Annotated in this window: 194 protein-coding genes, 1 pseudogene and 1 riboswitch (1 of these 196 cut by a window edge); of the genes and pseudogenes, 76 read left to right on the top strand and 119 right to left on the bottom strand. The window is 74.3% G+C overall.

Going from position 1 to position 228400, the window contains the following annotated elements; translation table 11 throughout:
- Positions 1 to 310 carry the 5' portion of an adenosylmethionine--8-amino-7-oxononanoate transaminase gene (locus AB0H53_RS05830; RefSeq protein ID WP_362107768.1) on the bottom strand. The gene continues 983 nt to the left of window position 1, outside the view, so the window shows 310 of its 1293 coding nt (coding positions 1–310); it begins with the start codon at positions 308 to 310; its stop codon lies off the left edge, out of view.
- Positions 303 to 1454 carry a biotin synthase BioB gene (gene bioB / locus AB0H53_RS05825; RefSeq protein WP_362107765.1) on the bottom strand — a complete coding sequence of 384 codons (1152 nt, stop codon included), beginning with the start codon at positions 1452 to 1454 and terminating at the stop codon, positions 303 to 305. Before bioB ends, AB0H53_RS05830 begins: the two co-directional genes overlap by 8 nt.
- Positions 1455 to 1597: 143 nt before the next feature.
- On the opposite strand from bioB, the gene AB0H53_RS05820 reads away from it, so the two are divergent.
- Positions 1598 to 2746, top strand: a complete 1149-nt coding sequence (locus AB0H53_RS05820; RefSeq protein WP_362107762.1) for an 8-amino-7-oxononanoate synthase — start codon at positions 1598 to 1600, stop codon at positions 2744 to 2746.
- Here the strand turns inward: AB0H53_RS05820 and AB0H53_RS05815 are convergent.
- Together AB0H53_RS05815 and AB0H53_RS05810 are read right to left on the bottom strand one after the other, a co-directional pair.
- Positions 2739 to 2954 carry a DUF397 domain-containing protein gene (locus tag AB0H53_RS05815; RefSeq protein WP_362107759.1) on the bottom strand — a complete coding sequence of 72 codons (216 nt, stop codon included), beginning with the start codon at positions 2952 to 2954 and terminating at the stop codon, positions 2739 to 2741. The genes AB0H53_RS05820 and AB0H53_RS05815 overlap by 8 nt on opposite strands.
- A 15-nt stretch (positions 2955 to 2969) precedes the next feature.
- A complete protein-coding gene (locus AB0H53_RS05810) occupies positions 2970 to 3836 on the bottom strand; it encodes a helix-turn-helix transcriptional regulator (protein ID WP_362107756.1) in 867 nt (288 codons plus the stop codon).
- Between the two features lie 247 nt (positions 3837 to 4083).
- Between AB0H53_RS05810 and AB0H53_RS05805 the strand changes: the two genes are divergently transcribed.
- Positions 4084 to 4515, top strand: coding sequence for an ATP-binding protein (locus AB0H53_RS05805; protein ID WP_362107753.1), 432 nt, complete (start codon positions 4084 to 4086; stop codon positions 4513 to 4515).
- Positions 4516 to 4814: 299 nt separating this feature from the next.
- Here AB0H53_RS05805 and AB0H53_RS05800 read toward each other — a convergent pair whose 3' ends face one another.
- From AB0H53_RS05800 to AB0H53_RS05790, 3 genes are all read right to left on the bottom strand, one after another.
- Positions 4815 to 5291: a C40 family peptidase gene (locus AB0H53_RS05800; protein ID WP_362107750.1), complete on the bottom strand. Its 477-nt coding sequence runs from the start codon at positions 5289 to 5291 to the stop codon at positions 4815 to 4817.
- Between the two features lie 3 nt (positions 5292 to 5294).
- Positions 5295 to 5487, bottom strand: a riboswitch (cyclic di-AMP (ydaO/yuaA leader).
- Positions 5488 to 5805: 318 nt separating this feature from the next.
- Positions 5806 to 6123 (bottom strand): hypothetical protein, encoded by a 318-nt coding sequence (locus AB0H53_RS05795; protein ID WP_362107748.1) that lies wholly within the window; start codon positions 6121 to 6123, stop codon positions 5806 to 5808.
- Positions 6120 to 6731, bottom strand: coding sequence for an ATP-dependent Clp protease proteolytic subunit (locus AB0H53_RS05790; protein WP_362107745.1), 612 nt, complete (start codon positions 6729 to 6731; stop codon positions 6120 to 6122). The genes AB0H53_RS05795 and AB0H53_RS05790 overlap by 4 nt, the downstream gene beginning before the upstream one ends.
- Positions 6732 to 6787: 56 nt before the next feature.
- Between AB0H53_RS05790 and AB0H53_RS05785 the strand changes: the two genes are divergently transcribed.
- From AB0H53_RS05785 to AB0H53_RS05755, 7 genes are all read left to right on the top strand, one after another.
- Positions 6788 to 7117, top strand: coding sequence for a type II toxin-antitoxin system Phd/YefM family antitoxin (locus AB0H53_RS05785; protein ID WP_362107742.1), 330 nt, complete (start codon positions 6788 to 6790; stop codon positions 7115 to 7117).
- Positions 7118 to 7475: 358 nt separating this feature from the next.
- A complete protein-coding gene (locus AB0H53_RS05780) occupies positions 7476 to 7778 on the top strand; it encodes an urease subunit gamma (protein ID WP_362107739.1) in 303 nt (100 codons plus the stop codon).
- 13 nt (positions 7779 to 7791) lie between these two features.
- Positions 7792 to 8103 (top strand): urease subunit beta, encoded by a 312-nt coding sequence (locus AB0H53_RS05775; protein WP_362107736.1) that lies wholly within the window; start codon positions 7792 to 7794, stop codon positions 8101 to 8103.
- The gene (locus tag AB0H53_RS05770) at positions 8096 to 9817 is read left to right on the top strand and encodes an urease subunit alpha (RefSeq protein WP_362107733.1); all 1722 of its coding nucleotides are present in this window, start codon (positions 8096 to 8098) and stop codon (positions 9815 to 9817) included. The genes AB0H53_RS05775 and AB0H53_RS05770 overlap by 8 nt, the downstream gene beginning before the upstream one ends.
- Before the next feature lie 12 nt (positions 9818 to 9829).
- Positions 9830 to 10504 (top strand): urease accessory UreF family protein, encoded by a 675-nt coding sequence (locus AB0H53_RS05765; RefSeq protein WP_362107726.1) that lies wholly within the window; start codon positions 9830 to 9832, stop codon positions 10502 to 10504.
- A gap of 19 nt (positions 10505 to 10523) precedes the next feature.
- On the top strand, positions 10524 to 11201 hold the full coding sequence (gene ureG, locus AB0H53_RS05760; RefSeq protein WP_362107723.1) for an urease accessory protein UreG: 678 nt from the start codon (positions 10524 to 10526) through the stop codon (positions 11199 to 11201).
- On the top strand, positions 11198 to 11950 hold the full coding sequence (locus tag AB0H53_RS05755; protein WP_362107720.1) for an urease accessory protein UreD: 753 nt from the start codon (positions 11198 to 11200) through the stop codon (positions 11948 to 11950). The genes ureG and AB0H53_RS05755 overlap by 4 nt, the downstream gene beginning before the upstream one ends.
- Positions 11951 to 11966: 16 nt before the next feature.
- On the opposite strand, the gene AB0H53_RS05750 is transcribed toward AB0H53_RS05755, so the two are convergent.
- The 4 genes from AB0H53_RS05750 to AB0H53_RS05735 all read right to left on the bottom strand — a co-directional run bounded on the left by AB0H53_RS05750 (position 11967) and on the right by AB0H53_RS05735 (position 16926).
- A complete protein-coding gene (locus AB0H53_RS05750) occupies positions 11967 to 12257 on the bottom strand; it encodes a DUF4190 domain-containing protein (RefSeq protein WP_362107718.1) in 291 nt (96 codons plus the stop codon).
- 96 nt (positions 12258 to 12353) lie between these two features.
- Positions 12354 to 13067, bottom strand: coding sequence for a lysophospholipid acyltransferase family protein (locus AB0H53_RS05745; protein ID WP_362107715.1), 714 nt, complete (start codon positions 13065 to 13067; stop codon positions 12354 to 12356).
- 52 nt (positions 13068 to 13119) lie between these two features.
- Complete coding sequence (locus tag AB0H53_RS05740; RefSeq protein WP_362107712.1) at positions 13120 to 15972, bottom strand: LuxR family transcriptional regulator; 2853 nt, start codon at positions 15970 to 15972, stop codon at positions 13120 to 13122.
- A 105-nt stretch (positions 15973 to 16077) separates the two neighbouring features.
- A complete protein-coding gene (locus tag AB0H53_RS05735; RefSeq protein ID WP_362107995.1) occupies positions 16078 to 16926 on the bottom strand; it encodes a dienelactone hydrolase family protein in 849 nt (282 codons plus the stop codon).
- Between the two features lie 440 nt (positions 16927 to 17366).
- On the opposite strand from AB0H53_RS05735, the gene AB0H53_RS05730 reads away from it, so the two are divergent.
- Positions 17367 to 17837 carry a DUF6098 family protein gene (locus AB0H53_RS05730; protein ID WP_362107709.1) on the top strand — a complete coding sequence of 157 codons (471 nt, stop codon included), beginning with the start codon at positions 17367 to 17369 and terminating at the stop codon, positions 17835 to 17837.
- A gap of 65 nt (positions 17838 to 17902) precedes the next feature.
- A complete protein-coding gene (locus tag AB0H53_RS05725; RefSeq protein WP_362107706.1) occupies positions 17903 to 19228 on the top strand; it encodes an APC family permease in 1326 nt (441 codons plus the stop codon).
- Here the strand turns inward: AB0H53_RS05725 and AB0H53_RS05720 are convergent.
- From AB0H53_RS05720 to AB0H53_RS05700, 5 genes are all read right to left on the bottom strand, one after another.
- On the bottom strand, positions 19199 to 19357 hold the full coding sequence (locus AB0H53_RS05720; RefSeq protein WP_362107703.1) for a hypothetical protein: 159 nt from the start codon (positions 19355 to 19357) through the stop codon (positions 19199 to 19201). The two genes, AB0H53_RS05725 and AB0H53_RS05720, sit on opposite strands and share 30 nt — an antisense overlap.
- A gap of 61 nt (positions 19358 to 19418) precedes the next feature.
- The gene (locus AB0H53_RS05715; RefSeq protein ID WP_362107701.1) at positions 19419 to 20372 is read right to left on the bottom strand and encodes a cytochrome c oxidase assembly protein; all 954 of its coding nucleotides are present in this window, start codon (positions 20370 to 20372) and stop codon (positions 19419 to 19421) included.
- 105 nt (positions 20373 to 20477) lie between these two features.
- On the bottom strand, positions 20478 to 21503 hold the full coding sequence (locus AB0H53_RS05710) for a 6-phosphofructokinase (protein WP_362107698.1): 1026 nt from the start codon (positions 21501 to 21503) through the stop codon (positions 20478 to 20480).
- A gap of 151 nt (positions 21504 to 21654) precedes the next feature.
- The gene (locus tag AB0H53_RS05705) at positions 21655 to 22383 is read right to left on the bottom strand and encodes a glutamine amidotransferase (protein WP_362107695.1); all 729 of its coding nucleotides are present in this window, start codon (positions 22381 to 22383) and stop codon (positions 21655 to 21657) included.
- 36 nt (positions 22384 to 22419) lie between these two features.
- Complete coding sequence (locus AB0H53_RS05700) at positions 22420 to 23667, bottom strand: MurT ligase domain-containing protein (RefSeq protein WP_362107692.1); 1248 nt, start codon at positions 23665 to 23667, stop codon at positions 22420 to 22422.
- Positions 23668 to 23781: 114 nt separating this feature from the next.
- On the opposite strand from AB0H53_RS05700, the gene def reads away from it, so the two are divergent.
- On the top strand, positions 23782 to 24339 hold the full coding sequence (gene def, locus AB0H53_RS05695) for a peptide deformylase (protein WP_362107689.1): 558 nt from the start codon (positions 23782 to 23784) through the stop codon (positions 24337 to 24339).
- Positions 24340 to 24352: 13 nt separating this feature from the next.
- Here the strand turns inward: def and AB0H53_RS05690 are convergent, their stop codons facing one another.
- On the bottom strand, positions 24353 to 25009 hold the full coding sequence (locus tag AB0H53_RS05690) for a TetR family transcriptional regulator (protein ID WP_362107686.1): 657 nt from the start codon (positions 25007 to 25009) through the stop codon (positions 24353 to 24355).
- Positions 25010 to 25143: 134 nt separating this feature from the next.
- On the opposite strand from AB0H53_RS05690, the gene AB0H53_RS05685 reads away from it, so the two are divergent.
- Entirely contained in the window at positions 25144 to 26385 is a 1242-nt protein-coding gene (locus AB0H53_RS05685; RefSeq protein ID WP_362107683.1) for an acyl-CoA dehydrogenase family protein, read from the top strand.
- Between the two features lie 297 nt (positions 26386 to 26682).
- Here AB0H53_RS05685 and AB0H53_RS05680 read toward each other — a convergent pair whose 3' ends face one another.
- The 5 genes from AB0H53_RS05680 to AB0H53_RS05660 form a co-directional block, all read right to left on the bottom strand.
- Positions 26683 to 27552, bottom strand: coding sequence for a carbohydrate ABC transporter permease (locus tag AB0H53_RS05680; protein ID WP_362107680.1), 870 nt, complete (start codon positions 27550 to 27552; stop codon positions 26683 to 26685).
- On the bottom strand, positions 27549 to 28925 hold the full coding sequence (locus tag AB0H53_RS05675; RefSeq protein WP_362107677.1) for a sugar ABC transporter permease: 1377 nt from the start codon (positions 28923 to 28925) through the stop codon (positions 27549 to 27551). The genes AB0H53_RS05680 and AB0H53_RS05675 overlap by 4 nt, the downstream gene beginning before the upstream one ends.
- 10 nt (positions 28926 to 28935) lie before the next feature.
- Complete coding sequence (locus AB0H53_RS05670) at positions 28936 to 30264, bottom strand: ABC transporter substrate-binding protein (protein WP_362107674.1); 1329 nt, start codon at positions 30262 to 30264, stop codon at positions 28936 to 28938.
- Positions 30265 to 30287: 23 nt separating this feature from the next.
- Positions 30288 to 31925 (bottom strand): glycoside hydrolase family 13 protein, encoded by a 1638-nt coding sequence (locus AB0H53_RS05665; protein WP_362107671.1) that lies wholly within the window; start codon positions 31923 to 31925, stop codon positions 30288 to 30290.
- Between the two features lie 197 nt (positions 31926 to 32122).
- Complete coding sequence (locus AB0H53_RS05660; protein ID WP_362107668.1) at positions 32123 to 33394, bottom strand: ABC transporter substrate-binding protein; 1272 nt, start codon at positions 33392 to 33394, stop codon at positions 32123 to 32125.
- Between the two features lie 120 nt (positions 33395 to 33514).
- On the opposite strand from AB0H53_RS05660, the gene AB0H53_RS05655 reads away from it, so the two are divergent.
- From AB0H53_RS05655 to AB0H53_RS05645, 3 genes are read left to right on the top strand one after another with little or no spacing between them, the layout of a single operon-like run.
- On the top strand, positions 33515 to 34030 hold the full coding sequence (locus tag AB0H53_RS05655) for a PadR family transcriptional regulator (protein WP_362107665.1): 516 nt from the start codon (positions 33515 to 33517) through the stop codon (positions 34028 to 34030).
- Positions 34027 to 34785, top strand: a complete 759-nt coding sequence (locus tag AB0H53_RS05650; RefSeq protein ID WP_362107663.1) for an ABC transporter ATP-binding protein — start codon at positions 34027 to 34029, stop codon at positions 34783 to 34785. Before AB0H53_RS05655 ends, AB0H53_RS05650 begins: the two co-directional genes overlap by 4 nt.
- Positions 34786 to 34789: 4 nt before the next feature.
- The gene (locus tag AB0H53_RS05645) at positions 34790 to 37108 is read left to right on the top strand and encodes an FtsX-like permease family protein (RefSeq protein ID WP_362107660.1); all 2319 of its coding nucleotides are present in this window, start codon (positions 34790 to 34792) and stop codon (positions 37106 to 37108) included.
- A gap of 103 nt (positions 37109 to 37211) precedes the next feature.
- Here AB0H53_RS05645 and AB0H53_RS05640 read toward each other — a convergent pair whose 3' ends face one another.
- The 3 genes from AB0H53_RS05640 to AB0H53_RS05630 are packed head-to-tail and all read right to left on the bottom strand — an operon-like array spanning position 37212 to position 41132.
- Positions 37212 to 37697: a glutathione peroxidase gene (locus AB0H53_RS05640; RefSeq protein ID WP_362107657.1), complete on the bottom strand. Its 486-nt coding sequence runs from the start codon at positions 37695 to 37697 to the stop codon at positions 37212 to 37214.
- Between the two features lie 38 nt (positions 37698 to 37735).
- Entirely contained in the window at positions 37736 to 38602 is an 867-nt protein-coding gene (locus AB0H53_RS05635) for an acyl-CoA thioesterase II (RefSeq protein ID WP_362107655.1), read from the bottom strand.
- Between the two features lie 16 nt (positions 38603 to 38618).
- Entirely contained in the window at positions 38619 to 41132 is a 2514-nt protein-coding gene (locus AB0H53_RS05630; protein ID WP_362107652.1) for a DUF3516 domain-containing protein, read from the bottom strand.
- Positions 41133 to 41255: 123 nt separating this feature from the next.
- Between AB0H53_RS05630 and AB0H53_RS05625 the strand changes: the two genes are divergently transcribed.
- Entirely contained in the window at positions 41256 to 42047 is a 792-nt protein-coding gene (locus AB0H53_RS05625) for a metal-dependent hydrolase (RefSeq protein ID WP_362107649.1), read from the top strand.
- 78 nt (positions 42048 to 42125) lie between these two features.
- On the opposite strand, the gene AB0H53_RS05620 is transcribed toward AB0H53_RS05625, so the two are convergent.
- Both AB0H53_RS05620 and AB0H53_RS05615 read right to left on the bottom strand, forming a co-directional pair.
- Positions 42126 to 43907, bottom strand: a complete 1782-nt coding sequence (locus AB0H53_RS05620; RefSeq protein ID WP_362107646.1) for an ABC transporter ATP-binding protein — start codon at positions 43905 to 43907, stop codon at positions 42126 to 42128.
- Complete coding sequence (locus AB0H53_RS05615; protein WP_362107644.1) at positions 43904 to 45739, bottom strand: ABC transporter ATP-binding protein; 1836 nt, start codon at positions 45737 to 45739, stop codon at positions 43904 to 43906. Before AB0H53_RS05615 ends, AB0H53_RS05620 begins: the two co-directional genes overlap by 4 nt.
- 425 nt (positions 45740 to 46164) lie before the next feature.
- On the opposite strand from AB0H53_RS05615, the pseudogene AB0H53_RS05610 reads away from it, so the two are divergent.
- Positions 46165 to 46335 (top strand): annotated as a pseudogene (locus tag AB0H53_RS05610) (peptide-N4-asparagine amidase); the annotation flags it as partial.
- Positions 46336 to 46506: 171 nt separating this feature from the next.
- On the opposite strand, the gene AB0H53_RS05605 reads toward AB0H53_RS05610, so the two are convergent.
- The 3 genes from AB0H53_RS05605 to AB0H53_RS05595 all read right to left on the bottom strand — a co-directional run bounded on the left by AB0H53_RS05605 (position 46507) and on the right by AB0H53_RS05595 (position 51645).
- Positions 46507 to 47943, bottom strand: coding sequence for a Gfo/Idh/MocA family oxidoreductase (locus AB0H53_RS05605; RefSeq protein ID WP_362107641.1), 1437 nt, complete (start codon positions 47941 to 47943; stop codon positions 46507 to 46509).
- A gap of 257 nt (positions 47944 to 48200) precedes the next feature.
- A complete protein-coding gene (locus tag AB0H53_RS05600; protein ID WP_362107639.1) occupies positions 48201 to 51131 on the bottom strand; it encodes an FAD-binding and (Fe-S)-binding domain-containing protein in 2931 nt (976 codons plus the stop codon).
- A 64-nt stretch (positions 51132 to 51195) separates the two neighbouring features.
- A complete protein-coding gene (locus AB0H53_RS05595) occupies positions 51196 to 51645 on the bottom strand; it encodes a MarR family transcriptional regulator (RefSeq protein ID WP_362107636.1) in 450 nt (149 codons plus the stop codon).
- A 240-nt stretch (positions 51646 to 51885) separates the two neighbouring features.
- Between AB0H53_RS05595 and AB0H53_RS05590 the strand changes: the two genes are divergently transcribed.
- Together AB0H53_RS05590 and mltG are read left to right on the top strand one after the other, a co-directional pair.
- Complete coding sequence (locus tag AB0H53_RS05590; RefSeq protein ID WP_362107633.1) at positions 51886 to 53721, top strand: ABC transporter ATP-binding protein; 1836 nt, start codon at positions 51886 to 51888, stop codon at positions 53719 to 53721.
- Between the two features lie 191 nt (positions 53722 to 53912).
- Positions 53913 to 54791, top strand: a complete 879-nt coding sequence (gene mltG / locus AB0H53_RS05585) for an endolytic transglycosylase MltG (RefSeq protein WP_362107630.1) — start codon at positions 53913 to 53915, stop codon at positions 54789 to 54791.
- An 8-nt stretch (positions 54792 to 54799) separates the two neighbouring features.
- On the opposite strand, the gene AB0H53_RS05580 is transcribed toward mltG, so the two are convergent.
- The gene (locus AB0H53_RS05580) at positions 54800 to 55939 is read right to left on the bottom strand and encodes an NAD(P)-binding domain-containing protein (protein WP_362107627.1); all 1140 of its coding nucleotides are present in this window, start codon (positions 55937 to 55939) and stop codon (positions 54800 to 54802) included.
- A gap of 403 nt (positions 55940 to 56342) precedes the next feature.
- On the opposite strand from AB0H53_RS05580, the gene AB0H53_RS05575 reads away from it, so the two are divergent.
- Positions 56343 to 56765, top strand: a complete 423-nt coding sequence (locus AB0H53_RS05575) for a YjbQ family protein (RefSeq protein ID WP_362107624.1) — start codon at positions 56343 to 56345, stop codon at positions 56763 to 56765.
- 174 nt (positions 56766 to 56939) lie between these two features.
- On the opposite strand, the gene AB0H53_RS05570 is transcribed toward AB0H53_RS05575, so the two are convergent.
- The 3 genes from AB0H53_RS05570 to AB0H53_RS05560 are packed head-to-tail and all read right to left on the bottom strand — an operon-like array spanning position 56940 to position 60623.
- Positions 56940 to 57980, bottom strand: coding sequence for an ABC transporter ATP-binding protein (locus AB0H53_RS05570; protein WP_362107993.1), 1041 nt, complete (start codon positions 57978 to 57980; stop codon positions 56940 to 56942).
- Between the two features lie 11 nt (positions 57981 to 57991).
- The gene (locus AB0H53_RS05565) at positions 57992 to 59602 is read right to left on the bottom strand and encodes an iron ABC transporter permease (protein WP_362107621.1); all 1611 of its coding nucleotides are present in this window, start codon (positions 59600 to 59602) and stop codon (positions 57992 to 57994) included.
- 1 nt (position 59603) lies between these two features.
- Positions 59604 to 60623, bottom strand: a complete 1020-nt coding sequence (locus AB0H53_RS05560) for an iron ABC transporter substrate-binding protein (RefSeq protein ID WP_362107618.1) — start codon at positions 60621 to 60623, stop codon at positions 59604 to 59606.
- A 220-nt stretch (positions 60624 to 60843) separates the two neighbouring features.
- Between AB0H53_RS05560 and AB0H53_RS05555 the strand changes: the two genes are divergently transcribed.
- Positions 60844 to 63501, top strand: coding sequence for an AMP-binding protein (locus AB0H53_RS05555; protein ID WP_362107615.1), 2658 nt, complete (start codon positions 60844 to 60846; stop codon positions 63499 to 63501).
- A 118-nt stretch (positions 63502 to 63619) separates the two neighbouring features.
- Here AB0H53_RS05555 and AB0H53_RS05550 read toward each other — a convergent pair whose 3' ends face one another.
- Together AB0H53_RS05550 and AB0H53_RS05545 are read right to left on the bottom strand one after the other, a co-directional pair.
- Positions 63620 to 64327, bottom strand: a complete 708-nt coding sequence (locus AB0H53_RS05550; protein WP_362107612.1) for an HAD family phosphatase — start codon at positions 64325 to 64327, stop codon at positions 63620 to 63622.
- A gap of 32 nt (positions 64328 to 64359) precedes the next feature.
- Positions 64360 to 64842, bottom strand: a complete 483-nt coding sequence (locus AB0H53_RS05545) for an Lrp/AsnC family transcriptional regulator (protein WP_362107609.1) — start codon at positions 64840 to 64842, stop codon at positions 64360 to 64362.
- A 276-nt stretch (positions 64843 to 65118) separates the two neighbouring features.
- Here AB0H53_RS05545 and AB0H53_RS05540 point away from each other — a divergent pair, with 276 nt between their 5' ends.
- Together AB0H53_RS05540 and AB0H53_RS05535 are read left to right on the top strand one after the other, a co-directional pair.
- Positions 65119 to 66669, top strand: a complete 1551-nt coding sequence (locus tag AB0H53_RS05540) for an FUSC family protein (RefSeq protein ID WP_362107606.1) — start codon at positions 65119 to 65121, stop codon at positions 66667 to 66669.
- A 90-nt stretch (positions 66670 to 66759) separates the two neighbouring features.
- Positions 66760 to 67836, top strand: coding sequence for a lactonase family protein (locus AB0H53_RS05535; protein ID WP_362107603.1), 1077 nt, complete (start codon positions 66760 to 66762; stop codon positions 67834 to 67836).
- A gap of 71 nt (positions 67837 to 67907) precedes the next feature.
- Here the strand turns inward: AB0H53_RS05535 and AB0H53_RS05530 are convergent, their stop codons facing one another.
- The 5 genes from AB0H53_RS05530 to AB0H53_RS05510 all read right to left on the bottom strand — a co-directional run bounded on the left by AB0H53_RS05530 (position 67908) and on the right by AB0H53_RS05510 (position 73029).
- Positions 67908 to 68834 carry a hypothetical protein gene (locus AB0H53_RS05530; protein ID WP_362107600.1) on the bottom strand — a complete coding sequence of 309 codons (927 nt, stop codon included), beginning with the start codon at positions 68832 to 68834 and terminating at the stop codon, positions 67908 to 67910.
- An 80-nt stretch (positions 68835 to 68914) separates the two neighbouring features.
- On the bottom strand, positions 68915 to 69973 hold the full coding sequence (locus tag AB0H53_RS05525) for a BadF/BadG/BcrA/BcrD ATPase family protein (RefSeq protein WP_362107598.1): 1059 nt from the start codon (positions 69971 to 69973) through the stop codon (positions 68915 to 68917).
- Positions 69974 to 70022: 49 nt separating this feature from the next.
- Positions 70023 to 70700 carry a uracil-DNA glycosylase gene (locus AB0H53_RS05520; RefSeq protein WP_362107595.1) on the bottom strand — a complete coding sequence of 226 codons (678 nt, stop codon included), beginning with the start codon at positions 70698 to 70700 and terminating at the stop codon, positions 70023 to 70025.
- Positions 70701 to 70733: 33 nt separating this feature from the next.
- A complete protein-coding gene (locus AB0H53_RS05515) occupies positions 70734 to 71819 on the bottom strand; it encodes an exo-alpha-sialidase (protein WP_362107592.1) in 1086 nt (361 codons plus the stop codon).
- Positions 71820 to 71946: 127 nt separating this feature from the next.
- The gene (locus AB0H53_RS05510) at positions 71947 to 73029 is read right to left on the bottom strand and encodes an NADH:flavin oxidoreductase/NADH oxidase (protein WP_362107589.1); all 1083 of its coding nucleotides are present in this window, start codon (positions 73027 to 73029) and stop codon (positions 71947 to 71949) included.
- A 121-nt stretch (positions 73030 to 73150) separates the two neighbouring features.
- Between AB0H53_RS05510 and AB0H53_RS05505 the strand changes: the two genes are divergently transcribed.
- Complete coding sequence (locus AB0H53_RS05505) at positions 73151 to 73504, top strand: helix-turn-helix domain-containing protein (RefSeq protein WP_362107586.1); 354 nt, start codon at positions 73151 to 73153, stop codon at positions 73502 to 73504.
- Positions 73505 to 73592: 88 nt separating this feature from the next.
- Here AB0H53_RS05505 and AB0H53_RS05500 read toward each other — a convergent pair whose 3' ends face one another.
- The 5 genes from AB0H53_RS05500 to AB0H53_RS05480 all read right to left on the bottom strand — a co-directional run bounded on the left by AB0H53_RS05500 (position 73593) and on the right by AB0H53_RS05480 (position 78532).
- Positions 73593 to 74948 carry an FAD-dependent oxidoreductase gene (locus AB0H53_RS05500; protein WP_362107583.1) on the bottom strand — a complete coding sequence of 452 codons (1356 nt, stop codon included), beginning with the start codon at positions 74946 to 74948 and terminating at the stop codon, positions 73593 to 73595.
- A 386-nt stretch (positions 74949 to 75334) separates the two neighbouring features.
- Positions 75335 to 76006 (bottom strand): TetR/AcrR family transcriptional regulator, encoded by a 672-nt coding sequence (locus AB0H53_RS05495; RefSeq protein ID WP_362107581.1) that lies wholly within the window; start codon positions 76004 to 76006, stop codon positions 75335 to 75337.
- Between the two features lie 153 nt (positions 76007 to 76159).
- Positions 76160 to 76861, bottom strand: coding sequence for a phosphatase PAP2 family protein (locus AB0H53_RS05490; protein WP_362107578.1), 702 nt, complete (start codon positions 76859 to 76861; stop codon positions 76160 to 76162).
- Positions 76862 to 76958: 97 nt separating this feature from the next.
- Complete coding sequence (locus AB0H53_RS05485) at positions 76959 to 77894, bottom strand: M56 family metallopeptidase (protein WP_362107575.1); 936 nt, start codon at positions 77892 to 77894, stop codon at positions 76959 to 76961.
- 83 nt (positions 77895 to 77977) lie between these two features.
- On the bottom strand, positions 77978 to 78532 hold the full coding sequence (locus tag AB0H53_RS05480; RefSeq protein ID WP_362107572.1) for a DUF5134 domain-containing protein: 555 nt from the start codon (positions 78530 to 78532) through the stop codon (positions 77978 to 77980).
- A gap of 160 nt (positions 78533 to 78692) precedes the next feature.
- Between AB0H53_RS05480 and AB0H53_RS05475 the strand changes: the two genes are divergently transcribed.
- Entirely contained in the window at positions 78693 to 79244 is a 552-nt protein-coding gene (locus AB0H53_RS05475) for a GNAT family N-acetyltransferase (protein ID WP_362107570.1), read from the top strand.
- A gap of 32 nt (positions 79245 to 79276) precedes the next feature.
- Here AB0H53_RS05475 and AB0H53_RS05470 read toward each other — a convergent pair whose 3' ends face one another.
- On the bottom strand, positions 79277 to 81856 hold the full coding sequence (locus tag AB0H53_RS05470) for an ATP-dependent Clp protease ATP-binding subunit (protein ID WP_362107567.1): 2580 nt from the start codon (positions 81854 to 81856) through the stop codon (positions 79277 to 79279).
- 159 nt (positions 81857 to 82015) lie between these two features.
- Positions 82016 to 82699, bottom strand: coding sequence for a glycerophosphodiester phosphodiesterase family protein (locus AB0H53_RS05465; protein WP_362107564.1), 684 nt, complete (start codon positions 82697 to 82699; stop codon positions 82016 to 82018).
- A 238-nt stretch (positions 82700 to 82937) separates the two neighbouring features.
- On the opposite strand from AB0H53_RS05465, the gene AB0H53_RS05460 reads away from it, so the two are divergent.
- From AB0H53_RS05460 to AB0H53_RS05450, 3 genes are read left to right on the top strand one after another with little or no spacing between them, the layout of a single operon-like run.
- Positions 82938 to 84335 carry a DUF6421 family protein gene (locus tag AB0H53_RS05460; protein WP_362107561.1) on the top strand — a complete coding sequence of 466 codons (1398 nt, stop codon included), beginning with the start codon at positions 82938 to 82940 and terminating at the stop codon, positions 84333 to 84335.
- Between the two features lie 29 nt (positions 84336 to 84364).
- Positions 84365 to 85120 (top strand): SDR family NAD(P)-dependent oxidoreductase, encoded by a 756-nt coding sequence (locus AB0H53_RS05455; protein ID WP_362107990.1) that lies wholly within the window; start codon positions 84365 to 84367, stop codon positions 85118 to 85120.
- Positions 85117 to 86196, top strand: a complete 1080-nt coding sequence (locus AB0H53_RS05450) for a low specificity L-threonine aldolase (RefSeq protein WP_362107987.1) — start codon at positions 85117 to 85119, stop codon at positions 86194 to 86196. The genes AB0H53_RS05455 and AB0H53_RS05450 overlap by 4 nt, the downstream gene beginning before the upstream one ends.
- A gap of 141 nt (positions 86197 to 86337) precedes the next feature.
- Here AB0H53_RS05450 and AB0H53_RS05445 read toward each other — a convergent pair whose 3' ends face one another.
- Entirely contained in the window at positions 86338 to 87060 is a 723-nt protein-coding gene (locus AB0H53_RS05445) for a lysophospholipid acyltransferase family protein (protein WP_362107558.1), read from the bottom strand.
- A gap of 303 nt (positions 87061 to 87363) precedes the next feature.
- Here AB0H53_RS05445 and AB0H53_RS05440 point away from each other — a divergent pair, with 303 nt between their 5' ends.
- The 6 genes from AB0H53_RS05440 to AB0H53_RS05415 all read left to right on the top strand — a co-directional run bounded on the left by AB0H53_RS05440 (position 87364) and on the right by AB0H53_RS05415 (position 93708).
- Positions 87364 to 87684: a thioredoxin family protein gene (locus tag AB0H53_RS05440; protein ID WP_362107555.1), complete on the top strand. Its 321-nt coding sequence runs from the start codon at positions 87364 to 87366 to the stop codon at positions 87682 to 87684.
- 206 nt (positions 87685 to 87890) lie between these two features.
- Positions 87891 to 88397: a flavin reductase family protein gene (locus tag AB0H53_RS05435; protein WP_362107552.1), complete on the top strand. Its 507-nt coding sequence runs from the start codon at positions 87891 to 87893 to the stop codon at positions 88395 to 88397.
- Between the two features lie 189 nt (positions 88398 to 88586).
- The gene (locus AB0H53_RS05430) at positions 88587 to 89372 is read left to right on the top strand and encodes an electron transfer flavoprotein subunit beta/FixA family protein (RefSeq protein ID WP_362107549.1); all 786 of its coding nucleotides are present in this window, start codon (positions 88587 to 88589) and stop codon (positions 89370 to 89372) included.
- 60 nt (positions 89373 to 89432) lie between these two features.
- A complete protein-coding gene (locus AB0H53_RS05425) occupies positions 89433 to 90407 on the top strand; it encodes an electron transfer flavoprotein subunit alpha/FixB family protein (RefSeq protein WP_362107546.1) in 975 nt (324 codons plus the stop codon).
- Positions 90408 to 90567: 160 nt separating this feature from the next.
- Positions 90568 to 91866 (top strand): aldolase/citrate lyase family protein, encoded by a 1299-nt coding sequence (locus AB0H53_RS05420; protein ID WP_362107543.1) that lies wholly within the window; start codon positions 90568 to 90570, stop codon positions 91864 to 91866.
- Positions 91867 to 91950: 84 nt separating this feature from the next.
- The gene (locus AB0H53_RS05415; RefSeq protein WP_362107540.1) at positions 91951 to 93708 is read left to right on the top strand and encodes a serine/threonine-protein kinase; all 1758 of its coding nucleotides are present in this window, start codon (positions 91951 to 91953) and stop codon (positions 93706 to 93708) included.
- Between the two features lie 7 nt (positions 93709 to 93715).
- Here the strand turns inward: AB0H53_RS05415 and AB0H53_RS05410 are convergent, their stop codons facing one another.
- Positions 93716 to 94696 (bottom strand): LacI family DNA-binding transcriptional regulator, encoded by a 981-nt coding sequence (locus tag AB0H53_RS05410; protein WP_362107985.1) that lies wholly within the window; start codon positions 94694 to 94696, stop codon positions 93716 to 93718.
- Positions 94697 to 94901: 205 nt separating this feature from the next.
- Between AB0H53_RS05410 and AB0H53_RS05405 the strand changes: the two genes are divergently transcribed.
- Positions 94902 to 95861: an ROK family protein gene (locus AB0H53_RS05405; RefSeq protein WP_362107537.1), complete on the top strand. Its 960-nt coding sequence runs from the start codon at positions 94902 to 94904 to the stop codon at positions 95859 to 95861.
- A gap of 993 nt (positions 95862 to 96854) precedes the next feature.
- Positions 96855 to 98060 (top strand): GHMP kinase, encoded by a 1206-nt coding sequence (locus AB0H53_RS05400; RefSeq protein ID WP_362107534.1) that lies wholly within the window; start codon positions 96855 to 96857, stop codon positions 98058 to 98060.
- Positions 98061 to 98479: 419 nt separating this feature from the next.
- Here the strand turns inward: AB0H53_RS05400 and AB0H53_RS05395 are convergent, their stop codons facing one another.
- Positions 98480 to 98662 carry a hypothetical protein gene (locus AB0H53_RS05395; protein ID WP_362107531.1) on the bottom strand — a complete coding sequence of 61 codons (183 nt, stop codon included), beginning with the start codon at positions 98660 to 98662 and terminating at the stop codon, positions 98480 to 98482.
- Positions 98663 to 98885: 223 nt separating this feature from the next.
- On the opposite strand from AB0H53_RS05395, the gene AB0H53_RS05390 reads away from it, so the two are divergent.
- Positions 98886 to 99926, top strand: a complete 1041-nt coding sequence (locus AB0H53_RS05390; protein WP_362107528.1) for an NUDIX domain-containing protein — start codon at positions 98886 to 98888, stop codon at positions 99924 to 99926.
- A 352-nt stretch (positions 99927 to 100278) separates the two neighbouring features.
- On the opposite strand, the gene AB0H53_RS05385 is transcribed toward AB0H53_RS05390, so the two are convergent.
- Entirely contained in the window at positions 100279 to 101655 is a 1377-nt protein-coding gene (locus tag AB0H53_RS05385; RefSeq protein WP_362107982.1) for a dipeptidase, read from the bottom strand.
- 156 nt (positions 101656 to 101811) lie between these two features.
- Between AB0H53_RS05385 and AB0H53_RS05380 the strand changes: the two genes are divergently transcribed.
- Positions 101812 to 103029, top strand: coding sequence for a geranylgeranyl reductase family protein (locus tag AB0H53_RS05380; protein ID WP_362107525.1), 1218 nt, complete (start codon positions 101812 to 101814; stop codon positions 103027 to 103029).
- Positions 103030 to 103104: 75 nt separating this feature from the next.
- Here the strand turns inward: AB0H53_RS05380 and AB0H53_RS05375 are convergent, their stop codons facing one another.
- The 4 genes from AB0H53_RS05375 to AB0H53_RS05360 all read right to left on the bottom strand — a co-directional run bounded on the left by AB0H53_RS05375 (position 103105) and on the right by AB0H53_RS05360 (position 106288).
- A complete protein-coding gene (locus tag AB0H53_RS05375) occupies positions 103105 to 103449 on the bottom strand; it encodes a DUF6332 family protein (RefSeq protein ID WP_362107522.1) in 345 nt (114 codons plus the stop codon).
- A 106-nt stretch (positions 103450 to 103555) separates the two neighbouring features.
- Positions 103556 to 103816 (bottom strand): hypothetical protein, encoded by a 261-nt coding sequence (locus AB0H53_RS05370; protein ID WP_362107519.1) that lies wholly within the window; start codon positions 103814 to 103816, stop codon positions 103556 to 103558.
- 265 nt (positions 103817 to 104081) lie between these two features.
- Complete coding sequence (locus tag AB0H53_RS05365) at positions 104082 to 105344, bottom strand: MFS transporter (protein WP_362107516.1); 1263 nt, start codon at positions 105342 to 105344, stop codon at positions 104082 to 104084.
- Positions 105345 to 105598: 254 nt separating this feature from the next.
- The gene (locus AB0H53_RS05360; protein WP_362107513.1) at positions 105599 to 106288 is read right to left on the bottom strand and encodes an endonuclease; all 690 of its coding nucleotides are present in this window, start codon (positions 106286 to 106288) and stop codon (positions 105599 to 105601) included.
- 172 nt (positions 106289 to 106460) lie between these two features.
- Between AB0H53_RS05360 and AB0H53_RS05355 the strand changes: the two genes are divergently transcribed.
- Together AB0H53_RS05355 and AB0H53_RS05350 are read left to right on the top strand one after the other, a co-directional pair.
- On the top strand, positions 106461 to 107687 hold the full coding sequence (locus AB0H53_RS05355) for an ROK family protein (protein ID WP_362107510.1): 1227 nt from the start codon (positions 106461 to 106463) through the stop codon (positions 107685 to 107687).
- A 44-nt stretch (positions 107688 to 107731) separates the two neighbouring features.
- Positions 107732 to 108496 (top strand): class I SAM-dependent methyltransferase, encoded by a 765-nt coding sequence (locus tag AB0H53_RS05350; RefSeq protein ID WP_362107508.1) that lies wholly within the window; start codon positions 107732 to 107734, stop codon positions 108494 to 108496.
- 100 nt (positions 108497 to 108596) lie between these two features.
- On the opposite strand, the gene AB0H53_RS05345 is transcribed toward AB0H53_RS05350, so the two are convergent.
- The 5 genes from AB0H53_RS05345 to AB0H53_RS05325 all read right to left on the bottom strand — a co-directional run bounded on the left by AB0H53_RS05345 (position 108597) and on the right by AB0H53_RS05325 (position 112247).
- A complete protein-coding gene (locus AB0H53_RS05345; RefSeq protein WP_362107505.1) occupies positions 108597 to 109508 on the bottom strand; it encodes an amidohydrolase family protein in 912 nt (303 codons plus the stop codon).
- A complete protein-coding gene (locus AB0H53_RS05340; protein ID WP_362107979.1) occupies positions 109505 to 110092 on the bottom strand; it encodes a DUF4865 family protein in 588 nt (195 codons plus the stop codon). Before AB0H53_RS05340 ends, AB0H53_RS05345 begins: the two co-directional genes overlap by 4 nt.
- Before the next feature lie 62 nt (positions 110093 to 110154).
- On the bottom strand, positions 110155 to 110718 hold the full coding sequence (locus AB0H53_RS05335; RefSeq protein WP_362107502.1) for a TetR/AcrR family transcriptional regulator: 564 nt from the start codon (positions 110716 to 110718) through the stop codon (positions 110155 to 110157).
- 260 nt (positions 110719 to 110978) lie between these two features.
- Entirely contained in the window at positions 110979 to 111518 is a 540-nt protein-coding gene (locus AB0H53_RS05330) for an ATP-binding protein (protein WP_362107499.1), read from the bottom strand.
- 399 nt (positions 111519 to 111917) lie between these two features.
- Positions 111918 to 112247 (bottom strand): hypothetical protein, encoded by a 330-nt coding sequence (locus tag AB0H53_RS05325; protein WP_362107496.1) that lies wholly within the window; start codon positions 112245 to 112247, stop codon positions 111918 to 111920.
- Between the two features lie 197 nt (positions 112248 to 112444).
- Here AB0H53_RS05325 and AB0H53_RS05320 point away from each other — a divergent pair, with 197 nt between their 5' ends.
- Positions 112445 to 113578: a PLP-dependent cysteine synthase family protein gene (locus AB0H53_RS05320; RefSeq protein ID WP_362107976.1), complete on the top strand. Its 1134-nt coding sequence runs from the start codon at positions 112445 to 112447 to the stop codon at positions 113576 to 113578.
- A gap of 33 nt (positions 113579 to 113611) precedes the next feature.
- Here the strand turns inward: AB0H53_RS05320 and AB0H53_RS05315 are convergent, their stop codons facing one another.
- The 3 genes from AB0H53_RS05315 to AB0H53_RS05305 form a co-directional block, all read right to left on the bottom strand.
- On the bottom strand, positions 113612 to 114094 hold the full coding sequence (locus tag AB0H53_RS05315) for an SRPBCC family protein (RefSeq protein ID WP_362107493.1): 483 nt from the start codon (positions 114092 to 114094) through the stop codon (positions 113612 to 113614).
- Positions 114095 to 114150: 56 nt separating this feature from the next.
- Entirely contained in the window at positions 114151 to 114624 is a 474-nt protein-coding gene (locus tag AB0H53_RS05310; protein ID WP_362107490.1) for an SRPBCC family protein, read from the bottom strand.
- A 207-nt stretch (positions 114625 to 114831) separates the two neighbouring features.
- Complete coding sequence (locus AB0H53_RS05305) at positions 114832 to 115662, bottom strand: DeoR/GlpR family DNA-binding transcription regulator (protein WP_362107487.1); 831 nt, start codon at positions 115660 to 115662, stop codon at positions 114832 to 114834.
- 239 nt (positions 115663 to 115901) lie between these two features.
- Between AB0H53_RS05305 and AB0H53_RS05300 the strand changes: the two genes are divergently transcribed.
- Positions 115902 to 118307, top strand: coding sequence for a hypothetical protein (locus AB0H53_RS05300; RefSeq protein WP_362107974.1), 2406 nt, complete (start codon positions 115902 to 115904; stop codon positions 118305 to 118307).
- Here the strand turns inward: AB0H53_RS05300 and AB0H53_RS05295 are convergent.
- The 5 genes from AB0H53_RS05295 to AB0H53_RS05275 form a co-directional block, all read right to left on the bottom strand.
- The gene (locus AB0H53_RS05295; protein WP_362107484.1) at positions 118277 to 120691 is read right to left on the bottom strand and encodes a right-handed parallel beta-helix repeat-containing protein; all 2415 of its coding nucleotides are present in this window, start codon (positions 120689 to 120691) and stop codon (positions 118277 to 118279) included. The two genes, AB0H53_RS05300 and AB0H53_RS05295, sit on opposite strands and share 31 nt — an antisense overlap.
- A 169-nt stretch (positions 120692 to 120860) precedes the next feature.
- Complete coding sequence (locus AB0H53_RS05290) at positions 120861 to 121451, bottom strand: hypothetical protein (RefSeq protein ID WP_362107481.1); 591 nt, start codon at positions 121449 to 121451, stop codon at positions 120861 to 120863.
- Between the two features lie 145 nt (positions 121452 to 121596).
- On the bottom strand, positions 121597 to 122421 hold the full coding sequence (locus tag AB0H53_RS05285; protein ID WP_362107478.1) for an MOSC N-terminal beta barrel domain-containing protein: 825 nt from the start codon (positions 122419 to 122421) through the stop codon (positions 121597 to 121599).
- 70 nt (positions 122422 to 122491) lie between these two features.
- A complete protein-coding gene (locus AB0H53_RS05280; protein WP_362107475.1) occupies positions 122492 to 122986 on the bottom strand; it encodes a DUF6643 family protein in 495 nt (164 codons plus the stop codon).
- Positions 122987 to 123473: 487 nt separating this feature from the next.
- Entirely contained in the window at positions 123474 to 124772 is a 1299-nt protein-coding gene (locus AB0H53_RS05275; protein ID WP_362107472.1) for a glycosyltransferase, read from the bottom strand.
- A 58-nt stretch (positions 124773 to 124830) separates the two neighbouring features.
- On the opposite strand from AB0H53_RS05275, the gene AB0H53_RS05270 reads away from it, so the two are divergent.
- From AB0H53_RS05270 to AB0H53_RS05255, 4 genes are all read left to right on the top strand, one after another.
- Positions 124831 to 125628 carry an aspartate/glutamate racemase family protein gene (locus tag AB0H53_RS05270; protein WP_362107469.1) on the top strand — a complete coding sequence of 266 codons (798 nt, stop codon included), beginning with the start codon at positions 124831 to 124833 and terminating at the stop codon, positions 125626 to 125628.
- A gap of 345 nt (positions 125629 to 125973) precedes the next feature.
- Positions 125974 to 127578, top strand: a complete 1605-nt coding sequence (gene lnt, locus AB0H53_RS05265) for an apolipoprotein N-acyltransferase (RefSeq protein ID WP_362107466.1) — start codon at positions 125974 to 125976, stop codon at positions 127576 to 127578.
- 89 nt (positions 127579 to 127667) lie between these two features.
- Positions 127668 to 128480 carry a 3-hydroxybutyrate dehydrogenase gene (locus tag AB0H53_RS05260; protein ID WP_362107463.1) on the top strand — a complete coding sequence of 271 codons (813 nt, stop codon included), beginning with the start codon at positions 127668 to 127670 and terminating at the stop codon, positions 128478 to 128480.
- 74 nt (positions 128481 to 128554) lie between these two features.
- Positions 128555 to 130456 (top strand): GAF domain-containing protein, encoded by a 1902-nt coding sequence (locus tag AB0H53_RS05255; RefSeq protein WP_362107460.1) that lies wholly within the window; start codon positions 128555 to 128557, stop codon positions 130454 to 130456.
- A gap of 24 nt (positions 130457 to 130480) precedes the next feature.
- Here the strand turns inward: AB0H53_RS05255 and AB0H53_RS05250 are convergent, their stop codons facing one another.
- From AB0H53_RS05250 to AB0H53_RS05225, 6 genes are all read right to left on the bottom strand, one after another.
- On the bottom strand, positions 130481 to 131842 hold the full coding sequence (locus AB0H53_RS05250; RefSeq protein ID WP_362107971.1) for an MFS transporter: 1362 nt from the start codon (positions 131840 to 131842) through the stop codon (positions 130481 to 130483).
- A gap of 299 nt (positions 131843 to 132141) precedes the next feature.
- On the bottom strand, positions 132142 to 132576 hold the full coding sequence (locus AB0H53_RS05245) for a VOC family protein (RefSeq protein ID WP_362107457.1): 435 nt from the start codon (positions 132574 to 132576) through the stop codon (positions 132142 to 132144).
- A 344-nt stretch (positions 132577 to 132920) separates the two neighbouring features.
- The gene (locus tag AB0H53_RS05240; protein ID WP_362107454.1) at positions 132921 to 133493 is read right to left on the bottom strand and encodes a GNAT family N-acetyltransferase; all 573 of its coding nucleotides are present in this window, start codon (positions 133491 to 133493) and stop codon (positions 132921 to 132923) included.
- Positions 133494 to 133703: 210 nt separating this feature from the next.
- Positions 133704 to 133931, bottom strand: a complete 228-nt coding sequence (locus tag AB0H53_RS05235; protein ID WP_362107451.1) for a ferredoxin — start codon at positions 133929 to 133931, stop codon at positions 133704 to 133706.
- A 4-nt stretch (positions 133932 to 133935) separates the two neighbouring features.
- The gene (locus tag AB0H53_RS05230; protein ID WP_362107449.1) at positions 133936 to 135174 is read right to left on the bottom strand and encodes a cytochrome P450; all 1239 of its coding nucleotides are present in this window, start codon (positions 135172 to 135174) and stop codon (positions 133936 to 133938) included.
- 137 nt (positions 135175 to 135311) lie between these two features.
- On the bottom strand, positions 135312 to 135836 hold the full coding sequence (locus tag AB0H53_RS05225) for a hypothetical protein (RefSeq protein ID WP_362107446.1): 525 nt from the start codon (positions 135834 to 135836) through the stop codon (positions 135312 to 135314).
- A gap of 113 nt (positions 135837 to 135949) precedes the next feature.
- Here AB0H53_RS05225 and AB0H53_RS05220 point away from each other — a divergent pair, with 113 nt between their 5' ends.
- Both AB0H53_RS05220 and AB0H53_RS05215 read left to right on the top strand, forming a co-directional pair.
- Positions 135950 to 136702 (top strand): alpha/beta hydrolase, encoded by a 753-nt coding sequence (locus tag AB0H53_RS05220; RefSeq protein ID WP_362107443.1) that lies wholly within the window; start codon positions 135950 to 135952, stop codon positions 136700 to 136702.
- A gap of 237 nt (positions 136703 to 136939) precedes the next feature.
- The gene (locus AB0H53_RS05215) at positions 136940 to 137947 is read left to right on the top strand and encodes a 2-hydroxyacid dehydrogenase (protein ID WP_362107440.1); all 1008 of its coding nucleotides are present in this window, start codon (positions 136940 to 136942) and stop codon (positions 137945 to 137947) included.
- A 106-nt stretch (positions 137948 to 138053) separates the two neighbouring features.
- Here the strand turns inward: AB0H53_RS05215 and AB0H53_RS05210 are convergent, their stop codons facing one another.
- Together AB0H53_RS05210 and AB0H53_RS05205 are read right to left on the bottom strand one after the other, a co-directional pair.
- The gene (locus tag AB0H53_RS05210; RefSeq protein ID WP_362107437.1) at positions 138054 to 138689 is read right to left on the bottom strand and encodes a response regulator transcription factor; all 636 of its coding nucleotides are present in this window, start codon (positions 138687 to 138689) and stop codon (positions 138054 to 138056) included.
- Positions 138686 to 139906 carry a sensor histidine kinase gene (locus AB0H53_RS05205; RefSeq protein ID WP_362107434.1) on the bottom strand — a complete coding sequence of 407 codons (1221 nt, stop codon included), beginning with the start codon at positions 139904 to 139906 and terminating at the stop codon, positions 138686 to 138688. The genes AB0H53_RS05210 and AB0H53_RS05205 overlap by 4 nt, the downstream gene beginning before the upstream one ends.
- A 170-nt stretch (positions 139907 to 140076) precedes the next feature.
- Here AB0H53_RS05205 and AB0H53_RS05200 point away from each other — a divergent pair, with 170 nt between their 5' ends.
- From AB0H53_RS05200 to AB0H53_RS05185, 4 genes are all read left to right on the top strand, one after another.
- Positions 140077 to 141165, top strand: a complete 1089-nt coding sequence (locus AB0H53_RS05200) for an ABC transporter permease (RefSeq protein ID WP_362107431.1) — start codon at positions 140077 to 140079, stop codon at positions 141163 to 141165.
- Positions 141162 to 141896 carry an ABC transporter ATP-binding protein gene (locus AB0H53_RS05195; RefSeq protein WP_362107428.1) on the top strand — a complete coding sequence of 245 codons (735 nt, stop codon included), beginning with the start codon at positions 141162 to 141164 and terminating at the stop codon, positions 141894 to 141896. Before AB0H53_RS05200 ends, AB0H53_RS05195 begins: the two co-directional genes overlap by 4 nt.
- Before the next feature lie 656 nt (positions 141897 to 142552).
- Positions 142553 to 143713: an acyl-CoA dehydrogenase family protein gene (locus AB0H53_RS05190; RefSeq protein ID WP_362107426.1), complete on the top strand. Its 1161-nt coding sequence runs from the start codon at positions 142553 to 142555 to the stop codon at positions 143711 to 143713.
- 2 nt (positions 143714 to 143715) lie between these two features.
- On the top strand, positions 143716 to 145740 hold the full coding sequence (locus tag AB0H53_RS05185) for a SpoIIE family protein phosphatase (protein ID WP_362107423.1): 2025 nt from the start codon (positions 143716 to 143718) through the stop codon (positions 145738 to 145740).
- 42 nt (positions 145741 to 145782) lie between these two features.
- Here AB0H53_RS05185 and AB0H53_RS05180 read toward each other — a convergent pair whose 3' ends face one another.
- From AB0H53_RS05180 to AB0H53_RS05130, 11 genes are all read right to left on the bottom strand, one after another.
- Positions 145783 to 146604: an endo alpha-1,4 polygalactosaminidase gene (locus AB0H53_RS05180; protein ID WP_362107420.1), complete on the bottom strand. Its 822-nt coding sequence runs from the start codon at positions 146602 to 146604 to the stop codon at positions 145783 to 145785.
- A complete protein-coding gene (locus AB0H53_RS05175; RefSeq protein ID WP_362107417.1) occupies positions 146601 to 147263 on the bottom strand; it encodes a spherulation-specific family 4 protein in 663 nt (220 codons plus the stop codon). Before AB0H53_RS05175 ends, AB0H53_RS05180 begins: the two co-directional genes overlap by 4 nt.
- A complete protein-coding gene (locus AB0H53_RS05170) occupies positions 147260 to 148186 on the bottom strand; it encodes an NAD(P)-dependent oxidoreductase (RefSeq protein WP_362107414.1) in 927 nt (308 codons plus the stop codon). The genes AB0H53_RS05175 and AB0H53_RS05170 overlap by 4 nt, the downstream gene beginning before the upstream one ends.
- 7 nt (positions 148187 to 148193) lie before the next feature.
- Positions 148194 to 148907: a nucleotidyltransferase family protein gene (locus AB0H53_RS05165; protein ID WP_362107411.1), complete on the bottom strand. Its 714-nt coding sequence runs from the start codon at positions 148905 to 148907 to the stop codon at positions 148194 to 148196.
- Positions 148908 to 148957: 50 nt separating this feature from the next.
- A complete protein-coding gene (locus AB0H53_RS05160) occupies positions 148958 to 149959 on the bottom strand; it encodes a GDP-mannose 4,6-dehydratase (protein ID WP_362107408.1) in 1002 nt (333 codons plus the stop codon).
- 105 nt (positions 149960 to 150064) lie between these two features.
- Entirely contained in the window at positions 150065 to 151474 is a 1410-nt protein-coding gene (locus tag AB0H53_RS05155; protein ID WP_362107405.1) for a hypothetical protein, read from the bottom strand.
- Complete coding sequence (pelF, locus tag AB0H53_RS05150) at positions 151471 to 153054, bottom strand: GT4 family glycosyltransferase PelF (protein ID WP_362107403.1); 1584 nt, start codon at positions 153052 to 153054, stop codon at positions 151471 to 151473. The genes AB0H53_RS05155 and pelF overlap by 4 nt, the downstream gene beginning before the upstream one ends.
- An 87-nt stretch (positions 153055 to 153141) precedes the next feature.
- The gene (locus tag AB0H53_RS05145) at positions 153142 to 155280 is read right to left on the bottom strand and encodes a hypothetical protein (protein ID WP_362107401.1); all 2139 of its coding nucleotides are present in this window, start codon (positions 155278 to 155280) and stop codon (positions 153142 to 153144) included.
- 384 nt (positions 155281 to 155664) lie between these two features.
- Positions 155665 to 156192, bottom strand: coding sequence for a hypothetical protein (locus AB0H53_RS05140; RefSeq protein ID WP_362107400.1), 528 nt, complete (start codon positions 156190 to 156192; stop codon positions 155665 to 155667).
- A gap of 492 nt (positions 156193 to 156684) precedes the next feature.
- Positions 156685 to 159762 carry a glycoside hydrolase family 3 N-terminal domain-containing protein gene (locus AB0H53_RS05135; protein WP_362107398.1) on the bottom strand — a complete coding sequence of 1026 codons (3078 nt, stop codon included), beginning with the start codon at positions 159760 to 159762 and terminating at the stop codon, positions 156685 to 156687.
- 78 nt (positions 159763 to 159840) lie between these two features.
- The gene (locus tag AB0H53_RS05130) at positions 159841 to 160230 is read right to left on the bottom strand and encodes a substrate-binding domain-containing protein (RefSeq protein ID WP_362107395.1); all 390 of its coding nucleotides are present in this window, start codon (positions 160228 to 160230) and stop codon (positions 159841 to 159843) included.
- Positions 160231 to 161229: 999 nt separating this feature from the next.
- On the opposite strand from AB0H53_RS05130, the gene AB0H53_RS05125 reads away from it, so the two are divergent.
- Complete coding sequence (locus AB0H53_RS05125) at positions 161230 to 161997, top strand: NPP1 family protein (RefSeq protein ID WP_362107393.1); 768 nt, start codon at positions 161230 to 161232, stop codon at positions 161995 to 161997.
- A 132-nt stretch (positions 161998 to 162129) separates the two neighbouring features.
- Here the strand turns inward: AB0H53_RS05125 and AB0H53_RS05120 are convergent, their stop codons facing one another.
- On the bottom strand, positions 162130 to 162552 hold the full coding sequence (locus AB0H53_RS05120; RefSeq protein ID WP_362107390.1) for an acyl-CoA thioesterase: 423 nt from the start codon (positions 162550 to 162552) through the stop codon (positions 162130 to 162132).
- 597 nt (positions 162553 to 163149) lie between these two features.
- Between AB0H53_RS05120 and AB0H53_RS05115 the strand changes: the two genes are divergently transcribed.
- The gene (locus AB0H53_RS05115) at positions 163150 to 163569 is read left to right on the top strand and encodes a hypothetical protein (protein ID WP_362107388.1); all 420 of its coding nucleotides are present in this window, start codon (positions 163150 to 163152) and stop codon (positions 163567 to 163569) included.
- 78 nt (positions 163570 to 163647) lie between these two features.
- On the opposite strand, the gene AB0H53_RS05110 is transcribed toward AB0H53_RS05115, so the two are convergent.
- The 14 genes from AB0H53_RS05110 to AB0H53_RS05045 all read right to left on the bottom strand — a co-directional run bounded on the left by AB0H53_RS05110 (position 163648) and on the right by AB0H53_RS05045 (position 181411).
- On the bottom strand, positions 163648 to 164340 hold the full coding sequence (locus AB0H53_RS05110) for an alpha/beta fold hydrolase (protein ID WP_362107385.1): 693 nt from the start codon (positions 164338 to 164340) through the stop codon (positions 163648 to 163650).
- A 24-nt stretch (positions 164341 to 164364) separates the two neighbouring features.
- Positions 164365 to 165636 carry an APC family permease gene (locus AB0H53_RS05105; protein ID WP_362107382.1) on the bottom strand — a complete coding sequence of 424 codons (1272 nt, stop codon included), beginning with the start codon at positions 165634 to 165636 and terminating at the stop codon, positions 164365 to 164367.
- Complete coding sequence (locus AB0H53_RS05100; protein WP_362107379.1) at positions 165633 to 166358, bottom strand: alpha/beta fold hydrolase; 726 nt, start codon at positions 166356 to 166358, stop codon at positions 165633 to 165635. The genes AB0H53_RS05105 and AB0H53_RS05100 overlap by 4 nt, the downstream gene beginning before the upstream one ends.
- A complete protein-coding gene (locus AB0H53_RS05095) occupies positions 166355 to 167587 on the bottom strand; it encodes a cytochrome P450 (protein WP_362107376.1) in 1233 nt (410 codons plus the stop codon). Before AB0H53_RS05095 ends, AB0H53_RS05100 begins: the two co-directional genes overlap by 4 nt.
- On the bottom strand, positions 167574 to 167807 hold the full coding sequence (locus tag AB0H53_RS05090) for an acyl carrier protein (RefSeq protein WP_362107373.1): 234 nt from the start codon (positions 167805 to 167807) through the stop codon (positions 167574 to 167576). Before AB0H53_RS05090 ends, AB0H53_RS05095 begins: the two co-directional genes overlap by 14 nt.
- A complete protein-coding gene (locus AB0H53_RS05085; RefSeq protein ID WP_362107370.1) occupies positions 167804 to 169225 on the bottom strand; it encodes an AMP-binding protein in 1422 nt (473 codons plus the stop codon). Before AB0H53_RS05085 ends, AB0H53_RS05090 begins: the two co-directional genes overlap by 4 nt.
- Positions 169222 to 170997 (bottom strand): asparagine synthase (glutamine-hydrolyzing), encoded by a 1776-nt coding sequence (asnB, locus tag AB0H53_RS05080; RefSeq protein WP_362107368.1) that lies wholly within the window; start codon positions 170995 to 170997, stop codon positions 169222 to 169224. The genes AB0H53_RS05085 and asnB (AB0H53_RS05080) overlap by 4 nt, the downstream gene beginning before the upstream one ends.
- Positions 170998 to 171001: 4 nt before the next feature.
- Positions 171002 to 172741, bottom strand: a complete 1740-nt coding sequence (locus AB0H53_RS05075) for a non-ribosomal peptide synthetase (RefSeq protein WP_362107365.1) — start codon at positions 172739 to 172741, stop codon at positions 171002 to 171004.
- A 34-nt stretch (positions 172742 to 172775) separates the two neighbouring features.
- Positions 172776 to 173621, bottom strand: a complete 846-nt coding sequence (locus tag AB0H53_RS05070) for a fumarylacetoacetate hydrolase family protein (protein WP_362107362.1) — start codon at positions 173619 to 173621, stop codon at positions 172776 to 172778.
- Between the two features lie 68 nt (positions 173622 to 173689).
- Complete coding sequence (locus tag AB0H53_RS05065) at positions 173690 to 174703, bottom strand: hypothetical protein (RefSeq protein WP_362107360.1); 1014 nt, start codon at positions 174701 to 174703, stop codon at positions 173690 to 173692.
- A 1125-nt stretch (positions 174704 to 175828) separates the two neighbouring features.
- On the bottom strand, positions 175829 to 177274 hold the full coding sequence (locus tag AB0H53_RS05060) for a glyceraldehyde-3-phosphate dehydrogenase (protein ID WP_362107357.1): 1446 nt from the start codon (positions 177272 to 177274) through the stop codon (positions 175829 to 175831).
- A 649-nt stretch (positions 177275 to 177923) separates the two neighbouring features.
- Positions 177924 to 178562 (bottom strand): hypothetical protein, encoded by a 639-nt coding sequence (locus AB0H53_RS05055; protein WP_362107354.1) that lies wholly within the window; start codon positions 178560 to 178562, stop codon positions 177924 to 177926.
- Positions 178563 to 178883: 321 nt separating this feature from the next.
- A complete protein-coding gene (locus AB0H53_RS05050) occupies positions 178884 to 179207 on the bottom strand; it encodes a MiAMP1 family antimicrobial peptide (RefSeq protein WP_362107351.1) in 324 nt (107 codons plus the stop codon).
- Between the two features lie 239 nt (positions 179208 to 179446).
- Positions 179447 to 181411: an NAD(P)/FAD-dependent oxidoreductase gene (locus tag AB0H53_RS05045; RefSeq protein WP_362107348.1), complete on the bottom strand. Its 1965-nt coding sequence runs from the start codon at positions 181409 to 181411 to the stop codon at positions 179447 to 179449.
- A gap of 287 nt (positions 181412 to 181698) precedes the next feature.
- On the opposite strand from AB0H53_RS05045, the gene AB0H53_RS05040 reads away from it, so the two are divergent.
- Positions 181699 to 183588: an NAD-binding lipoprotein gene (locus tag AB0H53_RS05040; RefSeq protein ID WP_362107345.1), complete on the top strand. Its 1890-nt coding sequence runs from the start codon at positions 181699 to 181701 to the stop codon at positions 183586 to 183588.
- A gap of 160 nt (positions 183589 to 183748) precedes the next feature.
- Here AB0H53_RS05040 and AB0H53_RS05035 read toward each other — a convergent pair whose 3' ends face one another.
- Entirely contained in the window at positions 183749 to 184357 is a 609-nt protein-coding gene (locus tag AB0H53_RS05035; protein WP_362107342.1) for a DUF6328 family protein, read from the bottom strand.
- A 393-nt stretch (positions 184358 to 184750) separates the two neighbouring features.
- On the opposite strand from AB0H53_RS05035, the gene AB0H53_RS05030 reads away from it, so the two are divergent.
- The 4 genes from AB0H53_RS05030 to AB0H53_RS05015 all read left to right on the top strand — a co-directional run bounded on the left by AB0H53_RS05030 (position 184751) and on the right by AB0H53_RS05015 (position 192032).
- Positions 184751 to 185491 (top strand): class E sortase, encoded by a 741-nt coding sequence (locus AB0H53_RS05030; RefSeq protein ID WP_362107340.1) that lies wholly within the window; start codon positions 184751 to 184753, stop codon positions 185489 to 185491.
- Between the two features lie 202 nt (positions 185492 to 185693).
- Complete coding sequence (locus AB0H53_RS05025) at positions 185694 to 187778, top strand: SpoIIE family protein phosphatase (protein WP_362107337.1); 2085 nt, start codon at positions 185694 to 185696, stop codon at positions 187776 to 187778.
- Positions 187763 to 190237: a SpoIIE family protein phosphatase gene (locus AB0H53_RS05020; protein WP_362107334.1), complete on the top strand. Its 2475-nt coding sequence runs from the start codon at positions 187763 to 187765 to the stop codon at positions 190235 to 190237. The genes AB0H53_RS05025 and AB0H53_RS05020 overlap by 16 nt, the downstream gene beginning before the upstream one ends.
- Positions 190238 to 190355: 118 nt before the next feature.
- Complete coding sequence (locus AB0H53_RS05015) at positions 190356 to 192032, top strand: FAD-binding oxidoreductase (protein WP_362107331.1); 1677 nt, start codon at positions 190356 to 190358, stop codon at positions 192030 to 192032.
- Positions 192033 to 192066: 34 nt separating this feature from the next.
- Here the strand turns inward: AB0H53_RS05015 and AB0H53_RS05010 are convergent, their stop codons facing one another.
- On the bottom strand, positions 192067 to 194793 hold the full coding sequence (locus AB0H53_RS05010; protein WP_362107329.1) for a SpoIIE family protein phosphatase: 2727 nt from the start codon (positions 194791 to 194793) through the stop codon (positions 192067 to 192069).
- 171 nt (positions 194794 to 194964) lie between these two features.
- On the opposite strand from AB0H53_RS05010, the gene AB0H53_RS05005 reads away from it, so the two are divergent.
- The 5 genes from AB0H53_RS05005 (at position 194965) to AB0H53_RS04985 (ending at position 201285) form a co-directional block, all read left to right on the top strand.
- Positions 194965 to 197184: an NADP-dependent isocitrate dehydrogenase gene (locus tag AB0H53_RS05005; RefSeq protein WP_362107326.1), complete on the top strand. Its 2220-nt coding sequence runs from the start codon at positions 194965 to 194967 to the stop codon at positions 197182 to 197184.
- 340 nt (positions 197185 to 197524) lie between these two features.
- Complete coding sequence (locus AB0H53_RS05000; protein WP_362107323.1) at positions 197525 to 199942, top strand: nitrate- and nitrite sensing domain-containing protein; 2418 nt, start codon at positions 197525 to 197527, stop codon at positions 199940 to 199942.
- Positions 199939 to 200343 carry a roadblock/LC7 domain-containing protein gene (locus AB0H53_RS04995; protein ID WP_362107320.1) on the top strand — a complete coding sequence of 135 codons (405 nt, stop codon included), beginning with the start codon at positions 199939 to 199941 and terminating at the stop codon, positions 200341 to 200343. Before AB0H53_RS05000 ends, AB0H53_RS04995 begins: the two co-directional genes overlap by 4 nt.
- Positions 200343 to 200708 (top strand): DUF742 domain-containing protein, encoded by a 366-nt coding sequence (locus AB0H53_RS04990; RefSeq protein WP_362107317.1) that lies wholly within the window; start codon positions 200343 to 200345, stop codon positions 200706 to 200708. Before AB0H53_RS04995 ends, AB0H53_RS04990 begins: the two co-directional genes overlap by 1 nt.
- Positions 200695 to 201285, top strand: a complete 591-nt coding sequence (locus AB0H53_RS04985; RefSeq protein ID WP_362107314.1) for an ATP/GTP-binding protein — start codon at positions 200695 to 200697, stop codon at positions 201283 to 201285. The genes AB0H53_RS04990 and AB0H53_RS04985 overlap by 14 nt, the downstream gene beginning before the upstream one ends.
- 24 nt (positions 201286 to 201309) lie before the next feature.
- On the opposite strand, the gene AB0H53_RS04980 is transcribed toward AB0H53_RS04985, so the two are convergent.
- Complete coding sequence (locus AB0H53_RS04980; RefSeq protein WP_362107311.1) at positions 201310 to 202980, bottom strand: RecQ family ATP-dependent DNA helicase; 1671 nt, start codon at positions 202978 to 202980, stop codon at positions 201310 to 201312.
- Positions 202981 to 203237: 257 nt separating this feature from the next.
- Here AB0H53_RS04980 and asnB (AB0H53_RS04975) point away from each other — a divergent pair, with 257 nt between their 5' ends.
- A complete protein-coding gene (gene asnB, locus AB0H53_RS04975) occupies positions 203238 to 205079 on the top strand; it encodes an asparagine synthase (glutamine-hydrolyzing) (RefSeq protein WP_362107308.1) in 1842 nt (613 codons plus the stop codon).
- An 88-nt stretch (positions 205080 to 205167) separates the two neighbouring features.
- Here asnB (AB0H53_RS04975) and AB0H53_RS04970 read toward each other — a convergent pair whose 3' ends face one another.
- The 5 genes from AB0H53_RS04970 to AB0H53_RS04950 form a co-directional block, all read right to left on the bottom strand.
- A complete protein-coding gene (locus AB0H53_RS04970) occupies positions 205168 to 205422 on the bottom strand; it encodes a WhiB family transcriptional regulator (protein ID WP_362107305.1) in 255 nt (84 codons plus the stop codon).
- A 109-nt stretch (positions 205423 to 205531) separates the two neighbouring features.
- A complete protein-coding gene (locus AB0H53_RS04965; RefSeq protein WP_362107302.1) occupies positions 205532 to 206707 on the bottom strand; it encodes an anhydro-N-acetylmuramic acid kinase in 1176 nt (391 codons plus the stop codon).
- A gap of 15 nt (positions 206708 to 206722) precedes the next feature.
- Positions 206723 to 208063: an MFS transporter gene (locus tag AB0H53_RS04960; protein WP_362107299.1), complete on the bottom strand. Its 1341-nt coding sequence runs from the start codon at positions 208061 to 208063 to the stop codon at positions 206723 to 206725.
- On the bottom strand, positions 208044 to 209129 hold the full coding sequence (locus AB0H53_RS04955) for an enolase C-terminal domain-like protein (protein WP_362107296.1): 1086 nt from the start codon (positions 209127 to 209129) through the stop codon (positions 208044 to 208046). The genes AB0H53_RS04960 and AB0H53_RS04955 overlap by 20 nt, the downstream gene beginning before the upstream one ends.
- Positions 209130 to 209203: 74 nt before the next feature.
- Entirely contained in the window at positions 209204 to 210433 is a 1230-nt protein-coding gene (locus AB0H53_RS04950; RefSeq protein WP_362107293.1) for a hypothetical protein, read from the bottom strand.
- A gap of 203 nt (positions 210434 to 210636) precedes the next feature.
- On the opposite strand from AB0H53_RS04950, the gene AB0H53_RS04945 reads away from it, so the two are divergent.
- From AB0H53_RS04945 to AB0H53_RS04930, 4 genes are all read left to right on the top strand, one after another.
- On the top strand, positions 210637 to 211761 hold the full coding sequence (locus AB0H53_RS04945) for a DegT/DnrJ/EryC1/StrS family aminotransferase (RefSeq protein ID WP_362107290.1): 1125 nt from the start codon (positions 210637 to 210639) through the stop codon (positions 211759 to 211761).
- A complete protein-coding gene (locus AB0H53_RS04940) occupies positions 211758 to 212519 on the top strand; it encodes a hypothetical protein (RefSeq protein WP_362107287.1) in 762 nt (253 codons plus the stop codon). Before AB0H53_RS04945 ends, AB0H53_RS04940 begins: the two co-directional genes overlap by 4 nt.
- Complete coding sequence (locus AB0H53_RS04935) at positions 212519 to 213277, top strand: amidohydrolase family protein (RefSeq protein WP_362107284.1); 759 nt, start codon at positions 212519 to 212521, stop codon at positions 213275 to 213277. The genes AB0H53_RS04940 and AB0H53_RS04935 overlap by 1 nt, the downstream gene beginning before the upstream one ends.
- Positions 213278 to 213374: 97 nt before the next feature.
- On the top strand, positions 213375 to 215447 hold the full coding sequence (locus tag AB0H53_RS04930; protein WP_362107281.1) for a hypothetical protein: 2073 nt from the start codon (positions 213375 to 213377) through the stop codon (positions 215445 to 215447).
- 2 nt (positions 215448 to 215449) lie between these two features.
- Here the strand turns inward: AB0H53_RS04930 and AB0H53_RS04925 are convergent, their stop codons facing one another.
- On the bottom strand, positions 215450 to 216481 hold the full coding sequence (locus tag AB0H53_RS04925) for a dihydrodipicolinate synthase family protein (protein ID WP_362107278.1): 1032 nt from the start codon (positions 216479 to 216481) through the stop codon (positions 215450 to 215452).
- A gap of 80 nt (positions 216482 to 216561) precedes the next feature.
- On the opposite strand from AB0H53_RS04925, the gene AB0H53_RS04920 reads away from it, so the two are divergent.
- A complete protein-coding gene (locus AB0H53_RS04920; RefSeq protein WP_362107275.1) occupies positions 216562 to 217530 on the top strand; it encodes an LLM class flavin-dependent oxidoreductase in 969 nt (322 codons plus the stop codon).
- Here the strand turns inward: AB0H53_RS04920 and AB0H53_RS04915 are convergent.
- From AB0H53_RS04915 to AB0H53_RS04885, 7 genes are all read right to left on the bottom strand, one after another.
- Positions 217520 to 218641, bottom strand: a complete 1122-nt coding sequence (locus AB0H53_RS04915) for a DegT/DnrJ/EryC1/StrS family aminotransferase (RefSeq protein ID WP_362107272.1) — start codon at positions 218639 to 218641, stop codon at positions 217520 to 217522. The two genes, AB0H53_RS04920 and AB0H53_RS04915, sit on opposite strands and share 11 nt — an antisense overlap.
- On the bottom strand, positions 218638 to 219393 hold the full coding sequence (locus AB0H53_RS04910; RefSeq protein ID WP_362107269.1) for an amidohydrolase family protein: 756 nt from the start codon (positions 219391 to 219393) through the stop codon (positions 218638 to 218640). Before AB0H53_RS04910 ends, AB0H53_RS04915 begins: the two co-directional genes overlap by 4 nt.
- A 5-nt stretch (positions 219394 to 219398) precedes the next feature.
- Entirely contained in the window at positions 219399 to 220112 is a 714-nt protein-coding gene (locus AB0H53_RS04905; RefSeq protein WP_362107266.1) for an amidohydrolase family protein, read from the bottom strand.
- A gap of 2 nt (positions 220113 to 220114) precedes the next feature.
- On the bottom strand, positions 220115 to 220918 hold the full coding sequence (locus AB0H53_RS04900; protein WP_362107263.1) for a carbohydrate ABC transporter permease: 804 nt from the start codon (positions 220916 to 220918) through the stop codon (positions 220115 to 220117).
- Positions 220918 to 221880, bottom strand: a complete 963-nt coding sequence (locus AB0H53_RS04895; RefSeq protein ID WP_362107260.1) for a sugar ABC transporter permease — start codon at positions 221878 to 221880, stop codon at positions 220918 to 220920. The genes AB0H53_RS04900 and AB0H53_RS04895 overlap by 1 nt, the downstream gene beginning before the upstream one ends.
- Positions 221877 to 223142 (bottom strand): sugar ABC transporter substrate-binding protein, encoded by a 1266-nt coding sequence (locus AB0H53_RS04890; protein WP_362107257.1) that lies wholly within the window; start codon positions 223140 to 223142, stop codon positions 221877 to 221879. The genes AB0H53_RS04895 and AB0H53_RS04890 overlap by 4 nt, the downstream gene beginning before the upstream one ends.
- A 230-nt stretch (positions 223143 to 223372) precedes the next feature.
- Complete coding sequence (locus AB0H53_RS04885) at positions 223373 to 224392, bottom strand: hypothetical protein (RefSeq protein ID WP_362107254.1); 1020 nt, start codon at positions 224390 to 224392, stop codon at positions 223373 to 223375.
- Positions 224393 to 224745: 353 nt separating this feature from the next.
- Here AB0H53_RS04885 and AB0H53_RS04880 point away from each other — a divergent pair, with 353 nt between their 5' ends.
- Genes AB0H53_RS04880 through AB0H53_RS04860 form a run of 5 tightly spaced genes read left to right on the top strand, consistent with a single transcriptional unit; the run spans position 224746 to position 228396 of the window.
- Entirely contained in the window at positions 224746 to 224934 is a 189-nt protein-coding gene (locus AB0H53_RS04880; RefSeq protein ID WP_362107251.1) for a hypothetical protein, read from the top strand.
- 12 nt (positions 224935 to 224946) lie between these two features.
- Entirely contained in the window at positions 224947 to 225708 is a 762-nt protein-coding gene (locus tag AB0H53_RS04875) for a hypothetical protein (RefSeq protein ID WP_362107248.1), read from the top strand.
- Positions 225705 to 226631 (top strand): hypothetical protein, encoded by a 927-nt coding sequence (locus AB0H53_RS04870; RefSeq protein ID WP_362107245.1) that lies wholly within the window; start codon positions 225705 to 225707, stop codon positions 226629 to 226631. Before AB0H53_RS04875 ends, AB0H53_RS04870 begins: the two co-directional genes overlap by 4 nt.
- The gene (locus AB0H53_RS04865) at positions 226628 to 227548 is read left to right on the top strand and encodes a hypothetical protein (protein WP_362107242.1); all 921 of its coding nucleotides are present in this window, start codon (positions 226628 to 226630) and stop codon (positions 227546 to 227548) included. Before AB0H53_RS04870 ends, AB0H53_RS04865 begins: the two co-directional genes overlap by 4 nt.
- On the top strand, positions 227545 to 228396 hold the full coding sequence (locus tag AB0H53_RS04860) for a serine hydrolase domain-containing protein (RefSeq protein ID WP_362107239.1): 852 nt from the start codon (positions 227545 to 227547) through the stop codon (positions 228394 to 228396). Before AB0H53_RS04865 ends, AB0H53_RS04860 begins: the two co-directional genes overlap by 4 nt.
- Positions 228397 to 228400 lie beyond the last annotated feature (4 nt).

Here is a 228400-nt window from a genome sequence, read left to right as displayed (position 1 = left end):
GCCGGGACGCCAGCCGCACGGCGGGCTCATGGGTGAGCCCGCCGAACATCACGTGGCTCATCCGGTCGAGCTGGCCGCGCACCGCCTCGTTGAGCACCGGGTGGTTGTAGCCGTGCACGGCCGACCACCACGACGACATGCCGTCGACCAGCTCGTGCCGCCCGTGCACCGGTTCGGCCAGCCGCAGCCGTACACCCGAGGCGGACGCCACCACCAGTGGTTCCGCCCGTCCCGGCATGGGACCGTACGGGTGCCAGACGTGCTCCCGGTCGAGCGCCAGCAGTTCGGCGGGGGAGAGCGGCTCAGGCATTGGGCGCCAGGTCCGTGCCGGCGCCCCGGCGGCGCACCGCCACCAGGTCGGTGCGGGCGGCGGCGGGGGTTTCCGCGCCGGCCGGCTCCTCGTCGGAGCACACGGAGCCGCACCCGCCGCCCGGACCGCAGGCGCCCTCGGCCCGGTGCTCGGGCAGCGTCGTCGTGTCGGTGCCCTCGACCTCGAAACCGGCGTCCGCGATCATCTCCAGGTCGGCCCGGCCGGCCTGCCCCTCACTGGTGAGGTAGTCGCCCAGGAAGATGGAGTTGGCCAGGTGCAGGGCGAGCGGCTGGAGCGTCCGCAGGTGCACCTCGCGCCCGCCGGCCAGCCGTACCTCGACGTCCGGGCAGACGAACCGCACCATCGCCAGGATGCGCAGCGCCCGCTGCGGGGTGAGGTGCCACTCCTTGGCCAGCGGTGTGCCCTCGAAGGGGATGAGGAAGTTCACCGGCACCGAGTCCGGGTCCAGCTCCCGCAGGGCGAAGACCACGTCGACCAGGTCCTCGTCGCTCTCGCCCATGCCCGCGATCAGCCCCGAGCAGGCCGACAGCCCCGCGGCGTGCGCCTTCTGCACGGTGTCCACCCGGTCCGCGTAGGTGTGGGTGGTGGTGATGTCCCCGTATGTCCCTTCGGAGGTATTGAGGTTGTGGTTGTACGCGTCCGCCCCCGCCGTCCGCAGCCGCTCCGCCTGGCCGTCCGAGAGCAGCCCCAGGCAGGCGCAGACCTCGACGCCCTCGTTCTCCTCCTTGATCGCCTCGATGGTCTTCGAGACCCGGTCGACGTCGCGGTCCGTCGGCCCCCGGCCGCTGGCGACCAGGCACACCCGCTTGGCCCCGCCCGCGACACCCGCCGCGGCCGCCCGGGAGGCCTCCTCGGGCTTCAGCCAGGTGTACTTGAGGATCTCCGCCTTGGAGCCGAGCCGCTGCGAGCAGTACGAGCAGTCCTCCGGGCAGAGGCCCGACTTCAGGTTGACCAGGTAGTTGAGTTTCACCCGCCGCCCGAACCACTGACGGCGCACCTTGCCCGCCGCCGCCACCACATCGAGCAGCTCGTCGTCGGAGGTCGCCAGCACGGCGAGCGCTTCTTCACGGGTCGGCAGCTCGCGCCGAAGCCCCTTGTCCACCAGCGTGTTCAGCAGGTCCATGGCGCCGATCCTGGCCTACGCCGCCCCTCGTGGCCAAGGAGGAACCCCACAACAGGCCCCGCGGCGAGTGTGTGCATGCCCACACTCTGACCTCGCCCGTTCCCGGCTAGGGTCTGTGCGCTGCCTACAAAAGGGACCGAGACATGCCCCAGGCCCCATTCGACTGGACCGACGCCGAGGCGCGCCGCCGCGCGGACGCCGGCCTGGTCCGTACGCTCCGCCCGCGCCCCGCCGAGCCGGATCTGCTGGACCTGGCGAGCAACGACTACCTGGGCCTGACCCGGCACCCGGAGGTCACCGCCGCCGCCGCCGACGCGGCCCGGCGCTGGGGCGCGGGCGCCACCGGCTCCCGGCTGGTCACCGGCACCACCGAGCTCCACGCCGAGCTGGAGCGGGAACTCGCGGAGTTCTGCGGCTTCGAGGCGGCGCTGGTGTTCTCCTCCGGGTACGCGGCCAACCTCGCCGTCCTCACCGCGCTCGGCGCCGCCGGCTCGCTGATCGTCTCCGACGCGGGCAACCACGCCTCCATCGTGGACGGCTGCCGGCTGTCGCGCGCCGAGACCGCGGTCGTGCCGCACGCCGACCCCGAGGCGGTCACCAAGACGCTGGACGCGCACCCGGGGCGCCGCGCCCTGGTGGTCACCGACTCGGTGTTCTCGGTGGACGGAGACGCCGCGCCGCTGGCCGGGCTGGCCGAGGCCTGCCGCGCGCACGGCGCGGCACTGGTCGTGGACGACGCCCACGGCCTGGGCGTCCTGGGCGACGGCGGTCGCGGCGCGGTGCACGCGGCCGGGCTCGCGGGCGCGGCGGACACGGTCGCCACGCTCACCCTGTCCAAGTCCCTGGGCAGCCAGGGCGGAGCGGTGCTCGGCCCGGCCCGGGTCGTCGACCACCTGGTCAACGCCGCCCGCACCTTCATCTTCGACACCGGCCTGGCCCCGGCGGCGGTGGGCGCGGCGCTGGCCGGCCTGCGGCTGCTGCGCCGGGAACCGGACCTGGCGGGGCGGGCCCGTACCGTCGCCGCCACCCTGCACGGGCGGCTCACGGCGGCGGGCCTGACCGCCGTACGGCCGGACGCGGCGGTGGTGTCGGTGCGCGCCCCGTCGGCGGAGCAGGCGGTGCGCTGGGCCGCCGACTGCCGCGCCGAAGGGCTCGCGGTCGGGTGCTTCCGGCCGCCGTCGGTCCCGGACGGCGTCTCGCGGCTGCGGCTGACGGCCCGCGCCGACCTGACCGGGGCTCAGATCGAGACGGCGGTCGCCACCGTCCTGCGGACCGCGCCGCCGGTCAGCTGACCGGCTCCCGGCCGCCCCGCAGGGAGGAGACGAAGGAGGTCCAGGCCGCCGCGGAGAACCGCAGCGGCGGGCCGGTGAGGTGCTTGGAGTCCCGGACGGCCAGCCGTCCGGGGCCGAGGCGGGCGGCCTCGACGCAGTTGTTCATGCCCACGCTGCGGCTGCTGCGCCGCCATCGCAGGCCGTCGTGGTGTGCGAGGTAAGCAGACATGTGGGGTGCCTCTCCCTACGCGCCGTCACCGATCCCGGCGATGAGTTCGGACGACTCCTCGGGCGTGAGGGCGCGCGCCCGCATGGTGCGGAACGCGGCGCAGTACGCCTCGAGGTCTTCCGTGCGTTCGAGATAGAGGCTACTCGTCAAGTGGTCTAGAGCAACCACATCCAGATCAGAAATGTTCGGAAAGGAGAAAATAACGAAAGATCCGGAGAGGCCGACGTAACCCCCGAGTGTGAACGGCAGCACCTGCAACCGCACGTGCGGCAACCCGGCCAGCTCCCGCAGCCGCCGGAGCTGCTCCCGCATCACCGCGCGGCCGCCCACCTCCCGCCGCAGCACCGCCTCGTCGAGCACCGCCTCCAGCCGCAGCGGCGGATCGGCGCGCAGCACCTCCTGACGGGCGATCCGCACCCGCACCAGGGAGTCGACGGTCGCCGCCGGCCACCCCTCCAGCGCCGCCCGGGTCACCGCCCGCGCGTAGTCGGGCGTCTGCAGCAGGCCGGGCACCACCGACGTCTCCAGCGTGCGCGCCGAGCAGGCCTGCGCCTCCAGGCTGATGAAGTCGCGGTACGGGGGCGACAGCACCCCGCGGTACGCGTGCCACCAGCCCGGCCCCCCGCCGTCCGCCGCGCCGGCCAGCGCCTCCAGCAGCGCCCGCAGCCGTGGCTCGCGCACCCCGTACACATCGAGCAGCCGGGTCACGTCGGCGCCGCTCACCCCGCTCGTACCGGTCTCGATCCGGCTCACCTTCGACTGGTGCCAGCCGACCAGCCGGGCGGCTTCCCGGCTGGTCAGGCCCGCACCCAGGCGCAGTCCGCGCAACTCCTCACCCAGCTTGCGCCGGCGCACCGCCGGTCCGTGCCGCGTGCTGCGCACGACCGCCTCCTCCCGCTCCCCGCGCCCGACCGGTCAGCCGGTCAACCCCTCAGTCTGCCGCCCCAATCCGTTCTCGCGTAGCAGGGTTCACCGCTTCGAGCGACAGATATATGCAGCTCTTGCCGGATCGGCCCCACGGGCGGCGACATAAGTGGCACTCTGGCGCGAAGCGCAATCCGAGGCCGGCCGCGAAAGACATCCGCTCCGTGTCGGAAACCGGCCCCGGTGGGAAAGGGACAGCGTCGCCATGGCAGACCACCAGGAAGCCTCCGTCACTCTGCCGAGCGATCCCGCCTCGGTATCCGCCGCCCGGAGGTACGTGGCGGACGTCCTGGCCGAGTGGGGCCTGCCGGGTGAGGCCGAGACGGCCGACACGGTCCGGCTGATCGTCTCCGAGCTCGCCACCAACGCCGTCCAGCACACCTTCGGCCAGTCGCCCACCTTCACGGTGGACGTACGCCTGGAGCGGGACGAGCAACTGCGCATCGGTGTCACCGACAGTCACCCGCGCTGGCCCCGACGGCTGCCGGCCGCCGTCCAGCAGGACAACGGCAGGGGGATGGTCATCATCCGCTGGCTCGCCGCCGAATGCGGGGGCCGGCTCTCGGTCACCCCGACGGCGGAGGGCGGGAAGACCGTGTGGATCGCCCTGCCCTGGACGGCGCCCGTCCAGAGCTGAGCCGCACCCGGCGGGGTGCCACCCGCGAGGCCCTGGTCCCCGCCCGGCCGGAGATCCGGCCACCGTCCCCCTGGCGCCGGGGGCCGTTCGAGGGCCGTCCCGCGGCGGGCTCGCCGCACCGGGAGGGCGCCGGCCGCCGCTCCGGCGCCGGGGACGCCCCGGGTCGTGCCGCGCCGCCGGGGGCTGCGCGTCCCCGGCGCGCTCCAGCGGCGCGCCGGGGACGCGGCACAGGGGCTCTCACCGGCCTCGCGGGACGCGCGTCCCCTGTACCGCGGCGCTTCGGTCGCGTCAGCGGGCGATCAGCGCACGCGTCCGTACCAGACCGACTTCGACCAGATCTTGTCGAGCTTCACCACCGAGCCCGACTTCGGCGAGTGCCAGATCTTGTTGCTACCGGCGTAGATGCCCACGTGGTACACGTTGCGGCCGGAGTGGAAGAAGACGAGATCACCCTTCTGGCGGCTGGACGCCGAGATGTGACGGGTCTTGTTGTACTGCTGCTGCGCCGTGCGCGGCAGGCTCTTGCCGGCCTTCTTGTACGAGTAGAGAGTCAGGCCGGAGCAGTCGAACCGGGACGGACCCGCCGCTCCGTACTTGTACGGCGCGCCCTTCTTGGACGCGGCGACGTTCAGCGCCTTGCTCGCGTGCGCCGGTGCCGCCTGGGCCTCCGACGTGGCGCCGGGCGCCAGCATCGTGCCGCCGACGGCGGCGAGGGTGAGTGCCGAGACGGCACCGGCCCGGGACAGCAGGGACGGGACATGAATCTGCGCAGTCATCGCGCAACCCTTCGTCAGCCGCCTGTGAAGGATGACCTGTCGGGTTCGGGCAGAACGAAGATGCCCGGCCGCTCACGCGGCTTCACCCCAAGGGACGACCGAACCGGAACGGTTCCGGTCACCCCGAACTGCTTGGGTCCTCCACTCCTGCCGATGCACTTCCATCGACCAGTCATCCGGACGGCGGCAGGACTCGGCGTCCGCCCGGACCGCCCCGCCGCGGTGGCGGGGGCTTGTCGTCGTCACGGATCTTGACCCATCAACGAGCGAAATGCCGAGCCGAAACGGCGTTTTGTGAGGCTCCTCACGACTGATCCGTTCGGGTGGACAGAGGGCTTTTGGCGCCACGCGCAGGCCGGGTGGCGATCCCCGTACCAGCACTGGAACGTGATATTCCGCCAGGTGTGTACACGCGGTGCGCAACTCGTGCGGCACGGAATTCCCTCTTCTGCCTACGCCGAACGTGGCCGGTGGTTCCGCCGTCGGTGCGTCCGGTCGCGCCGGCCGACATCCGTCAGACGACGGGGTCCTGAGGCACCGTCACCCGTTCGGCGCGCCGTTCGCCGTCCAGCATCCGCAGGGCGCGTGTCAGCGTTCCCGAGTGCACCTCGCTCTCACCGCGTTGGTGCATCAGCGCCAGTGCGTCGCGCAGCGCCGTCGCGCGCCCGACCAGGGCCTGCGCGGCGCGCAGGGCGCCATAGGTGTGGGTGGCGCGCGCCGGGTTGGCCCGGCCCAGCAGGTCGACCATGCCGAGGTACGCGTCGATGAACTCGTCCTCGGCCCGGGTCAGCGCGGGCAGCGGCGGCGGCTCGGGGGGGGAGCACCGGGTCACCCCCTGCGGCTGGAGACCACTTGGTCCACCAGCCCGTACGCCAGGGCGCCGGCGGCGTCCAGGACCGTGTCGCGCTCGATGTCGGCCTCGATCCGCTCCGGGGCGTGGCCGGTGTGCTCCGCGAGCAGCCCGGCGAGCCGGCCGCGCAGTCGCAGCAGTTCCGCGGCCCGGAGCGCGAGATCCGACGGCTGCCCGCGCAGCGGCTCCTCGACGGCCGGCTGCCGGACGACCACCCGCGCGCCGGGCAGGGCCAGGCGCTTGCCGGGCGCTCCGGCGGCCAGCAGGACGGCGGCGGTGCCGGCCGCCTGGCCCAGACAGGTCGTCGCGACGTCGCAGGTGATGATCCGCATCGTGTCGTGGATCGCGACCATGGCGTCGACCGGACCGCCCGGGGAGTTGACGCAGAGCGAGATGTCCCGGTCGGGCGCGGCGTGTTCCAGGTGCAGCAGCTGGGCGACGACATCGCCGGCGGCGGCGTCGTCGACGGGGGTGCCGAGGAGGATGATCCGCTCCTCGAACAGCTTTCCGTACGGATCGAGAGTGCGGATCCCCGAGCCGGTGCGCTCGGTGAACTCGGGCAGGACGTGACGGGAGGCGGGGCGGGTCATGGCTGTCTCTCTCTGTAGAAAATGTACAGGATGTACAGGCCGTTATGATGGTGAGCATGGCCTACGAGATTCCGGTGACGCAAGCCCGGGCAGAGCTCGCCGATCTGATCAACCGCGTGGTGTACGGCGGCGAACGCGTGGTGGTGACCCGTCACGGCAAGCCGCTGGTCGCCCTGGTCTCGGCCGCTGACCTGGAACGACTCGAAGCCGGCCGGGAGCCGGACGGCGAGCCGGAGGCGCCGGCGGAGGAACGGGTCGTCAGCTCGGTCTCCCGTATCGGCTCCGCCCCGTCCGCCGAGGGCGAACGGGGCGGGTTCGGCATCGCCGCGGAGCACCGGGACCCGCGCCCGGGCAGCGGCCCGCGCCACCCGCATCCGGGCGACTGACGCCGCGACCGGACGTCCGGCGATCGCCCGGCGCGCCCGGCGGACTCGCGCTCCCGGTGGGCGGCCGGACGCGCCTTCCGGCCGCTCCCGTCCACCGGGGATCCCGGCCGCACACGACCGCCTCCGGCACCCCGGCCGGCCGCCCGCGCCGGAGCCGGCCGGGGTGGCCGGGGAGCGGGCCGCGCTCCCGCGTCGGCCATCGCCCGGCAAAGACGCAGTTAACCTCCCGGAAAAACTTCTGCCCGAGATGGAAATATCTCTCGGCCACACTCGTCCTCGCAGGTCAACAGAGTGTTGAACGCGGATAGGGTCCCGCTGCGCCCGGGACGACGCCGGGCGGGAGACTGTGAGGTGGAACGTGCAACTGACCCCGCACGAGCAGGAGCGCCTGCTCGTCCATGTGGCCGCCGACGTGGCGGAGAAGCGCAGGGCGCGCGGAGTGCGGCTGAACCACCCCGAGGCCGTCGCGCTGATCACCTCGCACATCCTGGAGGGCGCCAGGGATGGCCGGACCGTCGGTGAGCTGATGGAGTCCGGCCGGAAGGTGCTCGGCCGCGACGACGTCATGGACGGCATCCCGGAGATGATCCGCGACGTCCAGGTCGAAGCCACCTTCCCCGACGGCACCAAGCTCGTCACCGTCCACGACCCGATCGTCTGACGGGGCGCCGCCGATGATCCCCGGAGAGATCCTGTACGCGGACGGGCCCGTGCCCCTCAACGTGGGGCGCCCGGTCACCCGCCTGACCGTGCTCAACGCCGCCGACCGGCCCGTCCAGGTCGGCTCCCACTACCACTTCGCCGAGGCCAACCCCGGCCTGGTGTTCGAGCGGTCGGCCGCCCACGGCCTGCGGCTGAACATCGCCGCCGGTACCGCCGTGCGCTTCGAGCCCGGCATCCCCGTCGACGTCGAACTCGTCCCCCTGGCCGGACTGCGCCTCGTCCCGGGCCTGCGGGGAGAGACCGGAGGACCCCTCGATGCCTGAGCTCGACCGCGCCGTGTACGCCGATCTGTTCGGACCCACCGCCGGTGACCGGATACGGCTGGCCGACACCGACCTGCTCGTGGAGATCGAGGAGGACCGATGCGGCGGGCCCGGCCGCGCGGGCGACGAGGCGGTGTTCGGCGGCGGCAAGGTGATCCGCGAGTCCATGGGCCAGTCCCGCACCACCCGCGCGCAAGGCGCGCCCGACACGGTCGTCACCGGGGCCGTCGTCATCGACCACTGGGGCGTCGTCAAAGCCGACATCGGTGTCCGGGACGGCCGGATCACCGCCGTCGGCAAGGCCGGCAACCCCGACACCATGGACGGTGTCCACCCCGCTCTCGTCATCGGGCCGGAGACCGAGATCATCGCCGGCAACGGCAAGCTGGTCACCGCCGGCGCGGTCGACGCGCACATCCACTTCATCTCGCCGACCGTCGTGGAACAGGCCCTCACCTCCGGCATCACCACGCTGGTCGGCGGCGGCACCGGGCCCGCCGAGGGCACCAAGGCGACCACCGTGACACCCGGGCCCTGGCACCTGGACCGCATGTTCCGGGCGCTGGAGGCCTACCCCGTCAACATCGGGCTGCTCGGCAAGGGCAACACGATGTCCCGCGAGGCGATGCGCTCCCAACTGCGCGGTGGCGCCCTCGGGTTCAAGATCCACGAGGACTGGGGTGCCACCCCGGCCGTCATCGACGCCTGCCTGAGCGTCTGCGACGAGACCGGGGCGCAGCTCGCCATCCACACCGACACCCTCAACGAGGCCGGCTTCGTGGGCGACACCCTCGCCGCCGTCGCGGGCCGCACCGTCCACGCGTACCACACCGAGGGGGCCGGCGGCGGGCACGCGCCCGACATCATCACCGTGGTCTCCGAGCCCTACGTCCTGCCCAGCTCCACCAACCCCACCCGGCCCCACACCGTCAACACCCTCGAGGAACACCTCGACATGCTGATGGTGTGCCACCACCTCAACCCCGCCGTCCCCGAGGACCTGGCCTTCGCCGAGTCCCGCATCCGGCCCTCCACCATCGCGGCCGAGGACATCCTGCACGACCTGGGGGCCATCTCGATCATCTCCTCCGACTCCCAGGCCATGGGCCGGGTCGGCGAGGTGATCCTGCGGACCTGGCAGACCGCGCACGTGATGAAGAGGCGCCGGGGCGCGCTGCCCGGCGACGGCCGCGCCGACAACCACCGGGTCCGCCGCTATGTCGCCAAGTACACGATCAACCCGGCCGTCGCCCAGGGCCTCGACCGCGAGATCGGGTCCGTCGAGCCCGGCAAACTGGCCGACCTGGTCATCTGGGAGCCCGCGTTCTTCGGCGTCAAACCGCAGACCGTGATCAAGGGCGGTCAGATCGCGTACGCGCAGATGGGTGACGCCAACGCCTCCATCCCCACCCCCCAGCCGGTCCTGCCCCGGCCGATGTTCGGCGCGCGGGGAGGCGCGCCCGCCGCGAACTCCGTCAACTTCGTCACCGGCACGGCCATCGAGGACGGGTTGCCCGAACGCCTCGGGGTGGGCAAGGAGTTCGTACCGATCAGCAGCACCAGGGGCGTGACCAAGGCCGACATGCGGGAGAACGACGCCCTGCCGCGCGTCGAGGTCGACGCCGACACCTTCACGGTGACCATCGACGGGGTGGCGGTCGAGCCCGAGCCGGCCGTCGAACTGCCCATGGCCCAGCGTTACTTCCTCTTCTGACGGGCCGGCCGGATGAGTCGCGCCGCACTCCTCGTCCTCGCCGACGGCCGGTTCCCGGCCGGCGGTCACGCCCACTCCGGTGGCGCCGAACCGGCCGTCAGGGCGGGCCGGATACGGGACGCCCACGAGTTGGAGGCGTTCTGCCGGGGCCGCCTGCACACCACCGGGCTCACCTCCGCCGCCCTGGCGGCGGCGGCCGCCACCGGACTGGACCCGGTCGCGCTCGACGCCGCCGCCGACGCCCGCACCCCCTCGCCCGCGCTGCGCGCCACCGCCCGCAGACTCGGCCGCCAGATGCTGCGGGCCGCCCGCGCCACTTGGCCCGGCCCCGCGCTCGACGCACTGGCCCGGGCCTTCCCGCGCGGGTCCCACCAGCCGGTCGTCCTTGGGCTCACCGCCCGCGCGGCGGGCCTCGGTCCCGAGGACGCCGCGCACTGCGTGGCGTACGAGACGGTCAGCGGTCCCGCCACCGCGGCGGTGCGCCTGCTGAGCCTGGACCCCTTCCAGGCCACCGCCGTCCTCGCCCGCCTCGCCCCCGACCTGGACCGGGTGGCCGCCGCGGCGGCGGTGGCCGCCGCCCGCGTCCCCGACGAGGGCCTCGACGCCCTGCCCGCGGCCTCCGCGCCGCTGCTCGACATCACCGCCGAGCAGCACGCCACCTGGCCCGTACGCCTCTTCGCATCCTGAGAGAGACTGGAGCACCACCATGCACCTCGGCCACGACCACACCGGCCCCGCCGCCCTGAGCGCCGACGCCCACCGCCCCGACGGCACCCGGCGCGCCCTGCGCGTCGGCCTGGGCGGGCCGGTCGGCTCCGGCAAGACCGCCACCGTCGCGGCCCTCTGCCGCGAACTGCGCGACTCCCTGTCCATCGCGGTCGTCACCAACGACATCTACACCCGCGAGGACGCCGAGTTCCTGCTGCGCAACGCCGTCCTGCCGCCCGAGCGGATCGCGGCCGTGGAGACCGGGGCCTGTCCGCACACCGCGATCCGTGACGACATCTCCGCGAACCTGGAAGCCGTGGAGGACCTGGAGGAAGCCGTCGGACCACTCGACCTCGTCCTGGTCGAGTCCGGCGGCGACAACCTCACCGCCACCTTCTCCAAGGGCCTCGTCGACGCCCAGATCTTCATCATCGACGTGGCGGGCGGCGACGACATCCCCCGCAAGGGCGGCCCCGGCGTCACCACCGCCGACCTGCTCGTCATCAACAAGACCGACCTCGCCCCCCACGTCGGCTCCGACCTGGCGCGGATGGCCCGCGACGCCGGGGAGCAGCGCGGCGACCTGCCCGTCGCCTTCACCTCGCTGACCGGCGAGCGGGGCGTCGCGCCGGTCGCCGACTGGGTGCGCGGGCAGCTCGCCGCCTGGACCGCGTGAACCGCGCGGGCGTCCGGGCCACGGCCCGGATCACCGCCGAGGCGGGCGGGGCCCTGCCGGTCCTGCGGAGCGACGGGCCGCTCGCGCTGCGCCGCACCCGCGCCACCGCGCCCGGCGCCCGGGTGACCGTCGTCGGGGCGATGACCGCCCCGCTCGGCGGCGACCGGCTGGCCGTCGAGGTGGACGTACGGGACGGGGCCGCGCTCACCGTCGACTCGGCGGCGGCGACCGTCGCCCTGCCCGGCCGGGCCGCCGGGCCCGCCCACTACGACGTGACGCTGAGGGTCGGCCGGGGCGCGGTGCTGCGCTGGCTGCCGGAGCAGCTCGTCTCCGCGCACGGCTCCGAGCTGAGGACGCGTACCCGGGTCGAACTGGCCGACAGCGCCCGGCTGGTGCTGCGCGAGGAGCAGATCCTGGGCCGCCACGGCGAGGAGCCCGGCACCCTCGCCGGCCGGCTCACCGTCCACCGCGCCGGGCGCCCCCTGCTGGACCAGGAACTCGCCTGGGGTCCGGGGGCGCCCGGCGGATGGGACGGGGGCGCGGTACTGGCGGGGCACCGGGCGGTGGGCCAACTGCTCGTGGTCGACCCGGCCTTCGCGGACCGGCCCGTCGAGCCGCGCCCGCTGGGGCCGGGCGCGGTCCTCGTCCCGCTCGCCGGGCCCGCGGCCCTGGTGACCGCGGTGGCGCCGGACGCGCTGGCGCTGCGGCGCGTGCTCGACGAGGCGCTGGCCGGCCTCACCGGGGACTGACCCGTGGCGGGCCGGGTCAGCCGCCCACGTACCAGCTGAAGCCGCCCGTCGAGGCGGCGACGGCCATCAGGATGCCGAAGATCACCAGGTCGACGACACCGAGCACGATCGCGGCCTTGGCCATGCCCGCGCCGCCCTTGGTCGCCGCCTGCCGGAGACCGACGGCGCCGAAGACGATGGCGAGCGGCCCGAGGATCACATTGAGGAAGAACACGCCGATGACGCCGCAGACCAGCCCCGCGACGGCCAGGCCGTTCGTACGGGACTGCGCGTGCCCATGCGTACCGCTGGTGCCGTAACCGGTCACGATAACTCTCCCTGTCCTGGGGGAACTTGTGGGAGTCCGTGTTGCCCGAAGCGCCGGCGGCATGCCTGCCGCGCCGGAACTCCGCCCCGGCCCGCCTCAGCGCCCCAGGCGGGGGAACCCGCGCCCCGGCCGGTGCTGGGCCGCCGCCTTCACCGTGGCGGCGTACTCGTCCACGTACTCCTGTCCGGACAGCGCGAGGATCCGGTACATGATCTCGTCGGTGACCGCGCGGACCACCGCCTTGTCGTTCTCCATCCCCGCGTACCGGGAGAAGTCCAGTGGCTCGCCGAAGCGGATCGTGACCCGCCTGATCCGGGGAACGACCTTGCCGGGCGGCTGGATCTCGAAGGTGCCCACCATCGCGCAGGGCACGACCGGTACGCCGGCCCTCAGCGCCATCACCGCGACCCCGACCTTGCCCTTGTAGAGGCGTCCGTCGTGGGACCGGGTGCCCTCCGGGTAGATGCCCAGCAGCTCATCCCTGGCCAGCACGCACAGCCCCTCGCGGATGGCCGCCTGCCCGGCCTCCTTGCCCGACCGGTCCACCGGGATCTGCCCGGCGCTGCGGAAGAAGGCGGCGGTCAGCCGGCCCTTGATCCCGGGGCCGGTGAAGTACTCCTGCTTCGCCAGGAAGGTGATGCGCCGCTTGAGGACCGCCGGCATCAGGAAGTGGTCGGAGAAGGACAGGTGGTTGCCCGCCACGATCGCGGCGCCGGTGCCGGGGACGTGCTCCAGGCCCTCGGTCCTGGGCCGGAACAGCAGCCGCAGCACCGGCCCCAGCAGGACGTATTTGAGCAGGTAGTAGAACACGGGCTGGCTCCCTACTGCACCGAATCGGCTCCGGGGCTTGCGTTCTACCAGGTCATGAACGACTGCGAGGGGGATCAGTGTAGGTGCGCGTGTCGGCACGGTCCACCAGGCGGGACAACTCCACCCGTGAGCGCACCCGCAGCAGGGCGAAGACATTGCGCAGGTGGTGGTCGACGGTCCGGGGACTGATGGACATCCGCAGGGCCACCTCGCGGTTGGTGGCCCCCTCGGCGACGCACCGCGCGATCCGGAGCTGCTGGGGCGTCAGCCGGGCCAGCTCACCGGCCGGTCCGCCGCCCGCCGCCTCACCGGTGGCCCGCAGCTCTCCCCGGGTCTGCTCGGCCCAGGCGCCGGCGCCGGAGCGCTCGAAGGCCACCAGGGCGTCCCTGAGCCGGTCCCTCGCCTCGCTGGGCCGGCGCCGCCGCCGCAGCCACTTGCCGTACAGCAGCAGGGTGCGGCCCCGCTCGAAGTCGCCGCCCGCCTCCTCGTGCCGGGCCAGCGCGTCGGCGTACAGGGCGTCCGCGGGCCCGGCCGGCGCCCGCGGGACGCCGCCGCCCTCCGGCACGGCGAGCAGGGCCCGGCAGCGGGCCAGTTGGGCGGGCGCCTGCGGGTCGACCTCCAGCGCGGCCCAGCGGGCGAACTCCTCGGTGGCGGCGAGCGCCTGCGCCTCCTTGCCGGCCGCCACCGCCGCCTCGACGAAGCACGGCACGGCGAGCATACGGACGGCGAAGTGCCCGCAGCGCGGGCCCGGCCGCACCAGGGGGGCCAGCCGGGCCGCGGCCTCGAAGGCCCGGCCGCGACCCAGGTCGGCGCGGGCCGAGGCCCATTCGGCCAGAGTGGCGGCCTGGGCGAGGCCGTGCGGGCGGGCGATCGCCAGGGCGGCCGCGGCGTGCCCGGCCACCGCCGCCGCGTCACCCTCCACCGACGCCACCAGGGCCAGCACGGCGCGCAGATGGGCCACGACATTGGACTGGCCCAGCCGGTGGGCGGCGCGCAGGCCCTCCTGGGCGTGCGCCCCGGCCCTGGCGTGCCGCCCGGCGCGCAACTCGGCGTACGCCAGGTGTTCCAGGCACCGGGGGAGCAGCCCGGCCGGGCCGTGTGCCTGCACGACCGCGACCGCCCGGGCGTGGGCCCGGCAGGCGGTGGCGCTGTCACCGAGGACCAGGGCGGCGGCCCCGGCCCGCAGCAGCCGCTCCGGGGCACCGCCGACGGCCTCCTCGCCCCCGGCTCCCGCGCCGTCCCGCTCGCCCGACTCCGCGTCGGCGGCGCGCCGCAGCGGTGCCCGGGCCGCTTCGAACCGCCCGTCGAGCACCGCGCGCAGCCCGTCCCAGTAGTCCCCGAGCCGACCGTCCCCCGGCCCGTCGCCCAGTGCGGCCAGACAGGCGGTCACGTCCCCCGCCGCCCAGGCCGCGTCCAGGGCGGCGAGCCGGGCCGCGCGGGCGCGCCGGGGGTCGTACGGCGCCAGCAGCCGGGCCGCGACCAGCAGCATGTGGTGGGCGTTGCCCACCGGTCCGTCGGCCAGCAGCAGGGTGCCGCGCACCAGCTCCGCCCGGCCGCGCACGGCGGCCGGGGCCGCGGGCGCCGTCACGCCGGCGAGCAACCGGCGGGCCGGGCGCGGGCGACCGGCGGCGGCGGCGAGCTCGGCGGCGCCCACGAGCCGGGCCGCCCGGGTCGCCTCGGTGGTGACCAGTTCCGCGGCGCGGGCCAGGGCGGCGGAGCGTTCCACCAGCCCCGCCCCCGTACCCGGACCGGCGCCGGACGCCGCGGCGGCCAGGTCGGCGGCCAGCCGGGGAGCCGGGCCGTCGGCCGCCAGGGCCCGGTGCAGCAGCCGGGACAGCCGGTGACCGTCACCGGTGAGCGCGGCCGCGAGCAGCCGGTGCGCGGTGCGCCGCCGGGACAGCGGGGCGCCGGCCAGCACCGTCCGGCGCAGCGGCTCGCTGGCGAACCGGATGAGGCCGCCGACCACGTGGGCCACCCCCGCCGCCTCGGCCGGATCCAGCGCGCCGGGCCGGATCCCGGCCGCGCGCGCGGCCCGCAGGACGGCGTTCGCGTCCGCCCCGGCGGGCCGGGCGGCCGGCTCGTGCGCGGCGGCCGCCAGCAGCAGCAGGAACAAGGTGTCCCGCGGCAGCCCCGCCAGCCGTCCGCCGAACACCGGCAGCAGGACGTCACCGTCGGCCGGCGGCCTGGGCAGCGGGGCGTGCCCGGCGAGCTGCGCCGGTGACAGGCGCTCCGTCAGGGCCCGGAGCAGGGCCGGGTTGCCCTCGGCCTCGTACAGGATCTCCTCCCGTACCGCGGCCTCGGCCGTGCCGCCGGTGAGGTCGTCGACCAGGGCGGCCGCGGCGTGTTCCGGGAGCGGGCCCAGCCGGACCAGGGGCAGGCCCGCGAAGTCGGGGTCGTCGGCGCGGTGCCCGGCCACCGACAGCAGCAGCCCCAGGGCGTGCCGGCCGGCGGCGGCCGGTCCGGTGGCGGCCGCGCGCCGGGCGGCGAAGCCGAGCGCGGCCCGTGACGCGTCGTCCCACAGGTGCGCGTCGTCGACGCAGACCAGCAGGGGGCCCGGGCGGGCGCGGAGCACCTCGGCCAGGGCGCCCGGCGCCAGGCCCGAGCGCAGGACGTCGGCGGGCGCGGTGCCCGGCGAACCGGCGGCCGCGCACAGCAGGGCGTGCGCCCCGCTGTGGGGCAGGTCGCTCTCGGCCGGTGCCGCCCGGGTGTGCGCCACCGCCCCGGGCGCGAAGTCCCGGGCGGCCCGGCCCAGCAGCGCGGAGCGGCCCAGTCCCGGTTCGGCGGTGAGCAGCAGCGCGCCGTCGCGCCCGGACCGCAGCCGGTCCAACAGGGCGGTGACGGCGGCCAGTTCCGCGCTCCGCCCGTACAGCCGGAGAGAACTCCGCGGGATCGTCTTTCCGGTCACGGCTGTCACGTTACTTCCGCGTAAACAGCGGCGGAAGCCTCGGGTCCGTGCCGTCCGGCCGCCGCCCCGTGCGACGGCGCCGGCCGGGCGGTACGGCCGGGCGGCTCAGGAGTCGTGCGGACAGGTGCCCCGGTACTCCTCGATGGTGGAGCTGGGCCGGGGCAGCGGGCAGAGGAACTGCTCGTAGCGGGTGTCGTTGTCGATGAATCTCTTGAGCCAGGAGACGCTGTACTTCGCGATGGTGGTGTTGGGGGAGTTGGGCGCGAAGTGGTCGGCGTTGTTCAGCTCCAGGTACGCCTTGTCGAGCGTGCCGGGCAGGCTCTGGTAGAAGGGCTCCGAGTGCGAGGCGACCGGTGCGATCGAGTCGCCGTCCGCCCCCACCACCAGGGTCGGCGTCTGGATCTCCGGCCAGCTCTTGTCGGTGTTCCAGCCGGTCAGGGGTATCGCCGCCTGGAGGGACGGCCGTGACTTGGCCGCTTCCAGCGAGCCGCCGCCGCCCATCGAATGGCCCATCACCCCCAGCCGGGTGCTGTCGATCCGGCCGCGCACGGTGCTGCGCTGGGTGAGGTGGTCCAGCGCGGCCAGCAGCTGGCGGCCCCGGCTGGCCGGCTGGTCGACGGTGCTGAGGGTGTCGATGGTGAACACCACGAACCCCTGCGAGGCGAGCCGGGGGCCGAGCCAGGCGATGGAGGACTGGGTGCCGGTGTAGCCCGGTGAGACGGCCACCGCACCGAAGGTGCCGTCACTGGTGGAGGTGGGGTAGTAGATGGTGCCCCCGCCGAAGCCGGTGGCGCTCAGGGCGGAGACGGTCGTCTGGGAGACCGCGTAGGGGCCGCGGGCGGCCTCGATGCTCGCGGTGGTCGGGGCGGGGCCCCGCTCGTAGGGGTTGTCCGCGGCCAGGGCGCCGGGGCTCATGGCGGTGCTCAGGGCACCGGCGGTCAGCAGGGTGGCCAGGCCGGTGGGGAGCGCCCGTGACCGGCGCCCGGTCCGGGGGGCGCGGCTGCCGGGCGTTCCGCTGTTCTCTCGCTGTCGCTGCACGACGGGGTCGTCCTCTCGGTCGTGGGGGGCCGCCGGTGCCACCGGGCGGTCCCGCCGTGTGTGCCGGGGGGCCACTGTCGGTCCGGGCCGGGGACGCGGGCATCGGCCAAATCACCTGTCTCCCGTTTCGCGGGCGGCCACAGGGGGCGAGGATGGTTCAGGAGGTGCGGGTGAGGCGTGACCCGGTACCGAAGGGGTAGTCGTCCCGCCGCACGTCGAGCGACCCGTACAAGCCGGTACGCACCCGTACGGCACGTGATATGTGTGGTGACCATGTACGACCCTGTATGTGCCTGTACGGCCGTTCCGAGCCGCCAGGAGGCCGGACGAGCCGTACGACGAGGAGCGTGAGCCGTATGACCGAGACGGCCGGCCGCAGGACGGCCCCCGACGGTGCGACCGTGCTGCCCACCGTGACCAGCCTGGAGGAACTTGGTGAGCTGCTGGACCGGGAGGGGCCGCTCTATGTGCGCTGGTCCCGGGGCCCGGTCCACGACCTGGCCGAGACCCAGAGCCTGGACTACCTCACCGGGATCCCCATGCCCGGCCTGTCCGCCAACCCGCTCGGGGTCGAGAGCTGGTGGGGCGACCGCTCACTGCGCCTGTGGGTGGCCCGTCGCCTGTACGACTACTGCCACCTGCGCAGGGAGCGGGACGGCGACATCCGCCCCTGGACGCTGCGCGGCCGGGAGGTGGCCCGGGGCCCGGACAACGAGCCGCTGGTGCGCGACATCGAGCCGGTGAGCTGGATCGACCTCGCGGTGATCGAGGAGGCCGAGGAGGAGGTGGCCCGCCAGCCACGGCCGTGGGGGCCGATCCGCCGCTGACCGTGTGACCAACGTCCCGCGTGCCCCCGGGCACCGGGGGAAGACGCGGCGACATGTCCACAGCGATGGAAACGAAGGATCAGCCGCTCAAGCGGGCCCTCACCACCCCCCTGCTCTACTTCTTCATCCTCGGCGACGTGCTCGGCGCCGGCGTGTACGTCCTGATCGGCCAGGTCGCCGCCGACTCGGGCGGCGCCGTGTGGGTGCCGCTGGCCGTGGCGCTCGGACTGGCGCTGCTGACGGCCGCCTCCTACGCCGAGCTCGCCACCAAGTACCCCAGAGCCGGCGGGGCCTCCCACTACGCCACCCGCGCCTACGGGCCGTTCGCCGGCTTCGTCGCCGGGTTCTGCATGCTGGCCGCGGGCGTCGTCTCGGTCGCGGCGCTGGCCAGGGGCTTCGCGGGTGACTACCTGACGGAGTTCGTCACCGTCCCGGTCGCGCTCGTCGCCGTGCTGTTCCTGGTCGCCCTCGCCCTGCTCAACGCGCGGGGCATCCGGGAGTCCACCCGGGCCAACGCCGTCGCCACGGTGGTCGAGGTGGGCGGCCTGGCCGTCATCGTGGTGCTGGGCGCCTGGCTGCTGCTGCGCGGCGACGGCGACCTGGGGCGGCTCACCCGGCTCGGCACGGCGGAGAAGGGCGCGGCCGCCGCCGTCCTGAGCGGCTCGGTCCTCGCCTTCTACTCGTTCGTGGGCTTCGAGACCTCGGTCAACGTCGCCGAGGAGACCCGCGACCCGCGCCGCTCCTACCCGCGTGCCCTGTTCGGCGCGCTGGCCACGGCGGGCGGGGTGTACGTCCTGGTCGGGCTGGCCGCCTCCGCCGCCGTACCGACCGACGTCCTGGCCCGGTCCAGCGGGCCGCTGCTGGAGGTCGTCAGGGCCGCCGGCGGCGTGCCCGTCGAGCTGTTCAGCGCCGTCGCGCTGGTGGCCGTCGCCAACGGCGCCCTGCTCACCGGGATCATGTCCTCCCGCCTCGCCTACGGCATGGCCCGCGACGGACTGCTCCCCGCCGCCCTGACCCGGGTGCTGCCCCGCCGGCGCACCCCCTGGGTCGCCATCGCGGCCACCACGGCGCTGGCGCTGCTGCTCGCCCTCACCGGAAGCGTCGCCACCCTCGCCTCCACCCTGGTGCTGCTGCTCCTGGTGGTGTTCTTCATGGTCAACACCGCCGTGCTGGTGCTGCGGCGCCGGGAGGAGGGGGAGCCCGGCCACTTCCGGGCACCGACCGTGCTCCCGGTGCTGGGAGCGGCCTCCTGCGTACTGCTCGCCACCCAGATCGAGGCACAGGTGTGGCTGCGCGGCCTGCTGGTGCTGGCCGTGGGCGCGGTACTGGGGGCCGTCGCCGCCGCCCGGCGCGGTGGCCGGTCAGCCGTCGCGGGTGGCGACCACTCCTAGCGTGACCAGGCCGAGCACGACCCAGCCGAACCACAGCCACCCGTTGCTGCCGAGCGCCACCGTGTAAGCGGTGGTCAGGACCAGCGCCCCGAGGGTGAGCGCCCCCATCGCCTTCGTGGAACCGGACATGTGCGTCCTCCTCCCGGCCGAGGCCGACCAGCCCATGGTCACCCCTGAGGAGGCCGCCGCGCTACCGGCCGCGCGCCTGGAGGGAGGCCAGGTAGGCGTTGTAGGCGGCCAGCTCCTTGTCGCCGTCCCGGTCGGCGGCCCGGTCCGAACGCCTGGCCACCCGCTGCTCGGACCGGTACCACTGGTACACCAGCGCGATCAGCACCAGTACGGACGGGATCTCGCTGAACGCCCAGGCGATGCCCCCCGCCGCGTTCTGGTCGGACAGGGCGTCGACGCCCAGCGAGGCGGGCGGGTTCGCGTAGGCCTTGACCATCGGCTCCGAGGCCATCATCAGCGCGATGCCGAAGAACGCGTGGAAGGGCATCCCCGCGAACAGCTCCAGCATCCGCATCAGGTACCCGGGCCGGTGCGGGCCCGGGTCCACGCCCATGATCGGCCAGAAGAAGACCAGGCCCACCGCCAGGAAGTGCACCATCATCGCGATGTGCCCGGGCCTGGACCCCATCAGGAAGTCGAACAGCGGGGTGAAGTACAGCGCGTACAGGCTCGCGATGAACAGCGGGATCGTGAACACCGGGTGCGTGACGATCCGCATGTAGCGGCTGTGCAGCAGCGCCAGCAGCAGTTCGCGCGGCCCCTTGCTGCCGCGCCGGGACGCCACGGGCAGCGCCCGCAGCGCCAGGGTCACCGGCGCGCCCAGCAGCAGCAGGATCGGCGAGAGCATGCTGATGACCATGTGCTGGACCATGTGCACGCTGAACATGACCATGCCGTAGTCGTTCAGCCCGGTGCACATCACCAGCGCCACGGTCAGCACACCGGCCGTGAAGAAGACGATCCGGCCGGCCGGCCAGCCGTCACCGCGCCGGCGCAGCCGGACGACCCCCCACCCGTACAGCCCCAGCGCCAGCACACAGCCCACCAGGAAGAAGGTGTCCGGGGAGAACGCGAGCCCCCGCCCCAGCGTGAACGGCGGCAGGTCCATGGTCATGCCGTGCCCGCTGTGATCCATCCGCCGGCTCCTGTTTCGTACGGGGTTGTCCGCTTGCGGGGTCCAGCGTAGAGCCGCCCCCGGCCGCGGCTGCGACCGGGGGCGGCGTTCCGTGCGCGACCTGACTCAGAGGACGGTCTCGGCCTCCTCGTACCGGTCCGACGGGACGGTCTTGAGGGTCTCCACGGCCTCGGCCAGCGGAACCATGACGATGTCCGTACCGCGCAGCGCGGTCATCATGCCGAACTCGCCGCGGTGCGCCGCCTCCACCGCGTGCCAGCCGAACCGGGTGGCCAGGACCCGGTCGTACGCCGTGGGTGTGCCACCGCGCTGGACGTGGCCCAGGATGACCGGCCGGGCCTCCTTGCCCAGCCGCCGCTCCAGCTCGGAGGAGAGCTGGCGGGCGATGCCGGCGAACCGCTCGTGGCCGTAGATGTCCTTGCCGCCCTCGTCGAACTCCATGGTGCCCTCGCGCGGCTTGGCACCCTCGGCGGCGACCACGATCGCGAACCGCTTGCCCGCCTCGAACCGGGCCCCGACGCGGGCGGTCAGCTCGTCGATGTCGAAGGGCCGCTCGGGGACGACGATGGCGTGGGCGCCGGCCGCCATGCCCGAGTGCAGCGCGATCCAGCCGGTGTGGCGGCCCATGACCTCCACGATCAATACCCGCTGGTGCGACTCGGCGGTGGTCTTCAGCCGGTCCAGCGCCTCGGTGGCCACCCCGACGGCCGTGTCGAAGCCGAAGGTGACATCGGTGACGGCGATGTCGTTGTCGATGGTCTTGGGCACGCCGACGATCGGCAGACCCGCGCCGGACAGCAGGCTGGCCGCCTTCAGGGTGCCCTCGCCACCGATCGGGATGATCGCGTCCAGACCCAGGTCGGCGACGTGCCCCCTGGCCCGCTCGACGCCGTCGCGCAGGTGCGCGGGCTGGACGCGGGAGGAACCGAGGATGGTGCCGCCCCGGGCCAGGATGCCGGCCACCGCGTCCAGGTCGAGCTTGCGGTAGTCGGCCTCCAGCAGGCCCTTCCAGCCGTCGTGGAAGCCGATGACCTCGTCGCCGTGGTCGACGACGGCACGGTGCACGACGGAACGGATGACAGCGTTCAGACCGGGGCAGTCGCCGCCGGAGGTGAGCACACCAATGCGCATAGCCCGAAATACCTTTGCAACGTGGGCCGACTCCCGGACCACGTCGTCCGGTTGGATCCCCGCCACCCTACCGGCGGGAGGTGGCGGGGCCGAACCCGGCGTCCGACTGCTGGACGCCGTTCATATGAACGGACGAACCGCTCGGCGGGCCTCAGGCCGGCTGGCTCGCCGCGGCGATCCGCTCGGTCCGCAGCGCCTCGTACCACCGGTCGTCGGTCGGCGGCAGCGCGTTCACATCGAGGGCCAGCTTCAGCAGCAGGTCCGCGATCTGCGGGTTTCGGGCCATGACCGGGCCGTGCATGTACGTGCCGAAGACGGTGTCGTTGTACGCGCCCTCGGTGCCGTCGCCGGTGCCGTTGCCCTTGCCGAACACCGTCCGGGCGAACGGGCGGGCCGTCGGGCCGAGGTGGGTGATGCCCTGGTGGTTCTCGAACCCGGTGAGCTGGGGCAGGCCCAGCCGCGGGTCGATGTCGGCCAGCACGTCCCCCACGCACCGCTCGCCCTCGCCCCGGGTGGAGATCACATCGATCAGGCCGAGGCCCGGCTCGCGCTCCCCGAGGTCGTTGATGAACTCGTGCCCCAGGATCTGGTACCCGGCGCACACCGAGAAGATGATCGCGCCGTTCTCGGCGGCGCGGTTCAGCCCGCCGTCCCGGCGCAGCCGCTCGGCCGCCAGCCGCTGCGGCCGGTCCTCGCCGCCCCCGATCAGGTAGATGTCACCCGAGGTGGGGATCGGCTGGTCGCTGCGCACGTCCACGCGCTGCACGTCCAGGCCCCGCTGGCGGGCGCGCCGCTCCACCACCAGGGCGTTGCCCTGGTCTCCGTACGTGCTGAGCAGGTCGGGGTAGACCCACACCAGACGCAGGCTGTTGTCGCTCATGCTCATGTCCTCAAACCTCTAAGCCGTCACGCGGGGTCAGTTGCCGACGCGCCGGCGCACGTCCTGGAAGGCGGTGTAGTTGGCGATCAGCTCGATCCGGCCGGGCGGGGCGAGCTGCACCGCCTCGTCGACGGTGTCGCACACCCGGAAGTCCAGCCCGGCGACCTCCAGCCGCACCGCCAGGTCCAGCCTGCGGTCGCCGATGACGAAGATCGGGTGGCCGGCCAGCCGGGTGTAGTCGACGTCCCAGAGCCAGGAGGTGTCCGTGCCGTCCGCGCCACGGGCGTTGACGGAGAGGATCACCGGCGTCGGCGGCGGGTCGATCAGGGAGAAGGTCTCGAGCCAGCCCGCCGGGTTCTTGGCGAGCAGCAGCCGTACGTCACGGCCGAGGAACGACACCACGTCGTACCGGCCCGCCACCGCCTGCACCTGGTACATCCGCTCCAGCGCGACCTGCGGCGGCACGCCGAAGACCGCCGCGACGGCAGCCGAGGTGGCGGCGTTGGCCTTGTTGGCGCGGCCGGGGAGCTGGAGGTGGATGGGCCAGGCCGAACCGTGCGGGTCCAGTACGTGGTCACCGCTCAGCGCCCAGCTGGGCGCCGGACGGCGGAAGCCGCACTCACCGCAGAACCAGTCGTCACCGGGGCGCTGCATCACACCGCCGCAGGCGGGGCAGGACCAGGCGTCGTCCTTCCACTCCTGGCCGGCCGCCACCCACACGACGTTGGGGGAGGAGGAAGCGGCCCAGACGATGAGCGGGTCGTCCGCGTTGGCGACGACCACCGCCTTCGTACCGGACAGGCCCTCGCGCCACTTCTCGGCGAGCATCCGGGTCTCGGCGGCCCGGTCGAGCTGGTCGCGGGAGAGGTTGAGCAGCGCGATCGCCTTGGGCGTCACATCGCGGGCCACCCCGGCGAGGTACTTCTCGTCCACCTCGATCACGCCGAACTTGGCGTCCGAGCCGCCCGCCAGCGCCGAGGTGATGCCCGCGGGCATGTTGGCGCCCAGCGCGTTCGAGACGACCGGGCCGCTGGCCCGCAGCGCCTCGGCGATGAGCCGTGTGGTGGTGGTCTTGCCGTTGGTCGCCGACACCAGGACGACGTCCAGATGATGGGCGAGCCGTCCCAGCAGGTCGGGGTCGAGCTTGAGCGCCACCCGGCCGCCGATCACCGATCCGCTGCCGCGTCCCGCCGCGCGGGACACCGCCGCTGCGGCCTTGCCCGCCGTCACGGCCAGCTTGGCGCGCGGCGAGAGTGGCTCTGCGTTGCCAGGGTGTCCTGCCATCGTCCTTGTTCCTCCTAGCGTGGGTCCGGGCTCAGCCTATCGAGATACGGCCGGGCGCCCGAACCGCGCCACCTGTCGGAACGGCCCGCCCGCGGCGGAACGTACGCTGACGGCATGCGAAACCGGCCGATCCCCGGCAGTTCCGGCCGCGTACGAGCCATGCGTCTGCTCGGCGACCCGGTGCTGCACACGCCCTGCGAGACCGTCACCGATTTCGGTCCCGCCCTGTCCCGGCTCGTCGAGGACCTGTTCGCCACGATGTACGCGGCGCGGGGCGTCGGACTCGCGGCCAACCAGGTCGGCGTCGGGCTGCGAGTGTTCGTGTACGACTGCCCGGACGACGAGGACGTCCGCCATGTCGGGCATGTCGTCAACCCGCGTCTCGTCGAGACCGACGGGGTGACGGTGCGCGGCCCGGAGGGCTGCCTTTCCCTGCCGGGCATCGAGGCGGGTACCGAGCGCTTCGACCGGGCCGTGGTGGAGGGCGTCGACCTCCTGGGCGCCCCGGTGCGGGTGGAGGGCACCGGGTTCTTCGCGCGCTGCCTCCAGCACGAGTGCGACCACCTGGCGGGCACGGTCTACCCCGACCGGCTCACCGGGTGGCGGCGGGCGCGGGCGCTCCGGGCGGCGCGCCGGGCGCCGTGGGCCGGCGGGGCGGCGAACGGGGCGTGACGGCCGCGGAACGCTAGAAGCCGGGCGCCCCCGGCCGGTCGTCGGCCAGGGCCAGCCTGCCCCACAGCAGGTCCGCCAGGGCCCGTACCAACTCCTCGCGGGAGCAGGGCCGTTCGCCGAGCCACCAGTCGCCCGCCGCGTGCATCATGCCGACGATGCCGTGGCCCCACATCCGCGCCACCGCGTCGCTGCCCGGCCCGAGGTCTATCCGCTCGGCGATCACCTCCGCGAGGTCCTCGCCCATGCGGCGCAGCAGCGGCGCGGAGTGCCGGCCCACGTCGAAGCCCTGCTCGGCGGGGGCGTCCGACGGCGGCGCCCCGTCCGCCGGGTGCATCAGGAACCGGTACACCTGCGGGCGCGCCTCGATGGCGGCGAGATAGGTGTCGAGGGTCGCCTCGACCCGCCGGCGGCGCTCGGCCGGCGCGTCCAGCGCCGCGCGCAGGGCGGCCAGCAGGGCGTCGGTGTGGCGCTTGGCCAGGGCCCGGTACAGCCCGCCCTTGTCGCCGAAGTGGCGGTAGAGGATCGGTTTGGTGATGCCCGCCTCGGCGGCGATGGCGTTCATGGACGCCTTGGGCCCGTCGCGGAGCACCACGCGGTCGGCGGCCTCGAGCAGTTCGCGTCGGCGCTGGTCGGCCGACCGCTGCTGGTCGGTCCGGTGTGTGGTCTCCATGGTGTGTCTCCCCGCCCGTGCGTTGTCCTGAGGCCCGGGCAACGTAACACCCGGTCCGTGATCGGTGCCGGTTGACAGTCTCCGCGCACCGGCAACAGACTGCGGTTACCGCTAGTAACGCGCCGGGAGGGAACATGGCCGAGTTCACGCTTGACCTCAACGACGACCAGAAGCAGGTCCGTGACTGGCTGCACGGATTCGCCGAGGGCGTGATGCGGCCGGCCGCCGCCGAGTGGGACGAGCGCGAGGAGACCCCCTGGCCGGTGATCCAGGAGGCCGCCAAGGTCGGCGTCTACTCCCTGGACTTCTACGCCCAGCAGTTCTTCGACCCCACCGGCCTCGGCATCCCGATGACGATGGAGGAGCTCTTCTGGGGGGACGCGGGCATCGCCCTGTCCATCGTCGGCACCGGTCTGGCGGCCGTCGGCGTCCTCGCCAACGGCACCGAGGAGCAGATCGGTACCTGGGTACCGCAGATGTACGGCGACCCGAGCGACGTCAAGGTCGCCGCGTTCTGCTCCTCCGAGCCCGACGCCGGCTCCGACGTGGCCGCCATGCGCACCCGGGCCGTGTACGACGGCACCAAGGACGAATGGGTGCTCAACGGCACCAAGACCTGGGCCACCAACGGCGGCATCGCCGACGTCCACGTCGTCGTCGCGGTCGTCGACCCCGCGCTCGGCCCCAAGGGCCACGCCTCCTTCATCGTGCCGCCCGGCACCCCGGGCCTGACCCAGGGCCAGAAGTTCAAGAAGCACGGCATCCGCGCCTCCCACACCGCCGAGGTCGTCCTGGAGGACGTGCGCGTCCCCGGCTCCTGCCTGCTCGGCGGCAAGGAGAAGCTGGACGAGCGCCTCGCCCGTACCCGGGAGAAGGCGCGGAAGGACGGTGCGGGGGGCTCCTCCGAGCGGGTCAGGAACGCCGCGATGGCCACCTTCGAGGCGTCCCGCCCGGCGGTCGGCGCGATGGCCGTCGGCACCGCGAGGGCGGCGTACGAGGTGGCGCTGGACTACGCCAGGACCCGTGAGCAGTTCGGCCGCCCGATCATCGACAACCAGGGCGTCGCCTTCCAGCTCGCCGACATGCGCACGCAGATCGACGCCGCCCGCCTGCTGGTGTGGCGGGCCTCCTGGATGGCGGCCACCGGCAAGCCGTTCACCTCGGCCGAGGGCTCGATGTCCAAGCTGTACGCCAGTGAGGTGGCCAAGAAGGTCACGGCCCAGGCCGTGCAGATCCTCGGCGGCAACGGCTTCACCCGGGACTACCCGGTGGAGCGGATGCACCGGGACGCCGCGATCTACACGATCTTCGAGGGCACCAGCGAGATCCAGCGCCTGGTGATCGCCCGGACGCTGTCGGGAGTGCCGATCCGCTGACGGCCGACGGCCGACGGCCGACGGCTGACGGCCGGCGGCCGGCGGGTGGGGGCCGGTTGGTCCTGGCGGCCGGCCCGGCAGCCCGGGGCCGTACCCGCGGAGGGGCCGGTCGCGCCGGTGGCCGCCGGTGCCGGTGGGGCGCCCGGCCGGGCGCACCGGGCTGGGTGCGCCCGCCCCGGGCCACCCCGTCCCCCCCCGGCGCGGCGGGCCGGGAGCGCCCGGTGGGTCCGGGGCACCGGCCCGCGGCCACGTCCGCATGTGTGGTCATGGCGGGCACGACGCCGCCGGGGCGCGGCCCTACTTGACCGAGCCCGCCATGACCCCCTGGACGAAGTGGCGCTGGAAGGCGAAGAAGACCACCACCGGCACGATCAGCGAGAGGAAGGCCCCCGGTGCCAGCACGTCGATGTTGCTGCCGAACTGGCGTACCTGGGACTGCAGTTCCACGGTCAGCGGCTGCGAGGCGCTGTCGGCGAAGAGCAGGGCCACCAGCATGTCGTTCCACACCCACAGGAACTGGAAGATGGCCAGGCTGGCGATGGCCGGGCGGCCCACCGGCAGCACCAGCCGGGTGAAGATGCGCCACTCGCCGCCGCCGTCCATCCGGGCCGCCTCCAGCATCTCGCGCGGGATCTCGGCGAAGTAGTTGCGCAGCAGGAAGACCGCGAACGGCAGCCCGTAGGCGACGTGGAACAGCACCACCCCGGGGATCGTGCCGAACAGGCCGAGCTGGCCGAACAGCTTGGCCACCGGCAGCAACCCCACCTGCACCGGCACCACCAGCAGCGCCACCACCAGCAGGAAGATCCAGTCCCGGCCGGGGAACTCCAGCCACGCGAAGGCGTATCCGGCGAGTGCCGCCAGGACCACGACCAGGACGGTGGTCGGCACCGAGATGGCGACCGTGTTCCAGAACGCCCGGGTGATGCCCGCGTTGTCCAGCAGCGCGGTGTAGTTGTCCAGGGAGAGCCGGCCGGGGTCGGCGAGCGCCGTCCACCAGCCGCTGGCCGCGTTGTCGCCCGCCGTGCGCAGCGAGGACAGCAGCAGCCCGGCGACCGGGGTGACCCAGACCAGGCCGACGACGGCCAGGAACGCCTGCACCAGGCCGTTGCCCAGCCATCCGCGCAGCCGGCCGGGGGACCGCGGGGCGGTGACAGTGGTGCTCATGACTGACTCCTGCGGAAGCGGCGGACGTTGAAGACCATGGCCGGGATCACCAGCAGCAGGAGCAGCACACCCAGCGCGCTGCCGAGCCCCTGGTTGTTGCCGCCGCCGAAGGACACCAGCCACATCCGGGTGGCCAGCACGGTGGCGTCCTCCTGCACCGGCCCGGGCGCGATGATGTAGATCAGGTCGAAGACCTTCATCACATTGATCACCAGGGTGACGAAGACGACGGTCAGCACCGGTGCCAGCAACGGCACGGTGATCCTGCGGAACACCTGCCATTCGCTCGCCCCGTCGATCCGGGCGGCCTCCAGGGCGTCGCGCGGCAGCGACGACAGGCCGGCGCCGATCAGGACCATCGCGAAACCCGTCCAGATCCACAGGTAGGCGCCGATGATCGCCGGTGTCACCAGCGCCGGGCCGAGCCAGGAGACGCCCTCGTAGGGCGGGGCGAAGTTCTCGGCGGGCAGCCGCACGGTGTACTGGCCCGCCGCGAGGTCGCCGAAGCGGAACGATCCGTCGGCCGCCGTGGTGGCCGTCGCGACGGTGCTCCCGCCGCGTACCGCCTCCACCGTCATGCCCGGCAGCCCGCGCTCGGCCGGGTCGACCACCCCGGGCCGCCCGCCGCCGCCCGGCGTGAAGTCCAGGTACACCGCGCCGCGCAGCTCCCCGGCACCTGCCCGGCCCCGGTGCGCGGGCCTGGCGCCGGCCGGCAGTTCCCCGGGCGGTACGCCGACCAGGCCGAGGGCCACGCTGGTGCCGGGGGAGAGCGGGCCGGCCGTCCGGTACGAGCCGTCCGCCCCCTTCACCAGGCCCTGTCCGTCCCGGGCCCGGGCCCCGGGGTACGAGGAGGACTCCCTGAACGCATCGTGCACGCCGACCACCGCGGCGTTGAGCACCCCCTTGTCGGGGTCCTCCTCGTACGCCAGCCGGAAGATGATGCCGGCCGCGAGGAAGGACACCGCCATCGGCATGAACAGCAGGAGTTTGAAGGCGGTGGCCCAGCGGACCTTCTCCACCAGCACGGCGAGGATCAGCCCGAGCCCGGTCAGCAGGGTCGGCGCGACGACGACCCAGATGGCGCTGTTGCGGATCGCCGTGAGGGTGGCGGGGTCACGGAACATCTCCGTGTAGTTGCCGCCGCCGACGAAGCGGGTGCCGGAGGCGTCGAAGAAGCTGCGGCCGACCGAGAACAGCACCGGGTAGACGACGAGCGCGCCCAGCAGCAGCAGCGCGGGCAGCACGAAGGCCACGGCGACGATCCGGCGGCGGCGTCTGGCGCGCAGCCGCGGGTCCGGCGGGCCGGAACGACCGCCGGACACCGGCGGCTCGGCGGGCGGGGGAGCGGGTGCGGGAGCGGTGACGGTCGTCATGGCGGTCGCCTCAGCCCTTGTTCCGGTACGCCTTGGCCGCGGCGGCCTCCAGCCGCGCCGCGGTCGCGGCCGGGTCGGACGGGTCACGCAGGAAGTCCTGGAGGAGCTTCCACTCGCCCGCGCCCTTGGTGCCCCCGAAGGCGGCCGGCGCCTGGTCGGACATGTCGAAGCGGACCGTGTCCCCGGCGCCGACCAGCGATGTGGCGGTCGCGCGGATGGTGTCGTCGCCGTAGGCGGCGAGGTCCAGCTTCTTGTTGGGCGACAGGAAGCCGCCGGCCTCGGCCCAGACGGCGGCCGCTTCGGGGGTCGCCAGCCACTCCAGGAACGCCATGGCGGCCTTCTGGTTCCTGCCGTCCTTCAGCACGACGGCCGCGTCACCGCCGCTGACCACCGGCGCCTTGCCGCCGGTGACCGCCGGGAAGGGGAAGAAGCGGGCGTCCTGGCCGATCTTCCGGCCGAACTGGTCCTTGGCGACCCCGGCGACGAAGTCACCCTCGTAGACCATGGCGGCCTCCGGCTCGGGGCCGAAGACCTTCGCCACGGAGCCGGGGAAGTCGGTGCTCAGGGCCCCCTTCGGGCCGCCCGCGATCAGCTTCTCGTCGGCGAACAGCCCGCCGAGGGTGGTCAGGGCCTTCACCACGGTCGGGTCGGTCCACTTGATCTCGTGCCTGGCGAGCTGGTCGTACTTCCGGGGCCCGGCCTGGGAGAGGTAGACGTTCTCGAACCAGTCCGTGAGCGTCCAGCCGTCCTCACCGGCGACCGCGAAGGCCGGCAGGCCGGAGTCGGACACGGTCTGGCCGGACTTCAGCATCTCCTCGTAGGAGGCGGGCGGTTCGACGCCCGCCTGCTCGAACGCCTCGGGGCTGTACCAGACGGTCGACTTGTGGGCGGCCTTGAAGTACAGGCCGTACAGGGTGCCGTCGACCGACCCGTAACTCTTCCAGACCGGCGCGTAGTTGCTGTCGACGGACTTCTCGGCCGCCTTGGACAGCGGCTTGAGCCAGTTCCGCCCGGCGAACTGCTGGAGCACGCCCACCTGCGGGACCATCACCACGTCGGGGGCGTTGCCCCCCTCGATCTTGCTGCCGACGACGGTGGAGACGTTGTCGCCGGTCGACACGAACCGGGTCTTGGCGCCGGTCTTCTCGGTGAAGGCGTCCAGCACCTTCTGGAAGTTCTTCTGTTCGGCGCCGGACCACACACCGGCGACGGTGAGGGTCTGGCCGCCGAGCGACTTGTCGCCACCGCCCGCGGCCACCGGGGCGCCGCCGCAGGCGGTCGCGCCGAGGGCCAGGGCGAGCGCGGAGCAGCAGGCCGCGGCGGTACGTCGTCGCATCATCGTTCCTCCAGGTGAGTCGGGAGTCAGGCGGTGAGGTCGCTGATCCACCAGGCGGCGGTGGATCCGGGCAGTTCGCCCGGCGGGCAGGGCCCGCTGGACAGCAGGGGAGCGCCGGGGACCGGGGCGGGCACCGGGGCGGTGGTGAAGTTCACGGCGCAGACGAGTCCGTCGCCGCGTACGAAGGCCAGCACGCCGGGCGGTGACTCCAGCCAGCGCAGGGGGCCCTCGCCCAGTTGCGGCAGGCCCCGGCGGAGCTGGAGCCCGTCGCGGTACAGGTGCCAGAAGGAGCGGGTGTCGGCCAGCGCCCGGTCGGTGGCGTGCTCGGCGAACCAGCCGGGCTGCGGCAGCCACGGCTTGACGCTCTCGGCGCCGGTGGAGAAGCCGAACGGCGAGGCGTGTCCCGACCAGGGCAGCGGGACACGGCAGCCGTCGCGGATCCGGGCCCGGTTGCCGGTGCGGCGGAAGATGGGGTCGGTGAGCACCTCGTCGGGCAGGTCCATGACCTCCGGCAGGCCCAGCTCCTCGCCCTGGTAGATGTACGCGGCGCCGGGCAGGGCCAGCATCAGCAGCGCCGCCGCCCTGGCCCGCGCGGCGCCCAGGCCGCTGCCTCCGGTGCCGGACTCCCCGTACCGGGTGACGGTGCGCACCTGGTCGTGGTTGTTGAGCACCCAGGTGACGGTGGAGCCGGTGCCGGCGATGTCCCGCATCGCCTCGGTGATGACCTTCCGGAAGGCGTCGGCGTCCCACGGCGCGCTCAGCAGGTCGAAGAAGAACGCCTGGTGCAGTTCGTCGGGCCGGACGTACTTGGCGTGCTCGCGGGCACTGGGGACGGACACCTCGCCGACCAGGAGCCGTTCGCGGCCGTCGTGGGCCGTGTACTCCTCGCACACCGACCGCCAGTGCCGCCACACGTCGTGGACCTCGGGCTGGTTCCAGGCGAGCGGGTTGACCGAGTCGCGGGTGCGGGCGTCGGCCTCCGGGTCGGGGGAGTCGGGCAGGGCGGGGTGCTTGAACAGTCCGGCGGCCACGTCGACGCGGAAGCCGTCCACGCCCCGGTCCAGCCAGAACCGCAGCACGTGGTCGAAGTGGGCGGCGACCTCGGGGTTGCGCCAGTTCAGGTCGGGCTGCTCGGGCGTGAACATGTGCAGGTACCACTGGCCCGGCGTGCCGTCCGGCTCGGTGACCCGGCTCCAGGCCGGCCCGCCGAACATCGCGTGCCAGTTGTTGGGCGGCGCGTCGCCGTGCGGCCCCCGGCCGTCGGCGAAGTGGAACCGGGCCCGGGCGTCACCGCCGGGTCCGGTGGCCAGCGCCTCACGGAACCAGGCGTGCTCGCTGGAGCAGTGGTTGGGCACGATGTCCAGCAGCACCTTGACACCCAGCCGGTGCGCGTCCGCGACCAGCCGGCCGAACTCGTCGAGGTCCCCGAAGACGGGGTCCACGTCGCAGTGGTCGGCGACGTCGTAACCGTGGTCGGCCTGCGGGGACGGGTAGAACGGGCTCAGCCAGATGCCGTCGACCCCGAGCTTCTTGAGGTACGGCAGACCGGTGCGGACGCCGGCGAGATCGCCGATCCCGTCCCCGGTGCTGTCCAGGAAGCTGCGGACGTAGACCTGATAGATCACCGCGTCGCGCCACCAGTGGTGGCTGTGGGCTGTGAGCATCACCCGTTGACCTGTTTTCTGCGCGAAGGATGCCCGCCACCGAGAAGCCAGGTAGCGGTTATGCATGCATGTTAGGTATCTGCGCCGAGAGGGTGTCAACGAAGGTGCCGAAAAACGCGAGAAGTTGGGGGCGTATGTCCAGTTATCGCCTGAGAGGGGCAGCGGGACGAGTACCTAACATGTAAGTGGCGCTGAGGTCAGCGTCGCCGTGCGACGGCCGCGAGCTCCTCGGCCAGCCGGCGCACCGCCGCCGCCGGCGACTGGTGCTGCGCCATCGCGTCGTGCGCCACCGCCTGGACGGCCAGGCTCACCTGCTCGTAGTGCGGGCTCTTGGGGCGCGGCGCGGCCGACAGCACACTCGCCCGCAGCGCGGGCAGATACGGGAAGCGCCGCACCAGCGCCGCGTCGCGGTAGAGCGCGGCCCGCACGGGCGGCAGCGCGCCCTCGGTCAGGACGCGGCGCTGTGCCGCCTCACCGGTCAGGAACGCGATCAGGTCGCGTGCCGACTCGGGATGCCGTGCCCGGCCGCTGACCGCGAGATTGGACCCGCCCAGCACGCTGGTGCCCGGCCCGTCGGGGCCCGGCAGCGGCACCGCGCCGAACCTGCCCGCCACCTCGGAGTCCCCGCCGGACGCGCTCACATGGGTGTAGGGCCAGTTGCGCAGGAAGAGCAGCCGGCCGTCCTGGAACGCCTGCCGGGACTCCTCCTCCTTGTACGTCAGGGCCTCCCGGGGAATCCAGCCGTCCCGTACCCCCCGGGCGAGGAAACCGATGCCCGAGCGGGCCGCGGCCGAGTCCACGGTCACCCGCTCGCCCTCGTCGCCGAGGATGGTGCCGCCCGCCGAGTAGACCGCCTCGGCCGCGTTGACGGTGAGCCCCTCGTACGGCAGGAACTGGCCCGCGTACCCTCCGACGCCGTACTTCGGGGCGATCGTCCTGGCCTGCCGCTCCAGTTCCGCCCAGGTGCGCGGCGGGCGTTCGCCCTCGCGGTCCAGAAGGTCCCTGCGGTAGAAGAGCATTCCGGCGTTCGTCACATAGGGGACGGCGTACAGCTTCCCGTCGTACGTCGCCGTGTCCACCACCGGCGGCAGCAGACTCCCCAGCGGGAAACGCTCCCGCTCCAGGGGCGCTATCCACCCGGCGGCGGCGAACTGCGAGGTCCAGGCCACGTCGATGTTGAGGACGTCGAACCTGCCGCCCCCCGAGCGCAGTTCGCTGACCATCTGCGCCCGCGTCTCGTCGGCGGAGTCCGGCAGCTCCACCAGCCTGACCGGCTCGGCGGGGTGCGCCCGGTTCCAGTCGGCCAGGACGTCACCGAGATAACCGGTGAGATCACCGGCCGTCGCCAGCGTCATGGGGCCGCGCCCGCCGCCGCGCTCGCCGGCCGCCGGGGCGCCCGGGGCCGCGTACCCGGTCACGACGACCGCCAAGGCCAGGAGACCCCTACCGGCGGCACGCATCCACCGCATAGGTTCCTCCCGTGCACCGGCGCCGGACCTCTTCGTCCGGCGTCTCGGGCATGTATACCCGTTAGGCATGGGGGATACTAGGGCCCGTACCACATAAGGAGACGCGGAGGGAGAGCACGAGTGCGGCTGCCCCTCCTTGCCCTCCTGGCGCGCGGCCCGGCCCACGGCTACGAGCTCAAGCAGGACCTTGAGCAACTGCTGGGCGCCGCGTACCCTCCCACCAACGTCGGCCAGATCTATGTGACGCTCGGCAGGCTGGAGAAGTCCGGGCTCATCGAGGGCGAGGAGATCGCCCAGCAGAGCCGGCCCAACAAGAAGACCTACCGCCTCACCGACGCCGGGCAGGAGGCACTGCGCGCCTGGTTCGAGGAGACGGCCGACGAGCCGAGGGTCCGGGACGAGTTCTTCATGAAGCTCGCCCTGGCCCCGAAGACCGGCCTGGCCGACCGGACGGCCCTCATCAACAAGCAGCGACGCGAGTACCTCAACACCATGCGCAACCTGTCCAGACTGGCCGCGACCGAGAACCGCGACAACCGCATCGCCCACCTGCTGATCGAGGGTGCCATGCTGCACCTGCAGGCCGACCTCGACTGGCTGGAGCGCTGCCAGGAGGAACTGGAGGAGCCGCAGTGACGGACGCCGCCGCCACAGACGTACCGCTGCTGCGCGCCGAGGGCCTGGTCAAGACGCACCACGGCGAGGGCGCGCCCGCCCACGCCGTGCGAGGTGTCGACCTGACCGTCCGGCCCGGCGAGTTCGTGGCCGTCACCGGCCCGTCCGGCGCCGGCAAGTCCACCCTGCTGCACCTGCTCGGTGGCCTCCAGCGGCCCGACAGCGGCTCCCTCCGGCTCGACGGCGAGCGCACCGACGGCTACAGCGAGGCCCGGTGGGCGGTGGAGCGGCGGCGCCGTATCGGCATCGTCTTCCAGTTCTTCAACCTCGTCTCCAACCTCACCGTCGCCGACAACGTCGAACTGCCCGCCCTGCTGGCCGGTACCCCAGCCCGGCGGGCCCGCGCCGCCCGCGAGGAACTGCTGAGCGAACTCGGCCTGGCGGGCAAGGCGCGCAGCATGCCCGGCGAGCTGTCCGGCGGCGAGCAGCAGCGCGTCGCCCTGGCCCGGGCCCTGGTCAACCAGCCCCGGCTGCTCCTGGCCGACGAACCGGCCGGCAGCCTGGACAGCAAGGGCACCCGCGAGGTCATGCGGCTGCTCACCGGCTTCCACCGGCGCGGCCAGACCATCGTGCTGGTCACCCACGACGCCCGGCTGGCCAGCGCGGCGGACCGGGTGATCAGCTTCTTCGACGGCCGGATCGCCGACGACGCGGAACTGGGCGGCACCCCGTCGCGCGGCACCGGGCTCGCCGGCGTACTGGAACTGAAGGACTGAAACCGTGCGGGCCATGCTGCGCTGGGCACACGCCGATCTGCGGACGCACCGGGGGCAGGCGCTGTTCCTGATCGCCGCCACCGCCGGGATCGTCGCGTCGCTGCTGCTGGCGACGGCCCTGTTCGGGTACGCCACCAACCCCTGGCAGCGGGTCTTCGCCCAGTCCCACGGCGCGCACGTGTGGATCCGCACCGGGCCCATGGCCGACACCGGCCGGCTCGCCGCGCTCGACGGCGTCGAAGCCGTCTCCGGCCCCCACCGCACCCTCTCCACCACCGTCGCCTCACGCGGCGCCCGGGCGGACGCCGAACTGCGCGCCACCGGCGCCGAGCCGCCCGCCACCGGCCGCCCCCTCCTGACGTCGGGCCGCTGGCTGGACGGGGCCGCGCCGGACGGCGTCGTCCTGGAGAGCGCCCTGGCCCGCGCCCTGTGGGCCGAACCCGGCGACCGCCTCACCCTGCCCGGCACCGGCCGCACCCTCACCGTCCTCGGGGTCGCCGACAGCGCCGAACCGCGCTACCGGCCCGGTGAACGGCCCGGCACGGTATGGGCCCTCCCGGCCGCCCTGCCCCCGGACCGCCCCGGGCCCGGCCGGCACCGGGACCAGGAGCACGGCCAGGTCGTCGGCCTGCGGCTCACCGAGGCCGACGACACCGACTACGCGGTCCAGCGCGCCGTCACCGCGCTCGGCGCCGGCGCCGTCACCGACGTCTCCAGCTGGCAGCAGGCCCGCGCCGAGGCGCAGGGCGACACCCGGCTGCTCGGACAGGTCCTCGGCCTGTTCGGCCTCGGCGCGCTGCTCGCCGCCGCGCTCGCGGTGTTCGGCGCCATCAGCACCCGGGTGCGCGGCCACCTGCGCGACATCTCCGTCCTGAAGGCCATCGGCTTCACCCCCGGCCAGGTCGTACGGATCTTCCTCGTCCAGCACCTGGCGTTCGCGGCGCTGGGGGCGGCCCTGGCCACCGTGCTCATCCGGACACTCGGCAACCGTGCCCCCGGCCGGCTCGGCGAAGCCGTCGGGGTGTGGCAGGGCCTGCCCGGACACCCGGCCGCCCTGCTCGCCGTGCCCGGCGCGGCCGTGCTGTTCATCGGGGCGACCACCTGCCTCGCCGCCTGGCGGGCCGGCCGGGTGCCGCCCGTACCGGTCCTGCCCGCCGGAACGGGCGCCGGCAGCGGACTGTCCGGCGCGGCCAGGAGGGCGCTCGGGCTGGGCGTGCCGCCCGCCCTGGTCCTCGGCTGGCACCGGGCCTTCGCACGCGGCCGCCGCGCCCCGGCCACCATCGTCCGCCTCGCCCTGCCGCTGCTGCTGATCACCGTGGCGCTCGGCGCCTGGACCACCATCGAACGCTTCGAGAGCCGGCCCGAGCGGCTGGGTCTGGCCGCCGCCCTGACCGCCCGCCCCGACACGGGCCTGGGCGACCGTGAGGCCCGGGCGCTGCTCGCCCGCGACCCGCGCGTCAGCGCCGTCCACCCCGGCCTGGAGGTCGCCGCGCTGGTACCCGGCCAGACCGGCACCATCGCCCTGCGCGGCCTGGGCACCCGGGAGCGGCCCTACCCGTTCCCGGTCGCCGAGGGCCGTCCCGCCCACGGCCCCGACGAGGCGGTGGCCGGACAGGGGCTGCTCGACCTGCTCGGCGTACGCGTCGGCGACTGGGTACGGGTCACGGTCGGCGGCCACCCCCAGGTGCTCCACCTCGTCGGCCGCAGCATCGAACCGGAGAACGCCGGCCGGGTCATCTCCACCTCGCTGGACACCCTGCGCGAGAACGACCCCGGCCTGCGCGCCACCCTCTACCAGCTCCAACTGCGCCCCGGCGCCGACCCGGGCACCGTACGCGCCGAACTGGCCGACGCGGCCCGCGGCCGGCTCGACGTCCACCAGGTCACCAGCCCCGCCGACCGGCTCTCCCCCCTGCGTGGCGTCGTCGCCGGCCTGATCGCGGTACTCGCCCTCATCGGCCTCACCGAGCTGTCCACCGCCATCGGCGGCACCGTCCGCGACGGCGAACGCGACCTGCTCGCCCTCAAGGCGATCGGTCTCTCCCCGCGCCAGATCACCGCGGTCACCGTCACGGCCACCGGCTGCACCGCCCTGGCCGCCGCTCTCGCCGGCACGGCACTCGGGGTGCCCCTGGCCCACTGGCTGATCGACCACGAGGCCGCCACCAGCGGCATCGGCGCCGGCATCGCCCAGGTCCCGCCGCCGGCCCACCTGCTGGCCCTCATCGCCACCGCCGTCCTGGGCGCCGTCGCGCTCGCCGTCCTGCCCGCCGCCCGCGCGGCCCGCCACCGCCTCGCGGACACCCTCAGCGCGGTGGCCTGACCGGACGGGGCCGGAGGCGACGGCACCGGCCGCGGGACCGGCCGACACGGACGCGGCGCCCCTCCCCGGTGGGGGAGGGGCGCCGCGGGTCCCGGGCGGGGCGTCAGACCGGCAGGTTCGCCTCGATCGCCGCGACCAGCTCCGGCGACTCCGGCTCGGTGCGCGGGCGGAACCGGGTGACCTCGCCACCCGGGGCGATCAGGAACTTCTCGAAGTTCCACTGGACGTCCCCGGCCGCGCCGTCCGCGTCGGCCGTGCGCGTCAGCTCCTCGTACAGCGGGTGCCGGCCGTCACCGTTGACGTCCGTCTTCTCCAGCAGCGGGAACGACACCCCGTACGTCGCCGAGCAGAACGTCGCGATCTCCTCCGCGCTGCCCGGCTCCTGGCCGCCGAACTGGTTGCACGGCACGCCCAGCACCGTGAACCCCCGGCCGGCGTACCGTTCCTGCAACCCCTCCAGGCCCGCGTACTGCGGGGTCAGACCGCACTTCGAGGCGACGTTGACGACCAGGACCGCCTTGTCCTTGTACTCGGCCAGGCTCGTCGGCTCACCGGACAGGGTGCGCAGCGGAATGTCGTACAGGGTCATCGGCGAACTCCTCGTCGGATGTACATCGGCGTCACCGGTCAGCGGCGCCGGAACAGCCCTTCCTGGACCACTGATACCAGCAGCCGGCCCTCGGTGTCGTAGATCCGGCCACGCGCCAGGCCCCGGCCGCCGTTGGCGATCGGGGACTCCTGGTCGTACAGGAACCACTCGTCCGCGCGGAACGGCCGGTGGAACCACATCGCGTGGTCCAGCGACGCCATGTCGAAGCCCCGCTCGCCCCACAGCGGCTCGACGGGGATGCGCACCGCGTCCAGCAGCGTCATGTCGGAGGCGTACGTCAGCGCGCAGGTGTGCACCAGCGGGTCGTCGCCCAACGGGCCCACCGCGCGCATCCACACCGCGCTGCGCGGATCGGCGTCCTCGATCTCCTCCGGGGTCCAGCGCAGCCGGTCCACATAGCGGATGTCGAACGGCTGGCGGCGCGCCATGCGCTCCAGTGCCTCCGGCAGCTCGCCCAGGTGCTCGCGGATCTCCTCCACGAGCGGTGGCAGGGCGTCCGGGTGCGGGAAGTCCAGCCGCGGCGGCAGCTGGTGCTCGAAGCCCGCCTCCTCCGGCTGGTGGAAGGACGCCGTGAGGTTGAAGATCGTGCGCCCCTGCTGGATCGCCGTCACCCGGCGCGTGGTGAAGGACCGCCCGTCGCGGACCCGTTCCACCTGGTACACGATCGGCACCCCGGGCCGGCCCGGGCGCAGGAAGTAGGCGTGCAGCGAGTGCACCGGCCGGCCGTCCCCGGTGGTCCGGCCGGCCGCGACCAGGGCCTGGCCGGCGACCTGGCCGCCGAAGACCCGTTGCAGGGACTCCTGCGGGCTCTGGCCGCGGAAGATGTCGACCTCGATCTGCTCCAGGTCGAGCAGGTCGACGAGTCTCTCGGCGGGGTTCGTCATGCGTCTTTCTCCAGTGTCAGAACGGGCCGACGTCGGTGACCCGGACGACCGCCCGGCCCTCCTCGTCGGAGGCGGCCAGGTCCACCTCGGCGCTGATGCCCCAGTCGTGGTCGCCCTTCGGGTCGGCGAAGGTCTGGCGGACCCGCCACAGCCCGTGCCGCGGGTCCTCCTCGATGGCCAGCAGTTTCGGCCCGCGCGCGTCCGGACCGGTGCCCAGGTCCTCGTACTCGTCCCAGTACTTGTCCATCGCCTCGGCCCAGGCGTCCTCGTCCCACCCGGACTCGGCGTCCAGCTCGCCCAGCTCGCGGACCTGGTCCAGCGCGGCCAGCTCCACCCGGCGGAACATCGCGTTGCGCACCAGCACCCGGAACGCGCGGGAGTTGGCCGTGACCGGCTTGACCTGGTCGGCCTTCTCCTGGGCCTCCTCGGCCGTCTCGACCTCCGGGTTGGCAAGCTGCTCCCACTCGTCCAGCAGGCTGGAGTCCACCTGGCGCACCATCTCGCCGAGCCAGGCGATCAGGTCCTCCAGGTCCTCGGTCTTCAGGTCGTCCGGGATGGTGTGGTCCAGCGCCTTGTACGCGCCCGCCAGGTAGCGCAGCACGATGCCCTCGGTGCGGGCCAGCTCGTAGAAGGAGGTGAACTCGGTGAACGTCAGCGCCCGTTCGTACATGTCACGGATGACGGACTTCGGCGAGACGGGATGGTCGCCGACCCACGGGTGCGACTTCTTGTACACGTTGTAGGCGTGCCACAGCAGCTCTTCCAGCGGCTTGGGGTACGTGATGTCCTGGAGCCGTTCCATCCGCTCCTCGTACTCGACCCCGTCCGCCTTCATCGCGCCGACCGCCTCGCCGCGCGCCTTGTTCTGCTGGGCGGCGAGGATCTGGCGCGGGTCGTCCAGCGTGGACTCCACCACCGACACCATGTCCAGCGCGTACGAGGGGGACTCCGGGTCCAGCAGCTCGAACGCCGCCAGCGCGAACGTGGACAGCGGCTGGTTGAGCGCGAAGTCCTGCTGGAGGTCGACGGTGAGCCGGATCGTGCGCCCCTCGGCGTCGGGCTCGGCCAGCTGCTCGACCACCCCGCCGTCCAGCAGCGAACGGTAGATCGCGATGGCCCGGCGGATGTGCCGCAGCTGGGCCCGGCGCGGCTCGTGGTTGTCCTCGAGCAGCCGGCGCATCGCCTCGAAGGCGTCGCCGGGGCGGGCGATGACCGACAGCAGCATGGTGTGCGTGACCCGGAAACGGGAGGTCAGCGGCTCCGGCTCGGAGGCGATCAGCTTCTCGAAGGTGTTCTCGGTCCAGCCGACGAACCCCTCGGGCGCCTTCTTGCGGACCACCTTGCGGCGCTTCTTCGGGTCGTCGCCCGCCTTGGCGAGCGCCTTCTCGTTCTCGATGACGTGCTCGGGCGCCTGCGCGACGACGAGCCCGGCCGTGTCGAACCCGGCCCGGCCGGCCCGGCCGGCGATCTGGTGGAACTCCCGGGCGCGCAGCGTGCGCACCCGGCTGCCGTCGTACTTGGTCAGCGCGGTGAACAGCACCGTGCGGATGGGGACGTTGACCCCGACGCCGAGGGTGTCCGTACCGCAGATCACTTTCAGCAGGCCCGCCTGGGCCAGCTTCTCCACCAGGCGCCGGTACTTGGGCAGCATGCCCGCGTGGTGCACGCCGATGCCGTGCCGGACGTACCGGGAGAGGTTCTGGCCGAACTTGGTGGTGAAGCGGAAGTTGCCGATCAGCTCGGCGATCCGGTCCTTCTCCTCGCGCGAGCACATGTTGATGCTCATCAGCGACTGCGCGCGCTCGACGGCCTGCGCCTGGGTGAAGTGGACGATGTAGACCGGCGCCTGCTTGGTCTCCAGCAGCTCGGTCAGCGTCTCCGTGATGGGGGTGAGCCGGTACTCGTAGGACAGCGGGACCGGCCGCGTCGCCGAGCGGACCACGGAGGTGGGCCGGCCGGTGCGGCGGGTCAGGTCCTCCTCGAACATCGAGACGTCACCGAGCGTCGCCGACATCAGGACGAACTGTGCCTGCGGCAGCTCCAGCAGCGGGATCTGCCAGGCCCAGCCGCGGTCCGGCTCGGCGTAGAAGTGGAACTCGTCCATCACCACCTGGCCGACGTCGGCGGCGCGGCCGTCGCGGAGGGCGATCGACGCCAGCACCTCCGCCGTGCAGCAGATGACGGGGGCGTCGGCGTTCACCGACGCGTCGCCGGTCAGCATGCCGACGTTCTCGGTGCCGAAGAGCTTGCACAGGTCGAAGAACTTCTCCGACACCAGCGCCTTGATCGGCGCGGTGTAGAAGGTCACCTGGTCGTGGGCCAGGGCCGTGAAGTGGGCACCGGCCGCCACCAGGCTCTTCCCGGATCCGGTCGGGGTGGAGAGGATCACATTGGCCCCGGAGACCACCTCGATCAGCGCCTCCTCCTGAGCCGGGTAGAGCGTGATGCCCTGGCCCTCGGCCCATGACGAGAAGGCCTCGAAGAGGGCATCGGGGTCGGCATCCGGCGGCAGCTGATCGATAAGGGTCACGCCCCCATCTTGCCTGGCTTCCGCCCGGAGGAGGGAACCGGCCGTTCATACGAAGATCACAGAACGCTACGCTGAGCCGTCAACGGGGCAACACCACAAGAGCAAACGGGGCGGGACACGCACATGATGGGACCGGCACACTCACTGTCCGGGGCGGCCGCCTGGCTGGGGGTGGGGGCCGCGACCGCCGCGGCCGGGCGTCCGATGCCCTGGCCCGTGCTCGTCGTCGGGGCGCTGATCTGCGCGGGCGCGGCGCTGGCGCCCGACCTCGACCACCGCTCGGCGACCATCTCGCGGGCCTTCGGACCCTTCTCGCGCCGGCTGTGCGAAGTCGTCGACAAGCTCTCGTACGCGGTCTACAAGGCCACGAAGAAGCAGGGCGACCCGCGCCGGAACGGCGGGCACCGCACGCTGACGCACACCTGGCTGTGGGCCGTCCTCATCGGCGCCGGCTCGTCCCTGGCGGCGGTCACCGGCGGCCGGTGGGCGGTCCTGGCGATCCTCTTCGTCCACCTGGTGCTCGCCGTGGAGGGCCTGCTGTGGCGGGCCGCCCGGGTCTCCAGCGACGTGCTGGTGTGGCTGCTGGGCGCCACCAGCGCGTGGATCCTGGCGGGGGTGCTGGACCAGCCGGGCAACGGCTCGGACTGGCTGTCCACCGGCCCCGGCCAGGAGTACCTGTGGCTGGGCCTGCCCATCGTGCTGGGCGCCCTGGTCCACGACATCGGTGACGCGCTGACCGTCTCGGGCTGCCCGATCCTGTGGCCGATCCCGGTCGGGCGCAAGCGCTGGTACCCGGTGGGGCCGCCGGCCTTCATGCGGTTCCGGGCCGGCAGCTGGGTGGAGCTGAAGGTGCTGATGCCGGCCTTCATGCTGCTGGGCGGGGTGGGCGGGGCCGCAGCCCTGAACCTCATCTGAACGCCGTCCGGGGCAGCTGCCCGCCGGAGGGGACCGGCGGGCCGGTGGCGCCCGCGCGCCGGCCGGCCCCCGGGCGCCTCAGCCGTGCCAGGAGCGCCACAGCGCCGCGTACGCGCCGTCCGCCGCGACCAGGTCGTCGTGGCTGCCCAGCTCGCTGACCCGGCCGTCCTCGACGACCGCGATCAGGTCCGCGTCGTGCGCGGTGTGCAGCCGGTGCGCGATGGCCACCACCGTGCGGCCCTCCAGCACCCGGGCCAGGGACCGTTCCAGGTGCCGGGCGGCCCGCGGGTCCAGCAGCGACGTCGCCTCGTCCAGCACCAGGGTGTGCGGGTCGGCCAGCACCAGCCGGGCCAGCGCGACCTGCTGGGCCTGGGCCGGGGTGAGCGTCCGGGCGCCCGAGCCCACCTCGGTGTCCAGCCCGTCGTCCAGCGCCCGCGCCCAGCCGTCCGCGTCGACCGCCGACAGCGCGGCCCACAGGTCGGTGTCGCCGGCGCCGGACCTGGCCAGCAGCAGGTTGTCCCGGAGAGTGCCGACGAAGACGTGGTGCTCCTGGTTGACCAGGGCCACGTGCGCGCGGATCCGCTCGGCGGGCATCCGGGACAGCTCGGCGCCGCCCAGCGTGATCCGCCCGGTGCGCGGTGCGTAGATCCCCGCCAGCAGCCGGCCCAGTGTCGACTTGCCCGCGCCCGACGGGCCGACCAGCGCGAGCCGCGTGCCCGGCGCGACGTCCACCGACACCCGGTGCAGCACGTCGACGCCCTCCCGGTAGCCGAAGCGGACCTCGTCCGCCCGCACCACGCGCCCCTCGGGCCGTACCGCCGGGTCCCCGGCGTCGGGCTCGATCTCCCGGACGCCCACGAGCCGGGCCAGGGAGACCTGGGCGACCTGGAGCTCGTCGTACCAGCGCAGGATGATCCCCACCGGTTCCACCAGCATCTGCGCCAGCAGCGCACCGGTCGTCAGCTCCCCGACGTCCATCCAGCCCTCCAGGACGCACACCCCGCCGATCATCAGTACCGCGCCCAGGACCGCGGTGTGCGTGAGGTCGGTGACGGGGAAGAGGACCGAGCGCAGCCGGAGTGTGTAGCGTTCCCACTCCGTCCACTCCTTGATCCGCCGGTCGGACAGCGCGACGCGCCGGGCCCCGAGCCGGTGGACCTCGACCGTGCGGCCCGCGTCCACGGTCTCGGCGAGCGCGGCGGCGACCGCGGCGTACCCGGCGGCCTCCGAGCGGTACGCCGAGGGGGCGCGCCTGAAGTACCAGCGGCAGCCCGCGATCAGCGGGGGCGCGGCCACCACGACGGCGAGCGCGAGCGGCGGCGCGGTCACCACGAGCCCGCCGATCAGCAGGGCCACCCACACCACCCCGATGGCGAGCTGCGGCACGGCCTCCCGCATCGCGTTGGCCAGCCGGTCGACATCGGTGGTGATCCGGGAGAGCAGGTCGCCGGTTCCCGCCCGTTCCAGCACACCGGGCGGCAGCCGCACGGCCCGGACGAGGAAGTCCTCGCGCAGATCGGCCAGCATCTCCTCACCCAGCGTCGCCCCGCGCAGCCGCACCAGCCGTACGAAGAGGGCCTGCACCAGCACGGCGACCGCGAACAGCCCGACCGTCCACTCCAGCCGCAGCCCGCCCGCCCCGTGCGCGAGCCGGTCGACCAGCGAGCCGAGCAGGTGGGGACCGGCCATCGAGGCGATCACCGCGACCGCGTTGACCACGACGAGCAGGACGAACGCCGATCGGTGCCGGCGCAGCAGCTCCACCACGTACGCCCGTACGGTGGGGGCGGCGGCCACGGGCAGTGCCGTCGTGGTGTGCGGGGCGGCCGGATCGTGCTCCGGCGGCGCTGTGCCGATCATGCGGACTCCTCGACGTCCATGCTGCCCAGCAGCGCTTCCTCGTCGGTCTCGCGGGTGACCACCGCGCGGTACCGGGGCTCGGTGTCCAGCAGCTCCCGGTGAGTGCCGACCGCCACCACCCGGCCCTCGTGCACCAGCGCCACCCGGTCGGCCAGGTCCAGCAGCAGCGGCGACGAGGAGAACACCACCGTCGTCCGGCCCCGGCGCAGCCGCCGGACACCCGCCGCCACCCGCGCCTCGGTGTGCGAGTCCACCGCCGACGTCGGCTCGTCCAGAACCAGCACCCCGGGATCGGTGACCAGCGAACGGGCCAGTGCCAGGCGCTGTCGCTGGCCCCCGGACAGCGACCGGCCGCGCTCGGTGATCCGGGTGCGCATCGGGTCACCACCGGTGTCGGCCGACGCCCGGGCGAGCGCGTCCAGCACATCGCCGCACCGCGCCGCCGCCAGCGCGTCGGCGGTGGCCACCGCGCCGGACGACGGCACGTCCAGCAGCTCCCGCAGGGTGCCGGAGAGCAGGACCGGGTCCTTGTCCTGGACGAGCACGGCGGCGCGGGCCTCCGCCAGCGGCAGTGCGTCCAGCGGCACCCCGCCGAGCAGGACGGACGCCCGGCCGGTGTCGCCTTCGCCGGCCGGGTGCCCGCCGAGCCGGTCGGCCAGCCGCCCGGCCGCGTCGGGGTCCCCGCACACGACGGCGGTGAACCGGCCGTGCGGTGCGAGCAGCCCGGTGACCGGGTCGTACAGGTCGCCGCCCGGCCGCCGCCCGCCGTGCGGGCCGGCGTCGGCCGCGGCGGGCACCGGTGGGGCCGACGGCGTCGTCGTGGTGGCGGCCGGTGCCGTGCGGCTCAGCGCCAGCACCCGCGCCGCGCGCTTCGCCGCGGGCCGCGAGAAGGAGTACGCCATGGCGATCTCCTGGAACTCCCGCAGCGGGTAGTGGGTCAGCGCCACCGCGCTGTAGACGGCGACCAGTTCCCCGACCGCGATCCGCCCGCCGAGGGCGAGCCGCGCCCCGTACAGCACCACACCGATCAGCAGCAGCCCTGGCAGCATCACCTGGATCGCCGAGATCAGCGCCCACATACGGGCGCTGCGCACCGCCGCGCCGCGCACCTCCTGGGACGCCTCGCGGTAGCGCGCGAGGAACAGCTCCTCACCGCCGATGCCCCGCAGCACCCGCAGCCCGGCGACCGTGTCGGAGGCGAGTTCGGTGGCCCGGCCGGCCTTCTCCCGCTGGACGTCGGCGCGGCGGGTGGCCGGGGGCAGCAGCGGCAGTACGGCCAGGGCCAGCACCGGAACGCCGACGGCGACCACCGTGCCCAGCGCCGGCTGGTACACCACCACGCCGACGCAGACCACCACCAGCGTGGCCGCCGCGGCGGCGAACCGGGACAGCGCCTCCAGGAACCAGCCGATCCTCTCGACGTCACCGGTGGAGACGGCGACGACCTCACCGGCCGCCACCCGCCGGGTCAGCAACGACCCGAGCTCGGTGGCCTTGCGGGCCAGCAACTGCTGGACGCGGGCGGCGGCGGTGATCCAGTTGGTGACGGCGGCGCGGTGCAGCATCGTGTCGCCCAGCGCGATCGCCCCGCCGAGGAGCGCGATCAGGACCCCGGCCAGCGCCAGCCGGCGGCCCGAGCCGTCCACCACGGCCTGCACCGCCAGGCCCACGCCCAGCGGGAGCCCGGCGATGCCCAGTTGGTTCAGCAGGCCCCAGCCCACCGCCTTGAGCTGACCGCCGAGCTGGTTGCGGCCCAGCCAGAACAGGAAACGGGCGCCCGAGCGGGCGTCGGGTTCGCCGGGGTCGGCGTACGGAAGTTGCTGGATCTTCATGACGTCCCAGGGCCTAGGGCGGACGGACGGACGGCGGACGGGCGGACGTGCACGCGTCGCGTCGGACGGGCGCGCGTCGGGAAGGGGAGGCCGTGCAAGGTTCGCCGCCCGGCCCCGGCCGGGGCAATCGAATTTCCCGCTCCCGGCCGCGAACCGGCCGGCGCCGCCCCGAATCGGCCCCCGCCCCCGGCCGCGCGCCGCCCCGACGCCTTCCACCGTGCGGAACCCGCCATGGCCGGACCGCCACCCCGGCGGAGCGCTCCGACCCGCGCTTCACTCCGGGCCCATGGGACAACGCGACATCATGACCGTGCTCAGTGGGCCTGCTCCCGGGCGTCACCGCGCTGTTCGGGACGGCCCCGGCCAGCGCCGTGCCCCCCGCCGCCCGGGCCGCCGCCCGGGCCACGCCCCGGCCGCCCGTGCCCCCGGCGGAGTTCGGCACCGACTGGCACGACCCGGTCACCGCCGCCCCGCCCGTCACCCGGCCCTCCGGAACCCGCTCCTGCCGGGTGACCGTCTCCGAGGCGCGGTTCCGCGACTCCACCCCGTACCGGGGGACCTGCGCGCCCCCCAAGGGCTGCGGCGACCGGCGGAGCACCGCTGCCGGCGGCACGGCCCGGCGGGCTGCTACGACCGGAGCCCGCGGACCGTCCAGGGCACCGTGCCGGAGGACCGCCGCGCTGCTGAGCCGGCGCCCCCGAGCCGGCGCGGGACGGACGGGGCGGGCGCGGGGCCCGGCGGTACGCACAAGCCGGGCCCCGCGCGTCTCACTCCGGCCTGGCCGAGTCCACCCCGGACCGCGCCTGCCGCCACTCGCCCCGGGTGAAGTCGGGTATCGGCACCGGCGCGCCCTTGGCCTTGACCGAGATGTGGCTGAGGGGCACGGGGGCCGTCCAGGTGGCCGCGTCGTACACGTCGAAGTCGGGGACCAGACCGAGCCTCATGCACTGCGTCAGCCGGTACACCATGATGTAGTCCATACCGCCGTGTCCGCCGGGCGGATCGGCGTGCTCCTTCCACAGCCAGTGGTCGAACTCCGCCGCGTACGCCGAGAAGTCGCCCCACTGGTGGTCACGGTGGTCGGGCTCCAGGTATATGCGCGCCGGGTAGTCCTCGAAGACGCCCCTGGTGCCGCCCAGGCTGTTGATCCTGCTGTAGGGGTGCGGCGTCGACACGTCGTGCTCCAGCCGGATCACCCGTCCCTTCGCCGTCCGCACCATGCTGATGGTGCGGTCGCTCCCGATGTACGTCTCCTTCCAACTGGGGTCACCGGTCGGCACATGGGCCTGTCGGTACTCGGCCAACCCGAGCGCGGGCGTGCCGAAGCTGCTGATGCTGACCACCCGGTCGCCCCGGTTGACGTCCAGGTAGTTGGCGACCGGTCCGAAGCCGTGGTTGGGGTAGAGGTCACCGCGCAGCCGGGTGTGCCACAGCCTGCGCCAGGGGCCCTCGTAGTAGGTGGGCGAGAACAGCAGCTCCCGCAGGTCGTGGTTGTACGCTCCGGCGGCGTGCAGCAGCTCGCCGAACTTCCCGGCGTGCGCCATGCGCAGTACCCGCATCTCGTTCCTGCCGTAACAGCAGTTCTCCAGTTGCATGCAGTGGCGCCGGGTGCGCTCGGAGAGGTCGACGAGCTCCCACAGTTCGTCCAGGCGCATCGCGACGGGACACTCCACGCCGACGTGCTTGCCGTTCAGCAGCGCCGTCCTCGCCATCTCGAAATGGACGTCCCAGGGAGTGGCCACGTACACGAAGTCGAGGTCACCGCGCGCGCAGAGGTTCGCGTAGTCGTGCTCACCGTTCGCGTACACGGCCGGCGACGGCTGCCCCGCCCGGGCGACCTCGGCGGCGGCCGCCTCCGCCTTGGCCCTGACGGGGTCGCAGACGGCGACCACCCGTACGCCGGGCACGGCGAGGAACAGGCCGATCATGCCGGCCCCGCGGTTGCCGAGTCCGATGATTCCCATCCGGACGGTGCCGCGCCGCTCGAAGGGGACGCCCGCCATGGTGCGTCCCCGGCGCGGGGGAGCCGCGCTCGCGGCGGCGCTGTCGGCGGCGGCCGCGGTGCCGCTTCCCAGTCCGCCCAGCGCGCCCGCCATGCCCGCGACGCCCGCCATGCCCGCCGTCGTCCGCAGGACCGAGCGCCGGCTGGGTGAACCGGCGGGGTCCCCGGCGGAGTCCGCGTTCCCGGGTACTGCCTCGTTCATCGAACCTCCAGTACGTGGTGTGCACGGCTGGTCCGTGAATTCCGGCTAGGACCCTGGCCGCTGGGGCCGGAGGCACGCAAGGGGGCCGTTTGGACTCCGCGTCCGGACACATGGACTCCCCGGCGACGGCCCCGCACCACACGGCCCCCGGGAGCCCGAGCCCCGGAAGGAAGGGGGCGTGAGCCGAGGGGCGCGCGGGCGCCGGGAGGGGGGCGCCTCCCGCGCGCGTGAAGCGCGCCCCGGCGGCGAACCGGCCCTCAGCGGGACGACCGCGTCGCGCGCTCCAGTTCCAGGAGGACCGAGCGGTAGGGCCGTCCGGTCGCGTGGGTCATGCCGATCTCGCACATCCGGTTCGCCGACAGGTAGGCGTCGAACGACCGGTGCGCCACCTCGGCCGCCTCGCGGGCCGTGGCCGACTCCGTCAGCTCGGGGTGCAGCAGGCCCCGGTCGCCGGCGAAGGCGCAGCAGCCGGCGTCCTCCGGTACGAGGACCTCCTCGGCGCACGCCTCCGCGAGGGCCGTCAGGCGGTCCTCGTCGCGCAGGTGCCGCATGGAGCAGGTGGGGTGCACGACCGCCGAGGCCGCCCGGTGCGTCACCGTCAGGTGCGGAAGCAACTGGTCCGCGGCCCAGACGACGGAGTCCACCACCGTGAGTCCGGCGTGCAGTTCCCGGGTGCGTTCGCCGAGGTGGGGCACGACTTCCCGGGCGATGCCCAGCGCGCACGAGGAGGCGTCCACGACCAGGGGCAGCCGGCCGCCCGCCGTCCAGCCCCAGGCGGCTTCGACGATCCGCTCGGCCATCAGCCGGTTGCCCGCCTCGTACCCCTTGGAGTGCCAGATGGTGGCGCAGCAGGTGCCCGTCACGTCGTCGGGGATCCACACCGGCCTGCCGGCCCGCGCGGCCAGTGCGACCACGGCCTGCGGCAGGGAGGGCCCGCCGGTCCCGGCCGGTTCGCCGAAGATCCGGTTGACGCAGGCCGGGTAGTAGACGGCGCTCGCGCGGGACCGCTCGGTGCGGGGCAGCCCGGCGCGGGCCGCGCCGGGGAGCAGGGGCAGCCACTGGGGCACCAGGTCGGGCCGTACCGCTCCGCGCAGCAGGCCGGTCACCGAGGCCGTCAGCCGGTCCCCGGCCCGGTCGCCGATGGCCACCGCGAGCCGGGCCGCCCGCTCGACGGTCCGGAAGTGCCTGGCCGCCAGGGCCGCCAGCCGTTCCTCGCGCGCCGAGTGCCGGCGGTGGCGCAGGGAGCGCATCAGCGCGCCGGTGTCGATGCCGACGGGGCAGGCCAGGGCGCAGGTGGAGTCGCCCGCGCAGGTGTCCACGGCGTCGTAGCCGTACGCGGCGACGAGCTGGTCCTCGACGGGTGAACCGGCGCTCTGCCGGGTCATCTCGCGGCGCAGCACGATGCGCTGGCGGGGGGTGGTCGTCAGGTCCTGGCTGGGGCAGGTCGGTTCGCAGAAGCCGCACTCGATGCACGGGTCGGCGATCGGCTCGACGGTGGGGACGGTCTTCAGACCGCGCAGGTGGGCGTGCGGGTCGCGGTCCAGGACGACCCGCGGGGCCAGTACGCCGTCGGGGTCGACGGCCCGCTTGACGCGCCACATCAGCTCGGTGGCCCTGGGGCCCCACTCCAGTTCGAGGAACGGCGCGATGTTGCGGCCGGTGGCGTGTTCGGCCTTGAGGGAGCCGTCGAACCGCTCGACGGTCAGCTCGCAGAACTCGCCCATGAAGGCGGCGTAGCGGTCCACCTCGGCGGGGTCGGCCGCGTCGAAGGCCAGCAGGAAGTGGAGGTTGCCGTGGGCGGCGTGGCCGGCGACGGCGGCGTCGAAGCCGTGCCGCGCCTGGAGGGCGAGCAGGGCCTCGCAGGCCTCGGCCAGCCGGGCGGGCGGTACGGCGAAGTCCTCGGTGATCAGTGTGGTACCGGGCGGGCGGCCACCGCCTGCCGCGGCGACGAAGGCCCTGCGGGCCTTCCAGTGACCGCCGATCGTCCGGGCGTCCCGGGAGAAGGTGTTGGTGACCGACGGGACCGGCGCGACCAGGTCCAGCGCGGACACCACCCGTGCGGCGGCCCGTTCGCAGGCCGCCAGGGCGGCCGCGTCCGGCGCCCGGAACTCCACCAGCAGGGCGGTGGTGTCCCGGGGCAGCCGCGCCCAGTCGGCGGGCACCCCTTCGACCCGTACCGAGGCGCGCAGCGTGTTGCCGTCCATCAGCTCGACGGCGACGGCCCCGGCCTCGGTGAACAGGGGCACGGCGGCGGCCGCCGCCGGCAGGGAGGGGAAGAAGAGCAGGGCGGTGGACACCTGGCGGTGCAGCGGGAGGGTGTCGAGGACGACCTCGGAGATGAAGCCGAGGGTGCCCTGGGAGCCGACCATCAGTCCGCGCAGGATCTCCACGGGCGTCCTGCCGTCCAGGAAGGCGTCCAGCCGGTAGCCGTTGGTGTTCTTGATCCGGTACTTGGCGCGGATCCTGTCGGTCAGCGCGGTGTCGGCCGCGATCTCCGCCCTGAGGGCGAGGAGCTCGGCGCACAGCCGGGGCTCGGCGTGCGCCAGCGTCATGCCCGCGTCGGGATCCCCGGTGTCGACGACCGTGCCGGACGGCAGGACGAAGGTCAGCGAGGAGACCGTGCGGTACGCGTTGCGCTCCGTGCCGGCCGTCATGCCGGAGGCGTTGTTGGCGACGACCCCGCCGACGGTGCAGGCGATCGCGCTGGCCGGGTCGGGGCCCAGCACCCGGCCGTAGCGGGCGAGGGCGGCGTTGGCCCGGGCGATGGTCGTGCCGGGGCGGACACGGGCCCGGGCGCCTCCGTCGAGGACCTCCACACCGGCCCAGTGCCGGCGCACGTCCACCAGGATGTCCTCGCCCTGCGCCTGGCCGTTGAGGCTCGTCCCGGCGGCCCGGAAGACCACCTCGCGGCCCTTGCCCCGGGCGTAGGACAGTACGGCGGAGACGTCGTCGATGTCCTCGGCGACCACGACGACCTGGGGCACGAAGCGGTAGGGGCTGGCGTCCGAGGCGTATTTGACCAGGTCGGAGACGTGCCACAGCACTTTGCCGGGGCCCAGCAGGGCGGTCAGCTCGTCGCGCAGGCCGCTGGGTGAGCCGTGCGCCAGCAGGTCGGGCACCCGGTCGTGCGCCGGAGCGCGTTCCGTCCCGGGGCGCAGGGCGTCCGGTTTCGGTTCCAGCAGCGGCATGGCGCGGTCCCCTCGACGGTGCGCGGGGTGCGTGGCGCGCTTCCGGCCGGGAGCCGACGGTGGCTCAGCAGCGGCGCCCGGGGCCTCCGTCGACCAGGGCGGACAGCAGGCCGCCGAGCACCTCGCGCTGTTCGGCGGTCAATGGGGCCAGGATGTCCTCTGCGGCGGCCCGGCGCGCGGTCCGCAGCTGCCGCAGCGTGTCGCGGCCGGTGTCGGTGAGCTCGATGCGGATCACCCGGCGGTTGGCCGGGTCGGGGACGCGGCGGACCCGGCCGCCGGCCTCCAGCCCGTCGACCAGACTGGTCACGGCGCGGGGCACGACCTCCAGGCGGGCGGCGAGGTCGGCCATGCGGGGCGGGGTGTCGTAGTGCAGGAGGGTGCGCAGCAACCGGGACTGGGCGGGGGTGATGGCGATGCCGGCCGACTCCAGCTGCCGTTGCTGGCTGCGGTGGATGCGGCGGGTGAGCCGCAGGAGTTGCTCGGCCAGCAGGCCGTCGGCATCAGGGGTGTTCATGACGGAATGCTAGCAGGACCTCGGTCATTGTGAAGCAAGGTAACAGTGAGCTATGCTCTTCGAGGTGGCGGCCGTCGTGCGCCCCCGCCGGTCCGACGGTCGCGTCCAGCGAACACCGTTCGCCCGGGTGCCGTCCTCCGGCGCCGGGCGAACGGTGCCCGCGCGCCCGGCGGCTGGCGCGCGACGCCCGGAGCCCGGTGCCGTCGCTCCCCGTCCGTGCCCGAGCCCCCGAAGGAGCCCATGCGCATCCACGCCGAGTCCACCTGGACGCCACCACCCCGCGAGCCGGGGCAGCCGCCCGCCCAGATCCGGCGCGTCCTGCGGCTCTTCCGCCCCTACCGGGGCCGGCTCGCCGTGGTGGGGCTGCTCGTCGCCGCCTCCTCGCTGGTCTCCGTCGCCTCGCCGTTCCTGCTGCGCGAGATCCTGGACACCGCCATCCCGCAGGGCCGCACCGGGCTGCTCAGCCTGCTCGCCCTCGGCATGATCCTCACGGCGGTGGTGACGGGCGTCTTCGGCGTGCTCCAGACGCTGATCTCCACGACGGTCGGCCAACGCGTCATGCACGACCTGCGCACCGCCGTCTACGCCCGGCTCCAGCGCATGTCGCTGGCCTTCTTCACTCGGACCCGCACCGGGGAGGTGCAGTCCCGCATCGCCAACGACATCGGCGGCATGCAGGCCACCGTGACCTCGACCGCCACCTCCCTGGTCTCCAACCTCACCGCCGTGGTGGCGACGGTCGTCGCGATGCTCGCGCTGGACTGGCGGCTCACCCTGGTCTCCCTGCTCCTGCTGCCGGTGTTCGTGTGGATCAGCCGCCGCGTCGGGCGGGAGCGCAAGACGATCGCCACCCGGCGGCAGAAGCAGATGGCGGCCATGGCCGCGACCGTCACCGAGTCGCTCTCGGTCAGCGGCATCCTCCTGGGCCGCACCATGGGCCGTGCCGACTCGCTCACCCGGTCGTTCGCGAGCGAGTCGGAGCGCCTGGTCGACCTGGAGGTGCGCTCCTCGATGGCGGGGCGGTGGCGGATGTCCACCATCGGCATCGTCATGGCCGCGATGCCCGCGCTGCTGTACTGGGCCGCCGGACTCGCGCTCCAGGCGGGCGGGCCGGCCATCTCCATCGGTACGCTCGTCGCCTTCGTCTCGCTCCAGCAGGGCCTGTTCCGGCCGGCCGTGAGCCTGCTCTCCACCGGAGTGGAGATCCAGACCTCCCTGGCGCTCTTCCAGCGCATCTTCGAGTACCTCGACCTGCCGGCCGACATCACCGAACCCGACGCGCCGGTGCGGCTGGCGGAGATCCGCGGCGAGGTGCGGTTCGAGGACGTCTCCTTCCGGTACGACGACAAGAGCGCACCGACGCTCCTGGGGATCGACGTGACGGTACCGGCGGGCGGCAGCCTGGCCGTCGTCGGACCCACCGGCTCGGGCAAGTCCACGCTCAGCTACCTGGTGCCCCGGCTGTACGACGTCACCGGCGGCCGGGTCCGCCTCGACGGGGTGGACGTGCGCGACCTGGACTTCGACACACTGGCCCGCGCGGTCGGCGTCGTCTCCCAGGAGACCTACCTCTTCCACGCCTCCGTCGCCGACAACCTGCGCTTCGCCAAGCCGGAGGCCACCGACGAGGAGATCGAGGCGGCGGCCCGCGCCGCGCAGATCCACGACCACATCGCCTCCCTGCCCGACGGGTACGACACCCTGGTCGGGGAACGCGGATACCGCTTCTCGGGCGGTGAGAAGCAGCGCCTGGCCATCGCCCGCACCATCCTGCGCGACCCGCCCGTCCTCATCCTGGACGAGGCGACGAGCGCCCTGGACACCCGTACCGAGCGGGCGGTCCAGAAGGCGATCGACGCGCTCTCCGCGGGGCGCACCACGATCACCATCGCGCACCGGCTCTCCACCGTCCGGGACGCGGACGAGATCATCGTCATGGACCAGGGCCGGGTGGCCGAGCGGGGCCGCCACGAGGAGCTGCTGGAGCGGCGGGGCCGCTATGCCGCTCTGGTGCGCCGCGACGACGGACCGGCGTCCGCGTTCCGCGGCGACGAACCGGCGTCCGTGTCCCCCTGAGCGCGGCCCGCCCGTCCCCGCACGCGCACGGGACACCGCCCCTTCGCGCCCGCGGCACCGCCCTGACCGTGCACTGCCCGCGCCCTGCCCTGCCCGTGCCCGCGACGGCGCCGCCGCTCCCGTGGCACGGGGAGCGACGGCGCGGCCGGGCGGTACCGGCTTCGGCGCGCACCGCGCGTTACGGTGCCCGCATGGTGAACGACTCCCAGGACCAAGCGCCACGGCGCCGGTTCCGGCCCGGCCGCCGCGGGCTGCTCATTCTGCTCGCGGGCCTGGTGGCGGCGGCCGCGGCCGCGGTGCTGGTACCCCTGTTGCTGGTCGAGGAGACGCCGCCGCGCGAACCCAGGAGACTGCTCGTACCGGAGGGCTGGCGGGCCGCCCAGGTGTACGCGGCGGTCGACCGGACGCTCGGTGTGCCGGCCGGCACCACCAGGAAGGCGGCGGCCGGTGTGGGCCGTACCGGGGGCGCGAGCCGGCCGGGCAGCGCCGGTCCGCAGCTGCCGCCCGAGGCCCGCGGCAACCCCGAGGGGTTCCTCTTCCCGGCGACGTATCCGGTGGAGGAGGGGACCACCCCGGCGAGCCTGCTGCGCTACATGGTCAGAACCGCGGACGAACGGTTCCGGGCGCAGAACCTGGCCGCCGGCGCGCGGCGCAACGGCGTCACCCCGTACCAGACGGTGACCATCGCCAGCATCGTGCAGGCCGAGGCGGACACCCCGCAGGACATGGGGAAGGTGGCCCGGGTCATCTACAACCGGTTCGCCCGGTCGATGCCGCTCCAGATGGACTCCACCCTCAACTACGCGCTGGGTCGGTCCACCCTGGACACCAGTCACGCGGACACCAGGCTGGACAGCCCGTACAACACCTACGCCCGCCAGGGGCTGCCACCGACCCCCATCGACAACCCCGGTGAGCAGGCCGTCCGGGCGGCGATCGACCCGCCGCCCGGGGACTGGCTGTACTTCGTCACCGTGCGACCCGGCGACACGCGCTTCACCGCCGACTACGACGAGCACCGGCGCAACGTCCAGGAGTTCAACGAGCGCCGCCGAGGCGACGGCGGCTGACCACCGGCTCAGACCGCCGCGGCCAGGGGGCGCGGTGCCCGGCCGACGGGACGGCGGCCCAGCAGCCCGACGACCTCCCGGACGGCGGCCCGCCCGGCCCGGTTGGCGCCGATCGTCGACGCCGAAGGCCCGTACCCCACCAGGTGGACGCGCTCGTCGCGCACCGCCCGGGTCCCGTCCAGCCGGATACCACCGCCCCGCTCGCGCAGCCCCAGCGGCGCCAGGTGACCGACGGACGGCCGGAAGCCGGTCGCCCACAGGATCACGTCCGCCGCCACCGTCCGTCCCACGCCCAGGTCGCCGCCTTTCCCGGCCGTCGGGGACCCGGGGTCCCACACCACCCCGTCCGGGACGATCCGGTCGAACATCGGCAGCCGGTCGAGGACACCGCGCTCCCGGGCGGCCACGATCGCGTCCGTGAGTGGCAGCCCGGTCACGCCGACCACGCTCCGCGGCGGCAGGCCCCGCCGTACCCGCTCCTCCACCAGCGCCACCGCCGCGCGGCCCTCGGCCTCGCCGAACGGCCCCTGCCGCCACTCCGGTTCGCGGCGGGTCACCCAGGTGGTGCCGGCGGCGACCTCCGCGATCTCCATCAGATGCTGGGTGCCGGAGGCACCGCCGCCCACCACGATCACGCGCTGCCCCGCGAACGCGGCCGGGCCCGGGTAGTCCGCGGTGTGCGGCTGCCGTCCCCGGAAGGTCTCCTGCCCGGGGTAGCGCGGCCGGAACGGCCGGTCCCAGGTGCCCGTCGCGCTGATCAGCGCGCGGGTGGCGTACGTTCCCTCCGACGTCTCCACCAGCAGCCCGCCGGCCTCGCCCTCGCGGACCGCGGAGACGTCCACCGGCCGGTGCACCCGCAGGTCGAAGGTCTCCTCGTAGCGGGCGAAGTACGCGCCGATCACCTCCGAGGAGGGCCGCTCGCCGTCGGCGCCGGCCAGCTCCATGCCGGGCAGCGCGTGCATGCCGTGCACCTTGCCGTAGGTGAGCGTGGGCCAGCGGAACTGCCAGGCGCCGCCGGGGCCCGGGGCGTGGTCCAGGACGACGAAGTCCCGGTCCGGTTCCAGGCCGGCGCGGCGCAGGTGGTACGCGGCGGACAGGCCGGCCTGGCCGGCCCCGATGACGACCACGTCGAGGGCAAAGTAGTTCACGCTTCTACCAACCGGGTGGGGTGCCGGGATCTTCCCAGGACGGGCGGGGCCGGGGCGCGCAGGAACCGGGGCCGCCCCAAGCCTGGGCGACACGCGCCGCCGGGCGGCCCTCCTCAGCCGCCCGCCGGGCCGCCGGGGCGGCCGGTGGCCCCCGACGACGCGCGGCCGAGGCGCACGGTGAGCGTCCCGGACGCGGGCCGCGCACCACCCCGCCCACCGCCGGCGGTGGGGGAGGACGCCGCCCGCGCCGGTCGACCGCGCCGACCCACCACGGCCGCGACGCCGGCAGCGCAGCACCGATGGCCGCGTCCCCGGGCCGTGCCCGCCCGGCGCTCGCGCACCGGCGGGGGAGCGGCGGCCGGTCGCGGTGATTCACCGAGGCAGGACGGGTCACCATGAAGACATGAGCGACGCATTCACCACACGGACGCTGACCCTCACCACCGGCGACCGGGAGGTCGTCCACGACCTGACCGGCGACTGCGCCGCGTTCCTGCGGGAGGTGGCGGCCGGACGGGACGGGCTGCTGAACGTCTTCACCCCGCACGCGACGACCGGGGTGGCCATCATGGAGACCGGCGCCGGCAGCGACGACGACCTGCTGGCCGCGCTGCACTCCCTGCTGCCGGCCGACGACCGCTGGCAGCACCGGCACGGCAGCCCCGGCCACGGACGCGACCACGTGCTGCCCGCGCTGGTGCCCCCGCACGCCACGATCCCGGTCGTCGGCGGCGAGATGGCGCTGGGCACCTGGCAGTCGGTGTGCGTGGTCGACACCAACAAGGACAACCCGGACCGAAAGGTGCGTCTGTCGTTTCTCGGGTAGCCCTGCGGTACCGCGGGCCCGCGTCCGGCCGTACCCGGTGGGGTGCGCGGCCCGGGTGCCCGGACCCTGGGGACCGGCTGGCGGACGGCCGCCGGGACGGCCCGGGAGAACCGGCGGGCCCGCGTGCGGGGCCGGTGGGGGCCGGTGCGGACCTGTCGGGCGTCGGCGCCCCGGCTACCGGGCCTCGTGCAGGGTCGCCTCCCCCGTGACCGTCAGACCCACCCGGTCGCCCGGGCGCGCCGGGACCGGGCCGGGGGTGCGGACCGCGAGCGGGCCGGGCAGTCCGTCGACGGCCACGGTGAGCAGCGTGTCGTGGCCGTGGAAGCGGACCCCGGTGACGGTGCCCTCGGTGGCTCCCTCCGCCGGTGGCGTGAGGCGCAGCTGCTCGGGGCGGAGCAGGACGAGACCTTCCCGGTGCCCGGCGGGGACGGCGAGGGGGACGCGGCCCAGCGGAGTGGTGGCGGTGGTGTGCGATGCCGTGGCGGGGACGAGGACGGCGTCGCCGACGAAGGAGGCCACCCAGGGGTCGGCCGGGCGGTGGTAGAGCTCCTCGGGGGCGGCGCACTGGGCGACCCGGCCCTTGTCGAGGACGGCCACGAGGTCGGCGGTGGAGAGGGCCTCCTGCTGGTCATGGGTGACGAGCAGGGCCGTGGCGCCGCTGTCGCGGAGGACGGTGCGGACCTCCGCCCGTACGGTCTCGCGCAGGCCGGTGTCCAGGGCGCTGAACGGTTCGTCGAGCAGGACGAGATGCGGCTCGGGGGCGAGGGCGCGGGCGAGGGCGATGCGCTGCTGCTGGCCGCCGGAGAGCTCGTGCGGCATGCGGTCGCCGTAACCGGCGAGCCCGACGAGATCCAGCAGCTCCTCGACGCGTCCGCGCCGCGCCGCGCGCTCCGTGCCGCGCAGCCCGAAGGCGATGTTGCGGGCGACGCTCAGGTGCGGGAAGAGCGCGCCTTCCTGGGGGACGATGCCGATCCGGCGCCGCTCCGGCGGCAGGTGCGCCCCCGGGCCGCCGAGGAGGCGGCCGGCGACGGTGACCGTGCCGGAGTCGGCCTTCAGGAAGCCGGCGATCACGCGCAGCAGTGTGGTCTTGCCGCAACCGGACGGGCCGAGTACGGCGGTGAGGGAGCCGCCCGGCACGGCGAGGTCGAGGCCGTCCAGGACCGGGGCGCCGGATCCGTAGGTCTTCACCACGCCACCGACCTGGAGGTCGTTCACCTGACGGTCGTTCACGGGCGGTGCCTTCCGAGGAGGTAGGAGGGGACGGCGGCCAGCAGGATGAGCGCCGCCGCGTAGGGCGCGGCCGCGGCGAACGAGCCGCTGCCGGTCTCCGTCCACAGCCGGGTGGCCAGGGTGTCCATGCCGGTGGGGCGCAGCAGCAGGGTGGCGGGCAGCTCCTTCATGCAGACGACGAAGGTGAGGGCCGCGCCGGCGGCGACGCCGGGGGCGGCGAGCGGGACGGTGACCTCGCGCAGGACGCCGAGCGGCGTGCGGCCGAGCGAGCGGGCGACGTCGTCGAGGACGGGCGGCGCCTGGAGGACGGCGGCGCGGGTGGCGGCCACCGCGACGGGCAGGAACAGCACCGCGTAGGCGCAGATCAGCAGCGGGGTCTCCTGGTACAGGGGGCGCGCGTAGCGGACGGCGAGGAAGACCAGGGCGAGCGCGACGGTGATGCCGGGCACGGCGTGGCCGGCGTAGGCGGCCTGTTCGAGCAGCGTGGCGGCCCGGCCCCGGTGGCGGGCGGCGATGACGCCGACGGGGAGGGCGAGCAGGGTGGTCAGCGCGGCCCCCGAGGCGGCGACGCCCAGCGTGGTGAGCGCGGTGCTGGTGAGGGCCTCGGGGTCCCAGGTGGCCGAGGTGCCGACGGCGAGCCAGTAGCCGAGGGTGGCCAGCGGGAAGGCGACGGCGGCGGCGACGAGGGTGCCGCACCAGCCGAGCGCGAGCGGCGTGAGCCGTCCCAGCGCGGTGGGGGCCGCGCGCCGGGCGGTACCGGTGCCGGTGCGGGCGTACCGCGCACGGCCCCGGGTGCGGTGCTCGGCGGCGACGAGTGCCACGGTCATGAGGACGAGGACCACGCTGAGCGCGGCGGCGGGAGTGCGGTCGAAGCTGGCCCGGTAGGACGTGTGGATGCCGCGGGTGAAGGTGTCGTACCGCATGAGCGAGACGGCGCCGAAGTCGGAGAGCACGTACAGCGCGACGAGGAGCCCGCCGCCGGCCGCGGCGGGCCGGAGCTGCGGGAGGGTGATCCGGAGGAAGGTGCGCACCGGCCCGTGGCCGAGCGAGCGGGCGACCTCCTCGTGCCCGGGGTCGGTGCCGCGCAGGGCGGCGGCGACGGGCAGGTACACGTACGGGAAGCTCGCCAGGGTCAGGGCCAGGGCGGATCCGGTGAAGCCGGCCAGGGAGGGCGCTGCGGACAGCCAGGCGAAGGCGGTGACGTAGCTGGGGACGGCGAGGGGCAGGGTGACGAGGACGGACCAGGCCCGGGCGCCGGGCAGCGAGGTGCGGACGGTCAGCCGGGCGAGCGAGATCCCGATGACCAGGCAGGCGGCGACGACCACGGCGGTGAGGCCGAGGCTGCGGAGCAGCAGTCCGCCCGTGCGGGGGTCGGCGACGACGTCCCAGGCGTAGGCGGGCCCGCGCTCCAGCGCGCGGACACCGAGGTAGACCAGCGGCAGTACGGCCAGCAGGGCGGCGGCGCAGGCGGGGACGACCAGGACCCACGGCGGGCGTCCGGCAGCCGGAGCGGTACGGGCGGACATCCGCGCTCGCCCGGCGGGTGCGGGCGCACCCGCCGGGCGGGAGGTGCCACCGGTCCGAACCGTCGAGTCCGGTGAGGTCATGTCAGACGAGTCCGGTCTCCTGGAGCATGGCCAGGGTCTTCTTGAGGTCGTCGAGCCTGCCGAGGTCGATCTTCGGCGGCTGCAGGGACTCCAGCGCGGGCACGCCCTCGGCGGTCTTCACGCCGGCCGCGAGCGGGTACTCCTTCGTCTCCTGGGCGAAGTAGGTCTGGGACTCGGTGGAGAGCAGGAAGTCGACGGCCTTGCGGGCATGGTCGGCCTGCTTCTTGTCGGCGCCCTTGAGGATGCCCGCACCGGCCACGTTGACGAGGCCGCCGGGGTCGCCCTTGGGCAGGTAGTGGATCTTCGCCTTGACTTCGCCGGCGCCCTTCTCGGCGACCTGCTCGTACCAGTAGTAGTGGTTGAGCAGGCCGAGGGAGACCTCGCCCTTGTCGACGGCCTCCAGGATGGCGGTGTTCTTCTCGTAGGCCTTGGGCTGGTTGGCCCTGAGGCCCTTGAGCCAGGTACGGGCGGCCTCGTCGCCCTCCAGGACGCGCATGCCGGTGACGAACGCCTGGAAGGAGGCGTTGGTCGGCGCGAAGCCGATCCTGCCCTTCCATTCGGGCTTCACGAGGTCGTGGACGCTGTTCGGGGGAGTGGGGACCTGGTCCGGGTGGTAGGCGAGGACGCGGACGCGGCCGCTGACACCGACCCAGTCGCCGGCGGAGCCGCGGTGGGCGGCGGGCACCTTGTCGAGGGTGGCCTTCGTCAGCGGGGAGAGCCGGCCCTCCTTGGAGAGGGCCCCCAGGGCGCCCGCGTCCTGCGACAGGAAGAGCCCGGCCTCGGTGTTCTCCCCCTCCTCCATGAGCTGGGCGGAGAGTTCGGCGCTGTCGCCGTACCGCACGTCGACGTTCGTACCGAGGTGCTTCTCCAGCTTCTCGACGAGCGGCTTCACCAGGTTCTCGTTGCGGCCGGAGTAGATGACGAGCCCGGCGGGCTCGTCACTCCCGCAGGCGGCGAGCGCGGGAAGGAGCAGGGCGGCCGCGGCGAGCGCGGTGAGACGGCGGGCCATGGGGCGGCGCATGGAGGTGGAGCCTTCCTTGCCGTGCCGGCCGCCGGTGCCACGGGGGCACGTGGGCGGGGCAGGCGACGTGAGTTGGCGGGGAAACCGATGAACATGGGTATTGATAAGGTAAAGCTAACCTAAGGGTCAAGTCAGACTCTGGTAACGAACGCGTTGCAAAGGGATGTCAGGAGCAACCCCGCCCCTGTGTGGTCAGGAAAGCCTTACCTACGATCCGCCCGTGACGCTCACCCCCTCCCCGCCCTTCCACGGCAGCCGCCTCCCCCTCGCCCACCGCCTGGCACAGCACGGCGACCGCACCGCCCTCGTGACCGCCGACGGCGAGATCTCCTACCGTGAACTCGCCAGGAGGGTGGGCGGGACGGCCCGGCGCCTCGGCACCGCCCGCCGTCTCGTCCTGCTCCCCGGCGCCAACACCGCCGAGGCCCTCGTCGTCCATCTGGCCGCGCTCTCCTCGGGGCACCCCGTCCTCCTCGTCCCCGGCGACCACCCGGAGGCCGTCGCCGCGCTCACCGCCGCGTACGACCCCGACGTGGTCGTCCACCCGACGGCCGCCGGCGACGGTGAATGGCGCATCGAGGAACGACGGGCGGTCTCGGCCCACACGTTGCACCCGGATCTCGCGCTGCTCCTCAGCACCTCCGGCTCCACCGGCTCGCCGAAGCTCGTCCGGCTCTCGTACGCCAACCTCCAGGCGAACGCCGAGTCCATCGCCACGTACCTCGGCATCCGCGACACCGACCGGGCCGCGACCACGCTGCCGATGCACTACTGCTACGGCCTGTCGGTGGTCCACAGCCACCTGCTGCGCGGCGCCGGGCTCGTCCTGACGGGTCTGTCGGTGGCCGACTCCTGCTTCTGGGACCTCTTCCGCGCCGCCGGCGGCACCGCGCTCGCCGGTGTTCCCTACACCTTCGACCTGCTCGACCGGGTCGGATTCGCCGACATGGACCTCCCGCGTCTGCGGTACGTCACCCAGGCCGGCGGCCGTCTCGACCCCGACCGGGTCGCCCACTACGCGGAGCTGGGGCGGCGACGCGGCTGGGACCTCTTCGTCATGTACGGCCAGACCGAGGCCACTGCCCGGATGGCCTACCTCCCGCCCGAACTGGCCGCCGACCACCCCACGGCGATCGGCGTGCCCGTCCCCGGTGGCGCCTTCTCACTCGAGCCGGTGGACGAACCGGAGGACGAAGCGGAGGACGAAGCGGAGGACGAGGGGGTCGGCGAACTCGTCTACCGCGGCCCCAACGTGATGCTCGGTTACGCGCACACCGCCGGGGACCTGGCGCTCGGCCGGACCGTCGACGCCCTGCGGACCGGAGACCTGGCCCGCCGCACCGGGCACGGGCTGTACGAGATCGTCGGGCGGCGCGGCCGGTTCCTGAAGATCCTCGGCCTGCGCGTCGACCCGCAGCAGGTGGAGCGGACGCTGGCCCGGCACGGGGTGCGCGCGTTCTGCTCGGGTGACGACCACGTGCTCACCGTCGCCGCCGCCCGCCGCCCGGGCTGGGACGCCCGGCGCGTCCGGCGCCGGGTGACGGAGGAGTGCGGGCTGCCGCCGTCCGCCGTCGACGTGCACGTACTCGACGAGTTGCCCCGGCTGCCCACGGGCAAGCCCGACTACGCGAAGGTCCGCGGTCTCACCCGCCGCACCGCACCCACCGCACCAGGGGGTGCGGCCGGTGACGGGGGTCTGTGCGCCCTGTACGCGACGATCCTGGACCGCACCGGCGTCACCCCCGACGACACCTTCGTGGGACTGGGCGGCGACTCCCTGTCGTACGTCGAGATGTCGCTCCGCCTGGAGGAGCTCCTGGGCCACCTCCCGCCGGACTGGCACCTCACCCCGATACGCGAGCTGCGACAGCCGCCGGCGCGGTCCGGCGCACGCGGCCGGACGCTGGAGACCAGTGTCGCCCTGCGCGCGGTGGCGATCCTCTGCGTCGTCGGGTCCCACATCCGGCTCTTCGAGATCCGGGGCGGCGCCCACCTGCTGCTCGCCGTCGCGGGCTTCAACTTCGCCCGCTTCCTGCTCACCTCGGCCGAACGGCGCGCCCGCGTCCGTCGCACGGCCCGGAGCATCGGCCGGATCGCCCTGCCCTGCATGGCCTGGACCGCCTTCGCGCTGCTGGTGAGCGACGACTACGACCTGACCAATCTCCTGCTCCTGCACAACGCGCTCGCCCCGCAGGACATGGGGCCGGGAATCCACCTCTGGTTCGTCGAGGCCCTCGTCTACATCCTGCTCGCCACGCTGGCCCTGCTCGCCCTCCCGGTGATCGACCGGCTGGAACGGCGCCACCCGTACGGACTGCCGGTCGCCCTCGCGGGAATCGGGCTGCTCGCCCGCTACGAACTCGTCGGCCTCCCCGACCGCACCCAGATCACCGACGCCGTCACCGTCTTCTGGCTCTTCGCGCTCGGCTGGGCGGCGGCACGCGCGCGCACCGTGCCCCAACGGCTGGCGGTCACGGTCGCGGCACTCGCCACCGTGCCCGGCTTCTTCCCCGGTGAGCCGCGCCGCGAGCTGTTCGTCATGGCGGGCTTCGTGCTCCTGGTGTGGTTCCCCACGCTGCCGAGCGGTCCCCGGCTCAACCGGGTGGCCGGCCTCCTGGCCGGAAGTTCCCTGGCCATCTACCTGACGCACTGGCAGGTCTACCCGGTCCTCGACGGCGTCTCGAAGCACCTCGCGTTCCTCGTCTCGCTCCTCTTCGGCATCGCCTACGCGTCGGCGGCGACCCGGCTGACCCGGCGGGTGTGCCGGATGCGCCCCGTCCTCCGTCGCCGGGCGGCGCCCGGCGACGGGACCCGCGTACCCGGACAGGGCGCGTCCGGCGGTCCGGACGGCCGTCGGTCGGCTGCCTGCGGGCCCTAGTCAGGGCCGGGGGGTGGACCCGACGGACATCGGCGCGCACCCGCAAGGGTGACCCGGGCGCCGGGGCCACCGGGGCGGCCCCGGGCGGCCCCGGGCGGCGGGCGGCGGACGTCACCGCTCAGGCACCGGTCCGGCCGGGCGCCGGCCCGCGCGTCACGAAGTCGTGGGCCGCCCGCACCGTGAACTCCTCCTGGCCCCCGGGAAACAGCAGCCCCGCCCGCCGGAACGCCGGATCACCGGCCGTCGCCGGCACATACGGCACGGCGACGCACCGCATCCCCGCGGCGTGCGCCGCCGCCGCGCCGGGCGGGGCGTCCTCCACCACCACGCAGCGCGCCGGCTCCACGCCCAGGCGGCGCGCCGCCTCCAGGAAGACGTCCGGAGCCGGCTTGCCGCGCTCCACCTCCTCGGCGGAGACCACTGTCGTGACGTACGCGTCCAGGCCCGTACCGCCGAGCACCGCCTCGATCGCGCCACGGGAGGAGCCGGACGCCACGGCGATCGGCATACCTTCACGGTGCAGCCGCTCCACGAACTCCCGCATCCGCGGGAACACCGCCGTCCCCGCGCGGGCCAGCCGGAGGTAGTGGTGGTTCTTTCCGGCCAGCAGTTCCTCGACGGGCGCGGCCAGGCCGTACTCGGCCTTGAGGATCTCCAGGGTCTCGCGCGTCCCGATCCCGATGAAGTCGGTGTGGCGCCGCCAGGTGAAGCCGGTGACCCCGTGGTCCGCCAGCAGCCGGCGCCCGGCCTCGTAGTAGTTCGGCTCACTGTCCACCAGCGTGCCGTGCAGATCGAAGATCACGGCGGTGGTCCACGGCGTATTCATGGGCCCCAGGATGCCAAGGGCGCCCGCGGCCCTCAGCGCGGTGTGCCGGACGCCCGGCCCACCGCCTCCACCAGCGGCAGCAGCCGGTGCGCCACCCGCTCGCGCAGCGCCATCTCGGTACGGGTCCGCACCACCCCGGGAAGCTGGATCAGCCGCTGGATGACGTCCTCCAGATGGCCGTTGTCCCGCGCGACCACCCGGGTCAGCAGATCGCCTCCGCCGGTGATCGAGAACGCCTCGACGATCTCGGGGATGGCGGCGAGCGCGTCGCCGACGTCGTCCAGGTGGCCCTGGGTGACCTCGATGTGCACGAAGGCCAGCACCGGGTGGCCGAGCGCCGCGGGCGAGAGGACCGGCCCCGTGCCGGTGATCACGCCCTCGCGCTCCAGCCGCTCCAGGCGCGCCTGGAGGGTGCCGCGCGCGATGCCGAGGATCCGCGCGTACTCCCGCACGCTGGTGCGCGGCTGCTCGATCAGCAGCCGCAGGATGCGGGTGTCCAGTTCGTCCACGGCCATGTCGTCCGGCCTCCTTCTGGCCCGCCCGTACGCGAGGGCACTGTACCAATGGCCCAGTCGCCCCGGTCCGACGGGACGAACCGGACGCTACCACTCCGGTCAGGTCCGTTGGCTCGGCCGACGGACGTCCCACCCGGCGATGTCCGGGCCATTGGCCCAGTGCAACCGGGTTCACTTGAGCCACTGGGCCCGAAGATGCTCTTATGTACCCGTCGATGGCGCTGCGGACTCCGCGGCGCCTTTTTCATGCCGAAACCAAAGAAGGGGTGGGAATCCGTGCTGAAGAGGATGTTCGTGGCTCCGGACCCGGGCCGGCTGCGACTGCGCAGCGCCCTGCGGGCCGTCCTCGGCATCGGCCTGGCGGTGGCCGTGTGCGGTCTCACGGGACATCCGCTGCCCGCGGTCATCACCGGTGGGCTCGCCGCGCTGCTCGCCCTCTTCACCGTCACCGACCCGACCGTCCGCCGGCAGGCCGTCACCACCGCCCTGCTGCCCGCCGTCGGGTTCCCGGTGCTCGCCCTGGCCGCCGGGCTGCACGGGTACGCGCCCGCGCGCGACGTGGCGTTCGTCGCCGTCGCGGGAGCCTCGGTGTACGCCCGCCGCTGGGGGCCGCGGGGGCACGCCCTGGGCGTCTTCGCGTTCATGACCTTCTTCGTGGCGCAGTTCCTGCGCACGGTGCCCGGACAGCTGCCCGGGCTGTACTCGGCCATCGCCCTCTCCCTGCTCGCCTCCTCGCTGGTCCGCTTCGGCGCCTGGTGCTACGAGCGGCGGCTGCCGCCGCCCGCCGTGCCCACCCTCCCGGGCGGCCGGGGCCTGGCCCGTACCACCACCCGGCAGGCGGTGCAGGCCACCGCGGCCGGCGCCTTCGCCCTGGTCGCCGGGCAGCTGCTGTCCGGGGACCGCTGGTACTGGGCGGTGGGCGCCACCTGGTGGATCTTCGTCAACACCGCCTCCCGCGGCGAGACCCTGGTCCGTGGCTTCCGCCGGGTCCTGGGCACGCTCACCGGGATCGCCGTGAGCCTGTTCGTCGCCGTCCCGGTGGACGGGGCGACCGCGCCCACCGCCGCCCTGGTGGCGCTCTGCGTCTTCGGGATCTTCTACACCGCCCCGGTGTCGTACACCTGGATGATGCTCGCCGTCACGCTGATGGTCGGGCTGCTGTACGGGCTCCTGGGCGTGCTGGAACCCGCGCTGCTCGTCCTGCGCCTGGCGGAGACCGGCGTCGGCGCGCTCGGCGCGGCCCTGGCGGTGATGTTCGTGCTGCCCGTCACCACCCACGCCACCACGGAGGCGTGGATCGCGCGCGCCCTGCACTGCGTGCACGGGTGCACCACCGCCGCCTCCCGCCGGCTGGCCGGCGACCCCGGCGCCGACCCGGCGCCGCTCGCCGCCGAACTGGAGGCGCTGCTGGGCCGGGCCCGGCTCTCGCTGGCCCCGCTGGTCCATCCGCTGAGCCCGCTGCGCGCCCGCAAGGCCCGCGCCCGCCAGGTGCTCGCCCTGCTGGACAGCTGCGCCCGCGAGGTGCGCGGCCTGGCCGCGGTCGCGGCCGACCCGCGGGCCTCGCACGACGCCCGGCTCACGGCCGCCTGCACGCGCGTGGAGGCCGCCGTGCGGGCCCTGGTGTCACCCGGCGCCACGACGGCGACGGCGACGGCCGGGGAGGCCGCCGCCACGGCGGACGGCCGTACGGCCGCCGCGCACCTCCAGCCGCACCACCACCCCGGTGTGGAGGCGGCGCTGCACCACCTGCACGGCCTGGAGCGGGCGCTCGCCGACCTCGTCGTACCGCTGCGCAGCTCCCCGCGCTCCCCGCTGGTCGGCTCCTGACCGCGCGAAACGGCGATGGCGCCGCGTTGGTCTAGACCGCCTGCTACCGTCGGCCCCGCACCGGAGTCAGCACGGGAGAGGGCCAACGCGGTGGCGGACAAGGCGGTTCGGGCCGGCACACGGGCCTTCATCGGGTCGTTCACCACGGCCGGCGGGCGGGGCGTCACCACGGCCGACGTCGACCCGGGGACGGGCGCGCTGACGGTCACCGGAGCGACGGACGCGGTCGCCGACCCGTCCTTCCTGGTGCCCGCCCCGGACGGGTCCGTCCTGTACGCGGTCAGCGAGAGAGACGAGGGCGCCGTCGCCGCCTTCGACATCACCGGCGGGGGCCCGGCACGCCTCATCGGCGGGCCCGCACCGGTGAGGGGCGCGGCCCCCACCCACCTGACGCTCGCCCACGGGCACGTGGTGACCGCCAACTACGGCTCCGGCAGCGTGAGCGCGCTGCCCGTCGGGCCGGACGGCGCGCCGCGCGCCGCGTCGGGTGTGCTGCGGCACCGGGGTGCCGGCCCGGACCCGGACCGCCAGGACGCCCCGCACGCCCACCAGGTGGTGGCGGATCCCGGCGGACGCTGGCTGCTGAGCGTCGACCTCGGCACCGACTCGGTGCACGTCCACGTGCTCGACCCGGGCACCGGCGGGCTGATCCCGCACGGGGAGACGGCACTGCGGGCGGGGACGGGCCCGCGCCACCTGGCCTTCCATCCGGCGGGCAGTCACGCCTACGTGGTCGGCGAGCTCGAAGCGACGCTCACGGTCTGCCGCTGGGACGCCGCCGCCGGAGCCCTGGAGGCGGTGGCGGAGACCCCGCTGCTGCCGGTGGGGGCCCGGGAGCCGAGCCACCCCTCCGGGATCGCCGTGGCGGGCGACGGGCGGCATCTGTGGGTCGCCGTGCGCGGCGACGACAGCATCGCCGTCCTGGCGCTCGACCCGGCGGGGGAGAGGCCGCGGCTGGTCACGACGGTGCCGTGCGGCGGGCACTGGCCGCGCGACCTGGCGCTGGACCCCCGGGGCCGGCGGCTGTACGTGGCCAACGAGCGTTCCGGCGACGTCACCTGGTTCGACCTCGACCCGCTGACCGGTGTCCCGTCCCGGGCGGGCTCGGTCGACGCCCCGGCGGCCTCCTGCGTGGCCTTCGCCCGGGAGGCGGCGGGCCCGCGGTGACACCGAGGGGCCCGTCACCGGACGTGCCGTCCTGGTGCGGGCCCCTTCGCCGCTGCCCGCGGCCACGGAGGTCAGCGGACCGGAGCGCCCTGCGGCTGGGGAACGATGCCCAGCGCGGTCGTGTACTGGGAGAGCACCAGCTTGCCGACCGCCGGGTACGCGCCCAGCGGCTCCGCCACCGAGCACCCCGCCTCCTCGGCGGCCTCGCGCAGCAGCCCCTCGGCCGCCTCCGGGCCGATCAGATACGGCGCCAGCGCCAGCTGGCCCGAACCGGATTCGCGCAGCTGGGCGGCGACCGCGGCCACCGAACCCGGCTGGTCCAGCGCGGCGGCCATGACCGGGACGGCCAGCCGGGCGGCCAGCAGCATGCCGGTGATACCGGCCGCCTGCACGGCCTCCTCGCCGCCCACCGTGGCCAGGACGATGCCGTCGGCCGCCGTGGCGACCGTGAACAGCCGCGCCCGGTCGGCGCGGGCCAGCCCGGCCTCGGACAGCCGGACGTGCAGCGCCTCGGCCAGCAGCGGGTGCGGCCCCAGCACGCCGGTCAGCTCGGCGGTCGCGCCGCTGTCGCCGACGGCCTGGCGTATCCGGCCCATCAGGGCGCTGTCCGGACCGGCCAGCAGCGGCACCACGACGGCAGCGGGGCCCTCGGGCTCGGCCACCTCGCGGCCCGCCGCCCGCGCCAGCTCGTAGCGCTCCACGCGCAGTTCCGCGACCCGCGCCAGGACCGCCGCCAGGGCCGGGTGCTCGGCGTCGTCACCGGCGCTGTCCAGGTACCCGATCGCCGCCTCCAGGCCGGGCAGCTCCGATCGGGCGATGCTCACGACCTCCTCCGCCAGGCCGCGCACGGCGGCGGAAGGGGCGCCGGGAACGGCGAGGACGAGCGCGGGTGCGCCCTCGGGCGCCGCCACGGGTTCGGGGCGACGGTGCCGCCCTGGCTGGCGGGGTCGTGGCATTCGTACAGGGAGGCCGGCAGCGGGCCCAGTGGGGGAGCTCATGGCGCCGCATGCTACTGGTTTTCCCTGCTCCACCGCTTGCGGAGGGGGCGGTCCGGTGGCCTCTGTCCGCGTATGTCCGATCAGCCGGTCGGAGGGTGTCCGGCGGGGAACGTCTCCAGCATGCCGGGCTCGCACGGCAGTCGCAGGGTGTCCGTGGCGAGCGCCGCCGCCACGGCCACCGCGCCCGACAGCGGGTCCCCGGCGGCCGACACCTCCCGCGCGTACGGCAGTTGCTCCGCCAGCTCCGCCCGCAGCGGTACGAGGAGCGGGTCGCCCATCGCGAACAGCCCGCCGGTCAGGGCGAAATCCCGGCCGGGTCCCGGCGGGCACACGGCGGCCGCGGCCTGCGCGATGTGCCGCGCGGCATCCGCCAGGACGCCGGCGGCCACCGGGTCGCGCGGTGCGCAGCGGGCCACCTCGGGCGCGAACGAGGCGAGCACCGCGGGCCGGTCGGCGCGCGGGTAGAGCAGGCCGGGCAGACCGGCCGGCGGCCCGAACACCGCCTCGACGCGCGCCAGCAGCGCGGGCGAACCGCCGCGCCGGCCGTCATGGGCCCGCAGCGCCGCCTCCAGGCCGGCCCGGCCGATCCAGGCACCGCCGCCGCAGTCGCCCAGCAGGTGGCCCCAGCCGTCCGCCCGGCGCCAGCCGGACGCCAGGTCGGTGCCGAGCGCGATCAGGCCGGTGCCCGCCGCGACCACCGCCCCTGGCCGCTGCCCGAGTGCCCCGGCGTACGCGGTGACGGCGTCGGCGGCCAGCGCCAGGCGGCGCGCCCCCAGCGCACCGCGCAGCGCCCCGGGCAATCGCGCGCGCAGCCCGTCCCCGAGCGTCGCCATCCCGGCGGCACCGACCACGACGGCGTCCGCCCGGTCCGCTCCGGCCCGGGCCAGCAGCTCTCCGGCGGCCGGCAGCAGCCGCTCCAGCAGGTGCCCGGCGTCGACGCCACCCGCCCCGGTCCGCACCGGCTCGTCGAAGACCACGGTCCCGGCCGGCCGCACGTCCACCGGCGCCCCGGCCCCGCCCGAGCCGCCCCCCGGGACCCACGCGTTCCCGGACCGGCCGGCCGGCCGCGCGCAGCCGAGCGCGACCCGCAGGCCCGAGCCGCCGGAGTCGACCCCCAGGACCCACTGCCGGGACGTCACGCGGCGCCCTCGGGCGCGACCGCTGGTCCGGCCGCCGCGCCGCGGGGCGTCACGGCAGGCGCCAGTCGACCGGCTGGGCGCCCTGGCGCGTCAGCAGGTCGTTGGTGCGGCTGAACGGCCGGGAGCCGAAGAAGCCGCGGTCCGCCGACATCGGCGACGGATGCGCCGACTCGATGGCGGGAAGGTCGCCGAGCAGCGGGCGCAGGTTGCGGGCATCACGCCCCCACAGCACGGACACCAGGGGCTTGCCGCGCGCGACGAGCGCCTTGATGGCCTGCTCGGTCACCTCCTCCCACCCCTTGCCCCGGTGCGCGGCCGGCTTGCGGGGCGCGGTGGTCAGCGCCCTGTTGAGCAACAGGACTCCCTGTCCGGTCCAGGGCGTCAGGTCCCCGCTGGACGGCCGGGGGAGCCCCAGGTCGGCGTGCAGCTCCCGGAAGATGTTCTCCAGGCTGCCGGGTAGCGGCCGCACCTCCGGGGCGACCGAGAAGCTCAGCCCCACCGCGTGCCCCGGCGTGGGATAGGGGTCCTGACCGACGATCAGGACCCGCACCTCGTCGAACGGCTGCTGGAACGCCCGCAGCACATTCGGTCCGGCCGGGAGGTAGGTGCGTCCCGCGGCGATCTCCGCGCGCAGGAAGTCGCCCATCGCCGCGACGCGTTCGGCCACCGGCGCGAGGGCCTCGGCCCATCCCGGCTCAACGATTTCTTTCAACGGTCGTGCTGCCACGGCCGTCACTCTACTGGCGCAGCGCTCCGCCCCTCACCCGATCACCGTCGCGCGCACGCACAGCACATCCGGCAGGTGCGAGGCCAGCAGCCGCCAGCTGTCCCCGTCGTCGGCGCTCGCGTACAGCTCGCCGTTGCGGTTGCCGAAGTACACGCCCGCCGGGTCCGCGCCGTCCGTGCACATCGCGTCCCGCAGCACCGTGCCGTAGTGATCGCCCTCCGGCAGTCCGGCGGACAGGGGCTCCCAGCTGCCGCCCGCGTCACTCGTGCGGTAGACACGGCAGCGCCGCTCCGCGGGCACCCGGTCGGCGTCGGCGTTGATGGGGAACACGTACGCCACGTCCGCGCGGTGCGGGTGGGCCACGGCCGCGAAGCCGAAGTCGGAGGGCAGCCCGGCGCCGATGTCGGTCCACCGGGCGCCCGAGTCGTCGCTGCGGTACACCCCCCAGTGGTTCTGCAGATAGAGTCGGTCCGGGTCGCCCGCGTCCTGGGCGATCTTGTGCACGCACTGCCCGAACTCCGGACGCTGATCGGGCAGGAAGACCGCCGACACCCCCTCGTTCGACGGTGACCAGCTGCCGCCGCCGTCCAGTGTGCGGAACACCCCGGCCGCCGACACCGCCACCGTCACCGCGTCGGGGTCCCGTGGGTCGGTGACGACGGTGTGCAGGCCCTCGCCGCCACCGCCCGGGGCCCACCTCGACCGCGTCGGGTGGTCCCACAGCGGCCGCACCAGCTCGAACGTCTCGCCCTCGTCCGTGGAGCGGAACAGCGCGGCGGGTTCCGTGCCCGCGTACACCACCCCCGGCGCCGCCGGGCCGGCCGGATGCAACTGCCACACCCGCTCCAGGGACGCCCCCGTGTCCTTGGGGAACCTGACGGCCGGCTGCGCCGGTTCGGTCCAGGTCGCGCCGAGGTCGTCGGAGTGGAAGACGGAGGGCCCCCAGTGGGCGCTGTCCCCGCCCACCAGCAGCCGGGGCACGGTCCGGCGCGTGTCGATCCCGATCGCGTACACGGCCTGCGCGTTGAAGTGCGGGCCGTCGAACTCCCAACGGCCGCCGCGCCCACGGCCGACGAACAGTCCCTTGCGGGTTCCCACGGTCAGCAGTACGTCGGTCATGGCCGACACCTCCAGGACGTCGTTGTCTCGGATACGGGCCAGTCTGCACCCCACCACTGACAGTGGCTCCTGGAAGCGGCTTTCCGCGGGTCGGCCCGGTGGTGTCGGTCGCCGGCGAGGGGCCGGGTCAGACCGAGCGGTGGTACTGGTCGGGCACGTGGACGTCGCCGCCGAGCTCGCGCGCCGCGTGCCGAGCCCACGAGGGGTCGCGCAGCAGTTCACGGCCCAGCAGCACCGCGTCCGCCTCGCCGTTGGCGACGATCTTCTCGGCCTGCCCGGCCTCGGTGATCAGGCCGACCGCCGCGACCGGGAGCCCGGCCTCGGCCCGTACCCGGGCCGCGAACGGCACCTGGTAGCCCGGCCCCACCGGGATGCGCACGCGCGGGGCGTTGCCGCCGGTCGAGACGTCGAGCAGGTCCACGCCGTGCTCCTTCAGCAGGGCGGCGAAGCGGACCGTGTCGTCCGCGCTCCAGCCGGTCCCGTCCTCCAGCCAGTCGGTGGCCGAGATCCGGAAGAACAGCGGCAGCTCCTCGGGCCACACCTCCCGTACCGCGTCCACGACCTCCAGGGCGAACCGCGTGCGGTTGGCGAAGGAACCGCCGTACTCGTCGGTGCGGCGGTTGCTGTGCGGGGAGAGGAACTCGCCGATCAGGTAGCCGTGCGCGCCGTGGATCTCGACCACCTCGAAGCCCGCGGCCAGGGCGCGCCGTGCCGCCGCCGCGAACTGTCCGGTGATCTCCGCGATCCCCTGCCGGGACAGCTCGTCGGGCACCGGGTACCCCTCGTCGAACGGCAGCGGGCTGGGTCCGACCGGCTGCCAGCCGTGCTCGTCGGCGCCGACCGGGCCGCCGCCCTTCCAGGGCCGGCCGGTCGACGCCTTGCGGCCCGCGTGCGCCAGCTGGACACCCGGGACGGTGCCCTGGCCCTTGAGGAAGCCGGTGATCCGGCGCAGCGCCGCCACCTGGGTGTCGTTCCAGATGCCGAGGTCGTAGGGGCTGATGCGGCCCTCGGGGGACACCGCCGTCGCCTCCAGCAGGATCAGTCCCGTGCCGCCCGCGGCGCGGGCCGCGTAGTGGGCGAAGTGCCAGTCCCCGGCCACACCGGCGTCCGGCCCGGACGGCTCCGCGCTGTACTGGCACATCGGTGCCATCCAGACGCGGTTGGGGATGGTCAGCGACCGCAGGGTACGGGGCTCGAAAAGGGCGCTCACGGCGGACTCCGTTTCAGGTGGGGCCGGACAACTGCTCGTACGATAACCGTCGTAGTACGGCACCTGTCAAACTACGATGAGTCTCGTACAATGGGGTCCCGCCCGACGAAGTGGAGCCGCTGTGACCACCACCGAGACCACCCCGCGCGAGCTCGCCCATCCCGCGCGGGACGAGATCCGCCTCGAAGAGGTGCTCAACGCGCTCTCCGACCCGATGCGGCTGCGCGTCGTGCGCGCACTGGCCGCCGCGCGCTCCGCGGTGCCCTGCTCCCACGTCGAGCTGCCGGTCACCAAGTCGACCACCACCCACCATTTCCGGGTGCTGCGGGAGAGCGGGGTCATCCGGCAGACCTACCGGGGCACGGCCAAGATGAACGGACTGCGCCGCGACGACCTGGACGCGCTCTTCCCCGGCCTGCTGGACGCCGTGCTGCGCGCCGCCGACCGCCAGGACGGCCGCCCGGGCACACCGTAGGCGCCCCGTCCTGCCGGCCGACCGCCAGGACGGCCGCGCGGACACGCCGCGGGCGCGCCGTGCCCCGCCGCCCCGCCGCCTCCCGGGCTCAGTCCCGCCCCGCCGCGTCCAGGAGGCCGGCCCAGTCGGCGATCTTCACCGAGCCGCGGCCCAGCCTCCGGCCGAGCTCCGCCTCCGCCCGCTCGATCGCCAGCCAGCCGGGCCACTCCACCGGCCGGTGGCCCCAGGCGCGCAGCGCGGCGACCGGGTCGGCGGCCACCTCGCGGCGGGCCAGCGCGGCAGCGTCCGCCAGCAGGGAAGCGGCCGTCTCCTTGGCGCACGGCCGGTTGGTGCCGATCACACCGGTCGGCCCGCGCTTGATCCAGCCCGCGACGTACTCGCCCGGCGACGGCGCTCCCTCCCGCAGCACCCGGCCCGCCGCGTGCGGCACCGTCCCACGGGCCGGGTCGAAGGGCAGCCCCGGCAGCGGCACCCCCCGGTAGCCGACCGCCCGCAGCACCAGCCCGGCCTCGATCTCCTCGTGGGTACCGGTACCCCGGACACCACCGGAGCCGTCCGGGACGGTGCGTTCGAAGCGCACCCCCGCCACCCGCCCGGAGTCGCCCAGCACCTCCACCGGGCGCAGGAAGAACCGCAGCCGGATCGTCCGGCTCCGCGGCGGCCCGGCGGCACCGTCCCCGCCCGTGGCCCAGCCGCGTACCACCTCGACATTGCGCCGGTTGACCGCGGGCAGCCCGGCCGGGTCGGCGAACCCCGGGTCGAGCGCGAGGTCGGCCGGGTCCACCGCCACCGCCGCCTCCGGCAGCGAACCCAGCTCGCGCAGTTCCTTGGTGGTGAACTTGGCCTGCGAGGGGCCGCGCCTGCCCACCATGTGCACCTCGCGCACCCGGCTCGCCGCCAGCACCCGCAGCGCCGCCTCGGGGACGTCCGTGGGGTGCAGCTCCCGAGGCCCGCGCGCCAGCACACGCGCCACGTCCACCGCCACGTTCCCCACCCCGATCACCACCGCCGACCGGGCGCCGAGCACGAAACGGTCGCCCACCGCGTCCGGGTGCGCGCTGTACCAGGACACGAACTCGGTGGCCGAGAAGCTGCCCGCGAGGTCCTCGCCCGGCACCCCGAGCCTGCGGTCCCGCGCCGCGCCGACGCAGTAGACGACCGCGTGGTACAGCTCCAGCAGCCGCCCGGGCGTCAGCCCGCCGGTACCGACCTCGACGTTGCCGATGAAGCCGATCCGCTCGTGCTCCAGCACGCCGCGCAGGTTGCCCTGCAGCGACTTGATCTTCTCGTGGTCCGGCGCCACGCCGTAGCGGACCAGGCCGTACGGGCACGGCAGCCGGTCCAGTACGTCCACCCGGACGCCGGGGACGGCGGACTGCTCGACCAGGGACTGGGCGGTGTAGACCCCGCTGGGGCCGGAACCGACGACAGCGACACGAAGCACGGGTGCGCTCCTTCCCGCGGGGACCTCCAGGATCGCACCGCCGGGCGCCGCACGGGAGGTCCACGGCTCCACGGGCGCGGCCCGCCGTGCCGGCTCCCGGGCCGTCACCCGCGGTCCGTACACACGTCCGCTCACCCGGACCGCCGCGCGCCACCACCACCGGCGCGCCGCTCCCCGCGGCTCCCGCGCCCCCTTCCGGCAGGGCGCCGGAAGGGGGCCGCGGGAAGAGGGGCGACCGGAGGCTCCTGGTCGGCGTACTACCACAACGGTCACATCCACTCGAACGACCGGCGCAAGGGCTCCGACGTCCTCAGGCAGGACGACCGCCGTACCGACCCGGCGCAGCGGGTGCGGTAGCACGAACTCAACGTCCAGACCCAGCCGGACTACTTCGGCGACTTCGACGACTGATCCGCGAGCCGCGGCGGCTGTGCGCCGCCGTCGCGCGCTCCGCCGGGCCGCCCGCCGCCCGGCGGAACGCCGAGCTCCCAGTCCAGCCCGTACCGCTGGAACAGCTCCGCCCGCAGCCGCGCCGGCGGCATGGGGGCGCCCGGCAGCAGTACGGCGAAGACCGCGCCCATCAGCAGGGCGCGCAGCAGCGGATAGTCGGCGTCCACGTCCCGCGAGCCGTACCGGGCCACCGTGTCCCGCAGCAGCGAGGCCAGCCGCTGCTGCTCGGGGCACTGCACGAACCCCGCGGCCTGGAGGATCCCGGCCATGTGCGTGCGCATGAGCAGCGGCCGTTCCACCGCCAGGTCCAGGACCGCGTCGATGGCCCGGGCCAGCCGCTCCCGGCCGTCCTCCGACCTGGGCTCGCGCTCCAGCGCCGCCTCCAGCGTCAGGTGCATCAGCCGGTGCACCGCGGACTGGAGCAACTGCCGCTTGCCGGGGAAGTAGTAGGAGACCAGACCACGTGCCGAACCGGCCCGGTCCGCGATGTCGGCGAGGGTCGTGGCCTCGTAACCCCGCTCGCCCACCAGCTCCACCGTCGCCTGGAGAAGCCGCTCGCGGGAACGCCGCCGCAGTTCTTCATTGACCGATGCGCTCCGCGGGGACATGCTTGACTCCTGCGTTGACTGGCTCCGAGCCAATATACTCGGGGTGCCCCTGCTGGTGCGCCCCGAACGGGCTGGTCGGCGTGGTGATGCCAGCCGGACCGGGCGACGCGGGGGATCGCCCGGTCCGGATGGCGACACCGGGCGCACCGGCCCTCACCGCCCGGACCGCCCTGCCTCCTGCGCGGCGGACCCCCGCGGAACGGCCCGCCGCTCGTAGGTGAGGACCGCCACGGCCACCACGCACACCCCCAGCAGCCAGCCGCCCAGTACGTCCGTCGCCCAGTGCACCCCCAGGTACACCCGGGTCAGCCCCACCCCCAGCACCGACACCGCGCCGATCACGGCCACGGCCCACCACCCGCGCCGGTCAGCGCCGTACCGCGCCAGCAGCCACAGCAGCAGCCCGAACGCGACCACCGCCGTCATGGCGTGGCCGGACGGGAAGGCGGCGAAGTGGGCCGAGTCCACCGGGTCCGGCCAGTCCGGGCGCTCCCGCCCGACGGCCGCCTTCAGGGCCTGCTGCACCGCCGCGCCGACCACCCCGGCCCCGGCGACCCACAGCGCCGCCGTCCGCTCCCGGCGCCACCACAGCCACAGCGCGGTGACGGCGAGCAGGGCGCGCATCGTCCACGGGTCCCACACCCAGTCCGTCAGCACCCGGTTGGCCCGCGTCAGGCCCGGGCTGCGCACCGCCGACTCGTGCAGCGTCTCGGCCACCGCCCGGTCGAGGGCGATCAGTGGCGCCCACTCGACCGCGACGAGGACCAGGAGCACGCCGGTCAGTACCCCGGAGCCCAGGGCGGCGGACGCGGCGGACGGGGTACGTGAGGGCGGGGGCGGTGTGGAAGCGCGCATGAGGTGCATCTTCCCGGGGATCGCCGGGGCAGACCCACCCGAACAGCCAGGGCCACGGCCGGTCACCGGCCCTCGCCGCACACGCCTTCGGCGCCGGTCAGCCCAGGGCGCTCAGGCCCGGCACGAACGCCACCAGCAGCGGTACCGCCGGCACCAGCGCGGCGGCGGCGGTCAGCCGCAGCCGCCGGCCGGCCGGGAGCCTCGGCACGGCCGTCAGCAGACGGTCGACCCGGTGGGGGAGCTGGGCGTCGGGTGCGGGGCACGGACCGAACACCCCGCGGTCCTCGTTCAGTTGGACCAGGGCGAGGGCGATCGTCAGCCGCCCGAACCGCTTGGACGCCGCGTCGTCCGCGGCCAGCTCCACCAGCCGGTGCATCTCGTCGCGGAACGCCGCGAAGACCGGGATCTGCGGGAACCCGGTGGCCAGCGCCGTCGAGCAGTGCAGCAGCCAGTCGTGCCTGGCCCTGGCGTGGCCCTGTTCGTGGGCCAGTACCGCGTCGAGCTGACGCCCCTTCAGGCGCCGCAGCGCCGCCGTGGTGACGACCAGCCGGGGCGCCGCCCCCGGCAGCCACCAGGCGTCCGCGTGCTCGCCCTCCAGCAGCACCAGCGGCTCACCGCCGGGCTCCTCACCGGGCAACCTCGGCGCGCGGGCGAGCAGTTCGGCACGCCGCCGCCGGTGGCCGGCCCGGGCCCGGCGCACCTCGCGGGTGAGCATCGCCCCGCTCCACAGGCCGCCGCAGGCCAGCAGCACCGCGAGCGCCCCCGACCAGGGCCCCGACGCCCCCAGCTCGTACGCCTCGACCACGCCGCGCGGGGCGGGCGCGAACACATGGCCCCGCACCGCCTGCCAGGCGGCTGCCGCGCTCAGCGTCATCGACAGGCCGAAGCACAGCAGCACCGAGGCGACCACGCACTGCCACACCCACAGCGCCACCACCGGCTCGCGCTCCGCCCAGTCCGCCCGCGCCAGCAGACGCGGGGCCACCAGGGCGGCCAGGACGCCGAGCGCGAGCAGCGCGAGGGAGACCAACATGACGTCAGCGTATGAGCGCACGCTACCCATCGGTATGGTCTGGTGCGCCAAGTGACGCACGCCACGGCCCCGGGCCGGCGCGGTCAGACCGTGACCAGCATCGCCAGCATGGCCGTGGCCATCGACAGCCGGCAGGCCCGGGCCGCTCCCGGCGGCCCGTCCGGAGCACCGCCGGGCGCCCCGCCCGCGGGCACGGCCACCGGCACCAGGCCCGTCCCCGCGCGCAGCAGGTAGACCGCGTAGTACGCCAGCAGGGCGCCGGTCAGCAGGGGTACCCCGCCGCCCGGGCCGTGCCCCGCGTGCGCCCCCGTGCCGCCCCCGGCCATCGCCACCGCCATGTAGACCATGGCCAGCGACCCGACCAGATGGTGCAGATGGTGCCCGCCGCGCCGGGCCGGCCACAGGGCGCGCGCCGACGCGGCGCCGAACACCGCCGCGTACACCGCCCAGCTCCACCCCGGCGGCGCGACCACCGCCGCGGGCACGGCCATCACGGCCATCCCCAGGCCCATCACGGCCTCATCCCCCGCCTCCTTGCGGTCCGCGCCCGCGCACCGGCGAGCCCGCACCAGGCAGGAGGCTCCCGTCACCCCGCACAGCACCACCATGAGCCAGCCGGACAGCGCAGGTCCGTGCACGGCACACCTCCCCCGGTCGACGTTCCCGACGAGACGGCTCCTGGGACGATGCCCGGGTCCGTCGCGGTGCACGCGAGCGCAAGGGCGTACGGGGGGAGCGCGACCAGGCGCGTTAGGCTCGGCGGGCGACAGCACCAGCCGCAGGAGGAGACCGCCCACCATGGACACCGCACCGTCCCGGGACGCCGGGGAGCCGACCTACCGCGACGCCACCGAGGCCGATGTGCCGGAGCTCGTCGCGCTGATCGAGTCGGCCTACCGGGGGGAGGCCAGCCGGGCCGGCTGGACCACCGAGGCGGACATCCTGGGCGGGCAGCGCACCGACCCCGAGGGCGTCCGCCAGGTCATCACCTCGCCCGGCTCCCGGCTGCTCACCGTGGAGCGGGACGGCGAACCGGTCGCCTGCTGCCAGCTCGAACACCGCGGTGACATCGCCTACTTCGGGATGTTCGCGGTCCGCCCCGGCCTCCAGGGCGGCGGCCTGGGCCGGCGGATCCTCGCGGAGGCGGAGCGCCTGGCGCGCGAGGAGTGGGGGGCGCGCGAGATGCACATGACCGTCATCTCGGTCCGCGAGGAGCTGATCGCCTGGTACGAGCGGCGAGGCTACCGCCGTACCGGCCGGACGACCCCCTTCCCCTACGGCGACGAGCGCTTCGGGCTGCCGCGCCGCGACGACCTCGTGTTCGAGCTGCTGGTCAAGGAACTCCCCTAGCGCCCGGCCCGCACCCGGTGGCGGGCGGCGGGTCACCCGGTCCGGAAGGCGAGCTGCCCGTCGTCCACCGCCACCCGCACCCGGGAACCGGCCGCGAGGCGGCCGTCCAGGAGCAGCCGGGACAGCCGGTTGTCCACCTCGCGCTGGATGGTCCGGCGCAGCGGACGGGCACCGTACTCCGGCTGGTGGCCCCGCCGGGCCAGCCAGTCGACCGCTTCGGGGTCGAACTCCACGGTGATCTCCTGGGCGCGCAGCCGGCGCCGGGTCTCCTCCAGCAGCAGATCGGTGATCCGGCGCAGCTGGTCCTCGTCCAGGCGCCGGAAGAGGACGATCTCGTCGATACGGTTGAGGAACTCGGGACGGAAGTGCTCCCGCAGCGGCCGCAGGGCCCGCTCGCGCATCGCCTCCTCCCGCGAGGCGTCGGCGGCGCTGCCGAAGCCGAGCACGCCCCGGCCGCTGCCGATGGCCTCGGCGCCCAGGTTGCTGGTCATCACGATGACGGTGTTCTTGAAGTCGACCGTACGGCCCTGGGCGTCGGTCAGCCGGCCGTCGTCCAGCACCTGGAGCAGCACGTTGAAGACGTCGGGGTGGGCCTTCTCGACCTCGTCGAGCAGCAGCAGCGAGTACGGGTGCCGGCGCACCGCCTCGGTGAGCTGGCCGGCCTCGTCGTGGCCGACGTATCCGGGCGGCGCGCCCACCAGCCGGCTCACCGTGTGCCGCTCCTGGAACTCGCTCATGTCCAGGCGCACCATGCGCTCCTCGCTGCCGAACAGCGCGTCGGCGAGCGCGCGGGCCAGCTCGGTCTTGCCCACACCGGTCGGGCCGAGGAAGAGGAAGCTGCCGATCGGGCGGCTCGGATCGGCCAGCCCCGCCCGGGAGCGCAGCACCGCCTCGGAGACGGCCGTGACCGCCTCGTCCTGCCCGATGACCCGCTTGCGCAGATGCTCCTCCAGACCGAGCAGGCGTTCCCTCTCCTCCTGGGTCAGGCTGGCGACCGGGATGCCCGTCTGCCGGCTGACCACCTCGGCGACGTCCTCGGCGGTGACCTCGACCACTTGCCCGTCCCCGGGCTGCCGCTGGTCCTCGCGTCCCGCCTCGATCCGCCGCTCGATCTCCTGGAGCCGGTCGCGCAGTTCGGTGGCCCGCTCGTACTGCTCGGCGGCGACGGCCTGGTCCTTGTCCCGCACCAGCCGCTCCGCCTCCCGCTCCAGGGCACGGACGTCGGTGTCCGTGGCGCGCGACCGCAGCCGCACCCGGGCACCGGCCTGGTCGATCAGGTCGATGGCCTTGTCGGGCAGGAACCGCTCGGTGAGGTACCGGTCGGAGAGCTCGACGGCCGCCAGCAGCGCCGCCTCGGTGTAGCGGACCTGGTGGTGGGCCTCGTAGCGGTCGCTCAGGCCGCGCAGGATCTCCACCGCGTCCTCGGGGGTGGGCTCGGGCACCAGGACGGGCTGGAAGCGCCGGGCCAGTGCCGCGTCCTTCTCTATGTAGCGGCGGTACTCCTCCAGGGTGGTGGCGCCGATGACGTGCAGCTCGCCCCGGGCCAGCGCGGGCTTGAGCATGTTGCCCGCGTCCATCGGACCGCCCTCGGAGCCGCCCCCGCCACCCGCGCCGGCGCCGACGACCGTGTGCAGCTCGTCGATGAAGATGATGAGCTCGTCGCTGTGCGCCCGGATCTCCTCGATGATGCCGTTCAGGCGCTCCTCGAAGTCACCCCGGTAGCGGGTGCCCGCGACGACGCCCGACAGGTCCAGGGCGACGACGCGCCGGCCCAGCAGGGTGTCGGGCACATCGCCCTCGGTGATGCGCTGCGCCAGCCCCTCCACGATGGCCGTCTTGCCGACCCCGGCGTCACCGATCAATACCGGGTTGTTCTTGCCGCGCCGGGAGAGCACCTCGACGGTCTGCTCGATCTCCTGCTCACGGCCGATCACCGGGTCGATGCGGCCCTCCCGGGCCAGGTCGGTCAGGTCGCGCCCGTACTTGTCCAGGTTGGGGGTGTTGCGCTGCGGCCCGGGCCGCTGTTCGGGGTGGGTCTCGCCGACCCAGGGGCCGGGCCCGCCGCGCCCGTAGGGACCGCCGTGCGAGGAGGCGGGGAAGGAACCGGGGTCGAACCGGGCCGCGTTGAGGATGCGTCCCGCCGCCGAGTGGGGGTTGGCGGCGAGCGCCCCCAGCACGTGCTCGGGCCCGATGTAGGAGGCGCCCGTGTGCCGGGCCAGGTCATGGGCGTCGAGCAGGGCGCGCTTGACCGCGGGCGTGACGGCGATCCTGGACTGGCGCGGTCCTTCGCCGGCCGTCCGGTCGATCTCGGCGGCCAGCTTGTCCGGGTCGGCGCCCGCCCGGGCCACCAGGTCACGGGTCGGCTCGGTGGCGAGGGCCGCCCGCAGCAGGTGCTCGGTCTCCAGGTCCGTGCTGCCGTGCTCGGCCGCGTACTCGGCGGCGTCGTCGACCATCCGCCGGGCCGGTTCGCTCATGAGGCGCCCGATGTCGATGTAGCGGGAACCGGACCGTGACTGACCGGGAGCCCCTGCCCGTCCGCCGAAGAAACGCGCCAGGAAGTCGTTGAACGGGTCAGAGCCGAAGCCCTCCGGGCCCATGAAGCCGCTGCTCATATGTGTCCGTTCCGGTGTCCAGGGTGGCTGGGACACGCTGTACAGAGAGCCGGTGGATCCAGGTCGCGGGTTCCCGGGCGCATCGCTGTTACACCTGTGACGGACGGGGCTGGACCGGGCCGGGACCGCCCCGTCCCGGCCACCGCCGACCGCGCCCGGTCACGCGGTGAAGCGTCCGGTGTGCCGGATCTCCGGGTGGTCGGTGGTCACCCCGTCCACCTCCAGCGCCCGCGCCAGCCGCAGCTGCTGCTGGGTGTTGACCACCCAGGCGATGACCCCCAGTCCCGCCGCGCGGGCCCGCTCGGTGGTCTCCAGGGTGAGCCGGCGGATGTTCAGCGCGAGGCCGGCGGCGCCCACGGCCAGCGCCCGGTCGGTGATGTCGGGACCCCAGCGGCCGGCGATGAGCACCGTGCGCACCCCCGGCACCAGCCGGCGGATCTCCGCGACCGCCTCGTCGTGGAACGAGGACACCTCCACCCGCCCCACCGCGTCCCGCCGGCGCAGCACCTCGGCCAGCGCGCGGGCGGCGGCCACGTCCTTGATCTCGGCCTGCAACGGCGTGGCGACGGCGTCCATGACCTCCTCCAGGACGGGCACCCGCTCACCGTGCCCGGCGTCCAGCTGCCGCAGCTCGGCCAGGGTCATCTCGGCGATCGCGCCGGTGCCGTCGGTGGTGCGGTCCACCAGCGGGTCGTGCATGACGACCAGGGCGCCCTCCTTGCTCAGGTGCAGGTCCAGCTCGACGGCGTCCATCCCGGCGCGCTCGGCGCTACGGAAGGAGCGCAGGGTGTTCTCGGGCTCGACGCCCATCACCCCGCGGTGGCCGATGGTGAGAAAACTCAAGGTCTGCTCGCTTCCGTCGACGGCGGCTGCGCGCGCGGCGCCGGGCCACGCGGCACGGCCGCAGCTTAGCGACCGGCCCGCCCCGGGTAGCGGATGCGAGCGCCGCCGCCACGCGCGGCAGGAAAAACAGCGGTGACCAAGGGGTGCGGCAGGATAATTTCTTCCGGCTGCACTTGTGGCGAAGAACCGCCCATAGATACGGTGCCTTAACGCGAGGTTCTCCCGTGGAGGAAGTGTGATGACGGAAATTCTTGTGCAGGACGTTGCCGGTGGGGACATAGCCACCGGAGCCAGGGTGATCGACCACCCGGCCTGGCCCGAGCTCAAGAACGCCGTGGAGGAGCTGCGCGGCTGGCAGTCCGCGGACGGCTCGATCGACTTCACGGCCGACCGCGCCCCCTCCCACGCGGCCGTCGAGGCCACTGTCGACCGGATCGTCACCGCGGTCGAGCGGCTCTCCCCGCTGCTCCCGCACGACACCGCGTACCACCGCGCGCTCGTCGCCGACCTGCGCAAGTGGGCCGACAGCGCCTTCGCCGTGCCGGACTTCCTCGACTCGCTGCTGGCCTTCCAGCCCGCCGCCGAGCGGATCGACGGCCTCCAGCACCTGGTGCTGTTCCCCATGTACACGCAGAACGGCAACCCCGACCGCAACTTCGAGGCGGTCGTGCTGCGGATGGTCTGGCCGGAGTGGCTCGCCGAACTGGAGCGCACCCGCTACGACAACCCGCTGTTCTGCGGCATCACCTTCGAGGACTTCACCGCCGGTTACGACACCAACTCGGCCGTCCTCTTCCCCGAGACCATCGCCGTCCGGCAGGCTCCCGAGCGGTTCACCTGGGGCGGCATCTTCTGCGACCGTGAGGCGGCCCGTTTCCGCCGGGTCACCGAGGAGGCCGTGCGCGTCCTCGGGCTGGAGCTGCCCGCGGACATCCAGGACATGATCGGGGACCAGGAGCGCTGCGAGCAGGCGTTCGTCCTCTGGGACATGGTCCACGACCGCACCCACAGCCACGGCGACCTGCCCTTCGACCCCTTCATGATCAAGCAGCGCCAGCCGTTCTGGATGTACGGGCTGGAGGAGCTGCGCTGCGACCTCACCGCCTTCAAGGAGGCCGTGAAGCTCGACGCGGAGGGCAACCGGCACGGCCGTGACGTCCAGTACGCCGTGCTCTTCGACCGGATGTTCCGCTTCCCGGTGACCGGCGACCGGGTCCGCAACTACGACGGCCTGGGCGGTCAGCTGCTCTTCGCGTACCTCCACAAGCACGACGTGGTGCGCTGGACCGACAACACCCTGCAGATCGACTGGGACCGCGCGCCGCAGGTCACCAACCAGCTCTGCGCGGAGATCGAGAAGCTCTACCGCGACGGCATCGACCGCCCCAAGCTGGTCCACTGGTTCGCGGCCTACGACCTGGTCTCCACCTACCTCGCTCCGCACCCCGGCTCCCGCTGGGCCAAGGGCCCCGACGCCCTGGACCTCACGCAGCCGCCGCGCAAACTCGTGGACGACGTGCTCCCGGACGAGTTCCCGCTCAGCATGTTCTACGAGGCGCTCGCCAAGAAGCTGAAGAACGTGATCGCCTCCACCAAGGGCATCACCGCGGAGACGGCCGACCGGACCGCCGCGTGAACGAGCGGAAGCAGCAGGAGGCGATGACCATGAACGGCAATGGCAACGGCACGCTCGAAGGCGCCGTGATCGCGGTGGCCGGAGCCGCCGGACCGGCGGGCCGCGCGGCCCTGCTGCGGCTCGCCGAGGCCGGGGCGACCGTCGTCGGCTCGGACGCGGACCCGGAGCGCCTGGCCGAGGCGGTGGACGCCGCGCGGTACGCGCACGGCGGCGCGACCGTCATCGGCGACACCGTGGACCTCCTGGACCTCGCGGCCACCCGCGAGTGGGCGGACCGGACCGAGAAGGAGTTCGGCCGGATCGACGGAGTGGTCCACCTGGTCGGCGGCTGGCGCGGCAGCGCCACCTTCGCCCAGACCGACCTGGCCGACTGGACGCTGCTGGAAAAGCTCCTGATCCGCACCGTCCAGCACACCTCGCTCGCCTTCCACGACGGACTGCTGCGCAGCGACCGCGGCCGTTTCGTCCTGGTCAGCGCGGCCGGCGCCACTAAGCCCACGGCCGGGAACGCCGCCTACGCCGCCGCCAAGGCGGCCGCCGAGGCGTGGACGCTCGCGCTCGGTGACGCCTTCCGCAAGGCGGGGGGCGAGGACGGGCCGAAGACCGCGGCTGCGATCCTGGTGATCAAGGCACTGGTGCACGACGCGATGCGCGCCGAGCGCCCGAATGCGAAGTTCGCGGGCTTCACGGACGTCAAGGACCTGGCCGATGCCATCGCCGGCGTCTGGGACCGGCCCGCCCCGGAAGTGAATGGACAGCGTCTGTGGCTGACCCCCAAGCCGTGACCCCGTCGCCGGCGTCGAGGACCGACGCGCGGCGCCACCACGACCCGTCGGTGCGCGGGTTCGCCAGTGACAACTACGCCGGCGCCCACCCCGAGATACTCGCGGCCCTCGCCCTCGCCAACGGCGGCCACCAGGTCGCCTACGGCGAGGACGAGTACACCGAGCACCTCCAGCGGGTCATGCACAGCCACTTCGGCCCGACCGCCGAGGCCTTCCCGGTCTTCAACGGCACCGGTGCCAACGTCACCGCGCTCCAGGCGCTCACCGACCGGTGGGGCGCGGTGATCTGCGCCGAGTCGGCGCACATCAACGTGGACGAGTGCGGTGCGCCCGAGCGCATGGGCGGGCTGAAACTGCTGACCGTACCGACCCCGGACGGCAAGCTGACGCCCGAGCTCATCGACCGGCAGGCGTACGGCTGGGACGACGAGCACCGCGCCATGCCGCAGGTCGTCTCCATCACCCAGAACACCGAACTGGGCACCGTCTACACCCCCGAGGAGATCCGCGCGATCGTGGACCACGCCCACGGCCTGGGCATGAAGGTCCACCTCGACGGCGCCCGGCTGGCCAACGCCGCCGCCTCGCTGAACGTGCCGATGCGGACGTTCACCAACGCGGTGGGGGTGGACGTCCTGTCGTACGGCGGCACCAAGAACGGCATGCTCTTCGGCGAGGCCGTGGTGGTCCTCAACCCGGACGCGGTCAGCCACCTCAAGCACCTGCGCAAGATGTCCATGCAGCTGGCCTCCAAGATGCGGTTCGTGTCCGTGCAGCTGGAGGCGCTGCTCACCCGGGACCTGTGGCTGCGCAACGCCCGGCACGCCAACGCGATGGCCCAGCGCCTCGCGGAGGGAGTGCGCGCGGTGGACGGGGTGGAGATCCTCCACCCCGTCCAGGCCAACGCCGTCTTCGCGCGGCTGCCGCACGAGGTGACCCGCCGGCTGCAGGAGCGCTTCCGCTTCTACTTCTGGGACGAGGCGGCCGGAGACGTGCGCTGGATGTGCGCCTTCGACACCACCGAGGAGGACGTCGACACGTTCCTCCAGGCGCTGAAGGAAGAGATGGCCCGCTAGCCGGGTGCGCGTGACCCGCGGTGGCCGGCCGGATCCGATTCCGGCCGGCCACCGGCGCGTGCGGGGGAGCCGTGCCGTACCGGCCCGGCGGCACCGCGTCCGGGAGTGCGGCCCCCGTCGGGCGGGGGCCCGGCCGGTTCCTCAGCCCGCCTCGCGGACCTGGGCCGGGGTCGGCGCGGTACCGCCCAGGTGCGCCGGCACCCACCAGGTGTCGGCCGCGTCCTTCGGCCGTACCGGATAGGCGCGCTGCGCCGCCTCCAGCAGGTCCTGCACCCGCTCGCGCAGCCGGCGCGTGATCGCGCCCGCGTACTGGTCGGCGGGCGCCTCCACCGGCTCGCCGACCCGGATCGTCACGGGGGTGTGGCTGCGCCGGAAGTTGCGCGGGCGGCCCTTGGTCCACAGCCGCTGGGTGCCCCACAGCGCCATCGGGACCAGCGGCACGCCGGCCTCCTGGGCGAGGCGCGCGGCGCCCGACTTGAAGCTCTTGAGCGTGAAGGACTGCGAGATGGTCGCCTCGGGGAAGACACCGATGATCTCGCCGGACCGCAGCGAGTCCAGAGCGTGGTGGTAGGCCGTCTCACCCTGCTCGCGGTCGACCGGGATGTGCTTCATACCGCGCATCAGCGGCCCCGAGATCCGGTGCCGGAACACCGAGTCCTTGGCCATGAAGCGGACCAGGCGCTTCTGGGGCCGCGCGGCCAGCCCGGAGAAGATGAAGTCCAGATAGCTGATGTGGTTGCTGACCAGTACCGCTCCGCCGCTGCGCGGGATGTTCTCCGAACCCTGGATGTCGATCTTGAGGTCGAGCGCCTTGAACATGGTCAGGGCGGCGCCGATGACCGGCCGATAGACGAGTTCTGCCATCTGGGGAAGGCCCTTCTTCTGTGCCTGGGGAGGGTTCTCCCGGCGTGAAGTTACGCAGCCGTAGGTATCCGGCTTTGGGGCGATCGTGCCCCATGTGCGCCGGACAAACCAGTCCCGGCACCTCCGGCCGTCGGAGATTCTCATCACGTCGTGGCCGCTCAGGGCCGTTCCGGGGAATCAACCGGGGCTTTCGCGGCGCTGAGATCCGCGGGTGGCCGGATCCGTACGGGGCACCCGGTCCCTGCCGGAGATCCCGGCGGGCGGCGGTGTCGTCCGCCGACGACGACACGGGAGGCGGCAGCGGTGGCCGAGGAAGTGGCGGTGCTCGGGCCGGACCGGCTCGGCGCGGAGCTGGGGGAGCGGGCCACGCTCGTGCAGTTCTCCAGCGCCTTCTGCCAGCCGTGCCGGGCGACCCGGCGGACCCTGGCCCGTGTCGCGGGGCTCGTCGACGGCGTCGCCCATGTCGAGATCGACGCCGAGGAGCACCTGGCCCTGGTGCGCGAACTCGGCATCGTCCGCACGCCCACCGTGCTGGTGCTGGACCGCGCCGGGCGGGTGGTGCGAAGAGCCGCCGGGCAGCCCCGTACCGCCGACGTCGTCGCCGCGCTGGGCCACGCCCTGTGACGGGGTGACGCACCTCCCACATCCCCGGACGCCCTTGACGGCGCCCGCCGCTGATCGTCAGGCTGACGCCGTGCCCCAGGAACCCCTTCTCCACGGGCGGGCCCGCGTGAACCCGGCCCGCGACGCGAACGCGCGCTGTACGGGTGCCTGAACCCCCACGGCCCCGCCCCGAGCGCGTCCAGCGCCCCTCGAAGAAGGACAGTCCCATGACGGCCGCCCCCGACCTCGGCACTCCCCGGCTCGCCGGCCCCGACCTGCTCCGCTCCGTCTTCCGGCGGCACGCGGCGGGCGTCGCGGTCGTCACGGCCCGGGGGGACGGCCCCGTCGGTTTCACCGCCACCTCCCTCAGCTCGGTGGCCGCCGAGCCCCCGCTGGTCTCGTTCGGCGTCGGCACGGCTTCTTCCAGCTGGCCGGTCATCGCCGAGGCCGAGCACGTCGGCGTCCACGTGCTCGGCGAGCACCAGCGGGAGCTGGCCGACACCTTCGCCCGCAGCGGCGCCGACCGGTTCGGGGCGCCGACCCGGTGGCGCACCGGCCCGCAGGGCGTGCCCGTGCTCGACGGTGTGCTGGCCTGGCTGGTGTGCCGGGTGGTGGCCCGGGTACCGGCCGGGGACCACCGCATCGTCGTCGCGCAGGCGGTGGCCGGCGACCCGGACGGAACGGGGCGGCCGCTGCTCTACCACGAGGGGCGGTTCACCGCTCTGCGCGACTGAGAGATGCTGGTCACTGAGCGTTGGGAAGGTCACAGTTCACAGTGCTTGCCTACCGGGAAGGCACTGGGTGTACTGACGAGTAATATGCGTGCGGGGCGTCCGCCGCCCCGAGCGGAAACCGCCCCTTATGGCGCCTATGCTGCGTGCAACAAGGCAGCCCAGTAATGACGATGCAGTAGGAGAGCCGGCGTGAGCTTGAGGATCGTTGTCTGTGTGAAGTACGTGCCCGACGCCACCGGCGACCGGCACTTCGCCGATGACCTGACCGTCGACCGCGACGACGTCGACGGCCTGCTGTCGGAGCTGGACGAGTACGCGGTGGAGCAGGCGCTCCAGATCGCCGACGGGGCGGACGACGCGGAGATCACCGTGCTCACCGTCGGTCCCGAGGACGCCAAGGACGCGCTGCGCAAGGCGCTGTCCATGGGCGCCGACAAGGCCGTCCACGTCGAGGACGACGACCTGCACGGCACCGACGTCATGGGCACGTCCCTGGTGCTCGCCAAGGCGATCGAGAAGACCGGTTACGACCTGGTCATCTGCGGCATGGCGTCCACCGACGGCACCATGGGCGTCCTGCCGGCGATCCTCGCCGAGCGCCTGGGCGTCCCGCAGGTCACCCTGCTCTCCGAGGTGTCGGTCGAGGGCGGCACGGTCAAGGGCCGCCGTGACGGCGACACCGCGTCCGAGCAGCTGGAGGCGTCCCTGCCGGCCGTCGTGTCCGTGACGGACCAGTCGGGCGAGGCCCGTTACCCGTCCTTCAAGGGCATCATGGCCGCCAAGAAGAAGCCGGTGGAGTCCCTGGACCTGGACGACCTGGACATCGACGCCGACGAGGTCGGTCTCGAGGGCGCCTGGACCAAGGTCGACTCGGCGGCGGAGCGCCCGGCCCGTACGGCCGGCACCATCGTCAAGGACGAGGGCGAGGGCGGCAAGCAGCTGGCCGAGTTCCTCGCGAGCCAGAAGTTCATCTAGGGCTCGCGCAGAGCCACCGACCGCCCCCCAGTTTCTTCGCATTCGCAGGAGAGCAATCCCATGGCTGAAGTTCTCGTCTACGTCGACCACGTGGACGGTTCCGTCCGCAAGCCCACCCTTGAGCTGCTCACCCTGGCCCGCCGCATCGGCGAGCCGGTCGCCGTCGCGCTCGGCCCCGGCGCCGAGGCCACCGCCGCCACGCTCGCCGAGCACGGCGCCGCCCGGGTGCTGACCGCCGACTCCGCCGAGTTCGCCGACTACCTCGTCGTACCGAAGGTGGACGCCCTCCAGGCCGCCCTGGAGGCGGTGTCCGCCGGCGGCTCCCCGGCCGCCGTGCTCTTCCCGTCCTCCGCCGAGAGCAAGGAGATCGCGGCCCGCCTGGCGGTCCGTATCGGCTCCGGCATCATCACCGACGCCATCGACCTGGAGGCCGGTGACGAGGGCCCGGTGGCCACGCAGTCCGTGTTCGCCGCCTCCTACACGACCAAGTCCCGGGTCTCCAAGGGCACCCCGGTCATCACGGTCAAGCCGAACTCGGCCCCCGTGGAGGCCGCCCCGGCCGCGGGCGCCGTCGAGGCCCTGTCGGTCTCCTTCTCCGAGAAGGCCACCGGCACCAAGGTCGTCTCCCGCACCCCGCGCGAGTCCACCGGCCGCCCCGAGCTGACCGAGGCCGCGATCGTGGTCTCCGGTGGCCGTGGTGTCAACGGCGCCGAGAACTTCTCGCTGATCGAGGCGCTCGCCGACTCGCTCGGTGCCGCCGTCGGCGCCTCGCGCGCCGCCGTCGACGCCGGCTGGTACCCGCACACCAACCAGGTCGGCCAGACCGGCAAGTCGGTCTCGCCGACCCTGTACATCGCGGCGGGCATCTCCGGCGCGATCCAGCACCGCGCGGGTATGCAGACCTCGAAGACCATCGTGGCGATCAACAAGGACGCCGAGGCCCCGATCTTCGACCTGGTCGACTACGGCGTGGTCGGCGACCTGTTCCAGGTCGTCCCGCAGCTCACCGAGGAGGTCCAGTCCCGCAAGGGCTGACCTGCGACGTCTGTACGGTCCGGGGCCGCGTGGCATTGTCGCCGCGCGGCCCCCGGCCGTTTCGAACCACCATTGACGCAAGGAGAGCCCGCCGACTAACTTCGCCATACGGATTAGTGATTCCGGAAAGCGGAAACATCGGCGTATGGAGGGTGTGGGCATGGGTCAGCAGGAGAAGGTGGCGACGAGCCTGGCCGGAGCGGTCAGCGAGGGCATCAGCGCCTCCCTCGCCCCGGTGGACGCCGAGCTCGCCCGCCGCTACCCGGGCGACCCCGGCACCCGGCAGCCGGTGCACACCGTCTACGTACCCGGCGACGTCTTCGACGCCGGCACCGTCCGCTCCTGGGGTGACCAGGCCCTGCGGGCCCTCGACGAGCACGCCCCCGACGCCGCCTCCTTCGCCGCCGTCCTGGGACTGCCGGACGAGCTGGCCGAACCGGTCCACGCCCGGGTGCGCGCCAAGCTGGAGCAGGAGCCCGTCGAGGACCTGCGCGTCGACTTCGAGGACGGCTACGGCGGCCGGACGGACGCCGACGAGGACGCGCACGCCGCCCGCGCGGCCCGCCTGGTCCGGGAGGCGTACGGGAACGGCACCGCCACCCCCTACATGGGCATCCGGATGAAGTGCATGGAAGCCGCCGTCCGCGACCGCGGCATCCGCACCCTGGACATCTTCCTCACCGGCCTGATGGAGGCCGGCGGCCTGCCCGACGGCCTGGTCCTCACCCTCCCGAAGGTCACCTACGCCGAGCAGGTCACCGCCATGGCGCGCCTCCTGGAGGAGTTCGAGAAGGCACGCGGCCTGGAGCCGGGCCGGATCGGCTTCGAAATCCAGATCGAGACCAGCCAGGCCATCCTCGGCCCCGACGGCACGGCCACCGTCGCCCGGATGATCGACGCCGCCGGCGGCCGCGCCACCGGCCTGCACTACGGCACCTTCGACTACAGCGCCTGCCTCGGCGTCTCCGCCGCCCACCAGGCCAGCGACCACCCGGCGGCCGACCACGCCAAGGCGGTCATGCAGGTCGCCGCCGCCGGCACCGGCGTACGGGTCTCGGACGGCTCCACCAACGTCCTGCCGGTCGGCGGCACCGAGAAGGTCCACGACGCCTGGCGGCTCCACTACGGCCTCACCCGGCGCGCCCTGGCCCGCGCCTACTACCAGGGTTGGGACATGCACCCGGGCCACCTGCCCACCCGGTACGCCGCCGTCTTCGCCTTCTACCGCGAGGGCTACCGGCAGGCCGCCGCCCGGCTGTCCGCCTACGCCGGCCGCGCGGGCGGCGACGTCATGGACGAGCCCGCCACCGCCAAGGCGCTCAGCTCCTACCTGCTGCGCGGCATCGACTGCGGAGCCCTGGACGCCGACGAGGTGGCCGGCCTGACCGGGCTGACCCGGGAAGGTCTCGACGGCTTCGCCGCACCGCGCCGGGGCGATCTCACGGCCACCGCCGGATAGGGCCCCGGCGACCGCCGACGGGGCCGTCACTCCCGCCCGTACCCTGATGCCACCATCGATCGTGAACAGAGGGACGGGGCAGCGGTGTCTTCGGGGGAGAACGAACTGATCGCCGGGCGCTACCGGGTGGTCCGCCAACTGGGGCGGGGCGGCATGGGCGTGGTGTGGCGCGCCGTGGACGAGGTGCTGGGCCGCGAGGTGGCGGTCAAGGAGCTCCGCACCTACACCGACTCCTCCGGGCACGAACTGGCCGATCTGCGGCTGCGGATGCAGCGCGAGGCGCGGGCCGCCGCCCGGGTGCGCCACAGCGGCGTCGTCTCCGTCCACGACGTCACCGAGCACGAGGGCCGGCCCGTCATCGTGATGGAGCTGATCGACGGGCCCTCCCTGGACGACGTCCTGAGCGACCGCGGCGTGCTGGACCCGCGCGAGGCGGCCGCTGTCGGCGCCAAGGTGCTGGAGGCGCTGGACGCCGCCCACGCGGTCGGCGTGCTGCACCGCGACGTCAAGCCCGGCAACGTCCTGCTGGACCGGGGCGGACGCGTCGTCCTCACCGACTTCGGCATCGCCGCGATGGACGACCCGGGCGACGGCTCCACCACCCACCTCACGCGCAGCGGCGAACTGGTGGGCTCGCTCGACTACCTGGCCCCCGAGCGGGCGCAGGGACACGACCCGGGACCCGCCTCCGACATCTGGGCGCTGGGCGCCACCCTGTACGCGGCGGTGGAGGGCTCGTCGCCCTTCCGCCGTACCTCGACCTGGTCGACGCTGACCGCGATCGTCGGCGAGCCGCTGCCCGAACCCCGCCGCGCGGGGCCGCTCGCCCCGGTGCTCCAGCGGCTGATGCACAAGGACCCGGCCCGGCGCCCGGACGCGGCGACGGCGGCGCGGCTGCTGACGGCGGTGGCGCAGGGGCGGGAGCCCGCTCCCACGGGTCCGGCGCCGTACGTGCCGACCGAGCGGAACGTCCTGCCGCACCAGCCCCAGGGCTTCGGCCCGGCCCCGGTGGTACCGACCCCGGCGGCCCCCGCCCCCGCCGCCGTGCCCGCTCCGGCCGCGGCGGCTCCCGGCCCGTCCGGCACCCGGGGGACGCGGGCCCCCGCCCCGGCGCCCCGCCGGGCCGGTGCCGGGTCCCGGCCCCGGTCACGGGCGCTGGTCGCGGCGGCGACCGCCGCGGTGCTGCTGGCCGGGGGAGGGGTGACGTACGCGCTCATGGACCGTGAGGCGCCCGCGACCGGCCGGGAGTCGGCCGGCGGCCGGCCCGGACCGTCATCGGTGGCCGACGCCTCCGGGCCCGGCGCCGAGCAGGACCCCGGCCGGGTCCTCACCCCCGGGAGCGGGCCGTCCGCCTCCGCCGCGGCGCCGGACGCGACCCCCGCCGAACCGGCCGCGGGAAGGTCCACGGCCGCAGCCGGGAAGCCCTCCCCGTCCGGCACCGGTGCCGGCGGCAGGAAGGCGGCCCCCGGGGGCACCGAGCCCGGCGGCACCGAGCCCGGCGGAACGGCCACGTCCGGCGGCTCGGCGGCGACCGGTGGCGCCGGCGAACCGGCCCCGGCACCCGCGTGCCACTCCACCGGCGGCGGCAAGCACGACTGCCAGGTCTGGCGCACCGCGAAGTCCCACCGGGCCGACGGCGCCGAGGCCGGAGTGCTCAACGCGGGCACCAACTACTTCTACTGCCAGGCGAACCTGGGCCGCCGGGAGACCCATGGCGAGTGGACCAACGTCTGGTGGGCCAGGACCGACGACGACAGCGGCAACACCGGCGTCTACGTCAGCGTGGTCTACATCCGGGGCGGCGACAACGACCGGCCGGTGCCGGGCCTTCCCACCTGCTGAACGCCGGTCAGGCGGACGGCGGGATCTCACCCGAGCCGCGCGGGACGAGCGCCGTCTCCAGCACCACCCGCGTGGGGGCGCCCTCCTGGCCCTCCAGGCGGCCAAAGAGCCGCTGCGCCGCCGTGCGGCCCAGCGCGGCGGCGTCCTGCGCGACGACCGTGATGCCCAGCAGGTCGGCCAGCTCGATGTCGTCGAAACCGACCAGCGCCACCGGCCGTTCATGGGCCGCCAGGGCCCGCACCACCGTCACCGTCACCCGGTTGTTGCCGGTGAAGATCGCGGTCACCGGCAGGTCGCCGGTGAGCATCCCGGTCACCGCCCGCCGCACCCGCGCGGGCTCGGTCGAGCCCAGCGACACCCAGGCGCCCTCCACGGCGAGACCCGCGTCCTCCATCGCCGCGCGGTAGCCGTTCAACCGTTCCACGGCGGTGTGGATGCGCGGCTGGTCGCCGATGAAGCCGATCCTGCGGTGGCCGTGGGCGATCAGGTGGGCGACGCCCGCCCGGGCACCGCCGAAACTGTCGGAGAGCACCGTGTCCGCCTCGATCCGCCCGGCCGGCCGGTCCACGAACACCGTGGCGACGCCCGCCTCGATCTCCGGTTCCAGGTAGCGGTGGTCGGCGCCGGCGGGAATGACGATGAGCCCGTCCACCCGGCGGGCGCACAGGGCGAGGACCAGTTCCTGCTCGCGGTCGGGGTCCTCGGCGCTGGAGCCGTTGATCAGGAGCGCGCCGTGTGCCCTGGCGACCTCCTCGACAGCGCGGCTGAGCGGGCCGTAGAACGGGTCGGCCAGGTCCTCCAGGACCAGGCCGATGGAGGCGGTGCGGCCCTTGCGCAGTACGCGGGCGCTGTCGTTGCGCCGGAAGCCCAGGGCCTCGATGGCCTCCTGGACGCGGCGCTCGGTGTCCGGGGTCACGCCCGGTTCGCCGTTGACCACGCGGGAGACGGTCTTGAGCCCGACCCCCGCCCGCGCGGCCACGTCCTTCATGGTGGGCCGATTGCCGTAGCGGTGATCGGGGCGGCGGGCGGTCTCGGCCACGTGCGTTGTCCTGTCCTCGTCCGGAGCGGGGGATGGCGTGCGGGGGTACCGCGTCGAGCATAGGGCCTGGACAACGTTGTCAGGGGCGTGGAGACTGGACCGGGCCCATCTGGAATCCGCAGGTCCGCAGTCACTCACGGGGGATCCGACACCGATGCATTCCGACCTCGTCGCCGCGCTCGACATCGGCGGCACCAAGATCGCCGGCGCGCTGGTGGACGGCAGCGGGAGGATTTTGCTGCGGGCCCAGGGCCCCACACCGGCCGGGGAGGACGGCGAGACGGTGATGGACGCCGTGGAGGCCGTCCTCGCCCGGCTCACCGCCTCACCGCTGTGGGCCGGGGCCGGGGCCGTCGGCATCGGCAGCGCGGGCCCGGTCGACGCGGCGGCCGGTACGGTCAGCCCGGTCAACATCCCCGGCTGGCGCGGCTACCCCCTGGTGGAACGGGTGCGCCGGGCGAGCGGCGGCCTGCCCGTGGCACTGGTCGGGGACGGTGTGGCCATGACGGCCGCCGAACACTGGCTCGGCGCCGCCCGCGGCCACGACAACGCGCTGTGCCTGGTGGTCTCCACCGGCGTCGGCGGCGGCCTCGTGCTGGGCGGCCGGCCGCACACCGGGCCGACCGGCAACGCCGGCCACATCGGTCACATCAGCGTGGACCTGGACGGCGACCCGTGCCCGTGCGGGTCACGCGGCTGCGTCGAACGGCTCGCCAGCGGGCCCAACATCGCCCGGCGCGCCCTGGAGGGCGGCTGGACGCCGGGGCCAGGGGGCGACACCACGGCCGCCGCGGTGGCCGCCGCGGCGCGCGCCGGCGACCGGGTCGCCACGGCCTCCTTCGAACGCGCCGCCCGGGCGCTGGCGGCCGGGATCGCCGCCACCGCCACCCTGGTCGAGATCGACATCGCCGTGATCGGCGGGGGAGTGGCGGGCGCCGGTGACGTGCTGTTCGTCCCGCTGCGCCGCGCCCTGCGCGACTACGCCACGCTCTCCTTCGTACGCCGCCTGACGGTGGCCCCCGCCCTCACCGGCACGGACGCGGGCCTGCTGGGCGCGGCGGCCGCCGCCCTCGCGGGCAGGCCGGTGGAGGCGCCGGCGGGCATCGGCGGCTGACCGGCCCGGCCGGCCCCGCCTGTCCCGGTGCGCCCGCCTGTGGCCGGTACGGGGACGGGCCGTCCGGGACGGGGTGCCGGGCGGGGCGCGCACCGGGGCGATGCTGTCTTCCGGACCGCTGCACGCTCCCGCTGCGGTGCTGCGGTGCTGCGGTGCTGCGGTGCTGCGGTGCTGCGGTGCTGCGGTGCTGCGGTGCTGTGGTGCTGTGGTGCTGTGGTGCTGCGGTCGGGGCCCGTGCGGGTCGTGCCGACGGTTGTGGTGGTGGCGCAGTTCCGCACCGCGCTGACCCCTGCTGCTGGTGGCCCCTGCGGACGCCGAGATCATCCGCGCGATCACCCAGTGGTTGCTCGGCTCGGTCGTCTCAGCGGGCTGGGACGCGGTGCCGGTCCGCGCGGTGGCGACGGTTGTGGGGCCGGCGGTGGTCCGGCTGCACTCGGTGGCTCCGGACGGCATGGCGTTCGGAGCGGGCAGGGCCGCCGGCGCGGTCGGGGACGCCACCGGCCGGGCCGTCGCGGCGGCCCCGGCCCGGGCCGGGCTCACCGGGCCGGGCTCACCGGGCGGCGGCCCGGCCGTGGAAGGTCCTGCCGGGCGGGGAGCGCCAACGCGCCCGCAACGCGCGGGCGCCGGACCGGCGGCCCAGGTGCGCTGCTGGACGAGCCGGCCAACCACCTCGGCGTCACACACCAGTGGGAGCTCCGGGGGGCTGCCGTCCGGCACCGACCGGACCGTGCCGGTCGCCCCGCACGACCTGTCGCCGGCCGCCCGGGTCCGCGACCGGCTGCTCCTCATGGACCAGGGGCGCCCGGTCGCCGCCGGTACCCCGAGGAGGTCCGGAGCCCCGACCGGCTCGCCGCGGTCTTCCAGGTGGACGCCGAGGTGGGCCGGGACGGTCTCGGCAGCCTGGTGGTCCCCACCGGGGCACAGCACCCGGGGCGACGGCGATCTCATGGCGAGCGCCCCGCCGTCACCGTACGAGAAGAGGAAGGGGTTCTCATGGACACCACCGGCACCGGAACCGCCGTCACCCGGAACCCGACCACCGCGGACACCGGCACCACAACCGCCGGCCCGGTCCCGGCGGACGCGGACACAGCCACGGCCACCGGCAGCGCGGCCACAAGCGGCCCCGCCGGGGCCGCGCTGCTGGTGCGGCTGCCGCCGGCCCTCCCCGCCGCGCGGACCGTCGAACTCGACCGGCCCGGGGCCCGCCCGGCCGTACCCGGTGCCGGCGCCGTCCGCGTCGGCACCGGGTACGCCTCCTGCCACCACGGCGAACTCCTGCAGGGCGTCTTCCTCGACGAACGGGGCCGGCACCGCGCCGGACTGGTCACCCTGCCGATGAGCGGCCCGGGCACGCGCGCCGAGTTCGTCCGCCGCCCGGACGCCCCGCCCGGGGAGCTCTCGGTGACGCCCGCCGACCGCACCAAGGCGCTCCGCGCCGCGGCTCTCGCCGCGCGGGAGTGCGCCGTACAGCGCGGGGAGCCCGCCTGCGGCGGGGAGCTGCGGCTCACCGGCGACATTCCGGTGGGGCTGGGGATGGGCTCCTCCACCAGTGATGTCATCGCGGCCGTACGGGCGGTCGCCGACGCCTGCGGCCTGCGCCTGACGCCGGAGACGGTCGCCCGCCTGGCGGTGCGCGCCGAACTCGCCTCCGACCCGCTGATGCTCGACGGCCGGCCGCTGCTGTTCGCCCAGCGGGAAGGGCGCGTCCTGGAGGTCCTGGGCGACGCGCTGCCCCCGCTCGTCGTCGTGGGCTGCGCACTGGGCGGCGGCGAGCCCGTCGACACCCTCGCCCTGCCCGTCCGCGCCCACAGCGACGACGACGTGCACGCCTACGAACGGCTGCGGTCCCTGCTGCGCAGGGCGGTCGCCGAGGCCGACCCGGTGCTGCTCGGCCAGGTCAGCACCGAGAGCGCCCGGCGCGGCCAGCGCGTGCTGCGCCACGCGGAGTTCGGCGCCCTGCTGGACGTCGCGGGACGCGCGGAAGCGGTGGGCGTGCAGATCGCGCACAGCGGGGCGGTGGCCGGACTGCTCTTCGACGCGGTGCGCCCCGGGCTCGCGCACCGGGTGGGGCGCTGTGTACGGCACCTGGCGGCCGAAGGCATCCCGGTCACCCGGACCTTCACGACCTTCACCACGACCGCGGAGACGCCGGATGGGCCGGCACAGCAACGGAGGGGATCGGCCGCCCGGACCTGATACGTCCCGACGGACGGCTCAAGTGCCTGCGCTGTGAGACCGTGCATCGGCCCGCTGCGGCGGCGCGCGGTCTTCGCGGGGCCGTCCACCGGCGCGGCCCGCGTCAGCGCCGGTGGGAACGCGGCCTCGATCCCCGGTGCCCGGTGGTGTTCGTCGCCGCCGGCACCGGCCACCGGTACGCGCACACCGTCTTCGCCCGGCACGCGGAGGCCGCGCCGGTCGAGGACCTGGCGCCCCGCACCGTGGCGCCCCGGGCGGAACTCGCCCTGCCCGGGCACGATGAGCCGCAACCGCGCGGCGGCGCCCGCTCCCGCCGTCGCCGCGCGGACCGCGTTCCCGGCCTCCGGTCCCGCCGCGTCCCCGCCCGTGGCGGACGGCGCGGGCGGGGTCCGGGCGACGTACCCGGTGGGCGCGCGTTGTCAGTGGACGGCCGCCTCCGCCATCGCCGGCTCCGCCACGACCACCAGGAACGCGTCGGACTCCAGGTCCATCACCACCTGGGCGGGTGTGCCCTCGTCCCGGCACGCCCGCGCGAACTCCTCGGCCGGCCAACTGCCCCACGGGCCACCCGCGGGGAACTTTTCCAGCACCGTGCGCAACATTTTCCGCACCCCCTGTTCATCGCCCGTTCCAACGAGGCGTGTGCCCGCCATGACACGGCTCACGCAGGCATCTCGTACTACCGGAAGCGGCGCGGGGTGCCGTGGCCGGTGTGCAACGCCCCGGCCACAGTTGGATACCCGGTCGGCCACCCGGCTCCGGGGGAGGGTTTCCGTGGCAGGGTGTTGCGGGCAAGCCACTGGGGGCTACGGAGGAGGGGGAACCGTGATCGTCTGGGTCAACGGTGCGTTCGGTGCGGGCAAGACCAGCGCCGCACGCGAACTGATCGAGCTGATCCCGAACAGCACCTTGTACGACCCCGAACTGGTCGGCCACGGACTGCGCCACCTGCTGCCGCAGAAGCGGCTCGCCGAAGTGAGCGACTACCAGGACCTGCCGAGCTGGCGGCGCCTGGTGGTGGACACCGCGGCGGCTCTGCTGGCCGAGGTGGGGGGAGTGCTGGTGGTGCCGATGACACTGCTCAGACAGGAGTACCGCGATGAGATCTTCGGCGGGCTCGCGGCCCGCCGCATCACCGTACGGCACATGGTGCTGACACCCGAGGAAACGATCCTGCGCCAACGGATCGCGGACCGCGTGGAGTACGAGGACGACCGGGAGGCCGACGAGCGGATCCGTCAGTGGGCGTACGACCACATCGAGCCCTACCGCGCGGCGCTCGGCGGCTGGCTGGCCGCCGACGCGTACGCCGTGGACAACGGGCACCTCACCCCGGCCGGGACCGCGCGGGCCATCGCCGACGCGGTGCGTGGCGGTACGGCCGGGGTGTGCCGGATCGTGCAGACACCGGAGCCGACCGGCGAGACACTGGCCGCGGGCGTGCTCCTCTTCGACGAGCAGGACCGGGTACTGCTGGTCGACCCCACCTACAAGCCCGGCTGGGAGTTCCCCGGCGGAGTGGTCGAGCGGGGCGAGCCCCCGGCCCGCGCCGGGATGCGGGAGGTGGCCGAGGAGATAGGCGTCGAACTGGCCGCGATCCCCAGGCTCCTGCTCGTGGACTGGGAACCGCCCCGTCCGCCGGGCTACGGCGGCCTGCGGCTGCTCTTCGACGGCGGCCGGCTCACCGGCGCGCAGGCCGGGCGGGTCCTGCTGCCCGGCCCGGAACTGCGCGGCTGGCGATTCGTCACCGAGGAGGAGGCCTCCGGCATGCTGCCCCCGGTCCGCTACGAACGGCTCCGCTGGGCCCTGCGCGCCCGTGAACGCGGCACCGTCCTCAACCTGGAGGCCGGCGTCCCGGTCGGCTGACGCGCACCGGGCGGTACCGCGGGCACGGCGGCATCGCCGCCACGGCGGATGCCCGGGCCCACCGGAGCACGGCCGCACCACCGGGAGCGCCGCCGGCCCACCCGGCCGCGCTCCCACGCCGCCGGCCCGGAACCACCCGCCACCACCCGATCCGCGCGGCCGGTGCCGGTGGGCCCGCCGGAGCCCCCGGCGGGCGGCGGCCCCGGCCGCCCGGGCCGCCCGCCGCCGGTGGGCGGTCACCGGCGTCCGGAACCCAGCGCCGCCCCGAGCCGAGTCCACGGGAGCGCGAACGTACGCTCCCGCGCCCGCCCGCCGTGGCCCACCGTGCCGAGGGGTGAACTCGGCTGCCGGCTCAACCCCGCTTGGACCGCGCGTAGTTCAGCAGGAAGTGCGCCTCGGCCACCGACATCCGCTCCAGCTCGCGCGGCGACACGCTCTCGTTCACCGCGTGGATCCGCGCCTCCGGCTCGCTCAGCCCGATCAGCAGGATCTCGGTGTCCGGGTAGAGCGCGGAAAGGGTGTTGCAGAGCGGGATCGAGCCCCCCATGCCGGCCGCCTGCATCTCCTGGCCCGGGTAGGCGACCCGCATCGCCTCGGCCATCGAGGTGTACGCCGGGCTCGTGACGTCCGCCAGGAACGGCTGACCCTGTCCCACCTGCTCCACCGACACCCGCGCGCCCCACGGCGTGTGGGCCTCCAGATGCGCCGTCAGCAGCTTGGTCGCCTCGGCCGCGTCCTGCCCCGGGGGCACCCGCAGGCTGATCTGGGCGCGGGCGGTGGCCTGCACGGACGGAGTGGCGCCCACCACCGGCGGGCAGTCGATGCCGATCACGGTGACGGCCGGGCGCGCCCAGAGCCGGTCGGAGACCGTGCCGCCGCCGATCAGCTCCACCCCGTCGAGGACCTCGGCGTCCCGGCGGAAGTCCTCCTCCGGGTACCCCAGCCCCTGCCAGCGGCCCTCCGCCTCCAGCCCGTCCACGGTCGTCGAACCGTCCTCGGCGCGCAGCGAGTCCAGTACGCGGATGAGCGCCGCCAGCGCGTCGGGCGCGGCCCCGCCGAACAGCCCCGAGTGCAGGTTTCCCGCCAGCGTGTCCACCTGGACGCGCAGCATTGTCATCCCGCGCAGCGACGCGGTGACGGTGGGCAGCCCCACCCGGAAGTTCCCCGCGTCACCGATCACGATGGCGTCCGCCGCCAGCAGGCCGGGGTGCGCCTCCGCGTACCGCTCCAGCCCGCCGGTGCCCTGCTCCTCCGAGCCCTCCACGATCACCTTGACGCCCACGGGCACCCCGCCGTTCGCCTTCAGGGCGCGCAGCGCCAGCAGGTGCATGATGAACCCGCCCTTGCAGTCGGCGGCCCCGCGCCCGTACCAGCGCCCGTCCTCCCGCTCGGTCAGCTCGAAGGGAGGGGTGTCCCAGCCGGCCAGGTCCAGCGGCGGCTGGACGTCGTAGTGGGCGTACAGCAGGACGGTCGGCGAGCCCTGCGGGCCGGGCAGGAAGCCGTAGACGGACTGCGAACCGTCCGGCGTGTCCAGCACGGCCACGTCCTGGAAGTCCTCGGCGCGCAGCGCGTCCGCCACCCAGGCCGCCGCGGCCCGGCACTCGCTCGGCGGGAACTGCTCGGGATCCGCCACCGACCGGAACGCCACCAGTTCCGCGAGCTCGTCCTTGGCGCGGGGCAGCAGGGACGCGACGGTGCGGGCGATCGGCTGGTCGGCGGTGGCGGTCATGGCACGCTCCTGGTGGGTGCGGACGTCGGTACGGGCGCCGCGTGCCGTGGCACGGCGAACGCGCGTCCGATCCTCCCACAGCGGGTCGAGGCGGCCCGCGCCGTAGGATGCGGTGAGGAGCATGACCAGGGTCGGGATCAGGAGCAGAAGCACATCGTGAGCAGCGAGAACGCAGACGCCGGGAACGAGTACTCCGCGCCGGTGTGGGATGTCGTGGTGGTCGGCGCGGGGCCGGCCGGAGCGTCCGCGGCCCATGCGGCGGCCGTCGCGGGCCGCCGGGTGCTGCTCCTGGAGAAGGCGGAGCTGCCCCGGTACAAGACCTGCGGCGGCGGCATCATCGGCCCCTCGCGCGACACCCTGCCCCCCGGCTTCGAACTGCCGCTGCGCGACCGGGTGCACGCCGTCACCTTCTCGCTCAACGGCCGGTTCACCCGTACCCGCCGCTCGCGGCGGATGCTCTTCGGCCTGGTCGACCGGTCGGAGTTCGACGCCGGACTGGTCGAGCACGCCCAGAAGGCGGGCGCCGAACTGCGTACCGGCGTGACGGTCTCCCGGGTCGAACAGCACGGCTCGGCCGTGCCCGACCGGCGTACCGTCGCGGTCGTCCTGGCCGACGGCGAGACGGTGCTCGCGCGGGCGGTCGTCGGCGCGGACGGCAGCGCCGGCCGGATAGGGGCCCACGTCGGTGTCGAGCTCGACCAGGTCGACCTGGGGCTGGAGGCCGAGATCCCGGTCCCGGCGACGGTGGCCGAGGACTGGGCCGGGCGGGTGCTCATCGACTGGGGGCCACTGCCCGGCAGCTACGGGTGGGTCTTCCCCAAGGGCGACACGCTGACCGTGGGCGTGATCTCCGCGCGCGGCGACGGCGCCGCGACCAAGCGCTACCTGGAGGACTTCATCGCCCGGCAGGGCCTGGCCGGGTTCGAGCCGGCCATCTCGTCCGGCCACCTCACCCGGTGCCGCAGCGACGACTCGCCGCTCTCCCGGGGCCGGGTACTGGTCTGCGGGGACGCCGCCGGGCTGCTGGAGCCCTGGACCCGTGAGGGCATCTCCTACGCGCTGCGGTCCGGACGGCTGGCGGGGGAGTGGGCGGTGCGGATCGCCGAGGCGCACGACGCCGTGGACGCCCGCCGCCAGGCCCTGAACTACGCCTTCGCCATCAAGGCCGGGCTGGGCGCCGAGATGGCGGTCGGCCGGCGGATGCTGACGCTGTTCCAGAGCCGTCCCGGCCTGCTGCACACGGCGCTGACCGGGTTCGGCCCGGCCTGGCGCGCGTTCGCGGACATCACACGGGGCGCGACCAGCCTGGCCGGCCTCGTCCGTACGCACCCGATGGCCCGCCGCGCCCTGGACGCCCTGGACCGCCGCGGGTGACGGCCCGCACCGGCGCCCCCGCGAGCGCCGCCCACCCGCGCCCCGGGGCCCGGGGTGCCGGGTGATCGCCGAGTGTCACCGGCACGCGGTCCCGCCCGGCTGCGCCTCGGGTCCGGTGGACCCCGCCCGGCCGGTCGCGGCTGCGGGGGGCCCGGACGCGGCGCGGTCCGAGCCGGTCACCGGCCCCGGCGTACCGGAGAAGCCCCACAGCACCTCGACCACACGGGCCACGAAAGCCAGACAGCCGGCCACGCCCGCCGCGACGAGCAGTGCCCGCCCGGCGGCGCCTCCCACGCCGAGCAGCAGCACCGGCGCCCCGATCAGGCAGAACACCCCCGCCGCCAGAAAAGCCGCCGTGACCAGCGCGTAGCCGATCTCGACGGTGATCGCGTCCCGCTGTGCCTGCCCCCGAGTCCCCATGGGGCCAGTGTCACAAGCGCGGGGCCGGGCGGGCAAGGACGCCCGCCCGGCTCCCACCGCGCAACCCGGGGCGCCGCGCCCGGCCGGCCGCGGCCCGCCAGGCCGCTCAGGCGGTTCTCGCCAGGCCCAGCAGGACGCGCCCCCGTTCGTTGATGAGGTCGACGTCGGCGACCGGCTGCAACTCGGCATCGAAGAACCGCAGCATCTTCCGCGTCTCGACGAAGGAGATGCCGAGCTCGACCTGGAAGGCCATCACCAGTCGCAGAGGTGTCGGCCGGTGCGGGCCCCGGTGGAGGAAATGGTCCATCACTTCCATGAATGTCGCACCACGGCGGACCAGTTCACGCACATCGGTTTCCTCGGGCACTGCCACTCCCTTTCCGGTGCCGCCACAACGGCGGCTCTACGCTCTCGGTCGATGCCCCCGTCGCGCAACAGGGCCGTGCCTGACGGCGGTTCCCACCCGACGCGCCCCGGCCGCCCGTCCGGCGGGTTCCGCCGGGCCGTTGCCGCCGCCCGGGGAGGCCGCCGGGCGGTCCGGCAGGGTGGTGGGAACAGACTAGCCAGCGGAAGGGCGCCACCGCCGGGCCGGGCGCGCGGCCCGCCGGGCCGGGCCCCGGGTGGCGTGCCGGTCAACGGCCCCGGTCCCGCCCGGCGGGGAGCGCGCCCGTCCGGCCGGCCGCCGCCGGGGCGTCACGTACGGCGTATCCGATCAGCGCCGCGCCTCCGGCCAGTCCCGCCACCGTCGTCAGCGCCACCGGCAACGAGAACCAGTCGGCCAGGAAGCCGATCGAGGGCGGGCCCAGCAGCATGCCCCCGTAGCCCAGCGTCGACGCGGCCGCCACGCCGGCCGGGCCGGCCAGCGCGCCCGCCCTGGCCACCGCGACGGGGAAGATGTTGGCCAGCCCCAGGCCGGTCACCGCGAAGCCGAGCAGCGCGAGCCACACGGTCGGCGCGAGCGCGCCGAGCAGCATGCCCACGGCGGCGGTCGCGCCGCCCGCCACCAGCGTCCGCGTCTGACCGAGCCGTTCCAGCAGCGCCGTACCGGACAGTCGTCCGACGGTCATGGTCAGCGCGAACAGCGCGTACCCGGCCGCCGCGACGCCGGGGCGGGCGTGCAGGTCGGTTTCGAGATGGAGCGCGCCCCAGTCGGCCAGCGCTCCCTCGCCGTACGCCGTGCACAGCGCGATCGCGCCGAAGACGGTGACGAGCCGGCGGGAGCGGCCGTCCATACGGCCGGCGGGCGGCTTCTCGCGGGGCGCGGACTCCGGCGGCGGGGGTACCGGGTGGCGCAGCAGCACGGGACCGGCGGCAGCCGTCAGCAGCAGTCCCACGGCCGTGAGGCCGAGCAGGTGCCAAGTGGGGGAGAGGTGTCCGGCGACCAGGCCGCCCAGGCCCGCGCCGATCATCCCGCCGAGGCTGAACGCGGCGTGGAAGCCGGGCATCGCGGGGCGGCGCAGGGCCGCGACCAGGTCGACGGCGGCGCTGTTCATCGCCACGTTGATGCCGCCGTACGCGGTGCCGAAGACCAGCAGGACCAGGCCCAGCGCGAGCGCCGAACGGGTCAGCGGCGGCAGCGCGATGCTCAGCGCCAGCAGCACCCCCGCGGCGACCGTCACCGGGCGGCTGCCGAACCGGCGGCACAGGCGGCCGGTGAGCGTCATCGTGACGACGGCACCCGCCGAGACACCCAGCAGGGCGAGGCCCAGGTCGCTCGCGGAGGCTCCGGTCTGCTGCTTGATCGCGGGGATGCGGACCACCCAGCCGGCGAACAGGAAGCCGTCCAGGGCGAAGAACACGGTCAGCGCGGTACGGAGGCGGGACAGGGAGCGGGCGGCGCTCACCGGGCCGGAGCCCACCGGGGAGGCCGTCCCTAGTTTGTTTAGTAGCGGCACAAAGTCAGCATAGGGGCCGCGCGGGCACGCTTCAACCAGGCCGGTCCCGGTGGCCCGGCCCGGCGACGGTCGCCGCGGACGTGGCCCCGCGAGGGGACGGGCCGGTCCGACGACCGCCCACCGGCCAGCCGGTGACCGCCGGGAACCGGGGTGGAGGGCCTGGGCCGGCCTGCCCGGACCGGACGGACCGGCCAGGAGCCGGGGGCCGGCGCGGGCCGGCCGGAGCGGAGGGCCAGGAGCCACGGGCCTGTCCCTCAGCGGCGGCTGTCCCGGCCGCCGGTGTCGGCGGCCACGCCGTCGACCCCCGGCACGGAGTCGGCCACGGACCGGTCGAGCGCGGCCCGCACCAGCGCGGCGGCCAGCGCCGGCAGTTCCGCCCGCCCGACCAGCGCGGCCAGCTCGCCGGGGTCGGCGGGCAGCCCCAGCCGCTCCGCGCCGTCGAGTGCCTTGCCGTCCAGGTACGGCGCGCAGTCCGGCCACACTCCCTGTACCTCGCGCAGGAAGATGGCCGCGCCCGCCGGGCCGATCCCCGGCACCTCCTGGAGCAGCGCGCCCACCGCGTCCGGGTCCCCGCCCGCCTTCTCGCGCAGCCGGCGCAGATCCCCGCCGTACCGGTCCAGTACCAGCTCCGCGGCCTTGCCGAGCTGGGTCGCGGTCCGCTCGTCGTACCGGCGGTAGCCGCCTTCACCCAGCGCGGCCACCCGCTGCCGCCAAGTGGCGTCCCGCATGCGCCGCGCGTCCCGCAACCCGGCGTCGAACAGGGCGCGCGCCGCCGCGACCGCCGTGGCGGCGCGGATCCGCGCGCTCAGCAGATGGGCCAGCACCAGCAACTGGTACAGCGGCTGCGGGGTGTCCCCGAGACGGATCGCGGCCTCCTCGGCGTACGTACGCCCGTGCCGGTCGAGCAGGGCCCGTACCGTCGCCCGGTGGCCGGAGCCTCCCATGGACCAACCTCCCGCGCCTTCGGCCCCACCGGCCCGTCACCCCGTCGGTCACGGCTCACGCGGCGGCCGTGTCCGCGCACGCAGCCCGCGGTACCCGCCCAGGACCGGACGAAACCGGACCAGAGCCCCCGGACCGCCTCCCGGCCCGCTGGATCATGGGAGACTCGCCCCCATGAACGGCAAGGCGACGACGACCCGGACACGGCTGGACAGAGGCCGCGGCGCACTCGGCCCCGCGCTGGAGCTGGTGCACACCGGCCGTGCGCCCACCCGCGCGGTGCTCACCGCCGAGCTCGGCGTCACCCGCGCCACCGCCGGGGCCGTCGCCGCCGAACTGGAAGCGCTCGGCCTCATCCGTGTCGACTCCCGCCCCGCGGCGTCGGCCGGTTCCCAGGGCCGCCCCTCGCACCGGCTCACCGTCGACGAGAACGGCCCCGTGGCCCTGGCCGCGCAGGTCCACGCGGACGGCTTCCGCGCCGCCCTGGTCGGCCTGGGCGGGCGCGTGGTGGCCACCGCGCCCGGCTGTGTGACCGTATCGGCCGACCCGGCCCAGGTCCTGGGCGCCGTGGTGGAGGCGGGCGCCCGGCTGCTGCGCGAGAGCGGACGCCGCTGCGTCGGCGCCGGGCTCGCCGTGCCGTCCGCGGTCGCCGAACCCGAGGGCACCGCGCTCAACCCGCTGCACGTCGCCTGGCCCGCCGGGGCCCCCGTCCGGGACATCTTCGCCGAGCAGGTGCGGGCCGCGGGCATCGACGGCCCCGCCTTCACGGGCAATGACGTGAACCTCGCGGCCCTCGCCGAACACCGCCACGGCGCCGGCCGGGGCGCCCAGCACCTGCTCTGCGTGGCCACCGGGCACCGGGGCGTCGGCGGCGCCCTCGTCCTCGACGGCCGTCTGCACAGCGGCAGCGCGGGGCTGGCCCTAGAGGTCGGCCACCTCACCGTCAACCCCGAGGGCCGCCCCTGCCATTGCGGCAGCCGGGGCTGCCTGGACGTCGAGGCCGACCCGCTGGCCTTCCTCACCGCCGCCGGCCGTGACCCCGGCCCCGAGGTGTCCCTGCTCCAGCAGGCCCGCGACCTGCTCCGCACCAGGGCCGACGACCCCGGCGTACGGGCGGCGACCGACGAACTGGTCGACCGCCTGGGCCTGGGCCTGGCCGGGCTGGTCAACATCCTCAACCCGGACCGGATCATCCTCGGCGGCCTGCACCGCGAGCTCCTCGCCGCCGCCCCGGAACGGCTGCGCGCGGTGGTCGCCGACCGCAGCCTGTGGGGCCGCAGTGGCGGCGTGCCGATCCTCGGCTGCACCCTGGACCACAACAGCCTGGCCGGAGCGGCCGAGTTGGCGTGGCAGCCGGTGCTGGACGACCCGCTCGCGGCACTCGGCCGGCCGGCCGCCTGAAAAGCGTTCGCCACACTGCGCCCGGCCAACTAGCGTCCCGCCCCATGACCCGAACCGATCCACCGGCCCGCCCCACCGGCCTCACCTTCCACGGCCCGCTGTCCGAGGCCCGGGCCACCCGGCTGGTGGCGCGGCTCGCCGCCACCCGTCCCGCCACGGTCCTCGACATCGGCTGCGGCTGGGGCGAGTTCATGCTGCGGCTGCTCGAAGCCGCCCCGGAGGCGACCGGCACCGGCATCGACATCGAGGCCGAGGACCTGGCCCGCGGCCGTGGTCTCGCCGAGGAGCGCGGGCTGACCGGCCGCGCCGCGTTCGTCCGGGAATCCGCGCTGGGCACCCGCCGCGGCCCTGCCGACGTGGTGATCTGCCTGGGCGCCGGGCAGGCCCTGTGCGCCCCCGACCGGCCGTACGACGTCTCCTCCGTCCTGAGGGAACTGCGGCGGCTGGTGGCACCGGGCGGCCGGGTGCTGCTCGGTGAGGGATTCTGGCAGCGCCCGCCCACCACCGGGGAACTGGCCGCGATGTGGCCCGGCGCGCACACCGGCGACCACCTCCCGCTGGGCGGGCTCGTGGACCGGGCCGTCGACGCGGGCTTCCGCCCCTTGAGGGTCGAGACGGCGGACGAGGACGAGTGGGAGGAGTTCGAGTCCGGTTACCGCGAGGCCGCCGAGAGCTGGCTCGCCACCCACCCCGCCCACCCGCTGGCCGCCGAGACCCGCGACCGCCTCGACCGGCAGCGCGCCCGCTGGCTCGACGGCTACCGGGGCGTTCTCGGGATCACCTACCTGACCCTGGCCCCGGTGGCCTGACGTCCCGAGGGGCCTGGCCCGGCGGCCGTTGGACGTTCCGCCCGGCCGCTCGCCGGGTCCGGGGTCCTGCCCGGCCGGTCGCCGGGTCCGGCGGCCGGGCTCAGTCCGGGTCCGTCCACACCGTGGCGAACGCCCGTGCCGGGTTGGCCGTCAGGATCCGCTCCACCAGGCCGGCCCCCAGGGTGAGTTCCAGCCGGGCGCGCAGACCGCCCAGCAGGAACGGCATTCCGGGCGTGCCGGGCACCGTCGTGTCGCCGCCCAGCAGGAGCCGGTCGGCGAAGCCCGCGCCGGCCAGCTCGGCCAGTTCCCCGGGCAGCCGCCAGTCGGTGGCGTGGTGGGCGCGTGACGGCCCGTCGAACGCCAGGTACGCGCCCGCCCGCGCCGCCTCCCGGTGCGTCACGTGGTCGGGGAAGCGGCCCAGGTGCCCGAGGACCACCCGGCCGGGGGCCATGCCCTCCTCACCGCACAGCAGGTCCAGCACCTCCAGGGCCGCGGTACCCTGCTCCAGGTGCACGGCGACCGGGGCGCCCGTGCGGTGGTGGGCCCGGGCCGCCGCGGACAGGGTCCGGCGTGCGTGGGCGTCCAGCCCGTGGAAGTCGCCCGCCACCTTGATCAGCCCGGCCCGGATCCCGGTACCCGCGATGCTCTCGGTCAGCTCGGTCGTGAACAGGCCGGCCAGGTCCTCCGGGAGGCCGTCCAGCGTCCCGGCGGCGTAGTGGCGCGCCTGGTGCAGCCCGGTCGCGGCCACCAGCCGGACGCCGGTCGCGCGGGACAGCGCCACCAGGTCCTCGGCCCGGCGCCCCATGCCGTGCGGGGTCCACTGCACGACGGTGCCGCCGCCCAGGTCCCGGAAGGCCCGCAACCGCCGTGCCGCGTCCTCGGGGTCGTCCAGCTCCTGCCCCGCCAGCAGGGGACTGCGCAGGAAGAGGTGGTCGTGCGCGTCGCAGATGCCCAGCTCGTCGCCCGGTATGTCGCCGAGGACCGTACGGATGGCCGGCTCCGGGCCCGTCACCGGTGCTCCCCGCCGAGCCGCGAACGCTCCGGCGCCGACAGCCGCAGCACCCGGAACACCTCCCCGGCCGCGTCCGGTGCGTCCGCCGCGTCCTGCGCCCAGAGCGCGAACGACAGCGTCTCCCAGTGCCGCGGATCGACCGCCACGGCCGTGGCCACCACCCCGTCGGTCCGGGCCAGCCGCCGGTGCGCGGCGAGAGCCCGCTCCACCGCGTCGGCGGGCTTCTCGCCCGCCCCGGCCCGCATCCGGTGACGGGTGGCGGCGCGCGGCGGGCTCGCGCTCGCCGGCCCCTCCTGGTACGCCACACCGCTCCAGTGCTGCACCTCGGGGCGGCCGAAGTCGTCCACGACCCCCTGGAAGCCGGGCCCCAGGAGGAAGCGGTTCATGGCCTCCGGCGCGGCCCAGAGGTAGAACGGCGCGTACTGGTTGACCACCGAGCCGTCGGCGCGGTCCCGGACCAGGTAGGCCTTGAGGCCCAGGCCGGAGAAGTCGTCGAGCAGATGACCCCGGGCCGCGACCCGGTGGCGGATGATGCCCATGTCGTAGTCGGCGGGCAGGGTGATCTCGTACTGCATGGCGTGCATCGGCGCGCTCCCGGGCCGGGTGTCCGCCGGGGCGGGGGTGCTGGACATACGGGGGAACTCCCTTACGCGGTACGGCAGGAGAGCAGGGCGAGCAGCCCCGCGACGGCGGATTCGAAGGCGGCGGTCGACCCCGAGGCGCGGGCCAGCACATAACCGCCCTGCACGGTGGCGACGATGGCCGCCGCCGTCCCCGGCGGATCGAGCGCCGGGGCGAACTCCCCGGCGTCCACGCCTTCCTGGAGGATCCGGGCGAGCCGACCGCGCAGCCAGTCGAACGTCTCGTCGACCGGGGCGCGCAGCACGTCGTCGGCGATCACGTCCGGATCCATCGTCAGCCGCCCGACCGGGCAACCGCGCAGGACGTCGCGCTCCCGCAGCAGATACGCCTCCACGCGCCGGTACGCCGGTCCCTCGCCGCCCAGTACCGCTTCGGCCGTGGCGCGCAGCTCGGCGGCGGTGCGCTGGATCGCGGCGAGCGCCAGATCGGGCTTCCCGGAGAAGTGGTGGTACATGCTGCCCTGGCCGGCACCGGCCCGCTGCTGGATGGCCCGGGGGCTGGTGCCCACGTAGCCGCGCTCCCACAGCAGGTCGCGCGTGGCCTCGATCAGACGCTCCGAGGTGCTCATGAGGACACTGTACATACCAGTAGGTACAAGAGGCGACGGGCGGCGTGCTGCTCGTGGGCCGGACCGCGCCTCCGCGCCCCCGGTGACCGCGTCCGCCTCCGTCGGCGAGGGCTCCCCGCCCCGCTCCGTCCGCGGGCCGGCAGGGCGGTGCCGGTGGCGGGGGTGCCGATGAGGTGGCGGACCGGGCCCGGCGTGCCGCTGCCCCCGGACGCCGCCCCGGACGCCGCCCCGGGGGACGGCCTGGGGAGGGGCCCGCCCGGTCAGCCCGCGACGGGCGACCGGGCGGCGGTGGCGTGTTCTCGCAAGGCGGTGTCCACGGGGTCCTCGAAGGGCACCGGGTCGGTGAACGGACCGCTGGTGGCCGCCCCGTACACGGGGAGCGAGGGCAGTGGCGTGGGCGTGGCCGCGGGCGCCGGAAGGGTGAACCACACCACCTTCCCGGAATCGCCCTGCGGCCGGGCGCCCCAGCTCTCACTGACGGCCTCTATCAGGGCGAGGCCGCGGCCGGACGTGGCGAGCGGATCGGAGAGGTTGGCCATCGGAAGGCGGGGGTCGTGGTCATGGACCGAGACCGTCAGCCGGTCGAGCAGCAGCTCGAGTTCCACGGTGCACACCTTGTCCGGCTCCGCGTGCCGGTGGACATTGGTCAGCAACTCGGTGACACCGAGCGCGGCTTTCTCGATCAGACAATCGAGATTCCAGTAGCGCAGTTGCGCTGAAACGATTCTGCGGACCTGACCGATCCGCGACGGCAGGGCTTGGAGCTCTACCGTGCACTGCCTGCTTGCCTGGCTGATCACGGCTGCGACTCCCCGAAATGAGGTCCGGAAGAAGACGGAGATCGGATCCAGTAGTTGGCTGGCTCTTGATCCGGCGGGCTGGATCACAGCGTCACCGCCGGTACACCCTGAGTAGTGATGTCAGTCAAGCGTGGCTCACGGGTGACCGCCGCGCAACTCGCGGCGACGGGCCACCACCGGCCCCGCGAGCCGCCCGCCGGGCCCGGCCCACCCGGACCGGGGCGGCCTACCGGCCGGTGGGCGCCCGGCACATCGGCCCGCCGCCTCCTGCGCGCCACCGTCCACCGTCCCCCGTGGCCGGCGGGCCCGCGCTCCGCGTACGGACGTGCGGCGAGCGCGTGTTGACGGGCGCCGGCCGGGTGCCCGTCCCGTACCGCCGGGTCCCGTGGGGCGCCGTCCTCAGGACCGGCCGCCGCCCGCCCTGCGCACGGTGTCCAGGAAACGGCCGGCCAGGGCCGTCGCCGCCGTGCCGTCCGGCCGGCGGCTGCGCTGGCCCATGGTGAGCCGGTACCGCGTGCCGTTGAGTGTGGCCACGGTGGCGCCGTCCCGGCCCGCGAACCATGGCCTGCCCGCCCTGACGGCCCGGACCGGGGCGGCGTCGATCACCCGCCCGTAGCTGGTGAGCAGCGCCAGCCTGCCGTCCTTGATGAGCACCTCGCCCGCTGTGGTCAGCGAGCGCGGCCACCGTTCGATCCGTACGCCCGTGGCGCTGAAATCAGGCTCGGCCATGACTCTTCCCGCCCCTTTCGCACCGGCTTCTGCTGGTCAGTCTGCACAAGTCGCCGCGCATGCACCAGTGCGCGTGGGAGCGGAGTCCTGCAAGGCCGTCCTATGGGCCATCAAAGGCATCGTTTGTGCAGGTGAGGGGGGTATGTTCAAGGTGGGGGCAGCGAGGGACGAGGCAAGGAGCGGAGCGCGTGAGCACCATCGGGCAGGCTGGGAGAACCGGGACGGGCGAGCCCGCGCCGACCCTCGACGTGGACCGGAGCGACCCCGAGTACCGGGCGTGGCTCAAAGACGCGGTGCGCAAGGTGCAGGCGGACGCCAACCGGTCGGCCGACACGCACCTGCTGCGCTTCCCGCTGCCCGAGCGGTGGGGCATCGACCTGTACCTCAAGGACGAGTCCACCCACCCCACCGGCAGCCTGAAGCACCGCCTGGCCCGTTCGCTCTTCCTCTACGGCCTGTGCAACGGCTGGATCCGGCCCGGCAAGCCGGTCATCGAGGCGTCCAGTGGCTCGACGGCGGTTTCCGAGGCCTACTTCGCCGGGCTCATCGGCGTGCCCTTCATCGCGGTGATGCCGCGCACCACCAGCCCCGAGAAGATCCGCCTCATCGAATTCCAGGGCGGCCGCTGCCACTTCGTGGACGACTCGCGCACCATGTACGAGGAGGCCGCCGCCCTCGCCGGGCAGACCGGCGGCCACTACATGGACCAGTTCACCTACGCCGAGCGCGCCACCGACTGGCGCGGCAACAACAACATCGCCGAGTCCGTCTACCAGCAACTGCGGCTGGAGCGGTACCCCGAGCCCGCGTGGATCGTCGCCACCGCGGGCACCGGCGGCACATCGGCCACCATCGCCCGCTACATCCGCTACATGCAGTACGACACCCGTCTGTGCGTCCCCGACCCCGAGAACTCCTGCTTCTTCGAGGGCTGGACCACCGGCGACCCGCACGTGGCCTGCGACTGCGGCTCCCGCATCGAGGGCATCGGCCGGCCCCGGATGGAACCCAGCTTCGTGCCCGGCGCCGTCGACCGGATGATGAAGGTGCCCGACGCGGCGAGCATCGCCGCCGTACGGGCCCTGGAGAACGCCATCGGCCGCAAGGCGGGCGCGTCCACCGGGACCGGGCTGTGGAGCGCGCTGAAGATCGTCGCCGAGATGGTGGCGGCCGGCCGCACCGGAAGCGTCGTCACCCTGATCTGTGACCCCGGGGAGCGTTACCTCGACAAGTACTACTCCGACGCCTGGCTGGCCGCCCAGGAACTGGACATCGCCCCCTACCGCGCGGCCATCGACAGCTTCCTGGCCGGCGGCGCCTGGCCGGAGTGAGCCGCGCGGGGCGGTCCACCGGGTCCGGCCGCCCTAGGGGGTCGGGGACGAGGCCGCCCAGCCGTCGAGGCCGCGCATAGCGTCCCGGAACGCACGGCCGACCCGGCCCCGGGCCAGCCGCATCGTCAGCCGGAACGGCGCCGTGCCGTCCGCCGCCAGGGTCCACCGCACCCGGGTGCCGGAACCGTCCGGACCGAGCCGCCACTCCTCCAGCAGCGCGCGTACACCGGGGGCGTTGGTCTCCTCCACCCGGTACAGGTGACGCTCGTCGACGTCCGCGACCAGGATCCTCCCCTGGAACACCACACCGCCGCGCAGCCGTATCTCGCGTCCCGCCCCGCCTGCGAGGGGCCGGGCGGAGGCCACCGCCCGGCACCACACGGGCGTTTCGGCCACCCGCTCGGCGAGGGCCCGGTACACCGCCGGCGGGGGCGCGGCCAGCCGCGTGGCGAAGACCAGACGCACCGGCGCGGTCCCCACGAAGTCGGGTCGTACCGGGCGGAGCCGATGAGCCATGGGACCGTACCTCCTGAGCGGCGGGGCAGGGGTCCCACACCCTAGCTGGCGTACCGTCAGCCGTCCGCCCCCCGGGACGGCCCGCCCGCCAGCAGCCCGGCCAGCGTGTGGCCGAAGACCGACCGTCCGGCACGGGCCAGCAGTCCGTCACAGAACCGGGGGAGTCCCCGCACCCGCAGCTCCTCGGTCCAGCCCACCCGGGTCCCGGCCGGCGTCTCGCGGACGGTGATCTCGGCCCAGCCGATGATCATCCGGCCGCGTTTCTCCATCCGGCACAACCCGGCCGCCCTGCCGGGCCCCTCCCCTGGGGCCGGCGGCTCCCAGCGGACGACCTCCATGGGATCGTCGAAGCCCAGTCGGCCCAGCCCGGTACGGGCCGTGAAGCGACTGCCGACCCGTGTCGGCCCGGCCGTCACCACCCTGACCCGGGTCAGCGGCACCCCCGCCCCGTGCGCCGGCCAGTCGGTCACCCGGTGCCACGCCTCCTCCACGGTCAGGGGGGCGTCGCGATCGATGCGGAAGAAGGCCACGCCGCGATCGTACGACCGCCTCCGCGCCGACCGGGCCACCCGGCACGCGCGGCGAGGCGGTGGGACGGCGTCCGCTGTGTCGCGGCACCGCCCGCGTGCCGGGGCACGCCCCGGCGAGGCGGCGCGCGGGCGGTGCCGGGAGGACCGGTGGGGCGGGGGCGCCGCCGACCCGGGGCGTGCCCGGCTCCGCTGACCGCCGCGCAGCCGTCAGTCGGTGGACTGCTCGCCCGCGACCAGCAGCCCCGGCAGGTGCTCCGCCATCTCCGCCCGTACCCCGGCGGACAGTCCCGCGTCCGTCACCAGGGTGTCGACCTCGTCCAGGCGGGCGAACGAACTCAGCCCGACCGTGCCCCACTTGGTGTGGTCCGCGACCACCACGACCCGCCGCGCCGAGCACACCAGGCGCCGGTTGGTCTCCGCCTCCGCCAGGTTCGGCGTGGACAGCCCGGCCTCCACGGAGATCCCGTGGACACCCAGGAACAACACGTCGAAGTGGAGCGAGCGGATGGCCTGGTCGGCGACCGGCCCCACCAGCGAGTCCGACGGCGTGCGCACCCCACCGGTCAGCACCACCGTCGCCGCACCCGGCACGGGCGCGCCCCCCGCCCCGGCGCGCTGCCCGGCGTGGAAGACATCGGCCACCCGCACCGAGTTGGTCACCACGGTCAGGTCCGGCACGTCCAGCAGCCGCTGCGCCAGCGCGTACGTCGTCGTGCCGCCGGACAGGGCGATCGCGCTGCCCGGCGCCGCCATCGCGGCCGCGGCCCTGGCGATGGCCTCCTTGGCGCCCGGCTCCAGCGCCGACTTGGCCTCGAAACCCGGCTCGTGCGTGCTCGCCTCGGCCACCGGTACCGCGCCGCCGTGCACCTTCTCGACGACGCCCTGACGCGCCAGCGCGTCCAGGTCCCGGCGGACCGTCATGTCCGAGACGTTGAGCCGTCGGGTGAGCTCGTTGACCCGCACGCCGCCGCGCCGCCTCACCTCGTCCAGGATCAACGCGCGCCGCTGCTCCGCGAGGAGGTTCTGGTTGTCGCTCACCGCAGGGGCCGGTCCTTCCCGTCGTCAACGCCGCTGGCAGGGGTCATCATCCTGCCACGGTGCGTAGGGCGGCGGACCAGGGGGAGATTCCGTGAGAGCCCTGCGGACGCGTGTCCCCGTCACCGATCCTGGTCCTGGTCCTGGTCCTGGTCCTGATTCGGTCCGGTCCGGTCCGGTCCGTACGCACCCGTACCCCCGCACCCCGTACCCCCGCCTCCCGCAGAGAGCGAGCCAACGACGTGCACCCCGCCACCCCGGAACCGGCGCACACGAGCCCCGGCGCCGCACTCGAACTCCTGGTCCACGGCGTCGGCGGAACCACTCCGGCGGAGATGCTGGACGACCCCAGGACGGTACGCATGACCGGCGACGAGACCGCCGCCATGTACCGGCGCACGGCCGACCGCGAGGCCGAGAAGCAGCCCGAGCGGTTCCGGGACGGACCCGTCCCGGAGGCGTACACCTGGTGCAACCTGACTTCCGGCAACGGCTCACGCGCCCTGTGGCTGCTGCTCCTGCCGTTCATGGTGGCCAACCTGGCGCACTGGATGCGCCCGCCCGCCGAGCGGCGGCGCGGCACCGTCCGGCTGTACGGCGTCCTGGTGCGGCTCCTGGCGCTCACCCTCACCGTGCTGCTCACCGCCGCCGCCTGCGAGGTGGCACTGGACCTGGCGGCCTGGCAGTGCGCCGGATCGGCCGCCTGCGCGCGGGACCGCTCCTGGCTGGGGTTCATGTCCGCCACCCGGGACGGCTGGTGGTCACAGCCCGGCCGGCGGCTCGCCCTCGCCGCGCTGGTGCCGGCCGCACTGGTGGGGCTCCTGTGGTACCTCTCCAACCGGACCTGGAGCGCGTACGAGGCACAGCGGCCGCCCCGCGGCGACGGGGACGGCCCGGCCGAGCCCGCGCACCGGCCCCGCCCCGCGCTCGGCCGGCCCGGGTTCTGGTACGGGCGCAGGCTGGTGGCCCGGCTGCGCGCCGCGCACACGGCCGCCGGGTTCCTGACCGTCGCGGCCGCCGTCGCCGGCGCCGCCGCCCGCCACGACCGCGGCGCCGGCGGCACGACCCGCGCGGTCATCGGCTGGGCCCTGGAAGGGACCCTGGTGGTGGGGGGTGTGGTGGTGCTGTGGGTGGTGTGCCGCCGGGGGCGCAGCGAGAGACGGGTCGACGACCGGATCGACCGGGTGGTGGTCACCGCGCTGCCCGGCTCCGCGCTCGCCTTGCTGGCCCTGACCGCGCTGTACGCCGGCTGGTCCCGCCCCGGCTGGCAGTCCGCGGGCGCCCTCCCGGGGGACGTCGCCTTCCGCGTGATCGCCCTCGCCCAGGGCAGCCTCGTCCTGGCCCTGGGCGTCGCGGCCCTGCGGCTGCACCGCGGGGCGCCGTACCCGCGTACCGTCGTGCACGGGCTCGGTGGGCCCGTGGTCGCGATGCTCGCCTGCGCGCTCGGCGGGGTGATGGCCGGCGGCATTGCCCAGCGGGTCGCGGACTGGCTCGACGGCCCCGGCACCCCCGGCATGGGCGGCGGACCCATCGTGGGCCCGCCCGTACTGCTCAGCTGGCAGGCGTCCGTCATCCCCGTCCTGCTGCTCCTGCTGCTGGTCCCGGCGCTCGTCCTCGCCGTGCGCACCGCCCTCGCCGCCCGGCGGCTGGCGCCCGTGGTGGAGGCGGAGTACGAGGGGGAGGAACCCGACCCCGTCCGCACCCGGCGCATCGCCGCCACGCGCGCCAGGGCCGCGCTCACCGACGCCGCCCCCGTGGTCGTCGGCATCGTCTCCGGCGCCACCCTGCTGCTGGGCGCGGGCGCCGTCGCCGGTGCCTGGGTGACCGGGCAGGTACCGGGCCGGGCCTTCGCGGGGAAGCACCCGTTCGTCGAGGGGGTGGCCGGCTCGGCACAGGCGCTCGGCTCCTGGCTGATCGGATTCGGCTTCATACTGTTCGTCACCTGGGGCCGCCGCGCCTACAAGGACGCCTCGGCCCGGCGCACCATCGGCATCCTGTGGGACGTGGGTACGTTCTGGCCGCGCGCCGCGCACCCCTTCGCCCCGCCCTGTTACGCCGAGCGCGCGGTCCCCGACCTCGCCTGGCGGATGTCGTCCTGGACCGGCCGCACCGGTGGCCGCCTGGTCATCTCCGGCCACTCGCAGGGCAGTGTGCTGGCGGCGGCCGCCGTCTGGCAGCTTCCCGAGGGCACCCGCCGGCGGGTCGCGCTGCTGACCTACGGTTCACCGCTGGAGCGGCTGTACGGGCGGTGGTTCCCGGCCTACTTCGGCCCGGGACCGCTCGGCGCCCTCCACCGCGATGTGCACTGCTGGCGCAATCTGTGGCGGCACACCGACCCCATCGGAGGACCGGTGAGGCTCCCGCCCGAGGCCGGCAAACCCGAGGTGGACCACCGGGCGCTGCGCGACCCGGTGGTCTACGGACGCACCCACGACCACCCGCTGCCGGAACCGATCCTGGGGCACGGCGACTACCAGGCGGACCCGGTGTTCGCCAAGGAGCGCACCGTCCTGCTCGACCGGCTGCCGCCCGCCCTGCCGCTGCCCGCGCAGCGCACCACCGCCGACGCGCGGGACGGCTCACGGGACGGGCCGGGGAGCGGTGCCCGGGACGCCGGTCAGGGCAGTTCGGGCAGGTCCTCGGGATAGAGCAGGGTCAGGTCGTCGGTGCTCGCCTCGGCCAGTTCGGCGACCCGGCCCGCGTGCCGCTCCACCATCGACTCGAACGTCTGGCGCGCGGTACGGCCGTTGCCGAAGGCGGCGCCCTTGGGCAGCGCCGTGAAGTACTTCAGCAGCGCCTCGTCCGTACCCGTGCCCAGCCGGTACTCGTGCTCCTCGGCCTGCTGGCGGACGATCCGCAGCAGCTCGCCGGGGCCGTAGTCGGGGAAGGTGATCGTCCGTGAGAACCGGGAGGCCACGCCGGGATTGACCGTCAGGAACCGCGCCATCTCCGCCGTGTACCCGGCGACGATCACCACCACCGCGTCCCGGTGGTCCTCCATGAGCTTGACCAGCGTGTCGATCGCCTCCCTCCCGAAGTCGCGCCCCGAGTCCTCCGGCGACAGCGCGTACGCCTCGTCGATGAACAGCACCCCGCCGCGCGCCCGCTCGAACGCCTCCTGGGTGCGGATCGCGGTGGAGCCGATGTGCTCGCCCACCAGGTCCACCCGGGACACCTCGACCAGATGTCCGCGCTCCAGTACTCCCAGCGACGCCAGGATCTCCCCGTACAGCCGGGCGACGGTCGTCTTGCCGGTGCCGGGGGAGCCGGTGAAGACCAGGTGACGGCGGACCGAGGCCGCCTTGAGGCCGGCCTCCTGGCGCTTGCGGCCCACCTCCATCATGTTGATGAGGGTGCGCACCTCGCGCTTGACGCTGTCCAGGCCCACCAGGGCGTCGAGTTCGGCCAGCACGTCCTGGGAGCCGCGCGCCGGCTCGGTGCCGGCTCCGGGCGGCACCGGCGGAGCGGGGGCCGCCTGGGCGGGGACCGCGCCGAGCAGCCCGCCCGAGGACTGCGGGACGGTCAGCACGGCGCGGGGAACCGGACCGGCGGGGTCCCCGGCGCCGCTCTCGTCGCTGGTGCAGTCCTCCGCCAGCGGCCCCTCCTCGCCGAACTCGTACCCCGCTCTCGCGCACCGCTCGGTACGGCACCGCCGCAGCGTGGTGCGGCAGCCGTCCATCACGTGGAAGCCGTATCCGCCGCTGCCGGTCACCCGGCAGCCGTGGAAGGTGCCGCGGCCCTCCGCCGACACGTAGAAACCCGCCTCGGCGGGGGAGGTGACCGTGCAGCGCTCGATGGCCGGATCGGCGCCCTTGGTGACGATCACCCCGGTCTGCACGGCGTCGATGGAACAACCGTTCAGGGTGCCGCCGCTGCCGTGGTCCCGGAACCAGGCGCCGGTGGAGGCCTCCCGGATGCGGCAGTCGTCGAGCTGGGCGGTGGCGCCGTCGCTGACCGAGACGGCCGTGTTGCGCACCTGGGACAGGTCGCTGTCGACGACGTCGACACGGGAGCCGCGGTCCAGGACGAACAGCGCGTCCGGCACGTCGTGCACCCGGCAGGAGTCCAGGACGGCGGTCGCCCCGTCACTCACCCACACGGCGGGGTAGTCGCCCGTGCTGTCGTGGATCTCGCACTGGTTGGCGTCCACCCGGGTACCCGGGTCCCACACCGACAGGCCGTTGCGCCCGAACCGCCGGACCGTCGAGCGGGTCAGCGTGAGCACCGAACGGGAACGCAGGTCGACCGCGTTCTCCGGGATGTCGTGCAGGTCGCAGTCGGAGAGCGTCAGCACGGCGTCGGTGTCGAGCGTGATCCCGTCGCCGGAGGTGCGGTGCACCGTCGAGTCGGTCAGGTGGGCGGTGGCCCGCGAGGCGATCCGCACCCCGCTGCCCGTGATCTCGTACACCTCGCAGCCGATGGCCTCCAGCCCGCTGCCCTCGCCGGTCACCGACAGGCCCGCCCCGGAGGCGTGGTGGATCCGGCACCGTTCCAGCCGGGGATGGGCGCCGTCGCGCACCGATACGCCCGACCGGCCGGCCGCGACCACCTCGCACTCCTCGAACACCCCGCCCGCGCCGTCCAGTACGTCGATCCCGACGCCCGCCGGATTGTCGACGGCGCAGCGCCGCACGGTGGGCCGGGCCCTGCCGCGCACCTCCACGCCGGCCGCCGAGCGGGTCACGATCCGCAGGTCCAGCAGCTCCGGCGTGCCGTCCTCGATCAGCAGCGCGGGCGCCGCCGTGTCCTGGCCCTCCACCCGCAGGTCCCGCACGGTCGCCGAGGCGCGCACGGTCAGCGGGATCCCGTCGACCGGCGCGATCCGTACCGAACCGGCGGTGCCGCCGTCCGCGCCGCGCAGTGTGACGGCGCGCCGCACCACCAGGTTCTCCCGGTAGGTGCCGGGAGCGATGGTGAGGACGTCACCGTCGCCGGCGGCCTCCAGGGCCGCGGTGAGGGAGGCGTACTCGCCCGTGCGGCGGCGCCACCGCGACGTGCCGGTGTGCGTCACCTGGACCGTGCCCTGTGCCATGGTGCTGCTCTGCCCCCACCTCGTGCGTGACCTGGTGCGACGCGCCGCGATCCGGCGCGCCGCGAGCCCGTGCGCCCGGTCCCGCGCGTCACCGCCGGAACGGTCGCACCACCGTAGCGCGCGCGGGGAGGGGGAGTTGACCGGCCGGGCCCCCCGGGCCGGCGGCCGGTCAGCTGTCCGCGCCCGTCCTGCCCCAGTCAGGGCCCGCCTGCGCCCACGCCCGGTCCAGACGCGCGTACCGGCGCCGTACCAACTGCCGCACCACCAGCCGCCGGGCGCCCTCGGCGACTCCGGCCGCGCCGACGGCCGCGCCGATGCCGGCGAGCACGGCGTGCTCCCGCGCGGAGTCGGCGGTCATCGGAGGATTGACGGGCCGGCCGCGGTCGTCGGTCCAGACCCGGAAGGATGCGCCGGGCCCGGTGGTGTTCCGCACCGGGGTGAGCGTCCCGGTGCGCGGCGTGCCGTCCGGCGCGGCCCACCGCGCCAGGACGGGTTCGCGCATCCGGTGACGGGTGGCGGGCTCGGCGTCGCCGGCCGGTCGCCCCGGAGCGGTCCCGAGGACCGTGGCCGTCGCCGCGTGGCGCTCGGCCTGCTGGAGCCGCGCCGTCCGCTGGAGGGAGGCGTCGGTCAGCGCCCCGCACACCCAGCCGGTGGCCGGTGCGGCGAAGCAGATCAGCAGCAGCGCGACGAGTGCCACCCACGCCTCGGCGAGATCGGTGGGGCGGCACAGCGGATTGTGCCGCCAACGCCGCAGTCCCATGACCGCGTGCACCGGCCGCACCCCCTTCCGGGTCCGTCATGGTCCAGTCCGGCACGGCACGCGCCCGGGGTCACGACGAAGGGGGGAGCCCACGCGTCCACGCCCAACGCGCCTGCCGGACCCCGGGTTCCCTGCGAGGCGCGGGCTAATCGAGGATCCGGACCGGGTCGCCGACCCGCAGGGTCCCGGTGCGCTCGGGCACCAGGTTCTGGCCGAAGAGCAGCTTCTTGCCGAAGCGGCGGTGCCGGGTGAGGGTGAGCAGTGGTTCCTTGCCCCGCCGCGCGGTCCGCTGGTCGGTGGTGGTCACGACGCAGCGGGCGCACGGCTTGGCGACCCGGAAGGTGACCTCACCGATGGCGACCCGGCGCCAGGCGTCCTCGGCCCACGGAGCGGTGCCCGCCACGACCACGGTGGGCCGGAAGCGCTCCATGGGCAGCGGGCCCTCGTCCGGGTGGTCGCCCTGGGCTATCAGGGAGTTCAGGGCGTCCAGCGAGGCGACGGTGGTGACCAGCAGCGGGTAGCCGTCGGCGAAGTTGACCGTCTCGCCGGGCAGCGCGTGGTCGGGGTCGATGGGGCGGCGCCGGGCCGGGTCGTCCAGGTGCACCAGCCGCACCTCGCCCCCGAGGTACCGGCTGAACCAGTCGTCCGCGGCGTGACCGGCGGGCACCGCCTCCAGCTTGGTGCCGAAGAGCTCCACGGTGAGCGTCGCGACCGGCTCCGGCACGGGAACCGTCAGCGCTGCCCGCCCCGGCGCGGAGACCCGGACCCCGCCGTCCGGCAGCGGCTCGGCCCCGGCCAGGGCGAGGGCGGCGTACTGGCGTTGGGTGACCGCCTTGGCACCGGCGTCGACGAGCATCCAGCGGCGGTCCCCGGCGAGCCCCCAGGGCTCCACGGCCGCCTCGGCGGGGGCGAGACCGGCGAGGGACTTCACCGGATGGATGTGCAGGGAGCGCAGTACAGGACTCGGCATGGTCCCATCCTGCCAGGCGCCCCACGGCGCCGGCACGGCACCGGTGGGGCACCGTACGGGAGTTGCCCGCTCAGTACCCGCCGCCCTGGTAGGGGCGGTTGTACGGATCGTCGTACGGCGAGGGGGCGGGTGCCGGTACGGGGCGCGGTGCCGCCGGGCGCATGGCCTCGTAGCCGGTGGCGGCCGGCCGCGGCTGCTGCGGGGCCTGCGGGCCCGGGTACCCGCGCGGTGCCGTGGCCTGCTGCGGGATGTACGAGGTGGGCGCCTGGTGCAGCGGAGCGGGCTGCTGCGCCTGCTGCGGATAGCCGTAGGAGCCGCCGCCGTACGAGCCGCCGTAGGAACCTCCGTACGCGGGCGAGGGCTGGGAAGGGGCCGCCGGGAGGGCGGGAAGTGCCGCGGGGAGCGCCGGCAGGTGCGTGTTGCCGGTGTCGTACGCGGAAGGCACTCGGATCGGGGCGATCTGAGGCGTGCCCCGCTCAGCGACGAGGGAGTCGTAGATCGGGGTGTCCTGGAACGACGGCGTGTTGAAGTATGCGCCGCCGTAGGAGGCGCGAGGGGAGGTCATGCCACCTAAGTTAAGCCCACGATGTGCTGGATGGGGAGCCCGATAAGCGGGTTGTTTCACGGGTTGTGCGCGACTGCGGATCGCCAATGCGAGCGAACATGGGAAAATCGGTCGCCAAACGTTGCTTGGATCTTGTAAAGGCCGAGCTGGGAAGGGGTTACCGGCGGGTCCGTCGGTCGCCGCGCCGGTTCACCCGGCACCTCCGGTGGAGTTGGCCGGTACGGAAATCAACGTGTGGTGCGGGCGTGGCGATGTGAGCATGTTCATGCTTAATCAGCGGGCGAATGGCCCGGCGCCGGCGAACGTCTGCCCGCGCGTGGGAATTCGGCGGCGCGCGACTCCCGGACCCCGGGCCGGAGTCGCACGCGACACGACGGGGCGTCGAATGTGACGGGTGCGGCGTCTGGGCCTGCCGCGGCGGCCGTGCAGACTGACTGCGGCGGCCGTGCCGGGCGTGGCGGGCGCCCGCCCGTCCGCCGCCTCGCGGTCAGCGGTCCGGAGTGGCCGCCGGACGCGGATAGGTACGGCCCTTCCACGCCGCGCCCCGACCCCGGTGGTGCCGTACCGCCGAATCGACCGTCATGAGCAGGTAGAGCAGGGCCGTCAGCGGCAGCAGCGGCGCGAGCCACAGCGACTGCCGGTAGTAGCGCAGCATGGGGACGTACGTGCCCGTCATCACCGCCCAGGCCGCGCCGCCCGCCCAGCCGGCCGGCGCGTCACCCCACCGGAGCCCCGCGGCCAGCGCGACGGGCGGCGCCAGGTACACCACCGCCAGCCCCGCGACCGTGCCCACCAGCAGCAGCGGGCTGTGCCGCAACTGGGCGTAGGCGCTGCGCGACACCATCGCCCACAGATCGGCCGGCCGCGGATACGGGCGGACGCTGTCCACCCGCTCCGCCAGGCCCAGCCAGATCCGCCCGCCGGCCCCTCGTACCGCGCGCGCCAGTGACACGTCGTCGATCACCGCCCGCCGGATCGCGTCGGGGATGCGGGCCCGGTCGGCCATCGAGGTGCGCAGCAGCAGACAGCCGCCCGCCGCGGCGGCCGTCCGCGCCCCCTCCTTGTTGACCCGGCGGAACGGATAGAGCTGGGCGAAGAAGTACACGAAGGCGGGCACCACCAGCCGCTCCCACGCGGTGGCCACTCGCAGCCGCGCCATCTGCGAGACCAGGTCGAGGCCGTTGCTGGTGGCCGCGGCGACCAGCTCGCGCAGGCTGTCGGGCTCATGGGCGATGTCCGCGTCCGTCAGCAGCAAGTACTCGGGAGCGGCCCGGTACTCCCAGGGGTCCGCGCCCGGGGCGGGGCACGCGTGGCCCGGCGCGGGCCCGGCCACCGACCCCCGTGGCGGAACCCCGCCGCCACCCGCACCACCACCGGCGCCCCCGCCACCGCCACGCGCGCGTGCCAGCTCGATCCCGTGCCGCAGCGCCCACAGCTTGCCGGTCCAGCCCGGTTCGGGGACCCCCGGGGACACCACGGTCAGCGGCAGCCCCGCGTACCGCACGGACAGCGCCCGGGCCAGATCGCCCGTGCCGTCCTTGCTGCAGTCGTCCACCAGGAAGATCTCCGCGTCGCCCGGGTAGTCCTGCACCAGCAGCGACGGCAGGCTCACCGGCAGTACCCCCGCCTCGTCCCGGGCCGGCACCACGATGGCCACGGACGGCCAGCGGAGCGGGTCGGTCCGCGGTGGCAGCCGCTGATCCGTACGCCAGAACAGGCCCTGTCCGAGCAGCAGCCACCCCCAGGCGGCCAGCGACCCCAGGGCGATCCACGCAATGGCGCTCATTCGTCGCAGTCTGCCCCACAACGACGGGAGCGCAAGGGCCGTCGGCTAGGGTGACCGGGTGAAGATCGCGCTCATGGACTCCGGAATCGGCCTGCTCGCGGCGGCCGCCGTGGTGCGCCGGCTGCGGCCGGACGCCGATCTGGTGCTCTCGTCCGACCCCGACGGCATGCCCTGGGGTCCCCGCACACCGGACTACGTCACCTCCCACGCCCTCGGTGTGGCGCGGGCCGCGGCCGCCCACCGGCCGGACGCGCTCATCGTGGCCTGCAACACCGCCTCCGTCCACGCCCTGCCCGCTCTCCGGGCCGAGCTGGAACCGGGCATCCCGGTGATCGGCACCGTCCCGGCGATCAAACCGGCGGCGGCCGGCGGCGGGCCCGTCGCCATCTGGGCCACCCCCGCCACCACCGGCAGCCCCTACCAGCGCGGGCTCATCCGGGACTTCGCCGCCGGCGTCCCGGTCACCGAGGTGCCGTGCCCGGGACTGGCCGACGCGGTCCAGTACGCCGACGAGGAGGGCATCGACCGGGCCGTCGCCGCGGCCGCCGCGCTCACCCCGCCGGACATCAGGGCCGTCGTCCTGGGCTGCACCCACTACGAACTGGTCGCCGAACGCATCCGCGCGGCCGTACAGCCCGCCGGACTGCCGCCGGTCGCGCTGTACGGCTCGGCGGGCGCGGTCGCGGCCCAGGCACTGCGCCGCGCCGGGGCCGCTCCGGCGCCCTCGGCGACACCGAGCACGGCACTCACGGTCCTGCTCAGCGGACGCTCGGCCCAGCTCCCGGACGCGGCGCTGGCCTACGCCGAAGGGCGGCTCCTGAGCCCCACGGCCAGCCCGGCCGCCCCCCTGCGCTGAACGGACGGCACCGTCGTACGGCCGGACCCGCGTGCGGCGACCCCGAGGCCGGCACCGTCGTACGGCCGGACCCGCGTGCGGCGACCCCGAGGCCGGCACCGTCGTACGGCCGGACGCGAGTGCGGGCGACCGCACGGCCGCCCGGTACCGGAATGCGGACCGGATCCGCGATGGCCGGTCCCTGGCCGGCCGGGACCCGCGTGCGGCGCCAGCCCGCCGGCCGAACCTGTACCGGAATCCGTACCGGAGCCGGCCGTGGCGGCCCTGCGCGAAAGCGGTCCGGTCTCGGGCCCGGGGAACCGGCCGGCTGCCGCCCGTACGGCCGTGCGCCGTAGACTCCGGCACGTGAGCGCCACCATGACACCCGCCGACGCACCCACCGCTCCGGCCACCGCGCCCGGCCGGGGACGCGGCAGGTGGCTGCGGCGGTTGGCCCGGCCCGGGGCGGCGGCGCTGTCGGGCGTCCTGCTGTTCCTGAGCTTTCCGCCGCGTCCCCTGTGGTGGCTCGCGCTGCCCGGGTTCGCCCTGCTCGGCTGGACCCTGCGCGGACGGCGCCCCAGGGCGGGCTTCGGCCTCGGCTACCTGGCCGGGCTCGGTTTCCTGATGCCGCTGCTGGTGTGGACCGGCGCGGAGGTCGGCCCGGTGCCGTGGCTGGCGCTGGTCGCCGCCGAAGGCCTCTTCGTGGCGGCCACCTGCCTGGGGGTCGCCGCCGTCTCCCGGCTGCCGGCCTGGCCGGTGTTCGCCGCCGCGGTGTGGATCCTCGGTGAGGCGGTCCGCGCCCGTGTCCCGTTCGGCGGCTTTCCCTGGGGGAAGATCGCCTTCGGCCAGGCCGACGGCGTGTTCCTGCCGCTCGCGGCGGTGGGCGGTACGCCCGTCCTCGGCTTCGCCGTGGCTCTGTGCGGCTTCGGCCTGTACGAGGCCGCGCGGGTGGCCGCCGCCCGCCGGGCCACCGGCGCGCTGCCGCGCGGCCCCATCGCCGCGGCCGCGCTGTCCGTCTCCGTCCCCGTCACCGCCGCCCTCGCGGCACTGCCGCTCGTCTCGGACACCGCGCAGGACGGCACCGCGACCGTCGCCGCCATCCAGGGCAACGTGCCCCGCCTCGGTCTGGACTTCAACGCCCAGCGCCGGGCCGTGCTCGACAACCACGCCCGCCGCACCGCGCAGCTCGCCGCCGACGTCCGGGCCGGCAAGGCGGCGAGGCCGGACTTCGTCCTGTGGCCGGAGAACTCCTCCGACCTCGACCCGTACCGCAACGACGACGCCCGGCGCGTCATCGACGAGGCGGTCAGGGCCATCGGCGCGCCCACGGTGGTCGGCGCGGTTCTCACCCCGGAGACCGGCCCCCTGCGCAACACCCTGATCCAGTGGGACCCCGCGCGGGGACCGGTCGCCACCTACGACAAGCGGCACGTGCAGCCGTTCGGCGAGTACATTCCGATGCGGTCCTTCGTACGGATCTTCAACAAGGACGTCGACCGGGTCAGCCGGGACTTCGGCCCCGGCGACGAGGTGGGTGTCTTCGACCTCGCGGGCACCCGAGTCGGGCTCGCCACCTGCTACGAGGCGGCCTTCGACTGGGCGGTACGGGACACCGTCACACACGGCGCCCGGCTGATCTCCGTACCCAGCAACAACGCCACGTTCGGGCGCAGCGAGATGACCTACCAGCAGCTGGCGATGTCGCGGGTGCGGGCCGTCGAACACAGCCGGTCGGTGGTGGTGCCCGTCACCAGCGGAGTCAGCGCGATCATCCGGCCGGACGGGACGATCGTGGACCGGTCCGCGCTGTTCACGCCGGACGCGCTGGTCGCCGAGGTGCCGCTGCGCTCGTCGCTGACCCCGGCGACCCGGCTGGGCACGCTGCCCGAGGCGGCGCTGCTGGCGCTGGCCGCCGCGGGGCTCGGCTGGACCGCCGTCGCCGCCGTACGGAGCAGGCGCGCCAGCCGATGACCCCATAGGGCCTCACCACACCCCGGGTGAGGAAAGTATGGGTTCGGGCCATATCAAGGGGCGGTCCGGCGCTCCCTAGGGTGCGGCATATGATCCCCGCCACGCCCCAACAGCCCGCACATCGTGCCGTCACGGTCGACCTCAGCGGCCGCACCGCCCTCGTCACCGGCGCCGCCAGTGGCATCGGGCGGGCCTGCGCCCTGCGGCTCGCCGCCGCCGGAGCCAGGGTGAGAGCCGTCGACCGGGACGCCGCGGGCCTGGCGGCGCTGGCCGCCCCGGAAGACCGGGCCCCGGGGCCGGCGGGCGCCATCGAGCCGTACCCGCTGGACCTCACCGACCTCGACGCGGCCGAGGAAGCGGCGGCCGGCGCCGACATCCTGGTCAACAACGCCGGGTTGCAGAGTGTCCGCCCCATCGAGCAGTTCCCGCCGGACGTCTTCCACACCATGCTCACCGTGATGCTGGAGGCGCCGTTCCGCCTGATCAGGGGCGCACTCCCGCACATGTACGGGGAGGGCTGGGGCCGGATCGTCAACATCTCCTCCGTACACGGGCTGCGCGCCTCCCCGTACAAGTCCGCCTATGTGGCGGCCAAACACGGCCTGGAAGGACTCTCCAAGACGGCCGCTCTCGAAGGCGCGCCACATGGGGTGACCTCCACCTGCGTCTGTCCCGGCTATGTGCGCACACCACTGGTCGAAGCGCAGATCGCGGACCAGGCGGCGGCGCACGGGATCCCACCCGAGCGGGTACTGGCCGACGTCCTGCTGAAGGACTCGGCGCTGAAGCGACTCGTCGAACCGGCCGAGGTCGCCGAGGCCGTCGCCTACCTCTGCACACCGCACGCCTCGTTCATCACCGGCACCTCCCTCGTGCTCGACGGCGGCTGGACCGCGCACTGACCCGCGTGCGGTCCCCGGCACGGGTTTTCCACAGGGCTGGTGCGAGTACCCGGACGGCAGGTATCCCTGTGACCATGTCCCAAGCACAGCTTTCCCACCTGGAGTTGCTCGCCCGCGGCGCGCCCGGCGAGGCGTACGACCGGCCGGTGCTGCTCGCCCGCGCGAGCGGCGCGGGTCCCGAGGAGCTGGCCGCCCTGGAGCGGGCCAAGCGGCTCGCCCTGCGGGTCCGCGCCGAGCTGGAGGGGCGGCGGCGCCGCGAGACGGAGCTGTCCGCGCTCTTCGAGACGGCGCACGATCTCGCCGGACTGCGCGACCTCGACGCCGTCCTGCGGGCGATCGTGCAGCGGGCCCGTTCGCTGCTGGGTACCGAGGTCGCCTATCTGAGCCTCAACGACCCCGCCGCCGGCGACACCTACATGCGCGTCACCGAAGGGTCGGTGTCCGCCCGCTTCCAGCAGCTGCGGCTCGGCATGGGGGAGGGGCTCGGCGGTCTCGTGGCGCAGACGGCCCGCCCGTATGTGACGGAGAGCTATTTCGACGACGAACGGTTCCGGCACACCCGGACGATCGACGCCGGGGTGCGGGACGAGGGGCTGGTGGCGATCCTGGGCGTACCGCTGACGCTCGGCAGCCAGGTGATCGGCGTCCTGTTCGCCGCCGACCGCCGGGCCAGGGTCTTCGAACGCGAGCAGACCGCGCTGCTCGGCTCGCTGGCCGCGCACGCCGCCGTCGCCATCGACACCGCCAACCTGCTGGCCGAGACCAGGTCGGCCCTGGCCGAACTGGAACGGGCCAACGACATCATCCGCGCCCACAGCGGCGTCATCGAACGGGCCTCCGAGGTCCACGACCGGCTCACCGAGCTGGTGCTGCGCGGGGGTGGTGTCCATGACGTGGTGGCGGCACTGTCCGAAGTGCTCGACGGGACCGTGGAGTTCACCGACCGGCCCCGGCCGGTCACCCGGGCCGACGGCCACGCGGTACGGCACGGCGACGACTGGGTGGCGGCGGTCTCGGCGGGCGGGGAGCTGTTCGGTGCGCTCGTCCTGCGCGGGCAGCCGGACCTCGACCCGGTCGACCGGCGGACCCTGGAGCGGGCCGCCATGGTCACCTCCCTGCTGCTGCTCGCACACCGCTCGGCCGGTGAGGCCGAACAGCGGGTGCGGGGCGAGCTGCTGGACGACCTGCTCGACGCGCCCGGCCGGGACCGGCGGCTGCTGAGGGAACGCGCAGTCCGGCTCGGTGCCGACCTCGACGCCCCCCACGTGGTGCTGGCCGCCCGGACCGACCGGCCCCTCCGGAACACCGCCGATCGGCCCGTCCCGGGCACCGCCGACCGGGAGGGCGCCGACCGGCAGCGCCTGTGGTCCGCCTCCTCGCACCTGGCGGCCACCCGGCAGGGTCTCGCCTCCGCACGGGACGGCGGCACCGTCCTGCTGCTCCCGCTGGGCCCCGGTGACACCGCCGCCGGGCTCGCCCGGCTGGCCGCCGGACAGCTCGGCGCCGCCCTGCGCGACCCGGTGGCCGTCGGCGCTTCGGCACCGGTCGACGCACCGGCCACCCGGCCGGAGGCGATGGCCCCGGCGTACGCCGAAGCCCGCCGCTGCCTCGACGCGATGACCGTACTCGGCCGCCGCGGCGAGGGCGCGGCGGCCGAGGACCTCGGGTTCCTGGGCCTGTTGCTGGCCGACAGCCGCGACATCGCCGGGTTCGTCACTCGTACGATCGGCCAGGTCATCGCGTACGACCGGCGACGCGGCAGCGACCTGGTGCGCACGCTGGAGGAGTACTTCGCGTCCGGGATGAGCCCGGCCCGCACCAAGGACGCGCTGCACGTCCACGTCAACACCGTGGCGCAGCGGCTGGAACGGATCGGCCGCCTGCTGGGTCCCGGCTGGCAGGCCCCGGCACGCGCCCTGGAGGTTCAGCTGGCGCTGCGGCTGCACGCCATGTCGGCGGCTCGGGCCGCCCCTTGAGCCGGGGCGGCCGTGCCACGCGCGTCAGCCCAGCCGAGCCGCGGCGGCCGGTTCGTCATCGGCCGTGTCGGCCAGGTCCCGGCTGCGGGTCTCCCGCGCGCACAGGATCGCGACGACGGTGAGCAGGGCGGCGGCGATGACGTACAGGGCGATCGGCGTCGAAGTGCCGTGCTCGGCGAGCAGCGCGGTCGCGACGAGCGGGGCGGGCGCACCCGCCGCCACCGAGGAGAACTGCGCGCCGATCGAGGCGCCCGAGTACCGCATCCGGGTCGCGAACATCTCGGAGAAGAACGCCGCCTGCGGTGCGTACATGGCGCCGTGCAGGACCAGCCCGACGGTGACGGCGAGCAGCAGACCGCCGAAGCTCCCGCCGTCGATGAGCGCGAAGAACGGGAACATCCAGACGCCGACCCCGACCGCACCGATCAGATAGACGGGCCGGCGGCCCAGCCGGTCCGACAGGGCGCCCCAGGCGGGGATCACGGCGAAGTGCACGGCGGAGGCGACGAGTACCGCGTTGAGGGCGGTCTGCCTGCTCAGCCCGGCCGTCGTCGTGGCATAGACCAGGATGAACGCGGTGATCACGTAGTAGCTGATGTTCTCCGCCATCCTGGCTCCCATCGCCACCAGCACATCGCGCCAGTGGTGCCGCATCACGGCGACCAGCGGCATCCTCTCCACCTGTCCGCCGTCCAGCCGGCGCGCCTCGGCCCGCGCCAGCGCCGCCTTGAAGACGGGGGACTCGTCCACGGACATCCGGATCCACAGGCCGACCACGACCAGCACACCGGAGAGCAGGAACGGTACGCGCCAACCCCAGGCGACGAAGGCGGGCTCCGGCAGCAACGCGGTGAGCGCGGCCAGCACTCCCGTGGCCAGCAGTTGCCCGGCCGGCGCCCCGGTCTGCGGCCACGAGGCCCAGAAACCCCGCCGCCGCGCGTCGCCGTGCTCGGATACCAGCAGCACCGCGCCGCCCCACTCGCCGCCCAGCGCGAACCCCTGCACCAGCCGCAGCACGGTCAGCAGCACCGGCGCGGCGGTCCCGATGGTCGCGTGGGTGGGCAGCAGCCCGATGGCGAACGTGGCGCCGCCCATCAGCAGCAGACTGACCACCAGCAACTTCTTGCGGCCCAGCCGGTCCCCGTAGTGCCCGAAGACCAGCGCCCCGAGCGGCCGCGCGGCGAACCCCACGGCATAGGTGAGGAAGGACAGCAGGGTCCCCACGAGCGGGTCCGAACCGGGAAAGAACAACTGGTTGAAGACGAGCGCGGCAGCCGACCCGTACAGGAAGAAGTCGTACCACTCGATGGTGGTGCCGATGAGACTCGCGGCGACGATGCGCTTGAGACTGGACGGGGCTGGTGGAGCGGTCGCGGGGGAGGACATCGGCACCACTTCCTGGCGTTCGACGGGGACTGCGCGTGTCGCCACACGGTAGGAACCCCCAGGTCAGCGGCGTATGTGGTGGGACACCATAGTTCTGGGCGTGGACGTGCGCGCGCACACCATGGGGCTACCTGCGGGGCGACGGCTGGAGCGCTGCGGCCGAAGCAACTGCGGGCGGACGCACGCGGCGTCCGCCCGTCGTCGGCGTCATTGACTTGCGCACCTTCCGCCCCGTACGGGTCCCCCTTCGAGAGAGGCCCAAGACAGGACGGCCCCCACCTCGCCGGCTCGGAGGATGCTCAGTCGAGACAGAACTCGTTGCCCTCGACGTCCTGCATCACGATGCACGACTCGTTGTCGTCATCGGCAGGCAGCAGCCGCACGCGTACCGCGCCGAGCGCGACCAGTCGTGCGCACTCGGCTTCGAGCGTGGCGAGGCGCTCTTCACCCACGAGCCCAGCGCCGACCCGCACGTCGAGATGCAGCCGATTCTTGACGACCTTGCCTTCGGGAACGCGCTGGAAGAACAGTCGCGGGCCCACACCTGAGGGATCACTGCAGGCGAACGCGGAACCCTGCCTCTCGGGCGGCAGCGAGCGATCGAAGTCGTCCCACGTGGCGAACCCCTCCGGTGGCGGCGGTACGACGTACCCCAACACCTCGCACCAGAAGCGCGCGACGCGCTCGGGCTCCGCGCAGTCGAAGGTGACTTGGAACTGCTTGATCGATGACACAGGCGCACGATAGCAGGGGCTCTTTCGCCCATCTCCCCGCCGGAGTGGTCCCGTTGACGGGCGGACGGTCCCTGACGTGCCGCCGCTGCGCGATGTGATCGCAGGGGCCGACCCCATGTCGACGCAGCCGAGGAGTCGCCCGTCATTCCGGGCCAGGTCGTCGGCCACGGCCCTCGCCGCGCTTCCCGAGGGCAGCCCGCCGGCCCGGGGCCGCACCCGGGGAGAAGACTCCTCGCGAGTGTGGGCCGGAACCCCGTCCGCCCCGAGCCGTGCCCGCCCGCGACCCCGCCAGAACCCGGCCGCCTGGACCTTGAGCCGCTCGGTGTGACGTCAGCCCTGATACGTCAGCGCAGGTCGAGCCGCATCAGTACCCGTGGATGGCCGGCCAGCACCGAGGTGGTGTCGGCGGCGTGCACGAACCCGGCGCGTTCGAAGCTCTTCCGGACTCCGGCGTACGCCATCGTCAGGTCGACCTTGGCATCACCGTTGTCGAGGGGGTACGCCTCGATCGCCGGTGCGCCGTGGGCGCGGGCGAACTCGACCGCGCCGGCGATGAGGGCGTGCGAGATTCCCTTCTTGCGGTGACCGGGGCGTACGCGGACGCACCACAGCGACCAGACCGGCAGGTCGTCGATGTGCGGGATCTTGCGGTTGCGCGCGAAAGAGGTGTCCGCGCGTGGTGCCACGGCCGCCCAGCCGACCGGCTCGTCGCCGTCGTAGGCGAGCACCCCGGGAGGGGGATCGGCACGGCACAGCTCGGCGACGTACGCACCGCGGGCCGGACCGCGGAGCTCACTGTTCAGCTTCGACGGGATTCGGTAACTCAGGCACCAGCAGACGTTTGCTCCCGATGTCTTCGGGCCGAGTACGGTACGGACGTCCTCGAAGACCGAAGCCGGGCGGACCTCGATGGTCATGGCGCCACGATCTCACGAAGGCGGGCAGACGGCACACGGTCTCATCCGCCCGCCGGACCCCCGGGCGGCCCCGCCCCGCCGCCGGGGTCTCGGAGTGCCCGTGGGCCGACCACGGTGCCCGGGTGCCGTGCGGCCTGGCTTCGTGCCCCGGCGCGGCAGTCCGGGGAGCAGCCGTCGACGCACCGGCATACCGACCCCTCCGCGGCGACATCAGTGCGGATCGGGCGATCCGCTCACGGAGGCATGCTCGATGACGGAGATGACGCCGGCGGGGCACGCCCCCGCGGCGACGCGGGCGGACGTGTGGTGCTCCCGTGGCGGCCGGGCGTCGAGCAGGACGACCAGGCCCTCGTCCTCGTCCTGGTCGAAGAGGCCGGGAGCGGTCAAGGCGCACATCCCGGCGCCGACGCACCGCTCGCGTATGACGGTGAGTTCCACGGGACTACGCCTCGTCCCAGGTGACCGGGAGCCGGTGCACGCCGTAGATGTTCATGTCGGTGCGCAGGGGGACCTGTTCCGGTGCCACGGCCAGCCGGAGCGTGGGGAACCTGGTCAGTAGTGCCGGGAACGCCACCGTCATCTCGACGCGGGCCAGTTGCTGGCCCAGGCACTGGTGGACGCCGTGCCCGAAGCCCAGATGCCCGGACGCACCACGGCGCAGATCGAGGGTGTCGGGGTCGGGATACCTCTCCGGGTCGCGGTTGGCGGCGTCGAGCGACAGGGTCACCGACTCGCCGGCCCTGATCAGCCGGCCCTCCAGCTCCACGTCCTCCAGCGCGGATCTCACACTGGTGTGGGCGATGGTCAGATAGCGCATGAGCTCTTCCACGGCCTGGCCCGCCAGCTTCGGTTCCGCGCGCAGGGCGGCGGCCTGTGCGGGATGGCTCAGCAGCGCGAAAGTGCCGTGGGCGAGCATGCTGGCGGTGGTGTCGAGCCCCGCGGCGAGCAGGAAGCCGCCGAGGCCGGCCAGTTCCTCGTCGGTGAGGTCGGCGTCCCGGGCCAGGTCGCCCAGCAGGTCGTCGGTGGGGGTGGCGCGCTTGGCCTCGATCAACCCCCGCATGTACCCCTCCAGCTTGTTCATGGCCGCGTACCGCTCCTCGGGCGTGGCGTCCCTGGTCATCAGCGTTGTGGCGTGATGGTGGAAGTCCTCACGGTCGGTATAGGGCACGCCCAGGAGCTCGCAGATCATCAGTGCGGGGACGGGCCGGGCGAACGCCCGCACCAGGTCCACGCCCGGCCCCTGGCGCTCCATGGCGTCGAGGTGCTCGGCGGTGATCTCCTCGACGCGTTCGGTGAGCAGCCGCATCCGCCGTACGGTGAACTTGCCCATGAGCAGCCGCCGGTAGCGGGTGTGCTCGGGGGCGTCCATCCCGGTCATGTCGCCGACCGGAGCCGGGGGCAGCTCGCCCCCGGGGCCGCCGGGAACGGGGTAGTGCAGGAGCTCGTACCGCGAGCTGAAGCGGGGGTCGGCCAGTATCGCCCGGACGGTGGAGTGGCCGGTGGCCAGCCAGCCCAGGTGCCCGTCGGGGTAACGCATCCTGGTGAGCGGCCGCTCCTCGCGGAGCTCGGCCAGTCCGGCGGCCGGGTCGAAGGGACAGCCGGGGGCGCGTTCGGTGGGCAGGGTGACCGGCTCCGGTGCCATGCCGCTGTGCGGGGAGTTGGTCGACGGTCGGTACCGCATGGTGTCCTCCGTGAGACGTAGGGAGCCTGGAGTGCCTGGAAAGCGTCGAGAGGTGCCGAGTGGCGGAGAGGGGCGTGCGGTTGTCTTCCCGGTGGGCGGGCGAAGGGTGGCGCGCGGTGTGACGCCGGGGGCGACGGCTAGCGCATGCCGCCCGGGTGGCTCCGGCCGTGTCGGGGGCCGGGAGGAGGGGAGCCGGCGGGAGCGCCCGGCTCCAGGGCCGTGGCCACGGCCCGCAACAGCCACGCGTTGACGGACAGGGCCTCCTGGCTGGCCGCGTCCTCGACGCGCGTCTTGAGGTGGACGGGAAGCCGGAAACTTATCCGGGCGGTGGTGCCCTCATCGGCCTCGATGGCGGGTGGTGTCACCGGAGCCATAGTGGCGCCATTCGTGGTGGCCCCGCCCGTGAGGGTTGCGGGAACCGGCGGTCGCCTCACCGTGAACTCGGGGTCGAGGCCGCGCAGCCGTACGTCCACCGAGCCGGGCGCCAGCGCGCGTGTGATCTCCTCCGATGCCGCGGCCAGCGCGTTCAGGATGGTCAGCCTGGCCGCCGACTCCAAGGGGCCGGTGAGCCGGTCGGCCAGTGCGCGGGCTTCGTCGCCACCGGCGTTCGCGGCGACGGCGAGCTGGCGGCGGAGGTCGTCGATGTACACCGCGAGTTCCATAGCGCCATAATGGCATCACTATGGCGCCACGGCTGCGCCCGGCGCTGTGCCCAGTACCTCGCGCGCACACGTGGCTCCCGCTCCCGCCGGCCCCACGCACCGCGGGGTGCCCGGTGAGCGGCAGCGGAGCGGAGCCCGCCGACCGGGACGACGGCGAACACCGGTCCCTGCGCCCGCGCCTCGTGCCGCCCGCGCCCCGGGGGGCGGTGCTGCTGCTGCACGGAGGACGCCCTGACGCCCTGACGCCACCGCCCCCGCTGAACCTGCCGTCGGCCCGTATGCGGCCGTTCGGCAGCGCGATCCTGCGGTCCGTGGGGAAGGAGCGCGTACTCCTCGCGACGGTCCGCTACCGCTACCGCGGCTGGAACGGGTCCCGCACCGACCCGGTCCATGACGCCAACGAGGCACTGGACGAGCTGACGTCCCTCGCCCCGCTCGGGCCGGTGGTCCTGGTGGGGCACTCCATGGGTGCCCGCGCGGCACTGCGGGTGGCGGCACATCCCCGGGTGAGCGGGGTGGTGGCCCTCGCCCCCTGGTGTCCGCCCGGAGAACCGGTGGCGCACCTCAGGGACACACACGTGATCGTGCTCCACGACGAGCGCGACCGGGTGACCAGCGCCCGCGGTGCCTGGGACTTCGTACGCAGGGCCCACCGCGCGGGTGCGCGGTCGTGCGGCGTCTCCATGCCCCGCGGCGGACACGCCATGCTGCGGGACGCCGGTGACTGGCACCGGCTCACCGCCTTCCTCGCGGCGGGCGTCCTCGGCGAGAGGGCGCTGCCGCCCGGCCTGACCGCGGCCCAGGCCCGCGGTGCGGTGGTCGAAGGGAGCGCGCTGCTGCGGGACGTGCCCCGAGGAGGCCGATGAAGGGCCGCGGGGGTGCCCGAGCACGGTCCGAGCGCGCCCTTCCCGGCGTTGGGCCGTCAGGGCCGTACACCCACGGCGCCGGGTGAGTGGCTGCCGGGGAATCGAGGGTTCCCACGGCATGCTGGTGAGCCCGGCCGGCCGTGCACCGCTGATCGTCGGGGTGCGCGCTGATCGTGCCGTCCGACCGGCCGGGGCGCTGGGTCTCCGGTGCGGCGGCCGTGGGAGAGGAGCGGGGCCATGGCCGGGATCGTCGCGTACGGAGTGCTCCCCGACGAGCGTCCGCTGCTGGAGAAGGCGCTGGAGGGACGGCACCGGGTGCGCTGCCTCGAACTCCTGCTCAACGAGGACACCGCTGCGACGGCTGCCGGGTACGAGATCGTCAGCAGCAGTGTGAACGACGCCCTGGACGCGGCCGTGCCGGGCGTCCTCGGCCGGGGCGGCACACGGATGATCGCGCAGCGCTCCACCGGCTACAACAACATCGACGTGGAAGAGGCCCGCAGGCTCGGCATCGGCGTGGCCCGGGTGTCGTACTACTCCCCGTACGCCGTGGCCGAGTTCGCCTGGGCACTGACTCTCGCGGTGAACCGCCGTCTGGTCCGGGCGACCGGCCGGACCCGCGAGTTCGACTTTCGCCTCACCGGCCTGATGGGACGTGACCTGCACGGCCGTACCGCCGGGGTCCTGGGCACGGGCAAGATCGGCACCGCTTTCGCCCGGATCGCCCACGGTTTCGGCATGCGCCTGCTCGGCTGGGACGTCACCGAGAACCCCGAGTGCCGGAACCTGGGCATGGCGTACGTCGACCGGGACCGGCTGTTCGCGGAGGCCGACCTGATCAGCCTGCACGTGCCGCTGGTGCCGGAGACCCATCACCTGGTGGACGCCGCCGCCCTGGGGCTCATGAAACGCGACGCGATCCTGATCAATACCGGCCGGGGCGGCCTCATCGACGCCCCTGCCCTGGTCGAGACCCTGCGTGACGGCCGCCTCGACGGTGTCGGACTGGACGTGTACGAGGAGGAGGCCGGAGTCTTCTTCCTCGACAAGTCGCTGGAAGTGATGACCGACGACACCCTCGCCCGCCTGATGACCTTTCGCAACGTGCTGATCACCTCCCACCAGGCGTACTTCACGCAGGACGCCGTCGGGCAGATCACCGACGCCACCGTGCGCAACATCGAGGACTTCCTCGCGGGACGCACCGGCGACAGCACCCTCGTGCCACCCGCCGCCCGGCCATGAGCTCCTCGCGGGCCCGGCGGAGGCCTTCCCGGAGCGCGGACCCCGGGCCCGTACAGGGGACTCGGCCGCGTCGGACGATCACGCCGGTGGCGCCGCGGGAGGGTAGTTACCGCCGGATGAGGCCGAGTGCGCCGGCGGTGGCGACCGCGGCGGTGCGCGAGTCGACGCCGAGTTTGGCGTAGGCGCGCGCCAGGTGGGACTTGACGGTTGCCTCGGTGAGGTGGAGCCGGCCGCCGATGGCCTGGTTGGACAGGCCCTCGGCGACCAGCGCGAGCACTTCGGTCTCGCGCCGGGTCAGGGCGGTGCCAGGCGTACGCAGCCGGTTCATCAGCCGGTTGGCGACGGTGGGCGCCAGGGTGGTGCGGCCCGTCGCGGCGGTGCGTACGGCGGCGGCCAGGTCCTCGGGCGGGGCGTCCTTGAGGAGGTAGCCGGTGGCGCCGGCCTCGATGGCCGGGAGGGTGTCGGCGTCCGTGTCGTAGGTGGTGACGATCAGCACGCGGGGGGCGCCGGGGCGGGCGGTGATGGCGGCGGTGGCCTCGGCGCCGTTCATTCCCCCGCCGAACCGGAGGTCCATCAGGACGACGTCGATGTCGCCCCGGGCGGCGCGGACGACGGCCTGTTCGGCGGTGGCGGCCTCGGCCACCACTTCGACGCCGTCCTCGGTCTCCAGTACGGCGCGGAGCCCCGCCCGTACGACGGGGTGGTCGTCCGCCAGGAGCAGGCGGACGGGGGTGTCGGTCACGGGCGGGCCTCCGGTACGGGGTCGGCGGACTGGCCGAGGGGCAGTCGGGCGGCCACGGCGGTGCCGTGGCCGGGGGTGGACTCGACGCCGAGGGTGCCCCCGAGGGCATGGACGCGGGCGCGCATGGCCGCCAGCCCGAACCCGCCGGTCCGTGGGTCGGGGGCGGGCAGGCGGCCGGGGTCGAAGCCCCGCCCGTCGTCGACGACGCGCACGGCGACCTGTTCGCCGAGGTAGCCGAGGGTGACCTCGGCGCTCGCGGCCCCGGCGTGGCGGACGGTGTTCGCGAGGGCTGACTGGGCGACCCGCAGCAGCGCGACCTCCTGGGCGGTCGGCAGCGGGACGGGGTCGCCGGTGAGGTGGAAGCGGGCGGTGAGCGGGTGGCGTGCGCCGGTGGTGGCGCACAGTCGTTCCAGGGCGCCGGCCAGGGTGGTGCCCTCCAGCGCGGGCGGGGCGAGAGCGGCGACGAAACGGCGGGCCTCGGCGAGGTTGTCGACGGCGGCCTGACGGGCCTGGTCGACATGGCGGGTGGCCTTCTCCGGCGCGTCGGGCAGGGCCCGTTCGGCGGCGCGCAACAGCAGCTGGATGCTGGAGAGCCCCTGGGCGAGGGTGTCGTGGATCTCCCGGGCCAGACGTTCCCGCTCGGCCAGCACACCGGCGGTGTGCTGCGCCTCGGCCAGGTCGGCGCGGGTGGCGGTCAGCTCCTCGATCAGGTTCCTGCGTCGTTCGCTCTCCCGGTACAGGGCCTGGTAGCCCCACACCACCGCCACCGCCACGGCGGCGCCGAGGGCGGGGCCGATCGCCATCGCCGCGTGGAAGGAACCCCGGTGCGCGGCGAAGCCCGCGACGGCCACCACCGCGGTGCCCAGCACCGCGGCCGCGCCGGCGCGGCGGGGCAGCAGGTGGAGCTGGAGGAAGTACAGCGGGAAGGCCACCCACACCCCGTCGGGGGACAGGGCCAGCAGCACCAGCCAGCCGGCGCCCACGGCGGCCAGCCACACCGCGGCGGCCCACCGCGACCGGCTCACGCCGGGCAGCACGGGGCCGGCCGCGTACACCAGGCCGCACACCGCGGCCGCGGCGACGACCCATCCGGCGTGCGGACGGCCGTCTGCCACGGCCCGGCCGGCGGCCAGGGCGAGCAGGCCGGCCACCAGCAGGTGCAGGCACCACGCCAGGGCCCGGGTGGTGGGGGTCAGGGTGAGGGCGGTGATGTTCACAGTCCTCCCAGCGTAAGGAGAAACACCCCGGCGAGGCCTCCATCGAAAGTTGCAACCGGCGCGCCGCCTTTCGACGCGCCAAGTGCCGCCTTGGGCCGGATGCCCGTGCGGGGGCTCGGCGGCGAGGGTGGGGACGTACCACTTCGCCCTGGGAGAAGGCAGGCCGCACCGTGTTCGTCGCCTGGAGAGGCCTCAAGTTCGCCAAGGGGCGCTTCGCCCTGATGGGAACCGTCATCGTGCTGATCACCATGCTGGTCGGGCTGCTGTCCGGCCTGACCGCCGGGCTGGGCCGGCAGAACACCTCGGCGATCACCACGCTGCCGGCGGACCGGATCGCCTTCGGCGCGCCGGGGGAGGGCGGCGACCTGTCGTACGCGGACTCGGCCGTCACCGAGGACCAGTGGCAGCGCTGGGCCGGGACGCCCGGCGTGAGCAGCGCCGAACCGCTGGGCATCACCACGACCAGGGCCACCGCCGGGAACAGGAGCATCGGCGTGTCCGCCTTCGGCGTCCGGCCCGGCTCCGCGCTCGCCCCGCACAGCGGCAAGCTCGACGACCACTCGGTGGTGCTGTCCACCGGCGCCGCCGCCGGCCTCGGCGTAGCGGCGGGCGACGGCCTCACCCTCGCCGGACGGAAGGTGGCCGTGGCCGCCGTGCGCGGTGACGCCTCCTTCAGCCACACCCCGGTCGTCTGGACCAGCCTCGACACCTGGCGGAAGACGGCATCCCCGGCCGGCGGGAGCGACCGGCCGGCCGCCACGGTCATCGCCCTGAACACCTCCTCCGCCACCGATGTGAAGGCCACCGACGAGGCAGCGGGCACCAGGACCGTCCCTACGGACGACTCGTTGTCCGCGATCGGCTCCTACACCTCCGAGAACGGCTCGCTGCAACTGATGCGCGGTTTCCTGTTCGCGATCTCCGCCCTGGTCATCGGCGCCTTCTTCACCGTGTGGACCATCCAGCGCGGCGGCGACGTCGCGGTCCTCAAGGCGCTGGGCGCCTCCACCGCCGACCTGCTCAAGGACGCGCTCGGCCAGGCCGTCGTCCTGCTGGCCGGCGGCACCCTGATCGGTACCGGCGTGGCCGCCGGACTCGGGGCGGTCATCTCCGGCACGGCCGTGCCGTTCCTCCTCACCCCCGCCACCGTCCTCCTGCCGGCCGCCGTGACGGTCGCGCTCGGCGCACTAGGGGCCGCCCTGTCCGTCCGCCACATCACCGCCGTCGACCCGCTGACGGCCCTGGGGAGCGCCCGATGAGCCTGCGCCTGACCGACATCACCCTCACCTACCCCGACGGCGGCTCCCGTCTGACCGCCCTCGACCACGTCACCATCGAGGTGCCCGGGGGCAGCCTGACCGCCGTCGTCGGCCCCTCCGGCTCCGGCAAATCCAGCCTCCTCGCGGTCGCCGCCACCCTCATCACGCCCGACGCCGGTACCGTCGCCATCGACGGTGCCGACACCACCGGCATGACCCGCGGCCAACGCGCCGAGCTGCGCCGCCGGAGCATCGGCATCGTCTTCCAGCAGCCCAACCTGCTGCCCTCCCTCACCGCCGTCGAACAGCTCCAGGTCATGGCACAGATCGACGGCCGCAAACCGCGCGACGCCCGTGGCCGGGCCATGGAGCTGCTCGACGCCGTCGGCCTCGCCGACCAGGCCGGCCGCCACCCCCACCAGCTCTCCGGCGGCCAGCGCCAGCGCGTCAACATCGCCCGCGCCCTGATGAACGACCCCACCGTGCTCCTGGTCGACGAGCCCACCAGCGCCCTCGACCACGAGCGCGGGGCCGCCGTCATCGACCTGATCACCCGGCTCACCCGCCAACGGGCCACCGCGACCGTCCTGGTCACCCACGATCGCACGCACCTCACCGCGGCCGACCGGATCGCCGAGGTCCACGACGGGCGTCTGCGTCCGCCCGCCACAGCCCGGCGGGCTCCCGCCGTGGAGGCGGTGCGGGGCGCCCGGCGGGGTGGGCCCCGCTGAGGCCGGGCAGGACGGTGACCGAGTGACGGCGCGGGCCGCAGCCGCCCCGGGGGCCGGGTGCTCCGCCCGGCCGGTCGAACGACGTCGCCTCCCTGAGCGCCGACCACCCGAGGTCCGAGGGGCCCACGGCGGAACCCGAGCCGGTCGTCCCGTCCGTGCTCCCCGACCGGACGCCAAGGTGTCGGCGTACGTCCGCGGTGGCGGCGTCCCCGTCGTACACGCTCGCGTCGCGGACCCGGACAGCTCCTCGGCGCCGGGCCCGCCGCGCACGCCACGGGGCGCACGGGTGGAGGTCGTCACACCGGCCGTGTCCGGCCATGGCGCCTGGAGCGGCGCGTCGGTCCCGCCCGCCACCGACGCCCCCACCCGGACGACCCGGCCGAGCCGGGCGGAGGACCGCAGCCGCCCCGGCCGCGGGCTGATCGGCGAGGGAGACTGGGCGCGCGCACGGCGGGTAACCGGGTGGAGGCGGTGTCGGAACCTTGTGGAGGCGGTGCGGAGGCGCCGCGACGGGACGCGCGCGTCACCTGCTCCGCACCGTGTGCGCTCCGGCCGGGTCCGCCCGCCGTAAGCTAGGACGGCTGTCAACCGCGTTGAGCAGCGAAGGGGCCCGACGGGGCCGCAGGGCCGGGGACAGCGAGAAGTGGAGCACAGCGGTGGCGCGAATCGGACTGGGCAAGGCGGTCTCCCTGGCACGGGAGGTCGCCGAGGACGTCCTCGCCCCGCGAGCGGCGGCCGTCGACGCCGAGCGGCGGTGGCCGGCGGAGGGAATGTCGGCGCTGCAGTCCCGGCTGGGCGGGCTGGTGGTGCCCGAGGACTGCGGCGGCATGGGCCACGGGCTGCTGGCGGTGGCGCAGGTGGGCGAGGCGACCGGGCGGGCGTGCGCGTCGACGTCGATCTGCTTCGGTATGCACCTGGTCGGCTCGGCGGTGATCGCCGCGAAGGCGGGCGAGGAGCAGCGGGAGCGGTACCTGGTGCCGATCGCGGCCGGGGAGCACCTGACGACCCTGGCGCTGTCGGAGCCGGCCACGGGCGCGGAGTTCTGGCTGCCGCAGACCCGGATGGAGCGCAGCGGGCCCGACGGGCTGCGACTGAACGGAACCAAGAGCTTCGTCACCAACGCCGCTCACGCCGACTCCTATGTGATCTCGACCGTGGCGGCCGATCCCGGTACGCCGCCGGGCCAGTTCTCGTGCACGGTGGTCGACGCCGACACACCGAACCTGGAGTGGGGCCCGTCGTGGCAGGGCTTCGGCATGCGCGGCAACGCCTCGCGCTCCCTCGACCTGCGGGACGTGCTGATCCCCCGCTCCCACCTGCTGGGGGAGGAGGGGGACGAGATCTGGTACGTGTTCAACGTCGTCGCCCCCTACTTCCTGATGGCCATGGCCGGCACCTACCTCGGGGTGGCGGCCGCGGCGCTGGAGGAAGCCCGCGCGCACCTGCTGCGGCGCCGCCACACGCACAGCAGCCGTGCCCTGACCTCCCAGCCGGTCGTGCAGCACCGGCTGGGAACGATGTGGGCGCGCGTCGAGCGCACCCGGCGGCTGATCTACCACGCCGCGATGGAAGCGGAGACCGGGGGACCCGACGCGCTGGCGGGGCTGGCGTCCGCCAAGGCGGAGGTCGCCGACGCGGCGGAGGCGGTCGTCAACGACGCGCTGACCCTGGTCGGAGGGGTCGGCTACGGCGAGGACTCCCCCCTGCACCGGCTGCTGCGCGACGCCCGCGCCGCCCATGTGATGTCCCCCGTCACCGACCTGCTGCGGATCTGGGCGGGCAGAGCCCTGCTGGACCAGCCGCTGCTGGAGGAGTGACGGTGTCCCAGCCGACGCGGTCCCGGGTCCTGCTGGCCGGGGTGTTCCCCGAGGTCGTGGCCGCTCTGCGGTCCGAGCTCGGCCAGGTGGCCGACCTGCGCGAGATCGCGGCCGAGGAGGTCGTCGCCCACACGGAGGGCGTGCCCGGTGAGCGGCACCCGACCCTGGTGGTACTGGGCCGGCGCCTGCCCGCACAGGTCGGCCTGGTCCACGCGGTGCGCCCGCACCCCGCGGACCTCGCGGTCATCGCGGTCTCCACCCCCGGCACCGCCGCGAAACTCGCCACGCTGCCCCTGCTGTTCTCCTCCGACCGGGCCCGGCTGCTGCCGGACACCCACATCGACCGGCTGCCGCGGCTGGCCACGGAGATGCTGCGGTCGATGGCCCGCCGGCGCACCTACAGCGCGGGGCTGGCCGCGGCCCAGCGCCAGCTCACCTCGGGCGCCGGGATCAGCCGGCAGCTGGGGGACCACCTGTTCGGGGAGTTCCTGACCCAGGCCCCCGTCGGCGCGCTGATGCTGGACGACTCGGGGGCTCTGGCCGCTTGGAACCACAAGGCCGCCGAAATCCTCTCGCTGAGCGACCCCGCCTCGCTCAGCCGCCCGCTGGCCTCCTTCTTCCCTGCAAGCGCCCGGGCCCGGCTGGCGCACCACATCGCCGCTCCCGGGGAGGAGCGCGCGGCCGACCCCGACGCCGTCTTCGAGCGCGTCCGCCCGGACGGCGGCGACCAGGCCCTCAGGCTGGCTCCCCAGCAGGTGCTGGACACCGAGGGCCACCAGCGCACCCTCCTCCTGGTCGAGGACGTCACCGCCCGGCTGCGCGCGGAGCGCCTGCTGGCCGAACGCACCAGTCAGGCCCTGCTGAGCGCGGAGGTCGCCGCCGCGATCACCGCTCCCGGCCCGCTCGACGAGCGCCTGCACCGGTGCGTGCGGGCCGCCGTGAACCGGCTGCACGCCACCTCCGCCTGCGTGTGGACCGTGCGGTCGCCCGACGGCGGGCTCCAGCACGCGGCGTGTGCCACGGCGGGCAGCGACGAGGCCGACGCCCCGGACCACGTGGCCGCCGCCCAGTCGCTGGCCCGGGACATCGCCGCGGCGCGCCGTCCCCTTCCCGTCACCCCCGCGGCCGGCGGGGAGGCGGGGTTCATCGGCCACCCCCTGGTCTCGGGCGGCGAACTGATAGGTGTCCTCACCCTGGGGACCGCACCGCACGCACCGGGCACCACGGCGGACGCGGTGGGGAACATCGCCGACCAGATCGCCGTCGGCATCCAGCAGGACCAGCTCCTCGAACGCCTGCGATCCACCGCCCGCGCCCTGGCCGGCCCGCTGCTGCCGCCCCACCTGCCGGCGCTGCCCGGCTTCGGCCTCGCGGCCCGGTACCACCCCTTCGGCAGCGGCCTGCAGATCGGCGGCGACTTCTACGACGTCTTCACCGCGCCCGACGGCCGGCACGTCGTGGTCCTGGGCGATGTCTGCGGCAAGGGTCCGGCGGCGGCCGCCATCACCGGCCTGGTACGCCACACGTTGTGGACCGCGGCCCAGTACACCACCGACCCGGCCCACGTCCTCACCCTCGTCGACCACGCGCTCAGACGGGAGAACACCCCTTTCTGCACCTTGGTCTACGCCGTGCTCGACCCCGTCCCCACCCCCGCCCGCCTCCACCTGGTCTCCGCCGGCCACCCGCCGCCGCTCCTGCGCCGCGCGGACGGCACCACCGAGCTCCTGGACGTGCGCGGCCCGCTGCTGGGCGCGTTCGGCAACGTCCATCACCCGGTGGCGGAGATCGACCTGCGTCCGGGGGAGACCCTGGTCCTCTACACCGACGGCTTCACCGAGGGAGCGGGTCCCCACAACCAGCGTGAGCCCGAGGACCTGGCCGCCCTCCTCGCCAAGCACGAGCTGCCCGCCGGCCCCGGTGACCACGCCGATCACATCGTCGCCGCCCTCATGGCCGAGGCCCACACCTGGTGGGGCCGGCGCCTGCGCGACGACCTGGCCGTGCTGGCCCTCACCGCCCGGTGACCACCGGGGCCCACCGGCGGCCTTCCCGCCCGGCGGTCCCCGTCAGCAGGCCTCGCGCCACACGCCCAGTTCCGGTCTCTTCAGCATCGACGACAACCTCAGCTCGCGCGACGCCGGGCAGAACTCGCTCACCGGCTCCGTGTACTCCACGTGGAACACCGCCTTGCCGGCCGCGATGAACGGGGTGAGCCGGGCGCACTCGTCGTACTGCGCGCACTCCTCGTTGACGGCGAAGTCGAAGTGGCCCACCAGCTGCGGTATCTGGGCCAGGTCGTTCTTCAGGCCCACCGACAGGCCGCGCCGGTGCGCGATGTCGGCGATCACACGGTTGTACCGGAGCTGGTCGCCCGCGGTGAGCGGGAATCCGGTGTCGTTGGCGTAGCCCTCGACGAGATCGGGCTCCACCGCGTCGAAGCCCTTGTCCCGGCACATGTCGAAGCGCCGTTCCATGATCGGCCGCAGTACGGAGATCCTGCGGATGTCCAGCCAGCGCTCGCCCCGCCAGCCGTTGGGCCCGCCGAGTACCGAGCGCGGGAAGGCGTCCTTGTCGGGCCGGAAGTCCTCCCAGGCACCGACGTTGACGTAGCAGATCACCTTGCGGCCGTCGTGGTGCAGGCGGGCCACGTCCGCCGCCGTGTTCTCGAAGCCGTCGATGTCGTAGACCGGCACGTCGGCGGAGGGGTCGACCCGCCCGTCGAGCTGCCACTGCCAGGCCAGCCCGGGGCGGGGCTGCCACCGCGCGCCCCCGGGGCCGGGCGCGGCGGAAGGGTTCCCGCGACCGCCCGGGCCGCCGGAACAGGCGGTCAGCGCCGAGAGCGCCAGGACGGCCAGCAGGGCGGTGCCTGCCCGTGCGGCGCGCCTCATCGGTCCGTCCCCGTCAGCGCGGGGGTCAATCCGAGCCACGGGTTGGGTGGTTCTCCCGTCACGGGTCCGCTGACGGCGGCTCCGCGTTCCCGCGCGGTGCGTACGGCGAGCGGGACCAGCGCCTCGGGCACACCGTAGACCAGGTGGCAGAGGCGTGCGGACGGCCGCCGGGCGGTCCAGGCGGGACGGCTGAACGCCGACACGTACGTCGACCAGTGCCCCTCGAAGGTCACCGTCAGATCGGCGAGGCGGGCGTAGCCGGGCGCCGGGTGGACCCCGGGGTTCAGGACGACCGTCGCGGCACCCAGCCGGCGCACGGACCGCACCAGCCTCCGGCAGGCGGGCAGCCCTTCCGGGGCCGCGGTCACCCGGTCCAGGAAGCAGCCGTCCGCCGCGTACCACTGACGGTGCCGGCGCATGTCGCCGGCGACCTCGCCCGGGTCGCGCGCACCGTAATCCGTGTCCACGTAGCCGAGCAGCCGGGCGCCGGCCGCCCGCAGCGCGCCGGCCATCGCGGCGAACGCCGGATCGGGGCCGGTGCCCGGTCCGCTCGCCGGGTTCAGCACGACGGCGTACGTACGGGCGGCGGCCGTGATCAGCCGGTGCCAGGCGGCCGGGTCCTCGGCCGGGTGGACGTACAGCGGGATCAGCAGGCTCACGGTACGCGCTCGCCCTCCGTGTCCCGCGCGGCCGGGTCCGTGGCCGCCCACAGCGCGGCCAGCGACTCGTCGAGGGTGTGGACCGGGCGCCAGCCCAGCGCCTCGGCCGCGGCCGTGACGGACGAGCACTGCCACGACACCTCCGCCGAGCGCGCCGAGCCGCCCGCCCGCTCGGCGATCCGGCCCGTGAAACCCGCCCGGTGGGCGAGCCTCCGCACCAGTTCGCGCACGGGGACGGCCTGGCCGCCGCTGATGTTGAGGACGGCCGGCAGGGGTCCGCCCGCCGTCGCCGCGAGCAGCGCCGCCCGGGCGACGTCGCGCACGTCGACGAAGTCGCGGTACGCCGACAGGTCACCGAGGCGCAGGACCGCGTCCCGCTCCGGGCCGGCCTGGCGCAGCAGCGCCGCGATCCGGCCGGGCAGCCCGGTGGGCGGCGCCCCGGGCCCCACCGGGTTGCCCACCCGCAGGACCACCGCGTCCAGCCCGGACGCGGTCACCGCCACCGTGCCCGCCAGCTTCGTCGCGCCGTAGGGGCCCAGGGGGCGCGTGGCCGCCGACTCCGTCACCCGCGTCCCGGGGGCTCCGGGTCCGTACTCGGCCGCCGAGCCCAGGTGGACCAGGCGTGCGGCCGGCGCCGACTCGCGCAGCGCGGCGCACAGGACGGCCGGACCGCGGGCGTTGGTCTCGGCGAGGGTGACGGCGTCACCGCCGGTGGCACCCGCGCAGTTGACCACGGTGTCGGGCGCCGCCGACGCCAGGGCCTCGGCCACTTGGCCGGGGTGGTCGCGGGCGAGGTCGACGGCGATGTCGGCGGCGGGCGAACGGCCGGCCCGGAGCACCGTCGTGTCCGGCGGGGCCGCGCTCAGGTGCGCGACGACATGACGGCCCAGGTAGCCGGTGAAGCCCAGGACGAGAACGCGCATACGGTGCTCAGGCTCCCTTGAGGAGAAGTGACTTGCGGACGGTGAACTCGGCGTTGGCCCGGTCGTAGTCGTCGGGGCGGCCGATGTCCAGCCAGTAGCCGTCGAAGTCGTAGGCGTGCGGCGGGCGCTCGGCGGCCAGCAGATCCAGCACCAGTTCGTCGAAGCCCAGGGGCAGCCCGGGGGTGTAGCCGTCCAGCGTCGAGCGGGACAGGCCGTAGACGCCCATCGAGACCCGGTAGTCCAGGGTGGGCTTCTCCGTGAAGGCGACGACCCGGCTCGCGTCGGTGGTGAGCACCCCGAAGTCGATGTCGACCTTCCTGGCGTACGTGGCGATGGTCAGCGGCGCGCCGGACGATTCGTGGCCGCGCAGGACGTCGGCGTAGTCGAGGTCGGTGAGGACGTCGCCGTTCATCACCAGGAACGTCTCCGGCAGCCGGTCGCGCATGGTGAGCAGCGGGCCCATGGTGCCCAGGGGGCTCTCCTCGGTGGCGTAGTCGACGGTCATGCCCCACTGGGAGGCGTCGCCGACGAAGGCCCGGATGATCTCGCCCAGATGGCCTATGGCGATGGTGCAGTGGGTGAAACCGGCCATGGAGAGCTGGCGCAGCACGATCTCCAGGATGGCGTGCTGGTCGCCGATCGGAACGAGCGGCTTGGGCAGCGCCGTCGTGTAGGGCCGCAGCCGGACACCCTTGCCACCTGCCAGGATCACTGCGTACATGGGCTTCTCCTTCGGGTCCTCGGTGTCTTCGGTGGACGTGCCGGACGGAGTCAGACGTTGTAGATGCCGGTCTTGTAGCGGGCCAGGTTGGCCGGATCGCGGAAGAACTCCACGGTGTGGGCGAGCCCCTCCTCCAGGCTGTGCGCGGGCCGCCAGCCGGTCGCCCCGGTGAGCCGGGTCGCGTCGGCCACCAGCCGCATCACCTCGGAACTGGCGGGCCGGACGCGCGCGGCGTCCGCGCGGACGTCCACAGCGGTGTCCATCACCTTGCCGATCAGCGCGACCAGGTCGCCGACCGAGATCTCCCCGCCCGTCCCCGCGTTGAAGGTGCGGCCCACCACTCGCTCGGCGGGCGCGGTGCCCACCGCGAGGAACGCCCGCGCGGTGTCCTCGACGTAGGTGAAGTCGCGGGTGGGCCGCAGATCGCCGAGCGTGATCACGTGCTGCCCGGCCGCCACCTGGCCGATGACGGTGGGGATCACCGCGCGCATCGACTGGCGCGGCCCGAAGGTGTTGAACGGCCGCAGCGTCACCACCGGCGTCCCGAAGCTGGCGTGGTAGCTGTCGGCCAGCCGGTCGCCGCCCGCCTTGGAAGCGGCGTAGGGGGACTGCGTGTTGATCGGATGGTCCTCGGTGATCGGCACGGTCCGCGCGGTGCCGTAGGTCTCGCTGGTGGAGGTGTGCACCAGCCGCGGGGTCCCCAGGGCGCGGACGGCCTCCAGCACGTTGAGCGTGCCGGTGACGTTGGTCTCCACGTAGCTGTGCGGCGCCCGGTACGAGTAGGGGATCGCGATCAGCGCGGCCAGGTGGTAGGCGCAGTCGGCCCCTTCCAGCAGGCCGCGCACCGAGCCGGGGTCGCGGACGTCGCCGAGCACGATGTCCACGTGGTCGAGGACGTCCGCCGGCAGGGTCTCCAGCCAGCCGTAGGACGAGAAGGAGTTGTACTGGGCCATGGCCCTGACCCGGTGCCCGGAGGCGACCAGCGCCTCGGTGAGGTGCGAGCCGATGAAACCCTCGGCTCCGGTGACGGCGGCGAGCGGTGATGAGGTCAACTCGGCGGTCCTTCCGGTTCATTGAGCGGTACGTGGGCGGTCGTGCGGTGTGCCGGCGCGGGGCGGCCCTCCGGCTGCCGGTACGGGCCGGGTGCCGGAGGGGGGTCAGACATGCGGAGCCGGCCGGCCGAGCAGCCGCAGCGCGCACGCCACCAGGCACAGGGCGGCCACCCCGCAGCACAGGGGGAGCAGGGCCGGGTCCGGTGGCGGGCGCAGCAGCGTCAGCGCCCCGGCGGCGCCCGCCGCCACCAGGCAGATCACGGCGGACGGCCAGGCGAACCCGAACGCCTGGAGCAGCAGCGCGGTCCACAGGGTGGCCGCCAGCAGGAGCAGCGCCGCCGGGTCCGCGCCGGTCAGCAGGGCCGCGGGCAGCAGCGGCAGGAGGTAGCCGAACAGGCAGAGGGCGAGCACGCCGGCCGAGCGCAGCAGAAAGGCGGCGGGGGTCGCGGTCACCCGCAGCGCGGCGACCGACCAGCCGCGGTAGCGGTACAGCAGCCACTCCGCCGGTCCCATGCTCACCGTCAGGACGATCACCGCGTACGGCTGCCGTCGGCCCTCCAGGAGCACCAGGACCGCGGCGGCCAGGCCGAACAGCCCGTGGGGGAGCGACGCGCGCAGCCGCGGCCGGGGGCCACCGGCGACGGCCGGCGCGGCAAGCGCGGTCCGGAGGGCCAGGCCGGTGACGCCGAGCGTGGCCAGCAGCGCCAGCAGCGGCAACCCGGCACGCAGCAGCGGCCCCGGTTCCCACCAGGGCAGCACCACGGCACCGGCGACCAGGGGACTGAGCGCGGCCAGCAGCAGCCGTTCCCGGGCGAGCACCAGCAGCACCCCCGCCGCGGCCAGGTACGCCGACTGGGCGGCGGCCAGCAGCGTCACCGGACCGGCCCCGGCGGGCAGCGCCGCGACGGCCGTGGCCACCACGGCCCCCAGCGGGGCCCCGGCCAGCAGGGTACGGCCCGCCTCCCGGGTCCCCGTCGCCAGCCGCAGGTAGGCCCGGTGGCCGAGCGCCTGTCCCCAGGCCCAGGACACGACGCCCGCCGCGATCAGCGCCGGGGCGTGGCGCTCGGCCTGACCCAGCGGCGCGGCGAGCAGGTAGGCCAGGCCCGGCAGCGCGAACAGGAGGCCGCGCAGCAGGCAGCGCACCCGGTCCGGGCGCCACGGGTCGGGCGGCCGAGGAGGCTCGGGGAAGGTCCTGGGCACCCGCTCGTACAGCGCCGAGGCGAGGGAGAACAGGTCCGGGTGACCGTACCGGTCCCTGATGACGTCGGCGGGCATGCCCTCGGCCTCCAGCAGCGCGGCCACCTCCCAGGGGTGGACGGCGGGGCCGACATGTTCGGCCTGTTCGGCGGCGAGCCGGTCGACCGCGTCCTCGTGGGGACCGGGCCACGGGCGCCGCGGGGCGAGGGGGCTGCCGTCGGCGGCCGGGGCCGGGCGCGCCGGACGTGTCCCGGCGAGCCGGAGCGACAGGGTGTCCTGCTCCGCGCCGCCCGGTTCGAGTGCGGTCGGCCCGCTCATACGGCCAGGCTCCCGGTGCCCGGAGCGGTCCGGGTGTCCGCCCGCCGCCGGGCCGCCGCCGGGCCGAGGGCCGGCACCGGGGCCGGGGTGCCGGTCGCGGCCGGTGCCGGGGATGCCGCGGCGCCCCGGGCACCGGGCTGTCCCGCCGACAGGTCCAGGTATATGGCGCGGAAGGTGTCGATGGTGCGGCGCAGGGTGAACTGCTCGATCACTCGCAGCCGGGCCGCCTCGCCCATCGCCCGGCGCCGCGCGGGATCACCCAGCAGCTCCAGCGCGGCGGCGGCCATGGCGGCCGGATCACGCGGCGGGACCACGAGCCCGGTCCGGCCGACCGCCTCGCGCACCCCGCCCACGTCGGTGGAGACCGTCGCCCGCCCGCACGACATGGCCTCGATCAGGGTGAACGGGAAGCCCTCGCTGATGCTGGAGAGCATCACCACGTTGCCGGCGGCGTAGGCGTCCTTGATGTCGTCGACCCGGCCCTCGAACGTGACGGCGTCCGGATGGCCGAGCTCGGCGGCCAGGGCCCGGCAGCGCTCCCGGTAGGCCTCGCCGCCGCGCGGTGTCCCGCCGAACAACCGCAGCCGCGCCTCCGGTATCCGCGCCCGGACGGCGGCGAAGGCGCGGATCAGGGTCTCCAGGTCCTTGATCGGATCGACGCGCCCCGCCCAGCTCAGGGTGGGCACGTCGGGCTCGGGCCCGGCCGGCGGGAAGGCGGCCGGGTCCACGCCGTTGTAGACGGTGCGTATCGACTCCGGGTCGGCACCGCCCTGTTCCTCCCACAGCCGGTTGTAGCGGTTGCCCGGGGTGATCAGGGCGGCCCGGCGGTAGCTCTCCTCCGCCAGCAGCCGGAAGAAGCCCAGGACGACGGCCTTCACGGGCCAGCGGTAGGGGCCGGTGCGGTAGCCGAGGTACCGCTCGCGCAGGTAGACGCCGTGCTCGGTCAGCAGCAGTGGCACGCCGTGGCGTTCCCGGGCGGCCAGGCCCGGCAGGACCGCCAGGCCGCCGCTGACCGCGTGCGCGACCCCGCCCTCCGGCAGCGGCGCGGCCAGTGGGCGCAGGGCGTGCTCCAGCAGCCCGGTCGCGGTCAGCGCGTCGTGCAGCGTGGGGCGGGCCTCGCGGACGACGAGACCGGGGCGGTTCCACACCGCGGTCAGCGCGGTGACGGCCGGGTCGCCGCGGAGGAAGGCGCTGAGCGTTCCGTCGGCGGCGGCCCGCGCCATCGTGTACAGGGCGGGTGCGAACCCGTCCTCGGCGCACGGGTCGAGCAGCGCGGTCAGGAACCGCTCGTAGGCGGCGGTGAGCCGGTTGCGGGCGCGTCCCCGGGGCGGGCGGCCCTCCGGCGCGGCGCCCCACATCGGCACCGGGTGGACCCGCGACACCTGCGGCGGCAGGTCCCACACGAGTGGTTCACGGCCGGTGCCGGTGACGGCGACGACAGCGAAGTCGAGGTCGGGCATGCCTTGGACGAGCTGGTCGCACCAGACGCTCACACCGCCGTGGCTGTGCGGGTAGGTGCCTTCGGTGAGCAGGGTGACGCGCGTCGCGCCGGGGCGTCGCGCGCCGTGGGGAACGTGCATCGGTGTGCTCCACGGCCGAGGTGTGGGGTGGTCGGGCCGGCCCGGGCCACGAGCGTGCGCCGGGAGGGCGGGGCTGGTGTGCCCGGTTCAGTGCTCCGGCAGGAGGCGCGACCGCGCCGACTCGGTCACACCCGCGGGGACCCGGGTGCCGGGAGCGGGCCCCGCCGGTGGCTGGGGCCCGGCGCCGTCGGCCGTGCTCGGGACCGGGGAGGACGACGGCAGGGTGAGGCTCAGCGGCCCGCCGGACGAGGACGCCCAGCCGGACACCCCGCCCGCGTACGCCTCACCGAAGGGGGCGCCCCGCAGGGTGGTGCCGGCGGGCATGGTCGCGGTGGCCGGCACGCCGTCGGGCGTCTCCACCGTCACCGTGTCACCGACGCGGTGGGCGGTGACCCGGCCGCCGTCGACCGCGGCCTGCCAGGCGGCACGCCGCCGCAGTTCGGTGCCGATGTCCCGCATCCGCAGGTTCACCACGGGAGTGTTCGGCGCGAACAGCGCGTCGTGGCCGCCGAGCACGCCGTTCAGGACGGGGTAGGCGATCCGGTCCTCGGCCAGGTTGGACTGGTGGATGAAGTGCGGCCTGGGGTCGTTGGCGAGGACGTGGCCGAGGGCGATCCGCGTCTCCAGGGGCACGATGTGCTCGCGGTAGCCGGTCGCCGGGTCCAGCGGCGCCGGCAGGCAGGTGGTGGTGTGCGGGTCGTCCTCGCAGATCCCGCTGCCGCCCTGGGCGCGGCTGGTGTAGATCCAGTTGTACTCGTCGACCTGTTCGGCCGCCCGCCCGGCGTTGTAGAACACGTTCATCGGATGGCGCGGGACGGTCGTGGCGGGGCCGACCTGCCGCTGGCCGCGCTCACGGGAGTTGTCCGAGGCGAGCCAGGTGACGCCGTTGTCGGCGAGCGCGGGCGCCAGGTGCGGATTGTCGGCCGGCTGTTGCGGCAGGACCTTCAGCCCCGAGTGCTCGCCGGTGACCAGTTCACCGTCCTCCAGCGGCAGGCCGGCGCCGCGCCCCCAGGCGCGGTTGGCGGCGATCTCGTCGGACACCGCCGTGCGGCCGACCCATCTGGTGCTGCCGTCGGCGGTGGTCGCGCACCGCCACGGCACCGTGGTCGTGTCCTGCTCGCAGCCCAGGAAGGCGTGCGTGTAGGTGTGGTTGATCCAGCGGAACCGGTCGCGCTCGGCGATCAGCTTGTCGGCGAGCGCGTCGGCGCCGTCGTGGTCCCGGCGCTGCTCCACGCTGCCCGCACCGTTGTAGGCGAGGTCGAGGGTGACGTGGTGCTCGCGCTGCCAGGCGGTGGCGTGGTCGACGTCCGCCGGGGTCATCCGGATCGGGTCGGGCGTGCCCGCGCCGTCCGGGCAGTCGACGTCGCCGGGTGTGCAGTTCAGTTCGGCGTTCCAGCGGTCGTCGGCGGCGAACACGTCGTCCACGTGCACGGCGAAGTAGTTCCGCGAGGCGCCCAGGCGCACGCCGCCGGTCATCCAGTCCACGATGCCGCGGGCCAGCAGCCGGAACTGCTGCTGGTGCTGGTTGTAGACGAAGGTGACGACCAGTTCCCGGCGCCCGTCGTGCCGGTACTCGCCCACGAGGGAACCCCGCTCGGCCTGGCCCGGGACGGGGGCCTCCACGTACGGGGTGAAGTCGGCGCCGGCGACGGGGGTCGACAGGTAGGCGTAACTCTCGCCCACTGTCGGGGAGTTGTCCTCGAACGGGACCGCGCCCTCCAGGTATCCGAAGGGGCCCGCCTTCCCGGCGGGCGTCACCTGGGCCCGTACCCCGTCGAGGCTGCCGGAGTAGCCGCCGTGTACCGGGTACCGCAGCCCGGCCTCGGGGCGCGCGTAGGTGTAGGCGTCGACCTGGGGTATTCCGTGGGTCCGCTCGTAGGCCGCCAGCGCCGCCATCTCGGGGGAGCCCGCCGCGAACGGGTTGTCGTTGGGCAGGACGACGGCCTGGTACTTGGCCCGCGGGCGTCCGTCGAGCGTGTCCGCCAGGAAGCCGGCGTCGATCACCGGCCGGTCGGACCGGCCGAGGTCGACCTCGGTGTACGGCGTGCCCGCGGCGTCGAGTTCGGCCGCGATGGCGTCGACGGACGGGCCGCCGTCGCTGACGAGCAGGACCCGCAGGTCGACGCGTGGAGCGGCGCTCCCGGCCTGAGCGGCCCCGGCCGGCGGGCCGAGAGCGGCGATGAGCGCGCCCACCGTGAGCGCGGCGGTACGTATGATCCGCTTCATGCGGTGAAGTCCCTCCCCAGGGCAGGGGCGAGGACAGCTCCGATGGAGCGGACGCACCCCCTCGCGTGGCGCCGTCCCCCCGAAGAGGCCGGTCGCCGACGCATCCGTCGCGTCACATGGTGAGGTCTGTGTGTGCTTTCTGTGCGCAACTCGCGAAAGCTGGCGGGAAAGCTCTGGTGTGCTCGCGCTCGTACCCGGCGCCGCACGGGGCTCCCGGCGGGTGCCGGAGGTCCGGTGGCGGCGGAAGGGCTGAGCGCCCCGCGCAGGTGGGAGTCCTGAGCGGGGCGCTCACCGGCCGGCGGGCCGGCGGAGGCGCTCGTGTCGGGCCTGGCGGGCGTCCCTCGGGCCGGGGCAGGTTTCAGGTCACCGCCCGGAGCCCGGCCCTCAGGCGCAGACCACTCGGGTCACCGGGGTGAAGACCGGGCCGCCGCTGGTGCTCGCCGTGTCGCTGAACTCGGCGTAGTAGTACGAGTAGAAACCGATGTCGCCGTTGCAGCCGGAGTCGGGGGCGACCTGGAGGGTCAGCGTGACGGTCCGGCTCTGGCCGGGCGGAACGGTGGTCCCGTAGTTGGCGCCGAGGTCGGCGGGCCCGGTCCCGGAACAGGGGACACTGCCGGTCGCCGTGGCCAGGGCGCAGCCGGTGAAGCCGTACTTCAGGTCGGGGCGCTGGGTGGTGAGCCAGGTGGGCTCGATCGTCTGGTGGACGAACCAGACGTCGTAGGTCCTGTTGTTGGTCAGCGTCATCGAGAGCCGCACCGTGCCGCCGGGCGCCGTGGTGGCGGAGTCGGTGGTGAAGGTCAGGGCGGCCGGTGCGGGGTCCGCCGCGCTCGCGGCGGGAGCCAGGCCGAACACGGCCAGGACCAGGGCGAGGACGGTGGTGGTTCCCAGGCGTCTCGTACGGGGTGATCGCATGGCCCGGGAGGCTAGGCACCCGGCGGGTTCGCCGTCTGCCCCGCATGAGGAGCCCCCGGCCGCCGATCGGCCGGAAGTGTGTCCGGTGTGAGGGAGCGGTGGCGGGCGTGTGCATGCGCCCCGGACCTCCGTACCCGCACGGCCCGGGGGTGGGGCGAGCCGGGCCGCCGCCGCGGCGGCGGTGCTCCGGCGGCACGGTCCGGCACACCGATATTGGCGGGAAACCGGGCGCGCCGGCGGCCGGTGCCCGCCGGGCGGGCAGGGGCGGGCGCGGAGGTTCTCGGTCATCCAGGCGTTTCCGGCCATGCGGTGGGCCGGGCGGCCTGCGGGGGGACGCCCCCGGCCCCGTGCGGGCCGTGCCGCCCGGCACCTGGACACGTCCCCGCCAGCGGTGGCCGCGGGCGCGCGAGGCCGGGTGGCCTCCCCCGCCGGCCCGCCGGCACCCGCGTGGGGCGCGGGCCGTACGCCCGCGCCCCACTGCCGGAAACCGGCTCAGGCGGCCCGGTGGGCCGCGGCCAGCCGGGCCACCGCGCCGGGCAGGTCACCGCTGAGCAGCAGATGATCCGCCTCGGCGAACGGCTTCGCCGACGCCTCGCTGATCCCGCCGTCCATCTTCGCCTGCACGATCAGCCGTGCCCTGGTGACGAGTTCCCGGCCCCGCGCGGAGTCGCCGAGACCGGCGGTCTGGAGGGCCCTGGCCGCGATGCCGATGGCCTGGAGAGCCGCCTCTCCGCCACCGGCCGGGGACCTGGTGAGGGTGGTCAGCCCCCAGCCGTAGGGGAACTGCGGGTCGTAGGCGGCATCACCGACGTTGATGGGCAACTGCGCCTGGGACCTGGGCCAGGTCACGGGGAGCTGGCCGGTGAACGGCCGCTTGCCGTACAGGACGTCGGCGACACCGTCGCCCTCGGTGCCGGGCAGCCAGGAGGCGACGAGCGCGTCGATGCCCTCCAGCCGGTCGCCGATCAGTTGCGGACGGCCGGAGACGACCAGCACCGCGCACCTCATCGCCGAGCAGACCTTGTCGACCGCCGCCTTGTCGGCGTCGGTGAGCTCCAGGTCGTGGCCGTTGCCGACGTCGCCGAAACCCTCGGCGTACGGCGTCTCGCCCACGACGACCACACCGACGTCATGGCCGTCGGTGGCGGCGGACGCGTCCCTGGAGTAGGTGATCCGGGCATCCGGGGCGGCCTTCCGCATGCCCTGGAGGATCGTCGTGCCCGTCGTGACCGGGCCGGAGGAGCCCTGCCAGCTGATGGTCCAGCCACCGGCCTGGTTGCCGATGTCATCGGCGTTGGACCCGGCGACGTACACCCGCTGCGAAGACTTCAGCGGCAGTACCGCGCCGTCGTTCTTCAGCAGCACCTGGGACTTGGCGACGGCCTCACGGGCCACCGCGCGGTGCTCGGCGGAGCCGATCCGGCCCAGGTTCCTCGTGTCCGCGTAGGGCTTCTCGAAGAGGCCCAGTGCGAACTTCTGGGTCAGGATCCGGGAGACCGCGTCGTCCACCCGGGCCCGGCTGACGCGCCCCGCCGCCACCTCCTGCTGAAGCGTGCGGGTGAAGCCCTGGTAGTCGGTCGGCACCATGATCATGTCCAGGCCGGCGTTGACGGAGGTGCGCACATCGCTCGGGTAGTCGCCGGGGATCTGGTCGATCGCCTGCCAGTCGCTGACCACGAAGCCCTCGAAGCCCATACGGCCCTTGAGGACCCCGTTGATCATCTTCGCGTTGGCGTGCATCTTCACCGGTCCCCGGTCGTCGCCCAGGACGTCCAGCGACGAGTACGAGGGCATGACCGTGCCGGTGCCGCGTTCGACGGCCTCGGCGAACGGCGCGAGGTGCACCGCCTCCAACTCCTGGCGGGTGACCTTGGTGACGCCCTGGTCGATCGTGTACGAGCCCGTGGTCGAGGAGCCGAACTCCGTGCCGCCGTCGCCGACGAAGTGCTTGGCGCTCGTGAGGACCTTGTCCGCGCGGTCCAGGTCCTTGCCGTCCCGGGCGCCCTGCATACCGTTGATCACGGTCTCCATGGCGGTGACCAGGGCCGGGTCCTCGCCGAACGCCTCGTAGGAGCGCCCCCACCGTTCGTCGCGGGTGACGCACAGGCACGGCGCGAAGTCCCACGGAACGCCGGTCGCGCGCACTTCCCTGGCCGTCACCGCCCCGGTCCTCTCGGCGGTCCCCGGGTCACGGCCCGCTCCGATGCCGATGTTGTGCGGCATGATCGTGGAGCCGATGACGTTGTTGTGCCCGTGCACGGCGTCGACGCCGTAGATCAGCGGGATCTGGAACCTGGTCGCCCGGGTGCGCAGTTGGTAGGAGTCGACCATCCGCACCCACGCCTCGGGTGTGTTCGGCGTCGGCACGGAACCGCCGCCGGAGAGCAGCGAACCGAGGTCGTAGGCGGAGATGTCGCCCGGGGCCTTGAGCGCGTTGCGCTCGGCCTGCGTCATCTGTCCGGCCTTCTCGGCGAGGGACATCCTGGAGAGCAGGTCCGCGACCCGTTTCCCGACCGGGAGGGTGCGGTCCAGGTACGGCAGCCCGTGGGCGTCGACGACGATCCGCGGTGTCTCGGCGGGAGCCCTGGCGCCGTTGACGGTCAGCCCGAGCGGGACGGTCTCCGCCGGCTCGGCGCTGCCGTCCTTCTTCGTGCGGACGGTGATGGTGCGGGTCTCGCCGGACGGCGTGCCCGCCGGGAAGGTGACGCTCCCGGAGACCGGCCGGTAGTCGTCACCCGGGGTGGCGCTGCCGTCCCCGGTGCCGTAGGCGACGGTCACCGGCTCGTCGAGCGGGCCCGAACCGGTGGTCGCGACGGACACCTCGACCCGCGCGGCCCCGCCCTCCGCGACGGGGTACACGGCGGCGTCGGTCGACACCCTGGCGGTCAGGGCGGGCTCGGCCTTCCCGTACAGCTCGACACCGTCGATCGCGAAGGAGCCCGGCCCACCGGTCGGCAGCGTGAGGGCGTACCCCCACATCTCCTTCAGACCGAGCACCTGGTCGATGCCGCCGACGGGCTGGTAGTCGGTCCGGTACCGGAACTCGGAGAAGGGGATCTCGACGAGGTGCCAGCCCTCCCAGTCGTCGGTGAACGACGTGGCCCACAGCTCGGACGCCTCGCCGTTGGCACCGCCGTCCTTGAGCTCGAAGCTGACGCGCCTGCCCGAACCGGGCGGCAGCGGGGCGGTGTTCTGCCCGTACCACCAGAAACGGACGCCCTTGTGGGCGGTCCAGTCCTGGGCCGGCCGGTCGAAGGCGAAGTCATGGCTGAAACCGCCCCAGCCGCTGATGTCGTAGGTGCCCTGGAGGACCTTGCCGCCTTCGGGGGCGTCGGCCCGTTCCCGGATCCGCAGTTCCGGCCGGTCGTCGGCGTCGCTGCCCCAGGTGAAGATCCCCTCGGCGGGCGGGCCGGCGAAGGGCACCTCACCTTCGAAGCGGTCGACGAGCCGTGGGGCCGGTTCGGCCGCGGCGGTGGCGGACGGCAGGCCGCCGGTGAGCAGACCGCCGAGTACGGCGGCTGCGGCCAGCACCGCCGTGCCGGTTCTGAGCGGGGGACGTGGTCGTGGCATGACAACTCCTGGTGGGAACGGGTGGGACAGGGGCGGGGGAGTGGTCGGGTGGAGGCACGGCCGCAGGCGCGGGCCACCTCACCGGTGGGGCGCGGAGCGCCGGACGGACGGCCCGGTGGGCAGCACCAGCGGCTCCGCGGAGAGGGTCTCGCCCGCCAGGGTGGCGAGCGGGAGCCGCGCCGCGGTTTCACCCGTCTGCCGCGCGGGCCGGCGGACCGTGGGCAGGGGCGGCTCGGTGTGCCGGGCGGCGGGGAGGCCGGCGGACCCGGCCACGGCGACGTCCTCCGGGACGCCTCGGCCGGCCTCCCGCGGGGCACGCGACGCGCCGGCCGCGACGAGGTCGCCGTGCGCGAGGACGCAGTCGCAGCGCCGGCCTTCGGCGCCGGCCCGCTCGGCACCGGTCCTGCCGGGAACCTCCGCGGACCCGCCGTCGACGACGCGGCCGGGCTCGCGCCGGCCGGTGAGCACCAGGGACCGGGCCCGGCCGGAGCCCGGCGGATGCCGCGCCGCGCACGCCGCCCGCGCGGCCGGTGGTGGCCACGGACGGGAACAGCGGGTGGTGGCCGCGGTCGTCGATGAGGACGACGGGCGGTTTCCGGCGCTACATCTCCGCGGCGGTGGCGAGCGCCGCTCCCGGTCCGGCGACCAGGAGCCCGTCGCAGGCGGGTGCCGGAATCCGACCGGTGAGGTGCCGGACGGGCGCGGCGGCCCGGTCGCGGCGAAAGGGCAGCGGGCCGGCAGTCCATGACCCGCCGCCTCGACGGTGCCGGTGACGCCCCGGCGCACCTCACCCACCCGCGGCGGGGTGAGGGGCGGCGCCGGCATGGCGACAGCGCGGCCGCCGCCACCGGCCGGGCCGGTGGTTTCCGAGCCGGGCATCTGACTGAGCGCGCCGGTCACTTCCCGAACACGGGCGGCGGTGTGGGAGCCGGCGTCCAGCCGGGTGCCGCGCGCACGGGAGGCCGTGGTCCCGCCGGCCCCCGCCCGATGTGCGACGTCGGCGATGGTGACTCGCATGCGGGCGCCTCCGCGTCGGGATCCGGAACCGGTTCCGGTACCGGTTCCGCGACCGGCACCGCCCTCGTGCGGCGAGTCAACAGCCGGGCCGCCCCGCCGTCAAGACTTCACACGGGACCGGCCGGATTGCCAACTCCCGTGCCGTACAAGTCGCTTGTGCGTTCATGCAGTGAACGCGCCGAGTCTTGACGCGGGTTCCCGGCGGGAGTTCACTCACGCCTCGGACCGCGGCGCCCTCACACCGTGCCGGAAAGGGCGGCGGGCCGGGGGCCGCGACCGCCCCGGCGCGCGGCGCCCCGGCCGTTGAGCGCCGCTTCATCACTTCGACACCCCCGGAGCCCGGCCCGGCAACCGGGTTCGTCAAGGGTGATATGGGCATGCCAAAGGTGTCGCGCGTGCCCCCGTGCCGTGGCCGACAGCAGGACACAGTCGGCCGACAGGAGGAGACAGTTGAACAAGAGCTCGCGGATGTACCGAGTGTCGCTGACCCTGGGCAGCGCCGTCGCACTCGTCGTCGCCTTCCCCGGCAGTGCCCATGCCGCTCCGCCCCCGGCCCTGCCCGCCGCCGCGGACGGTTTGGAGCGCACGTTCCAGCCGGCCTTCGACTACGACACGGACGGCTGCTACCCCACCCCCGCCATTGGACCTGACGGGACCGTCGCCACCGGCCTCAAGCCGAGCGGCGCGCTCAACGGGCAGTGCCGTGACGCGGGGGACCTCGACAACACCAACGGATACGCGCGCTCGATGTGCGACAACGGCTGGTGCGCGATCATGTACGGCCTCTATTTCGAGAAGGACCAGGCCGTGGCGGGCAGCGGGCTCGGCGGGCACCGTCACGACTGGGAGCACGTGGTCGTCTGGGTACGGGACGACCAGGCCCAGTACGTCTCCACCTCCGCCCACGGGTCCTTCCGGATCCACGGCCGGGACCGGATCCGGTGGGACGGCACCCACCCCAAGATCGTCTACCACAAGGACGGCATCGGCACCCACTGCTTCCGCCCGGCGAACGCCAACGACGAGCCGCCGGAGAACCACGGCCGGAGCTGGCAGTTCCCCGGCCTCGTCGGCTGGAACGGCTACCCGGCGGGCCTCCGCGACAAGCTGAGCCGGGCCGATTTCGGCAGTGCCGTCTTCGGCCTGAAGGACGGCGACTTCACGCGCCACCTGGCGAAGGCCAAACCGGCCGGGATCCCGTTCGATCCCCACGCCTGACGCGCGGCCCCCCCCCGGGCGCCGCCACGGCCCTCCAGGCCGGGCGCGGTGGCGTCCGGCGCCGCCCCCTGCCCGCCGTCCGCACTCCCGGGCTTCCCCCGGCCCCGGGCGGCCGGCCCACGGGCGGCCGGGTCAGAGGCCGAGTACCTCGGAAGCGTCCGCCAGCGACCTGAAGTACTCCCGTGGATCCGCCACGAGCCTGCGCTCCGCCAGGTCCATCAGGCCGCCGACGCCCGACACCTCGGCGGCCACCGTGCCGTCCGCCTTGCGGATCGTCTGCTCGATACGGAAGGTCTTGCCCTCACCCCAGACGAAGGCGCACGTCACCGCCACCTCATCGCCCGCCCGCAGTTCCCGCCGGTAGCGCACCGTCACTTCCAGCGCCACCGGTCCCACACCCTTCCCCAGCAGGTCGGTCTGCCGGATCCCGGCCCTCTGCAGCAGCGACCAGCGGGCGTGCTCGGCGTACTGGAGGTAGACGGCCTGGTTCAGGTGACCCTGGGTGTCGGTCTCGTAGCCGCGCACCACGACGGTGACGGAAAACGGCTCTGCCACGCTGCTCCTCTCGACGGCGGCACTCGTCGAGCGCCCGCTCACCAGGCAAACCGCCCGGTGACCCGCCGCATTCCACCGTGGCGGTTCCCCCGTCAGCCCGGACAGACCGGGGCGGCAGCCCCCGGTACAGGCCCCGCCGTCGTCCTCGCCGAGATCACGGCCCACGACCCGGCACACCTGCCTCTCCCAGAGCACGCGGTCGAGGCGGAGCAGATCCCCCCTTCCCGCACGCCGCGACCGGAGCAGTGCCATCCCGCCCCTGGCCGCGGCCAGGAACAGAGGAACGCCCGTTCCGCCTCGCTGAGTTCCCCTCGCGGCCCGGCCAGCCACCCTTCGACGGCGGGGAGTCGGGACGCGCTTGTCCGTTCGGCCCGCACCACGGGCCGCCCCCTCTGCCCACCCGGACGAGGTGCTCCTCCTCCTGGATCTCACGAAGCCCGGGCCGGGGCGGCCACCGCCGGAAAGATGGCCGGCGCCCGGCACGGCCGGCCGGTGGGCCTTGCCGGGGGCCGGGGTATGAGTACGCGTACTCATGCGCCGAAGCCTCCCGCCGCAGCACACTCCGGGTTCCACGACGGACGAGCAGGGGAGTTGAGCGTGAGACGTACCAGGACGGCTCCGATCATGGCGGCGCTGGCGGCGCTGGCGGCACTGGGGGCGACGGTCGCCGGGGCCGGGCCCGCCGGGGCGGCGGACGGTGTCCTGTTGCCGCACCCCGGGCCGGAGGGCCTGGTGTGGGTGGAGGAGCGGACGGGAGACGGCGGCGTCGTGTCGGGCGGTGCGCACGGAGGGCTGCCGACCGTGCTCACGGTGGCGTGCGAAGGCGGCGGCGTGCGGGTCACGATGGAGTCGCAGCAGGCCCGCGTGGCCGCGTTCACCGTGGACTGCCCGGCGGGGCCCGGGACCGGCTCCGTGACCATGGACGCCGGCGTGGTCAGCCCGGGGTCCTTCTCCGTCGCGGTCGACGCCTCGGCGCGGACGGTCCGGTGGGCGCTGACGGTGACCCAGCCGGAGTAGCCGCGGTGGCCCGCGCCCGTCGGGGGCGCGGGCCGCCACGGTACGGCCCCGGCCATGACCCGTGCCGAGGCCCGGGGTTCAGCCGAGAGTCTCCCGTGTCTCACGGAGCCAGGACGCGCAGGCCGGTGAGCGGAGGAAGTCCGAGTGGCCGCCCGGGAAGCTGCGGCGCGCGAACGCGCCGTCCGTGGCGTGGGCCCACTCGGCCGTCCCGGTGTCCGACGTCAGCGGATCCGCCTCTCCGCGCACGGCCAGGACCGGACAGCCAAGGCGGGTGAACGCGGCGGGGTCGAACTGCCCGAGCAGACGCAGGTCCTGCGCGGCCGTCTCGGCGACGATCTCCCGCCAGTCGTCCGACGGGGCGTCGGCCAGGATGCCCGGATCGACACTCTCCAGGTACTCCGCCGCGCCCGACGGTGAGGCCGCGGCCCCCTCCGGCACCTCCAGCAGTCCGGGGGCGCAGGCGCCGGCGGTGATCAGCGCCGAGACCTCGAAGCCGTCCGCCTCCAGCCGTGCCGCCGTCGCGTAGGCGACATAGGCGCCGTAACTGTGCCCGAACAGCACCGGCCGGCCGGCCGGCCGCCCGGCCAGCTGCTCGGCGCACGCCCGCACGACAGCGTCGAACGAGGCGGCCGGGACCCCGAAGTCCCTGCCGTACCGGCCCGGGTACCTGACGAGCCAGGACGCCGGACCCAGCGCGTCCACCAAGGGCTGGAACTCGCTGCCGAAGGAGCCGGCGCCGGGGAAGAACACCGTGCCGCGGGCGTCGTTCATCGTGGTCTCCTCGGGATGTCGGGTTCACCTGTCCGCCGGCACGCGTCCGGCCGGCGACGGCCGGCGGCCGAGCAGGGTGGTCGCCAGCCAGACGGCGCCGAACAGCACCCAGCACAGCCACATGGGCGGTCCGGCCAGAAGCGTCACGGAGAGGACCGTGAGGGCGCACAGCACGCTGACGACCCGCGCCCGGCCCCCCGGGGCCAGCTTCGCGTACGAGGCCGCGCCGACCCCGTACAGCACGAAGTAGATCCCGCCCGACAGGACGAACAGGATCTCGAACGACACCAGGCCGCTCGACGCCAGGACCGCGACCAGCGTCAGGGTGGCCCCGACCACGACCACCGACGTCAGCGGGTTGCGGTCCCGCTCGCGCACCCTGGTCAGCGGGGCCGGCAGGTAGCCGCTGCGCGCCATGCCGAACACCAGCCGGGACAGCGCCAGGACGGAGGCGAAGACGTTCGCCGTGATGGCGGCGACGACCAGCGCCAGCGTGACCGGACGCCCCAGGTCTCCGAGCGACTGCTCGGCGAGCCTCAGCAGCGGGGCCGAGTCCAGCGCCTTGTCGCCGGGGCTCACCGCGGCGAACAGCCCGAGCAGGACCAGCGCGTACAGCGCCACCACGATCAGGTAGGAGGCCGCGAAGATACGGGGGATGGCGTCCGGACGCTTGTGCTCCTCGAACGTGAAGGCCACCGTCTCCCAGCCGGTGAACGCGACGTAGACGGCGGTCAGCACAGCACCCAGTTCGCCGAACCGGGGAAGCCGGGTACTCGGCGCCTCCACGCCGTGGAGGCCGAGAGCGACCACCGCGGTGCAGGTCACCAGGGCGAACAGGCCGAGCACCAGGCCGACCTGCAGTTTGCCCGAGACGTTCGCCCCCATGCAGGCGACGAGGGTGGCGGCCAGCAGGACGGCGACCGGGAAGACCCACGCCAGGCTCGCGACTCCGGAGAACTCCGCGACGTAGCGGCCCCCGGTGATGGCGGTCGCCGGGATACCGGCCACCAGCGCGAGGGTCGCCAGCAGCCCGGAGGCCCGCCCGACGGCCGGCCCGAGGGCCACCTCGGAGTAGTGGGCGACCCCGGAGGCCGACGGATGGCGCCGGCCGAGCCACGCGTAGCAGTACAGCAGTGGCACGACGGACACGGCGGCGACGGCCCACGGCATCCAGGCCGATCGGCCCAACTGGTGGTAACTGGTGCCGGGCAGGATCATCATGCCGCTGCCCAGGATCATGGACAGCGCCAGGAACGTACCGACGGCGCTGCTCAGCGATTTCTGCAGACCGCTCACGCCGACTCCTTCCGCGCGGAGGCCAGGACGGGGTCGATGGCGCGGTCGAGGGCTTCGAGCAACCCCTCGTCCAGCGCGTGACCTCCGTTCGCGATGGTCAGATGGAACTCCCGGGAGACCCGGTGCTGCCAGGCGGCGCAGCGCTCCGGTGGGATGAAGGTGTCACCGCGTGCGGAGAGCACATGGAGCGTCGGCGGACCGCCGGCCGGGCCGACCCGTTCGGCGAGGCGGTCGGCGACCGTGGCGTCCGCCCGCAGGCCGTCCGCGATCTCCGCCAGCATCTCCGGGTCGTCGAGCAGTTCCGGCGGGAAGCCGTCGCGCGCGAGCACCCCGGCGATCCCGGCGTCCGACATCCGGGACATCGTCGGTATCCGCCCCGACGCGTCCGGGCACGGCGTGTTCACCAGCAGTGCCCCGACCGGCCGGGCGAGCCGGGCGCGGAGGTCGTCGTACAGGTGGAGCGCGGACAGCCCCCCCATGGAGTGCCCGACCAGGACGACGCGCCCGGCGGACACCTCCTGCACGGCACGCCCGATACCGTCGACGGCCCGCGCCCGCCACGCCCCCGATTCGAGGGCGTGGACGGAGACGGGGTTCGCCATGGCGGTGTAACCCATGCCGCGCCGGGCGGCGATGTCCTTCAGCGGATCACGCGTGGTGCCGCGGGCGCCGGCGGCGGGGAAGGAGACGAGCAGGTCTTTCGTGTCGGTCGGTCCGGTCACGCGCCGAAGTCCCTCGCCGCGACCACCTCGACCTGGAGCTCGGTCAGCCCGAGCATGAAGTTGGAGTGCAGCCGCTGCGGTTCCTCCACCACGGCGAACGCCTTGTCCCAGCCGGCCAGTTCCTCGACGAACGTCTGGATCTCCAGCGTCGCCACCGGCGCGCCGATGCAGCGGTGGATGCCCGCCCCGAACGCGAGCTGCTTGTTGTCGGGCCGGTCGATCACAAAGGTGTCGGGACGCTCGAACACCGAGGAGTCCCGGTTGGCCGACATGTTCCACAACGTGACGAAGCTGTTGGCCGGGATGACGTGGCCGCCGACGGTGAAGTCCTCCACCGTCAGCCGTTGTACGTAGCTGTTGGTGGAGGTCCAGCGCAGGAACTCCTGGGTGGCCACATCACACGACGTCTCGCCCTCGGTCACCTTCCGCCACTGGGCGCGCTCCTGGTCGATGGTGTGGACGGTCAGGCTCGCCGTGTGCGGAGTGGTCTCGTTGCCGCCGACCGCCACGTTGAGCCCGTTCAGCACCGCGACGTCCCGTTGCATCTCGCCCTCCGCGACGCACTGGGCGAGGAAGCCGATCATGTCGTCGGCCGACCCGGAGCTGATGCGCTGCTCGATCAGGTCGTCGATGAATTCGAGGACGTCGAGCTGCGCGTCGACGAGCGAGTCGAGCGGGGACGTCCCGGCGTACGCCGCGTCGCGGTAGCCGATCATCGTCCGGGTGGCTTCCAGGAGCGCGTCGGCGTCCTTGGAGGGGATGCCGAAGAGCACCTCCAGCACGCCCTTCGGCAGCTCCGGCGCGATGACCCTGGTGAAGTCGATGCGGTCGCCGACCGACAGTTCGCCCAGGGCGCCGCGGATGTTGCGGCGGACCGTCCGGCCGACCCTGGCCAGGATCTCCCGGTTGAACCCGCTCTTCTTGATCGGCTTCCGGATGGTGGCGTGCGCCGGCTGGTCGGCCACGATGAGCATACGGCCGGAGGCCGAGTCCTTCTCCGGGAGATAGGACCCGTCGACCATCGTCCCGTACGCCGAACTCAGACGCTGGTGGTCGACATAGGCGGCGTACACGTCCTCGTAGCGGGTCAGCGCGTAGAACTCGTAACCGTCGTCCCTGCGGTGGACCGACACCGGGTCGTTCTCCCGGAGATCGGTCAGATAGGCCCACGGGTCCTTGGTGGCGAAGAACTCCGCCGAGTAGAGCGGGCTGTCCTCAACGACCAGCATTCTCGGCTCCGATCAGGTCGGCGATGCGCGCGGGTGTCCGCCCCTCGAAGAACACATGGCCGGGGACCTTGACGCCGGTCTGCTCCTTCAGCAGCGCCCGGCACCGCAGGACGACTAACGAGTCCACTCCCGCGTCGAAGATATCCGTGTCCTCCGCGACCTCCCGGTTCAATATCCTCTGTACGCAATCGGTGATGGTAGCTGGTGAGATGTTCGTCATTTCTCTCCGACCTTTTCTGTCGCGCGGTATTGATCCATCAGGGAAGGGATGTCCACCTTCCCACCGGGTTTCGTGGGAAACCGGTCCACCAGCCACACGCCGATCGCCGGCGAGGACCTCTTCACGACGGACTCGATCCGCGACCGGACGGCCGGATCCGTGCGCTTCCCGGCGCCGGCCCGCACGAACGCCACCGTGTGGCGCTCGCCCTGGACGACCCGGCAGTCCAGCACGTCCGGCAGGCTCGTCACCCGGTGTTCCAGCGCGGCGGCGTCGACCCGTATCCCGTTCACCTTGATCTCGTGGTCCAGCCGCCCGGTGAACACGAGGTTCCCCCCGTCGTCCACGCGGACCACGTCACCGGTCCGGAAGGACGCCGGCCCGCCGTCCGAGCGGAACCGGTCGGCGAGGACACCGCCGTCGATGTACCCCAGGCACACCAGCGGGCCGGCGATCACGAGTTCCCGGGCGCCGGCCGGCCGGTCCGCCAGCTCGTACAGGCTCTGTTCGCACCCGTCCAGCGGCGTGCCGATCGGGACGGTCCCGCCCGTGAAGTCCGCCGGCAGGTCGTACCTGTGGGTGGCGAACGTCGCCTCGGTGGGGCCGTACAGGTTGACGAACCGGTTCGTCAGGCCGGCCTGCCGGGCCTGCCGGTAGGTCGACACCTGGAACTGCTCGCCACCGCTGAACACCCAGGGGACACCGGCGAGACAGGCGGGCACGGCCCCCACGACGGTGGCGATGACGGCGGCCGGCAGGAGCAGACGGTCGATGCGGTACTTCTCGGCGAGCTCCGGCCAGGCGAACACGTCCTCGTTCACATGCGGCAGGCAGACCACCGTCCCGCCGTCCGCGGCCGTCCGCCAGGTGTCGAACCACCAGCCGTCGTAGGTGGGAGTGGCGAAGCTGCCCGCCGTCGGCGTGTCGCTCACCGGTACGTCCAGACCGCGGCAGCCGAAGAGCGCCAGCAGGTTGCCGCGGGTCACCGCGACGGCCTTGCGGCTGCCGGTGCTCCCGGAGGTGAAGTTGACCGCCACCACCTCCTCGGGGACGCGCTCCGGCGGCAGGCGTTCCGGCGACCGCTCGGCGGGCCCGACCGCCGGGGACCGGCCCCCGGACACGTCCAGGGCCAGGTCCGGCCGGACCCGGTCGATCTCGCCCGGCCCCAGGTTGCCGTCGTCGACCACGGCGACGCACCCGGCGCGCCAGGCTCCCAGCTGGCCCGCGAAACAGCCCAGCTTCGTACCGGACCGGATCCGCACCACACGGGCCGGGCCGTGCTCGCGGATCGCCTCCTCGACCGCCGAGGCCAGCTCTCCCACCTGTTCCCAGCGGTACTCGACGTCGTCCTCGACCCACAGAATTCTCGACGAACGCCACCGCTCGCCGTGGACCAGGTCGTTCCACGCGTCACTCATAGGCGCAGCCCCAACTCGTCGATCACCATACTGATACTGATCAGGCTCAGCCGGACGTCCCACTTGTCCGGTGTGGGATCGGCGGCCACCGCGGCGAGGGAGTCCGGCTGGAACACACCGCTCGCCGCCACCAGGTCCCGCCAGTCGGCGAGTGTCCGGTCGTCAGCTATCGCCGACAGCCCGTACGCGGTGAACCCCTGCTTGGCCCGCCGCAGAACCGCTCGCGGGACGATGTCGGCGTACGCCGTCTTCAGACACGCCTTGCCCTCGAAGTCCGCCACCTTCTCGTCGTCCGCCACACGCAGCCCCAGCGACACCATCGGGTTCCCGAGGAAGGGGTAACGGCCCTCCACGGAGCTGGCCATGAGCATGGTGTCGCCGTGGTCCCCGAGCAGGTGCCCACTCAGCTGCACGTACACATCGGCGATCGACCGGAGCTGCATCTGGGTCAGCCCGGTGATCTCCTGGTCGCCGAAGGGGATCAGCCGGTCCCGCCAGAACTCGTGGCCGGGCAGGGCGTCCACGGCCGCGGGGCTGAGACAGAGTTCCCGCCGGCGCGCCAGCTTCCCCCGGTCCACCTCCCACGAGAAGTCCGCGCGGCCCCACGCCTGTTCGTTCTCCTGATGACTCTCCCGGGGCTTCCTGCGCGCCCCGTCGAAGGCGTAGGAGTCGTAGCCGAAGAAGAGCTCATCGGCGCCCTCACCGGATATCACGCCCTTGAGCCCGGTGAGGCGGACCTCCCGCGACAGCCGCAACGCCGCCACGTTGTACGTCTCCCGTTGCGGATAGCAGCAGTGGCGCACCATCTCCTCGAACTCGGAGGCGATGTCGGCGGGGGTGCACCGGATCTGGTGGTGTTCGCTGCCCACGGTCTCCGACACCTCGCGCTGGAACCGCCCCTCGTCCAGCGCGACGTCGTCGAACAGCACCGAGAACGTCCTCGGGGGCTTCTCCAGGGCCCGGGCCGCCTCCATCACCAGGGTGCTGGAGTCGAACCCGCCGCTCAGATAGGCACCGATCTCGACGTCCGCGCGCAGGCGGTCGCGCACCGAGTGTCCCAGGGCGTCGCGTATCTCCTCCGGGGTGACCGGGCGGTCCGCCACCTCGAACTCGCCGTACCGCCAGTAGCGGACGGTCTCGGGCGCACCCTCGCCGAACCGGACCACACACCCCGGCGGGACGGCGTGGACGTCCGCGACCAGCGTCCTCGGCGCGACGATGTTGCCGAGCGCCAGGTACTGGTCGACGGCACCGACGTCCAGCCGCCAGGAGTGGGGCACGCACTGCACCAGCGGCTTCAGCTCGGAGCAGAAGTGCGTGTGCGTGCCGAGGACGGTGTAGAACATCGGGCAAATGCCGAAGCGGTCCCGTCCCAGGTAGAGACTGTTCTCGGCCCGGTCGTGGATCGCGGTGGCGAACTGCCCGTCGACGAGTCCGAGGCCCGCCGGCCCGTGACGGGCGAAGAGCTCCGGGATGACCGCCACGTCGACCCGGTTCCCGGGCCGGTGGTCCCCGAGGCGCTCCCGGAGTTCCCCGCTGTTGTAGATCTCCCCGTTGGTCATGGCCACGTACCGGCCGCTGCGGTCCTCCGCCGGCTGCCAGCCGTCCTTCAGCGCGGTCATGCCGAGGCGGCCGAGCTTCATCGACAGCGCGGGTGTGCTCAGCGAGTAGCTCTCGTCCGGTCCGCGGTGGACCAGCCGGGAGTGCATGGCCGCGGCGACGGCGCGGTCCAGGGTTCCGTCGGGCGCGAAGGTCCCACAGAGGCCGCACATCGCGTCACACGCTCCGTTCCTGGAGTTGGTCGACGAGGACCCGCAGGTTCTCCGCCCGCAGCACGTCCCGGACCCCGGCGTCGGCCCAGCCCAGCCCCTTCATCTCGTTGACGAGCACCACGGCCGACGCGGAGTCGCCGCCCACGTCGAAGAAGTTGTCGTCCAGCCCGACGTCGCCGACCCCGGTGAGCGTGCGGACCAGGCGCAGTACCCGCGCGTCCGGGGAGGCGGGTTCGTCAGGTTCGCCGGGCGCGCGGCGGTCCGCCCGGAGGGCGTCCCGGTCGACCTTGCCGTTCGGGGTGTAGGGGAACGTGTCGACGCGTTCGAGCACTGAGGGGATCTTGTACGGGTCGAGGACGCCTTCGAGGTGCCGGCGCACGGACCGGGGGTCGGGGTCCCCCTGGTAGTAGCAGACCAGCACGTCCAGGTCACCGGCGTCCGCGCCGTCCTGGGCCTCGGCCACGACCACCGCGTCCCGGACGGAGTCCAGCCGGCACACCGCGTTCTCGATCTCGCCCGGGTCGAGCCGGTAACCGCGGACCTTCACCTGCCGGTCCAGCCGTTCCACGAAGTGCAGGTTGCCGTCGCTGAGCTCGACGACGTCACCGGTGCGGTAGGAGGGCTCCGCACCGGACTCGGCGAACGGCCGCACGCCCTGCTCGGTGAGGTAGCCCGCCGCCACGCTGCCACCGGTGATGACGAGCTCACCGCGCTGCACCGGGCCCTCGGCCACCGCGGTCGCGCCGTCCGCCGCGTCCACGTCGCGGATGTAGTAGCCGCAGTCGCCCACCGGTTCACCGAGCGGCACCGACTCCCGGCACTCGTCCGGGTCGAGGGCGCCGGTCAGCAGGTTGCACACGGTGGTCTCGGTGAGCCCGTAGGCGTTGTGGAAGCTCGCCACCGCGGACCATTTGCGGATCACCGCGAGCCGGCAGGGCCCGCCCCCGTTGATCACGTGCTCCAGACGCATGGCGCCGGTGGGCTCGGTCACCGTCAGCGCGAACGGCGTGGTCTTCAGATGGGTGATCCCGTACCGCTCCAGGGTCTCCTGGAGGACGGCTCCCGGCGCGAGGTGCGCCTCGTCCAGCACCACCAGACACGCGCCCGCGGTCAGGGTCCACAGGATCTCGGTGACGCACCCGTCGAAGGTCAGGCGGGCGAACTGGAGCGTCCGGTGTCCCGGGCCGACGGAGAGGCGCTCGACGTGGTCGTCGATGACCGGGGCGAGCGGAGCCGTGCGCACGAGGACGCACTTGGGCCTGCCGGTGGACCCCGAGGTGTGGATGGCGTAGCCGATCTCGCCCTCGGCGTACGGCGGTCCGGCCGGCGGCGGCCGCTCCTCGTCCGGGGACGCGGGGCCGCTGGGGCGCCACTGCTCCGGCACCTCGGTGAGATCCACCTGGCCGTCGCCCGGGGCGGTGCGGGCCAGCAGCCCGACACCCAGCAGCCGGACCTTGTCGGAGTTCGAGGACGCGCTGTCGCGACTGTCGATGAAGACGAACGGTCGCCGTGCCTTCAGGGCCCCGATCATCGCCACGACCGCGCCCATGTCGCGGCTGCCCTGGACACCGACGAACTCACCCGGTGACGTACGGGCCCTCAGCCGGTCGGCGAAGTCGTCGGTGAGTTTGCCGAAGTCCCGATAGCTGACGGTGGTGTCCGCGGTCCGTAACGCGTCACTGTCCGGGAACTCCCGAACGGCGCGGTCGATGCCGTCGAGGACGGACCTGTGCCGAGTTCGCAACGTACCCTCCTTTCCTGTCATGCCTGTCGTCCTGCTACCGGACCGGATGGGTCAGCGTGCCGACGTGCTCGACGACCGCCTGGACCGTGTCGCCGGGGCTGATCACCGTGGCTCCCGGGGTTCCGGTGCAGATCACCGTGCCCGGTCGGAGCGTGCGGCCCGCGGTGAAGTACTCCACGAGATAGCCCAGGTCGTACTTCATGTCCGCCGGGGTCGCCGACGCGACCGTCTCCCCGTTCCGCACGGTGGCGATGCGCAGGGACCGGAGCGCGTCGTCACCGAATTCGTCCAGGGTCACCAGGACCGGGCCGACGCTGCAGAAGGTGTCGAAGCCCTTGGCCCAGGGGATGTAGCGGGGATTCTCGCGGATCACGTCCTCGGCGGTCATGTCGAGGACGGCGGTGACGCCCGCCACGACGGAACGCCAGTCGTCCCATGCGACGTTCTTGCACGTGGTACCGATGATCAGCCCCAGTTCCGCCTCGGCGGTGACGCGCTTGGACTGGGTCGGCAGTTCGATGTGACCGCCGTTGCCGATCAGGCAGTTGCCCGGCCGCAGGTAGGAACCGGGGCCCGAGGCCGGCTGCTCCGAGTCGAGGTCGTCGGAGTGGCGCCGGTAGTTGAGCCCCGCGCCCCAGATGTCGGTGCCGTGGTCGAGGACGGTGGCGGCGGCCGAGAGGTCCGGGTCGACGGGGGTGAGGTCCTCGCCCCGCCGCTCGATGGTCTCGGCCAGCCCGCGCAGTCCGCGCTCACCGGTGAGGTCACTGATCCGGGTGACGTCCTCGTAACCCGGAAGGCCGGTCAGCGGGAGCCACCTGTCGTGGTGCGCCACGGCGATGTCACGTCCGTCCGCGTCCCGGCCGCTTCTGGTGAATTTCACTGTGCCTCCTCCGTTCGGGGATCGGTCGGACCGGGGCCCGGTCCGACGGCTGCGCCTCCGGGCGTGACCTAGGCCGTGATCCTGCTCGCCGCGGTGCGGAAGTCGTCCTTGCGCGGGCTGTGGTCGGCGATCTGGACCGCGGTCTCCATCAGGCGCGCCGGATCGGCGTGGTACTCCTCGGCCAGTTGCTCCACCAGCGGGAAGAAGCCCGAGTGGATACCGATCACCGCGCCGAGGACCTGCATGGTGCGGTCCTCGCGGATGGCGTCCATGTTGACCCGGCAGTACTCGGCCAGCTTCGCCAGTTCCTGGTAGTCGAACTGGTCGTCCTCCAGGAGCTTGATGACCCCGGCCAGCGATTCGATCGCGGCGTTCCCCGAGCCCCGGCCGATGCCGTTGAGCGTGGCGTCCACGATGGTGGCCCCGGCCTGCAGGGCGGTGATGCTGTTGATGTTGGCCATGCCGAGGTTGTCATGGCCGTGGAACCCGACGACGTCGAAGTGCTCCCGCACCGCGCTCACATAGCGGTGGACGTCGGCCGGCAGCATCGCGCCGTAGGAGTCCACGACATAGACGCCCCGGACGGCCGGACCCACCCCGTCGAGCAGGCCGACCAGCTCGGGGACCGGCGTCGCGCTCGACTTCATCAGGTTCAGGTACACCTCCCCGCACACCTCGGTGGCGCGGTGCAGGTAGTCGAGGTTCCCGGGCACCTTGTCCGGCTCCATGCCGATCCGGACGAACGACATGCCGCGTTCGGTCATTGCCGCGATGGTGTCCAGCCGGGTGAACTCCGGCTGGGCGAACATGCCCCAGGGCTTGTCGGTCAGCGTCGAACCGGCGATCTCGGCCCAGCGGTAGTGGTCGATGTTGCAGGCCTTGATGCCGGTCCGCTCGGCCTCCAGTCCGATGCCGTGGCCGACCTCCACCCTGGAGACCGGTATCGAGTTGAGCCGGGAGAGCAGGTTCGTCACGAACCCCTCGTCGAGCTGGAAGTCGACGGCGTACGAACCGTCGCGGAGTGTGCAGTCGAGCAATTCGATCTTCGACGTTACCTTGAGCTGACCGCCTGCTAAAGACATTGCGTGTACTCCTTGTTTTGGACAGCACTTGTGACGCACACGATGTTCATGGGGCGTGAGACCGGCGGGAGACATGACTCGATACCGGGGTCAGCGGCGATGCCGGGAAGGTTGTCCGCGACCGGACGGCAGCGCGGACTTCGGTCGATCGTTGCGTGAGGGAGTCGGATTACGGCGAGGGCTTTCGGTGAAGCCTCGGAGACTTTCTGCCGGAGTCGTTCGTCCACCTTCCGGGGCTCCACGTGTCACCTTGGCACGTGTCACCGCGGCCTGCGGCCGTACGGGCGGGCGTCGGGCTCACCGGCCGTACGGGAGGAAAACGCGTCGACGCCGACCGGTTTACGTTGCACGTATCTTCCGGGGAACAATGACCGTACTCGGTTCGCGGAAAGCTGGAATGGCGCGGCGAGTGACCCGCACCGGCGGGCTCGTCGCCTCTTCCGCCGGGGTCGCCGGCGCGGATGAGGACTCCCTCGCGAAACGACGGCGTCCGCCATGACGCGACTTTCGGATTCCCCACCCTCAGCTCCCCGGCTCGACTGCTCGACCTGCTGCGCGCTCGGTGTGGGTGCCACTCGGATCAGGTGCTGACACGCACGAGGTACCAGTGCCCGGGAGTGAACGGTGCATTCGTCAATTGCCTGCCGTGGCCAGCCATTTGGCCGGAACGCGAGCACGTGCCCGGACGTGCGGCCGGTGATGGTTCATGACGCGGTGTCAGCCACCGGGTGGGTGCGCCGGCTGTTGTGACTGGTGGCGGGCGGGCGGGAGGCCGGCCGTCGCGCCGGGCGGACACGTGGTCCACGCCCCGGCGGTCATCACGATCTTCCCCGCGGCGGTCGGTTCTGGCCGATCTGGCGGCCGGGGTTGACTCGGCGGACCGTGGTCAGGAGAAGACCACCGTGTCGCGGAGGGGCCGCGGGCTCAGGGGGTGAGGGAGCGCGGGCACGGGCGGGGCCGGCGCGCACGGCGCCGGAGGGGGCGCGCGCCGTACGGAAGCACGGCGCGCAAGGGGTCATACGAAAGGGTGGCGGCGGGGGCGCGCCGGACACCCCGTCGGGTGTCCGGACGCGGCCCCACCGCCACCCCGCCTGCCGGGACGCCGGTTCGGCCGGACCGCCGGGGTCAGACCACCGGAACCGGGTAGGTCGGGTACTCCACCCCGGACACGTGCTGGACGACGCGGATCACCTGGCAGGAGTAGCCGAACTCGTTGTCGTACCACAGGTAGAGGATCGCGTTGTCACCGTCGACCTTGGTGGCGCCGGCGTCGACGATCGAGGCGTGGCGCGAGCCGATGAAGTCGCTCGAAACCGCGTCGGGGGCGGTGGTGAAGTCGATCTGGCGCTTGAGCGGCGAGGTCAGCGACACGTTGCGGAGGTAGTCGAGGACCTCCTCACGGTTGGTCTCGCGTCCGAGCCGCAGGCTGAGGATGGCGATCGAGACGTCCGGGACCGGCACCCGGATCGAGCTGCCGGTGATCGGCGCGTCGAGGTCGGGCAGCGCCTTGGCGACGGCCGAGGCGGCACCGGTCTCGGTGATGACCATGTTGAGCGGCGCCGAGCGGCCGCGGCGATCGGCCTTGTGGTAGTTGTCCAGCAGGTTCTGGTCGTTGGTGAACGAGTGGACGGTCTCCACGTGGCCGCGCAGCACCCCGTACTCGTCGGCCATCGCCTTCAGCGGCGGGACGATCGCGTTGGTGGTGCAGGAGGCGCAGGACAGGATCTGCTCGTCGGGCTTGATCGTGTCGTGGTTCACGCCGTGCACGATGTTGGGGACGTCACCCTTGCCCGGCGCGGTCAGGACGACCTTGTCGATGCCGGGGCGCAGGTGCTTCGACAGCCCCTCGCGGTCGCGCCACTTGCCGGTGTTGTCGATGAGGATGGCGTTCTTGATGCCGTACGCCGTGTAGTCGACCTCCGAGGGGTCGTTGGCGTAGATCACCTTGATCTCGTTGCCGTTGGCGACGATCGTGCTCTTCGCCTCGTCGACGGTGATCGTGCCCTGGAACTGACCGTGGATGGAGTCGCGGCGCAGCAGCGAGGCCCGCTTGACGATGTCCTGGTCACCACCCTGGCGGACCACGATGGCGCGCAGCCTCAGCCCGTTGCCGGAGCCGGCCTTCTCGATCAGCAGACGGGCGACGAGGCGGCCGATGCGGCCGAAGCCGTAGAGGACGACGTCGCGCGGCTCCCGGCGCTCGATCTTGTCGGCACCCGTGGCACCGGCGACCGCCTCGGCGGTGAACTCCGCCACGGACAGACCGCGGTCATCGGTCTTGTACGTCGCGGCGAGCATGCCGATGTCGATCTGGGAGGGCCCGAGATCCAGCGTGGTGAGCGTCTGCAGGAACGGCAGCGTCTCGGTGACCGAGAGCTCCTCACCAGCGATCTGCCGGGCGAAGCGGTGAGTCTTCAGGATGCTGACCACCGACTTGTTCACCAGGGAGCGGCTGTGGACCAGGACGGTGACGTCCCGCTCCCGGTGCAGCTTCCCGATGATCGGGATCATCGACTCCGCGATCTCCTCGCGGTTCTTCCAATTGGTGAACGAGTCGTCATTGACAGTCACAGGTTTATCTTTCGAGCTAGGCGGCGCTCATATGCTAACCCGCCCCCACGTCGATCCTTCAAGGGGTGCCGTGCGACCGGGTTGACGTGGCCGGGCCACGGCGGAAGCAGCGCCAGAACCTGGGCGCTTTGCGGCATTGGCGGGCCCGTTCGTCCGCGTTCACCCACGTTCCGTGCCGTCGGACGGTGGCGGTGCCGATCGGTTCCCCACCGGTGGCACGGCCGCGTCCGGCCGCGACCGCTCACCGGACCTCCCCTTGGGCCGTGGCCGGAGCCGCGCGTCCGGGCGGGCCCGGCCCCGGCGCCCGAAGCGGGTCGGGACGGGGCGGGCCGGCGCGCCGTGACGGCTCGGGGTGGACGTGGGCGGTGCGGCCGTGTGGTCCCGGTGACCGAAGGGGGTGCGGCCCGGGCCCGGGGAGTGCCCGGGCCCGTGGACCGCGCGGGCCGGTGCCGGGGCGCGGCCGGGCCGTCGAGGCCGGTTCGGAGCAGTCGCGCCGACCGGCCTGCTCGGGGGGCGCCGGCCCGGCTCCCGGGGTGTCGCCCCGGTTCCCGGGGCGGGGAGGGGAGTGACCGGGGGCACCGGGAATCCGCCGGGCCCGGCACGCGGTGAGCCGGGGTGCCCGGCCGCACCCCCGGCCATGACGCGGGTGTCAGCGCGACAACGTGCCGTCCGTGGCCGGCCCCGGGGTGCCTCGCAGGCCGGCCCACACGTCGCCCCACTCGTCCGGCACCGTGGGAAGCTCACCGGCGCTGTCCCCGGCGGCTTCTTCGAGGAGCGCCCGCGCCTTGGCCTCGGCCTGGTCGTACCGTTCGGGGAAGGCGGAGCGCTGCACTCCCTGCGCGACCTGGCCGGCGGTCCACTCGGGATGCTGCCGATCGACCTCGACGGCCCGGGTGAAGAAGGAGTTGGACGCGTACGCCACGTCCATGCACTGCTCGGGTGTGCCCCAGCCCTGGCTGGGGCGCTGCTGGAAGACGCCGACGGAATCCTTGTCGCCGCAGGGCAGGTTGTTCATGTGGGACTCGACCCAGCCGGCCTCGAATCCGGCGAGCATGACCTTGTCGTTGACGGCGAGGTCGCGGCCCACCCGATGGACGATCCTGATCACCTCCGGGTCGTGGCCGGCGGGCACCGGGCAGAGGAACGGATCCGCGAGTTCCGTCGCCGGGATGTGGTCCCCCACCGGAGGCGGTTCCGGGGTGGCCGCCCCGGCGAGTTGCCGCCGGCTTCCCAGTGCCCACGCGGCGGCGGTCAGGCCGCCGAGATGGACGAGGCTGCGTCTGGTCACCATGGGAGAGTGGCCCCTTCTCGGTCGCTGTCGTGTCAGGACGCGGATCCGTCCGCCGTGCCCGGGGAAACGCGAGGCTGCCGCTTTCCGCGGCCGTCTTCCCGCCCGGAAGCGGCCCGGGTCGGCAATATAGGACACAAAGGGGCAATCGTCGCGGTAGGTCGAACGTGGAAACGGAAATTCCGCCGGGTGCCGGACGCCGATACCGCGGATCGGGTGCGCCGGGACCCGCTGTCCGCGACTCATGGCGCCGTCGGGGCACACGGCGACGCTCCCTCCCGACCCGCCGGAAGGGAGGAAGCGGACGCCGCTGGGGACCGGTCAGCAGTGGATGAAAATGCTGCGCCAGCCGAAGGGCTGTTTGCTCGACGCGTTGCCCCGGAAGGTGTAGTGGCTCGTTCCGCGGCAGTTGGGTTCGTTGTACATGGCCGCTGTCTGGCCGGTGTAGGTGAACCGGTAGGCGGCGCGGAAATTGGGGTCGATGTTGCTGCATCCGCAGGCGCTGAGCTCCCTGGCCCGGCCGGTGTCCTGTGGGCCCTCCCAGCTGAGGAAGCTGCTCGCGAAGGCGGTGCCGGTGCCCAGCGCGAGGACGGTGGTCATGGCGGCGGAGGTGACGGCGGTGCGGAGCGTACGACGCTTGTGCATGGGACTCCTCGGTGGTGTCGATGTGCCGGTTTCACGAGACACGTAGCTTTGAGTACCCATGTGTGCGCACACGGTAGTCGGGGGTGGCGGGGGCGGGCGGAGGCGGGGGAGGGGAGTGTGTCCCGCCGGGCGCACTCCCGCGCGTCCACCACCGGGGCGGCACGGGGGTCGCTCCACCAAGCGCGGGCGCGGCGGCCGGGCGCGGTCCCTCTCGGGCCGCGCCGGGCCGCCGGCCGCCGTCAGTGGCCGCCGTGCACCTCCAGCGCCGCGCGCACGGCGGATTCCAGCGCTCCCTCGATCCAGGCCGGCTTGAGCGACGTGTGGCACCCGGCGAAGTGGAGCGGGCCCTCCGCGGTGCGCATCTCGGGGAAGATCTCGGTGTGCTGGCCGGGCAGCAGGACGGACGCCTCGCCATAGGCGTACGGGTCGCGCTGCCAGCTCTGTGTACGGCCCACGCCGGTGAAGAACACCTCCAGACGCTGCCCGTACACCTCCTGCATGCCGCGCAGGGCGAGCGCGTACCGGGCCTCGTCGTCGTAGGCGTCCCAGCGCCGGGCGTCGTCGGCCCAGCTGTAGGAGGCCAGCACCACTCCGCCGTCGCTGCCGGGCACCGGGTGCGACGGATGGAACATGAAGCGGTTGGGGTTGTCCGTCACCGAGCCGCCCCCGATGACCTCGGCCGCCTCCGGCTGGTCACGGGAGACCCACGCGTTGGCCGCGTAATGGGTGCGCTGAGCCTCCGTCAGGTGACCGCGCGGGACGGAGGGGTGTCCGCCGAGCAGCCGGCCGTCGTTCGGTACCCGCCCCGTGCGGTACCGGTCGTACAGGCCGGGCTCCATGGCCTCCAGCTCTCTGCGCCAGTCGCTCTCGCCCATCTCCCACCAGCGGCGGCTGAACTCGAGCAGGACCTTCGTCGCGCTGTCGTAGTGCACCTCGCACACCGCGCGCCGCTTCCCGTACGAGAGCTGGGGCGAGATCTGCACATGCCGGAGGCCGGAGAAGGGGATGGTGACGATGGCCGCGTCGCCGGTGAACTCCTCGCGCACCACCGTGCCGTCACGCCCCTCGGAGACGGTGTCGATCCGGACGGCGGGGCCCTCGTCCCGTGTCTCGATGCGAGTGACGCGCCGGTCGAAGCGCACGGCGTCGCGCACCTGGCCGAGCAGGGCGTCGGCCAGCACGGCGGTGCCGCCGGTCAGCTCGTAGAAGGCGGTGCCCGGGCTGATCAGGGAGGCGCTGATGAAGCTGTGCATGAAGGAGAGTGGGAGTCTGGAGGTCATGTTCTCCAGGGTCCCGATCAGGTCGACGGTGCGTTCGTCCAGTTTCGCGTGCTCGGTGAGGAAGCGGTACATCGACCAGTCGCCGAAACGCTGGACGACACGCGCCCACCCCTCCAGCAGTGCGGGCATCGCCTTGTTGCGCCGCACTCCGTCGGCGCCGACCGTGCTGTACTCGTCGCGGACCGGATCGAGGGCCTGGCGCACGATGTCCGCCGCCGGCACGTTCTCGTACTTCCTCGGCACGCCGAACGAGCGGTTGACCGCCTGCGGGTTCCTGGCGTAGTCGGCGCGACGGGTCCTGATGCCGTTGACCCGGATCCAGGTGCGGTGGCGCGGCGTGCCGTCCTCGTCGGTGTCGACGTAGCGGAAGGGCCGCCGCTCGATGCCCAGCCGGTCGACGAGGCCGATGACCAGGGGGTGGCTGCCGGGGATGCGCATGGCGCCCGCCTCGGCGTACTGCCGGGGGTCCGCGAACGGCTGCTCGGCGTTCTCGTGGCCACCGGTGCGGAACGTCTTGATGCGGCCGCCGGCGCGGTTGCCGTTGGCCTCGACGACGGTGACCTCGTGCCCGGCCTCCCGGAGCAGGTGGGCGGCGACCATGCCGGCCGCTCCGGCTCCGAGCACCAGGACCTTCTTGGGCTTCGTGGCCGCCCGGGGCAGGCCGCCGTCGAGCAGGACCTTCCGGTAGCGCGGCACCAGGGGCTGGTCGTCCTCGTCGAGGACCAGCAGGGCACGGGCGACGGTGAGGCAGGTCTGCCAGTCGGCGGTCGACCGGCCGGCGGCGGGCACCGCCTCCGGCGCCGCGAGCGGGGCGCGGGCACGGGCGCCGGCGGGCCCGGCGAGAGTGGCGAGGACCGCGCCGCCGGCCGCCGTGCCCGCCGTGGCCGTGAGCTGACGTCGTGTCAACCGCTGAGAGGATTTCATGATCTGGAGAACTGCTCCGCCCGGCCCCGGCACTGGTCCGACGTGCGGTTTCACCTGAACGAGAAGGAGAATCGATTCCTCGGGGCAGCCAGGACCGCCGCCCGCTAGCTTGGGTCCTCCATTTCGTCGCCCGGCACACCGTCCCGGCCCCCGTCCCGGCTCACACCGTCCCGGCACACCGCGGCGCCGGAGGTGTTCCGCGCCGGCGCCGGTACCGGCCGGGGCGGCAGCCCGCGGCACACGGCCGAGAGGCGGCGCCGTCGGCCCTGGTTGGGGGAGAACACCGTATGAGAGAGCGCTTGGACGCCGCCTGGTCGCGCGCTCGTTACCGTTTCGACAACGTCATCGCCCGGGGTACGCCCGTACTGATCGGCTGGCTCACCCTGGGCTGCCTGCTGATCGTGGTCCCGGCGAGCGTGGGCCTGGTGCTGGTCGACGACGGCGCGCCGCGCTCCCTGTCCGGCCGGGCGGCGGCCGTCTGGACCAGCGTGGGGACGACACTCAAGATCGGCGGCGTGGTCGGCAGCCCCGCGTACGTGGCGCTCTCCGTACTGCTCGCCCTGGTGGCACTGCTCTTCGTGTCGTCTCTCGTCAGCCTGATCACCACGGGCTTCAACCAGCAGATCATGGCCCTGCGCCTCGGCAGGTCGGTGGTCCTGGAGGAGCACCACACCGTCCTGCTCGGCTGGTCGGACCAGATCTTCCCGGTCGTCGCCGAGCTGGTGGCCGCCAAGGCCAACCAGCGCAGGGCGGCCGTCGCCATCCTGGCCCCGAAGGACAAGGTCGAGATGGAGGACGAGATCAGCACCAGGATCGGCGACACGGGCGCGACCCGGATCATCTGCCGCCACGGTTCCACCACCGACCCGGCGGTCCTGGCCCGGGTCAGCCCGCAGACCGCCGACGCGGTCATCGTCCTCTCCGACGGCCGGGAGGGCGGCGACATCCAGGTGGTCAAGACGCTGCTGGCGCTCGACGCCGCCGTGCCGGGCCCGGCCGTGGTGGTGGCCGCCGTCCGCGAGGCCTGCCACCACCTGGCCGCCGAGCTGGCCGCGGGACCCGGCGGCACGGTCCTCAACATCGACGAGGTCACCGCCCGGCTCATCGTGCAGACCTCGCGCCAGCCGGGCCTGTCGCTGGTCTACCAGGACCTGCTGGACTTCTCCGGTGACGAGTTCTACACCGTCACGGAACCCGCCCTGACCGGACGGCCCTTCGGGGACGCCCTCCTCGCGTACCACACCTCGTCGGTCGCCGGCCTGCTGCGTCCCGACGGGACCGTCGTCCTCAACCCGCCCCCGGAAACCCCGCTCACCGCCGACGACCGGATCGTCCTGATCACGGAGGACGACGACACGGCGGCCCTCGCCGAGGCCCCCGCGCCCGTCGACGCGGACGCGATCGTCAGCCCCCGGCCACGGGAGGCGTCCCCCGAGCGGCTGCTGCTCCTGGGGTGGAACCGGCGGGCCCCGGTGATCGTCGCCCAGCTCGACCGGAGCGTGCGCCGGGGCTCGGTGCTGGACGTGGTCGCCCACGGCGCGGAGGAGACGATCCGCTCGCTGCGCGGGATCGGCGCGGCGGCGGAGCGCCTCGCCGTCACCTTCCACGACGGGGACATCGCGGAACCGCGGACCCTGGAGGCCCTGGACGTGCCGTCGTACGACAGTGTGATCGTCCTCGGTTACGACGCTCCCGGGGGCGCGGACGCCGTCGACACCGACGACCGGACGCTGGTCACACTGCTGCACCTGCGTGCCCTGGCCGAGGCCAGCGGCCGGGCGCTCTCCGTCGTCACGGAGATGTACGACGACCGCAACCGGCTGCTCGCGCCGGTGAGGGAGGGCGCCGACTTCATCGTCAGTGGCCGGCTGATCAGTCTGCTGATGACGCAGATCGCCGAGAACCGTCACCTTGCCGACCTCTTCGCGCGTCTTTTCACGCCGGAAGGCAGTGAGATCCACCTCAAGCCCGCGTCGGACTACGTACTGCCCGGCCGGGAGGTCACCTTCGCGACGGTGGTGGAGTCCGCCCGGCGCCGGGGCCAGTGCGCCATCGGCTACCGCGTCCACGCGCGGGCCGCGGCCGACCCGTCGCGCGGCGTCCGCCTCAACCCGGACAAACGGGAGACGGTGCGGTTCCGGGCGGGGGACCGCGTCATCGTGCTGGCGGAGGACTGACCACCCGGCACGGCCACTCGTGGCGGAGGGCGATCAGCACGGGTGGCCTCGCGTCGGACGGCGGGTTTCTCGCATACCCGTGGCCACCGGTGGTGACGTGCCGACCGGTCGGCCCCGCCCCCGGCGCGTGGCCGCTCCCGGTGGCCGGTCCGAGGGGGCGTCACCCCCGGGCGCCCGGGGCGGGCGGCCGTGCCCGGCCGGTGCCCGGGCGCCGGGCGGCGCGGCGCCGCAGCCGCAGCGGCAGCGCGTACCAGCAGAGGCCGAACCACAGCATCACTCCGCCGGCCAGCGCCTCGGCGAGCAGGCCGGGCACCACCACGCGCAGAATCAGCAGGAGGGTGCACCCGATGGTGAGGGCGAGGAGCACCATGCCGTACATCATCAGGCGGCCGGCCGTCTCGACCACTTCGTCCTTCATCCGCTGGCCGGACAGGAAGCGGTGAATGGAGACGGGGGCTATCAGCGACCCCGTGGCCGCCGCCCCGAGCACCACGGTGATGACGTAGACGACACGGTCGAAGGTGCCGAGGTCCCGGAACAGCGGGGTGAAGGCCACGCTGAGCAGGAACCCGAAGAGGATCTGCACACCGGTCTGGGCGACCCGGGTCTCCTGCAGGACCTCGTTCCAGCGGCGGTTGACCCGCTCGCGTGCCGTCTCGGGCCGCTCGAACCGCGGCGAGGACACGGACGCGGACGCGTCGGTCACCGCGCACCGGTCGCACGGGCGGTCATCGGCTCCCGACTCGGCCGACTGTTCCATCATGCTCATGGCACCCTCCAGACCTCAGGCGGACCTGCTGCCCCGTGCGGGAGCGGTCCATGCGGGTGAGGGGCCGGACGCGCCGGAGGGGTCACCCGGTCGGGGTCACCCGCCGCGGGGCGGGCCGTGGGGCAGGTCCGGTGACACGTACCGCTTCCACCGGGCCGGGTCATCGCCTTCCGCGTCGACGCGGAAGGCATCGCGCGGACCCGGTCGGTGCCGGTCCGCCAGGGCCGTGCCGGTGCCGTGCCGGCGCCGGACCCGGTCGGGCGGGAACGACCCGGACGGGAACACCTGACCGAAATGATGTGCTTTGCTGGAAGAGGGCCCACCCCTGTTCCCCTGCTTCGTACCCGCCCTCACGGCCCGTCCCGTACGTCCCGGCCACGGATGCGGATCGCCATGCACAGCTACCGAACCCTTCCCGCCGCGCTCGCCGCGGTGGCCGCCGCCGTCGGCTGCGCGGCCGCTCCGGCGTCGGCCTCGGCGCCCGTGCCGCCCCCGTCCGCCTCCGGACGGACGGTGGCCGTCTCCTCCCCGGCCGACGCGCCGGGCCGGGCCGCCGTGCCCGCGCCGGTCGCGGTGGCCGCGTCCCCCGGGCGGCCGGCGGCCGACAAGACCGACCCCCGGACCGAGACCGCGCTGCTCGCCATCCCGTCGATCGGCCTCCGCGACCTGCGGGTGGTCCCGTACGCGGGGACGACGGACGACTGGGCCGGTACGCGCATCCAGGACCGCGGCGTCGCCGCCAGCCCGTACGGCCGGCACGGGGGCGTCGGTCCCGGCGAGGTGGGAAACTATCTGGTGACGGCGCACCGGCTCTCCGCCGGCGGCCCGCTGCGCGACCTGCCGGCCCTCGCCGAGGGGGACCTTGTCCTTGTCACGTCGGGCGGCCGGGTCCACGAGTACCGGATCACCGACACCCGGCAGACCTCCTTCCGGTCCGAGCGCTCCCTCGCCGAGCAGCGGGCCGACGTGCCCGGGGCGCCGGGCAGGAAACCGGTCAAGGCCATGATCACCATCTCCACCTGCGCCACGCCCGAGGACGACGCGGCCGGCAACTTCTGGCGCGACGAGAAGGGCAACCCGGAGCACCGCATCGACAAGATCGGTGAGCTGGTCTCCTCGCGGAAGGCGCCCTGAGCCGGACCGCCGCCGGACCGTCGCGGCCCGCGGGCCGGGACACTGGGCTGGGACACCGGGCCGGGACACCGGGCAGTGGGCCCGCCCGGGGCGCCGGCTCGGGTCGCCCCTCCCGGGGCCTTGGACGAGAATGATGTACCGGCCCCAGTGGCCGGGGAGAGGCCGGCGGGCAGACGCGCCACACCCCGAGGTGAGGTTCCGCGTGGACGCACACGAGTGGACGAGCGACGCACCGGAGCCCGGCACGGCCGTGGGATACGCGGGGGTGCTCCGCGAGCTGCTCCCGATCGCCCTGTGGCGGGCCGACGCGGAGGGGCGCGTCCTGGAGTGGTCACTGGCCGCCCAGGACCTCCTCGGCTACCCGCCCGAACAGCTCATCGGCCGGTACGGCGGGCCGATCCTCATCCCCGGGCCCGACCGGGCGGCCGCCGAGCGGTTGACCCGGAAGGTCCAGGCGGGGGAGACGGTGGTCGGCACCCTCCCGCTGCGGCACCGCGACGGCCACGTGGTGCCCATGGAGATGTGGATCGTCCCCGCCGCCGACCGGCTGGGACGGACCGGCACCCTGTCCATCGCCGTGGAGACCTCCGCCGTGCGGGGCATGCGCGACTCACTGGCGGCCCTGGAGGGCCTGTTCACCCAGTCGCCCATCGGCCTGGCCATGCTCGGCCCCGACCTGCGCTTCCTGCGGGTCAACGAGGCGCTGGCGCGGATGAACGGCGTGTCCGCCGCCGAACACCTCGGACGGCGGCTCTCCGAGGTCGCCCCGCAGATCAACGCGCTCGCCCTGGAAGGGTCGATGCGGAAGGTCCTGGACAGCGGCGAGGCGGTGGTCGACGTCCGCCGCACCGGCCGCACCCCCGCCGACCCCGACCACGACCGCACCTGGTCCTGTTCCTACGCCCCGCTGCTGGACGGCTCCGGCCGCCGGCTGGGCCTGGTCGCCTCCCTGATCGACATCACCGACGGGCAGCGGGCCCAGGTCGAGGCCGAACGGGCCCGCCGGCGCTTCTCCCTGCTGGCCGAGGCCGGAACGCGCATAGGGACCACCCTGGACCTGCGCCGGACCGCCGAGGAGGTCGCGCAGCTCCTGGTGCCCCGGCTGGCCGACTCCGCCGACGTGCACCTGCTGGAGGAGGTGCTCGACCCCGACGAGGCCGCCGCGTCCACCCACGGGGTGGTGCGCCGGGTGGCCATCGCCTTCACCGACCCCTCCGCCCCCGCCGACGCCCTCCGGGCGGGGCTGACCTACCGACTGCCGCTCGGCTCGGTGTACGAGCACGTCATCGCCGAGGGACGCCCCCTGGACCTCTACCAGACCGACATCCCCGCCCTGGTCACCGATCCGGGAGCGGAGCACCTGCGGACCTACCTGGCGACCCTGGGCTCGGCGCGGCTGGTCCCGCTGGTCGCCCGAGGGAAGGTCCTCGGGGCGGTGGTGGTGACCCGGACCCGCGACCGGGGGCCGTTCGACGAGCAGGAGTGCGTGCTCGTCGACGAGCTGGTCGCCCGGGCGGCGCTGAACATCGACAACGCCCTCATGTACACCGGCCAGCGGCAGGCCGCCCTCACCCTGCGGCGCAGCCTCACCAACAACGCGCTGCCGGACGTGGCCGGGCTCGAACTCACCGGACGCTACCTCCCGGCCAGCGACCACGAGGTGGGCGGCGATTGGTTCGACGCCATCACCCTGCCCGGCGGCAGGACCGGGCTGGTCATCGGGGACGTCATGGGGCACGGCATCCACGCGGCGGCCGTCATGGGGCAGCTCCGCACGGCGGTGCGGACCCTGGCCCGCCACGACATCCCCCCGGCCCGGATGCTCGCCTCCCTGGACACCGCCGTCGCCGACCTGGGCGAGAACGAGATGGCGACCTGCCTGTACGCGGTCCACGACCCGGTGGCCGGCGAGTGCCTGATCGCCAGGGCCGGCCATCCTCCGCCCGCCCTGGCCGGCGTCCGGGGGACGACCGTGTTCCTGGACAGCCCGCCGGGGACGCCGCTGGGCACCGGCGGCCGGGACTTCCGCACCGAGCGGGTGCCGCTGCCGCCCGGGAGCCTGCTGGTGCTGTACACCGACGGTCTCATCGAGGCCCGTGACCGGGACCTCGACCAGGGGATGGGGCAGCTCGCCGAGGCGCTGCTCCACCTCGACCACCCCCTGGACGACATCTGCGACGGCATCCTCGGCAGGCTGCTGCCGTCCACGGCCCAGGACGACGTGGCGGTACTGCTCGCCAGAGCACCCCGGACCCCGCACGAGAGGCAGCGATGGACACACCGGTGACCACCTTCAGCGAAGGCCCCGAGGATCCGTTCGCGGTGCGGCGTGCGGCCTCGGTGGTGCTGGACGACGGCGGACGGGTCGTCGGCTGGAGCAGCCGGGCCGAGGAACTGCTCGGGTACGCGGCGCGGGAGGCGCTGGGGCGGCCGTCGGCCGGTTTCCTGGTGCACCCGGGCGACCACCGGGTCGTCCTGGACGCGGTGGCGGCGTGTGTCCGGGACCGGGGCTGGTTCGGCGTGGTCCCCGTCCGCCACCGCGACGGCCACTGTGTGGAAGTGGGCTGCCGGGCCCGGGTGATCGAACGGGGCGGCTCCCACCGCGAGTGGTTCGTCGTGGGGGCGCCGGCCGATGAGGTGGTCCAGTGGGAGACGGACCGGTCGGTCCTGGACGGACTGTTCCGCCGCTCCCCGATCGGACTGTCCGTCCACGCCCCGGACCTGACGATCCTGCGGGTGAACCGGGCCATCGCCGGGTTCAGCCGGATCCCGGTCGAAGGGCACCGGGGGCTGCGCACCAGCGACTTCCTGATCCAGCGGGACACCGACACGGTGGAGGACCAGCTGCGGGAGGTGCTCAGGACCGGCCAGTCCTCGGTCTTCACCGAACAGCCCTGCACCCTGCGGCTCGATCCGGGCCGCGAGCTGGTGGTGTCGGTGTCGGCCTTCCGCATGGAGGACCCGGCCGGCCGGGTCCTGGGGGTGACGCAGACCGTGGAGGACGTCACGGACCGCTACCGGGCCCGTCGCCGGCTCGCCCTGCTCAACGAGGCGAGCGCCCGTATCGGCAGTGCGCTGGACGTGGCGGAGACGGCCCGTGAGCTGGCCGGCGTGGCGGTGCCGGTGCTCGCCGAGGGCGTGTGCGTCGACCTGCTGGAGCCGGTGACCCGGGGCGAGGAACCGGCCCAGGAGGTCCTGGGCCCCCTGCGCCGGTCGGCGGTCCGCGGCACCCTGCCGGACACCGGGGCGGAGGCCCGCCAGGTGGGCCGGACGATCCATGTCGTCCCGGGCACCGTGCAGGCGCGCTGCCTGACGGAGCGGCGCCCGGTCCTGGACGAGCGGGCGCGGGACGAGCGGAACCTGCGGGACGAGCGGGAGGAGGGGGACGGGGCCGGACCGGCCCCCCGTTCGCTGCTGGTGGTGCCGCTGGTGGCGCGGGGACTCGTGCTCGGCCTGCTGTCGCTGCGCCGGTCGGGGCGGGCCGAACCGTTCGAGGCGGACGACCTCACCCTGGCCGAGGAACTCGCCGCCCGCGCCGCCGTCTGCGTCGACAACGCCCGCCGCTACACCCAGCAGCACCAGGCGGCCCTCACCCTCCAGCACAGCCTGCTCCCGCACGGGGTGCCCGAGCACCCGGCGGCCGAACTCGCCCACCGCTACCTGCCGGCCGACGCCACGACCGGCGTGGGCGGCGACTGGTTCGACGTCATCCCGCTCTCCGGGCTCCGCGTCGCCCTGGTCGTCGGCGACGTGGTCGGTCACGGCATGCACGCCGCGGCCACCATGGGCCGGCTGCGGGCCGCCGTACACACCCTGGCCAACCTGGACCTGACCCCCGACGAGGTCCTGGCCCGCCTCGACGACCTGGTGGACCGACTGGCCGCCGAGCAGGAGCCGGGCGGTGAGGACACGCCCCAAGTCGTGGGCGCCACCTGCCTGTACGCGGTCTACGACCCGGTCAGCCGGTACTGCTCCCTGGCCCGCGCCGGCCACCCGTCGCCCGTCGTGGTGACCCCCGGCGGGCGGGCGAGCCTGCTCGACCTGCCCGCCGGACCGCCGCTGGGCCTCGGCGGACTGCCGTTCGAGTCAGCCGACCTGGAGCTGGCCGAGGGCAGCCTGCTGGCCCTCTACACCGACGGCCTCATCCGCTCCGGCGACCAGGATCCCGACGAGCGCCTGGCGGCGCTGCGGGGGGCGCTGGGCGCTTGCGACGAGCACACCGCCCGCGCCCGCTCGCCGGAGGAGACCTGCGCCGCGGTGGAGGACGCGCTGCTGCACGCCCGCCCCACCGACGACGTGGCGCTGCTGGTCGCCCGTACCCGCGTCCTGGCGGACGGGAAGGTCGCCACCTGGCAGTTGCCCATGGACGCGACCGCCGCGGCCCGCGCCCGGGCGCTGACGGCCTCCCAACTGGCCGAGTGGGGCCTGGAGGACATGGCCTTCACCACCGAACTCATCGTCAGCGAGCTGGTCACCAACGCCTACCGGTACGGTGGCGAACCGATCGCCCTGCGGCTCATCCGCGACCGCCACCTCATCTGCGAGGTGTGCGACACCGGTGGCACCGCACCGCACCTGCGCCGGGCCCGCAGCACCGACGAGGGCGGTCGCGGACTGTTCCTGGTGGCCCAGCTCACCGACCGGTGGGGAACCCGGTACTCCCGCGAGGGCAAGACCATCTGGACCGAACAGTCGCTCCCGCCGGCGGGGCGACCGGAGCGACCGGGCCGCCGCCCGACCGGATGAGACGGCGCGTCAGCGGCACGTGACGCCGGCCGGTCCGGCCCGCCGCCGCCCGTGCCGGGTTCCCGGCCGCACGCAACCTCCCCGCGTCACCTCCCGTCATCCCCGGTACAGGACACCGGTGCTGCGGTACGAGGAGCGGGCGATGGGCGACGGGGAACGACGAACGGGCGACGGCGGGGAGCGGATCGGGGGCCGGGCCGGGGACCGCGCGGCCGGGGACGGCGGGCCCACCCGCCGCCGCCTGCTGGGCGCGGGCGTCGCCGCCGCCTCGGGCCTGGCACTGACGGCGGCCGCCGGCTCCGCGGCCGGCGCCCTCGTCCCCACCGCGAGGGCCGGGCTGTCCGCCGGCAGGACCCCCCGGGCGCCCCGCGCCGCCGACTGGGCGGCCCTGGCCAAGGGGCTGGACGGCCCGCTGATCCGGCCCGGCGACCGGCGTTACGACGCCGCGCGCACCCTGTTCAACCCGCGGTTCGACGCCCTGCGGCCCGCCGCCGTCGCCTACTGCGCCCGGCCCGAGGACGTCCGTGACTGCCTGCGGTTCGCCCGCGGCCACGGGGTGCCCGTCGCGGTGCGCAGCGGCGGGCACTCGTACGCGGGCTGGTCGTCCGGCCCCGGACTGGTCGTCGACGTCCAGAAGATGGCGTCCGTCTCGCTCTCCTCGGGCACCGCCACGATCGGCGCCGGCGCCAAACTCATCGACGTGTACGACCGGCTGACCGCCGAGGGCCGCACCATTCCGGCCGGGTCGTGTCCCACGGTCGGTGTGTCGGGGCTGGCACTCGGCGGCGGCATCGGCGTCGTCAGCCGCGCCTACGGACTCACCAGCGACAGCGTGACCGGCGCGCGGGTGGTCACCGCCGACGGCCGGATCCGCTACGTCGACGCCCGGCACGAGCCGGACCTGTTCTGGGCGCTCCGCGGCGGTGGCAACGCGCAGTTCGGCGTCGTCACCGAACTGCGGATGCGGACCCACGCGGCACCCCGGTGCACCACGTTCTTCCTCAGCTGGCCCTGGTCGCGGGCCGCGGCCGTGGTGCGGGAGTGGCAGCGCTGGGCCCCGGCCGCGCCCGACGCCCTCTGGGCCAACCTGCACCTGGCGGCTCCGGTGGGCGGCCGGCCGGGCTCGGTACGGGTCGGCGGGCTGGCCCTGACCGGCCGGGGAGACTTGGAGAACCGCCTGGACCGGCTCGCCGCGGCCGTCGGCGCCCCGCCGCGCTCGGAGTCGGTGCGCACCCGCCCGTTCATGGACGCCATGAAGGTGATGGGCGGGGTCTCGGGCCTGACCGTCCCCCAGGCCCACCAGAAGGGAACCCTGCCGGGCCGCGACCCCGGCGGCCGGGTGGCGCGCGAATCGTACGCGGCCCGTTCCGACTTCTACACCCGGCCGATCCCCGCGGACGGCGTCAAGGCACTGCTCGCCCAGGTGGAACGGCTGGCCGGGCTGACCGGCGGCGGCGCGGGCAGCGTCGCGCTGGACGCCATGGGCGGGGCGGTGAACCGCGTCCGGCCCACCGACACCGCGTTCGTCCATCGCGACGCGCTCTTCCTCGCCCAGTACATCGTCTCCTGGCCCGACAGCGCCCCCGCGTCCACGGTGGCCCGGCACCGGGCCTGGCTGGACGGCACGTACCGGGCGATGCGGCCGTGGGCGAGCGGGCAGGCGTACCAGAACTACACGGACCCCGCCCTGCGGGACTGGCGCCGCGCCTACTACGGCGTGAACGCCGCCCGCCTCGCGAAGGTGAGGGCCGCCTACGATCCCGGCCGTCTCTTCCGCCACCCCCACACGTTCTGACGCGGCCCCCCGCCCGGGCCGACGGGGCGCCGCGTCACCAGGTCACGTCGTCGAGGGGCAGGTCCACGGCCGGCTGCTGCCCGTCGGGGGCGAGAGGCTGCTCGGTCCACATCACCTTGCCCGTCGGCGTGTAGCGGGTGCCCCACCGCCCGGCGAACTGGGAGACGAGGAACAGCCCGCGCCCGCCCTCGTCGGTGGTGGCCGCGCGCCGCAGGTGCGGTAAGGTGCTGCTGCCGTCGGACACCTCGCAGATCAGGCTGCGCTGGAACAGCAGCCGTACGTGGATCGGCGCGGAGCCGTGGCGGATCGCGTTGGTGATCAGCTCGCTCAGCATCAGCTCGGTGCTGAACCCGATGTCGCCCAGCCCCCACGCCTCAAGCTGGCGCCCGCACGCCGCGCGGACCGGGGCCACGGCCGCCGGGTCGGGCGGGACGTCCCAGTCGGCGACGCGCTCGGGGCCCAGCAGGTGGGTGCGGGCCACCAGCAGCGCGATGTCGTCGTCCCGGTGGGGCGGCAGCATCGCGTCGAACACCGCCCGGCAGGTGTCCTCCGGGGTGCCGTCCGCGTGGGCGGCCAGCGTGTCGCACAGCAGCCGCAGGCCGGTGTCGACATCCCGCCGCCGGTGCTCGATGAGCCCGTCGGTGTAGAGGACCAGCCGGCTGCCCTCGGGCAGCCGCACCTCGGTGGTCTCGAACGGCAGCCCGCCCAGTCCCAGCGGCGGGAACACCGGCACCCGGAGGAGTTCCACCGAGCCGTCCGGGCGCACCAGCACGGGCGAGAAGTGCCCCGCCGTCGCCATGGCGCACCGGCCGGAGACCGGGTCGTAGATGGCGTACAAGCAGGTCGCCCCGGTGATGGCGTCCCCGCCGGCCGCGTCCCCGGCCTCCTCCTCGTCGATCCGTGACACCAGCTCGTCCAGGTGGCCCAGCAGCTCGTCCGGCGGCAGGTCGAGCGCGGAGAAGTTGTGCACCGCGGTGCGCAGCCGACCCATGGTGGCGGCGGCGTGCAGGCCGTGGCCGACCACGTCGCCGACCACCAGGGCGACCCGGGCGCCCGGCAGCGGGATCACGTCGAACCAGTCGCCGCCCACCCCGGCCTGCGCGGGCAGATAGCGGTGGGCGACGTCGACGGCGTCCTGCTCGGGCAGGACCCGGGGCAGCAGGCTGCGCTGGAGGGTGACGGCCATGGCGTGCTCGCGGGTGAAGCGCCGGGCGTTGTCGATGGCCACGGCGGCCCGCGCGGCCAGTTCCTCGGCGAAGGCCAGGTCCTCCGCCTCGAACCGTTCGGGACGCTCCGAGCGCCAGAAGTTCGCCATCCCCAGGACGACCCCGCGGGCCCGCAGCGGCACCACGAGCAGCGAGTGGATGCCGTGGGCGACGGCGCGGTCGGCCCCGGCCGGGTCCTGGGCCCGCCAGCCGTGCGCCACGGCCAGATCCGCCTCCAGCACGGCGTGCCCACCGGCCAGCGCGGCCGCCATCGGCGTGGTGGGAACGTCGAACCTGATCAGGTCCCCGACCGGCTGGAGGGGGTGGTCCGGCCGGATGCCGGTCACCGCGGCGCGGCGCATCTCGGCGGGCGCGCCGGCCGGCTCCTCGCCGCGCAGCACCGGGTCCAGCAGCTCCACCGTGACGAAGTCGGCGAACCGGGGGACCGCCACCTCCGACAGCTCCTCGGCGGTGCGCACCACGTCGAGCGTGGTGCCGATGCGCACCCCCGCCTCGTACAGCAGCTTCAGGCGCTCCCGAGCCAGTTCGGCCGCGCCCGACATGGCGCGCAGCTCGGTGGTGTCCCGGAGCGTGGCGACCGTGCCGGGCGGCCCGCCGTAGGGAGCGGTGCGGCGGGTGTTGACGCCCAGCAGGCGGTCCCCGGCCAGGTGCACCTCGTCGGTGACGGTACGGCCGGAGGTCAGCAGCCCGGCGGTGTCCTCGTCCAGACCCAGCTCGGCGACCGGCCGTCCCTCCGCGTCGGCGGGCAGCGCCAGGAGCCTGCGGGCCTCGTCGTTGGCGAGGGTCAGCCGGCCGTCGCCGCCGATGATCAGCACCCCTTCGCGCACCGCGTGCAGAACCGCGTCGTGGTGCTCGTACATCCGGGTCATCTCGGTCGGGCCGAGACCGTGCGTCTGCCGCCGCAGCCGCCTGCTCACCAGGGCGGAGCTGCCGGTGGCCAGGGCGAGCGCGGCGGCGGCGCAACCCAGCAGGACCGGCAGGTGGCGGTCCACCGCGTCCCCGACGCTCTCGATCCGCACCCCGGCGCCCACCAGGCCGGCGACCGCCCCGCCGGCGTCGGTGACGGGGACGACGGCCCGGGCCGCGTCATTGGGGTCGCCCTCGAAGACCTCCGTGAAGGCCGAACCGGCGGCGGCCCGCTCCACGCCCTCGGCGCGCCGGCCGATCAGCCGGGGGTCGGTGTCGGCGTAGCGGGTGCCGTCCCTGGCCATGACCACGAGAAAGTCCACCCCGGCGCCCTCCCGGGCGTCCCGCACGTGGGGCTGCAGCGCGGCGGTGGGGTCGGCCGCCCGCAGTGCTTGCAGGGTGCCCGGCGCCTCGGCGAAGGACTCGGCCGCGGCGAGCGACCGGTTCTGGGCGTCCCGCTCGCTGTCGTACCGGGTCTGGAAGGCGAGTGCCACCACGGCGGCGGTGATCAGCAGGACCGCGACCACGATCTGCAGCAGGAGCACCTGCCCGGCGACGCTGCGCGCCCCCAGCAGACCGGCGCGGGGGCGGCCGGACGCATGCCTGGGTCGTCCGAGACGTCCGCTCATGCCCAATTTCTAGCACTGGATGCCTTTTGCCAGCGACCGCGGGTGGTCAGGGCGCTGCGGCCCGCGCCGGCGGCGCGGCCGGGCCGCCGGGGGCAGGGCCCCTTCGAGAAGGGGCCGATCACGAGATATCTTGATGTCGAGCAATGTTACAGACGTGGAGCGGAGCACCCGGTGACTGACTCGACCATCATCTATACGCACACCGACGAGGCCCCGGCCCTGGCGACGTATTCGTTCTTGCCCGTGGTCCAGGCGTACGCCTCGACGGCCGGGGTCAGCGTGGAGACCCGCGACATCTCTCTGGCGGGGCGGATCATCTCCAGCTTCCCGGAGCGTCTCCAGGAGGGCCAGCGGATCGAGGACGCGCTGGCCGAGCTCGGTGAGCTGGCCAAGACGCCCGAGGCCAACATCATCAAGCTGCCGAACATCTCGGCCTCGATCCCGCAGCTCAAGGCGGCGATCGCCGAGCTCCAGCAGCAGGGCTACGCGCTGCCGGACTACCCCGACGACCCGAAGACCGACGAGGACCGCGACGTCCGCGCCCGCTACGACAAGGTCAAGGGCAGCGCCGTCAACCCGGTCCTGCGCGAGGGCAACTCCGACCGCCGCGCCCCCGCGTCGGTCAAGAACTACGCCAAGACCCACCCGCACCGGATGGGCGCCTGGTCGCCGGAGTCGAAGACCAACGTCGCCACCATGGGACACGACGACTTCCGTTCCACCGAGAAGTCCGCGGTCGTCGCGGAGGCCGGTTCGCTGCGCATCGAGTTCGCCGGGGACGACGGCACCACCACCGTCCTGCGCGAGTCGGTGCCGGTGCTCGCGGGCGAGGTCGTGGACGCGTCCGTCATGCGGGTGGCCGCGCTGCGCGAGTTCCTCCAGGAGCAGGTCGCCCGCGCCAAGGCCGAGGGCGTGCTCTTCTCCGTCCACCTGAAGGCCACGATGATGAAGGTCTCCGACCCGATCATCTTCGGCCACGTGGTACGCGCCTTCTTCCCGCAGACCTTCGCCCAGTACGGCGAGACCCTCGCGGCGGCCGGCCTGTCCCCGAACGACGGACTCGGCGGGATCTTCAAGGGCCTGGAGGCGCTGCCCGAGGGCGAGCGGATCAAGGCGTCCTTCGAGGCCGAGCTGACCGAGGGCCCCGCCCTGGCCATGGTCGACTCCGACCGGGGCATCACCAACCTGCACGTGCCGAGCGACGTCATCGTCGACGCCTCCATGCCGGCCATGATCCGCACCTCGGGCCACATGTGGGGCCCCGACGGCCAGGAGGCCGACACCCTCGCGGTCCTGCCCGACAGCAGCTACGCGGGCATCTACCAGGTCGTCATCGACGACTGCCGCGCCAACGGCGCCTTCGACCCCGCCACCATGGGCTCGGTGCCCAACGTCGGGCTGATGGCGCAGAAGGCCGAGGAGTACGGCAGCCACGACAAGACCTTCGAGATCTCCCGGCCCGGCACCGTGCGGGTGGTCGACGGCAACGGCGACGTGGTGCTGGAGCAGGCGGTGGGCGCCGGCGACATCTTCCGGATGTGCCAGACGAAGGACGCCCCCATCAAGGACTGGGTCAAGCTGGCGGTCACGCGGGCCCGCGCCACCGGCGTCCCGGCCGTCTTCTGGCTCGACGAGAGCCGCGCCCACGACGCCAACCTGATCGAGAAGGTCAAGGCGTACCTGCCGGAGCACGACACCGACGGCCTCCGGATCGAGATCATGTCGCCGGTCGAGGCGACCGCGTTCTCGCTGGAGCGCATCCGGCGCGGCGAGGACACCATCTCGGTCACCGGCAACGTCCTGCGCGACTACCTGACCGACCTGTTCCCGATCCTGGAGCTGGGCACGAGCGCCAAGATGCTCTCCGTCGTGCCCCTCATGAACGGCGGCGGGCTGTTCGAGACGGGCGCCGGCGGCTCCGCGCCCAAGCACGTCCAGCAGCTCGTCAAGGAGAACTACCTGCGCTGGGACAGCCTGGGCGAGTTCCTCGCCCTCGCGGTCAGCTTCGAGCACCTCGCCCAGACCACCGGCAACGCGCGCGCCCAGGTGCTCGCCGACACCCTGGACCGGGCGACCGCCACCTTCCTCAACGAGGACAAGTCGCCCAGCCGCCGCCTCGGTGGCATCGACAACCGCGGCAGCCACTTCTACCTGGCGCTGTACTGGGCCCAGGAGCTGGCCGCGCAGACCGACGACGCGCGGCTCGCGGAGGCGTTCGGGCCGCTCGCCAAGACGCTGGCCGAGCAGGAGCGGACCATCGTCGACGAGCTGATCGCCGTGCAGGGCTCGCCGGTCGACATCGGCGGGTACTACCGCCCGGACGCGGACAAGGCCTCGGCGGTCATGCGTCCGTCGGCGACCTTCAACCAGGCGCTGGCCACCCTCGGCTGACGCACCGCTGTCGCGCCGCCGGCGCGGCCCGTCGGCGCCGCCCGGTGCCGGCGGGCCCGGCCGGTGTGGACGGCGACCGCCCCGGCTGGACCGCACGGTCCAGCCGGGGCGGTCGCCGTTCACACCGGTGTCAGCCCGCCTTCACCGGTGAGTGATCTGGAGGCAACCTCTCGCTTTCCCCGGATGGCTGGATATGATCGGCGTTCTTCACGCCCCGCCCCGCCCCCGAGGACCGATGTCTCCGACAGAACCCGCAGAACCCGCAGACCCCGAAGGCCCCCCAGGCCCCGGACGCCCCGCAGGCCCGACGGCCCCGTCGCGAACGCGCCGGCGCGGTGCGGTGCGCCTGCGCACCATGCTCATGTGGCTGGCCGTGGTACCCACCGTGGCGATGGGCGCGCAAGTCCTCGTGACCGCGCACGGGTTGCTGGACCGCTCGGAGCACCTGCGCAACGACGTGGCGGCCGGCGAGCGGTTCGGCATACCCCTGTACAAGCTCATGGCCGCGCTGCAGGCCGAGCGGACCGCCACGGCCGCGCGGTGGGCGGGCTCCGCCGCCCCCGGCGCGGAACTGGCCGCCCGGCGCGCGGCCACCGACCGCGCCCTGGCCGAGTTCCACCGGTCGGTGGCCGCCGGCCCGACCGGCCCCGTGAAGGACGAGCACCACCTCCAGCGGGTACGCGCGGGCCTCGACGACCTGGACGCCCACCGCGAGCGGGCCGACGCCCGCGGCGGCGGCGCCGACCGGACGACCGCCTACTACACCGGCGTCATCAGCGACATGATCCATGTCTACCAGCAGGCGTTCAGCCACACCGGGGACTCCGAGCTGACCCAGGAGATCCGGCCGGTCGTCGCCATGTACTCGGCCTCCGAGATGCTGGCACGCCAGGACACGATCCTCGCGCTGGCCGGACCGTCCCGGGAACTGACCTCGGCCCGGTTCGCCGAGTTCGTCAACACGGTGGGCGCCCACCGGTACCTGTACGACACCTCCGTCGCGCCGTACCTGCCCGACGACGAGCGCGAGCGGTACGAGCGGATCGCCGCCTCCGCCGCCTGGCGGGCCAGGACGAGCATCGAGCACGCCATCATGACCGACCACAAGGACACCGAGTCCGGAGTGGGACTGCCCCGGCAGGTCGCCGGCTGGCAGGCCGCCCACCGCCAGGTCGCGGAGGAACTGGGCGCACTCGCCTCCGACCGGTCCCGCGGCGTGCTGGCCCGCGCCGACGACAAGGCCGGCGAACTGGAGGCGGAGGTCGCCCGGCTCATCGCCGCGAGCGGTGGCGCGCTGCTCGTCGTGGTCGCGGTCGCCGTGTTCACCACCCGCTCGGTCCTGCGCCGCCTCGACCGCCTCCACGAGCGCACGGTCACCGTCGCCGAGAAGACCCTGCCGGACGTCGTGACCCGGCTGCAGAACGGCCAGGACGTCGACGCCGACGCGCTGCCGGCGGTCACCGGGGACCGTGACGAGGTCGGACGGATCAGCGACGCGTTCGCCCGCGCGGTGGCCGTCTCGGTGGACGGGCACCGTCAGCTCGCCGCCGAGCGCCAGGGCTTCGGCATGTTCGCCGCCGGCATCGCCTCGCGCACCGGGAACCTGGTGAGCCGTCAGCTCAGCCTGACCGAGGACCTCCAGGACACCTTCGGCCACGACGAGGCCCTCCTCGCCCAGCTGATGCGCGCCGACCAGCTGACGGTCGGCATGCGCCGGCAGATCGAGAACCTGCTCATCCTGGCGGGCGGCGAGATCCCCGACCCGCACACCGAGCCCATGCGCGTCGCCGACCTGCTGCGCGAAGCCGCCGCGGAGGTCGAGGACTTCCGGCGGATCGAACGCCAGGCGCTGGACGAGATCAGCATGGAGCCGCGCGTGATCAGCCAGATCAGCCACCTGCTGGCCGAACTGCTGGACAACGCCACCCGGTTCTCGCCCCCCAGGTCGAAGGTCGTCATCCGGGCCGAGCTGGTGGCCGACGGCCTGTCGGTGGAGATCGAGGACCGCGGCCCCAGGGTGTCCCCGGCCAGCTACCGGGAGATGAACCTCCGGCTGCACGCGGCACCGCCCTACGCCGTCCTGGCGCGCAACGCCCACCGGCTGGGTCTCTTCGTGGTCGGCCATCTCGCCGAACAGCTACGGGCCACGGTCACGCTGCGCCGCTCGGTGTACGGCGGCACTTCGGCCGTGGTGATCATCCCCGAGGAGCTGCTGGTGCCGACCACCGACCATGAACCGGCGGGCGTGCCGGCGCCCCGGACCGCGCCCGGGGCACCCGGCGGACCCGGATCGGCGCCCTCGCCGGCGGAGCCCGGCCCGGACGCGGCCGGGGAGCGCAGGCCCGAACTGGTGCTGCACGTGCGCGCGGACCACGCGGACTCCGGCATTCCCGGGGATCCCACGGACCCCGCGGCGGACGGCGCCCCGCCGGAGCCGCTGCCCGAGCGGCCGGTGGCGCACTCGCCGGAGGGGCTGCCCGAGCGGCCGCGGCCGCTGCCGTCCCGCCGGCCGCACCGGCCGCCGCGGCCGGCGGACCCGCCCCCGGTCCGCGCCCCGGCGCCGGACGCGGACGGCCGGCCGCCGCTGCCCGAGCGGGTCCCGCAGACCCATATCGCCGAGCAGCTCCGCGAGCCCCGGGCGGCACAGACACCGGCCGGCCAGGACGCCGCGACACCCGAAGAGGTGGCCGACGCCTGGGCGGACTACGAGGACGGAACCCGGAAAGTGGAAGCAGAGCTCCGACAGGACCAGCCATGACGATGACACCGAACGACACCATCTACAGCATTCTCGACAACAACCTCAGCCGGATCGCCGGTGTCCAGGGCGCCGTGCTGCTGTCCAACGACGGCATCAAGCTCAGCGCCTACCTGCTGGAGAGGCCCCAGGCGGAGCGGATCGCGGCGGCCGCGTCGGGCATCGCCGCCACCATGAAGGCGATCTCCCGCGAGGTCGACGGCGGGCGGGTGATCCGCCAGCTGGTCGAGATGGACGACCGGTACCTGTGCATCGTCGGGTGCGGCGAGGGCAGCACGCTCATCGTGGTCACCACCCGCAAGGCACGGCTGGGGGAGCTGGGCGGTGAGGCGGTACGGACCGCCCAGGCGCTCGGGGACTGGCTGGGCACCCCTGAGCGCACCCAGGCGCCCACGTCGTAATGGCGGACGCTCCGCGGCGGCCGGGCCGCCGCACGACGCGGCTGTACGCCCTGACCGACGGCCGGACCGCCGCCGCGCACACCGTCCTGACCGTGGACACCACGATCACGGCCGCCCTCGCCCCGGACGCCCGGGGCGGCCTGCCGACCGAGTGGCAGGCCATCCTGGCGATGTGCCCGGCGCCGAACGGGCGGGCGGTCGCCGAGCTCGCGGCGCGGATGCGGATGCGCCTCACCCCGATGACGGTCCTGCTCGGCGAACTCGCGGACCGCGGGCTGATCCACCACCGGCCGCCGCTGGAAGGGGCCGAGACCAGCAACGTCCACCTCCTCATGAGAATCAGGGACAGCCTTGCCCGGATATGACACACCCGCCCAGGAAGCGGCCCCCGTCAAGATCCTCGTCGCCGGGGGCTTCGGCGTCGGCAAGACGACCCTGGTGGAGACGGTCTCCGAGATCGAGCCGCTGCGCACCGAGGAGCGGCTGACGGCGGCGGGCGTCGGCGTCGACGACCTCGACGGCATCGAGTCCAAGGCCGCGACCACCGTGGCGATGGATTTCGGCCGCATCACCCTCGCCGACGCCGGAGTCGTGCTCTACCTGTTCGGCACGCCGGGGCAGGAGCGCTTCTGGTTCATGTGGGAGGACCTGCTGCACGGGGCGCTCGGAGCGGTCGTGCTGGTCGACACCCGGCGCCTGGACCGGAGCTTCCCGGCGGTCGACTTCTTCGAGAGCCGCGGCCTGCCGTTCGTGGTCGGCGCCAACTGCTTCCACGGCGAACAGCCCTACACCGCCGAGGAGATCGGCGCCGCGCTGCGCCTGAGCGACCCGGACACCCCCGTCCTCCTGCTCGACGCCCGCTCCCGCGACGACGTCAGGGGAGCGCTGCTGTCCCTGCTGGACCTGCTGATCGCCAAGGCGGGGAGCGCCGCGGCCGTCTGACGGCGGCGGGACGCGCGCCCGCGCTCACCGTACGGAGAGCAGGCCCTGCTCGGTGACCGCCGCCAGCGACAGGGTGCGGTAGCCCATGGTGTCGAACAGGACGGTGACGCGGTCGCCCTCCTCGCCCAGGACCATCCCCTCGCCCCACTCGGTGTGCCGCACCCGCGACCCGACGGGGAACGCGGCCGCCGCCGGGCTGTCCGGCCCGCCGGCCGCGGCGGAGGTGCCGGGCGGGCCGCCGCCGTCCTCGGCCCCGCACACGTCGCAGTTGCCGCACGGGGCCTGGTAGACCTCGCCGAAGTAGCCCAGGAGGAAGCGCCGGCGGCAGCCCGTGGTCTCGGCGTACGCCCGGACCATCTCCACCCGGCTGCGCTCCAGCCGGCGCCGCGCCTCCGCGGCACCGACCGCCCGCTCGGTGGCGTCCTCGGCGCTCACGCCCGGCACGGCGCGCACCTCGCCGTCGTCGCCCGTGCGCGCCGCCCCGGCCTCCTCCAGCAGGTTGGCGGCGGCCGTCACGCGGTTGCGGGACAGCCCCGTCTCCTCGCGCAGCTCGTCCAGGCCGACCGGTCCCTCGTGGTCGTGCAACTGGGCGGTCACCTCGGCCAGCGTGTCCTCGCCGGGGGTGCGGGCGGCGAAGAAGTTCTGCACCCCGGTGTCCTCCGGGCGGTAGTGCAGTACGGCCACGGCGGGCGCGCCGTCCCGCCCGGCCCGGCCGATCTCCTGGTAGTAGGCGTCCAGGGAACCCGGCACGGAGGCGTGCAGCACGAACCGCACGTCCTCCTTGTCGATGCCCATGCCGAAGGCCGAGGTGGCGGCGACCACGTCCAGCTCCCCGGACAGGAAGGCGTCGTGGACCCGGGAGCGCTCACCGGCGGGCAGACCGGCGTGGTACGCGGCGGCGGCGATACCCAGCCCGGCCAGTTCGGCGGCGTAGCGCTCGGTGTCCTTGCGGGTGGCCGCGTACACGATCCCGGGCCCGGCCTCCGCCGCCGCCCGCTCCACCACCGCCCGGCGCTTGTCCCCGTCGTCCTGGAAGCGGGTGACCTCCAGCGCGATGTTCGGCCGGTCGAACCCGGCGACGACCAGGGCGGGATCGTCCATTCCCAGCCGCTCCACGATCTCGTCGCGCACCGGGGGCGCCGCGGTGGCGGTCAGGGCCAGCACGGTGGGCCGGCCCACCCGCTTCACGACCTGGGCCAGCCGCAGGTAGTCGGGGCGGAAGTCGTGGCCCCAGGCGGAGACGCACTGCGCCTCGTCCACGACGAACAACGACGGAGCGGCCTGTGCCACGCTCTCGACCACCTCGTCCTTGGCGAGCTGCTCGGGGGAGAGGAACAGGTACTCCGCCTCGCCGGCGCGGACGGCTTCCCACGCCGCCTCGGTCTGCCCGGCGCCCTGGGCCGAGTTGACCGCCACGGCCTCGGGGCCGCTGTGCCGCGGCAGCCCGGCGATCTGGTCGCGCTGGAGCGCGATGAGGGGTGACACCACCACGGCGGGCCCCGGCAGGCACAGCGCGGCGACCTGGTACACGGCCGACTTACCGGCGCCGGTCGGCATCACCACCAGGGTGTCGTGCCCGTCCAGTACCGACCGCATCGCCTCCAGCTGGCCCGGACGCAGCGCCGGCCAGCCGAACACCTCGGCGGCGGCCCTCTCCGGCCGGGGGGTGTCCCCGGCGGCTCCGCTTCCCGGCATGGTGCTGCTCCCTCGTCACTCGGCGGCGGTCCTGGCGGGTGCCCGGCCCCCAGGGAGGTAAACCGGCGCCGGGGCCGTCCGGCACCGTCCGTCAAAAGCGGGCAGAACGCGGCCGGGAAGCACCGTGCCCGCCGGCGGCCGGGTGGCGGGGGAGTTGACGGCGGGCCCTCCCCGGGCGGACGATCAACAGCTAGATGCTAGATACATCTATCTGGCCCGGTGTGCTGAGCCGCCGGACCGGAGGAGCGGGAGGAACCATGTGTGGCATCACCGGCTGGGTCTCCTTCGAGCGCGACCTGCGCGCCGAACGGGACACCCTGGACGCCATGACCGAGACGATGGCCTGCCGGGGGCCGGACGACCGGGGTGTCTGGGCCGCCGGGCCCGCCGCCCTCGGGCACCGCAGGCTCGCCGTCATCGACCTCCCCGGCGGCCGTCAGCCCATGACCGCCGAGACCGGACGGGGCACCGTCGCCCTCGTCTACTCCGGGGAGGCGTACAACTTCGCCGAACTGCGCGCCGAACTCACCGGCCGGGGTCACCGGTTCACCACCGGCTCCGACACCGAGGTGGTGCTGCGCGGCTATCTGGAATGGGGCGATGCCGTGGCCGAACGCCTCAACGGCATGTACGCCTTCGCCGTCTGGGACGGCCCCCGCGGGCGCCTGGTGATGATCCGCGACCGCATGGGAATCAAGCCGTTCTTCTACCGCCCCACCTCCGACGGGGTGCTCTTCGGCTCCGAGCCCAAGGCGATCCTGGCCAACCCGCTGGCCGTCCGCTCGGTCGGCGCCGACGGCCTGCGCGAGCTGTTCGCCCTGGTCAAGACGCCCGGGCACGCCATCTGGGACGGTATGCGGGAGGTCGAGCCCGGCACGGTCGTCACCGTCGACCGGTCCGGGACGCGCACCCGGACGTACTGGTCGCTCCAGACCCGGCCGCACCTGGACGACCGGGACACCACCGTGGCCCGGGTGCGCGAGCTGCTGGAGGACGTCGTCGACCGCCAGCTCGTCGCCGATGTCCCGCTGTGCACCCTGCTGTCCGGCGGCCTCGACTCCTCGGCGATGACCGCGCTCGCCGCCCGCCGGCTGGCCGGTCGCGGCGAGGCGGTACGCAGCTTCGCCGTCGACTTCGCCGGCCAGGCGGAGAACTTCGTCGCCGACGCCCTGCGCGGCACCCCCGACACCCCCTACGTGCACGACGTGGCCAGGCTCTCCGGAACCCGGCACCAGGACATCGTGCTGGACTCCCGGGCGCTGGCCGATCCCGAGGTCCGGGCCAGGATGATCCGGGCGCGGGACGTCCCGATGGGCTTCGGCGACATGGACGCCTCGCTCCACCTGCTGTTCAGGGCGATCGGCGAGCACTCGACGGTCGCGCTCTCCGGCGAGTCGGCCGACGAGGTGTTCGGCGGCTACCTCCAGTTCTTCGACGAGGAGGCGCGCCAGGCCGACACCTTCCCCTGGCTGGTCCGGTTCGCCGAACACTTCGGCGACGACGGCGCGATGCTGCGCGACGGCCTCACCGAGGCGCTGGACCTGCCCGGGTACGTCCGCGACAGCTACCGCGACGCCGTCGCCGGCGTCCGGCGCCTCGACGGCGAGAGCGACTTCGAGTACCGGATGCGGCGGATCTGCCACCTGCACCTGACCCGGTTCGTACGTCTCCTGCTGGACCGCAAGGACCGGGCGAGCATGGCGGTGGGACTGGAGGTGCGCGTGCCGTTCTGCGACCACCGGCTGGTGGAGTACGTGTACAACACGCCGTGGGCGCTGAAGTCCTTCGACGGCCGCGAGAAGAGTCTGCTGCGGGAGGCGACGGCGGACGTCATCCCCCGGTCCGTGTACGACCGGGTGAAGAGCCCGTACCCCTCCACACAGGACCCCGCGTACGCGGTCGCGCTCCAGGAACAGGCCGAGGAGCTGCTGTCCCGGCCCGGGCACCCGGTCTTCGACCTCGTCGACCGCGGCCGGCTCCAGCAGGCCGCGAGGCGCGACACCCTGCAGATCACCCAGGCGTCCCGCCGGGGCCTGGAACGCGCCCTCGACCTGGCCACCTGGATCGACCTGTACCGGCCGGCGCTCACGCTGCCCTGACCGGCGCCCACCGCGTGGCCCGGCCTGGCCCGGCGGCCGGGGCGCGGGCGGTGCCCGGACCGTACGGTGGCCCGGACCGCGCGGCCGCTCAGACGGTGCGGCCGGCGCGGCGCGAGATACGGCGCTTGAGCGCCCGCCGCTCCTCCTCGCTCAGCCCGCCCCAGACACCCGCCTCCTGGCCGGACTCCAGAGCCCACCGCAGGCACTGCTCCCGCACTGGGCAGCGACGGCACACCGCCTTGGCCTCCTCCGCCTGGAGGAGGGCGGGGCCGGTGTTGCCGATCGGGAAGAACAGGTCCGGGTCCTCGTCACGGCACTGGGCCTGGTGACGCCAGTCGTTCATGGAAATCTCCCTGAAGGCGTACGCGTTCACGCCCGGTCTCGTCGAATGGTTCGCCCCATGCGGGTCGCCGCAGCGAGGGGGCCTGAAACCCCTGGACCCCCAACGACGTTCAGCCGGGCAGCAGACGCAGCCGTACCGGAGCGCGCTCCAGCGGCTCCGGCAGCCGCAGCGGACCGCGCCCCGGAGTGATCGAACCGAGCACCCCGGCGTGGCGCGCGCCGGTGCACGCCGGGACCGTGCCGGCCAGCCCATGCAGCGTCAGGAACCCCAGCACGGCGAACGCGTAGGCCTCCTTGGCCGCCGACGGCAGCCCCAGCTCGTCGGAGCAGCGCAGCGGGACACCACCGAGTTCGCCGCGGAGCATGGCCATCAGCGTGGGATTGCGGGTTCCGCCGCCCGAGGCGATGACCTCCGTGCCCGCCACCGACCGGACCGCGTCCGCCACCGTCAGCGCGGTGAGCCGGGTCACGGTCGCCACCAGGTCCGGCCCGCCGATCCCCTCCCGGCCCGCCAGGGCGCCGAGCAGATGGGGCAGGTGGAACAGTTCCTTGCCCGTCGTCTTGGGCGGCGGCGCCGCGTAGTACGGCTCGTCCAGCAGCCGCCGCAGCAGCCCCGCGTCCACGCCGCCCCGGGCGGCCAGCGCGCCGTCCTCGTCGAACGCCGCCCGGCCGCCGGTGACATGCCGTACCGCCGCGTCGATCAGGGCGTTGCCCGGCCCCGTGTCGAAGGCGACCGGCCGCCGCGTCCCCGCGCCGGCCACCGTGACATTCGCGATGCCGCCCAGGTTCAGCGCGACCGGCACACCGGGGCGCCCCCGCAGCCACAGCACGTCCACCATGCTCACCAGCGGCGCCCCCTGGCCGCCGGCGGCCACGTCGCGGGAGCGCAGGTCGGACACGACCGGGCAGCCGGTGGCCTCCGCGATCCACGCCGGTGAACCGATCTGCAGCGTCCCGCGCGTCCGGCCGCCCGCCACCCAGTGGTGGACGGTCTGCCCGTGGGAGGTGACCAGTCCGGCGCGTCCGCCGCACAGCTCCCGGTCCGCCCGCACGGCGAGCGCCGCGAACACCTGACCGATCCGGGTGTCGAGCCGGCACACCGCCTCCACGGTGGTCGCCGCCGGCGGCAGCGCCGCCGCCAGCGCCTCGCGCACCGGGTCCGGGTAGGGGGCGCTCACCATGCCCAGCGGCCGCAGCACGAGGGCGTCCCCCTCCACCGTCAGCTCGGCGGCGGCGGCGTCCACCGCGTCGTACGAGGTGCCCGACATCATCCCGACGACCCGCATCCGCTCTCCCGTCCGTCAGTCGCGCAGCGCCCGGCGGTGCGCGCCGTCCCGCGGCCCGGCCAGCGCCAGCGCGCTGACCGCGCAGGTCACCATCACATAGTGGGCCGGGATGTCGGCGTTGCCGGTCCGCTCGATCGCCTCGGTGACGAGCAGCCCCGCGCAGCCGGAGAAGACCGCGTTCGACAGCGCGTACGCCAGCCCCAGGCCGGTGTACCGGACATGGGTGGGGAACATCTCCGCGAGCATCGCCGGGCCCGGACCCGCCATCAGCCCCACGACCGCCCCGGCGGCCAGCAGCGCCGCACCCTTCACGGCCACCGGCGCGCCCGGGTCGCGCAGCAGGTGCAGCAGCGGCAGCGCGAGCAGCGTGACCAGCACACAGCCGGTCACCATCACCGGGCGCCGGCCGATCCGGTCGCTGAGCGCGCCGGCCGGGAGGATGGCGGCGGCGAACCCCAGGTTGGCGAGGACGGTGGCCACCAGCGCCTGCCGGAACGACGCGTCCAGGGTGTTCTGGAGGTAGGAGGGCAGGACCACCAGGAAGGTGTACCCCGCCGCCGACCAGCCCATCACGCGGCCCACCCCGGCGGCGATCGCCCGGGCCACCTCGCCCCGCGAGGCGTCGGCGGCCGTCGCGGTGCCCGGCCCGGCGCGGCGGAACGACGGCGTCTCCGCCAGCCGCAGCCGCAGCCACAGGGCGCCCAGCCCAAGGGGGAGCGTCAGCACGAACGGCAGCCGCCAGCCCCACGCGTACAACTGCGCCTCGGTCAGCACGGTCGCCAGCACGGCCGCCACGCCGGCGCCGCCCAGCAGGCCCAGCGCCACGGTGAACGACTGCCACGCCCCGTACAGCCCGCGCCGGCCGGGCGGCGCGAACTCCGTCATCACCGCCACCGCGCCGCCGAACTCACCGCCCGCCGACAGGCCCTGCAGCACCCGCAGGAACGTCAGCAGCCAGGGCGCGGCGGCGCCGGCCGTGGCGTACGTGGGCAGCAGACCGATCAGGGTCGTCGCGCCGGTCATCAGCAGGAGCACCATGATCAGGGTGGGCCGGCGGCCGATCCGGTCGCCCACCCGGCCGAAGAGCGCCGCGCCCACCGGGCGGAAGAAGAAGGCCAGGGCGAACGACGCGTAGGCGCGCACCAGGGCCTCGGCGGCGCCGCCGCCCTCCGGGGTGAAGAAGTTGGCCGCGATGACCGTGGCGAAGTAGCCGTAGACACCGAACTCGTACCACTCGACGAGGTTGCCCACCGCCCCGGCCACCAGCGCCCCGCGCGGGCGTGGCGGGGCGCCGGCCGCCCCCGCCGGGCGGTTCGCCCCGGCGGGGGCGTGCCGCTCAGCCGGGAAGGAGCCCATGACCGAGCCCCGGGGTGTCCGGCAGTTCCACCAGACCGGTCACGGGGGTGTCCGCGAACGGCGCCGGAGCCAGCGGCTCGTCGGTCACCAGCAGCGGGCCGACCAGGTCGGCCGGCACCGTGGCATGGGGGAGCGCGGCCGACAGGTGGGCCGCCGCGAGCGTCGCCACCCCCAGCTCCGGCATGGTGCCGATCTTCACGGCCAGCCCCGCCGCCTCCGCGACGGCAGCGATCTGGCGGGCCCGGTACAGCCCGCCCACCTTGAGGATCTTGATGTTGAGGACGTCCGCCGCCCCGCACCGCACGATGTCCAGCGCGTCGTGCGGGGACTGCAGCGACTCGTCGGCCATCACCCGCACCCCGCCGTGCGCGCGCAGCGCCGCGAGGCCCGCCAGGTCCCAGCGGGGCAGCGGTTGTTCCACCAGGTCCAGGCCGGCGTCGGCGAGCCGGGCCACGGTACCGAGCGCCCCGCCCGGCGCGTACCCCTCGTTGGCGTCCAGCGACAGCTCCACCGAGTCCGGCACCGCCTTGCGCACCGCGGCCACCAGGTCGACGTCGTCCGCCGGGTCCTCACCGCCCTTGAGCTTGATGTGGCGGAACCCGGCCGCGGCATGGCGCGCCGCCTCCTCGGCCATCTCGTCCCGGCTGCCCAGCCCGACCACCCAGGTGGTGGGCACCGGGCCCGGCGTCCGGCCGCCGAGCAGCAGATGGACCGGCCAGCCGGCCGCCCGCGCGGCGAGGTCGTGCAGCGCCAGGTCGAGCGCCGCCTTGGCCAGGTGCTGGCCCCGGATCGCGGCGTCCATGGCGGCGTGGGCGCCCGCCAGGTCGCGCGGATCACGGCCCACCAGGGCGGGTCCGGCGTGCTCGGTGACGGCCGCGCTCAGCCCGGCCAGGGTCTCCCCGGTGTACGCGGTCATCGGCGACGCCTCGCCGAAGCCCCGGGCCCCGTCGGCCGTGCGCACCTCGACGACCAGGCTGACCAGCTCGGGGCTGGCGCCGCTGCTGATGACGAACGGACGGCGGTAGCGGGCCCGTACGACGCGGGTGTGGAACGAGGCGATCTTCACGCGCGAGCTCCTTCTGCGCCGCCCGGCCGGGCGGCTCTCGGTTGTGGCCCGGGCCGCAAGCCGCCGGGGCCGGGCTACAGATCCACTCGGTACACGATCGGGGGGCGGCCGGTGCGGCCCTCCTGACGGCTGCCGGTCGGCACCGCCACCCCCGCCCGTTCGAGGCGCTTGAGGATGCGCCGGGCGGTGCGCTGCTGCACGGACAGGTGCTCCGCCACCGCATGGGCCGTCAGACCTCCGCCCGGGTCGGCCGCGGCCAGCTCCCGCAGCCGGTCCAGGGTGTGCGCGTTGAGGCCCACCCGGCGGGCCAGCAGCGCGGAGCCGGCCGGGCCGGCCGGCCCGGCGGCGCCGTCCGCGCCCGGTGCGATGACGATGTCGACGTCGTCCGCCAGCGACACCACGCCGGCCGCGTCGCCCACCGCGCGGGCCCGGCTGACCGCGCGGCGCGCCAGCGCCTCCGCCTCCGCCGCGGTGCGCCCCAGGCCGAACCCCACGTGCGCGGTGGGGTGCCGGGCCGCCAGGCCGTCCAGGAAGGGGATGCGGGTGAACCGCTCGGTCACCTCCTCCAGCACCCCCCGGGTGGTGACCACCAGCCGCCGCCCGTCCGGGAGCTCCGCCAGACTGCCGCCGAGCGGGCGTATGTCCTCCGCCAGCCGGGTGTCGCCGCCCGGCAGGTCCACGATGCCCAGCGCGACCTGGGCGTCCCCGCTGTGCTGCCCGGCCGTCGCCAGGACGAGCGCCTGGAGCGTGGCGAGTATCGAGTGCCGGGACGGCGCCAGCCGCACCGCGTGGGTGCGGTGCTCCAGGGCGTGGAAGGCCGAGCCCAGACAGGTGATCGCCACCCGGCAGTGGTCCTCTTCGCGCGCGCGGAGATGGAAGTCGACCAGGTCGCGCGAGGTGAGCCCGGGCCGGTACGGCAGCACCCGGACGTGCTCGGTGGGCAGCTTGGCCTCCGTCAGGGTCTCCAGGACCTCCTCGCGCCGCAGCGTGTCGATCGAGACCCGGGAGACGTCGTGCCCGAGGCGGAGCAGCTCCACCAGCGCGCGCAGCAGGGTGGCCCCGTTGTAGGGCACGTACATGGCCGGACCGTCCAGGAGCCCGGCCGCGGCGGCCCGCGCGTGCGGCACGACCCCGGTGAACAGCAGGGCGTCCGCGCGCCCGCGTGCCGCGGCGGTCACGTCCAGGGTCTCGTCCTCGTGGCGGTAGGGCAGCGGCAGCAGCTGGGCCGGTCCCACCCCGCCGCCGACCGCGACCACCTTGTGGACCAGGTCCTCGGGCCCTATCACGCCGACTGTGAGCGGCATGGGCCGTTCTCCGTTCTGCTGGGATCTCGCTGTGGTCGGCCCGCGCCGCCGGCGTTCCCGCCGCCGCCCGGCCGGCGGCCCCGCCCGGGTGCCGGCCGGTCACGGGGCGCGACCCGTGCGCCACGCGTGATTGACGACCGTCCGCGTGGGTTCTACTTTCGGCCCAGGCCATAATCGCGTGCTGCCGAGAGGATAATCCCCCGATGCCGCAACGGGAAATGCCGCTGCCCACAGTTCTCGATCCACGCGGACGGACCTTCGGCGACGAGGAACGCCGGGCGGTGCTCCGGGTCCTCGACTCGGGCGTGCTGTGCGGGGCGTTCGGCCAGGAGGCCAGAGCGCTGGAGAGCGAGATGGCCGCGCTGTACGGGCGGGCCGAGGCGGTTTCGTGCAGCTCGGGCACCGCCGCGCTGCACCTGGCGGTCGCCGCGGCCGGCGTGGGCCCGGGCGACGAGGTCGTCACCACCCCGATCTCCGACTTCGGCACGGTCGCGCCCGTCCTCGCGCAGGGCGGGCGGGTGGTCTTCGCCGACGTACGCCCCGACGACGCCAACCTCGACCCGGATGCGGTCGAGGCGGCCCTCACCCCCCGGACCAAGGCCGTCATCGCCGTCCACCTCTTCGGCGGGGCCGCCGACACCGCCCGGCTGCGGGACATCTGCGACCGACACGGCCTGCTGCTCATCGAGGACTGCGCCCAGGCATGGCTGGGCGAGGACCCCGCCGGCCGGCTGCTCGGCACGGCCGGCGACATCGCCTGCTTCAGCCTCCAGCAGTACAAGCACATCACCACCGGCGACGGCGGCCTCACCATCACCGACGACCCGGACCTGGCGGCCCGCATGCGGCTGTTCATGGACAAGGGCTGGGACCGCTCCGAGGGCCGCGTCCACCGCACCATGGGCCTGAACTACCGGATGACCGAGCTCGTCGCCGCCGTCGCCCGTGTCCAGCTCACCCGGGTCGCCGGGGTGGTCGCCCGCCGCCGGGCGAGCGCCGGGCGCCTGGCCCGGGCCGTCGACGGCCTGCCCCGCCTGCGGCTGCCCGAGCGGCGCGCCGGCCACGCCTGGTGGGTCCTGCCGCTCCTGGTCGACGACAACGCCCGCTGGGCCAAGGGCCTGGCCGACCTCGGCGTACCCGCGCTGCCCGGCTACCTGGAACGGCCGCTGTACGCCAACCCGGTGTTCGCGGACCGTCCGCCGGGCCCGTGCCCGCGCGCGGAACGGCTGATCGAGCGGACCCTGCTGGTGCTGCCCTGGAACGAGGGGTACGGCGACGCCGACGTGGACCGGATCGCCCGCGCCCTGAGGAAGGTGGCCGCCCCGTGACCCCCCACGACCCCTCACCGGCCCACGCCTGGCTGGAGCCGACGCCCCAGGAGCAGATCGGCTGGGACGTCGACGTGCTCTACGGCCCCTGGCCCCGCCACCACCGCGACCTGGGCCTCGCCGAGATCCGGGCCCACCTGCGCCGTTCCCCCGTGGAGAACGCCCTGGCCCTCTCCACCCGCGGCCCGCTGTTCGACGACGCCGCCGGCAACGCCGAGACCCTGCGCGACCTCGCCGGCTGCCCGGAACTGCTTCCCGTCGGCACCGTCGACGTACGCGACGCGCTGACCGCCGAGGAACGGCTGGACGAACTGACCGCCGCCGGGGTGCGGTTCCTGAGGCTGTTCACCGTGGAGCAGGCCGCCGAACCCGGCTTCCCCGGCTACCGGCGCGTGGTCCGTCTCGCTCTCGACCGGGGCATGGTGCTCCTGCACGACGGCGACCCGCGCCGCTTCGGCCCGCCCCTGACCGGCCTGGGCGCCGACGTGGTCTTCCTGGACCTGCACGCCTACCTGCTCGCCGACTTCCTGCTGCTGGCCCGCGAGGAACCCGGCTTCCGCGTCACCACCCGGATGCTCTCCGGGCCCGACTCCATCGAACGGGTGGTGGAGCACGTCGGCCCCCGCCACCTGGTCTTCGGCTCGCGCACGCCCTTCATGGACATCTCCCCGCAGACCCTGCGGCTGCGCTACGCGGACATCTCGGACGACGACCGCGCCGCCATCGCCACCAAGAACGTCGAGGAGCTGCTCGCCTGATGCCGATCATCGATGTGCACGCCCACGTCGGGCACTGGCAGTTCCACCTGACCACCGGCGACGCCGACACCAACCTGCGGCAGATGGACCGGTACGGCATCGACCTGCAGCTCGTGTCGGCCTCGGAAGCGGTCGTGCACGACGCCGTGGCGGGCAACGCGGCGCTGCGCGAACAGCTCGCCGTCCGCCCCCGGCTCTACGGCTACGCCGTCGTCAACCCCAACCGCCCCCAGGAGAGCGCCGCCGACCTGAGGCGCTGCCTGGACACCGGCATGTTCGTCGGCGCGAAGATCCACACCCACTATCCGGGGCGGCTGCCCGGCTCGCGCGAGATGGCCGAGGCGTTCGACGTCGTCGCCGAGGCCGGCGTACCCCTGCTGCTGCACACCTGGGGCCGGGAGGTCACCCTGCTCCCCGAACTCCTCGCCGACCGCCCCGGACTCCGCGTGATCATGGGGCACGCCGGTGGCGACGCCTGGCGGGAGGCCGCACACGCCGCGGCCGCCTGCGACCGGCTCTACCTGGAGCACTGCCGCACCGCGACCGACGCGGGGCGGGTCGCCTACGCGCGTGAGGCCGGCGTCCCGGTCGAGCGGATGCTGTTCGGCACCGACGCGACCCTGATCGACCCGTGCGTGTCGCTGGGCGTGATCCGCGACGCCCGGTTCACCGACGGAGAACTCGAACGGGTGCTGTGGCGCAACGCGGCGGAGCTGTTCGGCCTGACGGGCCCCCGCCCCCTGCCGCCGAGCGAGTGAGGACGAGCGATCCGGACTTCCAGGGGCCCACCCCCCATGGGCGACACCCGCAGGGCCGAGCCCTCGGCTCCGAACCGTCAGGACAGGAGAGGGACGCATGGAACGCAGGCGACTACTCAACGCGGGAGCCGGGATCACCCTGGCCACCGTGGCCGGGCAGGCGGCCGTCCAGGGCACGGCGCACGCCGCCGAGGTGAGCCCCGGACGGACCGCACCCGGGGCGGCCCCGGCCGCCCCACCCCCGCAGCGGTGTTCCGGCCCCGCCGTCACCACCTACGGCGTGGCGTCACTGACCGCGGCGATCGTCGGCACCGTGGTGCAGGGCGATCACGTGTACGTGGTGGCCCGCGGCCAGACCCCGCCGCTGCTCGGGGAGATCGACCTGCGGACCAGGAGGCTCAACCGGACGGTCCGGCTGGAACGCGGCGAGGGCGGCTGGGCGGCGGCTGCCTCGGGCGGCAAGATCTACGTCGGCACCTACCCCTACCCGGACCTCTACCGCTTCGACCCGGCCACCGGCGGGGTGACCCGGATCGGCACCATCGGCCCGACCGGCGGCTTCGTCTGGTGCCTGACCACCGCCCCCGACGGCACGCTGTACGCCGGGACCAGCCCGCGCGGGGAGGTGTGGGAGTACCGGCCGGACACCGGCGCGCTGCGCAACCTCGGCGTGGCCTTCCCCGGCGACCAGTACGTACGCGCCATCGCCGCCGACGAGCGGTACGTGTACGCGGGCACCCTGCCGCGCGGGTACGTCGTCGCCTACGACCGGACCACCGGCGAGAAGCGGAACCTCACCCCCACCCCCTACGGAGGAGCCTCCGCCCTGCTCGCCCACGGCGGCCGGGTGATCGGCTCGCTCGGCAGGTCCATCGTGGACATGGCGCCCGACGGCAGCGACGCGCGGGTGATCCCGGTGCCCGCCGCCGAACGGCTGGTCGACGCCATGACGATCACCCCGGACGGCACCCTGTACTGCGTCGGCCGCCCGACCGGCACCGTCTACCGGCGGGAGGGGGACCGGCTCGTCGCCGTCGCCGCCCCCGCCACCGGCGACGAGCACCGCGCCCTGTTCCCGCTGTCGGAGAACACCCTGCTGGGCGCCGCCGGAAGCGGACGGCTGTGGTGGCTGGACCTGACCGACGCGTCGTACGAGGTCCTCGAACTGATCGACATCGGCCTGTCCGGGCCGGACCCCGTGCAGTCCATCGCGTACCAGCCACGTGGCGTCGTGCACGTCGGCGGGCACTTCTCGCTCACCACCCACCGGCCCGCCGGGGGCACCTCCAAGCGGATCAGGATCCCCGGCGAGCCCAAGCGGATGCGTGTCCTGGGCAACCGCGTCTACGCCGCGATGTACCCGAGCACCGAGGTGCTGGAGATCGACCCGGGGCGCGGCAGGCTCCACTCCCTGGGCTTCATCGACCACGACCAGCAGCGCCCCACGGACATGGTCCACGCCCCCTGGAACGACCGCCTGCTGGTCTCCACCGCGCCGCCCACCGGCTACCTCAAGGGCGCCCTCACCGAGGTCGACCGCTGGCGCCGCCGGCTCACCGTCCACAAGGACGTGATCCGCGACCAGAGCGTGATGTCGGTGGCCCTGGACGACCGCCCCGGCCGCCGTATCGCCTACCTCGCCGGCGACACCTGGGGCGGCGGCAGCGTCCCGCCGACCCGGCCGAGCGCCGCGATCGCCGCCTTCGACCTGCGCACCCGCACGGTGCTGTGGGAGACCGTGCCGATCGAGAACCACGCCAGCCTCCAGCACATCGAGGTGTACGACGGGATCCTCTACGGGCTGTACAAGCGGCTCGCGGGCACCTGGTTCGCCATGGACATCGAGACCAGGACCGTCCTCAGGACCGGCAGGCTGCCCAGCTACGGCGAGCTGAGCGTGCACGCGGGCAGCGTGTACGCGTCGGTGTTCGGCGGCTCGGTCTACCGGATCGGGCCCGGCCTGGAGGAGGCGCAGCTGCTGATCGGCGGGCTCGGTAACGGCTGGTACAACCCGCCGCAACTGGCCTGGGAGTGGACCACCCGGTACGCCTGGGGCATGGCCGACCGCGAACTGGCCCGGCTCCGGCTGGACCCGGCCTGCCCGGCCAGGACGCGCACGGCGAGCGTCCCACCGCCCGAGGCCGTCCTCGAGGGCCTGCTGGCGAACTGACGTCAGGCCGTCCGGCCGTGCCCGGGGAGGAGCCCGACCCCGGCGGGCTCCTCCCCGGAGGGCCCGGGCTCCTCCCCGGGCCCTTCCCCGGCCAGCTCCTCCAGGCACTCGACGACGGCCCGCCGCTCCGAGCCGGGCAACCGCGGCCCGTACGGGTCGTGCGCCGCCTCCTCCGGGATCAGCCCCTCCCACACCGCCGCCCACAGCATCCGCTGCACATACCCCTCGATCGGGGCGAGGAAGGTCACCCGGGCGAACCGGTCCAGCCGCTGCGACGCGCGGACGAAGCCGCCGGGGTCACCGGCCAGCCAGGCGTCCAGGACCCCGGCCGTCAGCGGCACCCGCGCCGCCGCGATGCCCACCAGCGCCGAGTCCGCCCCCCACATCAGCGAGGGGCCGAACATCCGGTCCTCACCGGTGATGACCGGTTTGCCGCTCGGCCGCGCCGCGACGATCGCGTCCTGGCACGCCATCGCCCGGTCCAGGGTGGCCAGCTTGATCCCGGCGGCGGACGGCAGCGCGAGCAACCGCTCCACCAGCCGCGGCGGATACGGATAGCCGCCGGCCTCACCGTGCAGGAAGAACGCCACCACGGGCAGCCCGCACGCCTCGGCGATCCGCTCGTGCAGCTCCACCGCCGCGTCGTCGTCACCGGCGAGCCAGGCCGGCGGGTAGACCATCACCGCGTCCGCGCCCCCCGCCGCGGCCCGTCGCGCCATCGCCACCGCCGCGGCCGCCGCCTCCCCGGGCCCCGCGGGCCGGGCCGCCCGGGGTACCCCCACCCCGGCCACGACCGGCCCGCCGACCGCCGACCGCCACACGCCGAGCACCCGGTCGCGGTCCGCGTCCGAGAGGTACAGCCCGCGCCCCGTGTGCGCCCACACCGCGACACCCCCGGCCGGCTGCGCCGCCATCAGCTCGGCGTAACCGCGCAGCGCGCCGAAGTCCACCACGCCCCGGGCGTCCATGGGGGTGGCGACGGCCGGCAGCACGGTGCCGCGCAGCCGGTCCGCCAGGGCCTGGGTCGCGGACATGGGCACTCTCCCGTCTGTCGCGGTGGTGGCCGACACGCTAGCCTTTACGGTCCGGACCGTAAAGGAAGGGATGCGCTCCCATGCGACTCGGTCTGTACGTCAATCTCTACGCGGACCGGGCCGACCGGCCGCGGCTCGCCGACGCGGTGGAGCAGGTGCGCCTCGCCGAACAGGCGGGCTTCGCCTGGGCCGTCCTGGGCGAGCGGCACCTGCACCGGCCCGGTTACCACGAGGCCGTCACCTCGCTGGCCTACCTGGCCGCGCACACCGACCGGATCGGGCTGGCCACCGCCGGGCTGATCGCGCCGGTCCACCACCCGGTGTGGCTGGCCGAGGCCCTCGCCCACATCGACGTGCTCTCCGGCGGCCGGCTCACCGCCGGTTTCGTCCTGGGCTACCGGCCGGAGGAGTTCGCGCTCTACGGCACCCGGCCGGGCGAGCGCGTGTCGCGCTTCGAGGAGTGCCTGGAGCTGGTGACCCGGCTGTGGACCGAGGAGGAGGTCTCGTACCGGGGCCGGTGGCACCGGGTCGAGGGGGCGTTCCTCTCGCCCCGCCCGCACCAGCGCCCCCGGCCCCGGATCTGGAACGGCGGGCGGGTCGCCGCCGCCCTGGAGCGGACCGCCCGGATGTGCGACGGCTGGACCACGTCGTTCAACGAGACCGACGAGGACCTCCCGAAGAAGATCGAGGCGTACCGGTCCCACCCGCGCGGTCCGCACTCGCTGGGCGCCGAGGTCATCGTGTGCCGCGAGGGCTACGCCGCGGCCACCTCCCAGCAGGCCCGCACCGCCCTGGAGGCCCCGCTGCGCGAGCTGTACGACGCCTACGGCGACTGGAAGCGCACCTCCGCCGACGCCGCCCGGTACGCCCAGCCCTGGGACGACATCGTCGCCCGCTCGGTGATCGGCTCGGCCGGGCAGTGCGCCGAGCGGATCGAGCAGTACGCGCGGATGGGCGCCGACGGGCTGGTGCTGCGCGTCCAGCCGCCCGGTATGCCCCAGGCGGACGCCCTGCGCGCCATCGAGGCGTTCGGCAGGTTCACCTCCTGAACGCCCGCCGCACGGTGAGCGCGGCCCGCGCGATGTGCCCGATGTCCTCCTCCGGGGCCATCAGCAGCGGCTGGCGCACCCACACCACGTTCTCCTCCGCGGCCTCGGCCACCGGGCAGGGCAGGGGAGCGGCCACGTACGGCATCCGGGTCAGGGAGCGGTAGCCGACGTCCAGCGGGACCCCTTCGGCGGCCATCGCCGTCAGGAACGCGCTCACCGGCCGGCCGCCGAAGGCCCCGGCGTCGTACCGCAGCATCGCCAGGTGCCAGGTGTGACGGGTGGTCCCGGGCGGCGCCGGCACCAGGTCCAGACCCGGTACGGCGCCGAGCGCCTCGGCCAGGGCGGCGGCGCCGCGCGCCCGCCGGTCGAGCCAGCCGTCCAGCAGCGCCAGCTGCGGGTGCAGCAGGGCCGCCTGGAACTCGGTCATCCGCAGGTTCCAGCCCAGCTCCGGGTGGTCGTACCAGCCGCCCCGCGGCCGGCGGCCGACATTGTGCAGGGACCACAGCCGCTCGTGCAGGCGCCGGTCGCCGGTGACCACGACGCCGCCCTCACCGGCCGTCATCGCCTTGCCCGACTGGAAGCTGAAGCAGCCCGCGTCGCCCAGTGAGCCCGCCGGGCGGCCGTGCCGGGCCGCCCCGTGCGCCTGGGCGGCGTCCTCCACCACCGCCGGGCCCAGCCCGCGCAGTGCCTCGGTGTCCGCGGGCGCCCCGCCGAGATGGACCGGCATGACCGCCTTGGTGCGCCCGGTCACCAGCCGGCGCACGGCACGCGGGTCCAGGTGGAGCGTCCGCGGCGTCACATCGGCGGCGACCGGCACCGCACCCGCCAGCACCACGGCCGTGGCGCTCGCCACGAAGGTGTAGGCGGGCACGATCACCTCGTCGCCGGGCCCGACGCCCAGCGCCCGCAGCGCCAGGAACAGCGCGACCGTCCCATTGACCGTGCACACCCCGTGCGCGGCGCCCACCCGCCGGGCGAACGCCGCCGCGAACTCCTCGGCGGCGCTGCCGTCCGTGGCGCCCCACCGGCCGCTGTCCAGCACCCGCAGCAGCGCCCGGCGCTGCTCGTCGGTCGCGGGCGGCGGCCAGGCGGGCCACCGCGGCCCGGTCATCCCGCCCCCTTCAGCAGCCGGTCCATCGTGCCGTGCAGGACCCACCGGCGGTCGGACTCCGCGAGGTCGGCCAGCAGGACGCGGCCGAGCCCCGTCCGCAGGTCCAGGAAGACGGCGTCCGAGCCGAACGCGACCCGCTCGGCGCCCACCTCGGCGACGATCCGCACCAGGTGACGTGCCGTCATCCGGGAGCCGCAGGTCTCCAGCACCAGGTCCGGGCAGCGTCCGGCGGCCCGCACCGCGGGCCCGTAGCCCTCCGGGAACAGCCCGCTGTGCCCCATCAGCAGCGGCAGGCCCGGATAGCGCGGCGAGACGGCGGTGAAGCGGCCGGCGTCGGCCCACGGGCTGCCGTGCTGGCTGTGCGCCAGCACGATCCCGCCCCGCCCGGCGGCGATCTCGAAGGCCGGGGCGTACGCGGGGTCGTCCAGGGCCGTCCGGTGCACCTCGGGGTGCAGCTTGGCGCCGATGACCCCGGGCACCTCCAGCAGGTCGCGCAGCCGCTCGGGGCCCTGGCGGTCGTGCGGGTCGTACACCGCGTAGCCGAGCAGCCGGCCCGGGTGCGCGGCCAGCGCGTCGAGCAGCAGGGCGTTGCCCGCCCGGGCGTCCGGCCCCACCGCCAGCAGGTGCGAGACGCAGGAGACGGCGACGTGGCAGCGGTCCATCATCGCGACCAGGCCGGCCGGCGAGCCGTCCGGCACGGCGAACGCCGGCCACCGGCCGATGTGCCCGTGCGCGTCGACGGTGTCCGCCACCCGGCTCATGGCACCCCGGCCAGCAGGCGCAGGGCGTTGCCGCCCGCGATCAGGGCCGCGTCGGCCGCCGGCAGGTCCAGGGCGCCGAGCAGATACCTCGGGCCGGCGTCGTCGGTGACCGGCGCACCGGTGCCGAACAGCACACGCCGGGCCCCGTGCCGCTGGGCCAGCCACTCCACCTGCCCGTGGCCGCAGAGCGTGGAGGTCTCGACATACAGCCCGGGATGGCTGTCGAGCAGCTCGGCGAGCTCGCGCAGCGAGCGGTAGCCGGTGCCGGTCAGGACGATCCGCAGGGCGGGCACGGCGCCGGCCAACCGCCGCACCTCGTCCGCGCACGTCTCGTCCAGGCCGAGCAGCGCCGTGGTGCCCGCGCCGGCCAGCTGGGCGGCGAGGGCCAGGGCGTGCGGTCCGGTCGGCGACCACGCGTGGGAGCGGGGGCACAGCCGCGCCAGCGGGGCGCCGCCGGTCCAGGGGCCGGTGCCCAGGGGGCCGGGCACGAGCACCGGCACGGGCCGCAGGCGCCGGTCACCGATGGTGCCGAGGCGTTGGTTGCCGTCGCGCGGGTCGCCGTACACGGCATGGCTGTGCACCACGCACGCCGCGTCGATCCGCAGCCGCGCCAGCTCCGCGAGGAGCCCGGCCTCGTCGCGGCTGGGCACGTCGTCGTGGGGGATCGGACCGAGCACGCGGTTCAGGTCGACGACGGGCGGGCCGGACACGGTCACGACTTCAGCCCGCTGGTGGCGATGGAGTCGGTCAGGTACCGCTGGAGCAGGCCGAACACCAGCAGACAGGGGATGACGGTGATGGTGGCGCCCGCCATCATCTGGTTGACCGTCACGTTCTCGCCCTCCAGGGTGGCGAGCCCCACCGTCAGGGTGCGCATGGCCTCGGACTGGCCGATGACCAGTGGCCACAGGAAGTCGTTCCAGTGCCACAGGAAGACGAAGACCCCCAGGGTGGCGAGGATCGGCCGGATCAGCGGGACCACGACCGTGGTGAACACCCGCCACTCGGACGCCCCGTCGATCTTCGCGGCCTCGAACAGCTCGTCGGGCAGCTGGACGATGAACTGCCGCATCAGGAACACGGCCTGTGAGTTGGCGAGGGTGGGCACGATCAGCCCCCAGTACGTGTCCACGCCGCCCATCTCGGAGACGAGGATGTAGTACGGGACGAGGGTGGCCTGGAACGGCACCATCAGGGTCGCCAGGAACGACCAGAAGAGGATCTCGCGGCCCGGGAAGCGCTTCTTGGCGAACGCGTACCCGGCCATCGAGGCGAACAGCAGGATGAACAGCACCGACACCAGCGAGTAGACCAGTGAGTTGAGCGCCCAGCGCAGGATGTCGGCGCCGGCCAGCACGTCGGAGAAGTTCCGCCAGGTGGCGCGGGTGACGTCCAGCGCGCCCGGCAGGGTGCTGCCGCCGGGCGGCGCGAACGCCACCAGCACCATGACGACGAAGGGGGTGACGGTCACCAGGGCGACCAGCACCAGCAGGACCGGCAGTCGCAGCCGCGCCATCAGTCCTCCTCCCTGCCGATGAGCCGGCGCTGGATCAGCGAGAAGACCAGCACGACCAGGAAGAGCACCAGGCCGACCGCGCTCGCGTAGCCGAAGTCGAAGAACTTGAAGCCGGAGTCGTAGAGGAAGTAGACCAGCGAGTAGCTGGCGCGGACCGGACCGCCGGCGGTCATCACGTACATCGCGTCGAAGACCTGGAAGGACTGGATCGCCTCGATGACCAGGACGAAGAAGAGCACCGGGCGCAGCAGCGGCAGGGTCACCCAGCGGAACCGCTGCCAGGAGCCCGCACCGTCGATGGTCGCGGCCTCGGCGACCTCCCGGGGGATGGACTGGAGCCCGGCGAGCAGGATCAGCATCGAGTAGCCGAAGCCCTTCCACGCGGCGGCGGCGGCGATGGAGGGCAGTACCAGCGACTCGTCGCCCAGGAAGTCGACGGGCCCGGAGCCCAGCGCGCCGAGGGCGGCGTTGAGCAGCCCGTCCTCCACCTCGTAGATCCACTTCCAGATGACGGCGGCCAGCACGACACTGGTGACGTACGGCAGGAAGAACAGACCGCGGAAGAAGCCGCGCAGCCACAGGGTGCGGTGCAGCAGAACGGCGGTGGCCAGGGCCAGCAGCACCGTCATCGGGACGTAGAGCGCGGTGTAGACGGCGGTGACGCCGAGGCTCTGCCAGAACAGGCCGTCCTGGAGGAGCCGGGTGTAGTTGGCGGCCCCGATGAAGTCCCACTCGCCGCTCAGCCGGTAGTCGGTGAGCGACAGGAGGGCGGCGCCCGCGGTCGGCCCGAAGCGGAACACGGCGAACAGCACCAGCATCGGGGCGACGAACGCCAGGCCGGCCAGGGCCTCGCGGCGCCGCCGGGTCCGGCGGCGGCCGGCCGGGCCGGGCCCCGCCGGGAGGAGCACCACGTCGCGCGGGGCGGCGCCGCGCGGCTCGGCGGGGGGCGCGACCCGGCTCAACGCTGCCGCGCCAGCAGGTCGTCGCCCTCCCGGGCCGCCGCGGCCAGCGCCTGCCGCGGCGTCTTGCGGCCGGTGAGCGCGGCCTGGATCTCCGGGGAGACGAGCGCCATGAGCTGGCGGGCGGCCGGGTGCGGCTCACCGGGGAAGGCGTGGTTCAGCGCCGCCTCGAACTCCTCGGCGAACGCCCCCTCGTGCTCCACGGTGACATCGGTGCGCGGCGAGTAGAACCCGCCGGCCCGGCCCATGGACCGGATCTGTTCGGGCTCGGTCATGAAGGCGACGAACCTCTCGGCGCCCTCCGGGTTGCCGGTCCTGGCGTTGATGCCCAGACCGCCCGGCATGCCGAAACCGACCTGCTTGCGGGGGCCCTTGAGCGCCGGGCCGACGATGACGTTCTCCGCGCCCCACGCCGCGGCGGCCAGCGCGGCGTCGGCGGGGGTGTTGGTGTAGCCCATCGCCACCTGCTGCCTGCCCAGCGCGTGATCGGTGAAGAGGTTGGCGTTGGTCAGCGCGGACCTGGGCACGGCACCGCTCCGGTAGAGGTCGACCAGGAAGGTCAGCGCCTCGACGCCCTCGGGGCTGTTGAACGCCGTCTTCCGGCCGCTGTCGTCGAACACCCTGCCGCCCGCCTGCCACAGCAGGGGGTAGAAGCTCATGTTGAGCGAGGCCTCGTTGCTGGCGGAGTAGTCGAGGGTGGCCGCGCCGGCCCGCTTCAGCTTCGGTGCCGCCGCCTTGAGTTCGTCCCAGGTGGCGGGGGGCCGCGCTATGCCCGCCCGGTCGAGCAGCCGCTTGTTGTACAGCGTGCTGGTGACGGTGTGGTAGATCGGCGCCGCGTAGACCTTGCCGTCCTGCGTCATGGCCTCCAGGGCGGCCGGACGGAAGGCGCTGCGGGACTTCTCGATGCCCCGGTCCACCGGCCGGAGCGCCCCGTTGGCCTGGAACTGCGGGATCTGGTCGGGGCCGAGCAGCACCACATCGGGGCCCTTGCCGCTGCCGAAGGCGGTGGCGAGCTTCTGGTCCCGGTTCTCCCAGGGCTGTTGCTCGACGCGGAGGTCCACACCCTTCTCGGCCGCCTCGAAGCCCTTCTCGATGCCGTCCCAGTAGGCGGAGTTGGCCTTCGGATCCATGATCACGGGATACATCCAGACGGTGACGCTGTCCGACTCCGAGCCGTTGCCGCCCTTGCCGCAGCCGGCCGCGGTGAGGGCGGTGAGCGTGAGGAGTGCGAGAGGTACGGTGGCGCGCTTGAACCCTGTCTTCATGGGGGCCTCCGGAAGGCCTGGTAACCTCGGCGGTTCCGGCCTGGGCCGAAAGTAACCGCGCTGTTTTGGGCTGTCAATGCCGCGCGTTCGGGCCACCCGCCCGGGTGACGCGCCGGGCGGTGACGGGCCGGCCGTTCCGCGGGAGCCCAGGCCAAGACCCGTACGCCGCCCGGTGGTTGGGTGCCGCGGCCGGCCGGTACACCGGTGGCGCACCGGGGCGACGGTACGCCTCAGGTGCCGTCGGCGGGGTCGGCCTGTCTCGGGCGGAGCAGCAGCGCCGAGCAGGACAGCACCGCGCCGGCCGCGGCGCACACCACCGCCACGCCGGTCGCCCAGCCGAAGGCGGCACCCAGACTGCTGGACAGCAGATCGAGCGCGCCGGCCCCGGCCAGCGCGTGCACGGCGACGATGCCGATGGCCGTCGCCGCGGCCGCCGCCCAGACCCGCGCGGTGTCCCGCGCCGGCAGCCAGACGCCGAACACCAGGCACAGCACCGTGACGGCCAGCGCCAGCGTGTCCACCCAGCCGCCGGAACGCAGGTGGGCGAAGTCCGTCGGCAGGTGGAGGAAGCCGCACACCAGCAGGGCGAGCGCGGCCGGCCAGCGCAGCCCGGACCGCAGGATGGTGGGCGCGGCGGGACCGCTCGGCGAGCCGGCGAGGGCGCCCTCCAGGACCGAGGCGACGCCACGGGCGCCGGCCACCGGCCACTTCGGGGGCGCCGCCGGCCTGGCGGGTACGGGCGCGCCCCCCGCCCCGCCGCCGTCGAGCGTGGGCGGGTTGTCGGGGACCGTACGGGCGGGGACGTGGGGCCAGGCGTCGGCGCCGTCCGTGCCGAGGATGCTCACCAGCTGGGCCACGTCCTCGATCGGCCTGCCGACGGCCGCTGCCCGCAGCGCCGTGTCGGCCTCGCCCAGTTCGTGCCCGGACTCGGTGAGCAGCGTGACCAGCTGCCGTACTTCTTCCAGCGGCCTGGCGACGGCCGCCGCGCGCAGCGCCTCGTCACCGGGGTTGCGCACCGCGTTGGTCCGCTTGAGCAGGGTCACCAGCGCGGCGACCTCCTCCAGCGGCCGGTGGGTGGCGGCCGTCCACAGCAGGGTGCGTATGGTCTCGTCGTTGGTCTCGGGGGGCGGGTCCCCCGGCAGAGCGGGCGCCTCGGTGGGGAGGCCGGCCGCCGGTCCGGGAGCCGATACGGGGGGTCCCGGACGGTCGTCGGGGTCCGCCGTGGCGGGGGTGGTGGGTTCGGTTGTCATGGCACGGCTCCGTTCGCCGAACTGACGGATCGGCACACACGGTGTCGGTCGTCGTACGCCACCAGGACGCACGTTGAGCTTCATCTAATAGGCGCTTTCGCCGGTTGCGCCATCCGGAAAGCGCAAACGAGGGGCGGGGGGCCGCGCCGGAAGGAGAATTCCGGGGACCTACCCCCACCCCCGTTGGGGTATCCGATGGGCGTCAACGACCGCCGCCGTCCGGGGAATCACCGGACTGACAGATCGGCAATTGAACCTTGGACCACATTGTCCGCGCAGCGTTTGCCAGGTGGCCGATTGTGCGTTCAACTGGAAGGGCAACTGAACGTTTCTCCCGCTTAGGAGATGGTGGCATGTCGTCCATGGAGCCCACGGTTCAGGACCGCACGAAGGTACTCGACACCGACCTCGAGGCAGCACTCGACCCGGCGGAAGTCCAGGGCTTCTACCGCGACACCCGCGAATGCGCCGCGCTGGCGTTGGAGGCGGGTGCCGGAAAGCTGCTGCTGGCGCCCCCGACGCCTCGCCCGAAGAAGGGCTGAAGGGGTCGTTGAATGGAGCAGCCCGGCACTTCCGCCCATTTGACGGGCGCGGTGCAGGACCTCGCATCACAGGTGGTCTCCGCTTTGCGAAGCGGGGACCACTGCGCGGTCCTCGGCACAGCGACCGGTCCGGCCGGAACGTATGACCTGGACACGGAAAACGAAAACGACCCGGAATTCGACCCGAGAAGCGACATCACCCTGGCGGCGGTGCGCGTTCTCGGCGCCGATGTGATGCTCCCCGGCGTCCTGTACGGCCGGCCGCCCGTCCCGGAGGACGTCGCGGTGTTCGAGAAGGCGGTGCTCGCCTTCCCGCCCGCCCCCGGCGCGTCCCCGGCCTCGCGGTGGAGCCACTGGGGAATGGTCCGGGCCCTGTCCGCGCTGGACGGCTCGGCGGCGTCCCCGGCGGCCACCGCGCCGGCCGGCGGCGCCGAACCGGACGCCGACTGGCTGGCGGGAGCGCCGTGGCAGGTCCTCACCCACCAGCTCGCCGTGCTCGCCTCGCTCGCCGTGCCCGGCACCGACTGCGCGGTACGACGCGCGGCACAGGACCGGCCGGTCGACGTGGCCCGTGGCTTCGTCCGCGCGGTGCGCCGCCGGGACTGGCTCCAGGCGGCGGGCGCCGGCCGGTGGCTGGTCCTGCTCGACGGAGTGCCGGCCACCCTCGGCCTGGACACCGGGCTGGAGTTCGTCTCCCACATGGGCGGTGACGACCCGCGCGTCGCCCTGCACCTCCGGGCCGCGCTCCTGACGCGCGGTGGGGCGCGGGTGTGAGCGCGGACACCGTCCGTGGCGTGGCCGAGGCGGCGCTGGGCTGGGCCTCCGGCCGGCGGCTCGAATTCCGCCTGGACGACACCGCGTTGGACGCCGCCACCGACGTCAACCGCACCTGGAAGCCACTGGGTGAACTCGCCCTGGCCTGCGTGGCCGTGCGGGACCGGACCCGTCTCGGTGAGAACCTGCACGAGCTGGCCTGCGACCTGCTGGCCTTCGCCTGGGAGCAGACCCGCCGGGGGGAGCGCTTCCTCGACCTCCAGCGGCTCGAACCCTGGGCGACCTACCCCCTGGAGGTCTACGCCCCCTTCTCGTCCGCGGGCCTGCGGCACCCGGGGTACGAGGAGTTCCTCCGGGCCGTCGTGCCCACCCGGAGCTGGCGGCGCACCGAGCAGCTGCCCAACCGGCGGCTCGCCATCCGCAACGCCGAGCGGCGCGGCGGCCAGCCGCCGTCCGACGCGGCGTCGGAGCCGCTGGGCCGCACCTGGCTGGGCGGCCTGCCCGAGCCGTGGGCCTTCGAGCGGATGGCCGGGTACACCGCCACCCACGTGGTCTTCCACCTCACCGACTGGGGAACCGACACCGGTGGTGTGCCGCCGCGGCTCGCGGACTACCTGGAGACCTGGCTTCCGGCCTGGCTCGACACGTGCCTGGACGACGACCACTGGGACCTCGCCTGCGAACTGCTGGCCGTCGCGGCCAGCCTGCCGCAGCCGCCGCCCCGGGCGCCGGCCGAACAGGCGTGGGCCCGCGTGGCGGAGGCCCAGGACGCCGACGGCGCGATCCCGGAGATGGGCCCGGGCCGCCGGGGACGCCCAGTGGTACGCGACTTCGTCAACTGCTACCACTCCACGCTGATGGCCGCCTTCGCGGCCGTCCTGACCCTCGCTCGGCTGACCGAGGGACAAGGAGCGCCGGCATGACCAGCACCCGCCTCATCCACACCGTCGGCGTGGGGGCCATCGAGTGGCTGTACGCGCACCGCGACGAGTTCCGGCTGGAACCGGACGTCGACCCCGAGATCGGCTTCCTGGAACGCTTCAAGCCGATCGGCGAGCTCGCCGTCATCTGCAAGGTGCTGTTCCGTGAGGGCGTGGCGGGCTCCCGCCAGGCCGACCTCGCGCGGCGGCTGATCGACCACGCCTGGCGCGACGCCCTGGACGGCGGCCGGATGCTGGCCCGGGGCCAGCGGACCGAGCCGACCTCGCCCATCCCCTTCGAGGTGTACGTGCCGTTCCGGGAACTGGGCTACGTGGAGCCCGAGATGGAACGCGTCACCCCGATCCACCACCGCCTCGCCAGCTGGGCCGCCCGTGAGGTGCTGCCCAACCGCCGGCTGGGGCTGTCCGCCTTCGAGCGCCGTTTCGGGCTGCCGCCCAGCGTGCCCGAGGAGGAGGCCGCCGCCCGCACCTGGCTGAGCCGGACGCCCGAGCCGTGGACGGCCAGCGGCCACACCACGTACGACATCACCCATACCGTCTTCCACCTGACCGACTGGGGGGAGAACCCGGACGGGCTGCCCCCGGCCGTCGCCGACTACCTCGCCACCTGGCTGCCGGCCTGGCTCGACCACTGGCTGGAGGCGGAGTTCTGGGACCTGCTGGGCGAACTGCTGGTGGTCGACGCCTGCCTGCCCCGGCCCACCCTGGACGAGCGGGCCTGGGCGGGATTCGCCGCCGCCCAGCAGCCCGACGGCGCCATGCCCGCCATGCGGGAGATGCCGCGGGGCGACCGCGACGAGGTCTTCGACGTCGTCTACCACCCCACGCTGGTGGCCGCCTTCGCCTCCGTACTGGCCACCTCCCGGGCGCTGACCCGGCTGGCCGGCACCACGGCATGACGGCGCCGCCCGACGACGAGGAGGCGCGGGCCCGGCTCGACGAGGCCGTGAGCGCCGTGGCCGCGCCCGACGTGGTCTTCGCGCTCTCCCGGCACGGGCGCCGCACGGTCCGCTCCGGCGGCACCGCGCCCCCACCGCCCGTCCCGCGCGACCGGCTGCGCTACGAGATCGGGTCGGCGACCAAGACGTTCACCGGGCTCCTGCTGGCATGCCTGACCACCTCGGGCGCGCTGCCCGAGCACGCGGTGGCCGCCACCTGCTTGGACCCGGGCCGGCCGGCGGGCCGCCACCCGGTCACGCTGACCCACCTGATCACCCACACCTCGGGGCTGCCGGGCCTGCCCGCCGACCTCTACCCGCGCGCCCTGCCCCACTGGTACACCAACCCCTACGCCCACTACCCGGCCGAACGGGTGGTCCGCGCCTTCCTGCGGCACCGCCCGCGCCGCCGCCCCGGCACCCGGTGGGCCTACTCGAACTTCGGCGTCGCCGTCCTGGGGCACGCCCTCGCGGCGGCCGCGGGAGCCTCGTGGGAGGCGCTGCTCACCTGCCACGTCCTGCGCCCGCTGGGGCTGGACGGCATCGCCCTGCGCGCCGGCGGACCGGACACCGACGCCACCGGGCACCGGTCCGACGGGACGACCCCCACGCCGCCCCTGCGCATCGGCGGCTTCCAGGCGGCCGGAGCGGTGGGGGGGGGGCCGCCCGGCCGCCGGCCCGCCCGCGGGGCCCGCCGGCCCCCCCCCCGGTCGGCGCGGGCGGGGGGCCCGCCCCCCCAGAGCCGCCCCCCCCCGCGGCGCGGCCGGGGCCCCCCCCGGCCCCACCCCCCACACCACAAAAAAAAATAGAGGG

It is taken from the genome of Streptomyces sp. NPDC050856, assembly GCF_040653855.1.
GTDB lineage: Bacteria > Actinomycetota > Actinomycetes > Streptomycetales > Streptomycetaceae > Streptomyces.
Note: the sequence above shows the minus strand (reverse complement) of the source record. Positions and strands in the feature narration are given on the sequence as shown.

What these genes read in the sequence shown, in the direction of transcription:
- AB0H53_RS05195 (WP_362107428.1), top strand. Translation starts at nt 141,162, where the DNA reads ATGAGCCTGCGCCTGACCGACATCACCCTCACCTACCCCGACGGCGGC.
- AB0H53_RS05530 (WP_362107600.1), bottom strand. Translation starts at nt 68,834, where the DNA reads ATGAGCTCCCCCACTGGGCCCGCTGCCGGCCTCCCTGTACGAATGCCA.
- AB0H53_RS05375 (WP_362107522.1), bottom strand. Translation starts at nt 103,449, where the DNA reads ATGGGGACTCGGGGGCAGGCACAGCGGGACGCGATCACCGTCGAGATC.
- AB0H53_RS05020 (WP_362107334.1), top strand. Translation starts at nt 187,763, where the DNA reads ATGGACACACCGGTGACCACCTTCAGCGAAGGCCCCGAGGATCCGTTC.
- AB0H53_RS05290 (WP_362107481.1), bottom strand. Translation starts at nt 121,451, where the DNA reads ATGGGACTGCGGCGTTGGCGGCACAATCCGCTGTGCCGCCCCACCGAT.
- AB0H53_RS05260 (WP_362107463.1), top strand. Translation starts at nt 127,668, where the DNA reads ATGATCCCCGCCACGCCCCAACAGCCCGCACATCGTGCCGTCACGGTC.
- AB0H53_RS05350 (WP_362107508.1), top strand. Translation starts at nt 107,732, where the DNA reads ATGACCCGAACCGATCCACCGGCCCGCCCCACCGGCCTCACCTTCCAC.
- AB0H53_RS05435 (WP_362107552.1), top strand. Translation starts at nt 87,891, where the DNA reads ATGACGGCCGCCCCCGACCTCGGCACTCCCCGGCTCGCCGGCCCCGAC.
- AB0H53_RS05050 (WP_362107351.1), bottom strand. Translation starts at nt 179,207, where the DNA reads ATGCACAAGCGTCGTACGCTCCGCACCGCCGTCACCTCCGCCGCCATG.
- AB0H53_RS05445 (WP_362107558.1), bottom strand. Translation starts at nt 87,060, where the DNA reads ATGGCAGAACTCGTCTATCGGCCGGTCATCGGCGCCGCCCTGACCATG.
- AB0H53_RS04925 (WP_362107278.1), bottom strand. Translation starts at nt 216,481, where the DNA reads ATGTCCGCGACCCAGGCCCTGGCGGACCGGCTGCGCGGCACCGTGCTG.
- AB0H53_RS05775 (WP_362107736.1), top strand. Translation starts at nt 7,792, where the DNA reads ATGATCCCCGGAGAGATCCTGTACGCGGACGGGCCCGTGCCCCTCAAC.
- AB0H53_RS05095 (WP_362107376.1), bottom strand. Translation starts at nt 167,587, where the DNA reads ATGCTGGTCGTTGAGGACAGCCCGCTCTACTCGGCGGAGTTCTTCGCC.
- AB0H53_RS05550 (WP_362107612.1), bottom strand. Translation starts at nt 64,327, where the DNA reads ATGAATACGCCGTGGACCACCGCCGTGATCTTCGATCTGCACGGCACG.
- AB0H53_RS04880 (WP_362107251.1), top strand. Translation starts at nt 224,746, where the DNA reads ATGTCGTCCATGGAGCCCACGGTTCAGGACCGCACGAAGGTACTCGAC.
- AB0H53_RS04885 (WP_362107254.1), bottom strand. Translation starts at nt 224,392, where the DNA reads ATGACAACCGAACCCACCACCCCCGCCACGGCGGACCCCGACGACCGT.
- AB0H53_RS05225 (WP_362107446.1), bottom strand. Translation starts at nt 135,836, where the DNA reads ATGGAACTCGCGGTGTACATCGACGACCTCCGCCGCCAGCTCGCCGTC.
- AB0H53_RS05135 (WP_362107398.1), bottom strand. Translation starts at nt 159,762, where the DNA reads ATGCCACGACCACGTCCCCCGCTCAGAACCGGCACGGCGGTGCTGGCC.
- AB0H53_RS05275 (WP_362107472.1), bottom strand. Translation starts at nt 124,772, where the DNA reads ATGAGCGCCATTGCGTGGATCGCCCTGGGGTCGCTGGCCGCCTGGGGG.
- AB0H53_RS05335 (WP_362107502.1), bottom strand. Translation starts at nt 110,718, where the DNA reads ATGAGCACCTCGGAGCGTCTGATCGAGGCCACGCGCGACCTGCTGTGG.
- AB0H53_RS04860 (WP_362107239.1), top strand. Translation starts at nt 227,545, where the DNA reads ATGACGGCGCCGCCCGACGACGAGGAGGCGCGGGCCCGGCTCGACGAG.
- AB0H53_RS05325 (WP_362107496.1), bottom strand. Translation starts at nt 112,247, where the DNA reads ATGGCCGAGCCTGATTTCAGCGCCACGGGCGTACGGATCGAACGGTGG.
- AB0H53_RS05800 (WP_362107750.1), bottom strand. Translation starts at nt 5,291, where the DNA reads ATGACTGCGCAGATTCATGTCCCGTCCCTGCTGTCCCGGGCCGGTGCC.
- AB0H53_RS05215 (WP_362107440.1), top strand. Translation starts at nt 136,940, where the DNA reads ATGGCCGGGATCGTCGCGTACGGAGTGCTCCCCGACGAGCGTCCGCTG.
- AB0H53_RS05620 (WP_362107646.1), bottom strand. Translation starts at nt 43,907, where the DNA reads ATGATCGGCACAGCGCCGCCGGAGCACGATCCGGCCGCCCCGCACACC.
- AB0H53_RS05640 (WP_362107657.1), bottom strand. Translation starts at nt 37,697, where the DNA reads ATGACCCTGTACGACATTCCGCTGCGCACCCTGTCCGGTGAGCCGACG.
- AB0H53_RS04920 (WP_362107275.1), top strand. Translation starts at nt 216,562, where the DNA reads ATGCGACTCGGTCTGTACGTCAATCTCTACGCGGACCGGGCCGACCGG.
- AB0H53_RS04945 (WP_362107290.1), top strand. Translation starts at nt 210,637, where the DNA reads ATGCCGCAACGGGAAATGCCGCTGCCCACAGTTCTCGATCCACGCGGA.
- AB0H53_RS05700 (WP_362107692.1), bottom strand. Translation starts at nt 23,667, where the DNA reads ATGGCAGGACACCCTGGCAACGCAGAGCCACTCTCGCCGCGCGCCAAG.
- AB0H53_RS05720 (WP_362107703.1), bottom strand. Translation starts at nt 19,357, where the DNA reads ATGTCCGGTTCCACGAAGGCGATGGGGGCGCTCACCCTCGGGGCGCTG.
- AB0H53_RS05490 (WP_362107578.1), bottom strand. Translation starts at nt 76,861, where the DNA reads ATGCGCGCTTCCACACCGCCCCCGCCCTCACGTACCCCGTCCGCCGCG.
- AB0H53_RS05495 (WP_362107581.1), bottom strand. Translation starts at nt 76,006, where the DNA reads ATGTCCCCGCGGAGCGCATCGGTCAATGAAGAACTGCGGCGGCGTTCC.
- asnB (WP_362107308.1), top strand. Translation starts at nt 203,238, where the DNA reads ATGTGTGGCATCACCGGCTGGGTCTCCTTCGAGCGCGACCTGCGCGCC.
- AB0H53_RS04865 (WP_362107242.1), top strand. Translation starts at nt 226,628, where the DNA reads ATGACCAGCACCCGCCTCATCCACACCGTCGGCGTGGGGGCCATCGAG.
- AB0H53_RS05710 (WP_362107698.1), bottom strand. Translation starts at nt 21,503, where the DNA reads ATGCGCATTGGTGTGCTCACCTCCGGCGGCGACTGCCCCGGTCTGAAC.
- AB0H53_RS05600 (WP_362107639.1), bottom strand. Translation starts at nt 51,131, where the DNA reads ATGCCGCTGCTGGAACCGAAACCGGACGCCCTGCGCCCCGGGACGGAA.
- AB0H53_RS05560 (WP_362107618.1), bottom strand. Translation starts at nt 60,623, where the DNA reads ATGCGCCGCCCCATGGCCCGCCGTCTCACCGCGCTCGCCGCGGCCGCC.
- AB0H53_RS05685 (WP_362107683.1), top strand. Translation starts at nt 25,144, where the DNA reads ATGGCCGAGTTCACGCTTGACCTCAACGACGACCAGAAGCAGGTCCGT.
- AB0H53_RS05085 (WP_362107370.1), bottom strand. Translation starts at nt 169,225, where the DNA reads ATGAGTGACGCGTGGAACGACCTGGTCCACGGCGAGCGGTGGCGTTCG.
- AB0H53_RS05250 (WP_362107971.1), bottom strand. Translation starts at nt 131,842, where the DNA reads ATGTCCTCCCCCGCGACCGCTCCACCAGCCCCGTCCAGTCTCAAGCGC.
- AB0H53_RS05670 (WP_362107674.1), bottom strand. Translation starts at nt 30,264, where the DNA reads ATGATGCGACGACGTACCGCCGCGGCCTGCTGCTCCGCGCTCGCCCTG.
- AB0H53_RS05170 (WP_362107414.1), bottom strand. Translation starts at nt 148,186, where the DNA reads ATGCGCGTTCTCGTCCTGGGCTTCACCGGCTACCTGGGCCGTCATGTC.
- AB0H53_RS05360 (WP_362107513.1), bottom strand. Translation starts at nt 106,288, where the DNA reads ATGGGAGGCTCCGGCCACCGGGCGACGGTACGGGCCCTGCTCGACCGG.
- AB0H53_RS04980 (WP_362107311.1), bottom strand. Translation starts at nt 202,980, where the DNA reads ATGCCGGGAAGCGGAGCCGCCGGGGACACCCCCCGGCCGGAGAGGGCC.
- AB0H53_RS05470 (WP_362107567.1), bottom strand. Translation starts at nt 81,856, where the DNA reads ATGAGCAGCGGCTTCATGGGCCCGGAGGGCTTCGGCTCTGACCCGTTC.
- AB0H53_RS05785 (WP_362107742.1), top strand. Translation starts at nt 6,788, where the DNA reads ATGGCCTACGAGATTCCGGTGACGCAAGCCCGGGCAGAGCTCGCCGAT.
- AB0H53_RS04990 (WP_362107317.1), top strand. Translation starts at nt 200,343, where the DNA reads ATGGCGGACGCTCCGCGGCGGCCGGGCCGCCGCACGACGCGGCTGTAC.
- AB0H53_RS05625 (WP_362107649.1), top strand. Translation starts at nt 41,256, where the DNA reads ATGATGGGACCGGCACACTCACTGTCCGGGGCGGCCGCCTGGCTGGGG.
- AB0H53_RS05240 (WP_362107454.1), bottom strand. Translation starts at nt 133,493, where the DNA reads ATGACCATCGAGGTCCGCCCGGCTTCGGTCTTCGAGGACGTCCGTACC.
- AB0H53_RS05355 (WP_362107510.1), top strand. Translation starts at nt 106,461, where the DNA reads ATGAACGGCAAGGCGACGACGACCCGGACACGGCTGGACAGAGGCCGC.
- AB0H53_RS05040 (WP_362107345.1), top strand. Translation starts at nt 181,699, where the DNA reads ATGAGAGAGCGCTTGGACGCCGCCTGGTCGCGCGCTCGTTACCGTTTC.
- AB0H53_RS04900 (WP_362107263.1), bottom strand. Translation starts at nt 220,918, where the DNA reads ATGGCGCGGCTGCGACTGCCGGTCCTGCTGGTGCTGGTCGCCCTGGTG.
- AB0H53_RS05340 (WP_362107979.1), bottom strand. Translation starts at nt 110,092, where the DNA reads ATGCACGCCATGCAGTACGAGATCACCCTGCCCGCCGACTACGACATG.
- AB0H53_RS05280 (WP_362107475.1), bottom strand. Translation starts at nt 122,986, where the DNA reads ATGACCTCCCCTCGCGCCTCCTACGGCGGCGCATACTTCAACACGCCG.
- AB0H53_RS05255 (WP_362107460.1), top strand. Translation starts at nt 128,555, where the DNA reads ATGTCCCAAGCACAGCTTTCCCACCTGGAGTTGCTCGCCCGCGGCGCG.
- AB0H53_RS05730 (WP_362107709.1), top strand. Translation starts at nt 17,367, where the DNA reads ATGACCGAGACGGCCGGCCGCAGGACGGCCCCCGACGGTGCGACCGTG.
- AB0H53_RS05165 (WP_362107411.1), bottom strand. Translation starts at nt 148,907, where the DNA reads ATGTACGCAGTGATCCTGGCAGGTGGCAAGGGTGTCCGGCTGCGGCCC.
- AB0H53_RS05285 (WP_362107478.1), bottom strand. Translation starts at nt 122,421, where the DNA reads ATGCCGAGTCCTGTACTGCGCTCCCTGCACATCCATCCGGTGAAGTCC.
- AB0H53_RS05455 (WP_362107990.1), top strand. Translation starts at nt 84,365, where the DNA reads ATGAACGGCAATGGCAACGGCACGCTCGAAGGCGCCGTGATCGCGGTG.
- def (WP_362107689.1), top strand. Translation starts at nt 23,782, where the DNA reads ATGCGAAACCGGCCGATCCCCGGCAGTTCCGGCCGCGTACGAGCCATG.
- AB0H53_RS05615 (WP_362107644.1), bottom strand. Translation starts at nt 45,739, where the DNA reads ATGAAGATCCAGCAACTTCCGTACGCCGACCCCGGCGAACCCGACGCC.
- bioB (WP_362107765.1), bottom strand. Translation starts at nt 1,454, where the DNA reads ATGGACCTGCTGAACACGCTGGTGGACAAGGGGCTTCGGCGCGAGCTG.
- AB0H53_RS05805 (WP_362107753.1), top strand. Translation starts at nt 4,084, where the DNA reads ATGGCAGACCACCAGGAAGCCTCCGTCACTCTGCCGAGCGATCCCGCC.
- AB0H53_RS05035 (WP_362107342.1), bottom strand. Translation starts at nt 184,357, where the DNA reads ATGAGCATGATGGAACAGTCGGCCGAGTCGGGAGCCGATGACCGCCCG.
- AB0H53_RS05410 (WP_362107985.1), bottom strand. Translation starts at nt 94,696, where the DNA reads ATGAAGGACGTGGCCGCGCGGGCGGGGGTCGGGCTCAAGACCGTCTCC.
- AB0H53_RS05815 (WP_362107759.1), bottom strand. Translation starts at nt 2,954, where the DNA reads ATGTCTGCTTACCTCGCACACCACGACGGCCTGCGATGGCGGCGCAGC.
- AB0H53_RS05045 (WP_362107348.1), bottom strand. Translation starts at nt 181,411, where the DNA reads ATGAAATCCTCTCAGCGGTTGACACGACGTCAGCTCACGGCCACGGCG.
- AB0H53_RS05765 (WP_362107726.1), top strand. Translation starts at nt 9,830, where the DNA reads ATGAGTCGCGCCGCACTCCTCGTCCTCGCCGACGGCCGGTTCCCGGCC.
- AB0H53_RS05675 (WP_362107677.1), bottom strand. Translation starts at nt 28,925, where the DNA reads ATGACGACCGTCACCGCTCCCGCACCCGCTCCCCCGCCCGCCGAGCCG.
- AB0H53_RS05485 (WP_362107575.1), bottom strand. Translation starts at nt 77,894, where the DNA reads ATGTTGGTCTCCCTCGCGCTGCTCGCGCTCGGCGTCCTGGCCGCCCTG.
- AB0H53_RS05425 (WP_362107546.1), top strand. Translation starts at nt 89,433, where the DNA reads ATGGCTGAAGTTCTCGTCTACGTCGACCACGTGGACGGTTCCGTCCGC.
- AB0H53_RS05515 (WP_362107592.1), bottom strand. Translation starts at nt 71,819, where the DNA reads ATGACCGACGTACTGCTGACCGTGGGAACCCGCAAGGGACTGTTCGTC.
- AB0H53_RS05820 (WP_362107762.1), top strand. Translation starts at nt 1,598, where the DNA reads ATGCCCCAGGCCCCATTCGACTGGACCGACGCCGAGGCGCGCCGCCGC.
- pelF (WP_362107403.1), bottom strand. Translation starts at nt 153,054, where the DNA reads ATGCACGTTCCCCACGGCGCGCGACGCCCCGGCGCGACGCGCGTCACC.
- AB0H53_RS05725 (WP_362107706.1), top strand. Translation starts at nt 17,903, where the DNA reads ATGGAAACGAAGGATCAGCCGCTCAAGCGGGCCCTCACCACCCCCCTG.
- AB0H53_RS05705 (WP_362107695.1), bottom strand. Translation starts at nt 22,383, where the DNA reads ATGAGCGACAACAGCCTGCGTCTGGTGTGGGTCTACCCCGACCTGCTC.
- asnB (WP_362107368.1), bottom strand. Translation starts at nt 170,997, where the DNA reads ATGTGCGGCCTCTGTGGGACCTTCGCGCCCGACGGAACCCTGGACCGC.
- AB0H53_RS05690 (WP_362107686.1), bottom strand. Translation starts at nt 25,009, where the DNA reads ATGGAGACCACACACCGGACCGACCAGCAGCGGTCGGCCGACCAGCGC.
- AB0H53_RS05545 (WP_362107609.1), bottom strand. Translation starts at nt 64,842, where the DNA reads ATGGCCGTGGACGAACTGGACACCCGCATCCTGCGGCTGCTGATCGAG.
- AB0H53_RS05110 (WP_362107385.1), bottom strand. Translation starts at nt 164,340, where the DNA reads ATGAACGACGCCCGCGGCACGGTGTTCTTCCCCGGCGCCGGCTCCTTC.
- AB0H53_RS05155 (WP_362107405.1), bottom strand. Translation starts at nt 151,474, where the DNA reads ATGAGCGGGCCGACCGCACTCGAACCGGGCGGCGCGGAGCAGGACACC.
- AB0H53_RS04950 (WP_362107293.1), bottom strand. Translation starts at nt 210,433, where the DNA reads ATGCCGCTCACAGTCGGCGTGATAGGGCCCGAGGACCTGGTCCACAAG.
- AB0H53_RS05595 (WP_362107636.1), bottom strand. Translation starts at nt 51,645, where the DNA reads ATGAACACCCCTGATGCCGACGGCCTGCTGGCCGAGCAACTCCTGCGG.
- AB0H53_RS04970 (WP_362107305.1), bottom strand. Translation starts at nt 205,422, where the DNA reads ATGAACGACTGGCGTCACCAGGCCCAGTGCCGTGACGAGGACCCGGAC.
- AB0H53_RS05145 (WP_362107401.1), bottom strand. Translation starts at nt 155,280, where the DNA reads ATGAAGCGGATCATACGTACCGCCGCGCTCACGGTGGGCGCGCTCATC.
- AB0H53_RS05030 (WP_362107340.1), top strand. Translation starts at nt 184,751, where the DNA reads ATGCACAGCTACCGAACCCTTCCCGCCGCGCTCGCCGCGGTGGCCGCC.
- AB0H53_RS05315 (WP_362107493.1), bottom strand. Translation starts at nt 114,094, where the DNA reads ATGGCTCATCGGCTCCGCCCGGTACGACCCGACTTCGTGGGGACCGCG.
- AB0H53_RS05635 (WP_362107655.1), bottom strand. Translation starts at nt 38,602, where the DNA reads ATGACGAACCCCGCCGAGAGACTCGTCGACCTGCTCGACCTGGAGCAG.
- AB0H53_RS05660 (WP_362107668.1), bottom strand. Translation starts at nt 33,394, where the DNA reads ATGCGGTGGATGCGTGCCGCCGGTAGGGGTCTCCTGGCCTTGGCGGTC.
- AB0H53_RS04890 (WP_362107257.1), bottom strand. Translation starts at nt 223,142, where the DNA reads ATGAAGACAGGGTTCAAGCGCGCCACCGTACCTCTCGCACTCCTCACG.
- AB0H53_RS05420 (WP_362107543.1), top strand. Translation starts at nt 90,568, where the DNA reads ATGGGTCAGCAGGAGAAGGTGGCGACGAGCCTGGCCGGAGCGGTCAGC.
- AB0H53_RS04960 (WP_362107299.1), bottom strand. Translation starts at nt 208,063, where the DNA reads ATGGGCTCCTTCCCGGCTGAGCGGCACGCCCCCGCCGGGGCGAACCGC.
- AB0H53_RS05400 (WP_362107534.1), top strand. Translation starts at nt 96,855, where the DNA reads ATGGACACCACCGGCACCGGAACCGCCGTCACCCGGAACCCGACCACC.
- AB0H53_RS05680 (WP_362107680.1), bottom strand. Translation starts at nt 27,552, where the DNA reads ATGAGCACCACTGTCACCGCCCCGCGGTCCCCCGGCCGGCTGCGCGGA.
- AB0H53_RS05010 (WP_362107329.1), bottom strand. Translation starts at nt 194,793, where the DNA reads ATGAGCGGACGTCTCGGACGACCCAGGCATGCGTCCGGCCGCCCCCGC.
- AB0H53_RS04935 (WP_362107284.1), top strand. Translation starts at nt 212,519, where the DNA reads ATGCCGATCATCGATGTGCACGCCCACGTCGGGCACTGGCAGTTCCAC.
- AB0H53_RS05090 (WP_362107373.1), bottom strand. Translation starts at nt 167,807, where the DNA reads ATGACGAACATCTCACCAGCTACCATCACCGATTGCGTACAGAGGATA.
- AB0H53_RS04965 (WP_362107302.1), bottom strand. Translation starts at nt 206,707, where the DNA reads ATGCGGGTCGTCGGGATGATGTCGGGCACCTCGTACGACGCGGTGGAC.
- mltG (WP_362107630.1), top strand. Translation starts at nt 53,913, where the DNA reads ATGGTGAACGACTCCCAGGACCAAGCGCCACGGCGCCGGTTCCGGCCC.
- AB0H53_RS05605 (WP_362107641.1), bottom strand. Translation starts at nt 47,943, where the DNA reads ATGAACGAGGCAGTACCCGGGAACGCGGACTCCGCCGGGGACCCCGCC.
- AB0H53_RS05475 (WP_362107570.1), top strand. Translation starts at nt 78,693, where the DNA reads ATGGACACCGCACCGTCCCGGGACGCCGGGGAGCCGACCTACCGCGAC.
- AB0H53_RS05065 (WP_362107360.1), bottom strand. Translation starts at nt 174,703, where the DNA reads ATGTCTTTAGCAGGCGGTCAGCTCAAGGTAACGTCGAAGATCGAATTG.
- AB0H53_RS04995 (WP_362107320.1), top strand. Translation starts at nt 199,939, where the DNA reads ATGACGATGACACCGAACGACACCATCTACAGCATTCTCGACAACAAC.
- AB0H53_RS05575 (WP_362107624.1), top strand. Translation starts at nt 56,343, where the DNA reads ATGAGCGACGCATTCACCACACGGACGCTGACCCTCACCACCGGCGAC.
- AB0H53_RS05790 (WP_362107745.1), bottom strand. Translation starts at nt 6,731, where the DNA reads ATGACCCGCCCCGCCTCCCGTCACGTCCTGCCCGAGTTCACCGAGCGC.
- AB0H53_RS05385 (WP_362107982.1), bottom strand. Translation starts at nt 101,655, where the DNA reads ATGACCGCCACCGCCGACCAGCCGATCGCCCGCACCGTCGCGTCCCTG.
- AB0H53_RS05230 (WP_362107449.1), bottom strand. Translation starts at nt 135,174, where the DNA reads ATGCGGTACCGACCGTCGACCAACTCCCCGCACAGCGGCATGGCACCG.
- AB0H53_RS05405 (WP_362107537.1), top strand. Translation starts at nt 94,902, where the DNA reads ATGCATTCCGACCTCGTCGCCGCGCTCGACATCGGCGGCACCAAGATC.
- AB0H53_RS04930 (WP_362107281.1), top strand. Translation starts at nt 213,375, where the DNA reads ATGGAACGCAGGCGACTACTCAACGCGGGAGCCGGGATCACCCTGGCC.
- AB0H53_RS05140 (WP_362107400.1), bottom strand. Translation starts at nt 156,192, where the DNA reads ATGCGATCACCCCGTACGAGACGCCTGGGAACCACCACCGTCCTCGCC.
- AB0H53_RS04915 (WP_362107272.1), bottom strand. Translation starts at nt 218,641, where the DNA reads ATGACCGGGCCGCGGTGGCCCGCCTGGCCGCCGCCCGCGACCGACGAG.
- AB0H53_RS05395 (WP_362107531.1), bottom strand. Translation starts at nt 98,662, where the DNA reads ATGTTGCGCACGGTGCTGGAAAAGTTCCCCGCGGGTGGCCCGTGGGGC.
- AB0H53_RS05770 (WP_362107733.1), top strand. Translation starts at nt 8,096, where the DNA reads ATGCCTGAGCTCGACCGCGCCGTGTACGCCGATCTGTTCGGACCCACC.
- AB0H53_RS05565 (WP_362107621.1), bottom strand. Translation starts at nt 59,602, where the DNA reads ATGACCTCACCGGACTCGACGGTTCGGACCGGTGGCACCTCCCGCCCG.
- ureG (WP_362107723.1), top strand. Translation starts at nt 10,524, where the DNA reads ATGCACCTCGGCCACGACCACACCGGCCCCGCCGCCCTGAGCGCCGAC.
- AB0H53_RS05715 (WP_362107701.1), bottom strand. Translation starts at nt 20,372, where the DNA reads ATGGATCACAGCGGGCACGGCATGACCATGGACCTGCCGCCGTTCACG.
- AB0H53_RS05665 (WP_362107671.1), bottom strand. Translation starts at nt 31,925, where the DNA reads ATGCTCACAGCCCACAGCCACCACTGGTGGCGCGACGCGGTGATCTAT.
- AB0H53_RS05460 (WP_362107561.1), top strand. Translation starts at nt 82,938, where the DNA reads ATGACGGAAATTCTTGTGCAGGACGTTGCCGGTGGGGACATAGCCACC.
- AB0H53_RS05295 (WP_362107484.1), bottom strand. Translation starts at nt 120,691, where the DNA reads ATGGCACAGGGCACGGTCCAGGTGACGCACACCGGCACGTCGCGGTGG.
- AB0H53_RS05180 (WP_362107420.1), bottom strand. Translation starts at nt 146,604, where the DNA reads ATGAGGCGCGCCGCACGGGCAGGCACCGCCCTGCTGGCCGTCCTGGCG.
- AB0H53_RS04875 (WP_362107248.1), top strand. Translation starts at nt 224,947, where the DNA reads ATGGAGCAGCCCGGCACTTCCGCCCATTTGACGGGCGCGGTGCAGGAC.
- AB0H53_RS05590 (WP_362107633.1), top strand. Translation starts at nt 51,886, where the DNA reads ATGCGCATCCACGCCGAGTCCACCTGGACGCCACCACCCCGCGAGCCG.